The sequence below is a fragment of the Erwinia sorbitola genome (assembly GCF_009738185.1).
GTDB classification, from domain to species: Bacteria; Pseudomonadota; Gammaproteobacteria; order Enterobacterales; family Enterobacteriaceae; genus Erwinia; species Erwinia sorbitola.
The window spans coordinates 2,396,274-2,626,959 of sequence record NZ_CP046509.1; the positions used below are offsets into that span (position 1 = coordinate 2,396,274).

The 230,686-nt window shown below is 52.9% G+C and carries 204 protein-coding genes, 3 tRNA genes, 6 other RNA genes, 3 pseudogenes and 1 other annotated feature (2 of these 217 only partly in view); of the genes and pseudogenes, 97 read left to right on the top strand and 119 right to left on the bottom strand.

What is annotated here, in order from left to right; all coding sequences use genetic code 11:
- Window positions 1-310 carry the 3' portion of a cyclic di-GMP phosphodiesterase gene (gene pdeR / locus GN242_RS10665; RefSeq protein WP_154751107.1) on the top strand. It extends 1,682 nt beyond the left edge of the window, so the window shows 310 of its 1,992 coding nt (coding positions 1,683-1,992); its start codon lies off the left edge, out of view; its stop codon occupies window positions 308-310.
- 9 nt (window positions 311-319) lie between these two features.
- On the opposite strand, the gene GN242_RS10670 is transcribed toward pdeR, so the two are convergent.
- Entirely contained in the window at window positions 320-1,189 is an 870-nt protein-coding gene (locus tag GN242_RS10670; RefSeq protein WP_154751106.1) for a crotonase/enoyl-CoA hydratase family protein, read from the bottom strand.
- 285 nt (window positions 1,190-1,474) lie between these two features.
- Window positions 1,475-2,173, bottom strand: coding sequence for an L-ribulose-5-phosphate 4-epimerase (araD, locus tag GN242_RS10675; RefSeq protein ID WP_154751105.1), 699 nt, complete (start codon window positions 2,171-2,173; stop codon window positions 1,475-1,477).
- A gap of 403 nt (window positions 2,174-2,576) precedes the next feature.
- On the opposite strand from araD, the gene osmB reads away from it, so the two are divergent.
- Window positions 2,577-2,792: an osmotically-inducible lipoprotein OsmB gene (osmB, locus tag GN242_RS10680; RefSeq protein WP_154751104.1), complete on the top strand. Its 216-nt coding sequence runs from the start codon at window positions 2,577-2,579 to the stop codon at window positions 2,790-2,792.
- Window positions 2,793-2,841: 49 nt separating this feature from the next.
- Here the strand turns inward: osmB and yciH are convergent, their stop codons facing one another.
- From yciH to pgpB, 5 genes are all read right to left on the bottom strand, one after another.
- Entirely contained in the window at window positions 2,842-3,168 is a 327-nt protein-coding gene (gene yciH, locus GN242_RS10685; RefSeq protein ID WP_154751103.1) for a stress response translation initiation inhibitor YciH, read from the bottom strand.
- Window positions 3,168-3,884, bottom strand: coding sequence for an orotidine-5'-phosphate decarboxylase (pyrF, locus tag GN242_RS10690; protein WP_154751102.1), 717 nt, complete (start codon window positions 3,882-3,884; stop codon window positions 3,168-3,170). Before pyrF ends, yciH begins: the two co-directional genes overlap by 1 nt.
- A 548-nt stretch (window positions 3,885-4,432) precedes the next feature.
- The gene (gene lapB / locus GN242_RS10695) at window positions 4,433-5,602 is read right to left on the bottom strand and encodes a lipopolysaccharide assembly protein LapB (protein ID WP_154751101.1); all 1,170 of its coding nucleotides are present in this window, start codon (window positions 5,600-5,602) and stop codon (window positions 4,433-4,435) included.
- Between the two features lie 6 nt (window positions 5,603-5,608).
- Window positions 5,609-5,917 (bottom strand): LapA family protein, encoded by a 309-nt coding sequence (locus GN242_RS10700; protein WP_156287457.1) that lies wholly within the window; start codon window positions 5,915-5,917, stop codon window positions 5,609-5,611.
- Window positions 5,918-6,095: 178 nt separating this feature from the next.
- Window positions 6,096-6,863 carry a phosphatidylglycerophosphatase B gene (gene pgpB / locus GN242_RS10705; RefSeq protein ID WP_154751100.1) on the bottom strand — a complete coding sequence of 256 codons (768 nt, stop codon included), beginning with the start codon at window positions 6,861-6,863 and terminating at the stop codon, window positions 6,096-6,098.
- Between the two features lie 228 nt (window positions 6,864-7,091).
- Here pgpB and ribA point away from each other — a divergent pair, with 228 nt between their 5' ends.
- Window positions 7,092-7,682: a GTP cyclohydrolase II gene (ribA, locus tag GN242_RS10710; protein ID WP_154751099.1), complete on the top strand. Its 591-nt coding sequence runs from the start codon at window positions 7,092-7,094 to the stop codon at window positions 7,680-7,682.
- Between the two features lie 63 nt (window positions 7,683-7,745).
- On the opposite strand, the gene acnA is transcribed toward ribA, so the two are convergent.
- The 5 genes from acnA to topA form a co-directional block, all read right to left on the bottom strand.
- A complete protein-coding gene (gene acnA, locus GN242_RS10715; RefSeq protein WP_156287458.1) occupies window positions 7,746-10,427 on the bottom strand; it encodes an aconitate hydratase AcnA in 2,682 nt (893 codons plus the stop codon).
- 544 nt (window positions 10,428-10,971) lie between these two features.
- Entirely contained in the window at window positions 10,972-11,139 is a 168-nt protein-coding gene (locus tag GN242_RS10720) for a YciX family protein (RefSeq protein WP_154751097.1), read from the bottom strand.
- 2 nt (window positions 11,140-11,141) lie between these two features.
- A complete protein-coding gene (locus tag GN242_RS10725; RefSeq protein WP_154751096.1) occupies window positions 11,142-11,300 on the bottom strand; it encodes a YmiA family putative membrane protein in 159 nt (52 codons plus the stop codon).
- 504 nt (window positions 11,301-11,804) lie between these two features.
- Window positions 11,805-12,779, bottom strand: a complete 975-nt coding sequence (gene cysB, locus GN242_RS10730; protein ID WP_154751095.1) for an HTH-type transcriptional regulator CysB — start codon at window positions 12,777-12,779, stop codon at window positions 11,805-11,807.
- Window positions 12,780-13,034: 255 nt separating this feature from the next.
- Window positions 13,035-15,632 (bottom strand): type I DNA topoisomerase, encoded by a 2,598-nt coding sequence (topA, locus tag GN242_RS10735; protein WP_154751094.1) that lies wholly within the window; start codon window positions 15,630-15,632, stop codon window positions 13,035-13,037.
- A gap of 603 nt (window positions 15,633-16,235) precedes the next feature.
- Here topA and GN242_RS10740 point away from each other — a divergent pair.
- The 5 genes and pseudogenes from GN242_RS10740 to GN242_RS10760 all read left to right on the top strand — a co-directional run.
- Entirely contained in the window at window positions 16,236-20,027 is a 3,792-nt protein-coding gene (locus tag GN242_RS10740; RefSeq protein WP_156287459.1) for a DUF4132 domain-containing protein, read from the top strand.
- 30 nt (window positions 20,028-20,057) lie between these two features.
- Complete coding sequence (locus GN242_RS10745; RefSeq protein ID WP_156287460.1) at window positions 20,058-21,137, top strand: ATP-binding protein; 1,080 nt, start codon at window positions 20,058-20,060, stop codon at window positions 21,135-21,137.
- Entirely contained in the window at window positions 21,134-23,470 is a 2,337-nt protein-coding gene (locus tag GN242_RS10750; protein ID WP_156287461.1) for a DUF5682 family protein, read from the top strand. The genes GN242_RS10745 and GN242_RS10750 overlap by 4 nt, the downstream gene beginning before the upstream one ends.
- Before the next feature lie 9 nt (window positions 23,471-23,479).
- Entirely contained in the window at window positions 23,480-24,616 is a 1,137-nt protein-coding gene (locus GN242_RS10755; RefSeq protein ID WP_156287462.1) for a vWA domain-containing protein, read from the top strand.
- Window positions 24,613-26,598, top strand: a pseudogene (locus GN242_RS10760) (YehQ family protein); the annotation flags it as partial. The gene GN242_RS10755 and the pseudogene GN242_RS10760, both read left to right, overlap by 4 nt.
- Window positions 26,599-26,678: 80 nt before the next feature.
- Here the strand turns inward: GN242_RS10760 and sohB are convergent.
- On the bottom strand, window positions 26,679-27,728 hold the full coding sequence (gene sohB / locus GN242_RS10765) for a protease SohB (protein WP_156287464.1): 1,050 nt from the start codon (window positions 27,726-27,728) through the stop codon (window positions 26,679-26,681).
- Between the two features lie 225 nt (window positions 27,729-27,953).
- On the opposite strand from sohB, the gene GN242_RS10770 reads away from it, so the two are divergent.
- Window positions 27,954-28,715, top strand: a complete 762-nt coding sequence (locus tag GN242_RS10770) for a YciK family oxidoreductase (protein ID WP_156287465.1) — start codon at window positions 27,954-27,956, stop codon at window positions 28,713-28,715.
- Window positions 28,715-29,305: a cob(I)yrinic acid a,c-diamide adenosyltransferase gene (gene cobO, locus GN242_RS10775; RefSeq protein ID WP_156287466.1), complete on the top strand. Its 591-nt coding sequence runs from the start codon at window positions 28,715-28,717 to the stop codon at window positions 29,303-29,305. Before GN242_RS10770 ends, cobO begins: the two co-directional genes overlap by 1 nt.
- A gap of 53 nt (window positions 29,306-29,358) precedes the next feature.
- On the opposite strand, the gene rluB is transcribed toward cobO, so the two are convergent.
- Window positions 29,359-30,252, bottom strand: a complete 894-nt coding sequence (rluB, locus tag GN242_RS10780; RefSeq protein WP_154751087.1) for a 23S rRNA pseudouridine(2605) synthase RluB — start codon at window positions 30,250-30,252, stop codon at window positions 29,359-29,361.
- 898 nt (window positions 30,253-31,150) lie between these two features.
- On the opposite strand from rluB, the gene GN242_RS10785 reads away from it, so the two are divergent.
- Window positions 31,151-31,777 carry a S1 family serine peptidase gene (locus GN242_RS10785; RefSeq protein ID WP_154751086.1) on the top strand — a complete coding sequence of 209 codons (627 nt, stop codon included), beginning with the start codon at window positions 31,151-31,153 and terminating at the stop codon, window positions 31,775-31,777.
- 55 nt (window positions 31,778-31,832) lie between these two features.
- Here GN242_RS10785 and GN242_RS10790 read toward each other — a convergent pair whose 3' ends face one another.
- Together GN242_RS10790 and rnm are read right to left on the bottom strand one after the other, a co-directional pair.
- Complete coding sequence (locus tag GN242_RS10790; protein ID WP_154751085.1) at window positions 31,833-32,453, bottom strand: L-threonylcarbamoyladenylate synthase; 621 nt, start codon at window positions 32,451-32,453, stop codon at window positions 31,833-31,835.
- The gene (rnm, locus tag GN242_RS10795) at window positions 32,453-33,364 is read right to left on the bottom strand and encodes an RNase RNM (RefSeq protein ID WP_156287467.1); all 912 of its coding nucleotides are present in this window, start codon (window positions 33,362-33,364) and stop codon (window positions 32,453-32,455) included. Before rnm ends, GN242_RS10790 begins: the two co-directional genes overlap by 1 nt.
- 156 nt (window positions 33,365-33,520) lie before the next feature.
- Window positions 33,521-33,618: a sequence feature (Trp leader region), on the top strand.
- A gap of 23 nt (window positions 33,619-33,641) precedes the next feature.
- Here rnm and GN242_RS10800 point away from each other — a divergent pair.
- From GN242_RS10800 to GN242_RS10830, 6 genes and pseudogenes are all read left to right on the top strand, one after another.
- Window positions 33,642-35,204, top strand: a complete 1,563-nt coding sequence (locus tag GN242_RS10800; RefSeq protein ID WP_156287468.1) for an anthranilate synthase component 1 — start codon at window positions 33,642-33,644, stop codon at window positions 35,202-35,204.
- Window positions 35,204-36,795, top strand: a pseudogene (gene trpD, locus GN242_RS21780) (bifunctional anthranilate synthase glutamate amidotransferase component TrpG/anthranilate phosphoribosyltransferase TrpD). Before GN242_RS10800 ends, trpD begins: the two are co-directional and overlap by 1 nt.
- 2 nt (window positions 36,796-36,797) lie before the next feature.
- Entirely contained in the window at window positions 36,798-38,159 is a 1,362-nt protein-coding gene (gene trpCF / locus GN242_RS10815; RefSeq protein WP_156287471.1) for a bifunctional indole-3-glycerol-phosphate synthase TrpC/phosphoribosylanthranilate isomerase TrpF, read from the top strand.
- 14 nt (window positions 38,160-38,173) lie between these two features.
- Window positions 38,174-39,364: a tryptophan synthase subunit beta gene (trpB, locus tag GN242_RS10820; RefSeq protein ID WP_156287472.1), complete on the top strand. Its 1,191-nt coding sequence runs from the start codon at window positions 38,174-38,176 to the stop codon at window positions 39,362-39,364.
- Window positions 39,364-40,170, top strand: a complete 807-nt coding sequence (trpA, locus tag GN242_RS10825) for a tryptophan synthase subunit alpha (protein ID WP_154751078.1) — start codon at window positions 39,364-39,366, stop codon at window positions 40,168-40,170. The genes trpB and trpA overlap by 1 nt, the downstream gene beginning before the upstream one ends.
- 151 nt (window positions 40,171-40,321) lie before the next feature.
- Window positions 40,322-40,636: a BON domain-containing protein gene (locus GN242_RS10830; RefSeq protein WP_154751077.1), complete on the top strand. Its 315-nt coding sequence runs from the start codon at window positions 40,322-40,324 to the stop codon at window positions 40,634-40,636.
- 61 nt (window positions 40,637-40,697) lie between these two features.
- On the opposite strand, the gene ompW is transcribed toward GN242_RS10830, so the two are convergent.
- Window positions 40,698-41,330, bottom strand: coding sequence for an outer membrane protein OmpW (gene ompW / locus GN242_RS10835; RefSeq protein ID WP_154751076.1), 633 nt, complete (start codon window positions 41,328-41,330; stop codon window positions 40,698-40,700).
- A gap of 374 nt (window positions 41,331-41,704) precedes the next feature.
- Here ompW and GN242_RS10840 point away from each other — a divergent pair, with 374 nt between their 5' ends.
- The 3 genes from GN242_RS10840 (at window position 41,705) to yciA (ending at window position 43,551) form a co-directional block, all read left to right on the top strand.
- Window positions 41,705-42,442, top strand: a complete 738-nt coding sequence (locus GN242_RS10840; RefSeq protein ID WP_154751075.1) for a YciC family protein — start codon at window positions 41,705-41,707, stop codon at window positions 42,440-42,442.
- A gap of 74 nt (window positions 42,443-42,516) precedes the next feature.
- A complete protein-coding gene (locus tag GN242_RS10845; protein ID WP_154751074.1) occupies window positions 42,517-43,053 on the top strand; it encodes a septation protein A in 537 nt (178 codons plus the stop codon).
- A 69-nt stretch (window positions 43,054-43,122) separates the two neighbouring features.
- A complete protein-coding gene (gene yciA, locus GN242_RS10850; protein ID WP_156287473.1) occupies window positions 43,123-43,551 on the top strand; it encodes an acyl-CoA thioester hydrolase YciA in 429 nt (142 codons plus the stop codon).
- Between the two features lie 169 nt (window positions 43,552-43,720).
- Here the strand turns inward: yciA and tonB are convergent, their stop codons facing one another.
- On the bottom strand, window positions 43,721-44,440 hold the full coding sequence (gene tonB, locus GN242_RS10855; protein ID WP_154751072.1) for a TonB system transport protein TonB: 720 nt from the start codon (window positions 44,438-44,440) through the stop codon (window positions 43,721-43,723).
- Window positions 44,441-44,642: 202 nt separating this feature from the next.
- Here tonB and GN242_RS10860 point away from each other — a divergent pair, with 202 nt between their 5' ends.
- Entirely contained in the window at window positions 44,643-44,939 is a 297-nt protein-coding gene (locus GN242_RS10860; protein ID WP_156287474.1) for a YciI family protein, read from the top strand.
- 42 nt (window positions 44,940-44,981) lie between these two features.
- On the opposite strand, the gene GN242_RS10865 is transcribed toward GN242_RS10860, so the two are convergent.
- Window positions 44,982-45,155, bottom strand: coding sequence for a YciY family protein (locus GN242_RS10865; RefSeq protein WP_154751070.1), 174 nt, complete (start codon window positions 45,153-45,155; stop codon window positions 44,982-44,984).
- 169 nt (window positions 45,156-45,324) lie between these two features.
- On the opposite strand from GN242_RS10865, the gene cls reads away from it, so the two are divergent.
- Together cls and GN242_RS10875 are read left to right on the top strand one after the other, a co-directional pair.
- Window positions 45,325-46,785, top strand: a complete 1,461-nt coding sequence (cls, locus tag GN242_RS10870) for a cardiolipin synthase (protein WP_154751069.1) — start codon at window positions 45,325-45,327, stop codon at window positions 46,783-46,785.
- Window positions 46,786-46,831: 46 nt separating this feature from the next.
- Complete coding sequence (locus tag GN242_RS10875; protein ID WP_154751068.1) at window positions 46,832-47,155, top strand: HI1450 family dsDNA-mimic protein; 324 nt, start codon at window positions 46,832-46,834, stop codon at window positions 47,153-47,155.
- A 36-nt stretch (window positions 47,156-47,191) separates the two neighbouring features.
- Here GN242_RS10875 and GN242_RS10880 read toward each other — a convergent pair whose 3' ends face one another.
- The 7 genes from GN242_RS10880 to GN242_RS10910 all read right to left on the bottom strand — a co-directional run bounded on the left by GN242_RS10880 (window position 47,192) and on the right by GN242_RS10910 (window position 55,207).
- Entirely contained in the window at window positions 47,192-48,037 is an 846-nt protein-coding gene (locus tag GN242_RS10880) for an ion transporter (RefSeq protein ID WP_154751067.1), read from the bottom strand.
- Between the two features lie 136 nt (window positions 48,038-48,173).
- The gene (gene oppF, locus GN242_RS10885; RefSeq protein WP_154751066.1) at window positions 48,174-49,175 is read right to left on the bottom strand and encodes a murein tripeptide/oligopeptide ABC transporter ATP binding protein OppF; all 1,002 of its coding nucleotides are present in this window, start codon (window positions 49,173-49,175) and stop codon (window positions 48,174-48,176) included.
- Window positions 49,172-50,188, bottom strand: coding sequence for an ABC transporter ATP-binding protein (locus tag GN242_RS10890; RefSeq protein WP_154751065.1), 1,017 nt, complete (start codon window positions 50,186-50,188; stop codon window positions 49,172-49,174). Before GN242_RS10890 ends, oppF begins: the two co-directional genes overlap by 4 nt.
- Before the next feature lie 11 nt (window positions 50,189-50,199).
- The gene (gene oppC, locus GN242_RS10895) at window positions 50,200-51,108 is read right to left on the bottom strand and encodes an oligopeptide ABC transporter permease OppC (protein ID WP_154751064.1); all 909 of its coding nucleotides are present in this window, start codon (window positions 51,106-51,108) and stop codon (window positions 50,200-50,202) included.
- 14 nt (window positions 51,109-51,122) lie between these two features.
- The gene (gene oppB / locus GN242_RS10900) at window positions 51,123-52,043 is read right to left on the bottom strand and encodes an oligopeptide ABC transporter permease OppB (RefSeq protein WP_154751063.1); all 921 of its coding nucleotides are present in this window, start codon (window positions 52,041-52,043) and stop codon (window positions 51,123-51,125) included.
- A gap of 83 nt (window positions 52,044-52,126) precedes the next feature.
- The gene (oppA, locus tag GN242_RS10905; RefSeq protein ID WP_156287475.1) at window positions 52,127-53,758 is read right to left on the bottom strand and encodes an oligopeptide ABC transporter substrate-binding protein OppA; all 1,632 of its coding nucleotides are present in this window, start codon (window positions 53,756-53,758) and stop codon (window positions 52,127-52,129) included.
- An 801-nt stretch (window positions 53,759-54,559) separates the two neighbouring features.
- Window positions 54,560-55,207, bottom strand: coding sequence for a YchE family NAAT transporter (locus GN242_RS10910; protein WP_156287476.1), 648 nt, complete (start codon window positions 55,205-55,207; stop codon window positions 54,560-54,562).
- Between the two features lie 475 nt (window positions 55,208-55,682).
- Here GN242_RS10910 and adhE point away from each other — a divergent pair, with 475 nt between their 5' ends.
- Window positions 55,683-58,373, top strand: a complete 2,691-nt coding sequence (adhE, locus tag GN242_RS10915) for a bifunctional acetaldehyde-CoA/alcohol dehydrogenase (protein ID WP_154751061.1) — start codon at window positions 55,683-55,685, stop codon at window positions 58,371-58,373.
- 129 nt (window positions 58,374-58,502) lie between these two features.
- On the opposite strand, the gene tdk is transcribed toward adhE, so the two are convergent.
- Complete coding sequence (gene tdk, locus GN242_RS10920) at window positions 58,503-59,132, bottom strand: thymidine kinase (protein WP_154751060.1); 630 nt, start codon at window positions 59,130-59,132, stop codon at window positions 58,503-58,505.
- A gap of 362 nt (window positions 59,133-59,494) precedes the next feature.
- Between tdk and hns the strand changes: the two genes are divergently transcribed.
- Window positions 59,495-59,902 (top strand): histone-like nucleoid-structuring protein H-NS, encoded by a 408-nt coding sequence (gene hns / locus GN242_RS10925; protein WP_156287477.1) that lies wholly within the window; start codon window positions 59,495-59,497, stop codon window positions 59,900-59,902.
- 138 nt (window positions 59,903-60,040) lie between these two features.
- Here the strand turns inward: hns and GN242_RS10930 are convergent, their stop codons facing one another.
- The 5 genes from GN242_RS10930 to rssA form a co-directional block, all read right to left on the bottom strand.
- A complete protein-coding gene (locus GN242_RS10930) occupies window positions 60,041-61,048 on the bottom strand; it encodes an NAD-dependent epimerase (RefSeq protein ID WP_154751058.1) in 1,008 nt (335 codons plus the stop codon).
- Between the two features lie 15 nt (window positions 61,049-61,063).
- Window positions 61,064-62,404, bottom strand: coding sequence for a UDP-glucose dehydrogenase family protein (locus tag GN242_RS10935; protein WP_154751057.1), 1,341 nt, complete (start codon window positions 62,402-62,404; stop codon window positions 61,064-61,066).
- 26 nt (window positions 62,405-62,430) lie between these two features.
- Window positions 62,431-63,339 carry a UTP--glucose-1-phosphate uridylyltransferase GalU gene (galU, locus tag GN242_RS10940; RefSeq protein ID WP_154751056.1) on the bottom strand — a complete coding sequence of 303 codons (909 nt, stop codon included), beginning with the start codon at window positions 63,337-63,339 and terminating at the stop codon, window positions 62,431-62,433.
- A 194-nt stretch (window positions 63,340-63,533) separates the two neighbouring features.
- Window positions 63,534-64,547 (bottom strand): two-component system response regulator RssB, encoded by a 1,014-nt coding sequence (gene rssB, locus GN242_RS10945; RefSeq protein WP_154751055.1) that lies wholly within the window; start codon window positions 64,545-64,547, stop codon window positions 63,534-63,536.
- 95 nt (window positions 64,548-64,642) lie between these two features.
- The gene (gene rssA / locus GN242_RS10950; RefSeq protein WP_154751054.1) at window positions 64,643-65,551 is read right to left on the bottom strand and encodes a patatin-like phospholipase RssA; all 909 of its coding nucleotides are present in this window, start codon (window positions 65,549-65,551) and stop codon (window positions 64,643-64,645) included.
- Window positions 65,552-65,659: 108 nt separating this feature from the next.
- Between rssA and GN242_RS10955 the strand changes: the two genes are divergently transcribed.
- The 11 genes from GN242_RS10955 to xthA all read left to right on the top strand — a co-directional run bounded on the left by GN242_RS10955 (window position 65,660) and on the right by xthA (window position 69,480).
- Window positions 65,660-66,121: a YchJ family protein gene (locus GN242_RS10955; protein WP_156287478.1), complete on the top strand. Its 462-nt coding sequence runs from the start codon at window positions 65,660-65,662 to the stop codon at window positions 66,119-66,121.
- Between the two features lie 39 nt (window positions 66,122-66,160).
- Window positions 66,161-67,009: a formyltetrahydrofolate deformylase gene (purU, locus tag GN242_RS10960; RefSeq protein ID WP_154751053.1), complete on the top strand. Its 849-nt coding sequence runs from the start codon at window positions 66,161-66,163 to the stop codon at window positions 67,007-67,009.
- A 144-nt stretch (window positions 67,010-67,153) separates the two neighbouring features.
- A tRNA-Tyr gene (locus GN242_RS10965) sits at window positions 67,154-67,238 on the top strand.
- A 38-nt stretch (window positions 67,239-67,276) separates the two neighbouring features.
- Window positions 67,277-67,406, top strand: a non-coding RNA gene (locus tag GN242_RS10970) — RtT sRNA.
- 144 nt (window positions 67,407-67,550) lie between these two features.
- Window positions 67,551-67,635: transfer RNA gene (locus GN242_RS10975), tRNA-Tyr, on the top strand.
- 39 nt (window positions 67,636-67,674) lie between these two features.
- Window positions 67,675-67,804, top strand: a non-coding RNA gene (locus tag GN242_RS10980) — RtT sRNA.
- Window positions 67,805-67,843: 39 nt separating this feature from the next.
- Window positions 67,844-67,973, top strand: a non-coding RNA gene (locus tag GN242_RS10985) — RtT sRNA.
- A 39-nt stretch (window positions 67,974-68,012) separates the two neighbouring features.
- Window positions 68,013-68,143: non-coding RNA, RtT sRNA (locus tag GN242_RS10990), on the top strand.
- Window positions 68,144-68,182: 39 nt separating this feature from the next.
- A non-coding RNA gene (locus tag GN242_RS10995) (RtT sRNA) lies at window positions 68,183-68,313 on the top strand.
- Between the two features lie 39 nt (window positions 68,314-68,352).
- Window positions 68,353-68,483: non-coding RNA, RtT sRNA (locus GN242_RS11000), on the top strand.
- 190 nt (window positions 68,484-68,673) lie between these two features.
- Window positions 68,674-69,480, top strand: a complete 807-nt coding sequence (gene xthA, locus GN242_RS11005) for an exodeoxyribonuclease III (protein WP_154751052.1) — start codon at window positions 68,674-68,676, stop codon at window positions 69,478-69,480.
- Between the two features lie 75 nt (window positions 69,481-69,555).
- Here the strand turns inward: xthA and GN242_RS11010 are convergent, their stop codons facing one another.
- The 4 genes from GN242_RS11010 to GN242_RS11025 are packed head-to-tail and all read right to left on the bottom strand — an operon-like array spanning window position 69,556 to window position 73,423.
- Entirely contained in the window at window positions 69,556-69,873 is a 318-nt protein-coding gene (locus GN242_RS11010; RefSeq protein WP_156288257.1) for a YnjH family protein, read from the bottom strand.
- On the bottom strand, window positions 69,873-71,795 hold the full coding sequence (locus GN242_RS11015; RefSeq protein WP_154751050.1) for a DNA topoisomerase III: 1,923 nt from the start codon (window positions 71,793-71,795) through the stop codon (window positions 69,873-69,875). The genes GN242_RS11010 and GN242_RS11015 overlap by 1 nt, the downstream gene beginning before the upstream one ends.
- Window positions 71,796-71,813: 18 nt before the next feature.
- A complete protein-coding gene (gene selD, locus GN242_RS11020) occupies window positions 71,814-72,860 on the bottom strand; it encodes a selenide, water dikinase SelD (RefSeq protein ID WP_156287479.1) in 1,047 nt (348 codons plus the stop codon).
- 11 nt (window positions 72,861-72,871) lie between these two features.
- A complete protein-coding gene (locus GN242_RS11025; protein WP_154751048.1) occupies window positions 72,872-73,423 on the bottom strand; it encodes an NAD(P)H nitroreductase in 552 nt (183 codons plus the stop codon).
- Window positions 73,424-73,618: 195 nt separating this feature from the next.
- Between GN242_RS11025 and sppA the strand changes: the two genes are divergently transcribed.
- The 3 genes from sppA to pncA all read left to right on the top strand — a co-directional run bounded on the left by sppA (window position 73,619) and on the right by pncA (window position 77,223).
- Window positions 73,619-75,475 carry a signal peptide peptidase SppA gene (gene sppA / locus GN242_RS11030; RefSeq protein ID WP_156287480.1) on the top strand — a complete coding sequence of 619 codons (1,857 nt, stop codon included), beginning with the start codon at window positions 73,619-73,621 and terminating at the stop codon, window positions 75,473-75,475.
- A gap of 102 nt (window positions 75,476-75,577) precedes the next feature.
- Window positions 75,578-76,591 carry an asparaginase gene (ansA, locus tag GN242_RS11035; RefSeq protein WP_154751046.1) on the top strand — a complete coding sequence of 338 codons (1,014 nt, stop codon included), beginning with the start codon at window positions 75,578-75,580 and terminating at the stop codon, window positions 76,589-76,591.
- Between the two features lie 17 nt (window positions 76,592-76,608).
- Entirely contained in the window at window positions 76,609-77,223 is a 615-nt protein-coding gene (gene pncA / locus GN242_RS11040) for a bifunctional nicotinamidase/pyrazinamidase (protein WP_156287481.1), read from the top strand.
- A gap of 75 nt (window positions 77,224-77,298) precedes the next feature.
- On the opposite strand, the gene GN242_RS11045 is transcribed toward pncA, so the two are convergent.
- Both GN242_RS11045 and msrB read right to left on the bottom strand, forming a co-directional pair.
- The gene (locus GN242_RS11045) at window positions 77,299-77,577 is read right to left on the bottom strand and encodes a YeaC family protein (protein WP_156287482.1); all 279 of its coding nucleotides are present in this window, start codon (window positions 77,575-77,577) and stop codon (window positions 77,299-77,301) included.
- A gap of 8 nt (window positions 77,578-77,585) precedes the next feature.
- Window positions 77,586-77,996: a peptide-methionine (R)-S-oxide reductase MsrB gene (msrB, locus tag GN242_RS11050; RefSeq protein WP_154751043.1), complete on the bottom strand. Its 411-nt coding sequence runs from the start codon at window positions 77,994-77,996 to the stop codon at window positions 77,586-77,588.
- 341 nt (window positions 77,997-78,337) lie between these two features.
- Between msrB and gapA the strand changes: the two genes are divergently transcribed.
- Both gapA and GN242_RS11060 read left to right on the top strand, forming a co-directional pair.
- Window positions 78,338-79,333 carry a glyceraldehyde-3-phosphate dehydrogenase gene (gene gapA, locus GN242_RS11055; RefSeq protein WP_154751042.1) on the top strand — a complete coding sequence of 332 codons (996 nt, stop codon included), beginning with the start codon at window positions 78,338-78,340 and terminating at the stop codon, window positions 79,331-79,333.
- Between the two features lie 74 nt (window positions 79,334-79,407).
- Complete coding sequence (locus tag GN242_RS11060; RefSeq protein WP_154751041.1) at window positions 79,408-80,286, top strand: D-hexose-6-phosphate mutarotase; 879 nt, start codon at window positions 79,408-79,410, stop codon at window positions 80,284-80,286.
- Window positions 80,287-80,342: 56 nt separating this feature from the next.
- Here the strand turns inward: GN242_RS11060 and GN242_RS11065 are convergent, their stop codons facing one another.
- Together GN242_RS11065 and GN242_RS11070 are read right to left on the bottom strand one after the other, a co-directional pair.
- Window positions 80,343-81,194 (bottom strand): aldo/keto reductase, encoded by an 852-nt coding sequence (locus GN242_RS11065; protein ID WP_156287484.1) that lies wholly within the window; start codon window positions 81,192-81,194, stop codon window positions 80,343-80,345.
- 81 nt (window positions 81,195-81,275) lie between these two features.
- A complete protein-coding gene (locus GN242_RS11070; RefSeq protein ID WP_156287485.1) occupies window positions 81,276-82,025 on the bottom strand; it encodes a MipA/OmpV family protein in 750 nt (249 codons plus the stop codon).
- A gap of 432 nt (window positions 82,026-82,457) precedes the next feature.
- On the opposite strand from GN242_RS11070, the gene yeaG reads away from it, so the two are divergent.
- From yeaG to GN242_RS11095, 5 genes are all read left to right on the top strand, one after another.
- Window positions 82,458-84,392, top strand: a complete 1,935-nt coding sequence (gene yeaG / locus GN242_RS11075; RefSeq protein WP_154751039.1) for a protein kinase YeaG — start codon at window positions 82,458-82,460, stop codon at window positions 84,390-84,392.
- Between the two features lie 68 nt (window positions 84,393-84,460).
- Window positions 84,461-85,741 carry a YeaH/YhbH family protein gene (locus tag GN242_RS11080; protein WP_156287486.1) on the top strand — a complete coding sequence of 427 codons (1,281 nt, stop codon included), beginning with the start codon at window positions 84,461-84,463 and terminating at the stop codon, window positions 85,739-85,741.
- 329 nt (window positions 85,742-86,070) lie between these two features.
- On the top strand, window positions 86,071-87,798 hold the full coding sequence (locus GN242_RS11085) for a potassium/proton antiporter (RefSeq protein ID WP_154751037.1): 1,728 nt from the start codon (window positions 86,071-86,073) through the stop codon (window positions 87,796-87,798).
- Between the two features lie 441 nt (window positions 87,799-88,239).
- Window positions 88,240-89,709 (top strand): undecaprenyl-phosphate galactose phosphotransferase WbaP, encoded by a 1,470-nt coding sequence (gene wbaP, locus GN242_RS11090; protein ID WP_154751036.1) that lies wholly within the window; start codon window positions 88,240-88,242, stop codon window positions 89,707-89,709.
- A gap of 154 nt (window positions 89,710-89,863) precedes the next feature.
- Window positions 89,864-91,054, top strand: coding sequence for a multidrug effflux MFS transporter (locus GN242_RS11095; RefSeq protein ID WP_156287487.1), 1,191 nt, complete (start codon window positions 89,864-89,866; stop codon window positions 91,052-91,054).
- A 2-nt stretch (window positions 91,055-91,056) separates the two neighbouring features.
- On the opposite strand, the gene dadX is transcribed toward GN242_RS11095, so the two are convergent.
- Together dadX and GN242_RS11105 are read right to left on the bottom strand one after the other, a co-directional pair.
- Window positions 91,057-92,127 carry a catabolic alanine racemase DadX gene (gene dadX, locus GN242_RS11100; protein ID WP_154751034.1) on the bottom strand — a complete coding sequence of 357 codons (1,071 nt, stop codon included), beginning with the start codon at window positions 92,125-92,127 and terminating at the stop codon, window positions 91,057-91,059.
- A gap of 29 nt (window positions 92,128-92,156) precedes the next feature.
- Window positions 92,157-93,458, bottom strand: a complete 1,302-nt coding sequence (locus GN242_RS11105; RefSeq protein WP_154751033.1) for a D-amino acid dehydrogenase — start codon at window positions 93,456-93,458, stop codon at window positions 92,157-92,159.
- A 514-nt stretch (window positions 93,459-93,972) separates the two neighbouring features.
- Here GN242_RS11105 and GN242_RS11110 point away from each other — a divergent pair.
- Window positions 93,973-95,511, top strand: coding sequence for a SpoVR family protein (locus tag GN242_RS11110; protein ID WP_156287488.1), 1,539 nt, complete (start codon window positions 93,973-93,975; stop codon window positions 95,509-95,511).
- 115 nt (window positions 95,512-95,626) lie between these two features.
- On the opposite strand, the gene fadR is transcribed toward GN242_RS11110, so the two are convergent.
- Window positions 95,627-96,346, bottom strand: coding sequence for a fatty acid metabolism transcriptional regulator FadR (gene fadR, locus GN242_RS11115; protein WP_154751031.1), 720 nt, complete (start codon window positions 96,344-96,346; stop codon window positions 95,627-95,629).
- A 307-nt stretch (window positions 96,347-96,653) separates the two neighbouring features.
- Between fadR and dsbB the strand changes: the two genes are divergently transcribed.
- Window positions 96,654-97,184: a disulfide bond formation protein DsbB gene (gene dsbB / locus GN242_RS11120; protein WP_154751030.1), complete on the top strand. Its 531-nt coding sequence runs from the start codon at window positions 96,654-96,656 to the stop codon at window positions 97,182-97,184.
- Between the two features lie 133 nt (window positions 97,185-97,317).
- Here dsbB and ycgN read toward each other — a convergent pair whose 3' ends face one another.
- From ycgN to GN242_RS11140, 4 genes are all read right to left on the bottom strand, one after another.
- Window positions 97,318-97,767: a cysteine cluster protein YcgN gene (gene ycgN / locus GN242_RS11125; protein WP_154751029.1), complete on the bottom strand. Its 450-nt coding sequence runs from the start codon at window positions 97,765-97,767 to the stop codon at window positions 97,318-97,320.
- Window positions 97,768-97,830: 63 nt separating this feature from the next.
- Window positions 97,831-98,490, bottom strand: coding sequence for a fumarylacetoacetate hydrolase family protein (locus GN242_RS11130; protein WP_154751028.1), 660 nt, complete (start codon window positions 98,488-98,490; stop codon window positions 97,831-97,833).
- Window positions 98,491-98,547: 57 nt separating this feature from the next.
- Window positions 98,548-99,603 (bottom strand): lytic murein transglycosylase, encoded by a 1,056-nt coding sequence (locus GN242_RS11135; protein ID WP_156287489.1) that lies wholly within the window; start codon window positions 99,601-99,603, stop codon window positions 98,548-98,550.
- A gap of 88 nt (window positions 99,604-99,691) precedes the next feature.
- A complete protein-coding gene (locus GN242_RS11140; RefSeq protein ID WP_154751026.1) occupies window positions 99,692-99,970 on the bottom strand; it encodes a YcgL domain-containing protein in 279 nt (92 codons plus the stop codon).
- A 156-nt stretch (window positions 99,971-100,126) separates the two neighbouring features.
- On the opposite strand from GN242_RS11140, the gene minC reads away from it, so the two are divergent.
- Genes minC through minE form a run of 3 tightly spaced genes read left to right on the top strand, consistent with a single transcriptional unit; the run spans window position 100,127 to window position 101,953 of the window.
- Entirely contained in the window at window positions 100,127-100,819 is a 693-nt protein-coding gene (gene minC, locus GN242_RS11145) for a septum site-determining protein MinC (protein WP_154751025.1), read from the top strand.
- Window positions 100,820-100,861: 42 nt separating this feature from the next.
- Entirely contained in the window at window positions 100,862-101,674 is an 813-nt protein-coding gene (gene minD / locus GN242_RS11150; RefSeq protein WP_154751024.1) for a septum site-determining protein MinD, read from the top strand.
- Between the two features lie 3 nt (window positions 101,675-101,677).
- Window positions 101,678-101,953: a cell division topological specificity factor MinE gene (gene minE / locus GN242_RS11155; protein ID WP_154751023.1), complete on the top strand. Its 276-nt coding sequence runs from the start codon at window positions 101,678-101,680 to the stop codon at window positions 101,951-101,953.
- A gap of 54 nt (window positions 101,954-102,007) precedes the next feature.
- Here the strand turns inward: minE and rnd are convergent, their stop codons facing one another.
- From rnd to yoaA, 5 genes are all read right to left on the bottom strand, one after another.
- On the bottom strand, window positions 102,008-103,117 hold the full coding sequence (gene rnd, locus GN242_RS11160; RefSeq protein ID WP_156288259.1) for a ribonuclease D: 1,110 nt from the start codon (window positions 103,115-103,117) through the stop codon (window positions 102,008-102,010).
- A 119-nt stretch (window positions 103,118-103,236) separates the two neighbouring features.
- Window positions 103,237-104,922, bottom strand: coding sequence for a long-chain-fatty-acid--CoA ligase FadD (gene fadD / locus GN242_RS11165; protein WP_156287490.1), 1,686 nt, complete (start codon window positions 104,920-104,922; stop codon window positions 103,237-103,239).
- Window positions 104,923-105,138: 216 nt separating this feature from the next.
- Entirely contained in the window at window positions 105,139-105,735 is a 597-nt protein-coding gene (locus GN242_RS11170) for a Slp family lipoprotein (protein ID WP_154751021.1), read from the bottom strand.
- 60 nt (window positions 105,736-105,795) lie between these two features.
- Window positions 105,796-106,497, bottom strand: coding sequence for a tRNA (adenosine(37)-N6)-threonylcarbamoyltransferase complex dimerization subunit type 1 TsaB (gene tsaB, locus GN242_RS11175; RefSeq protein WP_156287491.1), 702 nt, complete (start codon window positions 106,495-106,497; stop codon window positions 105,796-105,798).
- Between the two features lie 58 nt (window positions 106,498-106,555).
- On the bottom strand, window positions 106,556-108,466 hold the full coding sequence (gene yoaA, locus GN242_RS11180) for a DNA repair helicase YoaA (protein ID WP_156287492.1): 1,911 nt from the start codon (window positions 108,464-108,466) through the stop codon (window positions 106,556-106,558).
- A gap of 1,201 nt (window positions 108,467-109,667) precedes the next feature.
- On the opposite strand from yoaA, the gene GN242_RS11185 reads away from it, so the two are divergent.
- Complete coding sequence (locus GN242_RS11185; protein ID WP_154751019.1) at window positions 109,668-110,021, top strand: RidA family protein; 354 nt, start codon at window positions 109,668-109,670, stop codon at window positions 110,019-110,021.
- A 38-nt stretch (window positions 110,022-110,059) separates the two neighbouring features.
- Here GN242_RS11185 and GN242_RS11190 read toward each other — a convergent pair whose 3' ends face one another.
- Complete coding sequence (locus GN242_RS11190; RefSeq protein ID WP_154751018.1) at window positions 110,060-110,290, bottom strand: YoaH family protein; 231 nt, start codon at window positions 110,288-110,290, stop codon at window positions 110,060-110,062.
- Between the two features lie 115 nt (window positions 110,291-110,405).
- Between GN242_RS11190 and pabB the strand changes: the two genes are divergently transcribed.
- The 4 genes from pabB (at window position 110,406) to pdeD (ending at window position 115,698) form a co-directional block, all read left to right on the top strand.
- Window positions 110,406-111,773, top strand: coding sequence for an aminodeoxychorismate synthase component 1 (gene pabB / locus GN242_RS11195; protein ID WP_154751017.1), 1,368 nt, complete (start codon window positions 110,406-110,408; stop codon window positions 111,771-111,773).
- A complete protein-coding gene (locus tag GN242_RS11200) occupies window positions 111,763-112,341 on the top strand; it encodes a CoA pyrophosphatase (RefSeq protein ID WP_154751016.1) in 579 nt (192 codons plus the stop codon). Before pabB ends, GN242_RS11200 begins: the two co-directional genes overlap by 11 nt.
- A 186-nt stretch (window positions 112,342-112,527) precedes the next feature.
- Complete coding sequence (locus GN242_RS11205; protein WP_156287493.1) at window positions 112,528-113,892, top strand: L-serine ammonia-lyase; 1,365 nt, start codon at window positions 112,528-112,530, stop codon at window positions 113,890-113,892.
- 243 nt (window positions 113,893-114,135) lie between these two features.
- Window positions 114,136-115,698, top strand: coding sequence for a cyclic di-3',5'-guanosine monophosphate phosphodiesterase PdeD (gene pdeD / locus GN242_RS11210; protein ID WP_154751015.1), 1,563 nt, complete (start codon window positions 114,136-114,138; stop codon window positions 115,696-115,698).
- Window positions 115,699-115,760: 62 nt separating this feature from the next.
- Here pdeD and GN242_RS11215 read toward each other — a convergent pair whose 3' ends face one another.
- Window positions 115,761-117,326, bottom strand: a complete 1,566-nt coding sequence (locus GN242_RS11215) for a TerC family protein (protein ID WP_156287494.1) — start codon at window positions 117,324-117,326, stop codon at window positions 115,761-115,763.
- A 515-nt stretch (window positions 117,327-117,841) separates the two neighbouring features.
- On the opposite strand from GN242_RS11215, the gene manX reads away from it, so the two are divergent.
- The 4 genes from manX to GN242_RS11235 all read left to right on the top strand — a co-directional run bounded on the left by manX (window position 117,842) and on the right by GN242_RS11235 (window position 121,043).
- Window positions 117,842-118,801 (top strand): PTS mannose transporter subunit IIAB, encoded by a 960-nt coding sequence (gene manX / locus GN242_RS11220; protein WP_156287495.1) that lies wholly within the window; start codon window positions 117,842-117,844, stop codon window positions 118,799-118,801.
- A gap of 57 nt (window positions 118,802-118,858) precedes the next feature.
- Entirely contained in the window at window positions 118,859-119,659 is an 801-nt protein-coding gene (locus tag GN242_RS11225; RefSeq protein ID WP_154751013.1) for a PTS mannose/fructose/sorbose transporter subunit IIC, read from the top strand.
- A 15-nt stretch (window positions 119,660-119,674) separates the two neighbouring features.
- Window positions 119,675-120,520 carry a PTS mannose transporter subunit IID gene (locus tag GN242_RS11230; RefSeq protein WP_154751012.1) on the top strand — a complete coding sequence of 282 codons (846 nt, stop codon included), beginning with the start codon at window positions 119,675-119,677 and terminating at the stop codon, window positions 120,518-120,520.
- Window positions 120,521-120,584: 64 nt separating this feature from the next.
- Window positions 120,585-121,043, top strand: coding sequence for a DUF986 family protein (locus GN242_RS11235; RefSeq protein WP_154751011.1), 459 nt, complete (start codon window positions 120,585-120,587; stop codon window positions 121,041-121,043).
- Here the strand turns inward: GN242_RS11235 and rlmA are convergent.
- The 5 genes and pseudogenes from rlmA to GN242_RS11260 all read right to left on the bottom strand — a co-directional run bounded on the left by rlmA (window position 121,024) and on the right by GN242_RS11260 (window position 124,259).
- Window positions 121,024-121,893, bottom strand: a complete 870-nt coding sequence (gene rlmA / locus GN242_RS11240) for a 23S rRNA (guanine(745)-N(1))-methyltransferase (protein ID WP_156287496.1) — start codon at window positions 121,891-121,893, stop codon at window positions 121,024-121,026. The genes GN242_RS11235 and rlmA overlap by 20 nt on opposite strands.
- Window positions 121,894-122,055: 162 nt before the next feature.
- Window positions 122,056-122,265, bottom strand: coding sequence for a transcription antiterminator/RNA stability regulator CspE (gene cspE, locus GN242_RS11245; protein ID WP_001062678.1), 210 nt, complete (start codon window positions 122,263-122,265; stop codon window positions 122,056-122,058).
- A pseudogene (locus GN242_RS11250) lies at window positions 122,252-122,421 on the bottom strand (DUF2627 domain-containing protein). Before GN242_RS11250 ends, cspE begins: the two are co-directional and overlap by 14 nt.
- A 538-nt stretch (window positions 122,422-122,959) precedes the next feature.
- Window positions 122,960-123,964: an MBL fold metallo-hydrolase gene (locus GN242_RS11255; protein ID WP_156287497.1), complete on the bottom strand. Its 1,005-nt coding sequence runs from the start codon at window positions 123,962-123,964 to the stop codon at window positions 122,960-122,962.
- Window positions 123,965-123,983: 19 nt separating this feature from the next.
- Window positions 123,984-124,259, bottom strand: a complete 276-nt coding sequence (locus GN242_RS11260) for a YebO family protein (protein ID WP_154751008.1) — start codon at window positions 124,257-124,259, stop codon at window positions 123,984-123,986.
- Between the two features lie 230 nt (window positions 124,260-124,489).
- Here GN242_RS11260 and GN242_RS11265 point away from each other — a divergent pair, with 230 nt between their 5' ends.
- Entirely contained in the window at window positions 124,490-124,726 is a 237-nt protein-coding gene (locus GN242_RS11265) for a YobH family protein (RefSeq protein WP_154751007.1), read from the top strand.
- 36 nt (window positions 124,727-124,762) lie between these two features.
- On the opposite strand, the gene kdgR is transcribed toward GN242_RS11265, so the two are convergent.
- Window positions 124,763-125,554, bottom strand: coding sequence for a DNA-binding transcriptional regulator KdgR (gene kdgR, locus GN242_RS11270; RefSeq protein WP_154751006.1), 792 nt, complete (start codon window positions 125,552-125,554; stop codon window positions 124,763-124,765).
- 187 nt (window positions 125,555-125,741) lie between these two features.
- On the opposite strand from kdgR, the gene GN242_RS11275 reads away from it, so the two are divergent.
- A complete protein-coding gene (locus GN242_RS11275; RefSeq protein ID WP_156287498.1) occupies window positions 125,742-127,121 on the top strand; it encodes an MFS transporter in 1,380 nt (459 codons plus the stop codon).
- A 44-nt stretch (window positions 127,122-127,165) separates the two neighbouring features.
- Here the strand turns inward: GN242_RS11275 and htpX are convergent, their stop codons facing one another.
- The 4 genes from htpX to msrC all read right to left on the bottom strand — a co-directional run bounded on the left by htpX (window position 127,166) and on the right by msrC (window position 131,584).
- The gene (gene htpX / locus GN242_RS11280; protein ID WP_154751004.1) at window positions 127,166-128,047 is read right to left on the bottom strand and encodes a protease HtpX; all 882 of its coding nucleotides are present in this window, start codon (window positions 128,045-128,047) and stop codon (window positions 127,166-127,168) included.
- 182 nt (window positions 128,048-128,229) lie between these two features.
- A complete protein-coding gene (prc, locus tag GN242_RS11285) occupies window positions 128,230-130,275 on the bottom strand; it encodes a carboxy terminal-processing peptidase (RefSeq protein ID WP_154751003.1) in 2,046 nt (681 codons plus the stop codon).
- 19 nt (window positions 130,276-130,294) lie between these two features.
- Window positions 130,295-130,987 (bottom strand): RNA chaperone ProQ, encoded by a 693-nt coding sequence (gene proQ / locus GN242_RS11290; RefSeq protein ID WP_154751002.1) that lies wholly within the window; start codon window positions 130,985-130,987, stop codon window positions 130,295-130,297.
- A 96-nt stretch (window positions 130,988-131,083) separates the two neighbouring features.
- The gene (gene msrC / locus GN242_RS11295) at window positions 131,084-131,584 is read right to left on the bottom strand and encodes a free L-methionine (R)-S-oxide reductase MsrC (protein ID WP_154751001.1); all 501 of its coding nucleotides are present in this window, start codon (window positions 131,582-131,584) and stop codon (window positions 131,084-131,086) included.
- 225 nt (window positions 131,585-131,809) lie between these two features.
- On the opposite strand from msrC, the gene yebS reads away from it, so the two are divergent.
- From yebS to rsmF, 3 genes are all read left to right on the top strand, one after another.
- Window positions 131,810-133,054 carry a membrane integrity lipid transport subunit YebS gene (gene yebS, locus GN242_RS11300; RefSeq protein ID WP_154751000.1) on the top strand — a complete coding sequence of 415 codons (1,245 nt, stop codon included), beginning with the start codon at window positions 131,810-131,812 and terminating at the stop codon, window positions 133,052-133,054.
- Entirely contained in the window at window positions 133,023-135,656 is a 2,634-nt protein-coding gene (locus tag GN242_RS11305) for a PqiB family protein (protein WP_154750999.1), read from the top strand. The genes yebS and GN242_RS11305 overlap by 32 nt, the downstream gene beginning before the upstream one ends.
- A 160-nt stretch (window positions 135,657-135,816) precedes the next feature.
- Window positions 135,817-137,253, top strand: a complete 1,437-nt coding sequence (gene rsmF / locus GN242_RS11310) for a 16S rRNA (cytosine(1407)-C(5))-methyltransferase RsmF (protein ID WP_156287499.1) — start codon at window positions 135,817-135,819, stop codon at window positions 137,251-137,253.
- Between the two features lie 289 nt (window positions 137,254-137,542).
- Here rsmF and yjbD read toward each other — a convergent pair whose 3' ends face one another.
- The gene (gene yjbD / locus GN242_RS11315; RefSeq protein ID WP_154750998.1) at window positions 137,543-137,836 is read right to left on the bottom strand and encodes a DUF3811 domain-containing protein; all 294 of its coding nucleotides are present in this window, start codon (window positions 137,834-137,836) and stop codon (window positions 137,543-137,545) included.
- Window positions 137,837-138,117: 281 nt separating this feature from the next.
- Between yjbD and GN242_RS11320 the strand changes: the two genes are divergently transcribed.
- Together GN242_RS11320 and GN242_RS11325 are read left to right on the top strand one after the other, a co-directional pair.
- The gene (locus GN242_RS11320; RefSeq protein WP_154750997.1) at window positions 138,118-138,912 is read left to right on the top strand and encodes a spermidine synthase; all 795 of its coding nucleotides are present in this window, start codon (window positions 138,118-138,120) and stop codon (window positions 138,910-138,912) included.
- A gap of 108 nt (window positions 138,913-139,020) precedes the next feature.
- Window positions 139,021-140,184, top strand: a complete 1,164-nt coding sequence (locus GN242_RS11325; RefSeq protein ID WP_154750996.1) for an AI-2E family transporter — start codon at window positions 139,021-139,023, stop codon at window positions 140,182-140,184.
- A gap of 66 nt (window positions 140,185-140,250) precedes the next feature.
- Here the strand turns inward: GN242_RS11325 and GN242_RS11330 are convergent, their stop codons facing one another.
- The 4 genes from GN242_RS11330 to copC form a co-directional block, all read right to left on the bottom strand.
- Window positions 140,251-140,496 carry a hypothetical protein gene (locus GN242_RS11330; RefSeq protein WP_154750995.1) on the bottom strand — a complete coding sequence of 82 codons (246 nt, stop codon included), beginning with the start codon at window positions 140,494-140,496 and terminating at the stop codon, window positions 140,251-140,253.
- A 421-nt stretch (window positions 140,497-140,917) separates the two neighbouring features.
- Window positions 140,918-141,253: a YebY family protein gene (locus tag GN242_RS11335; RefSeq protein ID WP_154750994.1), complete on the bottom strand. Its 336-nt coding sequence runs from the start codon at window positions 141,251-141,253 to the stop codon at window positions 140,918-140,920.
- A gap of 65 nt (window positions 141,254-141,318) precedes the next feature.
- The gene (copD, locus tag GN242_RS11340) at window positions 141,319-142,197 is read right to left on the bottom strand and encodes a copper homeostasis membrane protein CopD (protein ID WP_156287500.1); all 879 of its coding nucleotides are present in this window, start codon (window positions 142,195-142,197) and stop codon (window positions 141,319-141,321) included.
- Window position 142,198: 1 nt separating this feature from the next.
- Window positions 142,199-142,561 carry a copper homeostasis periplasmic binding protein CopC gene (gene copC, locus GN242_RS11345; RefSeq protein ID WP_154750992.1) on the bottom strand — a complete coding sequence of 121 codons (363 nt, stop codon included), beginning with the start codon at window positions 142,559-142,561 and terminating at the stop codon, window positions 142,199-142,201.
- 167 nt (window positions 142,562-142,728) lie between these two features.
- On the opposite strand from copC, the gene GN242_RS11350 reads away from it, so the two are divergent.
- The 3 genes from GN242_RS11350 to exoX all read left to right on the top strand — a co-directional run bounded on the left by GN242_RS11350 (window position 142,729) and on the right by exoX (window position 144,465).
- Window positions 142,729-142,959, top strand: coding sequence for a DNA polymerase III subunit theta (locus GN242_RS11350; RefSeq protein ID WP_154750991.1), 231 nt, complete (start codon window positions 142,729-142,731; stop codon window positions 142,957-142,959).
- A 69-nt stretch (window positions 142,960-143,028) separates the two neighbouring features.
- Window positions 143,029-143,787, top strand: a complete 759-nt coding sequence (locus tag GN242_RS11355; RefSeq protein WP_154750990.1) for a carbon-nitrogen hydrolase family protein — start codon at window positions 143,029-143,031, stop codon at window positions 143,785-143,787.
- Window positions 143,788-143,799: 12 nt separating this feature from the next.
- The gene (gene exoX, locus GN242_RS11360; protein ID WP_154750989.1) at window positions 143,800-144,465 is read left to right on the top strand and encodes an exodeoxyribonuclease X; all 666 of its coding nucleotides are present in this window, start codon (window positions 143,800-143,802) and stop codon (window positions 144,463-144,465) included.
- Here exoX and GN242_RS11365 read toward each other — a convergent pair.
- Window positions 144,462-146,522, bottom strand: coding sequence for a prolyl oligopeptidase family serine peptidase (locus GN242_RS11365; protein WP_156287501.1), 2,061 nt, complete (start codon window positions 146,520-146,522; stop codon window positions 144,462-144,464). The two genes, exoX and GN242_RS11365, sit on opposite strands and share 4 nt — an antisense overlap.
- A gap of 146 nt (window positions 146,523-146,668) precedes the next feature.
- A complete protein-coding gene (locus GN242_RS11370) occupies window positions 146,669-147,322 on the bottom strand; it encodes a tellurite resistance TerB family protein (RefSeq protein ID WP_154750987.1) in 654 nt (217 codons plus the stop codon).
- A 199-nt stretch (window positions 147,323-147,521) separates the two neighbouring features.
- On the opposite strand from GN242_RS11370, the gene GN242_RS11375 reads away from it, so the two are divergent.
- Window positions 147,522-148,334 carry a sugar phosphate isomerase/epimerase family protein gene (locus tag GN242_RS11375; RefSeq protein ID WP_156287502.1) on the top strand — a complete coding sequence of 271 codons (813 nt, stop codon included), beginning with the start codon at window positions 147,522-147,524 and terminating at the stop codon, window positions 148,332-148,334.
- 12 nt (window positions 148,335-148,346) lie between these two features.
- Here the strand turns inward: GN242_RS11375 and GN242_RS11380 are convergent, their stop codons facing one another.
- Complete coding sequence (locus GN242_RS11380; RefSeq protein WP_154750985.1) at window positions 148,347-148,643, bottom strand: YebG family protein; 297 nt, start codon at window positions 148,641-148,643, stop codon at window positions 148,347-148,349.
- 138 nt (window positions 148,644-148,781) lie between these two features.
- Here GN242_RS11380 and purT point away from each other — a divergent pair, with 138 nt between their 5' ends.
- Entirely contained in the window at window positions 148,782-149,960 is a 1,179-nt protein-coding gene (gene purT, locus GN242_RS11385; protein WP_154750984.1) for a formate-dependent phosphoribosylglycinamide formyltransferase, read from the top strand.
- A gap of 40 nt (window positions 149,961-150,000) precedes the next feature.
- Here purT and GN242_RS11390 read toward each other — a convergent pair whose 3' ends face one another.
- Both GN242_RS11390 and zwf read right to left on the bottom strand, forming a co-directional pair.
- Entirely contained in the window at window positions 150,001-150,639 is a 639-nt protein-coding gene (locus tag GN242_RS11390) for a bifunctional 4-hydroxy-2-oxoglutarate aldolase/2-dehydro-3-deoxy-phosphogluconate aldolase (RefSeq protein ID WP_154750983.1), read from the bottom strand.
- 498 nt (window positions 150,640-151,137) lie between these two features.
- Window positions 151,138-152,613 (bottom strand): glucose-6-phosphate dehydrogenase, encoded by a 1,476-nt coding sequence (gene zwf, locus GN242_RS11395; protein WP_154750982.1) that lies wholly within the window; start codon window positions 152,611-152,613, stop codon window positions 151,138-151,140.
- A gap of 386 nt (window positions 152,614-152,999) precedes the next feature.
- Here zwf and GN242_RS11400 point away from each other — a divergent pair, with 386 nt between their 5' ends.
- From GN242_RS11400 to GN242_RS11410, 3 genes are all read left to right on the top strand, one after another.
- A complete protein-coding gene (locus GN242_RS11400; protein ID WP_154750981.1) occupies window positions 153,000-153,875 on the top strand; it encodes a MurR/RpiR family transcriptional regulator in 876 nt (291 codons plus the stop codon).
- A gap of 122 nt (window positions 153,876-153,997) precedes the next feature.
- Window positions 153,998-155,440, top strand: a complete 1,443-nt coding sequence (gene pyk / locus GN242_RS11405) for a pyruvate kinase (protein WP_154750980.1) — start codon at window positions 153,998-154,000, stop codon at window positions 155,438-155,440.
- A gap of 279 nt (window positions 155,441-155,719) precedes the next feature.
- Window positions 155,720-156,946, top strand: coding sequence for an MFS transporter (locus GN242_RS11410; RefSeq protein ID WP_154750979.1), 1,227 nt, complete (start codon window positions 155,720-155,722; stop codon window positions 156,944-156,946).
- 44 nt (window positions 156,947-156,990) lie between these two features.
- Here the strand turns inward: GN242_RS11410 and lpxM are convergent, their stop codons facing one another.
- From lpxM to znuA, 3 genes are all read right to left on the bottom strand, one after another.
- Window positions 156,991-157,965 carry a lauroyl-Kdo(2)-lipid IV(A) myristoyltransferase gene (lpxM, locus tag GN242_RS11415; protein ID WP_154750978.1) on the bottom strand — a complete coding sequence of 325 codons (975 nt, stop codon included), beginning with the start codon at window positions 157,963-157,965 and terminating at the stop codon, window positions 156,991-156,993.
- Window positions 157,966-158,100: 135 nt separating this feature from the next.
- A complete protein-coding gene (mepM, locus tag GN242_RS11420) occupies window positions 158,101-159,423 on the bottom strand; it encodes a murein DD-endopeptidase MepM (protein ID WP_156287503.1) in 1,323 nt (440 codons plus the stop codon).
- Between the two features lie 12 nt (window positions 159,424-159,435).
- Complete coding sequence (znuA, locus tag GN242_RS11425; RefSeq protein ID WP_154750977.1) at window positions 159,436-160,395, bottom strand: zinc ABC transporter substrate-binding protein ZnuA; 960 nt, start codon at window positions 160,393-160,395, stop codon at window positions 159,436-159,438.
- 77 nt (window positions 160,396-160,472) lie between these two features.
- On the opposite strand from znuA, the gene znuC reads away from it, so the two are divergent.
- Entirely contained in the window at window positions 160,473-161,231 is a 759-nt protein-coding gene (gene znuC, locus GN242_RS11430; RefSeq protein WP_154750976.1) for a zinc ABC transporter ATP-binding protein ZnuC, read from the top strand.
- Window positions 161,224-162,009: a zinc ABC transporter permease subunit ZnuB gene (gene znuB, locus GN242_RS11435; RefSeq protein WP_154750975.1), complete on the top strand. Its 786-nt coding sequence runs from the start codon at window positions 161,224-161,226 to the stop codon at window positions 162,007-162,009. The genes znuC and znuB overlap by 8 nt, the downstream gene beginning before the upstream one ends.
- A gap of 36 nt (window positions 162,010-162,045) precedes the next feature.
- On the opposite strand, the gene ruvB is transcribed toward znuB, so the two are convergent.
- The 6 genes from ruvB to aspS form a co-directional block, all read right to left on the bottom strand.
- Complete coding sequence (gene ruvB / locus GN242_RS11440; RefSeq protein ID WP_154750974.1) at window positions 162,046-163,056, bottom strand: Holliday junction branch migration DNA helicase RuvB; 1,011 nt, start codon at window positions 163,054-163,056, stop codon at window positions 162,046-162,048.
- A 13-nt stretch (window positions 163,057-163,069) separates the two neighbouring features.
- Window positions 163,070-163,684, bottom strand: coding sequence for a Holliday junction branch migration protein RuvA (ruvA, locus tag GN242_RS11445; protein ID WP_156287504.1), 615 nt, complete (start codon window positions 163,682-163,684; stop codon window positions 163,070-163,072).
- Between the two features lie 95 nt (window positions 163,685-163,779).
- A complete protein-coding gene (gene ruvC, locus GN242_RS11450) occupies window positions 163,780-164,301 on the bottom strand; it encodes a crossover junction endodeoxyribonuclease RuvC (protein WP_154750973.1) in 522 nt (173 codons plus the stop codon).
- Between the two features lie 31 nt (window positions 164,302-164,332).
- Window positions 164,333-165,076, bottom strand: coding sequence for a YebC/PmpR family DNA-binding transcriptional regulator (locus GN242_RS11455; RefSeq protein WP_154750972.1), 744 nt, complete (start codon window positions 165,074-165,076; stop codon window positions 164,333-164,335).
- A gap of 180 nt (window positions 165,077-165,256) precedes the next feature.
- A complete protein-coding gene (nudB, locus tag GN242_RS11460; RefSeq protein ID WP_154750971.1) occupies window positions 165,257-165,691 on the bottom strand; it encodes a dihydroneopterin triphosphate diphosphatase in 435 nt (144 codons plus the stop codon).
- Window positions 165,691-167,478 carry an aspartate--tRNA ligase gene (aspS, locus tag GN242_RS11465; RefSeq protein WP_156287505.1) on the bottom strand — a complete coding sequence of 596 codons (1,788 nt, stop codon included), beginning with the start codon at window positions 167,476-167,478 and terminating at the stop codon, window positions 165,691-165,693. Before aspS ends, nudB begins: the two co-directional genes overlap by 1 nt.
- A 307-nt stretch (window positions 167,479-167,785) precedes the next feature.
- Between aspS and GN242_RS11470 the strand changes: the two genes are divergently transcribed.
- From GN242_RS11470 to GN242_RS11495, 6 genes are all read left to right on the top strand, one after another.
- Window positions 167,786-168,355 carry a hydrolase gene (locus tag GN242_RS11470; protein ID WP_156287506.1) on the top strand — a complete coding sequence of 190 codons (570 nt, stop codon included), beginning with the start codon at window positions 167,786-167,788 and terminating at the stop codon, window positions 168,353-168,355.
- Between the two features lie 107 nt (window positions 168,356-168,462).
- Entirely contained in the window at window positions 168,463-169,287 is an 825-nt protein-coding gene (locus GN242_RS11475) for a DUF72 domain-containing protein (protein ID WP_154750968.1), read from the top strand.
- A gap of 86 nt (window positions 169,288-169,373) precedes the next feature.
- Entirely contained in the window at window positions 169,374-169,769 is a 396-nt protein-coding gene (locus GN242_RS11480; RefSeq protein WP_154750967.1) for an MAPEG family protein, read from the top strand.
- Between the two features lie 92 nt (window positions 169,770-169,861).
- A complete protein-coding gene (gene cmoA / locus GN242_RS11485; protein ID WP_154750966.1) occupies window positions 169,862-170,602 on the top strand; it encodes a carboxy-S-adenosyl-L-methionine synthase CmoA in 741 nt (246 codons plus the stop codon).
- A complete protein-coding gene (cmoB, locus tag GN242_RS11490; protein WP_156287507.1) occupies window positions 170,599-171,567 on the top strand; it encodes a tRNA 5-methoxyuridine(34)/uridine 5-oxyacetic acid(34) synthase CmoB in 969 nt (322 codons plus the stop codon). Before cmoA ends, cmoB begins: the two co-directional genes overlap by 4 nt.
- 216 nt (window positions 171,568-171,783) lie before the next feature.
- The gene (locus tag GN242_RS11495) at window positions 171,784-172,884 is read left to right on the top strand and encodes a glycerol dehydrogenase (RefSeq protein ID WP_156287508.1); all 1,101 of its coding nucleotides are present in this window, start codon (window positions 171,784-171,786) and stop codon (window positions 172,882-172,884) included.
- A gap of 54 nt (window positions 172,885-172,938) precedes the next feature.
- Here GN242_RS11495 and GN242_RS11500 read toward each other — a convergent pair whose 3' ends face one another.
- Both GN242_RS11500 and cutC read right to left on the bottom strand, forming a co-directional pair.
- Window positions 172,939-173,775: a hypothetical protein gene (locus tag GN242_RS11500; RefSeq protein WP_154750964.1), complete on the bottom strand. Its 837-nt coding sequence runs from the start codon at window positions 173,773-173,775 to the stop codon at window positions 172,939-172,941.
- Window positions 173,776-174,002: 227 nt separating this feature from the next.
- A complete protein-coding gene (cutC, locus tag GN242_RS11505) occupies window positions 174,003-174,758 on the bottom strand; it encodes a copper homeostasis protein CutC (RefSeq protein ID WP_156287509.1) in 756 nt (251 codons plus the stop codon).
- A gap of 100 nt (window positions 174,759-174,858) precedes the next feature.
- Between cutC and GN242_RS11510 the strand changes: the two genes are divergently transcribed.
- The gene (locus tag GN242_RS11510) at window positions 174,859-176,004 is read left to right on the top strand and encodes a MalY/PatB family protein (RefSeq protein WP_156287510.1); all 1,146 of its coding nucleotides are present in this window, start codon (window positions 174,859-174,861) and stop codon (window positions 176,002-176,004) included.
- A 2-nt stretch (window positions 176,005-176,006) separates the two neighbouring features.
- On the opposite strand, the gene GN242_RS11515 is transcribed toward GN242_RS11510, so the two are convergent.
- Window positions 176,007-176,573 (bottom strand): VOC family protein, encoded by a 567-nt coding sequence (locus GN242_RS11515; protein WP_154750961.1) that lies wholly within the window; start codon window positions 176,571-176,573, stop codon window positions 176,007-176,009.
- A gap of 311 nt (window positions 176,574-176,884) precedes the next feature.
- Here GN242_RS11515 and GN242_RS21845 point away from each other — a divergent pair, with 311 nt between their 5' ends.
- Together GN242_RS21845 and argS are read left to right on the top strand one after the other, a co-directional pair.
- Window positions 176,885-177,010, top strand: a complete 126-nt coding sequence (locus GN242_RS21845; protein ID WP_255474412.1) for a hypothetical protein — start codon at window positions 176,885-176,887, stop codon at window positions 177,008-177,010.
- 221 nt (window positions 177,011-177,231) lie between these two features.
- On the top strand, window positions 177,232-178,962 hold the full coding sequence (gene argS, locus GN242_RS11520) for an arginine--tRNA ligase (protein WP_156287511.1): 1,731 nt from the start codon (window positions 177,232-177,234) through the stop codon (window positions 178,960-178,962).
- 82 nt (window positions 178,963-179,044) lie between these two features.
- Here the strand turns inward: argS and flhE are convergent, their stop codons facing one another.
- From flhE to GN242_RS11635, 23 genes are all read right to left on the bottom strand, one after another.
- Entirely contained in the window at window positions 179,045-179,437 is a 393-nt protein-coding gene (flhE, locus tag GN242_RS11525) for a flagellar protein FlhE (RefSeq protein ID WP_154750960.1), read from the bottom strand.
- Window positions 179,437-181,527 carry a flagellar biosynthesis protein FlhA gene (gene flhA / locus GN242_RS11530; protein ID WP_154750959.1) on the bottom strand — a complete coding sequence of 697 codons (2,091 nt, stop codon included), beginning with the start codon at window positions 181,525-181,527 and terminating at the stop codon, window positions 179,437-179,439. The genes flhE and flhA overlap by 1 nt, the downstream gene beginning before the upstream one ends.
- Window positions 181,520-182,671, bottom strand: coding sequence for a flagellar biosynthesis protein FlhB (gene flhB / locus GN242_RS11535; protein WP_156287512.1), 1,152 nt, complete (start codon window positions 182,669-182,671; stop codon window positions 181,520-181,522). Before flhB ends, flhA begins: the two co-directional genes overlap by 8 nt.
- 174 nt (window positions 182,672-182,845) lie before the next feature.
- A complete protein-coding gene (cheZ, locus tag GN242_RS11540; protein WP_154750958.1) occupies window positions 182,846-183,490 on the bottom strand; it encodes a protein phosphatase CheZ in 645 nt (214 codons plus the stop codon).
- A 9-nt stretch (window positions 183,491-183,499) separates the two neighbouring features.
- Window positions 183,500-183,889, bottom strand: coding sequence for a chemotaxis response regulator CheY (gene cheY / locus GN242_RS11545; protein ID WP_154750957.1), 390 nt, complete (start codon window positions 183,887-183,889; stop codon window positions 183,500-183,502).
- Window positions 183,890-183,925: 36 nt separating this feature from the next.
- Window positions 183,926-184,975, bottom strand: a complete 1,050-nt coding sequence (locus tag GN242_RS11550; protein ID WP_154750956.1) for a protein-glutamate methylesterase/protein-glutamine glutaminase — start codon at window positions 184,973-184,975, stop codon at window positions 183,926-183,928.
- Window positions 184,975-185,847 (bottom strand): protein-glutamate O-methyltransferase CheR, encoded by an 873-nt coding sequence (gene cheR, locus GN242_RS11555; RefSeq protein WP_154750955.1) that lies wholly within the window; start codon window positions 185,845-185,847, stop codon window positions 184,975-184,977. The genes GN242_RS11550 and cheR overlap by 1 nt, the downstream gene beginning before the upstream one ends.
- Window positions 185,848-185,927: 80 nt before the next feature.
- Window positions 185,928-187,484, bottom strand: coding sequence for a methyl-accepting chemotaxis protein (locus tag GN242_RS11560; RefSeq protein WP_156287513.1), 1,557 nt, complete (start codon window positions 187,482-187,484; stop codon window positions 185,928-185,930).
- Window positions 187,485-187,596: 112 nt separating this feature from the next.
- Window positions 187,597-189,276 carry a methyl-accepting chemotaxis protein gene (locus GN242_RS11565; protein ID WP_156287514.1) on the bottom strand — a complete coding sequence of 560 codons (1,680 nt, stop codon included), beginning with the start codon at window positions 189,274-189,276 and terminating at the stop codon, window positions 187,597-187,599.
- 169 nt (window positions 189,277-189,445) lie between these two features.
- Window positions 189,446-191,110 (bottom strand): methyl-accepting chemotaxis protein, encoded by a 1,665-nt coding sequence (locus GN242_RS11570; protein WP_154750952.1) that lies wholly within the window; start codon window positions 191,108-191,110, stop codon window positions 189,446-189,448.
- A gap of 348 nt (window positions 191,111-191,458) precedes the next feature.
- Window positions 191,459-193,129 (bottom strand): methyl-accepting chemotaxis protein, encoded by a 1,671-nt coding sequence (locus GN242_RS11575; RefSeq protein ID WP_156287515.1) that lies wholly within the window; start codon window positions 193,127-193,129, stop codon window positions 191,459-191,461.
- Window positions 193,130-193,303: 174 nt separating this feature from the next.
- Complete coding sequence (locus tag GN242_RS11580) at window positions 193,304-193,741, bottom strand: hypothetical protein (protein WP_154750950.1); 438 nt, start codon at window positions 193,739-193,741, stop codon at window positions 193,304-193,306.
- Window positions 193,738-194,103, bottom strand: a complete 366-nt coding sequence (locus GN242_RS11585) for a tlde1 domain-containing protein (protein ID WP_156287516.1) — start codon at window positions 194,101-194,103, stop codon at window positions 193,738-193,740. Before GN242_RS11585 ends, GN242_RS11580 begins: the two co-directional genes overlap by 4 nt.
- A 9-nt stretch (window positions 194,104-194,112) precedes the next feature.
- Window positions 194,113-194,598, bottom strand: coding sequence for a type VI secretion system tube protein TssD (gene tssD, locus GN242_RS11590; RefSeq protein WP_156287517.1), 486 nt, complete (start codon window positions 194,596-194,598; stop codon window positions 194,113-194,115).
- 235 nt (window positions 194,599-194,833) lie between these two features.
- Complete coding sequence (gene cheW / locus GN242_RS11595; protein WP_154750947.1) at window positions 194,834-195,331, bottom strand: chemotaxis protein CheW; 498 nt, start codon at window positions 195,329-195,331, stop codon at window positions 194,834-194,836.
- 24 nt (window positions 195,332-195,355) lie between these two features.
- Window positions 195,356-197,356, bottom strand: a complete 2,001-nt coding sequence (gene cheA, locus GN242_RS11600) for a chemotaxis protein CheA (protein WP_156288260.1) — start codon at window positions 197,354-197,356, stop codon at window positions 195,356-195,358.
- Between the two features lie 10 nt (window positions 197,357-197,366).
- The gene (motB, locus tag GN242_RS11605; RefSeq protein WP_154750946.1) at window positions 197,367-198,398 is read right to left on the bottom strand and encodes a flagellar motor protein MotB; all 1,032 of its coding nucleotides are present in this window, start codon (window positions 198,396-198,398) and stop codon (window positions 197,367-197,369) included.
- Window positions 198,395-199,279 carry a flagellar motor stator protein MotA gene (gene motA, locus GN242_RS11610; protein ID WP_156287518.1) on the bottom strand — a complete coding sequence of 295 codons (885 nt, stop codon included), beginning with the start codon at window positions 199,277-199,279 and terminating at the stop codon, window positions 198,395-198,397. Before motA ends, motB begins: the two co-directional genes overlap by 4 nt.
- A 131-nt stretch (window positions 199,280-199,410) precedes the next feature.
- Window positions 199,411-199,989, bottom strand: a complete 579-nt coding sequence (flhC, locus tag GN242_RS11615) for a flagellar transcriptional regulator FlhC (protein ID WP_154750945.1) — start codon at window positions 199,987-199,989, stop codon at window positions 199,411-199,413.
- Entirely contained in the window at window positions 199,989-200,342 is a 354-nt protein-coding gene (gene flhD / locus GN242_RS11620; protein ID WP_156287519.1) for a flagellar transcriptional regulator FlhD, read from the bottom strand. The genes flhC and flhD overlap by 1 nt, the downstream gene beginning before the upstream one ends.
- 966 nt (window positions 200,343-201,308) lie before the next feature.
- Entirely contained in the window at window positions 201,309-202,739 is a 1,431-nt protein-coding gene (gene otsA, locus GN242_RS11625) for an alpha,alpha-trehalose-phosphate synthase (RefSeq protein WP_156287520.1), read from the bottom strand.
- 5 nt (window positions 202,740-202,744) lie between these two features.
- On the bottom strand, window positions 202,745-203,524 hold the full coding sequence (otsB, locus tag GN242_RS11630) for a trehalose-phosphatase (RefSeq protein WP_156287521.1): 780 nt from the start codon (window positions 203,522-203,524) through the stop codon (window positions 202,745-202,747).
- A gap of 185 nt (window positions 203,525-203,709) precedes the next feature.
- On the bottom strand, window positions 203,710-204,936 hold the full coding sequence (locus tag GN242_RS11635; RefSeq protein ID WP_154750942.1) for a cyclic di-GMP phosphodiesterase: 1,227 nt from the start codon (window positions 204,934-204,936) through the stop codon (window positions 203,710-203,712).
- A 375-nt stretch (window positions 204,937-205,311) separates the two neighbouring features.
- Here GN242_RS11635 and GN242_RS11640 point away from each other — a divergent pair, with 375 nt between their 5' ends.
- The 3 genes from GN242_RS11640 (at window position 205,312) to malI (ending at window position 208,842) form a co-directional block, all read left to right on the top strand.
- Complete coding sequence (locus tag GN242_RS11640) at window positions 205,312-206,043, top strand: YoaK family protein (protein WP_154750941.1); 732 nt, start codon at window positions 205,312-205,314, stop codon at window positions 206,041-206,043.
- A gap of 223 nt (window positions 206,044-206,266) precedes the next feature.
- Window positions 206,267-207,766: a PTS transporter subunit EIIC gene (locus tag GN242_RS11645; RefSeq protein ID WP_154750940.1), complete on the top strand. Its 1,500-nt coding sequence runs from the start codon at window positions 206,267-206,269 to the stop codon at window positions 207,764-207,766.
- Between the two features lie 59 nt (window positions 207,767-207,825).
- Window positions 207,826-208,842 carry a Mal regulon transcriptional regulator MalI gene (gene malI / locus GN242_RS11650; protein WP_156287522.1) on the top strand — a complete coding sequence of 339 codons (1,017 nt, stop codon included), beginning with the start codon at window positions 207,826-207,828 and terminating at the stop codon, window positions 208,840-208,842.
- Window positions 208,843-208,849: 7 nt separating this feature from the next.
- Here the strand turns inward: malI and GN242_RS11655 are convergent, their stop codons facing one another.
- A complete protein-coding gene (locus GN242_RS11655; RefSeq protein WP_154750938.1) occupies window positions 208,850-209,743 on the bottom strand; it encodes an ABC transporter six-transmembrane domain-containing protein in 894 nt (297 codons plus the stop codon).
- A gap of 93 nt (window positions 209,744-209,836) precedes the next feature.
- Here GN242_RS11655 and GN242_RS11660 point away from each other — a divergent pair, with 93 nt between their 5' ends.
- Both GN242_RS11660 and GN242_RS11665 read left to right on the top strand, forming a co-directional pair.
- Entirely contained in the window at window positions 209,837-210,418 is a 582-nt protein-coding gene (locus GN242_RS11660) for a TetR/AcrR family transcriptional regulator (RefSeq protein WP_154750937.1), read from the top strand.
- Between the two features lie 473 nt (window positions 210,419-210,891).
- Window positions 210,892-212,367 (top strand): sugar porter family MFS transporter, encoded by a 1,476-nt coding sequence (locus GN242_RS11665; RefSeq protein ID WP_154750936.1) that lies wholly within the window; start codon window positions 210,892-210,894, stop codon window positions 212,365-212,367.
- Between the two features lie 59 nt (window positions 212,368-212,426).
- Here GN242_RS11665 and hemB read toward each other — a convergent pair whose 3' ends face one another.
- Window positions 212,427-213,407 carry a porphobilinogen synthase gene (gene hemB / locus GN242_RS11670; protein WP_154750935.1) on the bottom strand — a complete coding sequence of 327 codons (981 nt, stop codon included), beginning with the start codon at window positions 213,405-213,407 and terminating at the stop codon, window positions 212,427-212,429.
- Between the two features lie 251 nt (window positions 213,408-213,658).
- Between hemB and GN242_RS11675 the strand changes: the two genes are divergently transcribed.
- On the top strand, window positions 213,659-214,219 hold the full coding sequence (locus GN242_RS11675) for an NADPH-dependent FMN reductase (protein WP_154750934.1): 561 nt from the start codon (window positions 213,659-213,661) through the stop codon (window positions 214,217-214,219).
- Window positions 214,220-214,289: 70 nt separating this feature from the next.
- The gene (locus GN242_RS11680) at window positions 214,290-215,624 is read left to right on the top strand and encodes a cation:proton antiporter (RefSeq protein WP_156287523.1); all 1,335 of its coding nucleotides are present in this window, start codon (window positions 214,290-214,292) and stop codon (window positions 215,622-215,624) included.
- A gap of 10 nt (window positions 215,625-215,634) precedes the next feature.
- On the opposite strand, the gene GN242_RS11685 is transcribed toward GN242_RS11680, so the two are convergent.
- Together GN242_RS11685 and GN242_RS11690 are read right to left on the bottom strand one after the other, a co-directional pair.
- Complete coding sequence (locus GN242_RS11685; protein ID WP_156287524.1) at window positions 215,635-216,933, bottom strand: flippase; 1,299 nt, start codon at window positions 216,931-216,933, stop codon at window positions 215,635-215,637.
- A 28-nt stretch (window positions 216,934-216,961) separates the two neighbouring features.
- Window positions 216,962-217,933 (bottom strand): glycosyltransferase family 2 protein, encoded by a 972-nt coding sequence (locus GN242_RS11690; protein ID WP_156287525.1) that lies wholly within the window; start codon window positions 217,931-217,933, stop codon window positions 216,962-216,964.
- Between the two features lie 927 nt (window positions 217,934-218,860).
- On the opposite strand from GN242_RS11690, the gene GN242_RS11695 reads away from it, so the two are divergent.
- Window positions 218,861-221,041 carry a putative bifunctional diguanylate cyclase/phosphodiesterase gene (locus tag GN242_RS11695; protein WP_231617089.1) on the top strand — a complete coding sequence of 727 codons (2,181 nt, stop codon included), beginning with the start codon at window positions 218,861-218,863 and terminating at the stop codon, window positions 221,039-221,041.
- A 26-nt stretch (window positions 221,042-221,067) separates the two neighbouring features.
- Here the strand turns inward: GN242_RS11695 and GN242_RS11700 are convergent, their stop codons facing one another.
- Window positions 221,068-221,790, bottom strand: coding sequence for a glutamine amidotransferase (locus GN242_RS11700; protein ID WP_154750929.1), 723 nt, complete (start codon window positions 221,788-221,790; stop codon window positions 221,068-221,070).
- A 241-nt stretch (window positions 221,791-222,031) separates the two neighbouring features.
- On the opposite strand from GN242_RS11700, the gene GN242_RS11705 reads away from it, so the two are divergent.
- Together GN242_RS11705 and GN242_RS11710 are read left to right on the top strand one after the other, a co-directional pair.
- Window positions 222,032-222,943 carry a DMT family transporter gene (locus GN242_RS11705; RefSeq protein WP_156287527.1) on the top strand — a complete coding sequence of 304 codons (912 nt, stop codon included), beginning with the start codon at window positions 222,032-222,034 and terminating at the stop codon, window positions 222,941-222,943.
- A 20-nt stretch (window positions 222,944-222,963) separates the two neighbouring features.
- Window positions 222,964-224,334 (top strand): CoA transferase, encoded by a 1,371-nt coding sequence (locus GN242_RS11710; protein WP_154750927.1) that lies wholly within the window; start codon window positions 222,964-222,966, stop codon window positions 224,332-224,334.
- Between the two features lie 52 nt (window positions 224,335-224,386).
- Here GN242_RS11710 and GN242_RS11715 read toward each other — a convergent pair whose 3' ends face one another.
- The 4 genes from GN242_RS11715 to GN242_RS11730 all read right to left on the bottom strand — a co-directional run bounded on the left by GN242_RS11715 (window position 224,387) and on the right by GN242_RS11730 (window position 228,221).
- The gene (locus GN242_RS11715) at window positions 224,387-224,938 is read right to left on the bottom strand and encodes a TorD/DmsD family molecular chaperone (protein ID WP_154750926.1); all 552 of its coding nucleotides are present in this window, start codon (window positions 224,936-224,938) and stop codon (window positions 224,387-224,389) included.
- A gap of 37 nt (window positions 224,939-224,975) precedes the next feature.
- The gene (locus GN242_RS11720) at window positions 224,976-225,713 is read right to left on the bottom strand and encodes a phosphatase (RefSeq protein WP_156287528.1); all 738 of its coding nucleotides are present in this window, start codon (window positions 225,711-225,713) and stop codon (window positions 224,976-224,978) included.
- A 17-nt stretch (window positions 225,714-225,730) separates the two neighbouring features.
- Window positions 225,731-226,669 (bottom strand): glyoxylate/hydroxypyruvate reductase GhrA, encoded by a 939-nt coding sequence (gene ghrA / locus GN242_RS11725; RefSeq protein WP_156287529.1) that lies wholly within the window; start codon window positions 226,667-226,669, stop codon window positions 225,731-225,733.
- An 85-nt stretch (window positions 226,670-226,754) separates the two neighbouring features.
- Window positions 226,755-228,221 carry a peptide MFS transporter gene (locus GN242_RS11730; protein WP_305038637.1) on the bottom strand — a complete coding sequence of 489 codons (1,467 nt, stop codon included), beginning with the start codon at window positions 228,219-228,221 and terminating at the stop codon, window positions 226,755-226,757.
- 233 nt (window positions 228,222-228,454) lie between these two features.
- Here GN242_RS11730 and GN242_RS11735 point away from each other — a divergent pair.
- Window positions 228,455-228,542 (top strand) — tRNA-Ser (locus GN242_RS11735).
- A gap of 936 nt (window positions 228,543-229,478) precedes the next feature.
- Here the strand turns inward: GN242_RS11735 and phoA are convergent.
- On the bottom strand, window positions 229,479-230,686 hold the 3' portion of the coding sequence (phoA, locus tag GN242_RS11740; protein WP_154750923.1) for an alkaline phosphatase. The gene runs 196 nt beyond the window's last position; only the last 1,208 of its 1,404 coding nucleotides appear in the window; its start codon lies off the right edge, out of view — the gene reads right to left on this strand; its stop codon occupies window positions 229,479-229,481.

The following is a 230,686-nucleotide window of genomic DNA, read 5'->3' on the forward strand; positions in this document are numbered from 1 at the left end:
TTTTGGTACCGGATACTCTTCGTTATCGCAGTTAGCTCGCGTTCCGATTGATGCAATTAAACTCGACCAGAGCTTTATCCGCGGTGTTAATGAGCAGGAAGTCTCGCAATCACTGGTCAGAGCCATTGTTGCGGTAGCTAAGGCGCTCAATTTGCAGGTGATCGCAGAAGGGATTGAGACAGTTGAAGAAGCTGAGTTTGTTATGGCTAGCGGCGTAGATACACGCCAGGGATTTTTATATGCAAAGCCAATGCCCGCCGATGAGATCGAGCACTGGCTTACGCGGCATCATGCCATTACTAGTCCCTGATTACGATTATCAGCCCGCTTTGAGCAATGACTGTGCACTGTGGCGGTTTTGTAACAGTACCAGTCGCTCCATATAGGCAATATCTTTTGGTTCCATGGTAAAGGCAAAATCGACCCAGTCCTCGGTAATATCCATCAGCTCTGCGCGGGTTAGCTGTAGCACGCGCTGGCGAGCTTTTAACATCGCTCTGACACCGTTCAGTTTCGGTCTCAACGTATCGATAAAGGTACGTGTGCAGCGATAGCCCTCTCCGGGCTGGAACAACCTATCAACCAGCCCGCGCGTTTCAAACCACTCCGCCGTATGCGACTCCCCTTCACAAATCAGCTCCTCTGCCAGTTTCATACCCGAACGACGTGCAACTAATGAGTACCCTCCCATGCCCGGGAACAGGTTGAAAGCAATTTCCGGGAAGCCCATACGCGCGCTGTTTTGCGCCAGGATAAAGTGATGTGCAAGGGCCGCTTCAAAACCGCCCCCCAGCGCGCTGCCTTCCACCATAGCGATAGAAACGGCTCCGGTATCAAATCCGCGCGCCGCAGCATGAATGCAGTCAACGCAGGCCCGCGCATAGGCACGCAGGGCTTCGCGTCGACCATTTTTTATCGACTCGACAAAGAAACGCAGATCGCCTCCGGCATTAAACATCGTCGGAACCAGCGATCCGGTGACCCAAAAGTCAATCTTCAGCCCGGAGCGCTGGGCTGCATAGCTGAGGTTCATGATCTCTTCGATCAGCTGATGATTAAAACTGGGGCGGGGCTGGGCACGCAGCAACATCCACATGGTGTTGCGTCCTTCTTCGTAATAGGCAGAAAGTTGTGTTGTTTGTCCAGCTTCGTTAAACAGCCTGCAGGTAGTTTGATTGATAACTGTCATGGTATTTCCTCTGTTTAGTTATGCGTTCTACGCTGCTCCAGCCTAATCCAGAGTGCCATGATGCTAAATGGGTGTTTGATTTTTAAGATAAAATAACAGATTTAACCGCTATTAGTGCTGGGAGTCCGGGCTGAAAAAGAGAAGTTAATAAGAAGGAAAAGCAATAAGTTTACGAGGGAGGGACAGAAGAATATTGATGAAATACAGTAGAATAATCGGACAATGAATCAGTTTTATCTGGTGCTGATGCCGTAGTAAAAAGACATCAGCAGCAGTGATTAGCCTCTAATTTTGGCCATAATAGGCGTTTTTGCCATGTTTTCGCAGATAATGTTTATCCAGTAATACCTGTTGAACTGCGGGTAGCTGTGGCGTAAGTTGCTGGCTGAAAATGCCCATATAAGCCACCTCTTCCAACACTACTGCACTGTGTACTGCATCTTCTGCACTTCGCCCCCAGGCAAACGGCCCATGTGAGTTAACCAGCACTGCGGGGATCGCCAGCGGATCAATTCCACGCTGTTCCAGGGTTTCAATAATCACCTGCCCGGTTTGCCACTCGTAGCGTTCGGTTATTTCGTTGTCATGCATCTGGCGTGTACAGGGTATTGCACCGTAAAAGTCATCGGCGTGTGTTGTGCCCCAGGCCGGAAGATCCTTTCCTGCCTGCGCCCAGATAGTGGCATGGCGTGAGTGCGTATGCACAATTCCACCCACCTGCGGCCAGGCGAGATAGAGCGCACGATGCGTGTCAGTATCCGATGAAGGCCGTTTATCCCCTTCGATAACCTCGCCGGTTTCGAGTGCCACGACCACCATATCGTCACGCTGCATTGCTTCGTAACTGACGCCAGAAGGTTTTATCACCATCAGCCCTTGCTGACGATCAATGGCACTCACATTGCCCCAGGTGAAGGTCACCAGTCCGTAGCGAGGTAGCGCAAGGTTGGCTTCAAGTACCTGCTGCTTAAGCTGTTCCAGCATGTTGATATCTCCATAGCGGTTTTGATTTATTGTCAGCGCCACGAGGAAATGGGGGTATGGATACATTGGCTGTATCAGCGGCAGAATCCGGCTGACCACCTGTTTTTGAGCGGAGATACCTGTTGTCGGAAAGAAAAAATTAAGATTTTTTACCTGTTAAGACCTGTCGTAATATTTCAAAATAAACATAGCTCTTAACCTGAGTGATAGTTAGACTCCTAACCTTCAGAGCGCGCTGCCGCCGACCCGGCCATTAATTGAGGCCAGAAAATCTGGTTTTCAAATTAATTTTGCCCAATCAGTGATAGAAATCACCAGAAAAGGCGCAGGTCTGGCTCTGATATTCAGAGTGTCTTCTATACTTCAGAGGTATCTCGTTGCTGCACTTTAAGGAGAAGTTATTATGTCAATCACTGCAAAACGCATCACCGCCGCCGTGCTGGCCGCAACCTTAGTTCTCTCCCTGAGCGCATGCTCAAACTGGTCTAAACGCGATCGCAATACGGCAATTGGCGCAGGTGCCGGCGCAATTGGCGGCTCTATTCTGACAAACGGAAGTGGTTTAGGCACCGTTGGTGGCGCCGCCGTCGGCGGGATCATCGGACATCAGGTCGACTAACAATAACGCAGCATATCGTGGGCCGAACTCTGTTCGGCCCTGTAACTTATCAGCCTCCGGCCAGTTTGACCTTAAAGCCTTTCGCTTCCAGCAGGGTTTTTAACAGGTCGCGTTTATCCCCCTGAATTTCAATAATCCCCTCTTTCAATGCTCCGCCACAGCCACATTTTTTCTTCAGCTCTGCCGTCAGCTTATTGAGTTCGCTATCATCAAGATCGATTCCACTGATTAAACAAACACCCTTCCCTTTTCGGCCACTTGTCTGACGCTGAATACGCACGATACCATCGCCTTTTGGACGCTGAACAGCGACTTTAGGTTCTTCGATTCGTCCGGTTTCAGTGGAGTAGACCAGGCGACTATTGTCTGCGGCCATTATGCCTCCTTCAGAGAGCTGAGAATGTCACGCAGCGTCGCTGCTGGATCGGTTGATTGGGTAATAGGACGACCGATCACCATATAATCTACCCCAGCCTGCTGTGCCTGTTGTGGTGTCATGATACGACGCTGGTCGCCAGCATCGCTGCCAGCCGGACGAATGCCCGGTGTAACCAGACGGAAATCCTGGCCGATGACCTGTTTGAAATGACGGGCCTCCTGCGCCGAGCAAACCACGCCATCCAGACCACACTGATGCGTGAGACGAGCCAGCCGTTCAGCCTGCTCTGCCGGTGTAAGCTCAATGCCAAGACCGCGTAAATCTTCCGCATCCATGCTGGTCAGCACAGTAACCGCAATCAGCAGTGGTGCATCTTTGCCAAACGGTAACAGAGCCTCACGCGCGGCACTCATCATACGTGCGCCACCGCTGGCGTGGACGTTTACCATCCATACGCCGAGATCGGCAGCTGCCGCAACGGCATGAGCGGTAGTATTGGGAATATCATGGAACTTCAGATCGAGGAAGACTTCAAATCCGCGCTGTTGTAGTTCACGTACCCACTGGGGGCCAAACAGGGTAAACATCTCTTTACCGACTTTGAGACGGCAACTTCCTGGTTCGATTTGGTCTACAAATGCCAGAGCGCGATTACGATCCGCATAATCTAACGCCACCACAATCGGTGAGCCGGTAACCTGAGGTGAAAGCATGGAATTACCCTCTTTGAGTGGAGCACCGCATGGCGCAAACGATAAACGGCATGCATTCTACCTGTGACGCGGGAAAATGCACAGTTTAGTTAGCGGCGCTTGATGTGATGTCCAGGGCGAGGCGTGCCTCGCCCCTACGGTAATGGGAATGCCCGTTGACGCCGGGTGACCCTGACGAGGCGTGCCTCGCCCCTGCGGTAATGGGAATGCCCGGTGACGCCGGGTGACTCTGACGAGGCGTGCCTCGCCCCTGCGGTAATGGGAATGCCCGGTGACACCGGGTGACTCTGACGAGGCGTGCCTCGCCCCTACGGTAATGGGAATGTCCGGTGATGCCGGGTGACTCTGACGAGGCGTGCCTCGCCCCTGCGGTAATGGGAATGCCCGTTGACGCCGGGTGGTTCTGATGAAGTGTATCTGTCCCTGTGAACCACAAAAATACCTGCAAGGCAATAACGACGGCGATGTTTCTGGCATCGTTGTAAAAAGCAATATTAGTATGTTGTAACTAAAGTGGGATGTAAAACCAGATTTAACTACGGCCAGCATTACTGGCCGTCCAGCCCACGAATCGGTTTAACCGAAGACCAGGCACGGCACGATGGGCAATGCCAGTAAAGTGCATGTGCAGTGAAGCCACACTTATGACAACGATAGCGCGGTTTGGTGCGAATCTGTTCGCCCACCATATCACGCAGCACCATCAGGCTCTCTTTCGCCCGGCCATCTTCAGCTTCCTGAAGATTGAAGTCCATCAGCCGGTGGAAAACTCGCATGGTTGGATGGCGCTGAAGCTGGCGGGTAATATAGGTTTGCGCCACTTCGGCACCCTCTTCCCGGTCAAGAATGCCCGCGAGGTAAAGCTCGGCTGCTGCGCCGGTATTCTCCTCAACGCAGCGCTGAAGATATTCACTCCATGCCTGCGGCTGATCAAGATGCTGATAGCACCCTTCCAGCATCTCCAGTGTTTCACTGACCAGCTCTTTATCCTGCTCAATTACCCGCTGTAAATGCACCACAGCTTTGGCATACTCATTTTTTGCCATATGAATACGCCCCATCATAATCGAGACGCGGGCGCTGTTGCGATCGGCAGCCTCACCTTTCTTAAGCAGGCTCATAGCGCGGTCAAGATCGTCGCTGCTGATCGCCTGTAAGGCCAGCTCACAGTAAAAATGGGCAATTTCCATTTTCAGGCGCTCTTTGCCCTGCTTCACCAGCCGCTCTGCAACTTCGATCGCATTAGGCCAGTCGCTGGTCGCCTGATGAATAATCAGCAGCTGCTGTAACGCGCTGATGCGAAAATCAGTTTCATCCACCAGCTGGCCGAACATCTGTTCAGCACGGTCATAAAACCCCGCAGCCATATAGTCACGGCCAAGTTGCTGAATCGCCAGCAGGCGCTGATCGTAGGTCAGTGATGCGCTTTCCATCAGCGCCTGGTGAATGCGGATAGCACGGTCAACCTCACCCCGGGAGCGAAACAGGTTACCCAGAGTAAGGTGTGCCTCCACCGTGCCGCTGTCCTCTTTCAACATATCGAGAAACAGATCGACCGCTTTGTCCTGCTGGTTAGAGAGGAGGAAGTTCACCCCGGTCACATAGTCACGTGACAGGCGGCTCGCTTCCTGTTGCTTATCCTGTTGCGCACTTCTGCGCCCCATATACCAGCCATAGGCGGCGGCGACGGGGAGTAACAGAAACAGCAGTTCTAACATAAATGATTATTCCTTGACGGCAGGTGCCTGTGACACTGTAACGGATTGTTCAGTCTGCCCCAGTTGCTGCTGAAGGCGCTTAAGTTTGCGTTGCGCATGTGCCAGTGAAACACGTACGCGCAGCCAAAACAGCCCACAGATTGCCCAGCCCAGTAAAAAACCTGCGGCAAACAGTGAAGCCAGCAGCGTCGACACACGGTATTCGCCCTGTGCCAGCAGGTAGTTAAATTTCACTATCTGATCGTTGTGCGCGCCAAGCGTGACAGAAATGACGAAAATCGCCATGACAACTAAAAAAATCAATAAATATTTCACAGTTCATCCCATACCCTGGAGTTAACCAGATGAATTATGCCAAAAAAATCGCTCTTATGCTTGCATAGATGTAACGCGCCGCTGGCCGCCCCACTATTTTTCTTTGCACTTTCTGGCCATTTGCCAGCCAAAAATAGAGCTGAACAGAAGATATGGGGACGGAATAGCGCCTTTACAATCAAGGCGTTTCATTTTCCCGCTGCGCTATCTCCTGCTGCTCCTGTGGCGGCACCGTTAGTGGCCCACAGAATCGCTGTGCCAGCCAGACCGCGAGGCTGATAAACAGCCAGCTGATCAATGTGGCAAAAATCAGATCGCGCGGCCAGTGCATTCCCAGTGCCAGACGACTTCCCATCACGGTCACCGCCCAGCCCATCAGCAGCACAATGGTGACATAACGCCGACGCGGCCATAGCAGCCCTACCCCCAGTAACGCCCAGCTGGCAGCAAACATGCTGTGGCCAGAAGGAAAGGCAAACCCGGTTTCAAATGCCCAGTGTTTTTTTAACCAGTCAGGGAGCCGGGTATCCTGCGCTATAGCAGTGCTGACCATTTCACTACGCTGCGGGCGCTTTTGCAGATAGAACTGCTGCGGATTAATGGCGTAGGTTTTCTCCAGCCACAGTACGTAAGGACGTGGTTCCTGAACCTGCTGTTTGATCACATTTTTGGTGTATTGCCCGGCAAGCAGCGTGGCAATAATAATCCCCATCAGAAACACCGCTGGCTTCCAGCGAAAGCGCAGACACCAGAGAAACCAGCCACATAATATGGCGCTGGTTAATGTCCCCCACGGCCTGGTGACCGTTTCTGTAAACCAGAACAACAGCTTGTAACCCCATCCCATGGAAACCGGCTGCCAGTGCCAGCCAGACAGCATCACCCCCACTGGCAGTATCAACAATATCAGCATACCGAGGGTGGTACGTTTGAGGATCTCTGCCATTTTCGTTCCTTTATAGCCGTCGCTCTCGCGAGTTTGTTATAAGATTATCTTAAAAAAGAATAACATAAGAATTGTGATAGCGATAATTGTGCTGTATTACAACAATCGCTCTAACGTATTAACTGCCACGCGATGTGTTGTGGCAAAATAGGCACAATTGTTTGCGTCAGGTTACTGACACTGCGATATCTGATGATAACGCAACACCTGAAGTTTCTGGAGAGTCACATGCAGCTTAAACGTGTAGCAGAAGCCAATCTGCCCACACCCTGGGGGGATTTCCTCATGGTCGGTTTCGAAGAACTGGCAACCGGGCACGATCATGTCGCGCTGGTTTTCGGCGATGTTTCGGATAGCAAACCCGTGCTGTCCCGTGTTCATTCTGAGTGTCTGACGGGTGATGCTCTGTTTAGTCTGCGCTGTGATTGCGGGTTTCAGCTGGAAGCCGCTCTGAGCCAGATTGCCGAGCAGGGCCGCGGTATATTACTGTATCACCGCCAGGAAGGCCGCAACATCGGCCTGCTGAACAAGATCCGCGCCTATGCATTGCAGGATAAGGGCTATGACACGGTGGAAGCGAATAATCAGTTAGGATTTGCTGCTGATGAGCGCGACTTCACTCTCTGTGCGGATATGTTCAAGCTGCTGGGGATTCATGAAGTGCGCCTGCTGACGAATAATCCACGTAAAGTAGAGATCCTCACTGAAGCAGGTATCAATATTGTTGAGCGTGTACCGCTGATTGTGGGTAGAAACCCTAACAATGCTCACTACCTGGATACTAAAGCCGCCAAGATGGGCCATTTGCTGACCAAATAACCCTCGGCGCGTATCCTGCTCCCCGGCCGCCTGCCAACGACGGCAGCCGGGGAGTAACCGGTACTATTGCAGCATATTACGAATCACGTAGTGCAAAATGCCGTTATTCTGATAGTAGGTCAGCTCATTACCGGTATCGATACGACAACGCGCTTCCAGCTCCTCCTGACTTCCATCCATTCGCGTCAGCGTCACCTTCACCACGCCTCCCGGGGTTAACTGATTCAGATCCTGCACATCAATTTGCTCATCTCCGGTCAGCCCAAGAGTTTTACGCGTTACGCCTGACGGAAACTCCAGCGGCAGTATACCCATACCGATGAGATTCGAACGGTGAATACGCTCAAAAGATTCAGCGATCACCACGCGCACCCCTTGCAGACGCGGGCCTTTTGCCGCCCAGTCACGACTGGAGCCGGAGCCGTACTCTTTACCGGCAATGACCGCCAGCGGGATCCCGGCTTTCTGGTAGCGCATTGCCGCATCGTAGATCGCCATCTGTTCATTCCCGGGAATATAGCGGGTCATCCCGCCTTCCACGCCCGGCACCATCTCATTACGAATGCGGATATTGGCAAAGGTACCGCGCATCATGACTTCATGATTACCGCGACGCGATCCGTAGGAGTTGAAATCCGTGCGTTCCACGCCATGATCGAGCAGATAGCGCCCTGCCGGGCTGTCCGCTTTAATGCTGCCAGCGGGGGAAATATGATCCGTAGTAACAGAATCCCCAAGCATTGCCAGGATACGCGCACCATGAATGTCCCGGACTGGCTCTGGCTCTTTTTCCATATCATCAAAGAACGGCGACAGACGAATATAGGTTGAATCGCCATCCCAGTCATAGGTCGCCGCCTCACTGACCTTAATCTGCTGCCACTCCGGCGTGCCTTCAAACACTTCTGCATACTCTTTATGGAACATATCGGTTGAAACCATCTGCACGGCTTCTGCGATCTCTTCCGGCGACGGCCAGATATCTTTGAGGTAGACCGGATTCCCGGCGGTATCTTCACCAATTGGATCGGTTTGCAGGTTCAGAGTCATATTCCCGGCCAGCGCATAGGCCACCACCAGCGGCGGTGAAGCAAGCCAGTTAGTTTTAACCAACGGATGAATACGCCCTTCGAAATTGCGGTTACCAGACAGCACTGCCCCCACGGTAAGGTCACCCTGTTTGATCGCCGTTTCAATTTCTTCCGGCAGCGGGCCTGAGTTACCGATGCAGGTGGTACAGCCATATCCCACCAGATTAAAGCCCAGCTTATCGAGATAAGGCGTCAGGCGCGCGGCAGCGAGGTAGTCAGACACCACTTTTGAGCCAGGTGCCAGCGATGCTTTAACCCACGGCTGGCGTTTAAGTCCGAGGCTGACGGCTTTTTTTGCCAGCAGCCCGGCAGCCATTAACACGCTGGGATTAGAAGTATTAGTGCAGGAGGTGATCGCCGCAATCACCACTGCGCCATCTTCAAGCTGATAGCGCTGGCTCGTGCGTCGATCCTGATAGCTGACTGCCTGATGGGCCTTCAGCGACTGATTTACTTCCAGCTCGTTACTGGCGCGGAACGCGGCCGGGACATCGCCAAGCGCCACGCGATCCTGCGGGCGTTTTGGCCCGGCAAGGCTGGATTCAACTGCGCCCATATCCAGCGCCAGAGTACTGGTGAATACCGGTTCGTCACCCGTATTGCGCCACAGCCCCTGAGCCCTGGCGTAGGCTTCGACCAGCGCAACCTGCTGCGTACTGCGCCCGGTAAGCTTCATATACCCAAGGGTGACCGCGTCAATCGGGAAGAAGCCACAGGTTGCGCCATATTCCGGTGCCATATTGGCAATTGTCGCACGATCCGCCAGAGGCAAGTCGTCCAGACCATCACCATAGAACTCAACAAACTTGCCCACCACGCCGTGCTTACGCAGCATCTGGGTAACCGTCAAAACCAGGTCGGTAGCGGTGATGCCAGGATTAAGTTTGCCGGTCAGTTTAAAACCAACCACATCCGGGATCAGCATAGAGACCGGCTGCCCCAGCATAGCGGCTTCTGCTTCAATTCCGCCAACTCCCCAGCCGAGAACTCCGAGGGCATTGATCATGGTGGTATGCGAGTCGGTTCCCACCAGAGTATCCGGATAAGCGACCTCCTGGCCTGCCTGCTCTTCATGCCAGACGGCCTGCCCCAGATATTCCAGGTTTACCTGATGGCAAATACCGGTGCCGGGCGGAACGACGCTAAAGCGGTTGAAGGCCTTTTGCCCCCAGCGCAGGAAGACGTAACGTTCATGGTTACGTTCCATCTCCAGACGCACGTTCTCTTCAAACGCGTCTTCATCGCCAAAGTGGTCAACGGTAACAGAGTGGTCAATGACCAAATCTACAGGAGAGAGTGGATTAACTTTGGCGACATCGCCACCAAGACGCTTCACCGCTTCACGCATGGCAGCGAGGTCAACGACTGCCGGGACACCGGTAAAATCCTGCATCAACACACGGGCGGGACGATAGGCAATTTCACGGTCTGCATGAGCATTTTTAAGCCACCCGGCAAGGGCTGCAATGTCTTCTTCAGTGACTGAATCGCCATCCTGCCAGCGCAGCAGATTCTCCAGTAACACTTTCATGGATTTTGGCAAACGTGATATATCGCCCAGTTTATCAGCAGCGCGTGTAAGGCTGTAATAGTGGTATTTTTGCTCGTGGACAGACAGCATATCCTGACTGAGCTGGCGTAGGGTCGTCGACATTGCTCCTCCATTGCGTATTATTTTAACATTTACCTTAAGTCACCGGAGATGCTGCTTCTGGTATAGAAGGTAAAACCTTAGTAAAGGCAAGGTTTGTTTAAACATAGCACATGCAAACCGCAACGTTTTTGCTACAACACTAATTGACAATAGTTGAAACAAAATGAAATTCAAATACAAAAACGCCCCGCTGTACTAGTCAGCGAGGCGTTATTTGTATTCGGCAGGGAATATAAATAATGGGAATTAATGCACCATCATTCCTATCCATACTGCACTAGTCCAGAACAGCGCTGAAAATGTACAGGTGCTGAACCAGGTAATTTGGGTTAAGTTCATGATTATGCTCCTTCAGGCCATATCTGGCCAAAACGTACCACATTAAACCCTCTCAATTTGAATGAGAAAGTTTTACCGTTAAATGATGGGGTTAGCATCAGAAGCGGGCGTCAAGATGCCCTGACCATTGAAGCGGCCTGAATGATAATTAACGCTGTTTTAATTTTGATTCTCAGCAATACGCCGGGAAAATTTTATTATTTCGTTATTTTACTTTTTTATCTTCGAACATTGACTCAATAAAATTGCGCTGCAAGTCATTCAAATCCCACGAAGCCGGAATGGCATCCTGTGTTTTGTTTTTGCTCTTGCAGAAACAATCGCTGGTTTTGCGTACTTGCTGTGCTTTTTGCTCTGGCTGTCTCAGGTACATACTTACCCCCATATACGCCAAATGAATAAGCCAACCACTACCCAAAACAGTGTTGAAGCAGCGAATACCGTCAGCCAGGCTTTGCGTTTCAGATTGCTGTTACGCTCAACCTTGATGGTTTTGTCCCCGAAGTCGGGTTGTACAGATAATCTAGTAGCCATAGTTTTTGATAATCACTCTCATTAAAAACGATTGTTTGAACCAATCAGAAATTAGGATGAATCCTAAACATTCTCTGTTGCAAAATCCAGTAATTTTTATTGAACAAAACGATTAACAGGATTAATCAACCATGAATAAGATTAATTAAAAGCGCTAACTCAACTAAGCCGGAATAATTACCACTTAACACAAATTAACTTCCTGCCCCCCTCTGTTAGTACCATTCTAAATCAGACCTTTATTTACTCACCCTCTGAGTCCGGGTGCTCTCCAGACTCCATAACTAGAGTATGAGAATCATCTGAACTTAGCGCAAAGGGGGACGATGAAAAATGTGTACTGTTTCTCATTTAAGAAATAACAATAGAAGAACATGTGATACATGTTTCATTTACGAAAAAATAATCAAAAGGTATTAACGTTTAGAGTAATTGCTGGCACCAATGAACAAAAAAAAAGAGCCGCTATGCGGCCCTTGATTGCATTATTCATAACAATGGTGATTATTTCGCCGGGAGTTTGATGTCTTTAAACATCGCCTCGATATCTTCGTTTGAACGTAAACCTACGGCAGTATCAACAACATCACGCGTCAGATGCGGTGCGAAGCGCTGAATAAAATCATACATATAGCTACGGAGGAAGGTGCTGCGACGGAAGCCTATTTTAGTCGTACTGAAGCTGAAAACGTCTGTAGCTTCAATACGTACCAGATCGGGATCGGAGACCGGATCAACCGCCATACTGGCAATAACCCCTACTCCCAGTCCCAGCCTTACGTAGGTTTTTATCACGTCTGCATCGGTCGCAGTAAAGACAATATGCGGGGTCAGCCCGGCACGATTGAAAGCAGTATCCAGTTCTGAACGGCCCGTAAAACCGAAGGTGTAGGTGACCAACGGATATTCTGCAAGCTCCTCAATAGAGACTTTGCTTTTTGCCGCCAGCGGGTGATCTGGTGTCACCACGATGGCGCGGTTCCAGTGATAGCAAGGTAACATGATTAAATCGTCGTACAGATGCAGTGCTTCCGTAGCAATAGCGAAATCTGCATTACCTTTAGACACCGCCTCCGCTATCTGTGTTGGCGATCCCTGATGCATATGCAGGGACACACGCGGATAGCGCTCGATAAAGCCTTTAATCACGTTGGGCAGCGCATAGCGTGCCTGAGTATGAGTGGTGGCGACGTAGAGAGAACCTTTATCCGGCCAGGTATGCTCGCCTGCGACGGATTTAATCGCATCAACTTTCGATAACACTTCGCGCGCAATGCGGATAATCTCCTGCCCCGCTGGCGTTACCTGAGTCAGATGTTTTCCGCTGCGGGCAAAAATCTGGATGCCCAGCTCATCTTCCAGCATACGTACTTGCTTACTGATACCGGGCTGCGAGGTATACAGCCCTTCGGCCGTTGAAGAGACGTTGAGGTTGTGGTTTACCACCTCAACGATGTAACGAAGCTGCTGCAATTTCATTTTTCATTCCATCCAGGGTTTGAAACAATGCGCCGAAAACCCGGCAGCATACACACAGCAAACGTAGCTGTGGCTTCAAGTACGAAGGTTATAATGCGAATACATAATAAGAAAGGCGTTATCTATAACAACTATATCAAAAATGGGGGATATGTATAGCGCAGGCGGGGGAATTCGTAAGCGTAGCGGGAAGAAAAAAAAGGGACAGGGGCCACCATGGCTTGATGGCCCCCATAACGGAGGTAACTGACTGAATTACTTCTTAGTCACTTCCCATTTCCCATCAACATAGAAGGCAGTCCAGCCGGTGGCTTTCCCGTCTTTTTCTGTGCTGACGTACTGCTGTTTAGTTTTACGACTGAAACGTACGATAGCTTTGTTGCCTTCGTCATCAGTGGCTGGCGCATCCGCCAGGTAACGCAGTTTTTCCGGTAAACGATCGCGGAAGCGTTGCAACTCCTCCACCTGCGGCGCGCGCGTTTCACGCGATTTCGGGAAGGTATTGGCCGCAAGGAAAACACCCGCTGCACCATCACGCAGAACGAAATAGGCATCCGACTTTTCACACGGCAGCTCAGGCAACGGCACCGGATCTTCTTTCGGTGGAGCGACTTCACCGCTGCGCAGGATTTTACGCGTGTTCTTGCAGTCGTCATTTGTGCAGGACATGTACTTACCAAAACGCCCCATTTTCAGGTGCATTTCGGAACCACATTTCTCGCACTCAACGATCGGGCCATCGTAGCCTTTGATACGGAATTCACCCTGCTCTATCTCATAGCCATCACATTCCGGGTTATTACCGCAGACGTGCAGCTTGCGCTGAGGGTCGATCAGATAGCTGTCCATTGCGGTGCCACATTTCTGGCAACGGCGACGGGCGCGCAGTGCGTTTGTTTCCGCATCATCACCCTCAAGAATGTTCAGTACTTCATTCTCAGGGATCAGGTTAATGGTCTGCTTGCAACGTTCCTTCGGCGGCAGCGCATAGCCAGAGCAGCCGAGGAACACCCCGGTACTTGCGGTACGGATACCCATCTGACGGCTACAGGTCGGGCACTCGATAGAGGTAAGCACCATCTGATTAGGCTGCATTCCGCCCTCTTCCGGGTCTTTCTCTGCCTGCGCCAGTTGCTCGCTAAACTCACTGAAGAACTGATCCAGTACCGCTTTCCACTGCGCTTCGTTCTTGGCAACTTTGTCGAGATTGTCTTCCATATGAGCGGTGAAGTCATAGTTCATCAACTCACGGAAGCTCTCTTCCAGGCGGTCAGTAACGATTTCACCCATTTTTTCCGCGTAGAAACGACGGCTCTCCACCTTCACATAACCACGATCCTGAATGGTCGAGATGATCGAAGCATAGGTAGAAGGACGGCCAATTCCACGTTTTTCCAGCTCACGAACCAGCGAAGCTTCGCTGAAACGCGCAGGCGGTTTGGTGAAGTGCTGACTTGGCAGCAGCTGCTGAAGGCTCAGTTCACTTCCAACTTCAACATCTGGCAGTACGCGATCTTCATCACCTTTACGCAATGCAGCCATCACTCGCGTCCAGCCGTCAAAGCGTAGCGTACGCCCTTTAGCTTTCAGTTTGAAATCTGCCGCTTCAACGGTCAGCGTGGTGGAGTCATATTGCGCTGGCATCATCTGGCAGGCAACAAACTGGCGCCAGATCAGCTGATACAGCTTCTGCGCGTCAGCTTCCATATCTTTCAGCTGCTCGGACTGCACTTTCACATCGGATGGACGGATGGCTTCGTGCGCTTCCTGAGAATTATCTTTGCTGCTGTATACGTTGGCGGCCTTCGGCAGGTATTTATTGCCGAACTCATCTTCAATGTAGCCGCGCACCATGCTGACAGCATCCTGACTCAGGTTGGTTGAGTCAGTACGCATATAGGTAATATGACCAGCTTCATACAGACGCTGGGCCATCATCATGGTTTTCTTCACGCCAAAGCCAAGACGGGTACTGGCCGCCTGCTGAAGCGTGGAGGTAATAAATGGTGCACCGGGTTTGCTGCTGGTTGGTTTATCTTCACGATCAACCACCATGTAGCGGGCTTTCTCCAGCAGGCTGACAGCGGCATAGGTCTGCTCGCGGTTTACCGGACGGAAAGGTTTATCACCCTGGTGCGTAACCTGCATGGGCAGATCCACCCCTTTCGGCGTGGTCAGGTCTGCGTTGAGATCCCAGTACTCTTCAGGAACGAACGCTTTAATTTCACGCTCACGCTCAACCACCAGCCGTACAGCTACCGACTGTACGCGCCCGGCGGAGAGACCTCGGGCCACTTTCTTCCACAGCAGTGGTGAGACCATGTAGCCAACCACGCGATCCATAAAGCGACGCGCCTGCTGGGCATTTACGCGGTCGATATTAAGTTCGCCGGGCTTTTCAAATGCCTGACGAATGGCATTTTTGGTAATTTCGTTAAACACCACGCGACTGTAGCGTGATTCATCTCCACCGATCACTTCCCGCAGGTGCCATGCAATGGCTTCCCCTTCGCGGTCGAGATCCGTTGCGAGATAGATATGGTCAGCTTTCTCAGCCAGCGCCTTAAGTTCAGCGACAACTTTTTCCTTACCTGGCAGGATTTGATAATTCGCTTCCCAGCCGTGATAAGGGTCGACGCCCATACGGTTAACTAACGCCGTCTTTTCGTCTTTTTTGACCTTTTTTGTTGTTTTACTGGTTGTAGAGTCAGCGCTCTTTTTAACTGTTGATCCACTGGTCGGCAAATCACGGATATGACCTACGCTGGATTTCACCACGTAGTCATTTCCGAGATATTTATTGATCGTTTTGGCTTTTGCCGGGGACTCAACTATTACGAGAGCTTTTCCCATAGTTACCTTTACCTGATTAAAACATCCGAGAGTAAGTTGTGCCGTTTTCACTTGTTACATCGCACATTGACGATAGGGTTATCGGGATAACAGAATCAACCCGGTTAACTTTTTATCAATTGCAGCATAAAAATGCGCATTGCAACCAGTTGATTAACGGTACTTTTTACCACCTGTTAAGCGAATCTCTAACAAAGCGTAAAGTCTGTTTTACGCCCGGAACCCGAAACGCCCACACTGTACCTGATAAAATCTGTTACGCAACTTAATTAGCATCCAGCCCCCATTTACGCCAGGAAAGGCGGAAAAAAAGAGAAAAATTTGTTCAGCCTGTTCCTGCTCCATAGTACAACAATGCGTTACGCATACACTTAAGCGCGCTGCTCTATAAAGGAAGGAAAAGTCGCTGTACGCGGGGATGCTGCCCGGAAACAGACAACCATCTGATAACACCTGGATTTTTCCACTTGAAGGGTCTGCTGCCGTTTATTACATTTACTCACCCGGCAAGCCATTGCAGCTGCGGAAGTAAGGGTTGCCTTAGAGTGAAATTGCTTCTCTTTTATGGAGATCGCTCTCCTGTTCAACAATAATGGAATTCACATGACTACCTTGATTTATCAGGATGAAAAATCCCACAAATTCTGGACAATCGAACAAAAAAAACAGGAACTCCATCTTAGCTGGGGACGTGTGGGAACTCAGGGTCAAAGCCAGATAAAAAGCTTTGAAGACGATGAACAGGCAAAAAAAGCGTGCGAGAAGTTAATAAAAGAGAAGAGCCGCAAAGGCTACATGGCACCAGGCAATGAGGCTTCAGCGCCCAGCGCTACCAACACCGTTGTTGCTGCCACGTCCGCTAGCGTGGTGCCAAAAACTCAGGCAAAAACATCCCCTCCTGTAACTGCTGATGATCTGCCCTCTGCCCATACCGCGACAACGCCACTAAGTGTCAACACCCCCGTATGGCTGAGTGAAGCAGACACTATCGCGCTGCCGCAGAAACTGTCTGTACTGGCGTTAAGCCATCGTGACAGGCCGCTTCCTCCCGCAGGGAAAGTTGAAGAGCCAGCGGAACAGCTGCGTCGTCTGAAGATACTGAGCCAGGAAACGAAAAAGAACGGCGGCCTGACTCTGGATGGAAGCAGCTGTGACGGCAACTGGCAGCAGGCGATTGCCGCAGCTCAGAGATGCCTTGCCAACGCAGAGGCGCTGCCGCAGGACTCACCGATGGCTGGCGCAGTTATGCTGAAAATCAATCAGAGCTATGGCGGGCGTGAAGCCGCGCTGCTGATCGATGCCATCGTCGCCAGCTATGGTCTGGACTATGCCGTAGAGATGATCATCGCCAGCACGCAAATCGGCCTTAATCGTGATTACCACAGCCGTGGCGTTTCGATCCATCCGGCAGATACCCCCCCTGCCGGTTATCAGCAAAATATCGTCGATCATGAATTACGTCTGCGATGGCACCTCTCCGCCGCGCAGCCCGAGGTATGGCAACGCTGTGCCGATTGCCTGCTCGCCGCTCTGCCGCAGATCCCGCTATGGCGCCAGCCGCTGGTAGCGCTGCTGCTGCCTGAACGCCCCGAACTGGCCAACGGGATTATTCAGCGAGCTGCCGGTGACCGCGAACTCTGTGCGCTGGAGTGGCTGAAAGTCACTGCCACTGACCCGGAGGCGCTGCAAGCGCTGGAACAATACCAGGCACTGGATGTGTTTGATAGCTGGTATTACGGGGAAATAGTGACCAGTACGCTACTGCTGGAGCAGGGCGTGTGCGCTCTGCCCCGGTTAACCCCCTATGCCCACGGCGACCGCTGTGGCGAGGTGGTGATGCACGTTAATCACCCGCAGGCGCTGGCGATGTTAATCGGGGCAGCCGGTAAGGGTAAACGCTGTTACGAACGCGCTGCTAAAGCCAGCAAGCGCTTCCCGCACGCCGCATTTGCTGCACTGGTACAGCTGCTGAATGGCAAAGAGGATGCCCTGTGGCGAACTCAGCTGCATGCCCTGCTGCATAACCAGCCACAGCTGGCGGCAGAGGTTACCCCCTGGCTTACCGCTGAAGAACAGGCGCTGGTCTCCGGCAGCCAGCAACGGCTGTTTGTAAAAACCGACAGTGCCAGCGCCGATATGCTGCCTGCGATACTGGTTGCTCCGCCGTGGATCAGTAAGAAAAAAACGGGAGCTATTCCAGAGCTGGCACTAGCTGTACAGCCGGTAGCGCCTGTGTTTGAAGGTGTTGCTGCGGATCAGCTGGCGATGTGGTCACATCACCGCAAGCTGAAAATTGCCGGTCTCAAAACAGAAGAGATCCTCGCCCGCCTCGGCTTTAATACATGGAATAAATCGCTGCCGGAAACCACTGTGCAGGCGTGGGAAGAGGATAACTATACTCAGCTGATTGCCGACTGGGCAACCAATCACCCGCACTATGCTGGCGACTGGAATCTCTATATTTTACCTCAGCTACCCCGCGAAAAAGCCCTCGGTCTGTGGAGCGTTCTCAGCAGTGAGCACCACACGGGTATCGCGCCGGTGATGTCACATTTCGGCCTCGACGCGCTGCCCGGATTTATCAACAGCGTAGCCCGTCAGCCTCAGGAGGCGCTGCCGGTGGCAATTGCTGTGGGCAGTACCGATCTGGCACCGCTTATCGCCCGTGCTTATTCTAAACTGAAAACTCTGCGCGAGGATGCGCGCCGCTGGCTGCTGAAATATCCGCAACATGCTGTGGCCGGTCTGTTACCGGTGGCCTTCGGCAAAGCGGGAGAAGCCCGGGATAATGCCCGTCTGGCCCTGCGGCTGCTGCTGGACAACGGGCATCAGGCGCTGCTTGAAGAGGTTGCCGGGCGCTATCAGCAGCCGGAAGTGCTGGCAGCGGTAAACGCGTTAGTGCAGCTCGATCCGCTGGACGATTTCCCGGCAAAACGCCCTGCGCTGCCGGATTTCTGGCAGCCGGTGCTGTGGACTCGCCCGCAGCTGCATAACGGTAAAACACTGCCTGAAGAGGCCCTGACGCATCTCGGCACTATGCTACGTTTTCCGACGGAAAATGGCCTTTATCCGGGACTTGAACAGGTTAAAAAAATCTGTACTCCAGCTTCCCTGGCTGCCTTTGCCTGGGATCTCTACACTGCGTGGATGGCTGCCTCCGCCCCACCGAAAGAGAGCTGGGCCTTCAGTACCCTCGGGCTGTTTGGTAATGATGACATCGCCCGTCAGCTTACGCCGCTGATCCGCAGCTGGCCCGGTGAATCCCAGCATAAACGCGCTGTTGCCGGCCTCGATATTCTGGCGGATATTGGCTCAGATCTGGCGCTGATGCAGCTTAACGGCATTGCACAAAAGCTGAAGTTTAAAGCTCTTCAGGAACGGGCACGGGAGAAAATCAGCCAAATCGCCGAGAAACGCGCACTGAGTGTCGCGGAACTGGAGGATCGTCTGGCCCCGGATCTCGGGCTGGATGATAACGGCTCGCTCCTGCTCGATTTTGGCCCACGCCAGTTCAACGTTAGCTTTGATGAGACGCTGAAACCCTTTGTACGTGACGGCAGCGGCAGCCGTCTGAAAGATCTGCCGAAACCAAACAAGAGTGATGATGTTGAACTCGCCGCTGAAGCGGTCAATCGCTATAAGTTACTGAAAAAAGATGCGCGCACCATCGCCAGTCAGCAGGTTGCTCGCCTGGAAAGCGCCATGTGCCAGCGCCGCCGCTGGACGGAAGCGCAGTTTAATCAGTTCCTGGTGGGCCATCCGCTCATCGGTCACCTGACCCGGCGGCTGGTATGGGGGGCCTATGATGCCGATGACCAACTGCTGAACTGCTTCCGCGTGGCGGAAGACAACAGCTACAGCACCGCCGATGATGATCTCTTCACCCTGCCGCACAACGCCACGCAGATTGGCATCCCACATATTCTTGAGATGCCGGCTGAAGATGCCGCCGCCTTTGGTCAGCTGTTTGCTGACTATGAGCTGCTGCCGCCGTTCCGTCAGCTGGATCGTAACCGTTATCTGTTGAGCGCTGAAGAGCAAAAATCCACTGATTTGCAGCGCTGGCAGGGCAGGCTTTGCCCGAGTGGCCGTCTTGCCGGGTTGACCAGCAAAGGCTGGCTGCGCGGTGTGCCACAGGATGCGGGCTGGATCTGCTGGATGCTCAAACCGATGGGAAATATGACGCTGGTACTGGAAATGGGAGAAGGCCTGGGCGTGGGCATGGCACCGGATGAATTTAACAAGGAGCAGACGCTGGCCAGTATCTGGCTGTGGCACGGCGATGCACACCAGTACGGCTGGGGACAGCAGCATCCGCAGAAGCATCCTTTTTCGCGTTTGCATCCCGTCACTGCCAGTGAAATGCTGAGTGATATTGATGCGCTGTTTGACTAATGCCTGATACCCGATATCTAAGGAAAGACCATGTCTGACATGTTACAGCGTCCCCCGGCTGCCGTACTTTACGCCGCTGAACTGGCGCGGCTCAAGCAGGATGACAGCGGCCCACGGCCCCCCGGCTGGCAGCTGAGTTTACCGGCTGCGCGGGCGTTTATTCTGGGGGATACTGCGCAGGATATCAGTACAAAAGTGGTGACATCAGTTGCCAGCGTCGAACGCATGCTGGTTACCCTCGCCACCGGGCGCGGGCTGATGCTGGTCGGCGAACCGGGTACCGCAAAGTCGCTGCTGTCGGAGCTGCTGGCCACCGCTATCAGCGGCGATGCCGGGCTGACTATCCAGGGTGGCGCATCGGTGACAGAGGATCAGATCAAATATGGCTGGAACTATGCCCTGCTGATCAACCAGGGTCCGTCCACCGAAGCGCTGGTACCGGCACCACTTTATCAGGGGATGCGCGACGGTAAAATCGTTCGATTTGAGGAGATCACCCGCGCACCGCTGGAAGTACAGGACTGCCTGCTGGGGATGCTATCCGACCGTGTAATGGTGGTGCCGGAACTGCATGGCGATGACAGCCAGATGTATGCCCGCGAAGGCTTTAATATTATCGCCACCGCTAATACCCGCGATCGTGGCGTTAACGAGATGAGCGCTGCGCTTAAACGGCGCTTTGATTTCGAGACCGTGTTTCCGATCATGAACTTCCAGCAGGAACTGGAGCTGGTTGCCAGTGCCTCGTCCCGGCTGCTTACACACAGCGGTATCCCACATAAAGTGCCTGATGCCGTGCTGGAACTGCTGGTGCAAACCTTCCGCGATCTGCGCAGCAGCGGAGAGAGAAAAAGCGCAATGGACAGCCTGACTGCCATTATGTCTACCGCTGAGGCGGTGAACGTGGCGCATGCGGTAGGCGTTCGCGCCTGGTTTCTGCAACAGCGTGCCGGTGAACCAGCGGATCTCGTGGAGTGCATCGGCGGCACCATCGTCAAAGATAATGAAGAGGATCGTGCACGCCTGCGGCGCTATTTTGAACAGCGCGCAGGCAGCCGTAAAGAGCCGCACTGGCAGGCCTATTATCAGGCGCGCCACCGGCTGCCATGACAACTCCGCCCCTCTCCGCTGCGGAGTTATTCCCGTCTCCCGGTGAACCGCTGATCCTCGGTATCCGCCATCACAGTCCCGCCTGCGCCAGGCTGGTTCAGCGCAGTATTGAACAGTTACGTCCGGCCTGGGTACTGATTGAAGGGCCTGCTGATTTCAATCAGCGGCTTGATGAGCTGCTGCTGCCGCATCAGCTGCCCATCGCCATCTACAGCTACTGCCAGTTTCAGGAGCAGGATGCCCCCGGTGTTGGCGCCTGGACGCCGTTTGCCGAGTGGTCACCGGAATGGCAGGCGCTGCATGCGGCGCGACGGTGCAGTGCTGATATCCGCTTTATCGATTTGCCGGTATGGGCGCACGCCAGCGATGACGAGGCTGACGACGACAGCCAGCACTATCAGCAGCGCCAGCAGGCAATGATTGAAGCCTGCGGAATGGAGAGCAGCGATGCGCTATGGGATCATCTGTTTGAGGACGAGTCTCAGCAGCGTGAGTTACCTGCGGCACTGAACCTGTGGTTCCGGCAGCTGCGTGACGGGTGCAGCGGCAGCGTACAGGATCGGCAGCGCGAGGCCTATATGGCGCGCTGGATCGCCTGGGCCATGGCTCAGGACAGCGGCCCGGTGCTGGTTATTTGCGGCGGCTGGCATGCGCCGGTTCTCACCAGCCTCTGGCGGGGATATGCAGAATCGACTGAGCCTCCTGCCCCTGAGGCAGTGATTTCCGGCGCGGTTACCGGCAGCTATCTGACGCCCTACAGCGAAAAACGACTGGACGTGCTGGCGGGCTATCTCTCGGGTATGCCCGCTCCGGTATGGCAACAGTGGTGCTGGCAATACGGCCAGCGGCAGGCCGGGGAGCGTCTGCTGGAGAGAGTTTTCACCGTGCTGCGCCGCCAGCATCTGCCCGCCTCCACGGCGGATATGGCTAACGCCATGACTCAGGCATTAGCACTGGCGGCGCTGCGCGGGCACCGGCTGCCGCTGCGGAATGACTGGCTGGATGCGCTGGCAGGCAGCCTGATTAAAGAGGCGCTGAATACCCCGCTGCCATGGAGCTATCGCGGGCCATTGCAGGCTGGTACCGACCCGATCGCGATCGTGCTAATTGATGTGCTGGCAGGTCATCGTTTTGGCGTACTGGCCGCCGATACGCCGCAGCCGCCGTTACCGCGAGATGTCGCTAACGAGCTGAAACGGGCAGGGATCACACTGCCCGTCACGCTGACGTTAAATCGTTTTGATACCCCGGGGCTGCTTCAGAGCCAGGTGCTGCACCGGCTGAATGTGCTGGAGATCCCCGGCATTAGCTGCCTGTTGGGTACTACGCTGGCGCTTTCCGGCGACGGCGAAGAGCAGTGGGCGTTGACTCAACCATTGCAGCAGCACGCCGCGCTAATTGAAGCAGCACGCTACGGCGCAACTCTTGAAGAGGCCGCGCGCAACCGGCTGGAGTCGGCGCTGGCAGACGCCAGCGGTATCGCTGCGCTGGCACACTGGCTGCAACGTGCCGCGCTCGCCGGTCTGTCCTCATTCAGCCAGCAACTGCTGGCGCAGCTGGAACAGCAGATCGCGCTGGAAAGTCAGTTTGAAGAGATGGGGCCAGCGCTGGAGATCCTCTACGCGCTGTGGCGTCACGATACCCTTAACGGGATGCGCGATGCTGCGATCCTGCTGACCACCCTGCGCGCGGCCATTGAACGTACGCTGTGGCTATCGGAGTCCACCGGGTTGATTGACCCGACGCAAATCAATGCCCATCTGCACAGCTGGCAGGCGCTGTGCCACATTCTGCGCGATGAACAAAATAATCCTCAGCAGCACGACGGGCTGGTACTGCTGCCCCGTGCGCTGGCGGTACTGGAACGCCGCTTTTGTGCCGCTGATGCCAGCGCCCTGAGCCGTGGCGCAGCGCTGGGGGCGTTAATTCGTCTGGAACACGCCAGCGCTGATGCCCAGGCGGCAATCATGCTGCTGGAGGGGCTGCCAGCGGCACGTTTAGGGGAAGCGCTGCACGGGCTGATCGCGCTGGCCCGTCATCAGCTGGCCTCACATCCGGCTTTCATCGCCGGGTTTAACCGGCAGCTGGAACAGCTGGCAGACGATGAGTTTATCGCCGCCCTGCCCGATCTGCGCGCCGCAATGGCCTGGCTGCCCCCGCGTGAGCGGAAGGCTCTGGCGCGTCAGGTGCTGGAACACTTCCAGATCTCACACCTGCCGGAGCATCTGTTACAGCAACCGCTGCCAGAAGCCTGCTCTGCCGCCCTGTATCTTCGCCACCAGCAGCAGGAACAACGCACAGCCGACCAGCTGCGCGCCTGGGGCATACTCTGAGGGATCCTGATGCCTGAATTCTCCGATATATTAACCAGCCGGGAGCTGCAACGCTGGCGGCTGATGCTTGGCGACACTGCGGATGAGAGTCTCGGCGGCCTTGATGAACATGCCCGGGCTGTAGATAACGCGCTGGAGTGGCTGTATGGCCGCGATCCCCAGCGCATTCAGCGTGGTGAACGTCATGGCGGGAGCGGAGGATCCCAGCTCACCACCCCGGAATGGATCAATGCGATTCATCAGCTGTTTCCTGCGGAGGTGATCGAAAGGCTGGAGAGCGATGCGGTATTGCGTTTCGGCATTGATGATGTGGTGACCAATATTGAGGTTCTGGAGCGTATTGTTCCCTCTGAAGGGCTGCTGCGCGCTGTGCTGCATACCAAACATCTGATGAATCCCCAGGTTTTACAGGCCGCGCGCCGTCTGGTTCGTGAGGTTGTGGAGCAGATCATGGCGCGGCTGGTGACCGAAGTACGCCAGGCCTTTTCCGGCACCCGCGACCGCCGCCGTCGCTCTCCTGTCGCCATTGCGCGCAATTTTGACTTCAAAGGCACGCTGCGCGACAACCTTCATCGCTGGGATGCGCAGCGCGGAAGGCTCTATATCGAATCACCGGTATTTATCAGCCGCGTAAAACGTCACAGCGAAAAATGGCAGCTGATCCTGCTGGTCGATCAGAGTGGTTCAATGGTGGATTCGGTCATCCATTCGGCAGTGATGGCGGCCTGCCTTTGGCAGCTGCCGGGGATCCGCACCCATCTGGTGGCCTTTGATACCAGCGTAGTTGACCTGACTGCGGACGTGCAGGATCCGGTAGATCTGCTGATGAAAGTTCAGCTCGGAGGGGGAACCGATATCGGCAAAGCGGTGCAGTATGCCCGGCAGCTGATTGAGCAACCGGAGAAGAGCGCCATTGTGCTGGTCAGCGACTTCTTCGAGGGTGGATCGCCCTCGCTGCTGGTCAATGAGGTGAGAAAGTCCGTGCAGAGCGGCAGTAAAGTGCTGGGACTGGCAGCGCTGGACAGTAAAGCCGCTCCGAGCTACGACCGTGATATGGCCCGGCGGCTGGTCAATGCCGGCGCACAGATTGCCGCTATGACGCCGGGTGAGCTGGCAGCGTGGCTGGCGGAGAATTTGCAATCATGAATACCGCGCTGCGCAATGAGCTGCTCGAACTGACCCCGCAGGCGTTAATTGCCCTCAGCAATGCCGGTTTTGTTAAACGTAGTCAGAAAGAGATCGCTGCCGGAAATCTGCCATCGTTCAACGAAAACGATGGCGTGCTGACGGCGCAGTTTAACGATGGCACTCTCACCCGCCTGAGCCGAGGCCAGACGCTGAAGGAGGCGGACTGTAGCTGTAGCGCCAGCGGCATGTGTCGTCATCGGGTGATGCTGGTGCTCGGCTATCAGCAAATATGTGCCGGGATCCCCCCCTCCGCTCCCGCCCGCTGGCAGCCCGGGGAATGGCTGGCCGGGCTGGCATCGCTGCCTGCCGCTACTCTTAAGCGCGCACAGCAGCTGGCGGAAAAAGGCCTGGTCGTGGAACTTAACTGTACGCCCGGCGCGGTACCCGCCGCCAGACTGCCGATGAGCGATGTGCGTTTCTTCTCCCGCAGCAGCATCCAGTTTGCCCGCTGTGACTGCGTTGAAGGCACGCTATGCGAACATATTGTGCTGGCGGTGCAGGCCTTCGCCGCTGCCGAAGCGCGTCACCCTGACTTTGAGCAGCTTGTCTGGCAGCTACAGGAGGATCGTCCTGATAATCCCCTGCACCATACAGAAATCGACGCGCTTCTGGCGCAGCTGAATCAACTGAGCTACACGCTGTGGAGCGGCGGCATCAGCCAGCCCGCAGTGACCTTTTCACCGCTGCTGACTCAGACACAGCGCAGTGCGCAGCAGGCAGGCTGGCGTTGGGTTCAACTCTGTTTACAGCAGACGGCTGAGGGGATCGAGCACCTGCACCAACGCGCTTCACACTATCGCGCCGGATCGTTTCTCAGTCAGTTTGCCGGGCTGACAGCTCGTCTGCTGGCGGCGCGCGAGATGGCACGCGTTGCTGCGGAGGGCGAGACGCCCGTTCAGCCCTGGCGCAACATTGTCGGCCTGGGGATCCAGGAACAGGTCAGGCTCGATCATCTGCGGCTGGTGTCGCTGGGCATGGAGAGCTGGCAGAACGATCGGCATTACGGGGTAATCATCTGGTTTACCGATCCGGATACCGGCAGCGTTATGCATTTGTCACGCCAGTGGCCAGTGGCGGAACAGCAGAATACACCAGGCTGGCAGCGGCGCATTGCTGGCTTTCAGGCGGAAATGCTGGCAGGCGGACAGATTATTTCGCAGGCGGCGCAGCGTGATGCTCGCGGTGAGCTTCATCTGAACGCTCGTGACCGTTTGCATACGGTAGCCCCCCTGACGCCCGCCGCCTGGGAGATGCCCGATTTTCCCCTGTGTCAGCCGGGTGCGGCGGCACTGCGCCGCTTCCTGCTTCAGCGGCAGCCCGCCTTTACCCGCCCGCTTAATCAGAGCGATGACCTGTTTATTCTCCCGCTGGGGGAATGCCTGAATATCCGCTGGGACGCCGGACGTCAGACGCTGGAGGCTGAAATCATCAGTGGAAGTGCGGAAAACGGGGAAGACAACATTCTGCAACTGTCACTCAACGCCACCAGCTCTGCACCGCATGCTATTGACTGTATGTTCAGCCTGCTGCAACAGCAGGACGATCCTCCCTGTAAGGTTTCAGGGCGAGCCTCGGTGGTCGACGGCATACTTACGCTGGAGCCGCTGGTCATCATGACCCGACAGCGTGCCTGGGTGCTGCACGCCGGAGAGCATCCGCAGCAGAGGTTACCTTCCGGTACTGCTGCCAGCCCTTTACCCTGCACGGTGCAACTGCTGCAACGCTGCCAGCAGATGTTGATCCAGTGGTTACATAACGGGCTTCATCATCAGGAACAGCGGGTCTCTCGTGAGGCAGAGTCTCTGGCGGAGGCACTCAGCGGATATGGATTTGAACGACTGTCGCGCCTGCTGCGACAGCTGCCAGCGCTGTTAAAAAGTGCGGAACATCAGCAGCTGGTCACTACACTGAGCGCAATTGTGCTGCTGCGTGACGGGCTGGAACAGCAATATCTGCTGGCACCGCAAAACGAGGACGTCAGCTCAAAGCATCACGCCCGCAGAAGCGGGCGTGCTATGCATTACAGTAACGGTTTATCACCACGCTGCCAGATACGCAGCAGCAGACGCTCTACGCTTCCCGTGGCGCTGTCGGTAAAACGGCTCATCACGCTTTTGCGCCGGGCGTAACGCACGCCGATCACCTGATGTTTATCCATCCGATCGATAATCAGATCGTCGCTGGTGCTGATGGCATCCACCAGACCTTTGTCCAGCGCCTGCGAACCGTACCAGTGTTCGCCGGTGGCCACGCTATCGATATCCAGTGACGGACGCATCTGATGAACAAACTGCTTAAACAGCAGATGAGTTTCATTCAGGTCTTCACGGAACTTCTCACGCCCCTGTTCGGTGTTTTCACCAAACAGCGTCAGCGTACGTTTGTACTCACCAGCGGTATGCAACTCAACATCAATCTCATTGCGTTTCAGCAGGCGATTAAAGTTAGGGATCTGCGCGACAACGCCAATGGAGCCGATGATAGAAAACGGCGCAGCAACAATACGATCCGCCACGCAGGCCATCATATAACCGCCGCTGGCTGCCACTTTATCTACCGCTACCGTCAGTGGAATCTTTTTCTCACGCAGGCGCTGTAGCTGGGAAGCTGCCAGACCATAACCATGTACCACGCCGCCCGGGCTTTCCAGACGCAGCAGAACTTCGTCGCCAGGAACTGCCACGGCCATCACCGCAGACACCTCTTCACGCAGCGAGGAGACTTCACCAGCATCCATACTGCCTTTAAAATCGAGTACGTAGAGTGTGGGTTTTGCAGCGTCAGCGGGACGGCCAGCTTTAGCCTGCTGTTTCGCAGTTTTTGCTTCGAGCTTCTCTTTTTTCTTCTGTTCTTTATGCCACAGTTTTTGCTGGAACGGCTTCATTTTCGCCAGCCGCATAGTGTCCTGCATCTCAGAGTAGCGTTCATCCAGATGGGTAAGCTTCAACTGGCCGCTCTGAGCGCGTTTACGCATGGCAAGGTTAGCAATCACCACGGCGATGGCGGCAATCGCCACCACCACGGTGACCGTCTTAGCCAGGAAAAGTCCATAATAAGAGAGTAAGTCCACTCAATCCGCCTTGATTTACATTGTGTTAGAGATACGCTTAGTGTAGCGGAGTCCTGCTGCGGAGTCGCCTGTTGACAGAGACAGAACGGTAAAATCTGGCAGCATCATTGAACTCGCCGCCGTTTTCAGGCATAAAACATTTTTATTCAATCCGCGCAATGGCTTACATCAGGCGAAAATAGCAGCCATAGCCGGATAACGCCCCAATCGCCAGAGGATCTTCACGTGCATTATCAACCGAAAAGCGATCTGCTTAACCACCGGATTATTCTTGTGACCGGGGCCAGCGATGGCATCGGGCGTGAGGCCGCCCTCACCTATGCCCGCTACGGCGCACAGGTGGTATTACTGGGACGTAATGCCGAAAAATTGCAACGGGTGTGTGATGAAGTTAATCAACACAGCAAGGCACCGGCGCTGTGGTTTACCCTCGACCTGGAAACCGCGACCCCGGAAAGCTGCCGCGAGCTGGCAGATGCCGTTGCCGGGCAGGTTCCTCGCCTTGATGGCGTACTGCATAACGCCGGGCTGCTAGGGGATGTGGTACCAATGGCTCAACAGGATCCGGCAGTCTGGCAGCAGGTGATGCGGGTGAATATTGACGGCACATTTTTCCTGACGCAGGCGCTGCTGCCTCTGCTGCTCAAATCTGAAGCTGCCTCGCTGGTGTTTACCTCGTCGAGCGTTGGCCGCCAGGGCCGTGCGGGCTGGGGAGCTTATTCCGTGTCGAAGTTCGCTACTGAAGGCATGATGCAGGTGCTGGCAGAAGAGTACGATCCGCGTCAGCTGCGGGTAAACTGCATTAATCCCGGCGGTACCCGCACCAAAATGCGCGCCAGCGCCTTCCCGGAGGAAGATGCCAATAAGCTGAAAACTCCGGCCGATATTATGCCGCTCTATCTGTGGCTGATGGGCGACGACAGCAAACGCAAAACCGGCCTCAGCTTTGATGCCCAGCCCGGTCGCAAACCAGGAGCCGCAGAATAATGTCTTCCGATCGCCATCAACAGCGCCAGCAGCGGCTGAAAGAGCAGGTGGACGCACGTATTGCTGCCGCCACGGATATACGCGGTATCCTGATGGTATTTACCGGCAATGGTAAAGGGAAAACTACCGCCGCCTTTGGCACCGCAACCCGCGCCGTGGGGCATCAAAAAAGCGTTGGGGTGATCCAGTTTATTAAGGGGGAATGGCCAAACGGTGAGCGTAACCTGCTGGAGCCTCACGGCGTTGAGTTTCAGGTGATGTCCACCGGCTTTACCTGGGATACGCAAAACCGTGAAACGGATACTGCCGCATGCCTCAAGGTTTGGCAGCATGGCAAACGAATGTTGCAGGATCCGGCGCTGGATCTGGTGGTACTTGATGAACTGACCTACATGGTGAGTTTTGATTATTTACCGCTGGAGGAAGTGATTGAGGCGTTGCAGCAGCGCCCTGCCCATCAGAGCGTAATTATTACCGGACGAGGCTGCCATCGGGAGATTCTTGAACTGGCGGATACCGTCAGCGAAATGCGCCCGGTTAAACACGCCTTTGATGCCGGAATTCAGGCGCAACAGGGTATTGACTGGTAAACGTAACGCATAAAAAAAGGGATCCGCAGATCCCTTTTAACGCACGGCTTAAATCAGCCCTGCTGACGCTTAGACGAGCGGCGGTTGCTGCCCGGCTTGGTCGTTTTAGTCGCTGTGGTGGTATGGCGCTTCACCGCACGGCGAATCTGGTTCGCTTTCGTACGACGGCGATCTTTCTCCACCGGCACTTTGCTGACCGTTTCCGGTGCCAGACCCACCAGCTCACGCAGGTAGTTGGTCGGCTGTAAATCCAGCTCCGTCCAGCCGCCACGCGGCAGGCCTTTCGGCAGATCGATATCGCCGTAGCGAACACGAATCAGACGACTCACCTGCACACCCACCGCTTCCCACAGGCGGCGAACTTCACGGTTGCGCCCTTCAGTCAGCGTGACGTTATACCACTGGTTAATCCCTTCACCACCGGTGAATTTAAGGGTTTTAAATGCCGCCGGGCCATCTTCTAACTGTACGCCACGGCTTAACAGTTTAATCTTCTCGTCATCAACAGCACCAAACACGCGCACGGCGTACTCACGCTCAACTTCACGGCTTGGATGCATCAGACGGTTGGCCAGCTCGCCATCGGTAGTGAACAGCAGCAGGCCACAGGTATTAACATCCAGACGCCCGACGGCGATCCAGCGTGCACCACGCAGCTTCGGCAAGCGGTCAAACACCGTTGGACGGCCTTCAGGATCGTTGCGGGTACAAAGCTCGCCTTCCGGCTTGTAATACGCCAGCACGCGGCAAACTTCGCTAATGGATTCACTAACGGGCACCACATGGCCGTCAACACGAATTTTCATTGATGCGCTTGGCTCAACACGGTCGCCCAGTGTGGCCAGCTTGCCATCGACGCTGACGCGTCCGGCAGAGATAAGGGTTTCGATTTCACGACGGGAACCGTGCCCGGCGCGCGCTAAAACTTTTTGTAACTTTTCGCTCATGGAGCTGCCTCTTTGTCGCCTTCCCAGGCGTCATGGTGAAAACATAATTTCTTTTGTTTTCAATAACTTAAGTTGTGTATCACGTGCCATTATACAGCCTTTTTACCACTGTGTAACCTGATTTGTTATCAGCAATTAAGCACCAACATCTGCTGTGGATGTCTTTTTACTCTCAGCTATACGGATGCAGCATACCGCACCCCATAAACAGCGTACGCACAGATCCCCGCCCCCGGTGAGCTAATACATTACATTTAAAAGATTTATCAGTGAGCGTGCTGAATGAAATGAAAAAAACTTACTATTGGCGGCCTTTTCTAAAAATTCATCTCAAAAGTAATTAACTGCAATTACAGCGGGTTACTTAACGCTATTATCCTGCCGGTTCAACGCCCTCAGCCCGCCCCCGCTCTGGCTGTTACTCAATTCACTGGGTAAGCCGTCACCTGGCAGCCTGCCATTCCATTTTTTTGTGATTTTATGGTCTCAAACACTAATTCTACGCATAATAGTCGTTATTTTATGCTGTCATAACCGATACCTTCAGATAGAGCAGTGATTTTAATATCAAATAATCAGCTCATTAATATAGTGGATTGAGTTAATTCTGGATTAACCGGCCTTTTAGGATTAAAGCCATCTTATTAATTCCACCCGATAATTAGTTTGTGTAGAATTCATGCAGGAAACAGATCGTCATACCAATAAATAGTTAAATATAAATTATCAAACGCGTTAAGCGTAAAAAAATAAAATCTTCATTTTTACTTTTCGTTAATTGCAGTCCTCAGGAGCAAAACTCCTGAAAAAATACGCTGAGTTACGCTCAGTATCGGCATTACACGTCGTTACTCCTCACCAGGGATTTTACTGACGTGTCCGACAAAGTGTGATCATTATGAAAATTAAAAACACCCTGCCGGTGTTAGCATTGCTAATGCTGACCGGCTGCTCTGTAGGCAAATATGACTACAGCAGTGAAGCAATGAAACATGTGGATATGAACTTTACCGGCATTCCGACCATTCTTGGTATCGGTTCGCTGGGCAGCAGTATCCCCATTACTCCCGAGTACAGCCTCACAGCAGCACATGTGGCGAAGCTATCCGTGCAGCGGGTAAAGGCCTATCATCCCTACTGCGACCTGGCGATTATCTACCATAAAAACGACCTCAAAACGCTGCCGAAATTTCGCGACGGTGCCATTGGCGAACCGGTGAAAATGTACGGTTACAGCTTTATTTCCGCCATGCCGGTTGAGTCAGCAGGCGTGAATCTGGCGCTGACAGGTATCCGTAATGAGTGGAATAAACGACCGTGCGTAGCGATGGCATCGAATGCCGGGGTAGTAAAAGGCATGTCGGGCGGTGCGGTATATAACAATGATGACACCATTGGTGGCGTGATTGTCGGCTTTGCCAACGAAATAAAACGACCGCGTAAATCTCCAGTTCCACTTAAGGATGTATCGCTCTACATTCCGTATAAGGATTTTAAAGAGTGGCTGTCAAAATCAACATCGTAATAACAATAACTGAGAATTAATAACAGGCCATAACTGGCGGCCTGTTATTTATTTCTCACAGAAAAGGCTGGATATCCCCCACGCCTTCGCGGATCACTTCCGGGGTATTTTCCGTTAAATCAATTACGGTGGTCGGCTGCTGTCCGAGATAACCGCCATGAATAATCAAATCCACCTGCTTGCCAATTTCATCCTGGATCGCTTCAGGATCGGACTCGGTAAAGTCATTACCCGGCAGCATCAGTGAAGTTGACATCATCGGCTCATTCAGTGCTTCCAGCAATGCCAGCGCAATCGGATTCGACGGTACACGCAGACCGATAGTTTTGCGTTTTTCGCTCATCAGACGCCGTGGCACTTCTTTGGTCGCTTTCAGAATAAACGTGTAGTTACCCGGCGTGTTGTTCTTGATCAGACGAAAGGCCGTGTTATCCACATGCGCATAGGTCGAAAGCTCAGAGAGATCGCGGCACATCAGGGTAAAGTTATGATTTCCGTCCAGCTGACGAATACGGCAGATACGCTCCATGGCGTTCTTGTCTTCCAGCTTACAGCCCAGTGCATAGCCGGAATCGGTCGGATAAACAATCACACTGCCCTTGTTGAGCATTTCAACCGCCTGTTTGATCAGACGCGGCTGAGGATTATCCGGGTGAATATAGAAAAATTGACTCATCACACACCTCTTGTTTGCACGTCACTGCTACAAACCTGATTTACAATTTCAGGAAAACGATGCCATACCGCTTCTACGCCGCCGGGCAGCCACAATTTTTTCCCCAGCTCAATCCAGGGGCAGGCCTGATGAAAATCAGACCCTTGTGATGCCGCCAGCTGATAATCCTGCGCATAGCGTGCCAGCTGCTGACGCTCATTAGGCGCCTGCTGACACTGGGCGACTTCCATCGCCTCGCCACCCTGCTCACTGAAGTGAGCCAGCAGGCGTTTCAGCCATTTTGCTGAAAGCCCGTAGCGCCCCGGATGGGCAACTACCGCACGGCCGCCAGAATGGTGAATGGCATCAATGGCTTGTTTAATTGTACACCACTGCGGCGGGGCGTAACCGGTTTTCCCCCGCGCCAGATAATTTTTGAATACCTGCTGCATGGAGTCTGCTTTTCCGGCGCCGATCAGGAAACGGGCAAAATGCCCGCGTGTGATCGCCCCGCCTTCCGCCAGCGCCAGCGCACCGGCCAGAGCGCCCGGGATATGTGCTTTCTCCAGCCGCTCCGCTATCAACATTGCCCGCGCCAGACGCCGCTCTCCCTGTTCTGCCAGAAAAGCGATCATTTCCGGGTGGTCGATATCGATGCCGAGGCCAACGATATGAATTTCATGATTTTCCCACAGCGTAGAAATTTCAACGCCATTGATGAGTTGCAGCGGCAGTGAATGACGCGCTATCGCTTCACGGGCCGCTTTAATGCCATCGGTAGTATCGTGGTCGGTTATCGCCAGCACGCCAACGCGCTGCTCCACTGCCCGCAATACCAGCTGCTCCGGTGTCAGTAACCCGTCGGAAGCCCGTGTATGGCTGTGAAGATCGTAGATAGAAAAAGCGCTGGATGGGGTGGCAACTGCGGTCAAGACAACTCCGGAAAACAGGGAAAATTATCGCAGCATGATACCGACATTTCTCCCTAAGGGAAAAAGAGTATTGACTTTTTTGCCGCGAACCAGTTAACTAGTACGCAAGTTCACAAGCAAGGTATCTGTATCATGACATATTCACTCTCTCTGATGACTGGTTGGTGGCGTACTTCTCCCTGAAGGGCGAGGTTGTCATGCACGGTCAATACCTGGTGCAGATACTCAAGCCCGCCTGAAGCGGGCTTTTTTTTGAGCAAAAAACAGAGAACATCACATGCAAAATGCCAAACCTACAGTGAAGTTGATCACCGGCAACGCACCTTATCGCGAAGATCCTGCGGCTGTTTTTCATCAGCTTTGTGCTGCGCGTTCCGAGACGCTGCTGCTGGAATCAGCGGATGTTGACAGCAAATGCAACCTGAAGAGCCTGCTGATTGTCGACAGCGCCCTGCGCATCAGCGCGCTGGATAACCGTGTACAGGTACAGGCACTCTCTGAAAACGGTCGTGCGCTGCTGCCGCTGCTGGATGCAGCCCTGCCGGAATCAGTTGAAAATCAGGTGCGCCCTGATGGTCGCGAGCTGGTGTTCCCGGTTAACCATGCTTTCCTTGATGAAGATGCTAATCTGCGCGCGCTGTCAGTGTTTGATGCACTGCGGCTGATCCCTCAGCTGGTGAATTCTCCGGCGCAGGAGCGCGAAGCGGTTTTGCTGGGTGGCCTGTTTGCCTATGACCTGGTGGCGGGCTTCGAGTCACTGCCTGAGTTAAAAAATGAGCAGCGCTGCCCGGACTACTGCTTCTATCTGGCAGAAACACTTCTGGTAATTGATCATCAGACGCAAAGCGCCCGTCTTCAGGCCAGTCTGTTTACCCATGCCCCCTCCGAGTTTATCCGCCTGCAAAGCCGCATTGAGCAGTTGCACGGTCAGATGCTGCAACCGGCCAGCCCGCTGCCGGTGCAAACCGTTGAGCAGATGAGCCTGAGCGTCAGTCAGAGTGATGAAGATTACTGTCAGGTAGTGCGCCAGATGCAGGAAGCGATTCGCGTGGGTGAGATCTTCCAGGTGGTGCCATCGCGCCGCTTCTCTCTGCCCTGCCCGTCGCCGCTGGCGGCCTATGACACCCTGAAAAACAGCAACCCCAGCCCGTATATGTTTTTTATGCAGGATCGCGAGTTCAGCCTGTTTGGCGCTTCGCCGGAAAGCTCACTGAAGTATGACGCCACCAGCAATCAGATTGAGATTTACCCGATTGCCGGAACCCGCCCGCGCGGACGCCATGCGGATGGCTCCCTCGATCGCGATCTCGACAGCCGTATCGAGCTGGAGATGCGTACCGATCATAAAGAGATGGCAGAACACCTGATGCTGGTCGACCTGGCGCGTAACGATCTGGCGCGCATCTGCGAACCGGGCACGCGCTATGTGGCTGACCTTACCAAAGTCGATCGCTATACCTTTGTGATGCATCTGGTGTCACGCGTTGTCGGCCAGCTGCGAGCGGATATTGATGTGCTGCACGCCTACCGCGCCTGTATGAATATGGGCACCCTGAGCGGCGCGCCAAAAGTTCGTGCCATGCAGCTGATTGCCAAAGCCGAAGGTACCCGTCGCGGCAGCTACGGCGGTGCGGTCGGTTACTTCACCGCCAGCGGCGACCTGGATACCTGCATCGTGATTCGCTCCGCTTATGTTGAAGACGGCGTCGCGACAGTACAGGCAGGAGCTGGCGTGGTTCTGGATTCAAATCCGCAGGCAGAAGCGGATGAAAGCCGTAATAAAGCCCGTGCAGTTCTGCGTGCAATCGCCACTGCCCACAACAGCAAGGAGATGTTCTGATGGCCGATATTCTGCTGCTCGATAACTTCGACTCATTTACCTATAACCTCGTCGACCAGTTACGCGCCTTTGGCCATAACGTGGTGATTTACCGTAATAACGTTCCGGCCGCGCAGCTGATTGAACGCCTGCAACAGATGGAAAACCCGGTGCTGATGCTGTCACCCGGCCCGGGCGCGCCCTCAGAAGCAGGCTGTATGCCTGAGCTGCTGAAGGCGTTACGCGGTCAGCTGCCGATTATTGGCATCTGCCTCGGCCACCAGGCGATTGTCGAAGCCTACGGCGGCCATGTGGGTCAGGCGGGAGAAATTCTGCACGGGAAAGCTTCTGCCATCAGCCATGATGACCAGGGCATGTTTGCGGGTCTGAACAACCCGCTGCCGGTAGCGCGTTACCACTCGCTGGTAGGCAGCAACATCCCCGACGGGCTGACGGTTAACGCCACCTATAACGGCATGGTGATGGCCGTCCGCGACGACGCTAACCGCGTCTGCGGCTTCCAGTTCCACCCGGAATCCATTCTTACCAGTCAGGGCGCACGCCTGCTGGAACAAACCCTTGCCTGGGCGCTGGCGTGATCGAGGAGATAGCGATGAATACTATTCTGGAAAAACTTTACCAGTCCGAGATCCTGACGCAGGCAGAGAGCCACCAGCTGTTTTCCGCGATTATTACCGGACAGCTGGAACCAACACAGCTGGCAGCGGCGCTGATTGCCATGAAAGTGCGCGGCGAACAGCCGCAGGAAATTGCCGGTGCGGCCACCGCTTTGCTGGAAGATGCGAAACCCTTCCCGCGTCCGGATTATCCTTTTGCCGATATCGTCGGTACCGGTGGTGACGGCAGCAACAGCATTAATATCTCCACCGCCAGCGCTTTTGTCGCCGCGGCCTGTGGGCTTAAAGTAGCCAAGCACGGCAACCGCAGCGTTTCCAGCAAATCAGGCTCGTCAGATTTACTGGCCGCTTTCGGCATCAGTCTGGATTTACCTGCGGAGAAAGCACGTCAGGCGCTGGATGAACTGAACGTCTGTTTCCTGTTCGCCCCGCAGTATCACAGCGGTTTTCGCCACGCGATGCCGGTGCGTAAAGAGCTGAAAACCCGCACGCTGTTTAACGTGCTTGGCCCGTTAATTAATCCGGCACGCCCGCCGCTGGCAGTCATTGGTGTTTACAGCCCGGAGCTGGTGCTGCCGATTGCCCAGACGTTAAAAGTACTGGGCTACCAGCGTGCGGCGGTGGTTCATGGTGGCGGGATGGATGAAGTGGCCCTGCACAGCGCAACCCATGTGGCTGAACTGCGTGACGGCGAGATCACCAGCTACCAGTTAACTGCTGAAGATTTTGGTCTGAGCAACCACCCGCAGGAGGCGCTGGCCGGGGGTTCTCCGGAAGAAAACCGTGACATTCTGACGCGTTTACTCCAGGGTAAAGGCGAGCTGGCGCACGAAGAAGCCGTGGCGGCAAACGTCGCCCTGTTGCTGAAAATTTTTGGTCATGAAGACTTACGACAGAATGCACAACAGGCGCTGAAAACCATTCGCAGCGGCAAAGCCTATGAGCATGTAGTCGCACTGGCAGCAAGAGGATAATCATGCAGGAAACCGTACTCACTAAAATCGTCCAGGATAAAGCTCTCTGGCTGACAGAACGTCAGCAGCAGCAGCCGCTGGAGACTTTTCAGAATGATATAACGCCTTCTACCCGGAGTTTTTATGAGGCGCTGAAAGGTGCGCGCACCGTGTTTATTCTGGAGTGTAAAAAGGCGTCGCCATCAAAAGGCGTGATCCGTGCAGACTTTGATCCGGCAGTGATTGCCGAAGTGTACAAGCATTATGCCTCTGCCATTTCAGTGCTGACGGACGAGAAATACTTCCAGGGAAGCTTTGATTTTCTGCCCATCGTCAGCGCCATTGTGACTCAGCCGGTGCTGTGCAAAGATTTTATTATTGACCCGTATCAGATCTACCTGGCGCGTTATCACCAGGCTGATGCCATTCTGCTGATGCTGTCGGTATTGAACGACGATCAGTATCGTCAGCTTGCCGCCGTGGCACACAGTCTGAATATGGGCGTGTTAACGGAAGTTATCAGTGACGAAGAGCTGGAACGCGCCACGGCGCTGGGGGCGAAAGTGGTCGGGATTAATAACCGTGACCTGCGCGACCTCACAATCGATCTTGATCGCACCCGTCGCCTGGCCCCAAAGGTGGCCCATGGTGTAACCGTGATCAGCGAATCCGGCATTAACAGCTATGCACAGGTGCGCGAACTGAGCCACTTTGCTAACGGTTTCCTGATTGGTTCAGCGCTGATGTCTGAAGATGACCTCGCTGCTGCGGTACGCCGGGTTATTATTGGTGATAATAAAGTGTGTGGCCTGACCCGTGAGGAAGATGCCCGTGCTGCCCTGGAAGCGGGTGCCCTCTACGGCGGGCTGATTTTTGCCGAAGGTTCACCGCGTCAGATTAGCGTTGAGCATGCACAGCAGATCATTCCTGCGGCGGCACTGAAATATGTTGGGGTGTTTCGTAATAACAAAATAAGTGACGTTGTCACTTATTCTGAGCAGCTCAAGCTGGCAGCAGTACAGCTACACGGTGATGAAGACCGTGACTACGTAAACCAGCTGCGCGGCTTGTTACCCGAAAGCGTGCAAATCTGGAAAGCGTTCAGCATTCAAGAGAGCCTCCCCGCCCGCGACTGGGCTGGCGTTGACCGTTACGTGTTCGATCACGGCAATGGCGGCAGCGGTCAGGCGTTCGACTGGTCGCTGTTACAAGGTCAGCCGCTGGATAACGTGCTGCTGGCCGGCGGCCTCAGCGCAGAAAATTGTGTGCAGGCGGCACAGCTTGGCTGTGCGGGTCTCGACTTCAACTCCGGCGTGGAGAGTGCCCCCGGAGTGAAGGACGCAGGTAAAATTGCCTCAGTGTTTCAGACACTGAAAGCCTACTGATAAAGAGAAATAACATGACCAGATTAAATCCGTATTTTGGTGAGTTTGGCGGCATGTATGTGCCGCAGATCCTGATGCCTGCGCTGCTTCAGCTGGAAGATGCCTTTATCAGCGCCCAAAGCGATCCGGCGTTCCAGGCGGAATTTACCGACCTGCTGAAAAACTATGCGGGCCGCCCAACAGCACTGACGCTGTGTAAAAACCTGACTAAAGGCACCAAAACCCGCCTCTATCTGAAGCGCGAAGATCTGCTGCACGGCGGCGCGCACAAAACCAACCAGGTGCTGGGTCAGGCTTTACTGGCAAAACGCATGGGGAAAAACGAAATTATCGCCGAGACCGGTGCAGGCCAGCATGGCGTGGCATCTGCCCTTGCCAGCGCACTGCTTGGCCTGAAATGCCGTATCTATATGGGCGCTAAAGATATTGAGCGCCAGTCGCCGAACGTCTTTCGTATGAAGCTGATGGGCGCAGAGGTTATTCCCGTCCACAGCGGTTCCGCCACGCTGAAAGATGCCTGTAACGAAGCGCTGCGCGACTGGTCTGGCAGCTATGAAACCGCCCACTATATGCTGGGTACTGCCGCCGGCCCGCATCCGTTCCCGACTATCGTGCGTGAATTCCAGCGAATGATTGGTGAAGAAACCAAAGCACAGATTCTTGAAAAAGAGGGTCGCCTGCCGGATGCGCTGATCGCCTGTGTGGGTGGCGGTTCTAACGCCATCGGCATGTTTGCTGACTTTATTGATGATACCAGCGTCGGCCTGATCGGCGTTGAACCTGCCGGGCACGGTATCGAAAGCGGTGAGCACGGCGCGCCGCTGAAGCACGGTCGCGTTGGCATCTATTTCGGTATGAAGGCACCAATGATGCAGACGTCGGACGGACAGATAGAGGAGTCCTACTCTATTTCTGCCGGCCTCGACTTCCCATCCGTCGGGCCGCAGCATGCTCACCTCAACAGCATTGGCCGCGCTGATTATGTCTCGATTACCGATGATGAAGCGCTGGAGGCATTTAAAACTCTGTGCCGCAGCGAGGGGATTATTCCTGCTCTGGAGTCGTCACACGCGCTGGCTCATGCGCTGAAAATGATGCGGGAAAATCCAGAAAAAGAGCAACTGCTGGTGGTTAACCTTTCCGGCCGTGGTGACAAAGACATTTTTACCGTGCATGACATCTTTACTGCTAAGGGAGAAATCTGATGGAACGTTACGATCTCTGTTTTAAACGCCTGGCAGAGCGTAAAGAAGGCGCTTTCGTGCCTTTCGTCACCCTAGGTGACCCAACGCCGGAACTCTCTTTAAAGATTATTGATGCGCTGGTTGCCGGTGGCGCTGATGCCCTTGAGCTGGGCATCCCGTTCTCCGATCCGCTGGCGGATGGGCCAACTATCCAGAATGCCAACCTTCGTGCTTTTGCCGCAGGCGTGACACCGTCACACTGCTTTGAAATGCTGGCGGCTATTCGTCAGAAGTATCCGGAGCTGCCGGTTGGCCTGCTGATGTACGCAAACCTGGTGTTCTCTAACGGTATTGATAATTTCTATGCCCGTTGCCAGCAAGCGGGTGTCGATTCGGTACTGATTGCCGATGTCCCGGTTGAGGAGTCTGCGCCCTTCCGTCAGTCGGCTATGCGTCATAACATTGCGCCTATTTTTATCTGCCCGCCTAACGCCAGTGACGATCTGTTACGTGAGATTGCCTCACATGGCCGTGGCTATACCTATCTGCTGTCCCGTGCAGGCGTTACCGGTTCGGAAACCCGCGCCAATCTGCCACTAAAACATCTGGTGGATAAACTGCGTGAGTACCACGCCGCACCGGCTCTCCAGGGCTTTGGTATTTCTGAAGCAGCCCAGGTTAAAGAAGCGATCGGTTCCGGCGCTGCTGGCGCTATTTCAGGATCGGCGATTGTCAAAATCATCGAGCGAAATGTCTCTCATCCTGAGGTAATGCTGGAAGAACTGACTGCGTTCGCCCGCTCGCTGAAAGCTGCTACCCGCAGCTAAACTCTGTTAATGCCTTATCTGCGCGATAAGGCATTATTTTCTTTCTGTTTGTCACACTTGAAATTTGCTTTCCTCCCGACTGTGAACAACTATTATTGAGGATCGCAATTATGCGAGTTACTGCCTTTTGATGATGACAGGGAGAAGTGCAATGAAATTGTTTAAAGTCTTATCAGGTCTGGTTATTGCCGCTGTTGTAGCACTTTCCGTTAGCGCCTGCGCGCCATCGGCAACCAAAGAAGGAACCGGTGGTTATATTGACGATACGGTAGTGACAACAAAGGTGAAAGCGGAGCTGCTGGCCGACAAATCGCTGAAGTCGACAGAAATCAACGTTGAGACGTTTAAAGGTCGTGTGCAGTTGAGCGGTTTTGTCAGCTCACCGCAGGCAGCAAACCGTGCCGTGCAGCTGACGCGTGGTGTGGCGGGTGTGAAATCAGTCGTCAACAATATGCAGATCAAGTAGCTCAGGGTTTAGCTAAAAGGCGCGAATATCGCGCCTTTTTTTATTTCTGACGCACAACAAATCAGAAACGGTAACCCGCACCGAAGAAGAAGACGAACGGGTTAATGTGGGTATCAATGCTATGGCGTTCTGCACCCGCGTTGAAACGCACTTTGGTATTAATATCCATGTACCACAGTGAGGCGTTAATCATCCAGTCAGGCGTTAACTGATAGTCCAGCCCCAGCTGCCCGGCAACACCCCAGCTGTTTTTCACACTCAGATTACTCAGGCCCAGATCGCGACCGGTCTGGTTGAAGTCGGTATTGTAGAACATGGTGTAGTTCACACCGATACCCGCATAAGGCTGCCATTTACTGGTATCACCCATAAAGTACCACTGCGCCATTAACGTTGGCGGTAACTGATGAACGGTTGCCAGGGTGCCGGTTGCCCGCAGACCGACTTTATGGCGGAAAGGCGTCGCGCCCAGCAGTTCAACACCAATATGATCGGTAGCCATATAGGTAAAGGTCAGGCCAAGCTGGGTATTGTTTTTGACATCAAATTCACCCAGCCCAAGAACATTATCTGACCCGCCGGTTGGACGTACGGTAGCGGAACCAGCACGAATAAAGAAATCTCCGGCCTGGTGAGCAGAGGCCATAACTGGCAACAACGTGATAACAGATAGCGCTAATACCTTGAGTTTCATAACCACTCCTTTAGTTCAAGTTGTTGTACGCATATGGCCCGTTTCAGGCCCTTAAGCAAAATCACGACACATATTTACGCTGATTTACGCTAAAGGTCATGTGGATCAACCAACAAAAACTTGATAAAAAACATAGGCTTGATTTAGATCAAATTTCCCATACAAATAGCAAGGTTAATCTTATTGATCCAGAGTGGGTAAAGGGGTTTTTATATGATTTTGCTATTAACGGAGCAGCACACAAAAGCTGGCGCAGTTATTAAAAAAACGGTAATAGCTTCTTAAACCGAAAGTTATGTCAATCTGAGTGCCAGCACCCCACCGGAGCATGTACAATCGCCGGGTCTATAACACCGGCCTTTCAAGGAGAGTACATGTCTATCACGGCGGGTTCGCTATACCGTGACACGGGGAATTTTTTCCGTCATCAGCTGGTCACCATTTTACTGATGGCGCTATTAACCTCTTTTATTACCATGCTGATCGGCAAGGCATTTACGCCTGACGCCGAACAAATGCAGATCCTGGGTGATGGTGCCGCAGGTTCTGCCAGCAGCCTGATGGAAATGGTACAAAACATGTCGCCGGAGCAACAGCAGGTGTTGCTGCGTGCATCAGCAGCCGGGACTTTTGCCTCGATGGTCGGTAATGTGCTGCTGCTTGGCGGCATGCTGTGCCTGATCCCGATGGTCTCATCCGGGCAGCGTGTCAGCGCATTACGGGCGATTGGTGCCTCGGCACCTCTGTTACCGCGACTGCTGCTGATGACGTTTATTATGACTTTAGTGATTCAGCTAGGGTTTATGGTACTGGTGGTTCCGGGCGTACTGTTGGCGGTTACGCTGGCATTGTCACCGATGATTATGACCACTGAGAAAACCGGCGTTTTCGCAGCCATGCGTGCCAGCGTACGCCTGGGATGGAGCCAGATGAAGCTGGTCGCCCCTGCGGTTATTCTGTGGATTGTGGCCAAGCTGGTGGTGCTGCTGATGGCATCCTCCCTGCTGCGTTTACCACCTGATTTAGCATCGGTGCTGTTGAATGGCCTGAGCAATCTGGTGTCAGCCATACTGATTATCTATTTGTCACGCCTGTATATGCTGTTACGTTAATTAATTAGGAATGCCTCGACAGAGGCATTCCTGATTCATAATATTTCAGTTCAGACTGTTATTTGGAAGCCGCTATGAAGCAGTTACTCGACTTTCTTCCCCTTGTAGTATTTTTTATCTTCTACAAGCTGTATGACATCTTTGTTGCCTCCGGCGCGCTGATTGTGGCTTCGGCCCTTGCGCTGGTCGCAAGCTGGCTGCTGTATCGCAAGCTGGAAAAAATGTCACTGATTACCTTCGCTCTGGTCGCCATCTTTGGCACCCTGACGATTGCGCTACACAATCCTGACTTTATTAAATGGAAAGTCACCATTATTTACGGTTTGTTCGCTATCGCACTGCTGTTCAGCCAGTGGTTTATGCAGCAGCCTTTGATCCAGAAAATGCTCGGAAAAGAGATCCAGCTGCCGGAAATCGCCTGGCGACGTCTGAATATTGCCTGGGCCATTTTCTTCCTTGCCTGTGGCCTGGCAAATATCTACGTGGCGTTCTGGCTCTCGCAGGACACCTGGATGAACTTTAAAGTCTTCGGTCTGAGTGCATTAACTTTGCTGTTTACCCTGTTAAGCGGCGTCTATATTTACCGCCTGATGCCACAAGAAGAAAAATAAGCGTTTTAAGCCCGGCACTATACTGCCGGGCCTGTTTTTTTTACCGTCAGCAATGTCAGGATCACAGTAATGAGCGAAGAACAAAGAACACCTCAGGGTGAGATGGTGCTGCGCACCCTCGCCATGCCAGCTGACACCAACGCTAATGGCGATATTTTCGGTGGCTGGCTGATGTCGCAGATGGATATAGGCGGCGCTATTATGGCTAAGGAAATTGCTGAAGGGCGTGTGGTCACCGTGCGCGCCGACGGCATGACCTTTCTGAAGCCGGTAGCGGTTGGCGATGTCGTCTCATGTCATGCGCGCTGTATCCGCACCGGCACCAGCTCTATCACCATTAATATTGAAGTGTGGATAAAAAAGGTCGCTTCCGAACCTATCGGCCAGCGCTACTGCACCACCGAAGCGGTATTTATCTATGTTGCCGTTGATCCGGAAGGGAAACCGCGACCATTACCAGCAGATAAAAGTCATTTCACCCTGGACACTTCGCAGTAATTTCCAACCGTCAATTAGCCTGTAAATTTTTGTGTCACAGCCAGACAACTTCTGAGTGAATCCCCGGCTGCTTACATAAGTAAGTGACCGGGATTCACAGGTTTGCCGTCTTCCTGCCACTCAAATTTTTTGGGTATAAGCAGCCATGATGCAAAAGATACAGCAACTTTTATTCGATACTGCTGCCGCCGTTGATCTTAAAGACAATATTCATGGTGATATCTTTACCCGGTTTACCTGCTTCATAACGCCATTTGCGCATCGCCAGTTTCACTTCTCGTTCAAACATATTGCGCGGTTCTGCGGACAAAATACGGATGTTATCCACCTGCCCTGAGCTGTCAACGTCAAACTGGACGCGTACACGCCCTTCCACACGCAGCGCAAAGGCACGAGCAGGATAGGATGGCTTACCGACGTTCAGCGCCCTTGGGCCGGTTGAGACGGCCGTTGACGGTGCCTGCGAGGTCTTCGGTGCCGTGGAAGGTTTTGTCTGATCCGATGGCCGGGTTTCTGCCGGTGCTGCCGGACGCGGTTTGGTTTCCTGTTTCGGCTTCACCACCTCTTTCTTCACCGGCTTAGGCTTCGGTTTAGGTTTCGGCTTTGGCTCAGGTTTAGGGATCGGCACTGGCTCAGGCTTAGGAGGTTCCGGCGCGGGTTCAGGCTCCGGCTCAGGTTCTGGTTCAATAACAGGCGGTGCCGGCTGTGGCTCCGGTTGCACTTCAGGTGCCACCAACGACACGCTGATCGGCTGAGACGCTTTTGGCATTTCGACCACCTGATGAAATGAGGCGTACAGCAATGCCCCGATCACCGATCCATGCAGTACAAGCGAAATCAGCAATGGCAGAGGTGAGCGGCGAGGTAAATCAGTTATTAGCGTCGTCATAATCTTTCTGGTCAAAATGTGAAGGGGTGATTTTAAATGCAAATAGCAATCAATTTCAACAAGCACTCGCGTTGAATCATGCTTTTGCGCTTTAAAGCCGATCAACCTGACCTTTATCAAGGGCTAATTATCTTTCATTTGCACAAATGTTAACGATCACTTAACGTGATGCCGAATCTCATCCCAGACAGGAGTTCTGAAGGTGCTCTACGTAATTTACGCTGAAGATAATGCTGACTCACTGGAAAAACGCACCGCTGTGCGCCCCGCTCACCTTGCGCGCTTGCAGTTACTGCGTGATGAAGGTCGTCTGATTATCGCCGGGCCGATGCCTGTGGTGGACAGTAATGAACCGGGTGTCGCGGGCTTTAGCGGCTCTACGATTATTGCCGAGTTTCCTTCACTGGAATCAGCGCAATCATGGGCTCAGGATGATCCATACATCGCTGCGGGCGTGTACAAACAGGTTGATGTTAAACCCTTTAAACGTATTTTTTGATCGCTGCCGGCGGTTCTCTGAGCCGCCGGACAGGATATCTGGCTAGTGATGCTGAGTGATAAACAGAATCGAACGGCGCTGCTGCTGGCTGATCATATGACGGAAAGAGTGCATACGACCATATCGGCGTGACTGCCCTTCTAACCAACGTGCCCGGCGACGCTGAACCTGGCGACTCATGCGCCAGCGCGCAACTTCATTTCTGCTTCGTCTCATTACACCCTCTGTCTTCACATCTGTGTATGGTAAAACTCGCGACGCATTATAGACCTTTCTTTACGCCTAACAAGAGCCGATCTCTGTAAACTGAAGTGGTTAAAGGTTCCCAGCGTTGTCATCTGCACGTAAACTCCTAAGACTTCCGCGTGAACAGGACTTTCACTTAATGACCACTTTTTACAACCTGATGAGCTGGCTGCTGATTTTTGGTTACTGGCTACTGATTGCCAGTGTGACCCTGCGTATCCTGATGAAGCGCCGCGCGGTGCCCTCAGCTATGGCCTGGCTGTTGATTATCTATATTCTTCCGCTGGTCGGTATTATCGCTTATCTCTCCTTCGGTGAACTGCATCTGGGCAAGCGCCGGGCAGAGCGCGCGCGTACCATGTGGCCGTCAACGGCTCGCTGGCTCAACGAATTGAAATCCAGTCATCATATTTTTGCTGAGACCAATAGTGATGTTGCCCGTTCGCTGTTTCAGCTGTGTGAGAATCGTCAGGGCATCGCCGGGGTTAAGGGTAATCAGCTGCAACTGCTGACCAGCACGGACGACACCCTGCGCGCGCTGGTTCGGGATATTCAGCTGGCACGTCACAATATTGAGATGGTTTTTTATATCTGGCAGCCTGGCGGGCTGGCCGATGAAGTCGCGGAGGCGCTGATGGCCGCCGCCCGTCGTGGCGTCCACTGCCGCCTGATGCTTGATTCCGCGGGCAGCGTCAACTTTTTCCGTAGCCCGTGGCCAGCGATGATGCGTAACGCCGGGGTGGATGTGGTCGAAGCGCTTCGGGTCAGCCTGCTGCGTGTGTTTCTGCGGCGAATGGATTTGCGCCAGCACCGTAAGGTGGTACTCATCGATAATTATATTGCCTATACCGGCAGTATGAACCTGGTCGATCCGCGCTTCTTTAAGCAGGATGCCGGTGTTGGTCAGTGGGTGGATCTGATGGCACGAATGGAAGGCCCGGTAGCGACCACCATGGGTATTATTTACTCATGCGACTGGGAGATCGAGACGGGTAAACGTGTATTACCTCCTCCGCCCGATGATAACGTGATGCCTTTTGAAGCCGAGAGCGGTCATACCATTCAGGTGATCGCCTCAGGCCCTGGTTTCCCGGATGATATGATCCACCAGGCGCTGCTGACAGCGGTCTATTCAGCGCGTGAACAGCTGATCATGACTACCCCTTACTTTGTACCAAGCGATGATTTGCTGCATGCGATCTGTACGGCTGCTTATCGTGGTGTTGATGTCACTATTATTGTGCCGCGACGTAACGACTCGGTACTGGTTGGCTGGGCAAGCCGCGCCTTTTTTGGAGAATTGCTGGAAGCGGGAGTCAAAATCTATCAGTTCGAGGGAGGCCTGCTGCATACCAAAAGCATTCTGGTGGATGGGCAACTCAGTCTGGTAGGGACGGTTAATCTTGATATGCGCAGTCTGTGGCTGAATTTCGAAATTACGCTGGTGGTCGATGATGATGGTTTCGGCAGCGATCTGGCGCGGGTACAGGAAGATTATATCGCCCGTTCGCGGCTGGTTGACGCTAAACGCTGGGCACGTCGTGCTTACTGGCAGCGTATCGTTGAACGACTGTTTTACTTCTTCAGCCCGTTGCTGTAAAACGAGCGAAAATGCACAGCGCCCCACGGGCATGACAGGGAATATTATGGATTTGAACAATCGCCTTACCGAAGATGAGACGCTGGAACAGGCTTACGATATTTTTCTTGAGCTGGCGGTGGATAACCTGGATCCAGCCGATGTGATTCTCTTCAACCTTCAGTTTGAAGAGCGCGGCGGCGCAGAGCTGTACGATCCGGCTGAAGACTGGGCTGAACATGTAGACTTTGACCTTAATCCTGACTTCTTTGCCGAAGTCGTGATTGGTCTGGGTGAAGAGGACGGTGAACCGATTACCGATGTCTTTGCCCGCGTGCTGCTCTGCCGCGAGAAAGATCATAAAATCTGCCATATTTTGTGGAAAGAGTAAGCGGTTTATTACCCTGAGGCCCGGCGATGCCGGGCCTTATTTATGTTTATCCTCCAGCACACCGCCGCAATGCTTACAGTATTGGGCGTCATCATCATGCTGGGTCTGTTTACAGACTGAGCAACACCGTTTCTGGCGATTACGCTGCATCACATCGGTCATATAAGAACTCATCACTCCCGTAGGGATAGCTATCAGTGAATAGCCCAGCAATATTAATATTGATGAAATCATCCGCCCCAGCGGGGTATGCGGCGTGATATCCCCATAACCTACTGTCGTCATGGTCACCACCGCCCAGTAAACAGACACGGGCAGACTGGTAAAACCATGCTCTGGCCCTTCGATTACATACATCAGCCCGCCAAATACGCAGAGTATTATCATGACTCCGCCAAAGAACAAAAAAAGCTTTTTTCGGGCGCTGACCAGCGTATCCCACATAACATTGGCTGACCCCATGTAGCGCAATAGCTTGATTAATCTCAGCAGGCGCAGCACGCGTAACAGCCTTATCCCCATCATGTAACGCAGGGTAATATCTGGCCAGAGCCATAAGAAATAGAGCGGCAGCGTAGTGAGCAGATCTACCAGACCATAAAAACTAAAAATATAGTGGAAGGGTCGCGGCGTGGTCAGCACACGCAGCACATACTCCAGGCTGAAGAGCAGTGTAAAAATATATTCCAGCAGCAGGAATATGGAACCCTCTTTAATACTCAGACCAATGTTATGCGGCTCGGCAGACTCAATAAACAGCGTCAATACGCTGCATAGGGTGATAACCACCCAAAAAGCTTCAAAACGACGGCCGGCAGGGCTGTGGACGTCAAACAAAAACAGATAGAGACGCTGACGCCAACCCTGTTCCCCGTGACTCATGAATCCTCCAGAACTCCTCTATGATGCCTTATTACCAGGCATCACAGAGTCAATATCAAGCGCCATTCGGGGGGAATAAAAAAACCCGCATTGAAAGCTCAATGCGGGTTTGCGGGATAGCTGGAGTGAACTGGCGTCAGAGCGGATCGACTTTCAGGCACGAAACCGCATGGCGGAAACTGCCTTCAAGCAGAGGCCGGGTCTTCGCACATTCCGGCCCGGCTATCGGACAGCGCGTGCGGAACACGCAGCCAGATGGCGGATTAATTGGCGATGGCAGCTCCCCTTCCAGCAGTTGAATGACCTTCTGCTTCTCCAGATCCGGATCGGGAACCGGCACCGCTGACATCAGCGCCCGCGTGTATGGATGCTGCGGATTCTGATAGACCTCACTATAAGTGCCTAATTCCACCGCGTGCCCGAGGTACATCACCAGTACACGGTCGGAGATATGTTTTACTACCGCCAGATCGTGGGCAATAAAGATTAACGACAGGCCCATATCACGCTGCAACTGCTGTAACAGGTTTACCACCTGAGCCTGAATGGAGACATCCAGCGCCGATACCGGTTCATCACAGATAATCAGCTTTGGCTCAAGTATCAGCGCACGCGCAATACCGATACGCTGGCACTGGCCGCCAGAAAACTCATGGGGATAGCGGTTGATAAGATTAGGCAGCAGGCCAACTTTCAGCATCATCGCTTTAACCCGGTCTTTAACCTCCTGACGGGCCATCTTCGGATGGTAGGTGCGCAGCGGTTCTGCAATGATCTCACCGATGGTCATACGCGGGTTCAGAGAAGCCAGCGGATCCTGGAAAATCATCTGAATATCGCTACGCGCTGCGCGCCACTCATCAGCGCTCTGCCCCAGCAGATCGCGACCTAACCAGGCTACACGTCCATCGGTCGCTTTCACCAGCCCGATTATTGCCCTTGCCAGCGTCGATTTTCCGCAGCCGGATTCTCCCACCACCCCGAGTGTTTCACCTTCGTACAGGCGCAGGCTGACGCCATCGACTGCTTTCAGCGTTTTCGGCGGCTGCCAGAACCACTGACGCCCATCTTTAATATCGAAGTGCACCTTCAGATCGGCAATTTCCAGCAGCACTTTTTTTTCTGTAACGTCATTCATACCAGTGCCTCCACGGGTTTAAAGCAGGCACGCAGCCGCCCGTTGCCAAAGGCTTCCAGCGGCGGCGGATTGCTGCACTCCGCCATCGCATACGGGCAGCGTGGCTGGAAGGGACAGCCGGCGGGCAGGCGCAGCAGGTTGGGCGGATTACCCGGGATGGTCATCAGCGTTTCACCCTCATCCGCGTCCAGACGCGGTACGGCATTGAGCAGGCCTATCGAATAAGGATGGGAAGGCTGGTAGAAAACATCGCGTGCCTTACCATATTCCATGGTGCGCCCGGCGTACATCACCAGAACCTGATCGCAAATTCCCGCCACCACCCCAAGGTCATGGGTGATCATGATAATTGCAGTATTAAACTCGCGCTTCAGCTCGTTCAGCAGAGTCATGATCTGCGCCTGCACCGTGACATCAAGTGCTGTGGTTGGCTCATCGGCAATCAGCAGCTTTGGCCGGCACAGCAGCGCCATGGCGATCATCACTCGCTGGCGCATCCCGCCAGAAAATTCGTGCGGGAACATTTTCATGCGTTTGCGCGCTTCAGGCATTTTTACCGCATCGAGCATTCGCACCGACTCCTCAAACGCCTGCGCGTGGTTCAATCCCTTGTGCAGTTGCAGTACTTCCATCAGCTGCTCACCCACGCGCATATAGGGGTTCAGCGAGGTCATCGGATCCTGGAAAATCATCGCAATCTGTTCAGCACGCAGGCGGTTTAGCTGTTTCTCGGGCAGATTAAGAATTTCAGCACCGTTGAAACGCGCTGAACCACCAATGCGACCGTTGCTGGCCAGCAGGCCCATCAGGGCAAAGGCAGTTTGCGATTTACCTGAACCGGATTCGCCAACGATACCGAGGGTTTCACCGGCGCTCAGGCTGAAATTCAGGTCGTTAACCGCGGTGACATCCCCATCCGGGGTGCTGAATGTGACCCGCAGATCTTTGACATCCAGCAGCCGTTCGCTTCCCTGGGTTTTCGCCATTGCAGGCTTAAGTTCAATTACGCTCATCGGGAAACTCCTTAACGGTCTTTCGGATCGAGGGCATCACGCAGGCCATCGCCAATAAAGTTGAAACAGAACAGGGTGATCACCAAAAAACCGGCCGGATAAAGCAGCAGCCAGGGTGAAACCTCCATTGAGTTAGCACCGTCACTGAGTAACGCCCCCCAGCTGCTCAACGGCTCCTGAGTACCAAGGCCAAGGAAGCTGAGGAAGGATTCGAACAGGATCATGCTTGGCACCAGCAGCGAGGCGTATACCACCACCACACCGAGCACGTTAGGCACGATATGGCGCAGTACAATATTCAGCGTTGAGACCCCGCCCACTTCTGCCGCTTCGATAAACTCTTTGCGTTTCAGGCTCAGGGTCTGACCGCGCACAATACGCGCCATATCGAGCCACGACACCATACCGATGGCAACAAAAATCAGCAGGATGTTTTGACCAAAGAAGGTCACCAGCAGGATAACGAAGAACATAAACGGGAAGGAGTTGAGGATTTCCAGCACACGCATCATCACCGAGTCAGTTTTACCGCCCAGATAACCCGCCAGCGTGCCGTAGAGCGTACCCAGCACTACCGCCACCAGCGCAGCGGCAATTCCTACCATCAGAGAGATGCGTCCACCAATGGCGACACGCACCAGCAGGTCACGTCCTGAGGAGTCGGTTCCCATATAGTGGCCGGAGCTCATATCCGGTGCCGCCGACATCATCGCCCAGTCCGTATCGTCATAGGTAAAAGCTGACAACATCGGGGCAAAAATGACAAACAGCGCCACCAGCAGCAGCACAAACAGGCTGGCGACCGCAGCACGGTTATGGATAAACCGTCGGCGCGCATCCTGCCACAGGCTGCGCCCTTCTATCTCAAGCTTTTCACTGAAGTTATCCAGAGCTTCGCTGTTTTTCTTAGCAAAAATCATCTCAAGCCCCCGGATCAGTAGCGAATTTTTGGATCGATGACCGCATACAGCACGTCAACAATCGCATTGAACAGAATGGTCAGCGCTCCGACCAGAATGGTCAGGCTCAGTACCAGCGAGTAGTCACGGTTCAGCGCACCATTCACAAACAGCTGGCCGATACCCGGAAGACCATAAATAGTCTCAATAACCATTGAACCGGTAATGATGCCGACAAAGGCGGGTCCAAGGTAGGAGAGCACCGGCAGCAGCGCAGGTTTCAGCGCATGGCGTAAGACGATGCGGTGCATCGGCAGCCCTTTAGCACGTGCGGTACGAATAAAGTTAGAGTGCAGCACTTCGATCATCGAACCACGGGTAATGCGCGCAATACTGGCGATATAAGCCAGCGACAGCGCCACCATTGGCAGGATCATAAATTTCAGCGCCCCACCGTTCCAGCCGCCCCCGGGCAGCCATTTCAGGGTAATGGAGAACAGCAGCACCAGCAGCGGCGCAACGACAAAACTGGGTATGACTATCCCGGTCATCGCAACGCCCATAACCGCGTAGTCCCACCTGGTGTTTTGCTTCAGCGCGGCGATAACCCCGGCGCTCACCCCCAGTACCAGAGCAAACAGAAACGCCGCCGCCCCCAGTTTGGCTGAGACTGGGAAGGAACCGGCCACCAGATCGTTGACCGTATAATCTTTGTATTTAAACGAAGGGCCAAAATCCCCGTGCGCCAGCTGCTGGAGATAGTTGAGGTACTGCTTCCACATCGGGTCGTTTAAATGGTATTTGGCTTCAATATTCGCCATAACCTCAGGCGTCAGCTGCCTTTCCCCGGTAAACGGACTGCCGGGTGCCAAACGCATCATAAAGAATGAGATGGTAATCAGAATAAATAGCGTCGGAATCGCTTCCAGAAAACGACGCAGAATGAATTTTAACATTGCCCGTACCTGCTGGCTTTAAGCGCAGAGGAGCCCCCCTGCGCTGACATTGCTTTAACAGGGCAGCAAAGCCGCCCGAATTTTTAGTGCTTGATGATGTAGAGATCTTTATCGTGGCTGTTATCCAGCGGATCTTTACCGGTGTAGCCGCCGACGTAAGGTTTCACTAAGCGCAGATTTTTATAGTAGTAAACCGGAACGATGGCAGAGTCTTTGTCCAGTTGCTTTTCAGCCTCTGCATAGACTTCGGCACGCTTCGTTTCATCACCTGCGGCTAATGCCGTTGACATAATTTTGTCAAACGCCGGGCTTTTATAGTGGGATGTGTTGTTGCTGCTGTCTGACAGCATGATATTCAGGAAGCTGGTAGGTTCGTTGTAGTCTGCGCACCAGGCGGCACGTGCCACGTCAAAGGTGCCCTGATGACGGGTATCGAGGAAGGTTTTCCACTCCTGATTTTGCAGCTTAACGTTAACACCGAGGTTTTTCTTCCAGATGGAAGCGGCAGCAATCGCCAGCTTCTTATGCAGATCGGAGGTGTTATATAGCAGGTCAAAGGTCAGAGGTTTATCAGCGGTGTAGCCCGCTTCCGCCAGCAATTTTTTCGCCTCTTCGTTACGTTTTTCCTGGCTCCAGCCAATCCACTCTGGCTTATCCAGCTTGATGCCATCGGTAAATGGTGGCGTGAAGCTATAGGCAGGATCCTCATCCTGCGCCTTTACCTTATTAACGATGATGTCACGATCCAGACCCAGTTTCAGCGCGGTACGCACGCGCGCATCATTAAACGGAGGTTTCTGGTTATTGATCTCGTAATAGTAGGTACAGAGATACGGGTCGGCGTGAATCTCTTTCGGAATTTCTCTTTTCAGCTTCTGATAAAGCTCAATCGGCAGGTAGTTGTAGGTGATATCACTGCCGCCGCTGCGGTAACGGTTAGTATCCGTCACCTCTGAGGAGATTGGCAGGAAGGTGACCTGGTTCAGCACGGTGTGCTCGTTATCCCAGTATTGCGGGTTACGCTCCACCACAATACGCTCGTTGACCACCCACTCTTTCAGTTTAAATGCACCATTGCCGACGAAATTCGCGGGCTGAGTCCACTTCTCACCGAATTTTTCAATAGCAGGCTTGTAGACCGGGGACATTGAAGGATGGATCAGCAGCTTGTAGAAATAAGGTACGGCATCGCTTAGTGTGACTTCCAGCGTGTGCTCATCGATTGCCTTCACACCCAGCGTATCCGGTGATTTTTTACCGGCAATAATATCGTCAACATTCAGCAGATGACCATACTGTAAATAACTGGCATACGGTGAAGCGGTTTTAGGATCGGCCAGACGCTGCCAGCTGTAGACGAAATCCTGTGCGGTAACTGGTTCGCCATTCGACCATTTTGCATTGTTGCGCAGGTGGAATATCCACACTTTGCCGCCGTCTTTATTTTCCCAGCTCTCTGCAACGCCAGGGATGATCTTGCCGTCTGCATCGTTAATCACCAGGCCTTCTAATACGTCACGGTTCACGTTAGATTCCGGAACGCCTTCAATTTTGTGCGGGTCAAGGGATTGCAGTTCCGCGCCATTGCCTCTTACCAGCTCCTGCTTTTCAGCCAGCTGCACTCCCGCCGGGACGTTTGCGGCATACGCCAGGTTGGCGGTCAGCGCCGCCATCACGCCAGCGGCGATCAGACTCTTCTTCGTGATGTTGATCATGTTTTACCTACTCCAGTTTTTATTAATACCGACGTGTGCCGGGCACCGCGGTTACCCCATTTGCGGGAAAACTTCACCGGGCGGCGGAACGAGGCCGCCCGGCTTGTTTTTTTATACTCTGTTTTTACTGAGGACTGCTTGCTATCACCTTTCAACGCCCGGCCAGGCCGCACGCTGTCGTGTAGGTTCAGATAGTTAATCTGGGCTGCCGCTGGTCAGGGCCTTTTGCCTCTGCCCCTTGAATTGCATTTCCAGTGCCACTTTTTACCCATACCACTAAAAAATTATCAGAAGGACTCCATATCCGCTAAAGCTAAATAGCAAAAATGTTAACCATTTCTCTTTTATCATGATAAAAAGCAGGGGCAAAGCGTTATTTAATATAGAAAAATAACAGTTAAGCTGATGAAAACAAGGCATAAAGGAGAGATGTAATTCGAAAAAGGGTAAAAAGAGAACATTTTATGGGCGTTTTTTGAACAAATATCGTAAACAATCGGCTGATATTATTAGTAATGCTGGATTAGGAACAAAATACAGCAGTTAAATCCATAACCTTCAACGTTGACAACGCGTTGTAATGTTAAAAAAATCACATCCGCTATAAACACATACACGCCTGCGCCGTTTGCAGTAATTACATTAATAGTTCAGCGAACAATGTAAGATAAATGAATAAATGCACCAAAATAATCCACCAAAATGGCACATCGCACTTTTATGGTGCAATTTTAAAACGAGCGTTAAAAAAAAAGCGCATTAAATGCGCTTCAGATTCATGATTTCAGTATTTTAACCGGGTTAACTTACCAGCCCCGGGAACAGTGCCCTGATACCAGTGACAACAAATTCAATCCCTAACGCCATTAATAGTAAGCCCATTATACGGGTAACTACGTTGATGCCGGTTTGCCCCAGCACTCTTACCATCAGGGGCGCTGCGCGGAATAACAGCCAGCAGCAGAAGGCAAACAGAGCGATTGCCACAGTGAATCCCAGCAGGTTTAGCCAGCTGTGATAGCGCGTACTCCAGACAATTGTCGAACTGATGGCGCCCGGGCCAGCCATCAGCGGCAGCGCCAGAGGCACCACGCCGATACTCTCGCGGTTAGCGCTTTCTGACTTCTCCTGCTTGTTCTGTTTATCCTCACCCAGTTTTCCGCTGATCATTGACATGGCGATAGTCACTACCAGAATGCCGCCAGCAATGCGGAAGGAATCAATCGAGATACCGAAAATATGCAGAATGGCATCGCCAAGAAACAGTGCAGTCCACAGGATAATCGCTACTGACAGGTTGGCCGTCAGATTAGTTTTGTTTCTCGCTGCCGGAATCTGATAGCTGGTCATACTAATGAATACCGGGATGATCCCAATGGGATTGACCAGGGCAAACAGGCCAACAAAAAACTTGATGTAGCCAGAGAGATCTAAAAGTGCAGGATTCACACGCGCTCCTGTAGAGGACGGATTGTTGCCGGCTAATGTAATGGAAAACCCCGATAATGACTATCCCCAAAACACTGGAATATCACACCAAATAATCACCAGCCTGCCAGTTTTTTACACTGACAACCTCTTAGTTAACAGCATAATAAAAAGATGGCGACTGTCGATTTTTTATGCAGTGAGGAAATTTGCAGCAGACCGCTTTTTTGCACCAGCTGAAAGGTATCAGCTTACATAATTTATGATCTACATCATGTTTTACACCAGGCACAAACGTTATGCTCAAGACATCAAAAGAAGTTGGTAACGTAGCGAAAGAAGTTGATAACAAGACTCAACCATAGACTCTTTTAGTAAACCTATTAGAACCTTTTTAGTCTTCGGCAAGCTCATTGCGAGCAGTGTTGGCTGACATGACTATAATTGCTAGTTCTGAACTTGTTTACTAATAGAGTTTAACTTCCAGGAGAGCCTCATGGCCGTTACTAATATCGCTGAACTTAACGCACTTGTTGAACGTGTTAAACAAGCACAGCGCGAATATGCCAACTTTACTCAAGAACAAGTCGACAAGATTTTCAGGGCGGCTGCGTTTGCAGCAGCAGATGCCCGAATCCCACTGGCCAAGATGGCCGTAGCCGAGTCAGGCATGGGTATTGTTGAAGATAAAGTTATCAAAAACCACTTCGCTTCCGAATACATCTATAACGCCTACAAAGACGAAAAAACCTGCGGTATCCTCGATACTGATGATACTTTCGGCACAATTACTATCGCAGAACCAACCGGCATCATCTGCGGTATCGTCCCAACAACTAACCCAACGTCTACCGCCATCTTTAAAGCGCTGATCAGCCTTAAGACCCGCAACGGGATCATCTTCTCGCCACACCCACGCGCTAAAAATGCCACTAATAAAGCAGCAGACATTGTGTTGCAGGCAGCAATTGCGGCCGGTGCACCTAAAGATATTATCGGCTGGATCGATGTCCCGTCTGTTGAGCTGTCAAATCAGTTGATGCACCACCCTGATATCAACCTGATTCTGGCGACCGGTGGCCCAGGCATGGTAAAAGCTGCATACAGCTCTGGTAAACCAGCTATCGGCGTAGGTGCTGGTAATACTCCAGTTGTGGTAGACGAAACTGCGGATATCAAGCGTGCCGTTGCCTCTATTCTGATGTCGAAGACTTTCGATAACGGCGTAATTTGTGCTTCCGAGCAGTCAGTTATTGTCGTTGATAGTGTCTATGATGCAGTGCGCGCTCGTTTCGCCAGCCACGGCGGCTATATGTTGCAGGGCAGCGAACTGAAAGCCGTTCAGGACATCATTCTGAAAAATGGCGCACTGAATGCCGCTATCGTTGGTCAGCCAGCAACCAAAATTGCAGAAATGGCGGGTATCAGCGTTCCGCTAAATACCAAAATTCTGATTGGTGAAGTGCAGCTGGTTGATGAGACTGAGCCATTCGCTCATGAAAAACTCTCCCCTACCCTTGCCATGTACCGTGCTAAAGACTTCAATGATGCGGTCAGCAAAGCAGAAAAACTGGTAGCAATGGGTGGTATCGGCCATACCTCTTGCCTGTATACCGACCAGGATAACCAGCGTGAACGCGTGAACTACTTCGGCGACAAAATGAAGACCGCGCGTATCCTGATCAACACCCCTGCATCTCAGGGTGGTATCGGTGACCTGTACAACTTTAAACTCGCACCATCACTGACCCTGGGCTGCGGCTCATGGGGTGGTAACTCGATTTCTGAAAACGTCGGACCAAAACATCTGATTAACAAGAAAACCGTGGCCAAGCGAGCAGAGAATATGTTGTGGCACAAGCTTCCTAAGTCTATCTATTTCCGTCGTGGCTCACTGCCAATTGCACTGGATGAAGTTGCGACCGATGGTGCAAAACGCGCCTTTATCGTTACCGACCGTTTCCTGTTCAACAACGGTTATGCAGACCAGATTGTCGACGTGCTGAAAGCTCGTGGCGTTGAAACTGAAGTGTTCTTCGAAGTTGAAGCTGACCCAACGCTGAGTATCGTTCGTAAAGGTGCGGAACAGATGCACTCGTTCAAACCAGACGTGATTATCGCCCTCGGCGGTGGTTCTCCGATGGATGCGGCGAAAATCATGTGGGTGATGTACGAACATCCTGAAACTCATTTCGAAGATTTGGCGCTGCGCTTTATGGATATCCGTAAACGTATCTACAAGTTCCCGAAAATGGGCGTGAAAGCGAAGATGATTGCGGTCACTACCACTTCAGGTACAGGTTCCGAAGTGACACCATTCGCAGTGGTAACTGATGACGTAACTGGCCAGAAATACCCACTGGCTGACTACGCTCTGACTCCGGACATGGCAATTGTTGATGCTAACCTGGTAATGAATATGCCGAAATCCCTGTGCGCCTTCGGCGGACTGGATGCGGTAACTCACGCACTGGAAGCATACGTATCAGTACTGGCGAACGAATACTCAGACGGTCAGGCACTTCAGGCGCTGAAACTGTTGCAGGAAAATCTGCCAGCCAGCTATAACGAAGGGGCGAAAAACCCGGTTGCCCGTGAGCGCGTTCACAACGCTGCCACCATTGCCGGTATCGCCTTTGCCAACGCCTTCCTCGGTGTCTGTCACTCAATGGCGCATAAACTGGGTTCTGAGTTCCATATCCCACACGGCCTGGCGAACTCACTGTTGATCTGTAACGTTATCCGCTATAACGCCAACGACAACCCAACCAAACAGACTGCTTTCAGCCAGTACGACCGCCCTCAGGCACGTCGTCGTTACGCTGAAATCGCCGATCACCTGCGCCTCAGCGCTCCTGGTGACCGTACCGCGCAGAAAATTGAAAAACTGCTGGTCTGGCTGGATGGAATGAAAGCGGAGCTGGGTATTCCTAAATCCATCCGCGAAGCTGGCGTTCAGGAAGCAGACTTCCTGGCTAAAGTGGATAAACTGGCTGACGATGCGTTCGATGACCAGTGTACTGGCGCTAACCCGCGTTATCCGCTGATTGCTGAACTGAAACAGATTATGCTGGATAGTTTCTACGGTCGTGACTTTGTTGAACCTTTTGATAATGCAGCGGCAGCAGTAACTGCAACAGAAGTTCCGGTTGAAGCAAAGAAAGCAGATCGTAAAGTAAAACGCTAAGTCATCCGTGACACAAAAAAACCCGCCAAATGGCGGGTTTTTTTATACATATAAATAGACAGAATAGTAAGCAAGCCTTATATACTAAATAAACATTAACACTGGCTTATTCTTCGTTAAAAAGTAGTATCAGACATTATTATCATCAGAATGGCGATGGCCGTAAATAGCCACCAGAGAGCCGCTATCGAGTGCTTCGTAGTAGTGCTTGCGACACACTGAAACGTAGCGCTCATTGCCTCCTATCTCCACCTGAGCCCCTTCTTTAAAGGGTTTACCGGTTTTATCGAGACGTAATACCATGCTGGCTTTTCTTCCACAGTGACAGATGGTTTTTAATTCAACGAGTTTATCCGACCATGCCAGAAGATAGTGACTGCCGATAAACAATTCACCACGAAAATCTGTACGCAGCCCGTAGCAAAGTACAGGTATATCTAAATTATCTACAACCTCAGATAATGCTTTGACCTGGTCACGCGTCAGGAATTGGCTCTCATCCACTAACACACAGTGTATCGGTTCCAGCTGGTGTTCTGCATTTATCTCATTAAACAGGGATGTGTTGTTATTATACAATTTTGCCGGGGAAGAAAGCCCAATACGTGAACTTACTCTGGCTGCGCCAAACCGGTTATCAATCTCTGCGGTATACACCAGCGTGCGCATTCCGCGCTCTTGGTAGTTATAAGAAGACTGTAACAACGCCGTTGACTTCCCGGCGTTCATCGCCGAGTAATAGAAATAAAGTTGAGCCATTAGCCCTGCTCCTAAAGTCACCAAAGAGGCCGGAGTGTATCATAAAGTCTGTTGTGGAACGCTTTCAACAGCGTATTATCAGCCGGATAAATAGCAGGGAAACCGGTGCGGATAGCACAGTCTGCGCAAGTTTTAACAATTAAGCATTGATTTCCTGTTACAGCATCCCTTCTGAAACGATGAGCACTAAAGAGCATTATTTCGCTAGCCCGCCATATTTACCCCGTCTCTTTTCGACTAATGATTACGCTCAATTAGCTTATTCGACTTTATTACAAAATTATCTATTGCAGTTCCTAATGGCGGACACTATTATTATCAGGCAGAAACATCCCTATCAATATAATTTAGAGAATTGGACAATGAGCGAAGCACTTAAAATTCTGAACAATATCCGTACGCTGCGTGCGCAGGCTAGAGAATGCAGCCTGGAAACTCTGGAAGAAATGCTGGAAAAACTGGAAGTCGTTGTTAATGAGCGCCGTGACGAAGAGACCCAGGCTCAGGCAGAAGTTGAAGAGCGTACCCGTAAACTTCAGCAGTACCGCGATATGCTGATCGCTGATGGTATTGATCCAAACGAATTGCTGTCTACTCTGGCTGCTGCTAAAGCACCAGGCAAAGCTAAACGCGCTGCACGTCCTGCTAAATATTCTTATACCGACGAAAATGGCGAAACCAAAACATGGACTGGTCAGGGTCGTACTCCGGTAGTTATCAAAAAAGCCATTGATGAGCAGGGCAAAAAGCTGGAAGATTTCCTTCTGTAATTCTGCTCAAGGTCCTTCTCTACTACCCTGTAATTAAATGGGGTTTTATTGGTCCTATTTTCAGTTATCCTCACCAGGTACAGATAAAAAAAAGGAAGCCTTTTGGCTTCCTTTTTCATTTTCTGACTGCGGAGAAAATTAAACCTTATAGAATTTTTTGTACCACGCAACAAAGTTCGCCACACCTTCATCTACAGAGGTTTTGGGCTTAAAGCCAATGGCCTTAAATAATGCGGTGGTATCAGCGCTGGTTTCCATCACATCCCCAGGCTGCATAGGCAGCATATTTTTCTCCGCCACCTGCCCCAGGGCATTTTCCAGCGCTTCAATATACGCCATGAGCGTGACCGGCTGACTGTTGCCGATATTATAAACCCGGTAAGGTGCAGAGCTGGTTGCCGGGCTGCCTGTCTCTACTGTCCACTCTGTATCCGCCTGCGGGATGACATCCTGTAGTCGTAAAATGGCCTCAGCGATATCATCTATATAGGTAAAGTCGCGGCGCATCTGACCGTGGTTATAAACGTCGATTTTTTCACCCGCAATAATTGCACGGGTAAACTTAAATAACGCCATGTCCGGGCGTCCCCACGGGCCGTACACGGTAAAGAAGCGCAATCCTGTCGTCGGAATACCATACAGATGAGAATAAGTATGAGACATCAATTCATTGGCTTTCTTCGTCGCAGCGTACAGCGAAACCGGGTGATCCACTGAATCATCCGTAGAGAACGGCATTTTACGGTTAAGGCCATAAACTGAGCTGGATGAGGCATACAGCAGGTGTTCCACCTGGTTATGACGACACCCTTCCAGAATATTGAGATGCCCAACCAGGTTGGAATCAGCATAGGCCAGCGGGTTTTCCAGTGAATAACGTACACCCGCCTGAGCGGCAAGATGGATTACTCGCTGAAAACGGTGAGAACGGAACAGCTCGGCAATGCCTTCGCGATCGGCAAGATCGCCTTTCACAAAGGTGAATTCGGGATGATGGTTAATTAGTTCAAGGCGTGATGTTTTGAGATTGACATCATAATAATCATTCAGGTTGTCGAGGCCGACAACCTGGTGACCGGCAGCAAGCAGACGTTGTGTGACATGAAAGCCAATAAAACCTGCCGCGCCGGTAACCAGATATTTCATACTACCCTCGTTTAATTATGCAATTTGTAGAGATGCTCCGCGGCCGATTGCATAATAAACAAAACCGCGTTTGCTGATTCTTTCTGGATCATACAGGTTACGACCATCAAAAATCACGGGTTCTTTCAGAGCATTTTTAATCACATCAAAATCAGGTGCACGGAAGTTCTGCCATTCAGTACAAATAACCAGACCATCGGCTCCCTGAAGTGCTGCTTCTTTGGTTCCCATCAGCTTCAAATCGCTGCGGTGACCATAGATGCGCTGTGCTTCATCCATTGCTTCCGGGTCGAAGGCCTGAACCGTCGCCCCTGCTTCCCACAGCGCTTCCATCAGGACGCGGCTGGAGGCTTCACGCATATCATCGGTGTTAGGCTTAAATGACAGCCCCCACACGGCAAAGGTTTTGCCCTGCAAATTCTCACCAAAATGACGTTTGATAAAGGTTGGCAGTTTGTTCTTCTGCGAATCGTTAACGTCCTCTACGGCCTGCAACAGACGCGGCTTATAGCCAATCTGCTCTGCGGTACGAATCAGCGCCTGAACGTCTTTCGGGAAGCAGGAACCACCGTAACCACAGCCAGGATAAATAAACGAATAACCGATACGTGAGTCAGAACCAATGCCCTGACGAACTTTTTCGACATCTGCACCCAGGCGTTCAGCAAGGTTGGAGATTTCGTTCATAAAGCTGATTTTAGTTGCCAGCATACAGTTTGCTGCATACTTGGTCAGTTCAGCACTACGAATGTCCATCAGGATCATACGATCGTGGTTGCGGTTGAACGGCTCGTACAGTTCGCGCAGCAGTTCGACAACCTCTTCGTTATCCGTGCCGACAACGATACGTTCTGGACGCATACAGTCGTTAACTGCGGCGCCTTCTTTCAGGAACTCAGGGTTAGAAACCACATCAAAAGTCAGCGAAACGCCGCGCTCTTTCAGAGTTTCTTCCATTACCTTACGTACACGATCGGCGGTGCCTACTGGTACAGTTGACTTGTCCAGCACCACTTTATGGTCTTTCATATGTTGCGCGATGGTACGCGCAACTGCTGTGACATATTTCAGGTCGGCAGAACCATCTTCATCCGGTGGCGTACCAACAGCAATAAACTGCATAACACCATGGTTGACGCCATCTTCAGCGTTAGTGGAGAACTTAAGGCGGCCCGCCTCGTAGTTCTGCATCACCAGCGGCGTCAAACCTGGTTCAAAAATGGGAATGATCCCTTTCTTCAGATTCTCGACTTTATTTTCGTCGACATCGATGCAAAGAACGTCATGTCCGACCTCGGCCAAGACCGCAGCCTGAACCAGACCAACATAGCCGATACCAAATACAGTGACTTTCATTGAATTGTCCCGGTTAGAAATTAAACTTACTTTTTATTACCGACGGTGGTTTCCAGCCAGGCTTTAAAATCGCTGCCCAATGTGTTGTGACGCACACCGTACTCAACGAAAGCCTGCATGTAACCCAGTTTGTTACCGCAGTCATGGCTTATACCTTTCAGGTGATAGGCTTCTACGGTCTCTTTTTCCATCAGCATAGCGATTGAGTCAGTCAGCTGAATCTCATCACCGGCACCTGGAGGGGTTTTTGCCAGCAGTGGCCAGATATCCGCAGACAGGATATAACGACCCACAACTGCGAGGTTAGATGGCGCTTTGTCAGCTTTTGGTTTTTCAACCACACCAACCATCGGTGCGCTGTCACCAGGCTTCAGCTCTGCGCCCTGGCAGTCAACGACGCCGTATGCAGTCACATCGGCTACCGGCTCAACCATAATCTGGCTGTGGCCCGTTTCGTCGAAACGTTTCATCATTTCTGCCAGGTTATCTTTTGACAGATCAGATTCGTATTCATCGATAATCACGTCTGGCAGGATAACTGCAACCGGCTCATTGCCGATTACTGGCCATGCACACATTACTGCGTGACCCAGGCCTTTAGCCAGACCCTGACGTACCTGCATGATGGTAACGTGTGGCGGACAGATTGACTGGATCTCTTCCAGTAGCTGGCGCTTAACGCGTTTTTCCAGCATCGCTTCCAGTTCGAAACTGGTATCGAAGTGGTTTTCAATGGAGTTTTTAGAAGAGTGCGTAACCAGCACAATCTCATTAATTCCAGCAGCGATACATTCATTGACGACATACTGAATCAGCGGCTTATCAACCAGCGGCAGCATCTCTTTTGGAATCGCTTTTGTGGCAGGCAACATACGCGTTCCCAAACCAGCAACCGGGATAACCGCTTTTTTTACTTTGGACTTATAGGCAGACATCAAAGTACCTCTCTTTAGGCCGTTCAAGTTATTACTTGATATGTCGAGTTAAAAAACGAAGTGAGTATACCAGTTGAACCCACGCGGATTTATCCTGGTTAAACCATTTCAGCGCAAATTAAGACTATTACCCAATTGTAAAGCTAATCCCTGGCCCTGTCTTGCAGGGCCAGATGAAAATAGTCGCGCTGAGGTTATTCCGCAGACAACATCAGGCGCAGCCTGCCTCCGGCACCCCACACCTGACACTGCCAGGCATCACAACGCTGGCTGATTTGGTTAAGATGTGTGCTACCGAGGGTTCCAAGAGGAACACCATTACTCAACTGGATCTGGTGGGTATGGATATTAAGAGTGGCGTTTAAACCAGCGGAAACCAGGATCAGGTTCTTTAATCCCTGGTGATAGTAACCAACCAGCAGCGGAAATTGCCCTTTCAGATTGGCCTGACGTAATAAAAGATTGACCTGCTTCAGCAACGCGCCAAGCTCAGGCAGACGAGGCCCCTGCCCTGAGAGCTGCTCCTGCAACAGACCATTAAACAGCGCTCGTAACAACAGGGCAGCCAGCACGCCATTGTCACCCGCACGGGTAACATCAAGGCAGTAGAAGGCCAGGTCTTTCTCTGACAGCGCCGCGACGTCCAGCACCAGCCCGGGCTGTTCGGCCATGGTAAGCTGGCGGTAGTTAATCCGGCAGTTGGCTATCGTCTGCTGAACCGGCGGTTGCAGCTCTTTAAGCAGTTTTGCGGCGGCCTGTGGATCGCTGACCAGCGCGTCCCAGTCCTGGAACAGCTGCTCATCCTCTTCCACCTTTGAAGTGAACATTGAGGGATAGAGGCATTCGAATACTGCCTCACGCAGACGGCCAAGGTCTTTTACCGGTTTCAGTAACACGTCCTGTACTCCAAGACGCAGAACATGCGCGATATCCGCCATATTCTCAGTGGCGGATATCACCAGAATCGGTAAAGCGCCGCCTTTGCTACGTACATGCTCAACCAGCTGAATACCCCCCATTCGCGGCATCGCCAGGTCACAAATCATCAAATCAGGAACAGAATGTCTCATCGTTTCAATTGCATGGATGCCGTCATCAGCCAGGCTGACGACCGCCCCTAAGGCAGTGAGGAAATTATCCAGCAGGGAACGGAAAACGACTTCGTCCTCGACAACGAGAATGTGTTTTCCGCTTAATGGCTTTTCCATTGTGTCCCCCTGCATAACAGATACCTCAATAGTGGTCTATAAACGCCCTTTGCGCCTCTCAGAATTGCCTGAAGTAGCATGCTTAATCGACCACGCTATTGTCTGTCACGCACCAGCGGTAACAGCTCGTCCATTTTTTTTTCAACGGATAATCTCCCCGCTTCAATCGCTTCCTCTGCCCGATGAAAATCCAGGGTGGAAATCTGCGGGCAAATTGGCTGTATAATGACGTCAGGTGGATCCCCCGCCATGCGGTTACGCTTAAGACGGTTTTCCAGTACCTGAATGGATGTGGACATGATCTCCATCGCGCCAGGCGTGTAGTTCATTTTGCGCGACGCGATACGTCCGATGCGCTGACGCAGGCGTCCCCCCCAGCTGTTGACCTCTGGTATCTGAACGTCCGGGTGTAATTCAGGCGTAACGGAGAACAGATCCTGCTGCATAAGATGGGCATCGTGCTGAAGATCGACGGCGATAACGATATCCGCCCCTAAGGCTCGCGTCAGAGAAACAGGTACAGGATTCACCACCGCACCATCTACCAGCCAGTAGCCGTTCCAGCTCACCGGAGCCAGCAAGCCTGGCATACTACAGGAGGCACGCACCGCCTGGTGGAGATCGCCCTCCGTCAACCATAGCTCACGTCCGGTGCTAAGGTTGGTTGCTACTGCGCCGAACGGCAGGCTGCACTGCTGAATGGTATCGCAGTCTATCAGCCTGCGTACATGGCTGAAAACGCGTTCGCCACGAATCAATCCACCGCGCTGCCATGAAAAGTCCATCAGGCGGATAACCTGCCAGTAGCTAAACGAGCGCACCCAGCGCTCCATTAATGGCAGGCGCTGAGTAGCATATGCCGCACCCACCAGCGCACCGACAGAGCATCCCGCGACCACATCAATACGTATTCCGGCACGTTCAAGAGCGTTAATCACCCCAATGTGCGCCCATCCTTTGGCTGCCCCCGAACCCAGCGCAAGCCCGATTTTTACCTGTCTCATTACACCTCTGGCCTGTGCACAACGATCAAAATGGCATCACCGCGCTTGCCCGGTTATTATGACGCCTGAATTTCTTTGCACCTGTTGTTAAAAATTTACGGAGTCAACGTGTCTGATCATTGTCCGTGCGGTAGCGGATTGCAGTATAGCCTATGTTGCGAACCGTATCTAAGCGGTAGCGCTCTCCCTGCCACACCAGAAATGCTGATGCGCTCTCGCTACACTGCCTATGTAAAGCAGGATACCGCCTATCTGGTGGCGACCTGGCACCCCTCGTGCCATGCGGAACGCTTTACTGCCAGTATTGAGGAGAGTTACGCCCACACCAGCTGGCTGGGCCTGACAATTATTAATAGCGAAACAGTGCCGGAAACATCACAAGGTTTTGTGACTTTTTTTGCCCGATTTATCGAAAATCAGCGTGAAAGTTTTATTCATGAACGTTCGCGCTTTCTTCGTGAGGAGCATCGCTGGTACTATATCGACGGAACTTTCCCGCCAATTGGGCGTAATGACCAGTGCCCCTGTGGCTCCGGTAAAAAATACAAGAAATGCTGCGGTCAGTCGTGACCCGGGTTTCCCTTTTGTATCGACAGGATTACCATCGCAATGCAAGCGCAAACACTGCAACGTAAAGTTCTACGCACCATCTGCCCTGACGCTAAAGGGCTGATCGCGAAAATTACCAATATTTGCTACAAGCACGAACTGAACATTGTGCAAAACAATGAGTTTGTTGATCACCGTACCGGTCGCTTTTTTATGCGTACCGAGCTGGAAGGCATTTTTAATGACAGCACGCTGCTGGCCGATTTGGACAGTGCTCTGCCTGTCGGCTCAGTACGTGAGCTGCACCCTGCTGGTCGCCGTCGTATTGTTATTCTGGTGACCAAAGAGGCGCACTGCCTGGGTGACCTCCTGATGAAAAGCGCTTACGGTGGTCTGGATGTAGAAATTGCCGCCGTTATCGGCAACCACGATACGCTGCGTACGCTGGTTGAACGTTTTGATATTCCATTCGTTCTGGTGAGCCACGAAGGTCTGACCCGCGATGAGCACGACAATAATATGGCAGCGGAAATTGACCGTTATCAGCCAGATTATGTGGTGCTGGCAAAATACATGCGCGTTCTGACGCCGGGCTTTGTGCAGCGCTATCCGAATCAGATTATTAATATTCACCACTCTTTCCTGCCTGCATTTATCGGCGCGCGCCCTTATCATCAGGCGTACGAGCGTGGGGTGAAAATCATTGGTGCTACGGCGCACTATGTGAATGATAATCTTGATGAAGGCCCGATCATTATGCAGGACGTGATCCATGTTGATCACACCTACACTGCGGAAGATATGATGCGCGCCGGTCGTGACGTAGAGAAGAATGCCCTGAGCCGTGCTCTTTATCAGGTACTGGCCCAGCGAGTGTTTGTTTACGGCAACCGCACCATTATTTTGTAACCCGGATAATGCTGTTTTGTCTGACAAATCAGCATCCCGGGCAAAAAAACGGCAAACACGCTACTTTATGCAAAACGGGGCTTTACAGCATCACTTCATCTGATATGATGCGCCCCGCTTAACAAGCATAGTAATCAGGCCAGTGGTGGGGTTCCCGAGCGGCCAAAGGGAGCAGACTGTAAATCTGCCGTCATCGACTTCGAAGGTTCGAATCCTTCCCCCACCACCATTTTATATTTCGCGATATAAAATGACTGTCACACCGTCTCATATTCCTTACGGGGAAGGATGAGAAGCTTCGACCGAAGTTCGAGTCGAACGCCAGTGAGACAACGCCATTTATGGCGGCCCGAAGGGCAAGGAGCGCAGCGACGCAGTCATCCTTCCCCCACCACCATTTTATATTTCGCGATATAAAATGACTGTCACACCGTCTCATATTCCTTACGGGGAAGGATGAGAAGCTTCGACCCGAAGTTCGAGTCGAACGCCAGTGAGACAACGCTTTTTACGAATTTGTACTTGTTAACACGCTTCCCCTGGTGGGGTTCCCGAGCGGCCAAAGGGAGCAGACTGTAAATCTGCCGTCATCGACTTCGAAGGTTCGAATCCTTCCCCCACCACCATCTTAATATTCCACCTGTTCCCATAATTACTGCTCACTTTCATATTCCCGCTGGGGAAGGATGAGAAGCTTCGACCGAAGTTCGAGTCGAACGTCAGTGAGACAACGCCATTTATGGCGGCCCGCAGGGCAAGGAGCGCAGCGACGCAGTCATCCTTCCCCCACCACCATCTTAATATTCCACCTGTTCCCATAATTACTGCTCACTTTCATATTCCCGCTGGGGAAGGATGAGAAGCTTCGACCGAAGTTCGAGTCGAACGTCAGTGAGACAACGCCATTTATGGCGGCCCGCAGGGCAAGGAGCGCAGCGACGCAGTCATCCTTCCCCCACCACCATCTTAATATTCCACCTGTTCACATAATTACTGCTCACTTTCATATTCCCGCTGGGGAAGGATGAGAACCTTCGACCCGAAGTTCGAGTCGAACGTCAGTGAGACAACGCCATTTATGGCGGCCCGCAGGGCAAGGAGCGCAGCGACGCAGTCATCCTTCCCCCACCACCATCTCAATATTCCACCTGTTCCCATAATCACTGCTCACTTTCATATTCCCGTTGGGGAAGGATGAGAACCTTCGACCCGAAGTTCGAGTCGAACGTCAGTGAGACAACGCCATTTATGGCGGCCCGCAGGGCAAGGAGCGCAGCGACGCAGTCATCCTTCCCCCACCACCATCTTAATATTCCACCTGTTCCCATAATTACTGCTCACTTTCATATTCCCGCTGGGGAAGGATGAGAAGCTTCGACCCGAAGTTCGAGTCGAACGTCAGTGAGACAACGCCATTTATGGCGACCGGCAGGGCAAGGAGCGCAGCGACACAGTCATCCTTCCCCCACCACCATCTTAATATTCCACCTGTTCCCATAATCACTGCTCACTTTCATATTCCCGCTGGGGAAGGATGAGAACCTTCGATCCGAACGCCTGAAAAAAGTTAACTCCATTCGATTCCCTATCGCAGCAATATTTCTTTCTCATGGCAAAACCTGCTACCATCTGGGCCTCTTTTCCCACGCAAAATGGCCTGTGCTATGAAATTTGTTTCTTTTAATATCAACGGGCTGCGTGCGCGCCCTCATCAGCTTCAAGCTATCGTTGAACAGCATCAGCCTGACGTTATCGGCCTGCAAGAAACGAAAGTCCACGATGATATGTTCCCGCTCGAAGAAGTCGCTAAACTGGGCTACCACGTGTTTTATCACGGACAAAAAGGTCACTACGGCGTAGCGCTACTCACCAAAGAGGAACCTCTTGCCGTGCGTCGTGGCTTTGAAGGTGATGATGAAGAAGCCCAGCGCCGCATTATTATGGCTGATATCCCTACGCCATCCGGGATTGTAACGGTGCTCAACGGCTATTTCCCTCAGGGTGAAAGCCGCGACCATCCCACAAAATTCCCGGCAAAAGAGAAATTCTACCGCGACCTTCAGGACTATCTTGAGCAGCAGCAAAACGCCGGCAATCAGGTGCTGATCATGGGTGATATGAATATCAGCAGCACCGACCTGGATATTGGTATCGGTGAGGAGAGCCGCAAGCGCTGGCTGCGTACCGGGAAGTGTTCTTTCCTGCCGGAAGAGCGTGAATGGATGGATCGTTTGATGAGCTGGGGTCTGGTGGATACCTGGCGCGCGCACAACCCGGAAGTTAACGATCGCTTCTCATGGTTCGACTATCGCTCCAAAGGTTTTGATGATAATCGCGGGCTGCGCATCGATCTGGTACTGGCCAGCAAACCGCTGGCAGAGCGCTGTATCGCTACCGGGATTGATTATGATATTCGCGCCATGGAAAAACCCTCAGACCATGCACCGATTTGGGCAGAGTTTTCACTGTAGTTAGTCATTAAGTTTCCAGGCTGATTTGATACAGCAGGAAGGCCGTCTGCCTCCCTGCTGTAGAGAGAAATGAGTTTACTTCACGATACGCCAGATCAGGTTGTTAGTGCCCAGCGACTGCTCATCGCGCGCACACTGTAACAGTACCCCCTCAGTTTTCAGCACCGCACCCTCGGTATAGCTCCGGTTTTCATAAACACAGCAACGCTGGCAAGGCTGCTGATTATTACTGTTTCCCTGCGTCCAGACTTCCGGTGGCATATCTACCACGACATCTGTATTACCTCCGCCGTTATTGCCACCGTTATTACCGTGACCGCTACTGATATAGCGCTCGGCCATGGTCGGGGCGCTGATGGCAAGCAGCAGCAGTACAGCAAGATGCAGTTTCATCACTCACTTTCCTTTTCTTTCGCCGCTTTACGGCGCGGTTTTTTTGCTTTGTTTGTTGCTGGTGCCGGTAAGCCGCGGAATGCATGTGCCGCAGGCTGCTGGCGCGCCTGATGAATCAGAGTGTGCAGCGTCTCAACCAGCGGAAACATAAAGTCCTGATAACGACACTGCTTTTCACTGATTTTAGTCAACGTTGATTCCCACTGCGCAGTCATATCTGGCCGTGCTGCCATCTCCGGCAGCGAGTGGATCAGCGCACGCCCTGCCGGGCTTGAGTGAATATAACGCCCTTTTTTAAATAAAAACGTACGTTTAAACAGCAGTTCGATAATACCGGCGCGTGTGGCTTCCGTCCCTAAACCATCGGTCGCACGCAGCACTTTCTTTAGATCTTTATCCTGAACAAAGCGCGCAATGCCCGTCATCGCTGAAAGCAGCGTCGCATCTGTAAAGGGACGCGGCGGCTGGGTTTGCTTCTCCACCACCTCTCCGCGCTCGCACAGCAGCTCATCGCCCTTCGCTACCACAGGCAACGGCGTGCCGTCATTCTCTTCATCGCGCTCTTTACTGCCAAGCAGCGCACGCCAGCCCGCTTCGGCGAGAAAACGCGCTTTGGCAATAAATTTACCGCCCGCGATATCCAGCTCTATGACGCATTTGCGATAGACCGCGTCCGGGCAGAACTGCATCAGGTACTGAGTGGCTATCAGCCGGTAGATCTGCTGCTCATTATCCGTCAGATTAACCTTGCTGCTGCGCGCCGTCGGCACGATGGCGTGGTGAGCATCAACCTTTTTATCGTCCCAACAGCGGTTCTTTTGATCGCTGTTGAAATCAGCGGGAGGTGTGAGGTCGGGCTGATGCGCGTTAATCGCATTCAGCACCGCCTGGCGCCCGGCAAAGTGCTCATCAGGCAGATAGCGGCTGTCAGAACGCGGATAGGTAATCAGCTTATGGGTTTCATACAGACGCTGGCAGGTATCAAGTACCGTCTGCGCACTAAGGCCAAAACGCTTACCCGCCTCAATCTGTAGCGCCGAGAGTGAAAACGGCAGCGGCGCGGTATCGTTCTCGCGCTTGTCGTTATAGCTGGTGACCAGCGCAGGCTGCCCGTTGATACGCGCCACCACATGTTCCGCCAGCGGACGATGCAGCAGACGCCCTTCTTCATCCTGATAAGGCTCACAGGAGTCACTCGGCTGCCAAAGAGCAACAAAGCGTTCATCCTTTGGCGTGACAATATGCGCTTTCACTTCAAAAAAATCTTTCGCCACGAAGTTTTCAATTTCTTCATCACGACGTACCACCAACCCGAGCACCGGAGTCTGCACACGCCCCACAGAGAGAACGCCGTCATACCCGGCGTTGCGCCCCAGCAGCGTATAGGCACGCGTCATATTGATGCCGTACAGCCAGTCAGCGCGTGACCGCGCCAGTGCGGAGACGCAAAGCGGAATAAATTCACGGTTTTCACGCAGACGACTTATCGCTCTTTCTACCGCCTGCGGGTTGAGGTCGTTAATCAGGCAGCGCTGCACCTGTGCCCGTTTTTCAGCGGGCATGGTGAGATAATCCAGAACTTCATCCACCAGCAGCTGGCCTTCACGATCGGGGTCACCGGCGTGAACCACAACGCTTGCCTGAGCCAGCAACCCTTTAATCACATTCAGCTGTTTGGCGACCGACGGGCGCGGTTGCAGCTGCCATTTTTCCGGGACAATAGGCAGATCCGCCAGCGACCAGCGGGCAAAACGACTGTTGTAGCTATCAGGCTGCGCCTGCTCTAAAAGGTGCCCCACACACCAGGTTACGACCTGGTCAGAACCACAGGCAATGTAACCATCCCCACGACGATGTGGTTTCGGCAAAACATCCGCAATAGCGCGGGCAAGACTGGGCTTTTCGGCAATAAACAAACGCATCCGGGGGTGAATTCCTGCTCAGAGTTTGACTTCAATAACGGCCCTTCCGGCCTGAGCCGTCAGGAGTTCGCCAACGGGTGTTAGCGAAATAGCGTGCCGGGCCGCAATGGCTTTAACATTAGCCTCTGCTCCCGGTAAGACGGCCAGTAACAGGCCGCCGGAGGTTTGCGGATCGCACAGCAGCTGACGCTGCATATCGCTCATGGTGCCCACCAGCGCTCCGTAACTGGCAAAGTTACGTTCAGTCCCTCCTGGCACACAACCCATGGCGATATACTCTTCCACGCCAGGCAGACGAGGAATAGCACTGAACCAGAGGTCGGCATGCAGCCCTGCACCCTGGCACATCTCACTCAAATGCCCCAGCAGGCCGAAGCCCGTAACGTCAGTCATCGCACTTACACCCGCTTCTGCGGCGAACGCGGCACCGATCTGGTTAAGCTGACACATAGTTTCCGTAGCCAGCCCGGCATGTTCAGGCAACAGCAGCGATCTCTTTTCTGCGGTGGTTAACACGCCAATACCCAGAGGTTTGGTAAGATAGAGGCGGCACCCCGGCACGGCGGCGCTGTTGCGCTTCACCTGATCGGTATTCACAATGCCCGTCACTGCCAGCCCGAAAATCGGCTCTGGTGCATCAATCGAGTGGCCCCCAGCCAGGCTGATCCCGGCCAGTTCGCAAACGCTGCGCCCACCTTCAATCACTTTACGCGCTATCTCCGGTGCCAGTATGTTAACCGGCCAGCCTAAAATAGCTATCGCCATTAGCGGTTTCCCCCCCATCGCCCAGATATCACTGATGGCGTTGGTGGCCGCGATACGACCGAAATCATAGGGATCGTCGACGATGGGCATAAAAAAGTCGGTGGTGCTGATAATCGCAGTACCGTTACCAAGGTCGTATACGGCTGCGTCATCACGGGTTTCATTGCCCACCAGCAGATTGGTATCCGCCCGCAGCGGGTGATCGCTGTGCAGGATGCGATCCAGCACCGCAGGAGAAATTTTACAACCGCAGCCTGCCCCATGGCTGTACTGCGTCAAACGAACAGGATTCTCGTTCATCTCTCTATCACTCAGAAATAGCTGACAAATGGCGCACTGTCCGGCGGCAGGATAGTGGTTGATGATTTCAGCTGCGGGGTACCCAGATAGAGGAAACCGACGATGGCATCCTGAGGGCGACAATGGAAGGCCTGACGTACCGCTTCATCTTCTGTCCATGCTCCGCTGCGCCAGATACCGTTAAACCCCTGTGCCGCTGCGGCCATCTGCATTGCCATTACGGCGCAACCGGCAGATACCAGCTGCTCCCAGCGCGGTACTTTCGGATGCTCTTCACAATGCGCAACCACGGTTATAATCATCGGCGCACGGTAAGGTGCCTGTTTCGCCTTCTCAATAGCTTTCTCATCGAGCTGTGCATCGCGCGAGGCTTTTTCCAGCAGCGCACTAAAACGGTCGCGACCTTCATTTTCAATAATGGTAAAACGCCACGGCTGCAAAGTACCATGATCCGGAGCGCGCATACCTGCATGAAGAATGTTCTCCAGCACCTCACCTGCCGGGGCTGGTGCGGTAAGACGGGATGCCGAACGACGGTTAACCAGTAATTCCAGAGCGTCCATAACTTCCTCCTGATGATGATGTTTATCCCGGTGAAACTAGCACAGGATGATGTTTTGTTACAGCATTGCGCTTTTTCCTGCTGACAATTACGCCACTGCTATTTAGGATGTGGAATATTATTGCCCGGTTTAGCGCTGGGGTTGTCGCTGACAACTGCATCGCGCCGGGTATTTCATTGCGAATATGGAGAGTTTATGCGCGTCTTGTGGCGGATTATCGCTAATTTTTTTAAGTGGACATGGCGGGTGCTGAATTTTGTACGCGAATTTATTCTTAACCTTTTCCTTGTCCTGCTGATCCTCGTCGGCGCGGGTATCTGGTTCCAGTATAACAGCGCCAGCACCCCGGCAGACGTTCAGAAAGGAGCACTGACCGTAGACCTCAGCGGTGTGGTGGTGGATAAACCATCCGTCAGCAATACCATGAGCAAAGTGAGCCGCCAGCTTCTGGGTGCCAGCAGCGATCGTCTGAAAGAGAACTCGCTGTTTGACATCGTGGACGCCATCCGACAGGCCAAAGGCGATGCGAAAATCACCGGGATGGTGCTCGATTTACGCAATTTCGCCGGAGCTGACCAGCCATCGCTGCAATATATTGGCAAAGCGCTGCGTGAATTCCGCGACAGCGGTAAACCAATTTACGCCAGCGGCGACAGCTACAGCCAGGCGCAATATTATCTCGCCAGCTTCGCTAATAAGATCTACCTCTCTCCGCAGGGAACGGTCGATCTGCACGGCTTTGCCACTAACGGGCTGTATTATAAAACGCTGCTGGATAAGCTCAAAGTCAGCTCCCACGTATTCCGCGTAGGCACGTATAAGTCAGCGGTAGAACCGTTCCTGCGTGACGATATGTCACCAGCAGCACGTGATGCCGACAGCCGCTGGGTAGGCGAACTCTGGCAGAACTACGTCAATACGCTGGCCGCTAACCGTCAGATTACTGCCGACCAGATTTTCCCGGGCGCACAGGGAGTGCTGGATGGCCTGCAAAAAGTTGGCGGTGATACAGCACAGTACGCGAAAGAGAATAAACTGGTTGATGAACTGGCTTCACCGTCTATCGTCGATCAGCAGCTGGTGAAAACTTTCGGCTGGGATAAAGAGGCGAAAGATTATAACGGCATCAGTATTTACGACTATCCGCTGAAAAATGCCCAGACCACCGACGGTAATGTCGCGGTGATTATGGCTAACGGTGCAATCATGGATGGCGAAGAGACTCCAGGAAGCGTTGGCGCTGACACCACCGCCATGGAGATCCGCGATGCGCGACTCGATCCTAAAATCAAAGCCATTGTGTTCCGCGTTAACAGCCCCGGCGGCAGCGTGACCGCATCTGAAAAGATTCGTGAAGAGCTGGCGGCAGCGAAAACAGCCGGTAAACCGGTGGTAGTTTCAATGGGCGGTATGGCAGCATCCGGCGGTTACTGGGTTTCTACTCCGGCTAACTACATTATTGCCAGCCCGAATACCCTCACCGGCTCTATCGGTATCTTTGGCGTTATCAACACCGTTGAGAACTCTCTGGATGCTATCGGCGTGCATACTGATGGCGTGGCAACTTCACCGCTGGCTGATGTTGCCAGCACCAAAGCGCTGCCAACCGAAGTTCAGCAGCTGATGCAGTTAAGCATCGAGAATGGTTATAAAAACTTCCTCGGTCTGGTAGCCAAATCGCGCAATAAAACCCCGGAGCAGATCGATCAGATTGCTCAGGGTCACGTATGGACAGGCAGCGATGCAAAAGCGAACGGACTGGTGGATGCGCTGGGTGATTTTGACGATGCCGTGGCCAAAGCCGCAGAGCTGGCCAAACTGAAACAGCCGCAGCTTAACTGGTATCAGAATGATCCAAGCCTGATTGAAGTGCTATTCAGTCAGGTTGACGCTTCGGCTCATGCGGCACTGCCTGCCACGCTGAAAGCCTGGCTCCCGGCACCGATGCTGGATGTGATGAATGCGATGAAAGATCAGCCCGGCCTGATGGGCAGCATGAATGATCCGCAGAACCGTTACGCATTCTGCCTCACCTGCGGCAACGTTAAATAACAGTGACGCCGTTCACTATTCAGCCCGACGCCAGCTGGTCGGGCTGCTTTTCCCCCGCTTTCCCCTTATACTGCGCTTTTTTGGCAAGTCTTGAGTTTACAAATGCAAAAGAAATCCATTTACGTCGCCTACACGGGCGGTACCATCGGGATGCAGCGCTCTGAGCATGGCTTTATCCCGGTATCCGGCCATCTGCAACGTCAGCTGGCGAATATGCCGGAATTTCATCGTCCGGAGATGCCTGATTTCACAATTCACGAATACCAGCCGCTGATTGACTCATCTGATATGACGCCGCAGGACTGGCAATCGATTGCGGATGATATTCGCCTGAACTATGACCACTACGATGGTTTTGTCATTTTGCATGGTACCGACACCATGGCATTTACCGCTTCTGCCCTGTCGTTCATGCTGGAAAATCTTGCCAAGCCGGTGATTGTGACAGGGTCACAAATCCCGCTGGAACAGCTGCGCTCCGACGGCCAGCAAAATCTGCTGAACTCGCTGTTTGTTGCCGCCAACTATCCAATCAACGAAGTCACGCTGTTTTTCAACAACACTCTCTATCGCGGTAACCGCACCACCAAGGCGCACGCAGACGGCTTTAACGCCTTTGATTCGCCAAATCTCGCCCCACTGCTGGAGGCGGGTATCCATATCCGTCGACTGAATACTCCAGCGGCACCGGCAGGCCAGGGGGAGCTGATCGTACATCCAATTACGCCGCAGCCTATCGGCGTAGTGACAATTTATCCGGGGATTTCCGCTGAAGTGGTGCGTAACTTCCTGCAACAGCCGGTTAAAGCACTGATCCTGCGCTCATACGGCGTCGGAAATGCACCACAAAATAAAGAGTTCCTGAAAGAGCTGAAAGAAGCCTCAGAGCGCGGCATTGTGGTTGTTAACCTTACGCAGTGTATGTCTGGCAAGGTCAATATGGGCGGTTATGCCACCGGGAATGCACTGGCGCTTGCAGGTGTGGTGAGCGGCGCGGATCTGACCGTTGAAGCCACGCTGACCAAACTGCACTTCCTTTTGAGTCAGGATCTGACCAGCGATGAAATCCGCCAGCTGATGAAACAGAACCTGCGCGGCGAACTGACCCCGGATTGATTTTAAAGGAGAGAAACATGCGTGAGCGTCAGGCATTGTTGTTGGTTGATCTGCAAAATGATTTTTGTGCCGGCGGTGCTCTGGCCGTTAATCAGGGCGAAGAGACCATCGCGGTGGCAAACCAGCTTGCCGCTGAATTCTGCGCGCGTGGTGAGCCGGTCATTGCCACGCTGGACTGGCATCCGGCTGGTCATGGCAGCTTCGCCAGCAGCGCAGGAACGCAGCCAGGCACACTGGGTGAGCTGCACGGCCTGCCGCAGGTGTGGTGGCCCGATCACTGTATCCAGCACAGCCAGGGCGCGCTTCTGCATCCTGCGCTGAACCAGACCCTGCTCACCTTGAAAGTTTACAAGGGTGAAAATCCTGAAATCGATAGCTACAGCGCTTTTTTCGACAACGGACGTCGCCAGCAGACCCGGCTGTACGAATGGCTCCAGCAGCACGATATCACTGCGCTGACGGTTATGGGCCTGGCAACGGACTACTGTGTGAAATACAGCGTGCTGGATGCGCTGACGCTGGGTTATCAGGTCACCGTAGTAAGCGCCGGATGTCGCGGAGTGAACCTGCGGGCCGATGACAGTGAAACGGCCCTCGCCGAAATGGCTCAGGCCGGGGCAAAAATCCTGTAGAGTGCTGAATGTTTCCGGGCCGGTTTCTACCGGCCTGCGGATAATTCCATTACGAATTATTCGTTAAGGAATAATTTATTGCAGTTTGATACGGGTGACCGCGTCATCCTCAATACCGAACTCTTCTTTCAGCTGTTTTTTACTTTTCATCACGATTTCTCCACCCCTGGCTACACTCATATGTTGCGGATTATCGTTATGACGTGCCTGCCAGAGTAAAACCAGTTGCAGGCTGTTCTCTTTCTGCTCCGGCGTAAGAGCGACACCGTCTGCCCATTTGCCGGTTTCTACCGCGGTGACGAGGCGCTGGTAAATATCAGGCGTCATGCTGGCGATCATCTCATCCAGTTCCATTGTAGCTCCTAGCCCTGAGTACTGTTGCCGTCTTCATCAGTGAAACTCAATGAAGCGGAGTTGACACAGAAACGCTCACCGGTTGGCTGCGGGCCATCAGGGAAGACATGACCAAGATGTGAATCACAGCTACCACAGCGAATTTCAATACGTTGCATGCCGTGAGTATCATCTTCAAGATAGCGAATAGCGTCATCGCTGTAAGGCTGATAGAAGCTCGGCCAGCCACAACCTGAGTCATATTTCGTCTCAGACAGGAACAGCGGCGCCTGACAAATCAGGCAGTGATAGATGCCTTCATCTTTGTTATGCAGCAGTTTTCCGGAGTACGGCGGTTCGGTTCCACGCTGCTGGGTAACGTAGCGCTGCATCTCATTTAACGCATTTTCGGGTGAGAAAGGTGTATCATCATTAGCCATGTTAGACTCTCTGGCAGTGTTATTCTGAAAAGATCGGCTAGTATTCTAACAAATACATAACAAGATCAGGTGAATTTTTCTTGTAGAGGGCACAACAAGATCCAGCCATGGCTGAATTTGTGATGCAGCTCACTATTTTAATCGTTCACCCCTTTGTATTCGGGCATTCTGCCCCAAGATCCATGTTGTTCGTGCGTCAAGAATAAGGTTTTGTGTTGAATAATTCCTGTGCGTCAGTTTGATTTGTCGCAACAATTGACACGATTCCGCTTGACGCCTGGTAAGGTTTTTGTAATTTTACAGCCAACCTTTTATTCACTATCAACAAGCTGGTGGAATATATGACTATCAAAGTAGGTATCAACGGTTTTGGCCGTATCGGTCGCATCGTTTTCCGTGCTGCTCAGGAACGTTCTGATGTAGAAATCGTTGCAATCAACGATCTGCTCGACGCTGAGTACATGGCTTACATGCTGAAATACGACTCAACTCACGGCCGTTTCAACGGAACCGTAGAAGTGAAAGACGGCCATCTGGTTGTTAACGGTAAAACCATCCGTGTTACCGCTGAACGTGATCCGGCTAACCTGAAGTGGGATGCAGTAGGCGTTGATGTGGTTGCAGAAGCGACCGGTATCTTCCTGACCGACGAAACTGCACGTAAACACATCCAGGCTGGCGCTAAGAAAGTTGTTCTGACTGGCCCATCTAAAGATGACACCCCAATGTTCGTTATGGGTGTAAACCACAAGTCATACGCTGGCCAGGATATCGTTTCTAACGCTTCCTGCACCACCAACTGCCTGGCACCACTGGCTAAAGTTATCAACGACAACTTCGGTATCGTTGAAGCGCTGATGACCACTGTTCACGCAACTACCGCTACTCAGAAAACCGTTGATGGCCCGTCTCACAAAGACTGGCGCGGCGGTCGTGGCGCATCTCAGAACATCATCCCTTCATCTACCGGCGCTGCTAAAGCTGTAGGTAAAGTGATTCCTGAGCTGAACGGCAAACTGACTGGTATGGCGTTCCGCGTTCCTACCCCTAACGTTTCTGTTGTTGACCTGACTGCACGTCTGGCTAAACCAGCATCTTACAAAGAAATTTGTGCTGCGATTAAAGCTGCTGCCGAAGGCGAAATGAAAGGCGTTCTGGGTTACACCGAAGACGAAGTTGTTTCTACCGATTTCAACGGTGAAACTCTGACTTCAATCTTCGATGCTAAAGCAGGTATCGCTCTGAGCGACACTTTCGTTAAACTGGTTTCCTGGTACGATAACGAAACTGGCTACTCCAACAAGGTTCTTGACCTGGTTGCTCACATCGCTAAATAAGCTTTGTGTTGAGTACGATACAGAGGGCGACGTTGTCGCCCTTTTTTTATGGTTAAATTTCAGAAGGCTGACTGATGAACGAGAAACTCTTTTCACTGCCCGTGATTAACCAGATATCCCCTTACCTCTCACAGCGCCAGATTGGCGAACTCCCGGTCGTGGTGGTGGCGCATCCTAAAGTCCGCGCCGCCGTGACCTTACAGGGCGCGCAGCTGATTGCATGGCAACCTGCCGGTGAAAAACCAGTGATCTGGTTAAGTGATAAAACCGCCTGGACTGCGGGTAAGGCAATACGCGGCGGTGTACCAATCTGCTGGCCGTGGTTTGGCCCGGCGGGTGAGCCTGCCCATGGTTTTGCCCGCATTCTGCCGTGGACGCTGACCGCGCACGATGAAAACGAAAACAGCGTAATGCTGACCTTTGAATTAAAAAGCAGTGAGCAGAGCAAAAAGCTCTGGCCACACGATTTTACCCTGCTCGCCCGCTTCCGTTTTAGTGACCGCTGTGAAATTGAGCTGGAAGCCCACGGTGACTATGAAGCCACTGCTGCACTGCACAGCTATTTCGAAGTCGCGGATATTGACGGCGTAGAAGTAAGTGGTCTTGGCGAAAGCTATATTGATAAGGTCAATAACGGCGTTATTGGAACTTCTGCTGACGGCAAACAGACCTATCCGCAGCGAATTGACCGTATCTATACGCAACCCGCAGATTGCAGCGTGATTGAAGATCAGGCCGGTCAGCGCGCCATTGAGGTTTACCACCACCATCAAAGTGACGTTGTCACGTGGAATCCCGGTGCGGAACTCTCTTGCAGCATGGGTGATATGGCTAATGAGGGTTATAAAACCATGGTGTGTGTGGAAACTGCCCACGTCAGTAAGCCGATGGTAAGTGCGGGTGAACAACCTGCCCGTCTGGCGACCACCTTCCGCGTACGCAGCAAGCGTTAACGCGAACCGGAGCGACCTGCTAATGGTCGCTCCGTTATCTGGACAGAACTGGAAAGCTAAACCACATCCAGCGGCAGTTTGGTGGCAGGAGGCGGGAAAGCCTGGTTAATAAGTGCCAGCTCTTCGCCGGACAGAACCACATCCAGCGCCGACGCATTATCGTAAACATGAGCAATGCTGCTTGCTTTTGGAATGGCCATCACACCATCTTTACGAATTACCCACGCCAGCAGCACCTGCGCCACGCTAATGCCCTTTTGTTGTGCAATCTGAACAAGCACCGGGTGGTTCATCAACTCTGCACGTAGCCGCCCTGCCTGCGCCAGAGGACAATAGGCCATCACTGGCATTCCCAGCCGCTGACACTCAGGCAGTAAATCGTATTCAATACCGCGTGAGGCCAGATGATACAGCACCTGGTTAGTAGCGCACTCCTCGCCTCGCTGTTCGCCGAGCAGTTCATGGAGATCGTCAGTGTCAAAATTGGAGACACCCCAGCGGCGAATTTTCCCCTGCTGCAGTAGTTTTTCCATTGCGCGCAGAGTCTCTTCCAGAGGAATGTTACCTCGCCAGTGAAGCAGATAGAGGTCAAGATAATCAGTATCTAAGCGGGCCAGGCTACGTTCGCAGGCGCCTATGGCATCCGCTTCGCTGGCATTCCACGGATAGACTTTCGACACTAAAAATGCCTTGTCACGTCGCCCCTGCAACGCTTCCCCCACCACCCGCTCGGCACCGCCTTCTGCATACATTTCGGCGGTATCAATCAGGGTCAGACCTCTTTCCAGTCCGGCCTGAAGTGCAGCTACTTCCTGGCTGCGCTGCGCGCTTTCTTCCCCCATAAACCAGGTGCCCTGGCCTATGGCTGGCAGGATGGTGCCATCTGTAAATGTGACTGTTCTGTTCATCAGTTCTCCCTGCACTGTTTCAGAGCACTGCCGCGATCAAAAAGGGCGCAAAGCGCCCTTTTTTAGTGCATTGTCACGGCATCAGAAGGTGTAGCTAATTCCGGTCCATAGTAACATTTGCGAATCCCGGTCAACCATTGGGCTATCTTTGATTTCATCACCCAGGCGCATGTAACGTCCGGACAGCGTCGCATTCCAGTGGTCACTGAAGTTCCAGCCAGCACTCAGCTCAATGTACGGGCTCCAGCTGCTGTCAGGATCATAGCTGTTCAGGCCACTGCGGCGTGATTCTGCGGATGAAATACCATAATAATAGTCATTCTGGTTGGAACTGTTCCACAGTGCGCCGATACCCGGGGTAAGATTAAACTGACCAAATTCAAAGCGATAGAGATAGGTCAGATCCCAGATAATCCCGTTACTGTTATCCAGCATATCGCCCACCAGCGTGGTACGTACGATACCCCAGTCCGCTGAGTGGCGATAAGCCAGGCCCCCCATCAGTGTCATATGACGCTTGTTCAGCGACTTCATATCGCCGTCATCGGCATCGTCCGGGTCATAGTTCTGCGGTGAACCCACAATCGTCAGTGACAGCTGATCCTGCTGGTCTTTCCACAGAAAATATCCGGCCTGAAGAGAGCGGATATAAAAGCTGTCACCCTCATAGTTGATAATCGGTACAGGGTAGTAACGATCCTGTCCGCTTTTATATGGGCTCTGGCTGTAAAGCAGCGATGCCCCCAGCGTTAACGGGTTTGCTTGTGCGAGAGGAGCCGCAAAACAGAGAGGTAAAAGGGCAGTAAGCGCCGTAAGTTTGAATTGGTTCACAATTTATTCAGTCCATTAATATAACAATCAATTTATCATTTTAAACAATATGGTCGCATAAGGTCATAAATTTACATAACTGGTCGCACATATAATCAATCACCCTACGAAATCTGATCGTTAACCCGGTGGGAATTTTTACAAAAAGCCGTCAGGCCGCATCAGATAAGGGGATTGTAAAGATAGTTTTTAACTTTGTTATTGAAATTTCATCGAAAATGGTCAGCAATTCAGGAAATTTCCTAAATGCGATCTACGCTTAATTATAAGACGCTAAATTCCAACGAGTAGAGTGATGAGCAATTTTGTGTATCCCGATTAAAAAAAGTCAGGTTGGCATAAGGGTTGCTGTACTCACTGTAAGTTCCTTCAGGAGCTGACCAAACTTAGGCTCCTGGTACCTGTGCTAAAAATGAAAGGACGGGCATCGCCATGAATATATTCGATCACTACCGTCAGCGCTATGAAGCTGCCAAGGACGAAGAGTTCACACTGCAGGAATTTCTTACGGTCTGCCGACAAGATCGCAGTGCATACGCCAACGCGGCGGAACGACTGTTAATGGCTATAGGTGAGCCAGTGATGGTTGATACCGCTCTCCAGCCACGCCTTTCCCGACTGTTCTCCAACCGTGTGGTTGCGCGCTACCCGGCGTTTGAAGAGTTTTACGGCATGGAAGATGCGATTGAACAGATCGTTTCCTACCTGAAACATGCTGCGCAAGGGCTGGAAGAGAAGAAACAGATTCTTTACCTGCTCGGCCCGGTGGGCGGCGGGAAATCATCTCTGGCTGAACGGCTTAAATCGCTGATGCAGCGAGTACCAATCTATGTGCTCACTGCCGATGGCGAACGCAGCCCGGTTAATGACCATCCGCTCTGCCTGTTTAATCCGCAGGAAGATGCCAATATTCTTGAAAAAGAGTACGGGGTACCGCGTCGCTACCTCGGCACCATTATGTCGCCGTGGGCAGCTAAACGCCTGCACGAATTTGGTGGTGATATTACCCGTTTCAAAGTGGTGAAGGTCTGGCCGTCAATTCTGGAGCAGGTGGCGATTGCTAAAACTGAACCAGGTGATGAAAACAACCAGGATATTTCAGCACTGGTGGGTAAAGTGGATATCCGTAAACTGGAGAACCACGCGCAAAACGATCCTGATGCCTACGGCTATTCCGGTGCCCTGTGCCGTGCCAACCAGGGGATTATGGAGTTTGTGGAGATGTTCAAAGCCCCTATTAAGGTGCTGCATCCGCTGCTGACCGCGACTCAGGAAGGTAACTACAACGGTACCGAAGGGATCTCCGCCCTGCCGTTTAACGGGATTATTCTTGCGCACTCCAACGAATCTGAGTGGGTGACTTTCCGTAACAACAAGAATAACGAGGCGTTCCTTGACCGCGTTTATATCGTCAAAGTGCCTTACTGCCTGCGCGTCTCCGAAGAGATTAAGATTTATGACAAGCTGCTGGTTAACAGTGAGCTGACCCATGCGCCTTGTGCGCCGGGAACCCTGGAAACGCTGGCGCGCTTCTCCATTCTCTCGCGCCTGAAAGAGCCTGAGAACTCCAGTACTTACTCAAAAATGCGCGTGTACGATGGGGAAAGCCTGAAAGATACCGATCCTAAGTCGAAATCCTATCAGGAGTACCGTGACTACGCTGGCGTTGATGAAGGGATGAACGGGTTATCCACCCGCTTCGCCTTTAAAATCCTCTCCCGCGTATTTAACTTCGACCATGCCGAAGTCGCCGCTAACCCGGTGCATCTGTTCTACGTTCTCGAGCAGCAAATTGACCGTGAACAGTTCCCTCAGGAGCAGGCTGAGAAGTATCTTGAGCATCTGAAAGGCTACCTGATCCCGAAATATGCTGAGTTTATCGGCAAAGAGATTCAGACCGCCTATCTGGAGTCCTACTCAGAATATGGTCAGAATATCTTCGATCGCTATGTCACCTATGCTGATTTCTGGATTCAGGATCAGGAGTATCGCGATCCGGATACCGGCCAGCTGTTTGACCGTGAGTCCCTGAACGCCGAGCTGGAAAAAATTGAGAAGCCCGCCGGGATCAGCAATCCAAAAGACTTCCGTAATGAAATCGTTAACTTTGTCCTGCGTGCCCGCGCCCACAACAATGGCCGTAACCCGAACTGGACTAGCTACGAGAAACTGCGCACCGTAATTGAGAAGAAAATGTTCTCGAATACTGAGGAGCTGCTGCCGGTCATTTCATTCAACGCCAAAACGTCCACTGATGAACAGAAAAAGCACGACGACTTTGTCGACCGTATGATGGAAAAAGGCTATACCCGCAAACAGGTTCGCCTGCTGTGTGAATGGTATCTGCGTGTCAGAAAATCGTCCTGATGTGAGTCTTACCCGTTCGGGTCGGGGCATCTGCCCTGGCTCGTCTGGCAACACTGTTTGGGGGAGCTATGGCCTATTTTATCGATCGGCGTCTTAACGGGAAGAACAAGAGCGCGGTTAATCGCCAGCGCTTTTTGCGCCGCTATAAATCGCAAATCAAACAGTCGATCTCCGAGGCCATCAATAAGCGTTCGGTTACCGACGTGAGCAGCGGGGAATCCGTCTCTATTCCGATTGAAGATATTAACGAACCGAGTTTTCATCAGGGACGCGGTGGTCAGCGCCATCGTGTTCACCCGGGCAACGACCATTTTGTGCAGAATGACCGGGTAGAACGCCCTCAGGGCGGCGGCGGTGGCAGCGGAAGCGGTCAGGGCAACGCCGGTAAGGATGGCGAAGGCCAGGATGAGTTCGTGTTCAACATCTCTAAAGATGAATATCTCGATCTGCTGTTTGAAGATCTTGCGCTGCCTAATCTGAAAAAAAATCAGCACCGGCAGCTGAATGAGTACAAAAACCACCGCGCAGGCTACACCGCTAACGGGGTACCGGCCAATATCAGCGTAGTGCGATCGTTGCAAAACTCACTGGCGCGGCGAACCGCGATGACTGCGGGTAAACGGCGTATGCTGGCGGAACTGGAAGCGGCGCTTTTGCTGGTGGAAAAAAGCGAGCCGGTTCAGCTACTGGAAGAGGATCGGCTGCGTAAAGAGATTGAAGAGCTGCGTGCACGCATCAAGCGCGTACCCTTTATCGATACTTTTGACCTGCGTTACAAAAACTTTGAGAAACGCCCGGAACCTTCAAGTCAGGCAGTCATGTTCTGTCTGATGGATGTGTCTGGCTCAATGGATCAGGCCACCAAAGATATGGCCAAACGTTTTTATATTCTGCTGTATCTGTTCCTCAGCCGTACCTATAAAAACGTTGATGTGGTCTATATCCGTCACCATACACAGGCAAAAGAGGTTGATGAGCAGGAGTTCTTCTATTCGCAGGAGACCGGCGGAACCATCGTTTCCAGTGCGCTGAAGCTGATGGACGAAGTGGTTAAAGAGCGCTACGACCCTGCACAGTGGAATATTTATGCTGCACAGGCCTCCGATGGCGACAACTGGGCTGATGACTCACCGCTGTGTCACGAGATCCTGGCTAAAAATATTCTGCCGGTGGTGCGCTACTACAGCTACATCGAAATTACCCGGCGTGCTCATCAGACGCTGTGGCGTGAATATGAACATCTGCAATCCACATTTGATAACTTTGCTATCCAGCATATCCGTGAACCGGAAGATATTTATCCGGTGTTCCGCGCCCTGTTTCACAAACAGGCAGAAGAGAATTACTGACACTTTTTACTCAGCCGGTGACTGACACCGGCTGAGATATTCTTAACTCCAATGCCTGCACTGCCCCCTTCTCATGGTAAAATGCCCTCCAGACAGCGTTTTTTCTCTCGTCTTCGCACCAGTTTTTCGATTGTGCAGCGCTAATGCGTCAAATAAAGCCCATTTTGATGGTACTCAGCAGCATTTACATCTGGCTATTTTGCGATATTTTATTCTGACTGATACTTATCTTCTGTATGCAAATGAGTTGCGTCCAGATTTCGACCCTTCACCTGGTTGATAACCTGCGGTGAAAGCGGTTTTTTTACACTTCACAGGAGAAATGCCCTTTGGAAGCCAGCGCTATTTATAGTCTGTTCATTATTGGTTCTGTGCTGGTTGCGTCGAGCATTCTGTTAAGTTCTTTTTCATCCAGACTGGGGATCCCCATACTGGTGATCTTCCTTGCGCTGGGTATGCTGGCAGGTGTCGACGGTATTGGTGGCATCGCCTTTGACAATTATCCTGCCGCATATCTCATCAGTAACCTGGCACTGGCGGTGATTCTGCTTGACGGTGGTATGCGCACTCAGGCCAGCTCGTTTAAAGTTGCACTAGGCCCGGCACTGTCGCTGGCGACGGTTGGGGTACTCATCACCGCCGGGCTGACCGGGCTGGCGGCAGCCTGGCTGTTCGACCTCAACCTGATGAACGGCTTTCTTGTCGGAGCAATTATCGGTTCCACTGATGCCGCAGCGGTGTTTTCACTGCTGGGCGGCAAAGGGCTGAATGAGCGCGTGAGCGCCACGCTGGAGATCGAATCCGGCAGTAACGATCCGATGGCAGTGTTTCTGACTATTACGTTAATTGAGATGATTCAGCAGGGACAAACCGGTCTGAGCTGGATGTTCGTGGTACATATTGTTCAGCAGTTCGGGCTGGGGATTTTACTCGGTCTGGGCGGCGGCTGGGCTTTGCTACAGCTGGTTAATCGTGTTTCGCTGGCCAGCGGCCTCTATCCTTTGCTGGCTCTCAGCGGCGGGATTTTGGTGTTTTCCCTCACCACCGCGCTGGAAGGCAGTGGGATCCTCGCCGTCTATCTCTGTGGATTTGTGCTGGGTAACCGCCCTATTCGTAACCGCCACGGCATTCTGCAAACCTTTGACGGTATGGCGTGGCTGAGCCAGATTGGTATGTTTCTGGTGCTGGGCCTGCTGGTCAATCCTAAAGATCTGTGGAGTATCGCTATTCCGGCCACCCTGCTATCGCTCTGCCTGATTCTGATCGCCCGTCCACTGTCGATCATTATCGGGCTGCTGCCGTTCCGTGGGTTTAATATTCGTGAACGTATTTTCATCAGCTGGGTGGGGCTGAGAGGCGCAGTGCCGATCATTCTCGCCGTCTTCCCGATGATGGCCGGACTGCCCCACGCTTCACTGTTCTTCAATATTGCCTTCTTCGTGGTAATGGTGTCACTGATGGTTCAGGGGACTTCACTGGGCTGGGCGGCGCGTAAGGCCAGGGTCGTAGTACCGCCTATGGCTTATCCCATCTCTCGCGTGGGTCTGGATATACATCCGGAAAATCCGTGGGAACAGTTTGTTTATCAACTCAGCGCGGACAAATGGTGCGTCGGCGCGGCGCTGCGTGACCTGAGAATGCCGCGTGAAACGCGTATCGCAGCGTTATTCCGCGATAACCTGCTGCTACACCCATCCGGCAGCACCCGTCTGAGAGAGAACGATGTGCTGTGTGTAATCGGCCGGGAGCGTGATTTGCCCGCACTGGGCAAGCTGTTCAGTCAGTCTCCCCCTGTTTCACTGGATCAGCGCTTCTTCGGTGACTTTATTTTGCAGGCCGATGCCCGGTTGCAGGATGTCTCGGAAATTTACGGCATCGAGCTGGATGATGAAGCAGACACTCAGCAGACGCTTGGGCAGCTGGTTCTTGGTTTAATCGGCGGTGCACCAGTGGTGGGCGACCAGGTAGAATGGAAAAATATGGTCTGGACGGTGGCGGAAAAAGAAGCTAACGAAATCATCAAAGTTGGCGTCAGGGTACAAGAAGAGAAAGAGTAATTTTTCCTCCCTCTGTTGACAGGACAACCGACAGAGGAGAATAACACTCCACTGGATTAATCTGAAACCGTCATTTTAATCAATGACGGTTTTAAAATTCATCTATTAGTAGGTATTCAATTATCTTATTGTCATAATTTTTTATTTATTTCTTTTAGTTAGCCGTAACAACCGCGATTAACCCCCTGTGTGATTTTTCAGCTGCTTTTAGGAATTTCCCGTATTAACTAACTCAAATAACTCCTGCATACTCATCACTTCATTATGTGACGGAATAGTGTGGTCTCCCTCTTCTCCACCGTTCCGCTGCCCTTACATTGTAACAATAATGGCAACACCGACGTCAGTCTGATAAACCCTTTGGGTTTAATGTAGAGACTCCTGGACGCGTGCGTTATCCTCGTCAGGTCGTTGATTTCTCATTAAAAGAGAGCAGGCATTATGGCAAGTACTCTGGTACTAAACGATAGTCGCCGGACATATAGCGGCACAAGAAAAAATGTAATTGCGAAAGTAGCATTAAGTCTTTCAGATTTACTCTCCATCAATCTGGCACTATTTTTATCCGCAGCAACGCTGAAGGGTATTTGGGGCGATTTGGATATTTTTATCCCGCCACAGGAAGTAGAAGTTCGCTTTATCGCACAATTCGTTATGTCAGTATTGTGTACCGGATGGTTCTGGATGCGTTTGCGCCACTATACTTATCGCAAACCCTTCTGGTTTGAATTAAAAGAAATAATTAAAACGCTGGTCATTTTTTCACTGCTGGATCTGGCACTGATTGCGTTTTCCAAATGGGATTTCTCCCGCATGTTATGGAGTTTCACCTGGCTCTATGCGTTGATCCTGGTGCCTCTCCTGCGTTCATGTGTGAAGAATGCCATCCTGAAAGCGGGCCAGTGGCAGAAACATACCATTATCATCGGTTCCGGTAAAAATGCCCGTGAGGCCTATGCGGCACTGCAAAGTGAAGAGCTGCTGGGTTACGACGTTAAAGCCTTTGTCGCTCCGTCAGGGGCAAAGAGCGGGACAGCCAGTTTTAATGGCATTCCGGTCATCACACACAAAGACATTGTCTGGGATACCGTCGACCTCGATAACACCCAATTTATCGTGGCGATGGAGAACGATGAACGTGTCATCCGCGACAAATGGCTGAAGCTACTGTCGAAGAAAAAATGTCGTTCTGTCTCGGTGGTACCTACCCTGCGCGGTGTTCCACTGTACGGCACGGATATGTCATTTATCTTCAGTCACGAAGTCATGCTGCTGCGGGTAAGCAATAATCTGGCGAAACGGTCGTCGCGCTTCCTTAAGCGTACCTTTGATGTCGTGGTAGCTTCGCTACTGCTGCTGTTCCTCGCTCCGGTCTTTGGCCTGATCTGCTGGATGGTCAGCCGCGACGGTGGCAGCCCGATCTACGGTCATGAACGCGTTGGTCAGGACGGCAAAAAGTTTAAATGCCTTAAATTCCGCTCAATGGTGATGAACTCCAAAGAAGTGCTGGAAAAACTGCTGGCTACCAGTGAAGAAGCCCGCGCTGAATGGGACAAAGACTTTAAACTGAAGAACGATCCGCGCGTCACCAAAATTGGTTCGTTTATGCGTAAAACCAGCCTGGATGAACTTCCGCAGCTGTGGAACGTTATCCGCGGTGAGATGAGTCTGGTGGGGCCACGTCCTGTGATTGAGGCTGAACTGGAGCGTTATGCCGGTGACGTCGATTACTATCTGATGGCAAAACCCGGCATGACCGGTCTGTGGCAGGTAAGCGGTCGTAACGATATTGACTACGATACCCGCGTTTACTTCGACTCCTGGTATGTGAAAAACTGGGCGCTGTGGACTGATATTGCCATTTTATTCAAAACGGCAGGCGTGGTACTACGCCGCGATGGTGCCTATTAATTTGCGTTAACCTCCTGTATGCCATCGTTATTGGCTGTTTCTGGTAATAACGATGGCCACTTGCCTCCCTGCATTTTTATTAATTTCTGCTTTTCTTTTAAGCCTGATATCTCTACCCTGTCCGGCTTGCTTTACTCTGGACGCCACACCTGCCATGCAAAAATATACGCTTCTGTTACTCAGCCTGGTGCTGCTTGCACCATTAGGCATTGACCTCTATTTGCCCACGCTGCCCGATATCGCTGTCGGTCTGAATACACCTGTCTCCGCCATCCAGACCACTATCCCGCTGTTTTTGCTGGTAATGGGACTGGGCCAGATCATCGCCGGCCCGCTGGTTGATAATATTGGCCGCAAGCCTATCGCGCTGATTGGCCTGCTGCTGTACGTTACCGGCAGCGTTCTTGCCGCCACCGCCAGCGGCTGGCCACAATTTCTTAGTGCGCGTGTTATTCAGGGTTGTGCGGTTTGCTGTACCGCTGTGGTGGCCTTCAGCGGCGTACGTGACCGCCTGGACGGTGACGAAGCGGCGCGTGCCTATGGTTTCTTAAACGGGGCGCTGAATATTGTTCCTGCGCTGGCACCAATGCTGGGAGGGTTTCTGGCAGCGGCGTTTGGCTGGCGGGCAAACTTCTGGTTCCTGACAGGCTATGCGTTGGTTATCGCCGTGCTGGTGATGCTTTTCCTGCCGGAAACCCGCCCTGCTGATACTAAAAAAGTAAAAGGTCTGCCGGTACGCCAGTACTGGCAAATTCTGCGGGAGCCGCGTTTTCTTGCCTTTGCTTTTGCCAACGCGGGTGCGTTGGGTATGGTGCTGACCTATGTTTCACTGGCCCCCCATGTACTGATGACCGAAGGTAAACTCAGCGCGCTGCAATTCTCCATCGCATTCGGAGCCAACGGGTTCTGGATCATGCTGGTCAGCGTGCTGGTCAATAAAATGATCCGCAAAGTGGGCCGCCCGATCTGTCTGGCGATTGGCGCACTGGCGATGACGCTGGGTGCAGTGACGTTAATGGCGGGGGTCATGCTGTTCCCTGCTGAGTTACAAACGCACTGGGCGCTGTATATGCTACCGGTTGCCATCTCAGTGGCCGGGCTGGCCTTCACCGCTGGCCCCGCCACCAGCTATGCGCTGGAACCGTACCAGCAGCAGGCAGGCGTCGCATCGGCGCTGGTGGGCTTTATTCAGATGGCGGGCGGATCCACTACGGGGCTGATAGCGATGGCATTACCTGTCGCGGAGAAATCCGCGCTGGCGCTGATGATGATGGCCGGTGGAGTACTGGCGCTTACCGCCTGGCGTTTTAGTAAAAAAGTGCGCGGTACGCTGACCGCGCTCTGATTCTATTCAACAATAACCGGCACCCGGGGAGCGAGCGCGCACATCAGCTCATATCCGACGGTGCCGGATGCCGCTGCAACATCATCGATCTTGACGTTATTGCCCCACATCTCCACCCGGCTGCCAATACCGGCCTGCGGGCACGGGGTTAAATCAACGGTGATCATATCCATCGAGATTGCCCCGACGGTATGCGTCATTATGCCATCCACCATGATCGGCGTACCGGTAGGAGCATGACGCGGGTAACCGTCTGCATAACCACAGGCCACCACGCCGATACGCTGCTCACCTGATGCCCGATAGCGGCTACCGTAACCAACAGCGCTACCCGTAGTTAGCTGCTGGGTGCCAATCACCTCTGTGGTTAACGTCATCACCGGCTGTAAACCACTGCTGGCGATATCCTGCCACTTGCCGCTGGGAGAGGCTCCATAGAGAATAATACCCGGCCGTACCCAGTTATGATGAGTCTGCGGATGCCACAGTGTCGCCGCTGAATTTGCCAGCGAACGTGCACAGTTAAGCCCTTCGGCTGCCTGCTCGATACGGCGCATCGGCCCGGCAATACCTTCCGCGGTTTCGGCTTCGGCAAAGTGAGCCATCAGCGTCATTTCTCCGACGTTTTCCAGCGAACGCAGCTTTTGCCATGCGTTATGCACCTGATCGGGCTGGAAACCCAGCCGGTTCATACCGCTGTTCATTTTGAGGTAAATATCCAGCGGGGCGGAGAGCGTCGCTTTCGCCAGCGCCTGAATCTGCCAGTTACTGTGAATGCTGGTGGTCAGTCGATATTGATCAAGGAGAGTCAAATCCTCAGCGTGGAAGAATCCTTCAAGTAGCAGAATAGGCTTTTTCCAGCCCTGCTCCCGCAGCAGAATCGCCTCTTCCAGATTCAGTAACGCAAAGCCATCCGTTTCAGCAAGGCTCTGCCAGACACGCTCAATACCATGCCCGTAGGCATTGGCCTTTACCACTGACCACAGGCGGGAACCGCCAGCAGCCTGGCGCGCCACTGCCAGGTTTTGCCGCAACGCGGCGCGATTAATCGTTGCGACAATCGGACGAGACATACCCTCTCCTTGTAAAACCATACGATAAGTTAGCGAACATTGGCACTGTGCAGTGAGCGCACCGGGGCCGGATGATAGCCCGGCAGATAGCGCATTACGGACAGGTCATCAGCAGAAATAGCCGGTGTTTTACCAGAAATAATATCCGCCAGAAGCTGCCCTGAACCGCAGGCCATCGTCCAACCAAGAGTACCATGACCGGTATTAAGGAACAGGTTTTTCAACGGGGTACGACCAACAATTGGCGTACCGTCTGGCGTCATCGGGCGCAGCCCGCTCCAGAAGGTCGCCTGTTCGATATGTCCCCCGTGCGGGAAGAGATCGCCCACCACCATTTCCAGCGTGCGACGACGCGCCGGTAGCAGTTTCGTGTTAAATCCGACTATCTCTGCCATACCGCCCACGCGAATTCGGTCATCGAAGCGGGTGATCGCCACTTTATAGGTTTCATCGAGCACTGTAGAAACCGGAGCGGCAGCTGGATCCTTAACCGGGATAGTCAGTGAATAACCTTTCAGCGGATAAACCGGTATGTTAACGATCTCATTGAGCAACGCGGTCGAGAAGGAGCCAAACGCCACCACATAGGCATCCGCGGTAATCATTTCACTGCCGCACTTGACCCCGCTGATGCGATTTCCATCCTGCACCAGGGCATCCACCGCCGTATTAAAGCGGAAGGTTACCCCAGCAGCGGCAGCCATTTCGGCCAGGCGCTGGGTAAACAGCTGGCAGTCTCCGGTTTCATCATTGGGTAAGCGTAATCCCCCCGTCAGTTTGTGCTGTGTGGCCGCCAGCGCCGGCTCTGCCTGTAATAGCTGCGCAGCTTCCAGCAGCTCGTAAGGCACGCCCGCCTCTTTGAGTACCGCAATATCTTTCGCTGCACTTTCATACTGCTGGGCAGTACGGAACAGCTGCAATGTGCCGCCCTGGCGCCCTTCGTAGGCAATTCCGGTCTCCTGACGCAGCATCTTCAGGCAGTCGCGGCTGTATTCAGCAATCCGCACCATGCGGCTTTTATTCTGCTGATAATGGCGCATATCGCAGTTACGCAACATCTGCCACATCCATTGCAGCTGGAAACGGCTGCCATCAAGGCGGATCGCCAGCGGTGCATGACGCTGAAACATCCATTTTACTGCTTTAAACGGCACGCCGGGTGCAGCCCATGGGGCGGCATAGCCGGGTGAAATTTGTCCTGCATTGGCGGCACTGGTTTCCAGCGCTGCCGCTGGCTGGCGATCGATTACCGTCACCTCGTGCCCGGCCTGTGCCAGATACCAGGCGCTTGCCACGCCCACCACGCCACTGCCCAGAATGACAACTCGCATATCCACCTTACCTCACAGAGAAATATTAAAGAATTATGCACTGGATGATCGGCTTCAACATGGAGGAAAACACCAGTTACAACACTCACATTCCGCTGACATATTTCACATCTTTTTTACCCTGTAGGTAAATAAAAACAAGATGCGCACGGTAATTCAGTCGAACAATCTGCTTTATTTGATTTTTAAGCAGAAAATAACCCACAATCAGCATAAATACACAAAGACCAGAACATTCTCACTCCGTCATAACTTAATACTATAAACAGGATTTTATCCTGCAAATACCAATTAAATATGAATTTACCGTTACGTAAAAATCTTTTTTTTAACAGCGCTGGATTTTGTATCGAAGATTTCAATTGTTTTAACGGGAGGGATACGAGACAGTGAACTATCATTGAGATATTGGCTTTAATTCCAGGCTTATCTGCGCGTCACTTGTACGGGTAAGTCGAGATGAAAACGGACATTTTGCCGTGAGGTAATCCGGTTTTATAAAAAGGGGTGCGCTATGACCACGATGTTTGACATTCCGGTTAAGGACAGCAAACGACTCGATGATGGACCAGACTGGACTTTCGACCTGCTTGATGAGTATCTCAAGGAGATAGACCGCGTTGCTAAATCCTACCGTCTGGATACCTACCCCCATCAGATAGAGATAATTACCTCTGAGCAGATGATGGATGCTTACTCCAGCGTGGGTATGCCGATTAACTATGCTCACTGGTCATTCGGTAAGAAGTTTATCGAAACTGAGCAGCGCTACAAACATGGCCAGCAAGGCCTTGCCTACGAAATTGTCATTAACTCCAATCCCTGCATTGCCTATCTCATGGAAGAAAATACCATGACGATGCAGGCGCTGGTGATGGCACATGCCTGCTATGGCCACAACTCCTTCTTTAAAAATAACTACCTGTTCCGCAGCTGGACAGATGCCAGCTCCATCGTCGATTATCTGATTTTCGCCCGTAACTATATTACTCAGTGTGAAGAGCGTTATGGCGTTGAAAACGTTGAGCGCCTGCTGGATTCCTGCCATGCGCTGATGAATTATGGCGTTGATCGCTACAAGCGCCCGCAAAAGATCTCTTTACAGGAAGAGAAAGCCCGCCAGCAGAGTCGTGAAGAGTACCTGCAAAGTCAGGTAAATATGCTGTGGCGCACTCTGCCCCGCCGTGAGCGGGAAGAGGCTGCGTTTGCCAATACGCGCTACCCTTCAGAACCGCAGGAAAACCTGCTGTACTTTATGGAGAAAAATGCGCCGCTGCTGGAACCATGGCAGCGCGAATGTCTGCGCATCGTTCGTAAAGTCAGCCAGTACTTTTACCCGCAGAAGCAGACTCAGGTGATGAATGAGGGCTGGGCTACCTTCTGGCACTACACCATTCTTAATCATCTGTATGACGAAGGTAAGGTCTCAGAGCGCTTTATGCTTGAGTTCCTGCATAGCCACACCAATGTGGTGTTCCAGCCGCCTTACAACAGCCAGTGGTACAACGGGATTAATCCGTATGCGCTGGGCTTTGCGATGTTCCAGGACATCAAGCGCATCTGTGAAGAGCCGACGGAAGAAGACCGTCACTGGTTCCCGGATATCGCCGGTTCCAACTGGCTGGATACCCTGCACTTTGCGATGAAAGAGTTTAAGGATGAGAGCTTTATCAGCCAGTTCCTCTCACCTAAGATAATGCGCGATTTCCGCCTCTTCACTGTGATGGATGATGACCGCAATAATTTCCTGGAAATTGCGGCGATTCACGATGAAGCCGGTTACCGGGCGATTCGTCAGCAGCTTTCTGCACAGTATAATCTGAGTAACCTGGAGCCTAATATTCAGGTATACGACGTTGATCTGCGTGGGGATCGCTCGCTGACGCTACGCTATGTGCCGCATAACCGCGCTCCACTGGATAAGAGCCGCCGGGAAGTGCTGAAACATGTGCATCGTCTTTGGGGCTTTGATATCAATCTGGAACAGCAGAACGAAGATGGTAGCGTTGAGATCCTCGATCGCTGCCCGCCACGCCCGGGCACTACTATCTGATTTGACGGGGCGGCAGGATAATTCTGTCTCCCCCTTCTCCCCATGGTGAAAATGCTTACCAGCAAAAAAGGGCTGCCCCGGAAGGCCAGCCCTTATTTATTGCGAAAATCTGCGGTTAACGACGAGCCGGAGGCAGGTCGGTAGGCATACTGGTCTGCATGGCATGCCAGATTTCACCGCTGCGGCGGCCATAATCGCGCACGCTGTCGATGATCTGCTCATACTGTTGAGTCTGTAATATCGTGAGCAGCTGCTGGTAAAAAGCCTGTGCCAGATGACGCGCTTCCGGGTTAGAGAAATAGTGACGGCCCACGCGGGTGTACAGCCCTTTTAGTCCATTGATAATCAGACCGTAAATGGGATTTCCCGAGGCAAATGCCAGCCCGCGGAAGATGCTGTAATCCAGATTAGTATAGGCTTCCGCATGATCTTCAACGTGATTGGCGGTTTCCAATACCTCCCGCGCCTGATCCGGATAGGCACGAATGGCACGACGGATAAAGATCGAAGAGATATTGGTTCGCACTGACAGCAGATTATCAACCAGCTGCGGCACGCTATCATGATCAAGACGCGCCAGTGTTTCCAGGATACTCAGCCCCGAGGTTTCCCAGAAATTATTCACTTTTGTTGGCTTACCATGCTGGATAGTGAGCCAGCCGTCACGCGCCAGGCGCTGCAACACCTCACGAAGCGTGGTACGGGTTACACCAATCAGTTCGGAGAGTTCACGTTCAGCGGGTAAGATTGACCCCGGAGGGAAACGGCTGTTCCAGATACTTTCAATGATATACTCTTCAGCGAAACCCGCCGGGCTCTGCGCCTTAATAACCATAGCGTTCTTTTTCCGTTGCGTTTATTTCTTCAAAATTCAGCTCATCATACCAGACGCACCAGGCATCACCTAGCCTGGAGGCAAGGGAAAAGGAGATCGCCTGCAAAAAAAGCCGCGATTCTTTTCTATCTGTGCGCGGATATTTCCGGCTTCCTCAGAAGTCAGCGCGTGTATCGTAGAATATCGACATTTATCGTCATTAGAATTAATTTAAGTCATTTTCCTGCTTAAATTTTTCCCTCCTGGCTGGATTGCGGACGCTTTTCGTTTACACTGCCGTTTGAATCTATTCCGGACGGATAAACTAATGTTGAGATATCTGAATCGCTGCTCTGGCGGCCGGGGTGCCTGGTTACTTTTGGCACTGACCGCTTTCGCTCTTGAGATGACCGCGCTCTATTTTCAGCACGTGATGCTGCTGAAACCCTGCGTGATGTGTATCTATGAACGCTGCGCCCTGTTTGGGATTATGGGTGCCGGTATCGTAGGCGCTATTGCGCCGAAAACGCCACTGCGCTGGGTCGCTATTGTGATCTGGCTCTACAGCGCCTGGGAAGGTGTTCGACTGGCATGGGAACACACCATGATCCAGCTCCATCCATCGCCGTTTGTCACCTGCGATTTTGCCGCCCGTTTCCCGACGTGGCTGCCGCTGGATAAATGGTTCCCTTCTGTCTTTGTTGCCAGCGGTGATTGTGCTGACAAAGTCTGGTCATTCCTGACGCTGAGTATGCCGCAGTGGCTGGTGGGCATCTGCGCGGCCTACCTACTGGTAGCGGTACTGGTGCTGATTGCTCAGGCTTTCAAACCTAAAAGACGCGACCTCTTCTCTCGCTAATTGACCCGTCGAAACCTGGATTCGTCTCCTGGTTTTGTCCTACTGCCTCTTATTCCTCCGGGGATAAGAGGCAAAAAAAAAGCCCCGCATACGCGAAGCTTTCTTATCTGTTGTTATTAGCTGCCCTTGCCGCTTATTTTCCATACCAGCGCGGGCGATTAATAATATGCTCTTCCCAGTCAACCACTTCACTCTCATGCACGGCGATATGGCGTACAGAAATACGCGCAGCATGCATGGCCGCGCGCGAGCCGCTACGCAGCGGGTGCCATGGCGGCAGGGTTTTCCCTTCGGCCATCACGCGATAAGCACAGCTTGGCGGCAGCCACTGAAAAGTCGGCAGATTATCACGCGTCAGCTTAATGCAATCCTCTTCAAGTTCGAAGCGAGTCTCATAGTTACGGCATTGGCAGCTTTTTATATTTAGCTGGTTACAGGCAACATTGGTGAAATAAATTTCATCAGTATCAGCGTCCTGTAATTTATTCAGGCAACACTGGCCACAGCCATCACATAAGGACTCCCATTCCTCGTCGGTCATTTGTTCCAGCGTTTTGCGCTGCCAGAAAGGGGTATCAGTCATGTCAGGTGTCCGGTTAATGTTAAAGCCCACACCTTATAGAGGGTTCAGGCTCCAGTTGCAAGTTTACAGCACGCGCGTGGCGACTCCATGTCCTCCAACCAGCACTTCAAGACGGTCTCCGGAGACCATCGGGCCAACGCCTTCCGGTGTACCGGTAAGGATCACATCACCGGCGCGCAGAGTGAAGAACTGACTCATATAAGCAATCAGCGGCAGAATTTTGTGAATCATATCGGCGGTGCGGCCCTGCTGGCGAATTTCACCGTTGACGATCAGCTTCAGCTCCACATCCTGCGGATCGTCTTTAAATTCGCTGACCGGTATAAAGCCGGATAGCGGGCAGGAATTATCAAAGCCTTTCGCTTTTTCCCATGGCTGCCCGGCTTTTTTACAACCTGCCTGGATATCGCGCAGGGTTAAATCCAGCGCAACGCCATACCCGGCTATCGCCTGCGCCACATGCTGCTCGGTTGCATGCTTCAGGGTGGAGCCGATCAGCACTGCCAGTTCGATTTCATGATGAACCGCACCCAGGTTTTTCGGGATAGAGAGCGGCTGGCGGATATCACAGAGCGCGGTTTCCGGTTTGATAAACAGTACCGGTTCGGTCGGCGTGGCGCTGCCCATCTCTTTAATATGGTTAGCGTAGTTACTTCCTACGCAGACGACTTTGCTGACCGGAAAATCTAACAGTGCGCCCTGCCAGTTATGATGCTGATACATGCTTATCCCCTGTTTAGTTAGAGTGGCTGCGCCAGCATCGTGCCGCCGCATATCTGCTTACTGTACTGCTGGCTGGGCCGTAATGGCATCAGCCATCATGCCAATACTGATAGCGAAATAATAAGAACGATTCCAGCGCATCAGCGTACGAAAATTGTCATAAACCATAAATGAACGGCCGTCACCATCCTGAGGTGTGACGATCCACGCACGCTGGCCGCTACTGCTATTGTTCTCCGGGTGCATGACCTGCACACCCGCCTGCAACCACTGGGCCGGACTCTTCGCCTGGGAGGTTTTCAGCCCGGCCTGCTGCGCGTCAAAACCCGCAGGCAGCGTCACTTCCACGCCCCAGCCCTGCCCGGCGCGCCAGCCTTCACGCTGTAAATAGTTCGCGGTGGAGGCAAAGACATCATCCAGATTGTTCCAGATATCAATTTTACCGTCACCGTCGCCATCTTTACCGTAGTTAAGGAATGAACTCGGCATAAACTGACTTTGGCCCATCGCACCAGCCCATGAGCCTTTAAGTTCGGCGGCAGTCATCTGCTGATTCTGGATAATACGCAGCGCAGCCATCAGCTCTTTAGTAAAGAAGGCTTCACGACGCCCTTCAAAAGCCAGGGTTGCCAGCGCAGAGACCACCTCTTCTCTGCCCTGTATGTTACCAAAGTGACTCTCCAGCGCCCAAAGGGCGACGATATAGTGTGCCTGAACGCCTGAGGCATTGGCTATCGGCTGAAGCTGGTTCTGATACTGTTGCAGGTAATCCCGCCCCTGGGCAATTTTTTCCGGCGTCAGCACCCTGTTCAGATAGTCGCTCAGAGTAACTTTGTTCTCCAGCTGACCGCGATCTGCTTTGATCACCCGGTCAACAAAATGCACGCCGGTAAAAGCGGTTTCAATGGTGGCATCGTCGAAGCCCTGCTGCCGGGCCTGAGCTTTTAACTGCTCGATATAACCAGGAAACTGCGCCGGGTCACGCCCCTGCTGTGAGAGCGTGCTATCAGGAGCGGCTGTAGTTGCCGGAGGGTTAAGGAAAGAAGCATGGCTGGCGGAACTGCCCAGCACCAGAAGAGAAAAAAGCAGAGAATTTACGGCAGACAGCTTCATGCTGGGCATCCTTTTATCACTATCTCCACCGGAAATTTATAATAAAAAAGCGAATTCTGACCAGTGGAGATATATTTGCAGATGATTCCTAAATAGTTTTTTTAACGTCGTCAAGATGTATCTTAAGCAGACTTTCCAACGGAGGAGGCAATTGTAAATAAAACCCCTCTTCACGCAGCGCAGTTTTTACTTTCTCAATATCAGCACCCACCAGCTTCTTGCTGCCGTCCAAAGGCAGCAACATTGCCAGCTTTGGCTTGCCAAACCCCTTCAGCAGGGCTTCCGGGACGCGTGAGAAATCGTCTTTTTTTTCAACATAAAGATAAGTCTGGTCGCGCTGCGGACTTCTGTAGATCACACAAAACATATTTTTTACTCGAATTAACCTGGATGGTGACTTGCCTGAATATTACAGTAACTATAACATGCTTGCAGAACTTCGGAATATTGCCTGTCTTGATTAAACACCTGAAAGTGGTGTTGATTTAGCCAGGATGGGAAATAACAGGACTGAGCGGGACAGATGTCACAATCGCCAATCGAGTTAAAGGGCAGCAGTTTTACGCTGTCGGTCGTTCATTTGCATCACACCGATCCTGCAATCGTGCGTAAAGCCATTGAGGAAAAAATCAGTCAGGCACCCGCTTTTCTGAAAAATGCTCCGGTGGTGATAAACGTCTCCTCATTAACCAGCGAGGTTCACTGGCGACAGATGCAGCAGGCGATCGTTGCAACCGGGTTACATATTGTTGGTATCAGTGGCTGCAAAGACGGTCAGCTAAAGCGCATGATTTCCCGCTCTGGCCTGCCGATTTTAAACGAAGGAAAAGAGCAGAAGCCAGGTCCTGAGATTACAGCGCCTGCCATCCCCATCGAGCAGCCCGCTACGAAAACCCGGCTTATTAATACTCCTGTACGTTCAGGACAGCAGATTTATGCTAAAAATTGCGATTTGATCGTCACCAGCAGCGTCAGCGCCGGTGCCGAACTGATTGCTGACGGCAATATTCACATTTATGGCATGATGCGCGGCCGCGCCCTGGCTGGCGCTTCCGGTGAAAAGAGTTGCCAGATTTTTTGTACCAGTTTATCCGCAGAGCTGGTTTCCATCGCCGGTAATTACTGGATTATGGATCAGATACCTGCTGAATTTTTCGGAAAAGCGTCTCGTCTTTGTCTTAAAGACGGCGCATTGACTATACAGACATTGAACTGAGCCAGGCTATCGAGCCCTTTCTTTTCTTAAGGAAATTATTATATGGCACGCATTATTGTTGTTACATCAGGTAAGGGAGGCGTTGGCAAAACCACGTCCAGCGCGGCCATCGCTACCGGTTTGGCGCAGAAAGGTAAAAAAACCGTCGTTATCGATTTCGATATCGGTCTGCGTAACTTAGATTTAATTATGGGCTGCGAACGTCGCGTTGTTTATGACTTTGTGAACGTTATCCAGGGTGATGCTACGCTGAACCAGGCGCTGATAAAAGATAAACGTACCGAAAACCTGTTTATCCTGCCAGCATCCCAGACGCGCGATAAAGACGCCCTCACCCGTGACGGCGTGGAAAAAGTGCTGGATGACCTTGCCACCATGGAGTTCGAATTCATCGTTTGTGACTCCCCGGCAGGCATCGAGACCGGCGCGCTGATGGCGTTATATTTTGCTGATGAAGCGATTATCACCACCAACCCGGAAGTCTCTTCGGTGCGTGACTCTGACCGCATCCTCGGTATTTTGTCTTCTAAATCACGCCGTGCTGAAAGAGGACAGGATGCTATTAAAGAACACCTGTTGCTGACTCGTTACAATCCGGGCCGCGTTAATCGTGGTGATATGTTGAGCATGGAAGACGTGCTGGAAATTCTGCGTATTCCTCTGGCTGGTGTTATCCCGGAAGATCAGTCTGTACTGCGTGCCTCAAACCAGGGTGAGCCCGTGATCCTGGATGCCGAATCTGACGCTGGTAAAGCCTATGCTGATACCGTTGACCGTCTGCTCGGTGAAGATCGTCCCTTCCGCTTCATTGAAGAAGAGAAGAAGGGTTTCCTGAAACGCCTGTTTGGGGGATAAACCATGGCCTTACTCGATTTCTTTTTATCCCGTAAAAAGAGCACAGCCAATATTGCCAAGGAACGGCTACAGATTATTGTGGCAGAACGTAGACGGGGAGATCACGAGCCCCACTATTTGCCACAGTTGAAAAGGGACATTCTGGAAGTGATCTGTAAATATGTGAAAATTGATCCGGAGATGCTTAGTGTCAAGCTGGATCAAAAAGATGATGATATCTCTATTCTTGAACTGAACGTGACGTTGCCGGAAACGGAAACGGAAGAAACACCGAAATGATCTTCTCCTGCTCATAATTTTCCCCTGCTTTTGTGCAGGGGAAAATTGCAGGATTTACCCGGCTGCGAGAATCTCTTCGATCCCGGTAGCCAGCAGCGCCCCACGCCAGCCATCCAGCAGTTCCGGTTTACCCGCCTTCGGTTTCAACTTCCAGTGCCAGTTCAGCAGCTGATTAATTTGACGACGTGATGCCAGCAGCTCCTGACTCAGACCATGCTGCTCTGCGGTTTCTGCCACCAGCGCCTTCAGGCTTTTAAACACCTGCTTGTAGTTCGGGTAATCAATAAGATTCGGCACCGGCTCCGGCAGCTGATCTTCATCAAGTGCATTAGCCTCTGCCACCATTGCCACCAGAGCTTTTCCGTGGAAACGGATCTCCTGACCGGGTAACCCAAGGTGGTCAAGTTCGCCAAGGGTACCAGGCATAAAGCGCGCCACTTTCCACAGGTTCTCTTCACGCACGACAAAGTTAACCGCCATATCTTTCTCGCGGGCCAGTTTGAGGCGCCAGGCAGCCATCAGACGCAACGCAGCAAGCTGGCGCGGACGCAGCTGCCAGGCATTAGTGATATCGCGATAGGCTTCCTCTGGATCAACCACCATGGTACGACGCTGGCACAGCAGACGGCACTCATCCAGCGCAGCGGCCATCTGCCCGGCTTCTTCTGTTTCCGCAGTCAGTTTAATGGCGATCGGCAGCAGGTAGAACACATCGGCTGCGGCGTAGACACACTGTTTTTCCGTTAACGGACGCGCCAGCCAGTCAGTACGTGACTCGCTTTTGTCCAGTGCGATACCGGTGAAAGATTCAACAATGGTGGCAAATCCGCAGGAGAGCGGACGACCGCTAAAAGCGGCGAGGATCTGGGTATCAACCATCGGCTGTGGTAAGACACCAAACTCATGATGGAACACTTCAAGGTCTTCGCTACCGGCATGGAGATACTTGATAACCTGCTGATCCGTTAACAAATCGCGAAATGGCGTCCAGTCAGTAATAGGCAGCGGGTCGATTAGAGAGATGGTTTCACCGTCAAAAAGCTGGATCAAACCAAGTCGGGGATAATAGGTGCGGGTACGGACAAACTCAGTATCCAGCGCCAGCGCAGGAACCTGACGAGCGCGCTGGCATACTTCAGCCAGCGCATCATTAGTGGTAATCATGATGTAATTCAAAATAGCGTTCTCTCGCCACTGACGGGTCATGCCGGTGGTCAACTGTAAATGCGCAATAAAAAAGCCGGTTACCCGGCATGATACATTCTCAGCAAAACGACCGACCATCAGGCTGCTGGTGGTTGTGCTTTGATAGCTTCCTCGCGCAGTTCGCGGCGCAGGATTTTGCCGACATTGGTTTTGGGAAGTTCGTCCCTAAACTCAACAATTCTGGGTACTTTATAGCCTGTCAGGTTCTTTTTGCAGTGGGCGATCAGCTCTTCTTTGGTCAGTGACGGATCTTTCTTCACTACACAAATTTTCACCGTTTCCCCTGCGACATCGTTTGGCACACCGATTGCGGCCGCTTCACGCACTTTCGGGTGCAGCATCAGAACATCTTCAATCTCATTGGGATAAACATTGAAACCGGAAACCAGAATCATATCCTTTTTACGATCGATAATGCGCAGGAAACCTTCGTCGTCAACGGTAACAATATCACCGCTGCGAAGCCATCCATTTTTTAAAACTTCATCGGTAGCGTCCGGGCGCTGCCAGTAGCCAAGCATCACCTGCGGGCCTTTTATGCACAGCTCACCCGGCTCCCCTTCCGCTACCTCATTACCGGCATCGTCGACCAGCATAATATCGGTCGAGGGCACCGGCAGACCAATGCTGCCGTTGTGACACTGAATGTCATAAGGATTAACCGACACCAGCGGAGAACATTCGGTCAGGCCATAGCCTTCCAGCAAATAGTGGCCGGTCAGCTTTTCCCATCGTTCTGCCACGGCTTTCTGTACAGCCATCCCGCCGCCTGCGGAGAGCGTCAGCGTGGAGAAATCCAGCTTATTAAAGCCTTCGTCGTTCAGCAGCGCATTAAACAAAGTATTCACGCCGGTTATCGCGGTAAACGGATATTTACTCAGTTCTTTCACCAGGCCCGGGATGTCACGCGGATTGGTAATTAACAGGTTTGCACCGCCCAGTTCGATAAACAACAGGCAGTTCACCGTCAGGGCGAAAATATGATAAAGCGGCAGTGCGGTGACCACGGTTTCTTTACCGGCTTTTAACAGTGAACCATAGGTCGCTTTGGTCTGTTCAAGGTTAGCCTGCATATTACGGTGGGTCAGCATCGCCCCTTTCGCTACGCCGGTTGTACCGCCGGTATATTGCAAAAAGGCGAGATCGTCATTAATGATCTGTGGCTTGATATACTCCATCTGTGCGCCATCGTGTAGCGCCTGACGGAATGAGATAGCGCCTGGAAGATAATATTTTGGCACCATCTTTTTAATATATTTGACGACAAAGTTAACCAGCGTTCCCTTTGCGGCTGAGAGCTGATCGCCCAGCCGGGTGAGGATCACATGTTTTACCGCGGTCTGCGCGACAACCTTCTCCAGCGTATGGGCAAAGTTAGAGACAATCACAATGGCGCTTGCGCCGCTGTCATTTAACTGATGCTCCAGTTCACGCGGCGTATAAAGCGGATTAACGTTCACTACAATCATTCCGGCACGCAAAATACCAAATAGCGCGATGGGATATTGCAGAAGGTTTGGCATCATCAGCGCCACACGGTCGCCTTTCTTCAGCCCCAGCCCCTGCTGTAAATAGGCAGCAAACGCCCGGCTGCGCTCATCGAGCTGCTGAAAGGAGATACTTTTCCCCATATTGATAAATGCCGTTTGCCCGGCATAGCGCAGCGCGGCGTGTTCGAAAAGATCAATCAGGGAACCGTAACGATCAGCATTAATATCCGCCGGTACATCGGCCGGATAGCGATTTAACCAAACCTTATGCAAGGAAACACCTCGAAAATTATAATTTGTTGTCATCGCAGCCTCGACCAGTCAGCGCCCGTTAACATTATTTTAACTCAGCGTACCAGTTTGCTCAGGTCTCTGTTTAGAGGTTGCGAAGTTCATCACTAAATTTCTCTCATCCTGAGAGATTAAATAAAAAAAGGCCCATCCGCTGATGCCTGGCGGATCGGCCTGATTAACGATTAAACTAATAGATTACTGTGTGAGTATGGTCTGTACCTGAGCCGGAGCCGGGTTGTAATAACCCCATGGACCCGGTCCCCAGTAGCCGCCGCGATGATGGCCATAGCCAGGGCCATACCAGATCCAGGGATCAATCGGCTGCGGCGGTGAGATAATCTGCTGGGTCATATGCCAGCGCTGATAACCCGTCACTTTAATCACGACAAAGTTATACTGCGCCTCACCAATTTTGCCTTTTTCAGTACCGCTGATGGTTCCTACTACCGTGACCATCTGCTGATTAAAATCAACCGGATCGATAAAGCCGTTGATATCAGCAAAAATACGGCCAACGGAAGCTGAACCCAGGATCGGCCTTGCCCCCTCATCGAGAGGCATCGCCGCAATTTCAAGACGCGTCATACCGTTGCGGTTATCTACTTTAAGAACCTTACCGCCAAAGCGTGACTCCTGGCCGGTAAAAATATCAGGGGCCGTCAGCACCCGCGCCAGATCCTGTTGCGGACTCTCTGAATGCCCTTTAATCGAATCCGGCACTGTGACACAACCGCTTAAAGCCAGCGACGCTAATAACAGAACGCTGCACTGCCACACACTGGATATACGCATAGAGAACTCCCCTGTTGTTATGCTACTTCGACTACTACCACTGCGAATAGTTGCTACCTGCTATTCGCGGCCAGGTAATTTTTTCCATGTCACTTCGTTACGCAGATAAGTCGGTTCCGCATGCTCAGGCGCAACCGTCAAACCCGCCGCCAGGGCCTGCACTGCTAAAGGCAGCATATCTTCGGCACAGGGCAGCGTCACATCAGAAAGCATCAGCTCCAGCGCACTGTTTGCTGCCAGCTGCGGCCAGGCCTGCCAGCCCGTGCCCACACAGGCCCACTGCCCTTCAAGTGCTGCCATCCGCGCTGCTGCGGCCTCCGGTTTAAGCACGGCTTCAGTCTCTTCACCCAGCCAGTTACCCTGCTCATCGCGCTGATACTCGGCCCAGTACACTTCGCCCATACGCGCATCAATCGCCGCCAGAACCCGGCTGGCACCATGCAAACGCCACGCACTCTGCGCCATGGTTTTCAATGTTGAGATACCGATAAGCGGCAGCTCTGCGCCCAGCGCCAGCCCCTGCGCAATACCGATGCCAATACGCACACCGGTAAAACTACCCGGTCCACGACCAAAAGCCAGGGCATCTAACTCACGGAGTGCTACGTTACCTTCCTGCAAAATCTGTTGCACCAGCGGCAGTATGCGTTGCGTATGTTCGCGAGCACAGAGTTCAAAATGAGCCAGCAAACGATCGTCATTCAGTAGTGCGACCGAGCAGGCTTCTGTTGCCGTATCAATGGCTAAAATTCGCGTGGACATACTCACCTCTGGGGAGAAAATTTTCGGCGCGCATCATAGCACATTGCCGCCGGATTCATTACTGCTCCGTGGTGGACTGCAAAAAGTCCACCGCCTTTTGCAGATCGCGTGTGCGCGGTGTCGGCGGCAGGCTGTTAAGAAATACCGCTCCATAAGGACGCATCACCAGCCGGTTATCGCAGATAACCAGCACGCCACGGTCGTCCACATCACGAATCAAACGCCCGACCCCCTGCTTAAGGGCGATAACTGCATCCGGCAGCTGCACGTCATCGAATGGCTCGCCGCCGCGCACTTTACAATCTTCCATACGGGCCTTCAGCAGCGGATCCTCTGGTGAGGTAAACGGCAGCTTATCGATGATCACCAGCGACAGCGCATCTCCCCGCACATCAACCCCCTCCCAGAAGCTGTTGGTGGCCACCAGCAGCGCATTGCCTGCGGCCACAAACTGTTTCAGGATCTGCCCTTTGCTGGTTTCCCCCTGTAACAGTACCGGCAGCGTCATGGTGGCGCGAAATTCAGCAGCCAGTTCGCGCATAACCTGATGAGAGGTACAGAGGAAGAAGCAGCGGCCATTATTGGCTTCGATCAGCGGCTTCATCATACGTGCCAGCTGACGAGCTCCACCTGGCTGATTGGGCGATGGCAGATTACGCGGTACGCAGAGCAGTGCCTGGCTGGCGAAATCAAACGGGCTGTTGAGGATCAGGGTTTCCGCCTTCGCTACGCCAAGCCGCTCAACGAAGTGGGTCATCTGCTCATTTACCGCCAGCGTTGCGGAGGTGAAGATCCAGCTGGCGGGTCGTTCGTCCATCACTTCGCGGAACCGGTCGGAGACAGAGAGCGGCGTCAGCGCCAGCACAAAGTTACGTGAGTTGCACTCGTACCAGTAGCTGAAACCCGGCTGAGTAGTATCTTTGAGGCGTTTGAGGCGTCCGCGATAGAGTGCAGCGCGCTCAAATGCCGCATCGAGTAGCGCAGAGCGCCCCAGAGAGAGTTTCGCCACGTCATAGCAGAGTTCAAGTGCGTCATCGAGCAGCAGCAGCGCGCGCTGAATCTGGGGGTTACTGAGTAATTCGCGCAGGTTGCCGCGAAAACCAGGATCGCCCAGCGAGAGCCTGAAATCCTGGGTGCTTTGTGCCAGCCGGTCAGCTGATTTCTGTAGCTGCTGCATATCCCGCACTTCGGTGCGGTAGGCAATAGTGATATCTTTTGCCAGATCCAGCAGCTGGCGGCTGGAGAGTTGCTGACCAAAATACTGGCTGGCGATATCCGGCACCTGATGGGCCTCATCGAAGATCATTACGTCCGCATCGGGGATCAGCTCGGCAAAGCCGCTTTCCTTCACCACCATATCCGCCAGAAACAGATGATGATTCACCACCACCACGTCGGCATCCATCGCCTTACGTCGCGCTTTCACGACAAAACAGTCTTTATATTGCGGACAGTCGCTGCCCAGACAGTTATCGTTGGTGCTGGTAACCAGCGGCCAGATGGTGCTGTCTTCCGCCACGCCGCCGCAGGTGCTGATATCACCATCCACAGTTTCGTTCGACCAGCCGCGCAGGTGTACCAGGTCGCTCATCGCCTGTACCGCCAGCTCGCCCCCGGCCATCGACTGCTGTTCAAGCCGTTCAAGGCACAGGTAGTTTGAGCGCCCTTTAAGTAGCGCCACGATACCTTTAAATTTCAGCGCCTTTGCCACCGTGGGCAGGTCGCGGCTGTAAAGCTGATCCTGTAACGCCTTGGAGCCAGTCGAGACGATCACTTTTTTGCCCGACCTCAGCGCCGGGGCCAGATAAGCATAGGTTTTACCCGTTCCGGTACCTGCTTCGACTACCAGTTCACTCTTGCTGTCAATGGCACGGGCTACCGCAGCTGCCATTTCGCGCTGTGGTTCACGTGGCCTGAAGCCGGGAATAGCCTGCGCCAGAGCGCCATCTGCTGCAAAATCGTCTATCACATACCCTCACCAGCTGGTTAAAACAACAGTAATTATGTCAGCATCCGCCAGTGCACTCCACCCTTTAGGCGACAGACCACGTTATTCTGTGCCAGTCTGTCGCGGTTTTTAGCGCAAATTTTAATGAACCTGCATGACTATCGTACGTACCGCTCCTGAACACCGCATACCCAAAGAATAAAATCTTCATTTTATTCAGTAAATTACTGCATTCTGATGCGCACTATCCAACACTATCATTGTGCTCACAGGTAACCCGCGAAAAGTTGCTGGCTGGCAATGCATCAGAGCAGTCGGGTTTTCTAGTTATCTGAATGATGTGATGGTGCTGCTTATCGAAATAACAGGCTCTCTTTGGATAACTCCGCTACTAACATTCAGCCCCTGGCTCCGGGCAACATCCTTTACAACATCCTTCAGTCAATACACCCGGCCAAATCAGATTTGTCTTAAACAATGAGGGTAAACGCATAGCTAAAATAATCGCCGAAAGTACAACAATTGAAAATCTGACATTTCACAACAGGAAGTTAAATAAAATGAAGATTCACCTGGTGACGCTAATAGCTAGCGCAATATTGCTACAGGGATGTTCAGCTTTTGAAAAACATCATGGCGTCGACTGGGGCGATGGAGCATGTCCGGCTCCCACTGCAAGCGAAGTCCATAATGGTAATCTCAAGATTGTGGATGGTAAAACTCTCAAATGTCAGATACGACCTTACGTTAGCAATATGGCTTGCCAGGGTATAACTGACAGCGTAAATACCGACGGGGTGATATGCCAGAATGGCCTGGGTAAAACCATATTATTCATCTTCGATAGCAATGGTGTGCTTAAAAGTCATGACAGAGCCTGATCAGCTTATCAACTGAGTTCAAGGGATATGCTAAATGACAGACCTTCATCCTTATTGCGATGAAGGTTTTTTAATTTAAGCACTGGGTTTTGAGGTATTACTGAAGCGCCCTTAAGGCTGACTGGTCGTGACCTGCTCCCCGATGTTAGTAATGTCTTCATCAGCCACATGAAGACATCCCCATGACGATAAGAACTGACCAGATCCTGAGATATACTCCCTTTTCTTCAGACCATTTGTCTAAGCATGCCAGGTCGATTGATGTTATTTTTACGCAGAATGTTCCAAATCTGCCCCATGCAAATTTTAATAACGGGACAAGTGATGAGTAAGGTATTGATATGTCAAAAGCAATAACAAGAGTTGAACCTGTAGAACACCGCATGTCCGAAGCTGTAATCCACAACGATACGATCTACTACACCAGCGTGCCGGAAAACCTGGATGAAGATGCAGAGGCTCAGACGGCCAATGCTCTGGCTGTTATCGACAAGCTGCTGACGCGCGTCGGTTCAGATAAAAGTAAGATACTGGATGCGACCATTTTCCTGGTGCATAAGTCGGATTTTGCGGCAATGAATCGCGCATGGGATGCGTGGGTGTCTCCGGGTAACGCACCGGTACGCTGTACCGTACAGGCCGGCCTGATGAACCCGAAATATCTGGTAGAAATTAAAGTGATTGCCGCTAAGTGATACATCCCCTGCCGTACTGGCAGGGGTTAACCACTTATTTATTCGTCGTACTCTTCTTCTTCGTCGTCGTGGTTATTGTCACCCATGTAGTCTTCTTCATCTTCATCAAACATCACCGCGACATTGCCACCAGTGTGGTTCTCACGGATTTCGGCGGCGACCATGGTAATCGCCTGGCCGCTGCTCATTCCCTCTGACATCAGCTTTTGAATGCGTTCTACCGCTTCCTGCTGCTGTTCATGTGATAGCGCGGGTAATCCTGTAATCATAATGACTCCTGGGTGGTTTTCGCTGCGGATTATTCCACGGGCGACAAAGAGATGCCAGCAACATAAAAATATGCCAGGCTGGTGGCCTGATTGAAATCATTTCTGCTGAAGAACTATGTCGCCTGTTTATCATTTTCTTAAGTATACGCCTGATGCGCTCGAGCATCACTTTGCCTCCCTTGCACATCTGCCGTGGGCGATGCTGCTGCATTCAGGTTTCGCCGATCACAGCGACAACCGTTTCGATATTATGGTGGCCGATCCTCTTGTCACACTGACCACTCAAGGTATGCAGACCGAAATAGTCCGCGCAGGCAGCCGCCAGGTCAGTGAGGAGGACCCGCTGTTTTTGCTCCAGCAGCAGCTTACCGGTTGCGGTTTTCAGGCTGAATATCATGATGACCTGCCCTTCCAGGGAGGCGCACTCGGCCTGTTCGGCTACGATCTGGGCCGCCGTTTTGAGCGGATGCCTTCAACCGCTGAACAGCAGCTGAAAACTCCGGATATGGCCGTCGGGATATATGACTGGGCGTTAATTGCCGACCATCATCGTCAGACGCTGACGCTGGTCGTTCAGGGTGATCTCGCTGCGCGGCTGGCATGGCTGGAGGCGCAGCAGATAACGCATGCAGAACCCTTCCATCTGACCAGTTCCTGGCAGGCTAATATGTCACGGGAAGAGTATGGCGATAAATTCCGCCAGGTTCAGGAGTGGCTGCTCTCCGGGGACTGCTATCAGGTTAATCTGGCCCAGCGCTTCGCCGCCCGCTATCGTGGCGATGAATGGCAGGCTTTTTTACAGCTCTGCCGCGCTAACCGGGCGCCGTTTAGTGCTTTTATTCGCCTGCCTGAGAGCGTGCTGCTTAGTCTCTCAATGGAGCGGTTTATTAAGCTTGATCGTCAGCAGATTGAAACCCGGCCGATTAAAGGCACGCTGCCAAGGCTGGCGGATCCTGAGGCCGATCGTTTGCAAGGCGAGAAGCTGGCGCAGTCGCCGAAGGATCGCAGTGAGAATCTGATGATTGTTGATCTGCTGCGCAATGATATTGGCCGCGTGGCAGCACCGGGCAGCGTAAAAGTCCCTGAGCTGTTTGTCGTGGAACCTTTCCCGGCGGTGCATCATCTGGTCAGCACTATTACCGCCGAGCTGAAATCCGGGCTGACTGCCTGCGATTTGCTGCGCGCCTGCTTCCCCGGAGGTTCAATTACCGGCGCACCTAAGGTACGCGCCATGGAAATTATCGAAACACTGGAACCTCAGCGGCGTAATGCCTGGTGCGGCAGCATCGGTTACCTCAGCGTATGCGGACGTATGGATACCAGCATTACGATCCGTACGCTGATTGCCGAGAGCGGCACGCTATATTGTGCTGCGGGTGGGGGGATTGTTGCTGACAGCGATGAAGCATCCGAGTACCAGGAAACCCTTGATAAAGTAAACCGTATTCTGCCCTGCCTGGAGTCAGCATCTGATGAACCCTGAGCACCCGTCCCTGACGCGATTTCTGACGCGATTTCTGTTGCAGCCTCCGGCACCAGGCCAGCAAAATTTACCGTTTCGTCAGGCGGCGGTACTGGTTCCGATTATTGCCCATGCGGAACCGACGCTGTTGCTGACGCGCCGTGCCGCTTCGCTGCGCAAGCATGCGGGCCAGGTAGCATTTCCCGGAGGAATGAAGGACAGCAGCGACAGTTCTCTGGTGGAAACGGCTTTGCGGGAGGCGCAGGAGGAGGTCGCTATCCCGCCTGAGGCCGTCAGCGTTATTGGTGTGCTGCCACCGGTGACCAGCAGCACCGGTTTTCAGGTAACGCCGGTGGTAGGCGTAGTAAGGCCTGGCCTGAACTGGCATGCCAATGAAGACGAGGTTGAGTCAGTCTTTGAGATGCCCCTGTATGAAGCATTGCGCCTGGGGCGCTATTCTGCGCTGGATATTGAACGTGCGGGCCAGTCACACCGCGTCTGGCTTTCGTGGTTCGATGACTACTTTATCTGGGGTATGACCGCCGGAATTATTCGCCAGCTGGGGCTGCAAGTGGCGAAAGCGTCGTAAGTAGTATAAAATCCAGCCATAAGTTGTATTAAAAGCCGCCTTTACATTATTTTTCACCAGATTATTACCACTTCACGATCCAAATCACTGCAACAAGGCGTCTTTTCATTTATATTTCACGCAAATTGTGGGGCACCCGTTTTTTCTCCCACTACGTAATTCAAAATCCTCCAAGGAGCGTACAACGTGATTAGCGTTTTCGACATGTTTAAGATCGGCATTGGCCCGTCGAGTTCTCATACGGTTGGCCCAATGAAAGCCGGCAAACAGTTCGTCGATGATCTGGTGAACAATCGCCAGCTCTCTTCGGTGACGCGTATTGCTGTCGATGTCTATGGTTCTCTATCCCTGACCGGTAAAGGCCACCACACGGATATTGCCATTATTATGGGATTATCCGGAGCCTCACCGGAAAGCGTGGATATTGATTCCATTCCTGCTTTTATCCGTGATGTGGAAGAGCGTCAGCGTCTGCTGCTGGCCAGTGGTGCCCATGAAGTTGATTTCCCGCGTGAAGGCGGCATGGTGTTCCGCAGCGATAATCTGTCGCTACATGAGAACGGCATGAGTATTCACGCTTTTGCTGGCGATCTGCGCATCTATAGCAAAACCTACTATTCGGTAGGGGGTGGTTTTATTGTTGACGAAGAGAACTTCGGCAAAACTGCGGTCAACGAAGTCTCAGTGCCCTATCCGTTTAACTCAGCAAAAGAGATGCTGGCCCACTGTCAGATGACCGGCCTGTCACTCTCCGGCCTGATTATGAAGAACGAGCTGGCCGTTCACAGCCGTGCGGATATCGAAAGCTACTTCACCGATATCTGGCAGACAATGCGTGACTGTATCGATCGCGGCCTGAACACCGAGGGCGTGCTGCCTGGCCCACTGCGCGTTCCGCGTCGTGCCTCTCCTCTGCGCCGTATGCTGGTCTCCTCTGACAAGCTCTCCAGCGACCCGATGAACGTTATCGACTGGGTTAACATGTTTGCGCTGGCAGTGAATGAAGAGAATGCCGCCGGTGGCCGCGTGGTTACCGCACCGACCAACGGCGCATGCGGGATTGTTCCGGCAGTGCTGGCATACTATGACCACTTTATTGAGCCGGTGACTCCGGATATCTTCACCCGCTACTTTATGGCCTCCGGCGCGATTGGCATTCTGTACAAAATGAATGCCTCTATTTCTGGTGCTGAAGTGGGTTGTCAGGGCGAAGTGGGCGTCGCCTGTTCAATGGCCGCCGCCGGTCTGGCAGAGCTGCTGGGCGCCAGCCCGGAACAGGTTTGTGTTGCCGCTGAAATCGGGATGGAGCACAACCTCGGCCTGACCTGTGACCCGGTGGCCGGGCAGGTACAGGTTCCCTGCATTGAACGTAATGCGATTGCCTCGGTAAAAGCGATTAACTCAGCGCGCATGGCGATGCGCCGCACCAGTGAAGCCCGCGTGTCGCTGGATAAGGTTATCGAAACCATGTACGAAACCGGCAAAGATATGAACGCAAAATACCGCGAAACATCGCGCGGTGGGCTGGCAATAAAAGTACAATGTGACTGATTTATCAACGCCACCTCCCCGGTGGCGTTTTTTTTACTTCATTTCCTCAAAAAAAGTTCTGCTCCCCGCTATCCCCGGCACCAGGAAATAGCTAAAGTGTTTTGCCGTGTTTTTGAGAGTAAGTTCCTGTAATTGAGCCATTCAGCTTTTCTCTTCAGCACTACTAAACTTAATGCCTCAGTTGCCGATAATTGGTATTCGATCTCTCTATACGCGTCTTGATCTTAAGGGTGGTGGTTACTGATGCAAATGTCCCAGGAAGTTTTCGGACAGTTTCGCCGTAAGCGGTTTCTCATCGCTGCGGTTGTTGCCGCATTGGTGCTCATTCTCACATTAACCTTCCGTTTTCTGGAAGAGAAAGGCCGAATAGAGCAGCAGTCACGCACATTTGCCGACAATGCCATCCAACGTTTTGACCGCATGTTTTCCCCCCTGGACGTCGCCGCCAATAACACCATAGGTCTGGTTGGGCTGACCTGTAGTGAAATCCGTTTTCCACTGATTGAAAAACTGGCGTCGTTACAAACGGTCAGGTCAATTCTGCTGGTGGATGAAGACCGGATTTACTGTTCGAGCATTTATGGCAGTACAGATACTCCTTTTGCTGATAACTATCCGGAGCTGGCTGTAAATAATCAGCGCATGATGCTGGCCGTCGATGAGCACCTGATAAAAGGATCACCGATATTGCTGTTCTGGACGCCACGCTCGCTGGATAACCGTTCAGGCATTATTCAGATCATCAATATTGAACTGATGACTAACTATCTTCTGGAACCTACGTTGCCCTGGGTTGAGCGGGCGATTTTCAGCGTTGGTGGTAAAAGTCTTGAATACGGTAACCCGATGATTGAGCAGGCGGTACCGTCGGAAGATGAGGTGACCTATGAAGAGTCTTCATTACGCTACCCGTTCTCCATAACCCTGTTTGGTCCCTCGCCTGCACGCCTGGCTCTGATGACGGTTCCTTCGCAACTGCCTCTGGCGCTGCTGCTCAGTTTGCTGATGGGTTATATTGTCTGGCTGGCGACCGCTAACCGCATGAGTCTTTCATGGCAGATCAGCTATGGCATCAATGCACGCGAGTTTATGGTGTACTGTCAGCCGTTGATCAATGCACGCAACGGTACCTGTGACGGTATTGAGCTGCTGTTACGCTGGCACAATCCGCGTCAGGGATGGATCCCACCTGATGTGTTTATCCCGCTGGCCGAACGACAGAATTTAATCGCCCCACTCACCCGTTTTGTTATCAGTGAGGTGGTGCGGCATCTGGGGGATCTTCCGGCCTGTAAGTCGTTTCATATTGCCATAAATGTCGCGGCCAGCCATTTTCATGAGCGGGCAATTATCGATGATTTGCAGCGCCTGTGGTGGCCGGCGAATCCGAAACCTCAGCTTATTGTTGAGCTGACGGAGCGCGATTCACTGCCGGTGGTTGACCAGCGTGTGGTATCACATCTGCATAAGATTGGCGTAAAACTGGCTATTGATGACTTCGGTACCGGACACAGTTCTCTCTCATACCTGAAAACGCTGAGTCCGGACGTGCTGAAAATTGACAAGGTGTTTACAGCGGCGATTGGCACCGATGCCATTAACGCCACGGTAACCGATATGGTGATTTCGCTGGCGCAGCGGCTGAATATCAGCCTGGTGGCTGAAGGGGTTGAGACCGCAGAACAGGCCGCCTATTTGCGTGAGAAGGGAGTGGATGTGTTACAGGGTTACTTTTATGCGCGTCCGATGCCGTTAGGGGATTTCCCGGAGTGGCTGTTAAATCATGACGAGATGCTGGACGCCTGATGCGACCGGCCGGATAAAAAAGCCGGAGATGATCTCCGGCTTTTTTTTGCCATTAACGCTGATTAATTGTCTTCTTCATCATCGTACTCATCACGCTGTTTTGTGACGCGAACCAGGTCAATACGATAATCGGTGGCTTCAATAATCTGGAAGCGCAGCGGCAGCATCTCAATGACTTCTCCCGGCTTAGGCAGCTGGCCTTTCTGCTCAATCAGCAGCCCCGCCAGTGAAGCGTGATCGTCTTCCGGCCTGACCAGCTCCTGAGTATCCAGCAGCTGTTGCAGTGAGTGCAGATCTGTACCGCCTTTCACCAGCCAGCCATCACCATCGGCGATAATATCCGGCGTTTCATCTTCATCCGGGAACTCACCGGCAATGGCTTCCAGCACGTCCAGCGGAGTAATCAACCCCTGCACCACGCCAAACTCGTTGGTCACCACCACAAAACTGCCTTTAGCCCGACGCAGTACGCCCAGCAGGTTCAGCGGATCGAGAGTTTCAGGAACGATGATCGCCGGGGTTGCCGCTGCAAAGGTTGCCACATCAATGCCGTGATCCAGAGCCACCAGCAGCTCTTTGGCGCGCACCACGCCGATAATCTCATCCAGCTCACCGCGACACACCGGGAACAGGCTGTGCGGCGTATCCAGTAGCTGCATGCGGATTTCATCAAGCGGGCGCGTGGCATCAACCCAGGAGATTTCACCGCGTGGCGTCATGATGCTGCGTACCGAGCGTGAAGCCAGCGTCAGTACGCCGTTGATCATGTAGCGCTCTTCATCTTTAAACGCTTCCTGCGGCATGATGGTAGCCACTTCACTGCTCTCGCTGCTGTGATTCTCATTCTGGCGACGGCCGCCCATCAGGCGTTGAATCGCCTCGGCGGTACGTTCACGCATCGGACGCCGTGCCTGATGACGCATAAAGTTATGGCGCGCAATCTGGTTAAACAGCTCAATCAGAATTGAGAAACCAATCGCTGCGTACAGATAACCTTTCGGAATATGGAAACCAAAACCTTCTGCTACCAGGCTGAGACCAATCATCAGCAGGAAGCTCAGGCACAGCACCACCACGGTAGGATGCGCGTTAACGAAGTTCGTCAGCGGCTTCGACGCCAGCAGCATCACCCCCATCGCGATCACCACAGCGGTCATCATTATCGCCAGGTTATTTACCATGCCAACGGCGGTGATCACCGCATCAAGTGAGAACACGGCATCAAGTATCACGATCTGCACCACTACAGCCCAGAAACCAGCATAACCTTTGTTTCCGCCAGCGTTCATATCGCGGTTTTCCAGCCGTTCATGCAGTTCCATGGTGGCTTTAAACAGCAGGAACAGCCCCCCTACCAGCAGAATAAGGTCGCGGCCGGAGAAACTGAACTCACCAACGCTGAATAAAGGACGGGTTAATGTCACCATCCAGGAGATCAACGACAGCAGCCCCAGGCGCATTACCAGCGCCAGCGACAGGCCGATAAGGCGAGCTTTATCACGCTGCTTTGGTGGCAGTTTGTCTGCAAGGATGGCAATAAAGACCAGGTTATCAATACCCAGCACAATCTCAAGAACGATAAGCGTAAACAGACCGGCCCAGATTGAGGGGTCTAAGAGAAATTCCATGACAGACTCCGGAAAAAGGAACGGAAATTCGCAGCAAACGTTCGCAGGAACGTGCAGCGGGAATGATAACCAGTGGGATGTAAGGCGACGTCAGGCGACGTTAATAGCGATACCGGATAGCCCGGCGGCATAAATGAGCGACTTCGGTGACAGTCCATAGGGAGGGCTGAGGCCCGTTACTCCTGTATTAAAAAAGGATCACTACTTTATCAGGTGAAACATGCGCGTCAAAATATTTTCTTACACTCCAGAGACCTCACATCATTTTGTCCGAGGCATACATCAGCTTTATGTAAATCGTAATTAACTCTAAATAGCTGGGTACCGTCACAAAATTTATTTTTTCGCGTACTAAAATAATTCCCGTTACTACGCTGTGTGTTAAGACGCGTTGATACGTTCTCACCGCATTGCAGTAAAAGTTGGACCTTAATCACACTGAAGGCAATAGCATTCAGGTGAACCTCGCGCGGCTTGCAAACAGGGCCGTTGCCAACTGACACAGGAGGTAGCAAGTGACTATTGCTATTATGATTGGCACGCACGGCTGGGCAGCAGAGCAACTTCTGAAGACCGCCGAAATGCTGTTAGGGGAGCAGGAAAATGTCGGCTGGATCGACTTTGTCCCCGGAGAAAACGCCGAAACACTGATGGAAAAATATCAGGCCCGGCTGGATGGGATGGACAGTACGCAGGGAGTGCTGTTCCTGGTCGACACATGGGGAGGCAGCCCGTTTAACGCCGCCAGTCGTCTTGTTGTTGATAAACCAGGTTATGACGTTGTCGCCGGGGTCAATATTCCGATGCTGGTCGAAGTGCTGATGGCTCGCGACGATAATCCCGGCTTTGATGAACTGGTTGCACTGGCGGTGGAAACCGGGCGCGAAGGCGTCAAGGCGCTGAAAACCAAAACTCCTGAAGCTGTTCCTGCTGCTGTGGTAAAAGCTCCCGCTGCACCTCAGGCTCCTATGCAACCCGGCGATCATATGAAAATCGGCCTGGCGCGTATTGATGACCGTTTAATTCACGGACAGGTTGCCACCCGCTGGACGAAAGAGACCAACGTGTCACGCATCATTGTGGTCAGTGATGAAGTGGCTGCGGACAAGGTACGTAAAACGCTGCTGACTCAGGTTGCCCCTCCCGGCGTTACCGCGCATGTGGTTGATGTCGCCAAAATGATTCGCGTGTGGAATAACCCCAAATATGGCAAAGACAAAGTCATGCTGTTGTTTACCAATCCCACCGATGTTCTCCGCCTGGTTGAAGCAGGTGTGACAATCCCCTCGGTGAATATCGGTGGTATGGCATTCCGCCAGGGCAAAACCCAGGTAAACAATGCTGTTTCAGTCGATGCTAAAGATATCGAAGCGTTTAAAAAACTTAATGAACGCGGTATCGAGCTGGAAGTGCGCAAAGTTTCCAGCGATCAGAAACTGAAAATGATGGATCTGATCGGCAAGATAGCTCAGTAGCCCGTGGCCTGATGTTTCAGGTTGAACTCCGTTCTGGCATTAAAGAGGAAAAGTGTAATGGAGATTACCACGCTGCAAATTGTTCTGATTTTTATCGTCGCCTGTATTGCAGGTATGGGTTCCATCCTCGATGAATTTCAGTTCCACCGGCCATTAGTGGCCTGTACATTGATTGGCGCCGTTCTCGGCGATATGAAAACCGGCATCATCATCGGCGGTACGCTGGAAATGATCGCCCTGGGCTGGATGAACATCGGTGCTGCTGTTGCGCCAGATGCGGCACTGGCGTCTATCATCTCGACCATTCTGGTTATCGCTGGTGGACAGAGCGTGGGTGCCGGTATTGCCCTTGCTATTCCGCTGGCGGCAGCCGGCCAGGTGCTGACCATTATCGTTCGTACCATCACCGTTGCCTTCCAGCATGCGGCAGATAAAGCAGCGGAAAAAGGTAACCTCAGCGCCATCTCGTGGATACATGTTTCCGCCCTGGTATTGCAGGCAATGCGTATTGCCATCCCTGCCCTGATTGTTGCTGTCTCGGTCGGTACCAGCGTTGTTCAGGATCTCCTGAGTTCGATTCCGGAAGTAGTAACTAATGGTCTCAACATTGCCGGTGGCATGATCGTGGTTGTAGGTTACGCGATGGTCATCAACATGATGCGTGCAGGCTATCTGATGCCGTTCTTCTACCTCGGCTTCGTCACTGCGGCGTTTACCAGTTTCAACCTGGTAGCTCTGGGTGTGATTGGTGTGGTTATGGCCATTCTGTATATCCAGCTGGCACCTAAATATAACCGTGTTGCTGGAGCTCAGGCCTCAGGCCCTGCGCATAACGACCTTGATAACGAACTCGATTAAGGAAAGGTGAGAGAAATGGTTGATACAACTACAACGCAGAAGAAATTAACACCTGGCGATGTCCGTGGTGTGTTCTTACGCTCAAACCTGTTCCAGGGTTCGTGGAACTTCGAACGTATGCAGGCGCTGGGTTTCTGCTACTCAATGGTACCGGTGATCCGCCGTCTCTATCCGGAGAATAACGACGACCGTAAGCAGGCGATTAAACGCCACCTGGAGTTCTTTAACACTCATCCGTATGTTGCAGCCCCGGTGCTCGGCGTAACCATGGCAATGGAAGAGCAGCGTGCCAACGGTGCGGCCATTGATGATGCCGCAATAAACGGTATCAAAGTGGGGTTAATGGGGCCGCTGGCTGGCGTCGGTGACCCGATCTTCTGGGGAACGGTGCGTCCGGTGTTCGCCGCTCTGGGTGCCGGTATTGCCATGAGCGGTAGTCTGCTTGGGCCGCTGCTGTTCTTTGTGCTGTTTAACCTGGTGCGTTTGCTGGTACGTTATTACGGTGTCGCCTATGGCTACCGCAAAGGTGTGGATATCGTCAGCGATATGGGCGGCGGCTTCCTGCAAAAACTGACAGAGGGGGCCTCTATTCTCGGCCTGTTTGTCATGGGGGCGCTGGTCAATAAATGGACACATGTTGACGTGCCGCTGGTGGTTTCGAGGATTACCGATCAGACCGGCAAAACCACGGTTACTACCGTGCAGTCGATTCTTGACCAGCTGATGCCGGGCTTAATTCCACTGCTGTTGACCTTCGGCTGTATGTGGCTGCTGCGTCGTAAAGTGAACGCGCTGTGGATTATTATGGGCTTCTTCGTAATAGGTATCTTCGGCTACTGGATCGGCCTGCTGGGCGTTTAAAGTACTGTTCTAATCATTTTCATCCCGGGGCCAGCTCAGTCTGGCCCTTTTTTTGGACTCTGCTATGTTGCTGACTGACTACCTGATTGTACTGTTTATAGTTTTGATTTTACTCTATGCGATCTACGACGAATTAATTATGGATCGCCTGCATGGCCCGACCCGGCTTAAAGTTCTGTTGCAGCGCCGCAACAAGCTCGACAGCCTGATTTTCATCGGCCTGCTGCTGATATTGCTCTACAAGAATGTCAGTGAACAAGGCCCGCAGATTACCACCCTGTTGCTGATGGCTCTGAGTGCGCTTACTGCGTGGTTGTTCTGGATACGCGCGCCGAAACTGCTGCTTAAGCAGCATGGCTTTTTCTACGCTAACGTTTTCATTCCCTGGGAGAGGATTAACGCCATCAATTTGTCTGAGGATGGCGTACTGGTGATTGCCCTGGAGAAACGGCGATTACTGATCCACGTTCGTCAGCTCGACGATCTGGAGAAGATCTATCAGGTTATGCTTGAGAGTCGCTAATCTCGTTGGGCGCAGCACTTTCACTTTCACGCTGCCATTCACGCTGCCAGAGACGTAAAGTAAAGTCGGTTTCACAGTTGAACTGTTCAGTGGTAGCGAGAATTCCCCATACTTCCGGGCGGGCGCGCCAGGCGAAAGGAGTCATCTGTAACAGTGCGGCAGACTCCTCGCTGTTTAACGTCATCGGATAACTCAACTGCTGTTCTTCCATCAGCGTAAAGCCTGGCATCTGTTCCGGCGTGGTATCGTGCAGCTGCACATCCTGATAAATCAGCGCCTTGAACTGCATCAAATGACGTGGCCCCGGGGTTACTGTCAGTACATAGCCCTGTGGCTTCACCACTCGCGCCAGCTCCTCCGCCTTGCAGGGCGCATAAATGCGCAGCACGGCATCAAACTGATTATCGCTGAACGGCAAACGATGGCTTGAGGCAACGCAGAACTCCACGTTCCGATAACGCTTTGCTCCGGCACGAATGGCAATTTTAGCCACATCCAGCCCGTAAACGATCGCCTCGCCCTGCTCTTCCAGACGGCGGGCAACTTCATGGGTGTAATACCCTTCTCCACAGCCAATATCTAACACGCTGACGGGAGGCGCTGGCAGAACCCGCATCAGCAGATCGCACACCTGCTGCTGCAACGGCTGATAATGACCTGCATCGAGGAAGTTACGTCGCGCCTGCATCATATCCGCACTATCGCCGGGTTGTCTGGAGCGTTTATGCTGTACCGGCAGCAGATTAACGTAGCCCTCTTTCGCCTGATCAAACTGGTGCTGGTTTTCGCAGCTATAGACACGCTGGTTAAGCACCAGCGGTTGCTGGCAGAGGGGACACTGGTACGACATAACAACACTCCATAAACAGATGACGCGGCAGTTTACTGCAAAGCACGTTGAAAATCCCGCGGACATGATGCAAAAAAGCCCCGTCATTTCTGACGAGGCTTTAGTATTCAGATTTCAGCCTGGATTACACGCAGGGCGGCAATGACAGGCTCAGATCGAAAATTAGATAGCGGTGACGTTCACAGCAGCAGGGCCTTTCTGGCCGTCCTGAATTTCGAACTCAACGTTCTGGCCTTCAGCCAGAGTTTTGAAGCCATTACCCTGGATTGCAGAGAAATGTACGAATACATCTTTGCTGCCGTCAGCAGGAGTGATGAAACCAAAACCTTTAGACTCGTTGAACCACTTAACCTGACCTTTAATCTTTGCCATTTTGCAAATTCCTTAGAGTGTTTATTCGCCCGTGGGCTTTACGTACAGAAAAACCAGAGACATTACTGCATGAGGCACTAATTAAGGCTCGGCAAGGAAGCGGTATTCAACGTCAACGTCTTTACTCAGAACTTCTTTACTCAAGATGCCACACATAAACAGAACTGTACCTCGTTTTACCCGAATGTTTTATCACATATCCGTTAATTAATGGCAAGTCATTTTTAAACAGATATAGAGATGTCGCACACATTTGAAACGATAGCCGGTACAGATTGCACAATCATGCATGTTGCGCCATCAACGATGAACACATTTTCACCCTGCAGAACCATTTTCATCACCTGTAAGTCTGGGGATATTTTAAACCGCAGACGGCATGAAGTCTATGCTGTTACTGCGTAATCCTTATATTTTGCAGCGAATTTATTGCATAATTATTGCAAAGCTTTGAGGGAAATAATGCTTGATAATCAGCCATAAAAAGAGATAAGCACTGAACACTCTGTACAAAATGACGCCATTAGCGCCACTTTATAATTGTATTGCACCAAAAACAGGAAAATGCTTATCCCTTTGCCCCATTTAAAAGCATTGATCTGAACACATGTATTATCATGGCCAGATCAATCTATTTGATTATTAGATCCCGTTCTCTTAATTTGTATCGCGATATAAGAAAATATGGTTAGGATTAGTCCTGGTTGATATTATTCAGCATCATTTGGCCGCCGATCTTCCACGCCTTAAAGCGAGTGAAATCCAGCCCGGCAGCCTGCATAGCCTGCTCCAGCACCTGCGGTGGTTCATCCAGTGACTCATCAGCAAGCTCGAATACCCCCCAGTGGATGGGGATGGTCACTGGCTGCCCGATGGCCCGGTGTAAAGAGACCGCCTGGTCAGGATCCATGTGCTGGCCCTGCATGAACCATTTTGGTGCATAAGCGCCTACCGGCAGCGCCGCGAGTGTAAATGGCCCTAAGCGACGGGGAATTTCCAGTAAATCTTCCGCATATCCACTGTCACCGCTAAACCAGAAATTTAGCGTTGCGTTTTGTATTACCCAGCCACACCACAACGAGCGGTTGCGATCCCAGAGCGTGCGCATACTCCAGTGACGTGCAGGTACCGCATGAATGGTCAGCCCTCCTGCCTGCGTCTGCTGCCACCAGTCCAGCGCCACAACCTGATGCGCACCGATGCGCCGGAACCACGCCTGTAATCCCAGCGGCACCACAAAGGTAACGTCAGGAAAACGGCGCAGGATTTTTTTTATCGTCGGGCGGTCAAGATGATCATAATGATTATGAGAAATCAGCACCACATCCAGCGCAGGCAAGTCATCAATTGCCAGGACTGCGGGGGTTCTTCGCTGCGGGCCGAGAAAGCTCAGTGGAGAAGCACGGCGGGAGAGCGCCGGGTCAATCAGCGTATAGCGCCCGGCGTTACGCAGAAGTACGCAGGCATGACCCAGCCACCACACGCTATCCTGACTGCCGCTGAGGTCAGCCGGCTGGCACCATTGACGGATAAATTGTTCATAGCCCTGAGCGGGTGGATGCGGCAGCCCCTGCTGTTTACGTTCCCGCCGCCAGCGCTTGAGATCGCCGTTTTCACGCAGGTCTGGCGTAAGGTTTTTAAACCCCTCCGGGGTGTGGTGAGGTTGTGCAGGGTCATACCAGGGATTCTGCCAGGCCATAGGCGGCTCCATTAATCGTTTAGCGCTCCGGAATCAGACGGGTAAAATCTTTATCCTCACTCTCATCGCTGGCCTTTGCAGCCTGCTCTTTACCGGCGACAGCGTCAGTCAGACGGCGCAGCATGATATTTTGACGCTTCTGCTCATCAAGCAGTGCTTCCAGTAACTGAATTTGCTGATTAGCTTTTACGCTGGCCCGGTTGACAAAAAACCACGCCACCAGCCCAATAATAACCAGCGCCACCGCCACACTCATTGAGGCGATATCCATCGCCCCTGTTGTCATTTCGTTCATACATGCCTCAAAGCTAAAATGGGCTACCGAAGCACGGTAGCGCCGCGGAGATGATTTTACCTGCTCGAGCGCCAAATGATAGCTGCATCACAAAATAGTCAGACTGCCATCAACTGAGATGATCGGCGGTTTCAGCATCGTCTTATCGATTTTCGTACCCGCTGCCCACATGCTGTTATCATAAGCGCGGGCAGTGAGGACACCGCCTGAGAAATAATAAGGGGATACAAATGAAGTTTTTACTACGTATCATTGCATTGCTGGTCATCATCTGGCTGGCTATGCTCTTAACAGGCTATGGCGTCCTGACAGGAAGTAATAAAAATGTCGCAGGTATGGGATTACAGTGCCAGTATCTGACGGCGCGTGGCATGGTGATTGCGCAGTATCTGCACACAGATAGCGGCATTATTGGTGTAACGGACTGTCCTCTGCTGAGGAAAAGTACGGAAGTCGTTGATAACTAGCACTTATGCGGGCCGACGCAATGTCGGCCCGTACTGTCAGAAAGGATAACTGTGGTAGCCCATCTGTTCAGAGATGGTTTTCGCAGCCTGATGCAGCATGGCAACATAATCTTTTTTATGCTCTTCAGAGAAACGAATGGTCGGGAAAGAGATACTTAAACCGGCAATCACCACGCCAAAGCGATCGAACACCGGCACAGCGATACAGCGCAGCCCCTCTTCCTGCTCTTCATTATCCTCACCGTAACCCTGAGAACGAACCTGATCCAGTGCCGGTAACAGGGCAGCGGCGCTATCAAGCGTCCTGGGTGTACTGCGGGTGAATTCAACACCGGCAAGAATCTCTTCAACTTCAGCACGGTCACGCCATGCCAGCAGCACTTTACCAATGGCGGTACTGTGCAGCGGGTTACGACGACCAATGCGCGAATACATACGCAGGTTGTATAAAGAATCCACCTTATGGATATACACGATGCTGTCTTCTTCCAGCGCACCAAGGTGAATGGTCTCTTTGGTCTGACGCGAAATATCACGCATCTGAATATCCGCGCTGCGGATCAAGTCAACATTCTGTAACGCCTTCGCGCCCAGCTCGAACAGCTTCAGGGTCAGGGCATATTTCTCTGACTCACCTTCCTGCGATACATAGCCCAGAGTTTTCATGGTTTGCAGGAAACGGTATACGGTACTCTTCGACATCATGACACGCTGTGAAAGCTCGGTAATACCGATTTCTCGCTCCTCGCCCAGCGCCTGCAAAATGCCAAATACTTTCATGACCGAAGAGACGGAATCTGGTTGTTTATCGGAATCGGCACTGCTCATGTTTTACCTTTTCTGTTTTATAAAAAATGGAACGCTATTTCCAGTATACGTACCCCCCCGGCGCTGTGCAACGACCAGCGGCTTATGGCGGACACATCCGCTGATAGTTTTCAGCCGGTTACCGACTGGCAATAATTATTAAAACCATTAGCATGATGATATTCGCCCTTCTGACTATTTTATTATCATGCCTGCTGAAACATCGACTGACGGTTTACCGCTACCCCAGCGCTATGGGGCAATTGTGGCTATTGCGCTCGGCATTACCGTTGCCGTGCTCGATGGTGCGATCGCTAATGTCGCCCTCCCGACCATTGCCCGCGAACTGCACGCCAGCCCGGCACAATCAATCTGGATTGTGAATGCCTACCAGCTGGCGATAATTGTTTCGCTGCTGTCACTGGCTTTCCTCGGAGATATGCTCGGCTATCGCCGCGTTTACCAGTGCGGCCTGGTGGTGTTTACCTGTACCTCGTTATTCTGCGCACTCTCCGATTCACTGACCATGTTAACCTTTGCTCGTGTGCTGCAAGGTTTTGGTGGGGCGGCACTTATGAGCGTCAATACCGCCCTGATACGAATAATTTATCCTCAGCGCTTTCTGGGACGGGGGATGGGGATTAACTCACTGATCGTCGCCGTCTCCAGCGCCGCAGGCCCCACCGTCGCCGCCGCCATTTTATCTGTCGCTTCGTGGCAGTGGCTGTTCCTGATTAATATCCCGGTTGGCATTGCCGCTCTTTTTCTGGCTCTGCGTTTTCTGCCAGACAATCAGCAAAAGTCCAGGGGGCAACGCTTTGACATTATCAGCGGCGTAATGAACGCCCTCACCTTTGGCCTGCTTATCTCACTACTCAGCGGCTTTGCTCAGGGTGTAAACGGCAGAGTGTTGCTGGCGGAGTTACTGTTGCTGCTGGTGGTGGGTACGCTCTTTATTCGCCGTCAGCTGCGCATGACGTTTCCGCTGCTGCCGGTGGATCTGTTTCGTATTCCGCTCTTTGCACTTTCGATTGGCACTTCGGTCTGTTCTTTCTGCGCACAGATGCTGGCGATGGTTTCACTGCCGTTCTTTTTGCAGGGCACGTTAGGGCGTAGTGAAGTTGCCACGGGACTGCTGCTGACGCCGTGGCCGCTGGCCACTATGGTGATGGCACCGATTGCTGGCAGGTTGATAGAGCGCATTCATGCCGGGCTGCTTGGAGCCATCGGACTGGCGATGTTTGCCAGCGGGCTGTTCGCGCTGGCGCTACTTCCCGCCAGCCCGACAGACGTGGATATTGTCTGGCGCATGATGCTGTGTGGTGCCGGATTTGGTCTGTTTCAGTCACCGAACAACCATACAATTATTACCTCAGCCCCGCGTCACCGCAGCGGCGGCGCCAGCGGAATGCTGGGTACCGCACGGCTGCTTGGGCAGGCCAGCGGTGCCGCGCTGGTGGCACTGATGTTTAATCTTTTCAACACGCAGGGAACCCACCTTTCGCTGCTGCTGGCAGGCAGCTTCGCTACCGTAGCAATGCTGGTAAGCGCTTTACGTATCACTCAGCCGCGTAACCTGTCAGCATAAAAAAACCCGCCGAAAGGCGGGTTTTTACTTTTACAGAATGGTGATTATTTCAGGTATTCACCGGTACGCAGCGCTTCAATACGTTTATCCAGCGGCGGGTGAGACATAAACAGCTCACTCAGCGACTTGGATTTACCATTAATGCAAAGCGCCATCATACTGCTGGCTTCCTGCGGCTCGTAGCTGGTTTTCAGACGCTGCAACGCAGCAATCATCTTTTCACGACCGGCAAGACGTGCCGCACCAGCATCTGCATGAAACTCACGGTGACGTGAGAACCACATGGTGATGATGCTGGCAACGATACCAAACACCAGTTCAAGCACCATTGAAACCGCGAAATAAACCAGTGGGTTCCCGTTACCGCTTCCCTCTTCATCGCGGTTGCCTGACATAAAGCCTGCGGCCAGCTGCGCCAGAATACGCGAAATAAAGATAACGAAGGTGTTCACAACACCCTGAATCAGCGTCATCGTAACCATATCACCATTAGCAATATGGCTGATTTCGTGTGCCAGCACCGCTTCTGCTTCATCGCGGCTCATGTTCTGCAACAGGCCAGTGGATACTGCCACCAGCGAAGCATCACGACGGGCACCGGTGGCAAAGGCGTTGATATCAGGCGCATGGTAAATAGCTACCTGAGGCATAGCGATGCCCGCCTGCTGCGCCTGGCGCCCCACGGTTTGCATCAGCCAGCGTTCGGTTTCGTTACGTGGCTGCTCAATGACTTCACCGCCAACGGAACGTAACGCCATCCACTTCGACATCAGCAGTGAAACAAACGCACCGCCGAAGCCAAACAGACCCGCCATAATCATCAGGCCCATAACGCTGCTTGACTGGATCCCTGTCAGGCTGAGGATCAGCCCGAAAACCACCATCACCCCAAGGTTGGTTAGCAGGAAAAGAGCAATACGCATCATATAATTTATTCTTCCTCAGTTATTCCGCTATTCGCGTAACACCATCGTAAGGTCAATACTGCACTTTTCAAGCACTCTTAATCTTTAAGTGTCTAAAAAGACATAACTTTACAATTTGTCTTATTTTTTAAACCACATAGAACGAGGTAAAAAAAAGCACAGCGGATGCTGTGCTTTTTCGGTTAATTTGCCGCTGCCGGTGTTGCTGGCGGCTGCTGTTTTTCAAGCTGCGCGAGGTCTTCAGCAATCTTCACCGTTTCATCAAGATACGGATCCGGCTCCTTGTAATCCTTCGGCAGATCGTCAAGTTTAGCCAACGGTTTCTTCCCTTCGGCTTTCAGGCGCGCGTTAATACGCTCCAGACGCAGAGCATCATCCTCATGGTTCTCTTTCTCACGCTCGGCAAGATTGAGGGAGATGATATTGCGCTTATCTTTATTAGCATTAAAGCGGGCAATATCTTTGATGATGTACTGGAACTCAGCATCCTTAGCAATGCGATCCTGATGGTCTTTCAGCAGCTGCGGTAAGAACGGTTTAATATCGCCTGTTTTCACGTAGGTTGCAGCTTTAACGCTGTCCCACGGTAAGGCGTTATCCTCGAACTTCTCACCGGTTTCTACCGCTTCCACACCGGTTGGCATCAGCAGATCCGGGGTTACCCCTTTACGCTGAGTGCTGCCGCCGTTGATACGGTAGAACTTCTGAATAGTGTACTGAACAGAACCCAGCGCTGGCCACTCAGGACGCAGCATCTGATCGTAGATACGATTCAGGGAGCGATACTGCTGCACGGTGCCCTTACCAAAGGTAGGCTCACCCACAATCAGCGCACGGCCATAATCCTGCATAGCAGCGGCAAATATTTCAGAAGCCGAGGCACTGAAACGGTCAACCAGCACCACCAGCGGGCCTTTATAATAAGTCACACCGTCGGTGTCGCTGTCCTGACGGATCTTGCCATTATTATCGCGCACCTGCACAACCGGGCCGCTCGGGATAAACAGACCGGAAAGCGATACGGCTTCCGTCAGCGCTCCGCCGCCGTTGGTACGCAGGTCAATCACGATGCTGTCAACGTTTTGCTTTTGCAGTTTTTGCAGCTGCACTTTTACGTCATCAGTCAGCCCGACATAGAAGCCTGGAATATCCAGTACGCCAACTTTCTGTTTGCCGACGTTATGCACGGACATTTTTACCGCGCGATCTTCCAGACGGATTTTTTCACGCGTCAACGTAACGGTACGGGTTTTAGTCCCTTTACCGGCAGGCAGAATTTCCAGCCGTACTTTGCTGCCTTTCGGGCCTTTAATCTGCGCTACTACATCATCCAGACGCCAGCCGATTACATCAACCACAGGCTTGCCCGGCTGACCAACGCCGACAATACGATCGCCAACGGTAATGGTTTTGCTCTTAGCGGCCGGTCCGCCTGCCACCATAGAGTTGATGACGGTATAGTCATCATCCATTTGCAACACAGCACCAATACCTTCCAGGGAGAGGCTCATTTCGGTGTTGAACTGCTCGGTGTTGCGCGGTGAGAGATAGTTCGTGTGCGGATCAATTTCATGCGCAAACGCCGTCATTGCCAGCTGGAACACATCTTCACTGTTGCTCTGCGCCAGGCGGCGTATCGCGAACTGATAGCGTTTGGTGAGAACCTCGCGGATCTCTTTCTCATCTTTACCGGCCAGCTTGAGGCTCAATTCATCGTATTTGACTTTAGCATCCCACAGGGCGTTCAGCTCTGCGGTGCTTTTAGGCCACGGTGCTTTGCTACGATCGATATCGATGGTGTCGTTGCCGGTGAAATTCATCGGCTTATTCAGCACGGATAACGCGTACTGATAACGTTCAAATCGGCGTTTTTGCGTCAGATTGTACAGATCATAAAACGCCGAAAGCTGGCCGCTTTTAAACTCTTCGCCCAGCGTAGTTTTCTTGTCCGCATATTGCATAATATCCGACTCCAGCAGCACATTGTGGCTGTAGTCGAGCAGGTTCAGATAGCGGTCAAAGATTTTAGCGGAAAAATCTTTGTTGAGATCGAACTGGCGATAATGGGATCGGGTAAAACGGGAGGTAACACGCTCACTTACCGTGGCATGCTGTGCTTCCTGATGTAGCTGCGGAAGTTGATCGGCACGCGTAATAGCGTCGGCCGCAAAAACATTGCCTGCGATAAACAGGCCCGCAATCATGGTGCTTTTAAAAAGAGTGTTCATGCCCTGATTAGCCTCCGTATCAGAACTGCAAGTGTTCTGCGCGTACTATCATTGCCAGGCCGGAAGCTAACTGAACCCGGACGCCATCTTTGGAAATTTCCAAAATGGTGGCATCCATCGCACTTTTACCTGCGGTCACTTTAATGCTCTGGCCTACTTGCAACGCTGATGTGTCGGTAACCGGTTTGCGTGGCTCCGGCTGTGTTTCTACACGAGGTGTGGAAGAGCCTGTTTCGGCCTGAGGGCGTGCAGGTTTGCTACGCACTTTACGTGGCTGCTCACCCTCTGCCGCAGGTTTACGAACAGGTTTACGCGGACGACGCGGAGCAGTTTCTTCACCTGCTTCACGCTTTTTCGCCTGCTGCTGTTCGCGCTGTGCCTGCACACGTGCTTTCGCTTCTTCAAGCTGTTTGCGCGCATGTTCTACATGCTGTTCGTCAAGCTGACCACAGGCATTGCCATCAAGGTCAACACGCGTCGCACCAGCTTTGATGCCATAAAGATAGCGCCAACTTGAAGTATACAGACGCAGTGCGGAGCGAAGCTGAGTTTTACTCAGACCCATTTCGCCCTGCACGCGGTCGACTAAATCTTGAAAGATGCCGATTTTAAGCGGTCGTGCTTCCCCTTCTGAGCTAAAGCATTGGGGAAAACGCTCTGCCAGAAAGGCGATGACTTCTTTGGTGCTATTCAACTTAGGTTGATTTTCCATGAAATTTCCTGATTACAACGGGTTTGCCAATCAGCGCGGGCATGAACAGGCGTCATTATAATGACACCATCAGCAAATGCTACGTGATCCAGCGCTTTAGGTGCGTTTCATGTGAATAAATTTTTCCACATCCGATCCGGCAAGCACCTCACAAAGCCCGTCCGTCAACGCTTTTAGCCCCGCTTCATCCTCACTGTCAAAGCGGTTGTATTCCACACTATCAATATCCAGGACACCGATTACACTGCCGTTAACCACCAGCGGCAACACAATTTCTGCATTGCTGGCAGCATCGCAGGCAATATGTCCGGGGAAAGCATGCACGTCATCTACACGCTGTACGGTGTTCTCCGCCACGGCGGTTCCGCAGACACCACGTCCAACAGGAATACGCACGCAGGCGATTTTTCCCTGGAACGGGCCAAGCACCAGCGTCTTTTCTTCCGTTAACAAATAAAACCCTGCCCAGTTAACCCCATCAAGACGTTCGTATAAAAGCGCGCTACAATTGCCCATCGCCGCGAGAAAACTGGTTTCGCCGCTGAGTAATGCACGCATATCACGATTGAGGTCGGTATAAAATTCTGCTTTTGTCATTGTTTAACCATTGTAGAAACGATGACGACACAGCAAAGCCTGCATCGCCCGATAAAATTAGCATTAAAAAACCAGCGGGCAAGATGATTCAATCTATTAGTTACTATAACCTTAGATGTATCCGAATACTGAAGCATGGCTATACTGAGTCTTGCTCTCATGGCGTTAATCAGCCTTAACCCTGCCCTCCACCTGCGCTGTGTGGGCAAAAGCACGATCGGGAATATGAAAATACACGCCATAAGTCATGCTCTGCCACAGGCACGTTATCAGCGATGCCCCCAATGTGATACCCTTTTTTCCTTACCAGATGTGAAATCCCGCCAGTCTGCACACTGCCCTCGCTGCAATGCGCTTATCCTTAACGGGCGCGACTGGTCGATGACGCGACTTTCGGCAATGGCCATAACCATGATGGTGCTGATGCCGTTTGCATTTAATGAGTCGCTAATGTCTGTGCGTCTGCTGGGAACTAATATTTATGCCAGCCTGCTTGGGGGCATTATGCAAATGGCGCAGCAGGGGGATGTTATCACTGCATCGATGGTTGCCTTCTGCACTATTGGCGCACCGGTTACGCTGGTAGCTTCTATTGCCTATCTCTATTTTGGTGAAAAACTGGGTATGAACCTGCGCCCGGTGCTGTTAATGCTTGACCGCCTCAAAGAGTGGGTGATGCTGGATATTTATCTGGTCGGCGTGGCTATCGCGTCAATTAAAGTCCAGGACTATGCGAGCATTACGCCAGGCATCGGGTTAATAGCCTTTATTTCATTGACGATTCTGAGCCTGTTAACGCTGATTCATCTTAACGTTGAACAGCTGTGGCATCGTTTCTACCCGCAGCCGCACCCCAATGTTCCTGTTGCACAGCTTCAGGTCTGCCTGAGCTGCCACTTTACCGGAGTTGCTGACGATCGCGGCCGCTGCCCGCGCTGCCATACCCCTCTGCGTTTTCGCCGCCACTTCAGTCTACAAAAATCCTGGGCGTCATTGATTGCGTCGATCGTACTGCTGATCCCTGCCAACCTGCTGCCAATTTCAATTATCTATCTCAATGGCGCTCGTCAGGAAGACACGATTCTCTCAGGGATCCTTTCGCTTGCCTCCGGTAATATTCCGGTGGCCGCAGTGGTGTTCATTGCCAGTATTCTGGTTCCTTTTACTAAGGTTATCGTATTACTGACGCTGTTAATCAGTATTCATTTCAACTGCGAACAGGGTCTGAAAACCCGTATTCGCCTGTTGCGCGTGGTCAAGTGGGTTGGCCGCTGGTCAATGCTTGACCTCTTTGTTATTTCGTTAACCATGTCACTGGTCAATCGCGACCAGCTGCTGGCTTTTACTATGGGGCCCGCTGCCTTCTATTTCGGTTCAGCGGTCATACTTACTATCCTCGCCGTTGAGTGGCTGGATAGCCGTTTACTTTGGGATGCTCATGCAACAGGAAACGCCGACTACACCGACTAACGCACGCATAAAAAACCGGCGCAAAATATCCCCGTTTTGGTTGCTGCCGTTTATCGCCCTGCTGATTGCAGGCTGGCTGATCTGGACAAATTACCAGGAACGCGGCACAACGGTAACCATCGATTTCGCCACCGCTGATGGTATTGTGCCAGGCCGTACGCCGGTGCGCTATCAGGGGGTAGAAGTCGGCCTGGTACAGGGAATCAGTATGACTGACGACCTGCGCACCATTAAGATCAAAGCCAGTATCAAAAGTGATATGAAAGGTGCACTGAGGGAAGAGACTCAGTTCTGGCTGGTCACGCCAAAAGCCTCCCTGGCGGGTGTCTCAGGCCTGGACGCGCTGGTGGGGGGTAACTATATCGGCATGATGCCCGGCAAAGGGGAGCCACGGGAAAACTTTGTCGCACTGGATACCCAGCCCAAATATCGCCTTAACACCGGTGAGATAATGATCCACCTTCATGCTCCGGATCTGGGCGCACTGAACAGCGGCTCGCTGGTCTATTTCCGCAAAATCCCGGTCGGACGCGTCTATGACTACAGCCTGAACTCCGGCAATAAAGGCGTGACGATAGATGTGCTGATTGAACGTCGCTTTACCAACCTTGTAAAAAAAGATAGCCGTTTCTGGAATGTTTCCGGCGTAAAAGCTGATGTGGGTCTTAGCGGGGCGAAAGTCCAGCTGGAGAGCCTGGCTGCACTGGTTAACGGTGCTATCGCTTTCGACTCACCGGAAGCATCCGAGGTGGCGAAATCCGAGGACAGCTACTCCCTCTACCCTGACCTGGCGCAAAGCCAGCGCGGCGTGATGATCTCCCTCGACCTGCCGGATGGTAAAAACCTGAAGCAAGGCAGCACTCCGCTGATGTATCAGGGGCTGGAGGTCGGTATGTTGACAAAAATGACGCTGCTGGATAATGGAAAAGTCAGCGGTGAACTGACCCTGGATCCCTCCGTTACCGGCCTGATGCGCACGGGAACCCGCATTGAAATGCGCAGCCCGAAAATCAGCCTGAGCGATACCAGCCTCAGCAGCCTGCTCACGGGAAATACGCTGGAACTGATCCCGGGTGAAGGTGCGCCTGAAAGCCATTATGTGGTTCTGCCGAGTAATGAATCGCTGTTACAGCAGCCCAATGCGCTGGAACTCACTCTTACTGCGCCGGAAAGTTACGGCATTGATGCCGGGCAGCCGCTGATGCTGCATGGCATGCGTATCGGGCAGGTGATCAAACGTACCCTCAACGAGAAAGGCGTGACCTTTAAAGTTGCGGTCGCGGCTGATTATCGCCAGCTGGTGCATGGCGATAGTAAATTTATCATTAACAGTCGGCTTGATGTAAAGCTGGGCATTGACGGCATGGAAGTGCTGGGTGCAAGCGCACGTGAATGGGTCGATGGTGGGATCCGTCTCGACCCCGGCAGCAAAGGCGTGGTGAAAAACAGCTACCCGCTGTATGCCAATAGTGAAAAGGCCGAAGAGGGGATCATCGGTGATACTCTGCCAACCACCCTTACCCTGACTGCCAGCAGTTTGCCCGATATTCAGGCGGGCTCGGTGGTGCTTTACCGTAAATTCCAGGTGGGTGAGATTGTTAGCGTAACACCACGTACCGATGCTTTTGACGTTAACGTGCACATCAAACCTGAGTACCGCCGTCTGCTGACGCAAAGCAGCGTGTTCTGGGCCGAAGGCGGTGCCCGGGTGCAGTTGAACGGCAGCGGTCTTACCGTACAGGCATCGCCGCTTAACCGGGCCCTGAAAGGTGCAATCAGCTTTGATAACCTGAGCGGTGCTGGCGTGGGCTTAACCCGCCAGGATAAGCGCGTACTGTATGATTCAGAAACGACTGCACGCGCCGTCGGCAGCCAGATTACGCTGCGCACCTATGATGCCAGCAAACTGTCTGCCGGTATGCCGATTCGCTATCTGGGCATCACTATCGGGCAGCTGGAGTCGCTGGCGCTGGGGCCTGACAACAAACAGGTCATCGCCAAAGCGGTACTTTATCCGGAATACGTACAGGACTTCGCCCGCCTGGGTACACGCTTCTCAGTGGTTTCGCCGCAGATTTCCGCTGCGGGGGTTAATCATCTTGAAACGCTGCTTCAGCCTTATATTAACGTCGACCCCGGCAAAGGGCGCGGCCAGCGCAGCTTCGAGCTTCAGGAATCAACCATCACTGACGCGCGCTACCTGGACGGCCTTAACGTGGTGTTAGACGCACCGGAAGGCGGCTCTCTGTCTGTCGGTACACCGGTGCTGTTCCGCGGTGTAGAAGTGGGCACCGTAACCGGCACCTCGCTTGGGGCTATGGCAGATCGTGTGCAGATAACGCTGCGTATCAGTAAAAAATATCAGCATCTGGTACGCAATAACTCGGTGTTCTGGCTGGCATCTGGCTACAACCTGAAATTTGGTCTGATCGGTGGCGTCGTAAAAACTGGCACCTTCCAGCAATTTATTCAGGGTGGGATTGCCTTTGCCACGCCGCCAACGGTTCCTCTGGCTCCGCAAGCTTCTTCTGGAAAACACTTCCTGTTAGAGGATGAAGAGCCGAAAGACTGGCGTAAATGGGGCACTGCCCTGCCACAGTAAATATCGTAAAACACTAGCGGTGCCTTATGTTGCGACATAAGGCACCAGCTTTACGCCCTGACGCTAACAGGAAAAATTTAAAAACATTAAAGATCTTATTTTTTCCCCTCACCATCAGCATGCTAAACTTGAGGCTCATTTTCCCCCCTGGATTTAGCCTGTGTCTCACTCTTCCCGCGTGTATTTTCCGCAAGCCTTTCTCGATCAAATGCAGCTGTTACTACCAGATATCACCGAATACGAGCGTTTCCTCGCGATCAGTGAAAAACCCTTACGCCGCAGCCTGCGCGTGAATACCTTAAAAATCAGTGTCGCGGACTTCCTCACCTTGATAGCACCTTACCAGTGGGCGTTAACGCCGATCCCCTGGTGTGCCGAAGGATTTTGGATTAGCCGGGACGATGCCGATACGCTACCGCTGGGCAGCACAGCCGAACATCTCGCAGGGCTATTCTATATTCAGGAAGCGAGTTCGATGCTGCCGGTCAGCGCACTTTTCCACGGCGATGCAGCCCCCGAACGCGTAATGGATATGGCGGCAGCACCAGGTTCGAAAACAACGCAAATTGCTGCCCGTATGAATAACGGCGGTGCCATTCTCGCCAATGAATTTTCGGCCAGCCGCGTCAAAGTCCTTCATGCTAATCTCAGCCGCTGCGGGGTTAGTAATACCGCGATGACCCATTTTGATGGGCGCGTATTTGGCCCGGCACTTCCAGAGTGTTTTGATGCCATTCTGCTTGATGCTCCCTGCTCAGGGGAAGGCGTGATCCGTAAAGATGCCGATGCCTTACGCAACTGGTCAGAAGCCAGCAACGCCGATATCGCCGCTACGCAGCAGGATTTAATCAACAGCGCGTTCCATGCCCTGCGCCCGGGCGGTACGCTGGTTTACTCAACCTGCACAATGAACCACACTGAAAATCAGCAGGTTATCACCTGGCTGCTGGAACAGTATCCGGATGCCGTTGAAATCGAACCGCTTGACCAGCTGTTTCCAGGGGCACAGCAAGCCGCCACCCCGGAAGGTTTTCTTCATGTGTTTCCGCAGATTTTCGATAGTGAGGGCTTCTTTGTTGCCCGTCTGCGTAAAACAGCCAGTGTTCCCCCACTGCCTCAGCCCGGCTACAAAGTGGGGAAACCTCCGTTCAGCCCGCTGAATCGCAAGCAGCAAGAGGAAGTGATCGCGGCAGCGACGCGTTCAGGACTGCACTGGGGAGATGAACTGGCGCTGTGGCAGCGTGATAAAGAGCTGTGGTTATTTCCACGTGCTATTGAGGCACTGCTTGGGCGCGTACGCTTCTCACGTATAGGCCTGAAGCTGGCTGAGACCTTCCCTAAGGGCTATCGCTGGCAGCACGAAGCCGCTATTGCTTTGGCCGATCCGGCCTCATCCCATGCCGTTGAACTAAGCAGCAGCGAAGCGGAAGAGTGGTATCGCGGGCGGGATATCTATCCTGAGCGTGAACTGCCCGCCGATGAGCTGATTATCTGCTATCAGCAGCAGCCTGTCGGCATCGCTAAAAAAGTCGGCAGTCGCATAAAAAATAACTATCCGCGAGAGCTGGTACGCGACGGTAAGTTGTTCAGTATGTAAATCACGGGCGGCTTCGCGGAGCCGCCCATTACTGTGACTGGGCACTCATTTTATTCCACCCTATATTGAGGCGTGGTTTATAGAATTTGGGTTAAAGTGATGACTTCTGACCTTCACGGATATGAAAGCCATGAGTAACCGAGCGCAGTTTTATCTGACACTGGTACTGATTACCGCAGGCAGCCTGTTAATTATTGAAGTCCTGGCGCGGCTGGTTCATCTGTTTATCGTGGGATAGGAGAACTGTCGGGCAAAACGTACGAGGGCCATAACAGCCCCGGTAACTGAATTATTTTAATGCCCGCGGGTTTTTACGCAGTGAGGCACTCCAGCTAAAATCTTTCACTTCACTCTCTTTAGCCGCAGAGGGTTTACGCGGTTTCTTTGCCATTACTACTTTGCTGGTTTCACGCACTACGCGCTCTTTCATCACCAGCCGCTTGGCTTCTTTGAGAATCTCTTTCTCTTCTTTCTTACTGGCTACGTGACTCAGTTTATCGGTCAACGTTTTAACCCGCTGCTCCACCAATACTTTTTCATCGTCCGTAAACTGGTCGATGGAAATTTCTTTCTCGCTTTTCATGCAACAGGCTCCTGGCCAGTCTTCAACGCTACGGGTATCCGCGGCATCGGGCCATCTATCATCGTAAAGCTCTGAGCGGTTCAGCACAAGTCACTATGGTAGAAAGTAAGTTTTGTTATTAAATGGCAGATCGCGTTCAATGCGTCTCTGCCGGATAAAATCATGATTAAAATCAGTCACCCAGCTTATGTTTATTGCTCTTCCAGGTACGAACATGCAAACATGGTACCTGAATGATAATCAAGGACTCAGCGCGCGCTGAGAGTCAAGGAGCCATAATCATGTCCATCAGCGATCTTTACACCTTTGCCCCCCTGTTCCGTATTCGAGGGGATATCATCACCAGCGTCAATGATGCTTACGGTGAAGTGACAGTGATCGATAACAAACATTTCCGCATCATGAGCTTTGACCGTGTTTTCGAGCAAAGCAAAATGCAGATCAGCGCGCCCTGGCTGCCGGTACATAATTATATCAGCGCGATGCTGATGTCCGTTGCGCTGACACCAGCCAGTCAGGTCATGGTGCTTGGCCTGGGCGGCGGCTGTCTGGTACGGGCACTGCACGCCCGTAACACAGAGATCGCCATTAACGTCGTGGAACTGCGTGCGGCGGTTCTCTGTGTTGCTCAGGTCTATTTCCACCTGCCTATGAGTAACTCGATTCACTATCAGGTCGGTGACGCCGCGCAGGCCGTGGCCAATGATGACGGCAGCCGCTACCACCTGATTTTGTCCGACCTCTACTCCGCCAACGCCATCGCGCCGCTGCAATCATCAGCTGTATTCCTGCGCCACTGCGCCGCAAAACTGCGCGATGACGGCTGGCTGGTGCTTAACCATTCAGAACAGCCAGAGAACATCTCACAATTCTCCCAAACCCTGCTGGAACTCTTCGCTACTGTTCTCTACTGCATCGCGCCTAGCGGAAACGTTGTGGTTTACGCCAGCCCTTCCCGGATTGCTGCTACTCTTCCTGAGTTGCAACAGCGGATGAAAGAGTGCGGCAGCGATTTTGACACTGATTTTGCGCCGCTGGCACAAAAACTGGCTTACTGGCCAGGCAGCCAACGCTAAATAATCTTTACCTTTATCAGGTTTAAATGCCCTCCCGTATTGCTGGCAGACCGCGCGTGGTCTACTTTTAGCGCGTAAAGAGATTTAGTTAATAACAGAGAAGATAAAATGATCATTCAGGGCATCAGTAAGGGATTCTTTATATTTATACTGGCGATTACCACGCTGGCTTTTCTCCACATCCTGGGACCTTATTTTTCCGCTATTCTTTGGGCCGCCATTCTGGCGATTATTTTCCATCCGCTGAAAACTAAAATCAGAAACTATCTGGGTGACAGAAACGGTCTGGCGTCACTGCTGACACTGCTGGTCATCTGTCTGATTGTGTTTATCCCACTGGCTGTTGTCGCTTCATCACTGGCGGTAGAGTTTAATGAACTCTACCATCGGTTACAGGGTAACCAGACCGAGCTTACCTCTGTCGCAGCGAGCGTGGTGAATCATCTGCCGGAATGGCTGCGTCACTTCCTGGTTGAAAATAATATGAATGATGCCAGCGCGATTCAGGAGAAACTTTCCGGCGTGGCAATGAAAGGCGGCCAGTTCTTTGCCGGTAGCCTGATGATGATTGGTAAAAGTACCTTCAGTTTTACCATCGGGTTTGGCGTCATGCTCTATCTGCTGTTCTTCCTGTTGAAAGACGGCGCGTACCTGGTGGGGCTGACGCTGGATGCCATTCCTCTTTCGCAGTTTGTGAAACAGCACCTGTTTGTTAAGTTTGCCGCCGTTTCCCGCGCCACGGTAAAAGGCACCGTGGTGGTGGCGGCTGTTCAGGGTGCGTTGGGTGGCATTGCATTCTGGTTTGCTGATATTCAGGGCAGCATTTTGTGGGGGTCACTGATGGCCTTCCTGTCGCTGATCCCGGCGGTTGGTTCAGCAATTATCTGGCTACCGGTGGTGCTCTATTTCTTCTTTACTGGTGCGATGGTAAAAGGGCTGGCGCTGACCTTCTTCTTTGTGGTGGTTATCGGTCTGATCGATAATATCCTGCGTCCGCTGCTGGTCGGGAAAGATACCAAGATGCCGGACTATCTGATTTTGATTTCAACTTTGGGCGGAATGGAAATTTATGGTCTGAATGGCTTCGTCATTGGGCCGCTAATTGCCGCACTGTTTATTTCCTGCTGGAACCTGCTCTCCGGTAAAGACCATAAAGGTAATACCGAGCAGATTGATGCTGACTTTATAGAAGAAGGTCAGATTCATCAGGAGAATCAGGAAAAAGAGCAGCAGGAAGAAAAAGAGAAGCAGGAAAAAGAGCAGCAGGCATAAATCATAACGGGGCTGATACAGGCCCCGTTTTTTATTCTGTCATGCTTAAGATGCGCATCGCGGCGGCTACTGCTGTCGTGCTGCATACCTGTGGTTCCCGTACCACACCACCGCAGCACCCATCACCATCGCGACGATAACGTAAGGGATCTTATCCTCTTCCGTGCCCCCTATTCCGCCTGCTGAGAGAAAATAGAGCCCGGCGACCAGCGAAAGAATCACTTTCTTAGCACCACCCATCGGCTTAATACAGATACTGCGTACGGCCCATGCCCCTATAACCAGTCCCAGCAGACCTAACATCGTTCCCATCACAACGCCCTTTTATAATCTGATTATTGATCGACACTGGCGTAATACACCGCAGACGGCAAGCCGTTGATGATACTGCGTTATGTCAGGGGTAAATGCAATAAGGGACAGGGAAGCACCTACTGTACGGAGTTCACAATTTTTGCCAAAAAAAGACCAAAGACGATTCCTGTCTTTGGTCCAGGGAAATGGCTCTTATTCAGAGCCGTGCGCTAAAAGTTGGCATTATTGCAGGCGTTACGCCTTGCACTTTAAAAGATAGACCAGTTAAAGGGGTTTTCCAGCCAGCGGATGGCCAGATAGTAACTGATTGTTAGCATTGTGATCGCGGCGGCAGAAACGGACAGTACGGAGTTTTCAGGAAATAATGGGAGCGAGGCGGACTGGCGTACCGGCTTGCGGGCACGCCAGGGTTACAGCATTAATTACAGAGCTTTTCTGCGCGGGCAATAATCGGTGCAAGGCTCTTTTTCTGGCCCGGATGAGCAGGATCATCAGCCAGCATTTTCTCGACAGGAACGCCTTTCATCTGCCCGGCCTTCACTTTAGCTTCCGCTTCAGCATTGAGCGGATACTGCACCAGTGTTCCGTCGTTGATGGCAAACAGGACGTTACCCTTTTCACAGCTCAACATCATCTCTTCGCGTGTGAAAGGCCAGTTTTCCTTGCCCATATCAAAACGACTGACGGTTTCGATACCGGCCATTGCACTGCTGCTGACGCCGAGTGCGATACATAATAGTGCCATCTTTTTCATCTTGCTCTGTACCTCAAACGATAAAACACAAACTAAATTGGGATAAGCTAAAACCAGACGCCCGCTCACGAAGGTTCGAGTATGGCAAACACAGCAACCACCAGCAGAACCAGCGCCGCCAGCCCGATTTCAACCAGCGTACTGTTAATAAACTGCTGCTGCGCCAGTGCTCCGCTGCGCTGAAAGCGCGGTACCAGCCAGTAGCGGTTGAACAGCGCGATGCCCATCATGATGCCAACCAACAGGGTTTTTAGCACCAGCAGCTGGCTGTACAGACGAAAAGTGACGGGCGGCCAGCCCAGCAGCAGTAGTGCATTCACTGCGCCGCTCACCAGTACCAGAATCACTGCCAGATGGCCATAACGCGAAAATCGCATCATGGTGCTGATAGCATCATAACGGCATGCCGGGTTACGGCCAGCCAACATCAAAAAGATCATCGGCAGCAGGCCCCCTGCCCAGAAAGCCGCACTCAGCAGATGCACCATCTGGTTTGTGCGCTGAAACACTCCGCCCCAGCCATCCAGCATCGCCGCATGCCCGGTAAAAGCCAGGCCAGCAAGCTGCATCACACCGCACAGCAACAGGGTTTGCTGGCGCTGGTGGCCGCGCAACAACAGTGCCAGACAACCTGATACTGCCAGCGCCAGCTGCCACTGCCAGGCGTATCCGAACTGAGTCTGTAACACCGCCAGCCAGACCTCGCTTTGCAGCGTATCCCGCCAGCCGTCACCCATCTGCCCGGTCTGTGCTGCCAGCAGCATTACCGCACTGAACAGCGTCAGCCAGACGCTGACCTTCATTAATGGCATCAGGCGGCGGGTCAGGCTGTCACGATAGCCCTTCGGGGCTAGCAGCACCGGGTAGACACCCGCCCCGACCAGCGACATCAGGGCGCAGAAATGCAGCCAGCGGCACAAAATATAGAAACCAGTCAGCGACATATTACTTCACGCTAAAGGTGTAATTCCCTTTGGTTTTATGACCGTCTACTGAGAGTACATGCCATGTCACCTTATACTCTCCGCTGGTCAGCGGCTGCTTAAACTGCACACGCAGGGTGTTGTGCTGTTGAGGATCGCGTGCGGCTTTGATCTGCTCTACCGGTTGTTTATCTGTCCGGCTGACATCCACGCCGCTGAAAGCAGGCTCAATATCTTCACTGAAGGTGACAGTCAGGGACTCGGGCCATTCACTGCCGGCTGGATTTACCGCCGTGTACTGACTTTTCAGGTGAGCATGTGCGGAAACCTGTTGAGTAAACAGCGCTGCCAGTAAGAAGCCGGAAACCTTGAAGAAATGTCGCATAAATCGCTATTATCCTTAACGAGACGCAGCGCCTTGCTGCCTGAGGCCGAAAGAATACTCTGCTTAAAAACGGGTGTCGAGGTGATAACAACTATCAATTGGCCCCCAAACTTGCTAATCAGTGCCTTCTGCATTATTTTCTGCCACATACTACGGGGGGAAATACCATGAGCTACAACCTGGCTATATTGCCGCAGGAAGAAAAAGACAAAGTTAATGTAGATCTGGCTGCAGCCGGAGTGGCATTCAAAGAACGCTATAATATGCCGGTTATCGCCGAAATGGTGGCTCGTGAACAGCCGGAAGCCCTGCAAGAGTGGTTCCGGCAGCGTCTGACACACTATCGTCAGGCCTCAATGTCGCTCTCTCGCCTGCCGTATGAACCTAAGCAAAAATAGGGGCTTGTGTTTTTTTCCCGCTTCGGTTGAGATAAGGGCCTTCCCTTACTTCTAATGGTGGGATTTCTTATGTCCAGCTGGACTATCGCGGCAGCACAGTCAGGTTCTCGTCCGGGTGATATCGACTGGAATATCCAGCATCATATTGAATTTATTCATCAGGCTGCGGCGCGTGACGTCGACCTGCTGATGTTTCCTGAACTTTCCCTGACGGGCTATGAACTTCCGCTAATGGCTGAACTGGCGCTCTCGCTCGACGATCTGCGTCTGCAAACTTTTGCTATTGCGGCACAGCAGCACCAGATGGGCATCAGCGTCGGTCTGCCGTTGAAGGCGGAGGATAATGTCCGGCTCTCCGCATTAACGTTTCTGCCGGACGGTACCCGTATTGCCTACAGCAAACGTAATCTCTACGGTCCGGAGAAAGATATTTTCACGGCTGGCAGTACGCTGCCGATGTTCGGCTATCAGCATCATCAGGTAGCGTTAGCCATCTGTGCCGATATCAGCGTTGAAGCCTATGCGCGTGATGCCGCCCAGCGCGGTGCAGACCTGTATGCCACCAGCGTGCTGGTCTCAGAACAGGGTTACGAAGCAGACTGTAGCTATCTCGCCCGCTGGTCGCGCGACTATCAAATGGCAGTGATGATGGCAAACCACGCCTGGCCTACTGGCGGCTATCTATGTGCGGGAAAAAGTGCCTTCTGGGATCCAAATGGTCGCCAGGTGATTCGCGGGGGCGAAGGCGAACAGCTGATTATCGCACGACGAGACGGTAATCATTGGCAAGGGGAGATGCTTTCGTTACCCTGCCCCTCGGTTATTTAAACGGGAGAAGGTATGTTACGCGTTATAGACACGGAAACCTGTGGCCTGCAGGGTGGTATTGTCGAAGTGGCATCGGTGGATGTGATCGACGGAAAGATCGTCAATCCGATGAGCGATCTGATCTCCCCCGACCGCCCTATCAGCCATCAGGCCATGGCGATCCATAAAATTACTGAAGCGATGGTGCAGGGAAAACCGACCATCGAGCAGGCAATTACCCGCTATCACGGCAGTCCTTACTATGTGGCGCACAATGCCAGTTTTGACCGTCGTGTACTGCCGGAGATGCCCGGCGAATGGATCTGTACTATGGCCCTCTCCCGCCGTCTGTGGCCGGGGTTGAAATACAGTAATCAGGCGCTGCGCGAATCATTACAGCTGGAAGTCACTCCTCCTGCGGAACTCCATGCTCACCGCGCGCTGTATGACTGCTACGTTACGGCGGCGCTGCTGATACGGATTATGTCATTTAGCGGCTGGGATGCGCCGGAGATGATTCGCCGCATTGAGGTGAAGGGATCGTATAACACCTTCCCGTTCGGCAAATATCGCGGGCAGAAAGTGGATGATGTGGCGAAGAAAGATCCGGGATATTTAAAGTGGATGTTGAAAAATATCACGGATCTGAAGCCCGACTTACGCAGTGCAATGCAGCGGGCGCTGAGTGCGTCGGATTAAACTGACTTCTGCGGTAACAGGCCGCTGGCAAGGGCTATCAAAAACGCATACTCCAGCGCTACCCCTTCGTAAGCTTTGAAGCGCCCTGATTTGCCGCCGTGACCGGAATCCATATCTGTGTGCAGTAACAGCAGATGATCGTCGGTCTTCAGTTCGCGCAGTTTCGCCACCCATTTTGCCGGCTCCCAATACTGTACCTGGGAATCGTGCAGACCGGTGGTGATCAACAGATGCGGATAGTCCTGTGCCGTGACGTTGTCATACGGGCTGTACTGCCTGATATAGTGATAATACTGCTCATCAGCGGGGTTCCCCCACTCATCATACTCTCCGGTGGTGAGTGGAATAGTTTCATCCAGCATCGTTGTTACCACATCAACAAACGGCACCTGTGCTACCACACCATGAAAACGCTCCGGCACCATGTTGATCACCGCTCCCATCAACAGGCCGCCTGCGCTCCCCCCCATCGCGTAGACTTTTTCCGCATTACCGTACTTTCTTGCCACCAGCGCATTGGTGGTATCAATAAAATCGTTGAAGGTGTTCATTTTATTCAGCAGACGGCCATCGTCGTACCACTGCTGGCCCATCTCACCGCCACCGCGAATGTGGGTCAGGGCAAAAACAAAACCGCGATCCAACAGGCTGAGACGGCTGGCGCTGAAATCCGCATCCATGCTGCTGCCATAGGAGCCGTAGCCGTAAACCAGCAGCGGGTTGGTTCCCGGCTGATAGCTGTCTATGCGATAAACCAGTGACACCGGCACGTCCACACCGTCACGCATGGTGATCCAGTGGCGTTCACTGCGATAACAAGCTGCATCAAAGCCTTTCACTTCAGTCTGCTTCAGTACCTGCCGCTCACCGGTATCCAGATCCAGCTCAAACAGCGTATCCGGCGTGGTCATCGACGAGTAGCCGTAACGCACTTTACTACTTTCAGGCGTCGGGTTATGGCCGATCCAGGTTACATATGCCGGATCATCAAAGGCGATGCTGGTGCTCTCTCCGCTCTGCCAGTTGATCTGACGCAGACTGGTCAGCCCCTGCTGGCGCTCCTCAACCACCAGCCAGTCCCGGAACAGTGTGTAACCTTCCAGCACGATGTTATCGCGTGGAGCAATCAGCGGCTGCCACTGCGACTCGTCGGCGCTGTCGCTGCGATAGAGTCCGAAATTTTTACCTTCACGGTTTGAACGCACATAGAAGTGGCCCTGGTAGTGATCGACGCTATATTCATGATCTTTACGGCGTGCAGAGAAGAGCTGCGGCTGCGCCTCAGGCTGAACAGCATCCAGCAACAGGATCTCGCTGGTGGTGCTGCTGCCCAGTGCAATGGCGATAAACTCTTCCGAGGTGGTTTTGTAAACGCTGACATAAAAGGTGTCATCCAGCTCTTCATAGACCAGCCGATCCTGCTGCTGGGATGTGCCGAGCGTATGCCGCCAGACCTGATAAGGCAGCAACGTTTTTTTGTCCTTCAGCACATAGTAAAGAGTTTGCGAATCACCGGCCCACGTCATTGCCGAAGAGACACCCTCCAGCACTTCCGGATACCACTCCCCGCTGGTCAGATTACAGAAGCGAATGCCGTAAACGCGGCGCGAGAGGAAATCCTCAGCCACGGCCATAATCTGGTTATCAGGGCTGATCGCCACACCACCCAGGGTATAAAACTCATGGTCAGCCGCACGCAGGTTGCCGTCCAGCAGCGTATTCCACGCCTCCGGGGTTTCCGTATCGGCTGGCTGACGGGCATAAATGGTGTATTCATTACCCTCTTCATAGCGGCTCTGATAGCGATAACCTTTTTTGACATACGGTACTGAATGGTCACGTGCCGGAATGCGCTCGATAATCTCCTGCAACAGTTCTGCCTGTAACGCCTGCTGCGGCAGAAGCTGCTGCTGACAGTAATCATTTTCAGCCCGCAGATATTCCAGCACTTCTGGTGCCTGGCGTTCGTCGTCGCGCAGCCAGTAATAGTTATCAATGCGGGTCTCGCCGTGCAGCGTCATCTGGTGGGGAATTTTCTTGGCTTTTGGAGGTGTCATAGTCTCTTCGCAGTTGCTGTGCCTGCTGTAAGGTTGGCAGCAACCCGACTGATTAACAAGCCGTTATCGTTAACCGACAGTAATTTTTAACCGGAAGTTTTTACACAGGCGATATACCCGGCATGAGGTATATCGCCTGACCGGAATCAGGCAGTAATCTTCTGCTTCTCCGCACGAATATCAGTTTCAATGGATTGGCGCACGTCCAGAGGGATCTTCAATGCATCGCCCAACGCCTGCAAATAGCTGCGCTCCATAAAGTGATCGACATCAATGACAAGGTTGCTAAGGAAGTAGACTTCCAGCGCCTCCTCCTCATTTTTTACATCAATCGCCAGCTTCTGAGGGTCGAGCGGTGAATCGATGGCGCGCTGCACCAGCTGCTCCCCCTGCGCCCCTAAACCGGACTGGCGAATATGTTCATCAATGGCCTTACGTTCTTCGCTGTCGATATGGCCATCACTCTTGGCGGCAAAGACCAGCGCCTCAATCAGCCGTTCAGCACGGCGATCCACCGGGGAGCTCTGCTGACCGAACTCTGGCTGATCCTGATGAGTTTCGCTCACCCGCTGTTTATATTTATTCCACAGCAGCGCACCCGCTGCGGCACCGCCGCCGATGATCACGGCATTTTTACCGTACTTCATCAGCAGATTACGCGAAGATTTGCTGGCAATCAGCAACCCTGCCAAGCCGCCAAGTGCGCCGGGGGCAAGCATTTTGCTTAATCCTTCGCCACCCGCTGAAGATTTACCTGCTTTGCCTAAAACCGTCTGAATCTGTTGCAGCCAGTTGCTCATTGTGAATCCTTCATTAGCGGAAAACTCCACAATAAAGCAGCCCGCGTCAGGAAACGTCAAAGGGTGAAAAGGCTGTAAAATTTCGCACAATCCATCATAACCAGCAAACAGATATCATCCGTTCAGTACGTGTTTATTTGTGAGATACGCAACTTGTCTCTACCCTCAAAGGGCAAACCACAGAGGAGGTAACACACCGATGGCATTTATAGACAACCCGTTATTTATTAATACCATCCTGCTTGGCGGCAGCAGCGAGGAGAAATTACATGCGGCCGCAGCGGCAGGTTTTAATCAGGTTGAGCTGTGGCAGCAGGATGTGGCTGAAGCGACGGGTGATGACGCAGCGCTGGCAGATCTCTGTCAGCAGCTTTCTCTGGGGCTGACGGATTACCAGGTGCTGCTGGATTTTGACGGTGCACCAGCGGATCTGCGCGCAGATAAACGCCGGGAGGCATTGCAGATGATGACAACGGCGCAACGTCTGGGGGCATCGACGCTGCTGGTACCCGCCTCTACCCATCCACAGTGCTGCGTTAACCGCATTGATGAGGATTTGGGGTGGCTGGTGAATGAGGCGGCAGATCGTGGTCTGCGTGTGGCCTATGAAGCAATGGCCTGGAGCACACATATTAATAACACAGCACAGGCATGGCAGCGCATACAGAAAATTGATGCCCCTAATCTTGGGCTGGTGGTGGATGCTTTCCATATTTTTGTGCGCCAGAGAACGCTGGCTGACCTCGCCGGTATTCCGGCAGAGAAGATTTTTTTGGTGCAGCTGTCAGATTTAGATTATCAGCCCGATGCCAGGCATCTTATCGATACCGCCCGTCATCACCGGCTCTTGCCCGGCGAGGGTAAATATCCCCTGAAGGATTTATTGCAGCATTTACAGCAGATAGATTATCGTGGCCCGCTGGGGCTGGAAGTGTTTAACGACCAGCGCCATGCTGCTAATCCCCTTATTACGGCAAAAGCAGCGATGGCGTCACTACGCGGGCTACTGTAAGACTGGTACAGATTATACTGCGCGCAACCTGGCCTCGGCAGACTCTTCGCTGTCATCAGCGGCACTGTGATTTTCCGGCAGCTTGCCGCTGCGCAGGATCTGTTGCAGAGCGTCTTTATTTTCTGCCATAAACATACCCAGAGCTTCACCCTGCTGTTCTTCAATTTCAAGCGGGCTGGCAATCAGCCAGTCAGCAAAAACTTCTGCCAGGTCGAGCATTTTGTCGTAAGCATCCGCTTCTTTTTTACTGGCAAATGTCATCTTTTCCTCACCTTTTCTGACGACAACGTATTTGATTTCAACAGCCATGGTTTTTGTCCTGTTTACCTGTATTTTTATACAGTGTATCAGCGTCGGTTTTTTGACTCAAGTGTAAAGTGCGGGATGATCACGCAAACGTTTTCGTTTATACTGCGCGCGTTTTTTCAATCCATTCAGGTAGAGATTATGACAACTCTTGGAACTGCGCTGCGACCTAATGCTACACGTGTCATGTTATTAGGATCGGGTGAACTGGGCAAAGAAGTAGCACTGGAATGCCAGCGTCTGGGTGTGGAAGTGATCGCCGTGGATCGCTATGCCGATGCCCCGGCAATGCACGTTGCCCACCGCAGCCATGTGATCAATATGCTGGATGGTGCAGCCCTTGCCGCTCTGGTTGCTCAGGAAAAACCTGACTTTGTGGTACCAGAAATTGAAGCTATCGCCACCGATATGCTGATTGAACTGGAAAAGCAGGGCCAGCACGTGGTGCCGACCGCGCGCGCCGCCAAACTGACTATGAACCGTGAAGGCATCCGCCGTCTGGCCGCTGAAGATCTGGCGCTGCCGACTTCCAGCTACCGCTTTGCCGACAGCCGCGACGCTTTCCTTGCCGCCGCTGATGAAATTGGATTCCCGTGCATCATTAAGCCGGTAATGAGCTCATCCGGCAAAGGACAGAGTTTTATTCGCGAAGCTTCACAGCTGGATGCCGCCTGGGAATATGCACAACAGGGTGGCCGTGCCGGTGCCGGTCGGGTGATCGTCGAAGGGGTGGTAAAATTTGATTTCGAAATCACTCTGCTGACCATCAGCGCTGTAGATGGTATTCATTTCTGTGCGCCTATCGGGCACCGTCAGGAAGATGGCGACTACCGGGAGTCATGGCAGCCGCAGCAGATGAGCGAGCTTGCCTTACAGCGTGCACAGGAGATAGCTGAGAAGGTGGTGAGCGCCCTCGGCGGTCGCGGGCTGTTTGGCGTTGAGCTGTTTGTCTGCGGCGATGAGGTGGTATTTAGTGAAGTGTCGCCACGCCCTCACGACACCGGCATGGTAACGCTGATCTCACAGGATCTTTCTGAATTTGCGCTGCATGTGCGCGCTTTTCTCGGCATGCCTGTTGGCGGCATCCGCCAGTATGGCCCGGCGGCATCAGCGGTGATCCTGCCGGAGCTGGAGAGCAGCAACGTGCAGTTTGCTAACCTTTCAGCGGCCGTTGGTGCAGGACTGCAACTACGTCTGTTCGGTAAGCCTGAGATCCAGGGTAAGCGCCGCCTTGGCGTGGCACTGGCTACGGGCAACAGCGTTGACGAGGCGGTAGAGCGAGCTATCAGCGCCGCAGCCAGCGTTAAAGTCAGCGGCTGAACACGGTCGATCCGGGGCGGTGTCTGCCGCCCCTTGTCATTTAGCGCGCCCCGGCCACCGCTTCCTGCGCCAGGCGGGTAATACGGTCATAGTCCCCCGCTTCCAGCGCATCAGCGGGTACCAGCCACGAGCCGCCAATACACAGCACGCTTTTCAGCGCCAGGTAGTCACGATAGTTGGCAGGTGAAATACCGCCGGTCGGGCAGAAACGCACCTGTGGGAATGGCCCGCCAATCGCCTGTAAGGCTTTGACACCGCCATTAGCTTCAGCCGGGAAAAATTTAAACTCACGCAAGCCGTAATCAAGACCGGTCATCAATTCTGACACGGTGCTGATACCGGGGATCAGCGGTACAGAACCATCCACCGCCGCTCTCAGCAGAGGTTCAGTCAGGCCTGGGCTGATAATAAACTGCGCACCGGCATCGGTGACTTCTTTTAACTGCTGCGGATTCAGTACGGTGCCGGCACCGACAATCGCTTCAGGAACTTCTCTTACCATTGCTTTTAATGCATCCAGCGCACATGGCGTGCGTAGGGTCACTTCCAGCACGCGCACACCGCCTGCTACCAGCGCTTTGGCCATGGGTACGGCATGCTCCAGCTTATTCACCACGATAACCGGCACAACCGGGCCGGTTTTCAGAATCTGTTCAGCGCTTGTTTTCCAGTTACTCATCAACGACGTTCTCCTGTCTGGCCTGCCTTCCGTCCTGGTGGAGCGTAGCAGGCAATAGTGACGCCCACGGCGTCAGGAAGTGATTGCGCGTTCTACCATACAGGAGAATTGCTGCGAGCGTCTATGCGATCATGATGTTTTTTAAAATGCAGGTTCATTTTTTATGAAGCCATATTTTGGGGGTGAAAAAGCTCTGACTACTGAGGCCGGAAACGCTTGCCAGCGTCATCATGTAGTTAACGGATTATCACGCTATAAAAAGGATTACATCCGAAGGATCAGGCAAACAGCCTGCAATGGCGGCGGGTGATATTTTATCTGACGTTAGCGGCGAATGTCCTGCAACACTCGCCGCTACTGTTAAAACGAACGGTACGGGATGCCGTTTCAAGTACCTCGCCAAAACCTGCCAAAATATGGTGCGGGTTTATTAGCGCTGATTTAGCAGAGAGCTATCAGCGCTAATGCGGGCTTATTTTTTCCGGCAGTTTAGTTTACTTATTCAAACTCATTCCACGAGCGGCCATCGCGGGTGATCATCGCAACAGAGGCCACCGGCCCCCAGGTGCCTGCCTGATAAGGCTTAGGTGGTTCATTATCCGCTGACCATGCCTCCATGATGGAGTCAACCCACTTCCAGGCCTCTTCCACTTCATCACGACGCACAAACAGCGCCTGAATACCACGCATGGTTTCCAGCAGCAGGCGCTCATAAGCATCAGCCAGATGCGACTGGTTGAAGGTTTCTGAGAAGCTCAGATCCAGCTTAGTGGTTTGCAGATTATGTTTGTGATCCAGCCCCGGCACTTTGTTCAGGATCTGAATATCCATGCCTTCATCTGGTTGCAGACGAATGGTCAGTTTGTTCTGCGGCAGTTCCTGCCAGGTCTCTTTAAACAGGTTCAGCGCCGGATTTTTGAAATAGACCACGACTTCTGAACACTTGGTTGGCAGACGTTTACCGGTACGCAGGTAGAACGGAACACCCGCCCAGCGCCAGTCGTCGATATCAACCCGAATAGAGACGAAGCTTTCCGTAGTGCTCGACTTGTTTGCCCCCTCCTCTTCCAGATAGCCAGGAACTTTCTTACCCTGAACAAATCCGGCAGTGTACTGACCGCGCACGGTTTTTTCCCGCACGTTGGTATGGTCGATACGGCGCAGCGAACGCAGCACTTTCACTTTTTCGTCGCGGATGCGGTCAGCAGAGAGATCTGCCGGCGGTGACATGGCAACCATCGTCAGCACCTGCAACAGGTGGTTCTGGATCATATCCCGCATCTGGCCCGCTTTATCGAAGTAGCCCCAGCGCCCTTCGATACCCACTTCTTCTGCCACGGTGATCTGCACGTGGTCGATGGTGCGGTTATCCCAGTTAGAGGCAAACAGCGAGTTAGCAAAACGCAGTGCCAGCAGGTTAAGCACCGTCTCTTTACCAAGATAGTGGTCAATGCGGAATACCTGATTTTCTTCGAAGTATTCACCCACCTGGTCGTTGATCTCTTGTGAGGTTGCCAGAGACGTGCCCAGCGGTTTTTCCATCACCACGCGCGCAGGCTTGGCGTTGAGCTTCGCCTGGCCCAGTCCCTTACAGATGGCACCAAAGGTGCTTGGCGGCATGGCAAAATAGTTAATCGTTACGCGTTTTTTCTGGTCGAGCATTTTACCCAGACGAGGGAAATGGCTGCTGTCAGTCACGTCCAGGTTGCAGAAATCGAGGCGACTGCTGAGTTTATCCCACAGCGTTTCGTCGATTTTCTCCTTCATAAAGGTTTCCAGCGCCTCACGCACCACTTTGGTATAGGCAGCCTTATCCCATTCCGCACGGCCAACGCCGATAATGCGCGAATCTTCATGGATTTGACCGGCTTTTTCCAGCTGATACAGTGAGGGCAACAGTTTCCGGCGTGCAAGATCGCCTTTGGCACCGAAAATTACCAGATCGCATGCCTGGGCTGTTTGTGTAACCGCCATTTCATTCTCCTCGTTGCAGGATTAGCCTGTCCCTGAAATTCCGTAGTCGGACAGACTCTTATTGTAATTTTGTTTCAATACAATGTACTGCTTTTGCCTGCTCCTCGTAAACCAGGGGAAGCGACTGCGGCACAATGTATTCAATCAATGGCTAATTTAGTGGCAACCTTCATCGCATCGCCACCAGATAGTGCGTAATTTTTCATCATTTTTGCTGCTATTCTTACCATAATGAAAATCAGACACAGCTCAAACTCTGACAAAAAATGTAAAGTAATGTCGTCATGCTACTGCCACCAGGGCTGTAGCGCATTGTATATTCTCTACAAAATGACATCGATTTCTCCTTTGATTGAAATCGTCAGAATGTATTAACGGGTAACCTAATGAATATGCTGGAAAAAATTCAATCTCAGTTGGAAATTCTGAGCAAATCAGAGCGTAAAGTTGCCGACGTCATCCTCGATTCCCCTACCGTCGCCATGCACTCCAGTATTGCCCTGCTGGCCCGCGCCGCTGGCGTCAGCGAACCAACGGTTAATCGCTTTTGTCACCGGCTAAAAACAAAGGGTTTTCCTGATTTCAAACTGCAACTGGCACAGAGTCTTGCCAACGGTACGCCTTACGTCAGCCGCAACATTGAGCATGACGATACCGTCGAGTCGTATTCAGGGAAAATTTTCGAGTCGGCGATGGCCGGGCTTGACCGGGTTAAACAGAGCCTGGATATCAACGCCGTTAATCGTGCTGTCGACCTGCTGACTCAGTCCAAAAAAATCGCTTTCTTTGGTCTGGGTGCGTCAGCGGCGGTAGCACACGATGCAATGAATAAATTTTTTCGCTTCAATGTGCCGGTGATCTATTCCGATGATATTGTGATGCAGCGTATGAGCTGCATGAATAGCGGTGAAGGCGATGTGATGGTGCTTATATCACATACTGGCCGCACCAAAAATATGGTCGAACTGGCGATGATGGCCCGGGAAAATGATGCGACGGTGCTGGCAATCACCTCCCCCGGATCGCCTCTGGCGCGCGAGGCCACACTGGCCCTGACGCTGGACGTTCCTGAAGATACCGATATCTATATGCCAATGGTTTCCCGCCTGGCGCAGCTGACGCTGATTGATGTACTCGCCACCGGTTTTACCCTGCGTCGCGGGCCGAAATTTCGCGACAATCTTAAGCGTGTCAAAGAGGCTCTGAAAGAGTCCCGGTTTGATAAAAGCCTTCCGGTTTCTGCCCTGACTGGTCAGGAATAGTTATTTTTAACAGGTCATAGCGGTTTGGGTCGAATTCATCCGCCCCATATCATATAAATAGAGATACAGCCTAAGTAGTGCTTGCTCCTGCAACACCACTCTCAAAGACAACGGAGTTATACATGTCAAGACGTCTCAGAAGAACCAAGATTGTAACTACACTGGGGCCCGCCACCGATCGCGATAATAACCTTGAAAAAGTCATCGCAGCTGGCGCCAATGTCGTTCGTCTGAACTTCTCACATGGCACACCAGAAGATCACCAGATGCGCGCCGACAAAGTACGTGAAATTGCCGCCAGGCTGGGCCGGCATGTGGCGATTCTGGGTGACCTTCAGGGGCCAAAAATCCGCGTCTCGACCTTCAAAGAAGGCAAGGTATTCCTCAATATTGGCGAACGTTTCCTGCTGGACGCCAGCCTGGGTAAAGGCGAAGGCGACCGCGAAAAAGTGGGCATCGACTATAAGGGGCTGCCTGCGGATGTGGTGCCGGGCGATATCCTGCTGCTGGATGATGGCCGTGTGCAGCTGAAAGTGCTGGAAGTACAGGGGATGAAAGTCTTCACCGAAGTCACGGTCGGTGGCCCGCTGTCGAACAATAAAGGCATTAACAAGCTGGGTGGCGGCCTGTCCGCAGAAGCACTGACCGAAAAAGATAAAGCCGATATCCTGACCGCTGCCAAAATTGGTGTGGACTATCTGGCGGTCTCGTTCCCTCGCTGTGGTGAAGACCTGAACTATGCGCGCCGTCTGGCACGGGAAGCAGGCTGTGACGCTAAAATTGTCTCTAAGGTAGAGCGTGCTGAAGCCGTAGCCAGCCAGGAAGCAATGGATGATATCATCCTCGCCTCTGATGTGGTGATGGTGGCAAGGGGCGACCTGGGTGTTGAAATTGGCGATCCGGAACTGGTCGGCATTCAGAAAGCCCTGATTCGTCGCGCACGCCAGTTAAACCGTTCGGTAATCACCGCGACCCAGATGATGGAGTCGATGATCACTAATCCAATGCCAACCCGCGCAGAGGTGATGGACGTTGCGAATGCGGTACTCGACGGCACCGATGCTGTGATGCTCTCAGCAGAAACGGCGGCAGGTCAGTACCCGGCGGAAACGGTATCAGCGATGGCGAAGGTCTGCCTGGGTGCTGAAAAGATCCCGAGCATTAACGTCTCCAAACACCGCCTTGATGTGCAGTTCGATAATATCGAAGAAGCCATTGCCATGTCAGCCATGTACGCGGCAAACCATTTGCAGGGCGTGACAGCGATTATTACCATGACTGAGTCTGGCCGCACCGCGCTGATGACTTCACGTATCACCTCAGGCCTGCCGATTTTCGCCATGTCCCGTCATGAACGTACGCTGAATCTCACCGCGCTGTACCGTGGCGTCACCCCGGTGCTGTTCGACAGCAATAACGATGGTGTCGCCGCTGCGCACGATGCTATCAACCTGCTGCGTGAGAAAGGCTTCCTGATGTCAGGCGACCTGGTTATCGTCACCCAGGGCGATGTGATGAGCACCACCGGCACCACCAATACCAGCCGTGTACTGCGCGTTGAGTAATACCGTGTAAACGATATTGGGCCGTAAACGGCCCAATATTTCACCAGAATCTCTCATCCTGCTCCAATCCCTTCGACTTACCGACTGCCCGATTCCATCTGTACACTTCTGACATCTCTCATACTGAACTATTTTATTTAGCGGAATGTTAGCCTCAGGTTAAACAACACTCTGCAAAATCACATTAATGCAGTGTTTTCCGGTCAAAATGCGATATGTTAGCGCGGCGATCTAAGCAGAGATGCATCCTGAATTAAATCACCCCTGGAGGGAGCCAGAATGGCGTCATTTGTACCCGTGTCGAGCCTCACCCGCCGACACCTGATTTTTCCGTTATCGCTCGTCCTTTTCGAATTCGCCACTTATATTGCTCATGACATGATCCAGCCCGGGATGCTGCTGGTCACTCAGGAGTTTCACGTCGGCCCGGAGTGGGTATCCGCCTCACTGACCGCCTACCTGGTTGGCGGCATTGTATTGCAGTGGCTGCTTGGCCCGCTGTCAGACAAGCTCGGTCGCCGCCCGGTGATGCTCTCAGGAGTCGCCTTCTTTATGGTGACCTGCTTTGCCACTCACTGGGTGCAGAGCATTGAGCAATTTATTCTGCTGCGTTTTTTACAGGGTATCAGCCTCTGCTTTATTGGTGCGGTAGGCTATGCCGCCATTCAGGAAGCATTTGATGAAGCATTAAGCGTGCGTCTGATGGCGCTGATGGCAAACGTTGCACTGCTGGCACCGCTGGCAGGCCCGCTGGCCGGTGCGGCATTTCTGGAGATTGGCGAGTGGCGTACCATGTTCTGGCTATTTGGCGGCGTCACGGCCCTCGCTCTGCTGGGCCTGTGGCGCACCATGCCGGAAACATCCGGCGACAGGGAGATGTCGCTATCACTCCCTTCACTGGGCAGAGGCTATCTCTCGTTGCTGAAAGACCGTCAGGTAATGAGCGGCTCACTGGCTATTGGCCTGGTCAGCATCCCCTGTCTGGCCTGGGTGGCGCTCTCACCGGTAATCCTGATCCATGACGAAGGATTGACGCGTCTCGACTACGCGCTGTTGCAGCTTCCCGTCTTCGTCGCCATGATTGCCGGAAACCTGACACTGAGCAGGCTGGCATCTCGCGTCCCCATCGATCGCCCGCTACGGCTGGGTGCCTGGCCGATCCTGCTGGGCCTGGGGATCGCCGCACTGGCCTGTATTATCGATAAGCACAGCTATTTGTGGCTGACAGCGGGTCTGAGTCTGTATGGCTTTGGCACCGGGCTGGTCAACGCCGGGCTGTATCGTTTGACGTTATTTTCCAGCCAGTCAGGCAAGGGCAGCGTGGCCGCTATGCTCGGCATGGTGAGTATTCTGGTATTTGCCCTGGGAATTGAGCTGGCGAAGTTTGCCTATTTCAGTGACGGAGCGCGCGCTTTTAGTCTGGTTAACCTGGCCTGTGGCCTGGTGTGGTTCGTGCTGGTACGCGCTTTTCTGCGGGAGTGGAAACGCCGTTCATCGCTAAACTAAATTGAAAGCCAGGGGCAACCAATAATGTGTTGCCCCTGCACGTGTTACTTTTTCTTCGGATAGAGTTCCTGACGATCGTAAGGCTCTTTTTCACCCGGTTTACGCGTTTTCAGCAGCTTGAGTATCCAGGTATACTGCTCAGGATGAGGACGGACAAAATCTTCCACTTCTTTGTTCAGACGGCGCGCCTGCGATACGTCATCGGAATCCGGCAGGTCATCCATTGGCGGCCGCAGATAAATATCCAGACTGTGAGTTTTGCTGTCATACACCGGGAACAACGGCACGACTTTGGCCCGGCAGACTTTCATCATCCGGCCAACAGCAGGTAACGTGGCTTTGTAAGTGTCAAAGAATTCGACAAATTCACTCTGCTCCGCACCGTGATCCTGATCCGGCAGATAATAACCCCAGTAACCCTGACGAATAGACATGATAAACGGCTTAATGCCGTCGTTACGCGCATGCATTCGCCCCCCGAAACGGCGCCGAACCCGATTCCAGACATAGTCCATCACCGGATTGCTCTGGTTATGGAACATCGCGGCCATCGGCTGGCCTTCAGATGCCAGCACCATCGCAGGCAGGTCAACTGCCCAGGCATGGGGTACGAGGAAAATAACGTTTTGCCCGTTACTTTGTAACTCATCGATGATCTCGCGTCCGTGCCAGCGAATACGCTTCTTTGCGCTCTCAGGACGCAGCGCCAGTTCGGCCATCATCGCCATCGACTGAGGAGCAACGGCAAACATCTCGTCAATGATCGCTTCGCGCTCGGTTTCGGATTTATCGGTCAGGCAATACAACAGGTTAATCTGCGCACGACGGCGCGCACTGCGGGCAAGTTTCCCTGCCGCACGGCCTAAAGCGCCCAGTAACGGATCGCGCAGACGTGGGGATACCAGTGCCAGACTGGCAAACGCTCCCACACCCAGCCAGCTTCCCCAGTAGCGTGGCAATAAGAAACTCTTTTTGAAGGTAGGAATAAATTCAATATTACTTTTTTTTCTGTTTTCCATGCACTGGCCTCGAACAATAACGGGCTTATGATAGTGCTGAAGAGCAATTTTGCAAAGTTATTGGCTCGAATGCTTCTGTTTACTCTAAAAAAAAGCCGATGGATCACCCATCGGCCTTTTTATGTGCAGCAATAATCAGAATTTAAGCTGAGGTGTTACTTCACGAACCTTAGCCAGATAATCACGACGCTCTTTACCTGTCAGCCCTTCCATACGTGGAAGTTTAGCCGTCAGCGGGTTAACAGCCTGATTGTTAATCCAGATTTCAAAGTGCAGATGCGGCCCCGTAGAGCGCCCGGTGTTACCAGAGAGCGCAAGGCGATCGCCACGTTTAACTTTCTGCCCCGGCTTTACCAGCAGCTTTTTCAAGTGCATATAGCGGGTCATATACTGACGCCCATGACGTACGGCAACGTAGTTACCCGCCCCACCGCTGCGTTTTGCCACGATAACTTCACCATCGCCAACGGCAAGTACAGGCGTGCCTACCGGCAAGGCAAAATCCACGCCTTTATGCGGCGCAATGCGCCCGGTGACCGGATTCAGACGTCGTGGATTGAAATTAGATGACACGCGATACTGCTTAACGGTGGGAAAACGCATAAATCCACGCGCCAGACCAGAACCGTTAAGATCGTAAAACTTGCGATCTTCCGCGCGAATAGCGTAATAATCTTTATTACCGCTGTTCAGACGCACCCCAGCGAGTTCGCTCTGTTCACTTTTTCCGTTGAGTATTTCACGAGACATCAGCACCGAGAACCGGTCGCCGTTGCGCAATTTGCGGAAATCCATCTGCCATTGCAGCGCTTTAATCACCGCGCTGATTTCAGCGTTAGTCAGCCCTGCTTTTTTAGCGCTGCTGACAAAGCTACCGTTAACCACACCGTGCAGCACCTGGTTCTGCCACTCTCCCGCCTGTACGGCAGAAGATGATTTGTAGCCATCACCAGAACGATCATAGGTGCGCGTTTCGCGGCGGGACACTTCCCAGCTGACACGCTGTAAATCACCGTTGTCGTTCAGCGACCATGAAAGCTGCTGCCCCACCTGTAAGTTGCGCAGATCTTTATCGCTTTTCACCAGCTTATTAATTTCCGACATATCAATGCCGTACTGATTTAATACGCTGCTGAGGGTATCGCCGGTTGAAATAACGTAATCATGTGTTCCGCTCTCATCCGGTACATCCTGGTCGATCTCATCTTTTGGCGCATCATCAGCCGGAGAGGGAGTATCCTGATCGATAGGTTCACTGGCTTCCGGAAGTAAAGTTCGAAGCTGATTTTTCTCAAGCTCAACGGTTTTGACAATCGGGCTTTCGTTACCGGGATGATAGACGTAAGGCTGCCACAGAGAGACAGCCAGCGTGACTACGGTAAGCGACCCCAGCATAATGCGATGGGGCCGGGGTAAGTTGTTGAACGCCATGGCGACAGCGCGGGATATCTGCTGCACTTAAATGATCCTCTATTCTCCTTTCAGGCAGCTCGCATACTGGCTGGACAACTGTGAGAGGAATGTCACATAGCTGTCTCTACCTGGAGTGATATCCGTCCCGAGGGGATCCAGAGTGCCCGAACGCACGGTGGTTCCTCTGGCAACGGCTTCAATCACGGCCGGCCTGAATTGTGGTTCAGCAAAAACGCAGGCTGCTTTCTGCTCAACCAACTGTGTTCGTATTTGATGTAAACGCTGCGCGCCGGGCTGGATCTCAGGGTTGACGGTAAAATGACCTAATGGAGTCAGACCGAAGTGTTTTTCAAAGTATGTGTAAGCATCATGAAAAACGAAATACCCTTTGCCTTTAACCGGGGCCAGCTGATTACTGATTTTCGCATCGGCTGACGCCAATTCTGCCTCAAAGTGATGCAGGTTTGCGTCTAGTTTGTCCTTGCTTTGCGGCATAAGTTCCAATAATTTGCCATGGATTGCAATCGCAGTTTGTCTTGATATGTCAGGAGACATCCAAAGGTGCATATTATACTCACCGTGATGGTGGTGATCATGGCTGTCAGCGGCCGCGTGTGAGTGCCCTGCATGAGACTCATGCTCTTCTTCTTCTTCGTCTTCTCCGCCCTTAAGCAGCAAGGGTTTCACACCAGGAAGAGCACTCATTTCAACGGTTTTTTGTGCGGGAAAACCGGCAACGGATTTAGTCATAAATGCTTCCATTTCCGGGCCAACCCATACCACTAAATCCGCGCTCTGTAAGCGTTTGATGTCTGAAGGTCGTAATGCATAATCATGCTCGGATGCGCCATCAGGTAGCAGTACTTTTACCGGTGTAACGCCGTCGGCGATGGCCGCAGCGATAAAGCCAACAGGTTTAACGGAGGCCACGACATCGGCATGAGCAGGCAGAGTAAGCGAAGCGGCCAGACTGAGGCCCGCAAGCGTTGAAAAGGCACGTCTTTTTTTATGTAACATAATGATTCAATCCATCGTGAATAGCTGATGGAGTGTGATATTATAACATTCGAAAATTTCTGCAACCAGTAATCAATATGTCATCTTTGATCGCCCTTGAAAAAATTTCTGTGAGCTTTGGTGAGCGCCGCGTCCTGTCTGACGTGTCACTTTCACTGCAACCTGGCCGAATTCTGACCCTGCTCGGGCCGAACGGCGCGGGGAAATCTACGCTGGTGCGCGTGGTTCTGGGGCTGCTTGCTCCAACGTCCGGCACCCTGCTGCGCCCGGCACATCTGCGTATTGGCTATGTGCCGCAAAAAATTCATCTCGACGTCACCCTTCCCTTGAGCGTCGCACGCTTTATGCGTCTGCGCCCCGGAGTGAAATCGGCTGATATTTTGCCGGCGTTGAAGCGAGTACAGGCTGCTCATCTGCTGGAATATCCGCTGCAAAAACTCTCCGGCGGCGAAATGCAGCGCGTACTGCTGGCACGAGCGCTGCTCAATCAGCCGCAGCTGCTGGTACTCGACGAGCCAACTCAGGGCGTTGATGTCAACGGTCAGGTGGCGCTGTACGATTTGATTGACCAGCTACGCCGGGAACTGAACTGCGGAGTGATGATGGTTTCTCACGATCTGCACCTGGTGATGGCAAAAACCGACGAGGTTCTCTGTCTCAATCACCATATCTGCTGCTCAGGTACGCCGGAGGCCGTCTCCAAACACCCGGAGTTTATTTCGATGTTTGGCCAACGTGGCGCAGAACAGCTGGCCATTTACCGCCATAACCACAACCATCGTCACGATCTTCAGGGTCGAATTATTTTGCGCAAAGGGATCGGCCGTCATGATTGAGTTATTACTTCCGGGCTGGCTGGCAGGTGTATTACTGGCCCTGGCAGCGGGTCCGCTGGGTTCGTTTGTCGTCTGGCGTCGTATGTCCTATTTTGGCGACACGCTGGCTCATGCTTCCCTGCTGGGTGTCGCCTTCGGCCTGCTGCTTAATATCAGTCCATTTTATGCGGTCATCGCCGTCACGCTGCTGCTGTCTCTGGTGCTGGTATGGCTGGAGCGTCGTCCTCATCTGGCCATTGATACACTGCTGGGAATAATGGCCCACAGCGCATTATCACTGGGGATGGTGGTCGTCAGCCTGATGTCGGATGTGCGGGTGGATCTGATGGCCTATCTGTTTGGCGATCTGCTGGCGGTGACACCAACCGATCTGTGGACAATTGTGGCGGGAGTGGCCGTCGTATTGCTGCTGCTGATGTGGCAATGGCGCGCTCTGCTGTCAATCACCATCAGCCCTGAACTGGCACAGGTGGATGGCGTCAATATCCAGCGCACCAAAATGATTCTGATGCTGATTACTGCGCTGACAATCGGGGTAGCGATGAAGTTTGTCGGGGCGTTGATTATCACCTCGCTGCTGATTATCCCTGCCGCCACCGCACGCCGCTTTGCCCGTTCGCCGGAGCAGATGGCCACAATAGCCGTGGTGGTGGGGATTCTGGCGGTCACCGCCGGGCTGACCTTCTCCGCCTTCTACGATACCCCAGCGGGCCCTTCCGTGGTGCTGGGTGCAGCAGTAATGTTTATGCTAAGTATGGTGAAGAAACCGGCGGTATAAATCCGCCGTTTTCCCACGGCGAGGTATGCCTCGCCCCTATTGTGATTCAGGACGGTCAATGCCGAAATGCTTGTACGCATGATGAGTCGCCATACGGCCACGCGGGGTGCGCTGAATAAAGCCCTGCTGAATCAGATACGGCTCCAGCACGTCCTCAATGGTTTCACGCTCTTCACCAATCGCTGCCGCAAGGTTATCCAGCCCGACCGGGCCACCCATAAATTTATCGATAATTGCCAGCAGCAGTTTGCGATCCATATAGTCAAAGCCTTCCGTATCAACACTCAGCATATCCAGCGCTTTTGACGTAACATCGCCGCTCATGCTTCCGGCCGCGCGCACTTCAGAGAAGTCACGCACCCGGCGCAGCAACCGGTTAGCAATACGCGGCGTACCGCGGGCACGGCGGGCAATCTCTAGCGCACCTTCATCACTGAGCGGCAGGCCGAGACATGAGGCACTTCGTGCCACAATATGCTGTAAGTCTTCCACCCGATAAAACTCCAGGCGCTGCACAATGCCGAAACGGTCACGCAGCGGTGACGTCAGGGATCCGGCACGTGTGGTAGCACCAATCAGGGTGAACGGTGGCAGATCGAGCTTGATGGAGCGCGCACCCGGCCCCTCACCGATCATGATATCCAGCTGATAATCTTCCATCGCCGGATACAGCACTTCTTCCACCACTGGCGAAAGGCGATGGATCTCATCGATAAACAGCACATCATGAGGCTCAAGGTTGGTCAGCATCGCCGCCAGATCGCCCGCTTTTTCCAGCACCGGGCCGGACGTGGTGCGCAGGTTCACCCCCATCTCGTTAGCGACAATATTCGCCAGCGTGGTTTTCCCCAGCCCCGGAGGGCCGAAGATCAACAGATGGTCAAGGGCATCACCGCGATTTTTAGCCGCCTCGATGAAGATCTCCATCTGTTCGCGTACCACCGGCTGGCCGACATACTCCGCCAGCAATTTCGGGCGGATAGCGCGGTCGATAACTTCTTCTTCAGTGATAACCCCGGCGGAGACCAGGCGATCGGCTTCAATCATGATCTACCTCAAATCAAATAGCGGCGCGCAGGGCTTCGCGAATCAGTGTTTCGCAGTCGGCCGTTGGTTTGCCAACCTTGCTAATCATCCGGCTGGCTTCCTGAGGTTTGTACCCCAGCGCCACCAGCGCAGAGACGGCTTCGCTCTCAGCGTCGTTGCTGGCGTCAGCCGGAATTTCGCTGGTCAATGCAAACGGAGCATCGGTCGCAAACAGGTCACCGTGCATCCCTTTGAAGCGGTCTTTCATCTCAACAACTAAGCGTTCGGCGGTTTTCTTACCCACACCCGGTAATTTAATCAGCGCAGCAATTTCTTCACGCTCTACGGCGGTGACAAACTGCTGTGCAGACATACCGGAAAGGATCGCCAGCGCCAGCTTAGGCCCAACGCCGTTAACTTTAATCAGCTCACGGAACAGCGCACGCTCTGGCTTGCTGTTAAAACCAAACAGCAGCTGCGCATCTTCGCGCACCACAAACTGGGTAAAGATAATCGCTTCATGATTAATGTCGGGAAGCTCATAAAAACAGGTCATGGGCATCATAACCTCATAACCCACGCCGCCTACTTCCAGTAATACCAGGGGCGGTTGTTTTTCCAGGATAATGCCTCTCAGACGACCTATCACATTCGCTTCCTTCTGATAACAATTGAGTGGGGTGTTTATAGCATAAAAAAGGCTGGATGAATATCCAGCCTGATCTGTTCGCGCGTCTTCAGTGACTAACTCAGACGACCCCGGGCGAGGTTTAACCTGCCTTCACCAATCCGTATGACGTTTTGGCTCAGGTGGCAGTGAGTGATGGCGATAGCCAACGCATCTGCGGCATCCGCCTGCGGATTCGCTGGCAGCTTGAGCAGAGTACGCACCATATGTTGCACCTGGCTTTTCTCCGCACTGCCGATCCCCACTACCGTCTGCTTCACCTGACGAGCTGCATACTCAAACACCGGCAGATCCTGGTTAACGGCGGCAACAATCGCCGCCCCACGGGCCTGCCCCAGTTTCAATGCTGAGTCAGCATTCTTCGCCATAAAAACCTGTTCTATGGCGAAGAACTCGGGCTGAAACTGCGTGATAATCTCGCTGACACCTGCATAAATCAGCTTCAGGCGCGACGGCAGGTCAGCCACACTGGTGCGGATACAGCCGCTGCCCAGATAGGTTAACTGCCGCCCTACCTGCCGAATCACACCATAACCGGTGATACGCGAACCGGGGTCAATCCCCAAAATAATTGTCATAACGCGCTCACCGGATGTGATGGAGGGAATATCACAGGGTTTCCGCAATCTCGTCGGAAATTTCACCGTTGTGGTAAACTTCCTGCACGTCGTCGCAGTCTTCCAACATATCGATCAGACGCAGCAGTTTCGGTGCGGTTTCCGCATCCATATCTGCCTTGGTTGACGGGATCATGGTGACTTCAGCGCTTTCTGCCTTCAGACCAGCCGCTTCCAGCGCATCTTTAACTGCCCCAAGGGTTTCCCATGCGCAGAACACGTCGATAGTGCCGTCGTCATAGGTCACCACATCGTCAGCCCCCGCTTCCAGCGCGGCATCCATTACCGTATCTTCTTCCAGACCTGGTTCAAAGGTGATAACACCCTTTTTGGTGAACAGGTAAGCAACAGAGCCATCTGTACCCAGATTACCGCCGGTTTTGCTAAAGGCATGACGCACTTCAGACACGGTACGGTTACGGTTGTCACTCAGGCACTCAACCATAACAGCGGTGCCGCCAGGGCCGTAACCTTCATAGATGATGGTTTCCATGTTGCTGTCATCATCGCCGCCCACACCACGTGCAATAGCACGGTTCATGGTGTCGCGGGTCATGTTGTTTGACAGCGCTTTGTCCATCGCCGCACGCAGACGCGGGTTTGAGTTCGCGTCGCCACCACCCAGTTTGGCAGCAGTTACCAGCTCGCGGATAATTTTGGTAAAGATTTTACCGCGCTTAGAATCCTGAGCAGCCTTGCGGTGCTTGGTATTTGCCCACTTACTATGTCCCGCCATTTCCTGTTAGTCTCCAAATTGGCACCGTACAGGCTATCTTGCTGGCGATTTTGCCCCCCGGCAGTGCGCGGAATGCTCACGTACAGCAGTACGCTCCGCTTCCTGTGCGCTGGCGGTGAACAAACTCACTGCGCCGATAACGCCTGAACGTTTGGCTAAGTTCAAAAGATAAAAACAAAATTACACTACGAATTCTTCAATTGCCTGGCAGTTACTCCAGGACTTAGTGAGTGCGGCGGCGGCCGATGCATCCAGCCATTGAAAGGCCAGATGCTCACTCAGCGTGATGCTGCACTCCGCAGGCAGTGCCAGGCTGAACCAGTGCTCCCGGTTATGGGTGGTGCCCGGCGCGTAGCGATGTAGAAAGTGCGGAAAGATTTCGAATTCTATCTGACGCTGGCAGTCCACTAATGTGAGCTGCCCGGCGTTAATGTCAATTCCAACTTCTTCCCGTACTTCCCGCTGTGCGGTCTGTGCCAGGGTTTCACCCGGCTCCTGGCTGCCGGTCACCGACTGCCAGAAATCCACATCATCACGTCGCTGCAACATCAGCACCCGCCGGGTATCCTGGGCGTAAATCACCACCAGAACCGAAACCGGATGCTTGTAAGCCATCAGCTATTCTCTGAGGGCTGATCTTTCACTTTTTTGACCACTTCAATGCCCAGCTCGGCCAGAGAGAGCGGATTAGCAAAGTTTGGCGCTTCCGTCATCAGGCAGGCCGCAGCGGTGGTTTTCGGGAAGGCAATCACGTCGCGAATATTATCAGTACCGGTCAGCAGCATCACCAGACGGTCAAGACCAAAGGCCAGACCTGCGTGCGGTGGCGTACCAAATTTCAGGGCATCCAGCAGGAAGCCGAACTTCTCGCGCTGCTCATGTTCAGCAATACCCAGAATACCAAATACGGTCTGCTGCATCTGACCGTTATGGATACGCACTGAACCGCCGCCCACCTCATAACCGTTGATCACCATATCGTAAGCATTGGCAATTGCGGTTTCCGGTGCTTTTTTCAGCTCATCCGGCGTCATATCTTTAGGCGCGGTGAACGGATGGTGCATCGCGGTCAGGCCGCCTTCACCATCGTCTTCGAACATCGGGAAGTCAACCACCCACAGCGGAGCCCAGGAAGCCTCGTTGGTGATTTTCAGGTCGCGACCCAGTTTCAGACGCAGCGCACCCAGCGCATCGGCAACCACTTTTGCACTGCCTGCACCGAAGAAGATCATATCGCCATCGGCGGCACCGTTACGTGCCAGAATCTCTTCCACGATGTCGGCATTGAGGAATTTCGCTACCGGGCTGGTGATACCTTCCAGACCTTTGGCGCGTTCGTTGACCTTAATATAAGCCAGGCCTTTCGCACCGTAGATTTCAATAAACTTGCCGTAATCATCAATCTGTTTACGGCTCAACTGTGCCCCGCCCGGAACACGCAGCGTTGCCACACGGCCTTTGGCATCGTTAGCCGGGCCAGCGAAGACGTTAAACTCAACGTTTTTCACCAGGTCAGCCACATCCACCAGCTCCATTGGGTTACGCAGGTCTGGTTTATCAGAACCGTAGCGACGCATGGCTTCTGCAAAGGTCATGGTCGGGAAATCGCCCAGCTCAACAGATTTCACGTCAACCCAAAGATTACGCACCAGACGCTCCATAATTTCGCGCACCTGAGGAGCGGTCATAAAGGAGGTTTCAACGTCGATCTGGGTAAATTCAGGCTGACGGTCAGCGCGCAAATCTTCGTCACGGAAGCATTTAACGATCTGATAGTAGCGGTCGAAGCCGGACATCATCAGCAGCTGTTTGAACAGCTGTGGTGATTGCGGCAGCGCATAAAATTTGCCTTTGTGCACACGGCTTGGCACCAGATAGTCACGGGCACCTTCCGGCGTGGCTTTGGTCAGCATTGGGGTTTCGATATCAAGGAAACCGTGCTCATCCATAAAGCGGCGCACAAAGCTGGTGATTTTCGCACGGGCTTTCAGGCGGTTAGCCATATCCGGACGACGCAGGTCAAGATAGCGATATTTCAGACGCGCTTCTTCGCTGTTCGCCATATTGGAGTCTAACGGCAGCGGTTCGGAGCGGTTGATAATATTCAGGTCGGTGGCGAATACTTCGATCTCACCGGTCGCCATATCACTGTTTTTGTTCTTCTCATCACGCGCACGTACGGTGCCGGTGATCTGGATACAGAACTCGTTACGCAGCTCAGACGCCAGCTGGAAAGCTTCCTGACGATCTGGATCGAAGAACACCTGCACGATGCCTTCACGGTCACGCATATCAATAAAGATCAGGCTGCCCAAATCGCGGCGGCGATTAACCCATCCACACAGTGTCACTTGCTGGCCTACATGAGACAGATTGATCTGCCCACAATACTCAGTACGCATAACGGTATCCTTTTAACTTCAGCGCTGCTGGCGCAGCTTTTTGATCACTATCCTGCTCTGAGGAGCGCTGCTGCCGCGAAAAATGGCTGCCATTATAATGGAAAACGGCTCACAGGATAAGTGCTGTCATCAGGGGAAAGTGGCAGAAAAACACCAGGATGTGCTGACAGCGAGCACTATGGTTAACAAAACATCATCACTGAGACATACCCGCTAACAAATCTGTGCACTTTGCCCACATTATATTCATCGCATTTTTTGCCTGTTCCTTTGTATTCTCACGGGTTTCCCCCAGACCGGAGAAGTTATGCTTAACCTTAATCCCCAAACCACCGCACTGGTACTGATCGACCTGCAGGAAGGTATTTTGCCGTTTGGCCAGGCACCGTATGCGGCTGACGACGTGGTGACACGCGCCGCTAAACTGGCTGCCGCCTTTCGGGCACATAACGCACCTGTCGTGCTGGTGCGCGTAGGCTGGTCGGCGGATTTTGCCGACGCGCCGAAGCAGCCGGTTGATGCCGCTCACGCCGGTGGCGCACTGCCTGAAAACTGGTGGGTATATCCGCAGGCACTGGGTGTGCAGGAGAGCGACCTGCATGTCACCAAACGCCAGTGGGGCGCATTCCACGGTACTGACCTGGAGTTACAGCTGCGCCGTCGCGGCATCGACACCATCGTACTGGGCGGCATCGCCACTAATATTGGTGTTGAATCTACCGCACGTAACGCCTGGGAGCTGGGGTTCAATCTGGTGATCGCGGAAGATATTTGCAGCACCGCCAGCTCAGAACAGCACCAGGCCAGCGTGGAGTGGATCTTCCCGCGCATCGCCCGCGTTCGCCAGACGGATGAAGTGATTGCAGCCTTGTCATAAGGTGCAATATGACCGGAAGGAGCCGGTCTTCCTCCCCACTGCCTGCCTTGCACCCTCCCATCTCCACACGGTAAAGTCGCCCGCAACTAACTGAATGTGGATAAAAGATGAAGCCGTTGTATCTCGGCCTGCCGCAGTGGCAGCACCCGCAATGGAAAAAGCTGGGGATGACAACCCTTGAAGATTATGCCCGGCACTTTAACTGTGTCGAAGGCAACACCACGCTTTACGCTCTGCCGCGCCCGGAGGTGGTTCAGCGCTGGCGGGCCATGACCCATGATGATTTCCGCTTCTGTTTTAAATTCCCGGCCACCATCAGCCATCAGGCGGCGTTACGCCAGTGCGGCGATCTCAGCGCTGAATTCTTCCAGCTGCTCTCTCCGCTGGCAGAGCGTATGGGGCAGTTCTGGCTTCAGCTCCCTTCGGCTTTCTCACCCGCTGACCTTCCTGCTCTCTGGCAGTTTTTGGATAGCCTGCCTGGCGAGTTCCGCTATGGCGTTGAAGTGCGTCACCCTGAGTTTTTTGCCAAGGGGGATGCTGAACAGGCGTTGAATCGCGGACTGCACCAGCGCGGTGTTAATCGGGTAATCCTCGATACCCGTGGAGTACACAGCGCAACTCCATCAACCACGGCGATTATCGATGCACAGCGTAAAAAACCGAAGCTTCCGGTACATGCGGTAATGACGGCAGATGCTCCGATGATCCGTTTTATCGGCGGCGATCGGGTGGATGCCAACCTGCGCTGGTTTAACGCCTGGCTGCAACGGCTGCCACAGTGGTGTGAAGCTGGCCAGCCCTGGCTGTTTATTCACACCCCGGATGTTGGGTTTGCTCCGGAGCTGGTGCGCGCGCTGTGGCCCGGTTTAAAACAGGTGCTACCCAATATCGGTGATGCCCCTGACTGGCCGCAGCAAGAATTATTATTTTGAGCCGCATTTATGCTGTCACAGGCGACAGCTTCCGCTTTGTTCGCTACCTTATTGGGCAAGATAATTCTTACATCATGGAGTGAGTTATGGTCAGTGCGCTTTATGTAATAATTGGTATGCTATTTATCATTAAATTTTCTCTGGACGTAGTTCGACTGCGCCGCCAGTATCGGATATCGATCGGCGATGGCGGAGTGTCAGATTTGCAGTTGGCTATCCGCATACACGGCAATGCTGTAGAAAATATACCCATCGCCGTATTGCTGCTGGTGATGATGGAGATGAACGGCGCAGATATCTGGATGTTGCATCTGCTGGGCCTGTTTTTCTTCTTTGGCCGCCTGATGCACTCTTATGGTTTGAGTAGCCGTACCCTGCTGTGGCGGCGTAACGGCATGATCCTCACCCTGCTGTCGCAGTTTGGTATGGTGGTGGTTAATCTGCTGTTCCTTCCCTGGGATCTGGTGTTTGGCACCGCCTGACCCCGCATTACTGGCAGAAGCAGAAAAGATGCAGCCCGCCTCGCTTTCTGCCAGAATATGTCCTTTCCGTTAGCTTCCCCGGACTTACCACTATGTCTAACCGCGATACGCTGTTCTCTGCGCCAATTGCCAAACTGGGTGACTGGACGTTTGATGAGCGCGTGGCTGAAGTCTTCCCCGACATGATTCAGCGTTCTGTGCCCGGCTATTCCAATATCATCTCCATGATCGGAATGTTAGCCGAGCGCTTTGTCCAGCCCGACTCCCGGGTTTACGATCTCGGCTGTTCGCTGGGTGCCGCCACCCTCTCGGTGCGCCGCAATATTACTGCGTCTGGTTGTAAAATTATTGCCGTTGATAACTCCCCGGCAATGGTTGAGCGCTGCCGCCGCCATATCGATGCCTTCCGTGCCGATACCCCGGTTGAAGTTGTTGAAGCGGATATCCGTCAGATTCCGGTTGAAAACGCCTCTCTGGTGGTACTGAACTTTACGCTACAGTTTCTTGCCCCTGAAGAGCGTCAGCAGCTGCTGAATACCATCTATCAGGGTCTGAGACCGGGCGGCGCGCTGGTACTGTCAGAAAAATTCAGCTTTGCCGATTCCGATGTCGGCGAATTGCTGTTCAATATGCATCACGACTTTAAGCGTGCCAACGGCTACAGCGAGCTGGAAATCAGCCAGAAGCGCAGCATGCTAGAGAACGTAATGCTCACCGACAGCGTGGAAACGCACAAACAGCGCCTGCACAGTGCCGGCTTCCAGCACGCAGAACTGTGGTTCCAGTGTTTTAACTTTGGCTCTCTGGTGGCCTTAAAAGCAGGTCATCCCTGATGGATTTTGGAAATTTTTACCAACTTATTGCTAAAAGCCCGCTCTCTCACTGGCTGGAAACGTTGCCTGCACAGATCGCCGCCTGGCAGCGTGAATCACTGCACGGCCATTTTAAAAACTGGGATCGTTCTGTCGAATATTTGCCAGCGCTGACGCCGGAAACGCTCGACTTGCTGCATGGCGTCTCAGCCGACAGCAGCCAGCTCACTGCCCGTCAGCGCGACGGCATTGAGAAGCTGCTGCGCAATTTGATGCCATGGCGCAAAGGCCCCTTCTCGCTGTACGGGGTAAATATTGATACTGAATGGCGCTCTGACTGGAAATGGGAGCGTGTACTGCCGCATATCTCCTCACTGGCCGGACGCATGGTGCTGGATGTCGGCTGCGGCAGCGGCTACCACATGTGGCGTATGCTGGGCGCAGGCGCACATCTGGTCGTGGGCATCGATCCAATGCAGCTATTCCTTTGTCAGTTTGAAGCGGTGCGTAAACTGCTGGGCAATGACCAGCGCGCGCACCTGCTGCCGCTGGGTATCGAGCAATTGCCAGAGCTGAAGGCGTTCGACACGGTGTTTTCGATGGGGGTGCTGTATCATCGCCGCTCCCCTCTCGACCATCTTTTCCAGCTAAAAAACCAGCTGGTCAGCGGTGGCGAGCTGGTGCTGGAGACACTGGTGGTGGAGGGTGACGATCAGCAGGTTCTGGTACCGGGTGAGCGTTACGCACAGATGCGAAATGTGTACTTTATTCCGTCCACAGGGGCGCTGAAAAACTGGCTGGAAAAGTGCGGTTTTGTTGACGTGCGGATTGCCGATTACTCGTTGACCAGCACCGATGAGCAGCGCCGCACCAGCTGGATGACCAGTGAATCACTGGCCGAGTTCCTCGATCCGAATGACCCGTCAAAAACCGTAGAAGGCTATCCTGCCCCCCTGCGCGCCGTGCTGGTTGCTACTAAACCATAACGCTTAAGTGCCAGTCGGTCAGCGGCTGGCACTGCCGAAAATAGTGCCCTTGCTCGCCCCTGATCCCCGCGCTGACTCCAGCCCGAAATTTGAACGATTTCTGTTATTGCAGCTGATTATTCATACTTAATCACTCTTTTTGGGTAAAAAACTTAATACTTACGAGTTAGTGTTAAACTAGTTACGCGTCAAATTCACCTGAAAGGAGTATCTGGTATGAGTAAATTTGTTTTTTCATCACCACGGAAATACATTCAGGGTGCTGGCCAGCTGGCCAACCTGGGCGAATATCTTGCAGAACTCGGCAGCAACAAGGCGTTTCTCGTTGCAGACCAGATTGTCTGGGGGCTGATCAGTAAAGAAGTTAAAGCCTCACTGGCTGCCAGCAAAATCGAATTCCACTACGAAGAATTTAACGGCGAAGCTTCAAGCAATGAGATCACCCGCCTGGCCAAACTGGCCAAAGCCAGCGGCACCGGGATGGTGGTCGGTCTGGGCGGCGGTAAAACTCTGGATACGGTGAAAGCCATTGCAGATGAACTGAAACAGCCCGTTGCCATTGTGCCCACCATTGCCTCTACCGATGCGCCATGCAGCGCACTTTCAGTTATTTACTCCGATACCGGCGTATTTGAAAGCTATCGTTTCTATACTAAAAATCCGGATCTGGTGCTGGTTGACACCCAGGTTTGCGTACGTGCACCGGTGCGTCTGTTTGCTTCCGGTATCGCAGATGGCCTGGCAACCTATGTCGAAGCACAGGCAGTGAAGCGTTCGCACAGCAAATCGATGGTTAACGGCGATCCAACCATTGCCGGAATGGCAATAGCTGAAGCCTGTGAGAAAACACTGCTGACCTGGGGTCTCAGTGCCTATCAGGCGGTGGAAAAACAGCTGGTTACCCCGGCAGTAGAGGCGGTGGTGGAAGCTAACACCCTGCTTTCAGGTCTCGGTTTCGAAAATGCCGGTCTGGCTGGTGCCCACGCCATTCACAATGGTTTCACCGCCATCCATGGCGATATTCACCATCTGACGCACGGTGAAAAAGTCGCCTACGGCACCCTGACCCAAATGGTGCTGGAACAGCGTCCTGATGAGGAGATCGCCCGCTACGTGCGCTTCTACCGCGCCATTAAAATGCCAACCACGCTTAAAGAGTTGCATCTGGAAAATGAGAGCTGGGAAAATCTGGTGAAAGTCGGCGCGCTAGCTAACAGCGAGGGGGATACGTTGAAAAACCTGAACCCGGGCCTGACCCCTGAAGATGTGGCGCACGCTATTCTGGCCGTTGATACTTTTAGCAAGTCAGTTAAATAACTGCGTATTACTCAGGCCGGCCATAATGGCCGGCCCTGTCAAGCCAGCTCTCCTTTATTCCCAATATTCGAATCGGTAGGCGGCCGTAATATTGCGCCGGACAATCCCGCTGGGAAAAACCTCCATTTCATGGGAATAGCTCAACGTACAGTTGCCACGTTCATCCCACAGCTGACACTCGTCCACGGTTGTCATACTGCTTATCGGCGTGTCTGAACGAATATTTAAACGCAGTTCGCGGCCATCCTTATCGTAATCCCACGTCGTTTTCTCACTTTCAGACTCTGAAGCAACCAGCTGATTTTTCTTATTCCAACGGTAAAGTAAATCACCATTACTGTTATTATCCGATCCCCGGGCAACACTACGAATCAATCGCTGCTGACGATCAAAATGATGGGTCGTTTCGGTAAAGCCTTTTTCATCGTTAAGAATAAAGGTATCGCTTGAGCTGACAATATCGCCCCGGCGATTAATACGGTAGTGTGTGGTTCCATGTTTATCATTAACCACCCGCGCCTGGCCGCTGCTCAGATCATTAACCGTCATTGCGTAACTTGAAAGCCAGCCATCCCTGACATGCTCAATGCTCTGGATCAGCGAGAGCTGGATAGCGCCTTCCTGTTTATCAAAACGAATATCGGCGCGTTTCAGCACCCCACAGCGGTCAAATTCGCCAATCATGCGTTTTTGCTGGTTTACATCCTTGCCAAACTCCCCAAGCACAAACTGTTTAAGCGGCCCGCGCGCCGTTCCCCCGAGCATTACAATACTGTTATTACTATTCACCTGCTGATGGTCAGGCGCACACCCGGGCGCTGCCTGTGCCACCGGAACCAGCGCGAACGCCATCAGAGCCATCAGAGTACAACCAGGAAACAGAATCTTCATCACAACTCTCATGACAAATTAAGGGGACTTATGCAGTGTAGAGTTTTTCCGCTCCAGCATGCATCACAAACCCACATCATGGGCAAAAAAAACCCCAACAAAAGTAGCTGGGGTCTGGTACTTGCAAGCATCACGTCATAGGGCGGCGTGCTGCGCGGCAAAATCGGTAAGTTACCCTGTAACGGCAACCCTATTAATCCTTGAGATAACGGTCATCTCTTAGCCTCTCAGGCGACTTTTACCGGCGCACCGAGCGACATGACGCTCTTCATCGCAGCCACCACGTCACCGTCAACACAGGTGCGGGTAAACTCATCATTATCCACATCAGAACACATCGAAACGCCCGCTTTACGGTAACGCATAGGTGATGCAATTCGCTGGCTGGCAGAGCTGTGCAGCTCGACCAGGCCCGCATCGATAAATTTTTGCACATTGCTGAGGCGCACGCCTGCGCCGGCCATAATTGATAGACCTTGCGCCATGCGATTAAGTTCCCTTAATAGTGGTAAACCACTTTCAGCACTCTGCTGCTGTCCGGATGTGAGGATGCGCGCCACTCCTAAATCCGTTAGCTGCTGTAACGCCATCAAAGGACTGTGGCACAAATCAAAAGCGCGATGAAAGGTCACCTCCATGCCCCGGCACTGGCGCATCACCTGCTGCATACGCGGCAGATCGATATAGCCGTCAACGTCCAGCAAACCAATTACCAGCCCGGGAAAACCCTGCTCGCGGATAAAGGCAATATCGGATTTCATTATTTCAAATTCTGTTTCGCTGTAGCAAAAATCGCCCCCTCTTGGACGCACAATAGGGTGAACAGGGATCGTCACACGACGGCGTGCGGACATCAATGTCCCCGCCGACGGTGTCAGCCCCCCTTCTGTAGGTGCCGCACATAACTCCACGCGGTCAGCTCCCGATCGTTCTGCCGTTACTGCACATTCCACTCCGTAGCAGCATATTTCCAGTTTTCGCATCCCATCCTCCGGTTTATCACTGCTGACTGGTTGTTTATTTCAATGCCGATGATTAGTCTGAACGACATTGCAGGTATTTATCTTAACGGGATTCAGAATCATGGCATTCAATTTTGACCAACGGATAGACCGCCGTCACAGCGATAGCCTCAAATGGAGAAAATATGGTGATCGCGATATCCTTCCGTTATGGATTGCGGACACAGATTTTCACGTAGCAGATTGTATTACCGAAGCATTACAGACGCGCGTCTCACACGGAATATTTGGTTATGGCGTTCCGCCTCAGGCATTTACGGAGGCCGTAATTGAGCGCATGAGTTCGCATTTCAACTGGCAGATTCAACCTGAATGGCTGGTGTTTCTCCCCGGCGTCGTCACCGGACTGAACCTGTGCGTACGTGCTTTTACCGGCTCTGATGAGGGCACCATTGCGCCAACGCCCATTTATCCCCCTTTCCGCCAGGCGGCAAAACTGGCTGGTCGTACGCAGATTAGTGCACCATTGCAACTTCAGCACCAGCGCTGGGTAGTCGATCTTGATGCAGTGGAGCACGAACTTACGGGTAAAGAAAAGCTGCTGCTGCTGTGCAATCCGCAGAATCCTGGCGGCACCGTCTATCGCCGTGAGGAGCTGGAGGCCCAGCTGCGCTTTGCCCAACGCCACGAACTGGTGGTGTGCTCCGACGAGATTCACTGCGATCTGATACTCGAACCCGGTGTAAAACATATCCCGTTTGCCAGCCTGAGCGAAGATGCTGCACAGCGCTCGATTACCCTGCTATCGCCATCGAAAAGTTTCAACATAGCCGGACTGGGTGCTTCTGTAGCGATTATTCCAAACCGCGAACTGCGGGAACGCTTTAACCGTGAAAGAAAAGGCATAGTGCCGGATGTCGATATACTGGCTTTTGTTGCCGCCACCGCCGCATGGCAGCATGGACAGCCCTGGCTCGATGCGCAGCTGGAATATCTGCGCAGCAACCGTGACGTGCTAACGCAGCACGTAAATAAGCTGCCGGGCCTGAGTATGGTGGCACCTGAGGGCAGCTATCTGGGATGGATTGATGCCGGCAAGCTGAAGGTCGCCAGCCCGGCGCTGTTCTTTGAAAAACACGGGCTGGGCTTCTCACCGGGGCGTGACTTTGGTGATGATAAGTTTATCCGCGTCAACTTTGGCTGCCAGCGCGCCCTGCTCAACGAAGCCCTGCGACGGATGACGCTGGCCCTGGCTATCGGGCGTTAGTTTTAGCGTTCAGCCTCACTTGCCACGATCTCCTTCAGGCTCCACGGATGGAACTTGATGGTTACCTGCCCGTCAGTCACCGCCAGCGTAGGGTTAGGCAGGCGTTCACCCTCACCTTTTGGGGCGCTGGTTTTAATCGAAATACCCTGCTGTGTCAGACCTTCATCGGCCATCAGCGCCAGTGCACGGGATCCTAACGTCTCCTCATCGCCGCGCAGCACCACTTCCACATGCTCCCAGCCCTCATGGCGATAGAGCCGCTGCCCCGGCCATGGCAGTTCAATCACACTTATTTTCCACGGCCCGACATCCAGCGGCGTCGCTAATTCGAACAGTGCAACCGGACGCCCGGCAATTTCTTTCTCAGAGAACAGCGTGGCGCAGCGCAGAAAACCCTGCTTCCAGCGTTCTGCGGTGGTGTTCTGATGGCATCTTACCGCAATGTGATCAACCTCAAGAGACTCCAGTTCCAGACCTAAGCGCTGGGCCAGATGGTAAAGGCTGTGTAAAAAACGCGGCAAATCATTAGCCAAATCGCTCAGTTCTTCTGCATTTTTAATGGATAGCATCTCAAAAACCTTCATTTAGAGTAATTTCTCTTATACATACTACTTAACGCATATCATTTTACAGACCAGATAATTGAATAGAAAGTTATCATTCCATCGGAATTATTCATATAAATTGACTGCTTAGATAGCATTACATCCAGCTTCTGCTGGTTCAGTGCCAGTTTATTTTTTAGGAAACGGTCTTTAACTTTCTGTTTTAGTTTAGTTAAATTTATACAATGCGACAATTCCTAAATCATCATGGGTCGATTGTAGGCTATTCTGCTTTCTTATAGATTTGTCCCGACCATCAACACAAGGAAAGCTATATGCTTATGTTATTGCTTGTCGCCGTGCTGATCGCGATGATGGGGTTTGCTTTTGTACGCCACTGGAGGGTGCGAAACGAAAAAACAACGGTGACCAGCCCCCACCGGCATCCGCGTCGCCGCTAAACCCCCTTCAGCGGAAAACAGCCTTACCCCACTGTTTTCCCGCACATGATATACAAGTTATCCGGGAGCGCAGGTTCCTGGATAACTTGCCCCCAAATGCAGTATACTTTTCCCCTTCTTTTTTAAGCGCTGCCGCTGCGGATTATCTCCTGAGATGCAAGGCGACGTGACAACGGCCTGCGCCGCAGCGCGCGGGTTTTCAAAAAAATTAAGGTAACTCGGTGAATATTCAGGCCCTTCTCTCAGAAAAAGTCAGTCAGGCGATGATCGCAGTGGGTGCTCCGGCAGATTGTGAGCCTCAGGTGCGTCAGTCGGCAAAAGCACAGTTTGGTGATTACCAGGCCAACGGAATGATGGCCGTGGCAAAAAGCCTGGGTATGCCGCCGCGACAACTGGCCGAAAAAGTGCTGGAGCAGCTGGATCTGACCGGCATTGCCAAAAAAATCGAAATTGCCGGACCAGGCTTTATCAATATTTTCCTGGCACCAGAGTGGCTTTCCACGCAGATCGACAGCGTGCTGGCAGCGCCTAAGCTTGGCGTCGCACCGGTTATCCCGCAGACCGTGGTCATCGATTACTCTGCCCCGAACGTGGCAAAAGAGATGCACGTTGGTCATGTGCGTTCAACCATTATTGGTGATGCCGCGGTACGCACGCTGGAGTTTCTCGGCCATAACGTGATCCGCGCTAACCATGTTGGCGACTGGGGCACACAGTTCGGGATGCTGATTGCCTTCCTGGAGAAGCAGCAGAACGAAAAGCATGAAGAGATTGCACTGGCCGACCTCGAAGTCTTCTATCGCGAAGCCAAGCGTACCTATGACGAAGATCCGGCGTTTGCCGAGCGCGCTCGCGGATACGTAGTGAAATTACAGGGTGGCGACGAATATTGCCGCAAAATGTGGAAGCGTCTGGTCGACATTACCATGTCTCAAAACCAGCTGATCTATGACCGCATGAATGTCACCCTGACGCGCAACGATGTAATGGGTGAAAGTCTGTATAACGATATGCTGCCCGGCATCGTAGCAGACCTGAAGGCCAAAGGGCTGGCGGTTGAGAGCGAAGGTGCCACGGTGGTATTCCTTGATGAGTATAAAAACAAGGAAGGCGAACCGATGGGCGTGATCATCCAGAAAAAGGATGGCGGCTATCTCTACACCACGACCGATATCGCCTGCGCCAAATACCGTTATGAAACCCTGAAAGCAGATCGCGTACTTTACTACATCGACTCACGTCAGCATCAGCACCTGATGCAGGCCTGGACGATTGTGCGGAAAGCGGGTTACGTGCCGGAGTCTGTTCCGTTGGAACACCATATGTTCGGCATGATGCTGGGTAAAGACGGTAAGCCGTTTAAAACCCGTGCGGGCGGCACTATCAAGCTCTCCGACCTGCTGGATGAAGCGATTGAACGCGCCACCGCGCTGGTTTCCGGTAAAAACCCGGATATGCCTGCCGAAGAGTTAAAGCAGCTTGCTAATATCGTCGGTATTGGCGCGGTGAAATACGCTGACCTGTCTAAAAGCCGCACCACCGACTACATCTTTGACTGGGACAATATGCTGGCGTTTGAGGGTAACACTGCACCGTATATGCAGTATGCCTACACCCGTGTCCTGTCTGTATTCCGTAAAGCCGGTATTGATGAGCATGGCATCACCGGTGCGACTGCCATCAGTGAAGATCGCGAAGCTGCACTGGCAGTTCGTCTGTTACAGTTTGAAGAGACAATTACTCAGGTTGCGCGCGACGGTATGCCACACGTAATGTGTGCATATCTGTACGATCTGGCGGGTCTGTTCTCTGGTTTCTATGAGCATTGTCCAATTCTAACTGCGGACGATGACGCAACCAAACAGAGCCGTCTGCGTCTGGCATTGTTAACGGCTAAAACGCTGAAGCAGGGTCTGGATACGCTGGGAATTGAAACCGTAGAGCGGATGTAATTTGTTGCAGGGCGAGGTATGCCTCGCCCTCTGGAACATATCGGCTAAACCGCAGGGGGCAGGCATGGCCAGCCCCACATATTTACTGATAATTAACCATCACCTCGTTGCTCACCACCTGCATCACCGGAAACACCCGCCCTTTACCCTCAACCTGATAGATAAAACGCAATGTCTCGCCAGCGGCCACGTTGGTCAGGCCACGCGTAGAGCCACTGGCACCTTCGATCGGCACACAACGACTTTCTGAACAGAGGCGCACCTGAAGCCCGGCGGGCGCTGGCGTACTCAGCGTATAGCGCCAGACCACCTCGGTGATGGTTCCGGCTACCGTTTCCGGCGCGCTTAATGGCCGCGATGAGGCCTGTACACCCCGGTTAGAGAGCGCAGGCCCGGTGGCGCTGGAGTGCCAGCCGCCGTCGGCAGCCAGGCTCAGACCAGGCAGTGCCAGCAGCAGCCATATCAGCTTTTTCATCAGTGGCCCCCGATGGTTGACGTCATACGAATGTTACGGTTGTCGGTCAGTTCCATATTAGAAATCACCATCAGCTGCGGCAGTGAACGGCGCAGGAAGCGCGCCAGCAGCGCACGCAGCGGATGATTGACCAGCAGCACTGGCGGTGCTCCCAGCCCTTCCTGATGCTGCAATGCGGTTTGCGCCTGCGCCAGCAGACGATCCGCCAGGCCAGGCTCCAGACCACCACCGCCCTGCAATGCCTGCAACAGCAGGCGCTCAAGGGTAGAATCCAGCCCGATAACCTGCACTTCACCGTTGCCCGGGAACCACTGCTGAGTGATGGCACGGCCTAACGCCACGCGCACCACAGAGGTCAGCTCCTGCGGATCGGTCTGAACCGCAGCGTGCTCCGCCAGGGTTTCAATAATAGTGCGCATATCGCGGATAGAGACGCGCTCCGCCAGCAGATTCTGCAACACTTTATGTAGCGTGGTGAGCGTAATCACCCCCGGAATCAGATCTTCGGTCAGCTTCGGCATCTCCTGGGTAACGCGATCCAACAGCTGCTGCGCTTCCTGACGACCAAACAGCTCGCTGGCGTACTGCCCAATCAGGTGATTAAGATGTGTGGCAACCACGGTACTGGCTTCCACCACGGTGAAGCCCTGAATCTGCGCCTGCTCTTTCAGGGCGCTATCGATCCAGATGGCCTCCAGACCAAAGGCCGGATCCACGGTCACTTCACCCGGCAGCGAGCCTGCTGCGGTACCCGGATTAATTGCCATCCAGCGACCTGGGTAAGCATCACCGCTGCCAATTTCAACGCCTTTCATCAGGATACGGTAGCGCGCCGGGGTCAGATCCATATTGTCACGAATATGTACCACCGGCGGCAGGAACCCCATCTCCTGGGCAAATTTCTTACGAATACTGCGGATCCGGCCAAGCAGCTCCCCGTCTTGGGCACTGTCCACCATCGGGATCAGGCGGTAACCCACTTCCATCCCCAGTGAATCTTCCAGCTGCACATCACCCCAGGTCGCTTCAACGCTGGCAGCACTTTCCGGCTGCTTTGTCAGGGTTGTCTGCGGCACAGCGGTATTTTGTGGCTTCATCTCTTTACCGCGCACCCACCAGGCCAGGCCCAGCAATGCGGCGGTAAACAGCAGGAATACAAGGTTTGGCATCCCCGGTACCAGGCCCAGCAGCCCGAGAACACCGGCACTCAGCATCATCACCCGTGGATTGTTAAACAGCTGGCTAACCATCTGCTCGCCAACATCCTGATCGGTACCCACGCGGGTCACGATAACACCGGCAGCAGTGGAGATAACCAGCGCCGGGATCTGAGCAACCAGACCGTCACCGATGGTCAGCAGGGTGTAGGTTTCCGCCGCATGGCCCGCGTCCATGCCATGCTGCACCACGCCCACCATCAGACCGCCGATGACGTTGATAATCATGATCATGATACCGGCGACGGCATCACCGCGAACGAATTTACTGGCACCATCCATCGAACCGTAGAAATCCGCTTCCTGCGTCACGTCAGAACGGCGTTTTTTCGCTTCCTCTTCACCAATCAGACCGGCGTTCAGGTCGGCGTCAATCGCCATCTGTTTACCCGGCATCCCGTCGAGGACAAAACGCGCGCCCACTTCAGCAATACGCCCGGCACCCTTAGTGATAACCATAAAGTTGATAATCACCAGGATAACAAACACCACAATACCGATGGCGAAGTTACCGCCAACGAGGAAGTGACCAAAGGCTTCAACCACCTGCCCTGCGGCGGCGGCGCCGGTATGGCCATCCATCAAAATAACACGCGTTGAGGCGACGTTCAGCGCCAGACGTAACAACGTGGAAAACAGCAGGATGGTCGGGAAAGCGGCGAAATCCAGCGTGCGCTGGGTAAACATCGCCACCAGCAGCACCATAATCGACAGGGCAATATTAAAGGTAAACAGCAGATCGAGGATAAACGGCGGCAGCGGCAGCACCATCATCGACAGAATCAGCAAGATCAGTATCGGTCCGGCAAGGACTTTCCACTGTGTGTCTTTCATGTTGCCAGGCAGGCGAAGTAAAGCAGCCAGATTAGCCATCAGATTTTTGTTCTCCAGCAAAGTCCAGCGCTTCCGGCACCGGCAATTTAACAGGTCTCTTCGGGATCAGCCCCCCTTCCACTTTCCAGCGGCGGAGTTGCCAGACCCAGGCCAGTACTTCAGCAACCGCTGCGTACAATGTCCCGGGAATATGCTGACCAATTTCACTGTGGCGATAGAGCGCACGCGCCAGCGGCGGTGCTTCAAGAATCGGGATGCGGTGCTCTTTACCCAGTTCACGAATACGCAGGGCAATTTCCCCCGCGCCTTTTGCCAGCACTTTTGGTGCACTCATTTTCTTTTCGTCGTACTGCAACGCGACCGAATAGTGAGTCGGGTTGGTCACAATCACGTCAGCTTTCGGAACATCAGACATCATGCGGCGACGTGCGGCGGCGCGCATCTGCTGGCGAATGCGCCCCTTAACATGCGGGTCACCCTCCTGCTGCTTGTGTTCGTCCATAATGTCCTGACGGGACATACGTAAATTTTTAAAATAGCTGTAGAGCTGAAAGAAGACGTCGAAGCCCACCATCGGAGAAAGCCCCAGCACGACAAGGACGCTGCACATGGCGATCATATTCAGTGACCCGGCCAGAGCAGTAATCGGTGACTCACTGACCAGATGCAGCATTTCGGACCAGTGATGCCAGATATACAGCCCGGCCACAACGCCAACCAGCGTCGCTTTCAACACCGCCTTCAACAGTTCGGCTGCGGACTGGGCGGAGATCAACTTCGCCAGACCTTTAATCGGGTTCATTTTCCCCAGGTCAAACTTGATAGACTTTCCGCTAAGGACAAGTCCTCCCAGCAGCATCGGAGCGGCAATGGCCATAACCACCAGACCGAACATCATCGGTAGTACCGCCAGCACCGCCTGGAGCAGAAGGTTACCAATCTGATGCAACATCTGGCTGGTGTCGCTGACTACGGAATGATTAAACATCAGGCCGTCCGCAACCAATGCGCCCAGCTTGCGCCCCATCCACTCACCGCCCATCCATAAAATACTCAGGCCGGTGACCAGCATCAAAATAGATGTCAGCTCACGCGAACGCGGTATTTGCCCCTCTTCTCGCGCTTTTTCAAGTCGATGGGCCGTGGGGGACTCTGTTTTTTCCTCATCGCTATCCTGAGACACGGTAGCAAACCTTCAGTGCGGAATGATTGAGAGTAGAATGCCAAATTCGCGCAAGGGTAATGCCACGAGTAAACGTGTAAATAGGGGGTTATTTACGGAATGGGAAAAACAGGTGTCCGCCCATCCGAGCGGGACACCCTGTAAAGCAGGGGCAGAAAGGCTCTGCCCCGGATATCAGAAACCGAGACTGTCCAGCAAATCGTCAACCTGATCCTGGCTTGCCACCACATTTGGCGCAGCGGCGTTAATCTGCGGGCCATTCAGCAGGCTGTCGGTATCTTTCTTGGCGCGGGAGCTTTGGTCAGGAATGTTCTCCATCAGAACGGTCAATAATTGACGTTCAATTTCCTGGATCACATCCATCATCCGCTTGATCACCTGTCCGGTCAGATCCTGGAAGTCCTGCGCCATCATGATTTCCATCAGCTGGGCATTGGTAAATCCAGTATGCTCCGGTACCGCGTCGAGATAACCACGAGTATCCGAAACCAGAGAGCGGGCATCCGACAGTTCGATAGGATTTTCGAACCATTCATCCCAGCGAACTTTCAACGCTTTCGCCCCATTCTCCATCACTGCCTGACGGGGCTGCGCAGCCTCGACACAGTTTAATGCACGCTCTGCTGCCTGGCCGGTCATTTGAATCACATAATCAAGACGATCGCGGGCATCCGGAATCGCCTCCGCCGCTTCTGCGATGGCCTGGTCAAGACCCAACTCACGCAGACTGTCGCGCAGCATCCGCGTCAGTGAACCAATTTTAGAGATAATGTCCTGTGCCGAAGCAGCATCAACATTTGGTTTCGGAATAGTGTTCATCTCAGCTCCTTACATACCCAGTTTTTCGAAGATCTTACCTAACTTCTCTTCCAGGGTAGCCGCTGTGAATGGTTTAACCACATAGCCGCTGGCACCTGCCTGCGCAGCCGCAATAATGTTCTCTTTCTTCGCTTCTGCTGTCACCATCAGCACCGGCAGCTTATTCAGCGCACCGTCAGCACGAATGGTTTGCAGCAGTTGCAGACCATCCATATTCGGCATGTTCCAGTCAGAAACCACGAAGTCGAAACCGCCGGCACGCAGCTTGTTCAGCGCGTCCACACCATCTTCTGCTTCTTCAACGTTGTTAAAGCCTAATTCTTTCAGCAGGTTACGGACGATACGACGCATCGTGTTGAAGTCGTCTACCACCAGAAACCGCATATTTTTGTCAACCATACCTACTCCCGTTTTTTCTCACTCGCGAGGACCGCGTCAGATACGCAACGCCTGTCCGGCGCTAATTTTTGCCAGCATGTGCTGGCTGATTTGGTGAAGATCCACCACCTCACTGGCTCCCCCGAGGGCAATAGCCTCTCGTGGCATGCCAAATACTACGCAGCTCGCTTCGTTCTGGGCGATAGTCCAGGCACCGGCTTTATTCATTGCCAGCAGCCCGGCAGCACCATCGTTGCCCATGCCGGTCAGAATCACGCCAACGGCGTTACGACCGGCAAACTGCGCCACTGAATTAAACAACACATCGACCGACGGCTTATGACGATTTACCGGCGGTGCATCATTCAGTTTGACCTGATAGTTCGCGCCACTGCGCGTCAGCTCCATATGCATCGCTCCCGGTGCGATATAGGCGTGTCCGGGAAGGATACGCTCACCGTCTTCAGCCTCTTTCACCGTAATCTGGCACAGCTTGTTCAGACGTTCGGCAAAAGACTTGGTGAAGCCCGGGGGCATATGCTGGGTGATTAACAGTGCCGGACTGGTGGCCGGTAACGGTTGCAGCACATGACGAATCGCTTCTGTGCCCCCGGTGGAAGCACCAATAGCAATCAGCTTTTCACTACTCAACAGTGGACCGGCTTTCAGCATCACCGGTGCAGGCTGCGGCCCGCGAGCATGCAGACGGGCCCGGGAAGCGGCGCGCACTTTATCAGCAATCATCTGGCTGTAGGCCAGCATCCCTTCGCGAATACCCAGCGACGGTTTGGTAACAAAGTCGACGGCCCCCAGCTCCAGCGCCCGCAGGGTAATTTCAGAGCCCTTACCCGTCAGTGAGGAGACCATCACCACCGGCATCGGACGCAGACGCATCAGCTTTTCCAGAAAATCGAGGCCGTCCATGCGCGGCATCTCCACATCCAGCGTCAACACATCCGGATTGAACTGCTTAATCAAATCGCGTGCTACCAACGGATCCGGTGCCGAAGCGACCATTTCCATATCGGAATGACTGTTGATAATTTCGGTCATCAACTGGCGCATTAACGCCGAATCATCAACGCATAAAACTCTGATTTTACTCATTATCTTTCCTTAGTCAGTCCATAGACCGTCTGGCCACGCAGATAAAATTCTTTGCTGATCTGGCTGAAATTCTCTGAGTGACCGGCAAACAGCAAGCCGCCTGGTTTCAGTAACGGAACAAAACGCCGTAAAATCTTTTCCTGGGTCTCTTTATCGAAATAAATCATCACGTTACGGCAGAAAATCACATCAAACTGCCCTGGCAGCGCCCAGTCGTTTGCCAGCAGGTTCAACTGAGCAAAGGTGACCATATTGGCCAGCTCCGGACGCGCACGTACCATGCCATCGTGGGGGCCGGTGCCGCGCAGGAAGAAGCGTTGCAGCTGCTGCGGTGAAATCGTACGCAGCTCTTCCTGGCGATACACACCCGCCAGCGCCTTTTCCAGCACCTGGGTATCAATATCCGTGGCGTGGATCTGGAACTTCCCCGGGCCGGTTCCCAGCGTTTCCGCCAGCGTCATGGCAATAGAGTAAGGCTCTTCACCGGTGGAGGCGGCGGCACACCACACGCTGTAGTTACCGGTACGGCGTTTCGCATGTTCTGCCAGAATCGGGAAGTGGTGCGCTTCGCGGAAAAAGGCCGTCAGGTTAGTGGTCAGAGCATTAACAAACGCCTGCCATTCAGCGCTATTAGGATCATTTTCCAGCAGCGCCATATAGCGACCAAAATCGTCGATATTCAGCATACGCAGGCGGCGAACCAGGCGGTTATAAACCATTTCCCGCTTGTGATCGGCGAGCACAATGCCAGCGCGCTGGTAAATCAGCTGGCTGATACGCTTAAAATGCGTATCGGATAACGGCAGGCGCTGTACCATCTGCGACAGCAGCGTTGCGTTTTCCTGTGGAGCTAACAACGTTGATTTCTTCATGTAGCCATCCTGCGAAGCGCGGATAATGGTATTATTTATGTGTCTCGTTCCCGCCCGCCTTACGGCCTGTGGAACGCTATTTACTCTTCACGCTCATCCAGCGCGAAACGGCTCACTGCTGCCGTCAGATATTCTGCCTGGGCTTCAAGTGCTCCCGTGGCTGCCGCGCCCTCTTCAACCAGCGCGGCGTTCTGCTGGGTCACCTGATCCATCTGGCCAACGGCCAGTGCAACCTGTTCAATACCCCGTCGCTGCTCATCGCTGGCGGCGGCAATTTCACCCATGATGCCGTTCACCCGATTAACCGACTGGACAATCTCATCCATGGTCTCCCCGGCGGATGCCACCTGCTGTGCACCCTGGTTGACGCGACTCACCGACTCTTCAATCAGTGATTTAATCTCTTTGGCTGCCTGCGCACTGCGCTGGGCAAGGTTACGTACTTCACCTGCTACTACGGCAAATCCGCGCCCCTGTTCCCCGGCTCGGGCGGCTTCAACCGCCGCATTGAGCGCCAGGATATTGGTCTGGAAAGCAATACCGTCGATCACGCTGGTGATATCAGAAATTTTCTTCGAACTGCCCGCAATGGCATTCATGGTGGTGACCACATTTCCGGTCAGCGCGCCGCCTTTATGAGCCGTACCCGAAGCTTCCCGTGCCAGATCTGATGCCTGACGGGCGTTATCGGCATTCGCAGACACCGTCGCCGTCAGCTGCTCCATACTGGCCGCAGTCTGCGCCAGCGAGGCCGCCTGCTCTTCAGTACGCGCTGAGAGATCGTTATTTCCGGCGGCGATCTCCTGAATACCGGTCTGCATCGCCCGGCTCCCGTCACGCACATCGCGTACCGTTGAGGAGAGCGCATGCTGCATATGCTGGAGGCTGATAAACAGCTGTCCCAGCTCATTGCTGCCGCCCTCTTCCACTTTTCCATTCAGGTCGCCGGAAGCAATGCGTTCAAAATGGCCGCGCATCCGGGCCAGCGGCGCAATCAGCGCCTGCTTCGCCCACCACAGCCCCGCCAGGGTAACCAGCAGAGAGAGCGCCACCGCCACGGTGAAAATCACCTTAGACTGGAAGTAGAAGCCTGAACTTGCCGCTCCGGCATGGGCACGCAGCCCATCAATATGTTTCATCCAGCGGGCGTACTGCACCTGGAAATTGTCCTGCTTACCCTGAGTGGGTGAGTCAAGGAACGCCTGCAACTGATTGTTTTGCAGGTAAGCGATCAGCTGCGCCAGCTCGCTGTGATACACGTCGTAGGCGGCAGTGATATCTTTTTCTAAAGCCAGCCCTTCCGGTGTTACGTTCGGGATGGCCTGGAATGTTTTAAACGCTTTATCGGCCTGATCGAGGTCGTTCTGCGCTTTAGCCATCAGGCTGGTCACTTTTTCGCGCGGCACATTGAGTGCGGCACGGGTTCCCGCCCGGCTCAACGTCACGCGGGCACTGAGCAACGCGGCCCAGCTTTCACCCAGCGCATTACGCTGGTCACCGCTAATTTCAACCTGATGAATGTTGCTGGCATCCAGGCGAAACGAGTTGAATGACAATCCACTGGCGATGATCTGCATCAGGCAGAACAGACCGAGTAGCGCGATAATCGTGCCAGATATACGTAAACGACTTAACATGGCGCTTTCCCCGATAAAGTCACCTGAAGCAGGCAACAAAAATATTTTCTTTTTTATCGGGCCGCCCGTTCAACGGGCTGACCCTTTTTCACTTTACGACCACTAAACCTGCTTAAAACTTTTCCCAGTTATCATCTGAACTGGCTGACGGCAGGGCTTTACGCGATGCTGTTGGTGGCGTCAGCAGAGCAGAAACCTGGCCCCTGTTGTTATTAACGGCCGCGATGACATTTTCTTTACGAATTCGAAACACTGCGACGGCCTGAGTGAGACGGCTGGCCTGATCTTCCAGCGATGCAGCGGCAGAAGCAGACTCTTCTACCAGCGCGGCGTTCTGCTGGGTAACGCGATCCATCTCGGTGACAGCGGTGCCCACCTGGTCGATACCGCGGCTCTGCTCATCGCTGGCAGAGGCGATTTCGCCCATAATATCGGTGACGCGGGTAACCGCGCTGACGATGTCATTCATCGTCTCTCCGGCGCTTTCTACCAGTGCCGAGCCGGTATCCACACGCGATACCGAGTCTTCAATCAGCCCTTTAATCTCTTTGGCTGCCTGAGCACTGCGCTGGGCGAGGTTACGTACTTCACCGGCTACCACGGCAAAACCACGCCCCTGTTCACCGGCGCGCGCTGCCTCAACTGCGGCATTCAGCGCCAGGATATTGGTCTGGAAGGCAATACCGTCGATCACGCTGATAATATCGGCAATCTTCTTCGAACTTCCGGCGATATCGTTCATGGTTTTCACCACGCCATCCACCACTTTTCCGCCCTTCTGTGCAGTTTCCGAGGCGCTGAGTGCCAGCTGAGAAGCCTGACGGGCGTTCTCGGCGTTCTGTTTCACCGTTGCGGTCAGCTGCTCCATACTGGCAGCGGTTTCCTGCAACGCAGAGGCCTGCTCTTCGGTTCGCGAGGAGAGATCGTTATTCCCGGCAGCGATTTCGCTGGCCCCGGTATAGATGGCATCTGAGCCGTCGCGAACGTCGCTGACGGTTTTAATCAGCTCCTGTTGCATATGCTGCAAACTGGACGCCAGCTGCGCCATCTCATTGCGCCCTTCCACATCAATCTTCTGCGTCAGATCGCCGCTGGCAATGTGACGGATATGATCGATGCTGGATTTAAGCGGACGCAGCAGGATCTGATGGATACCCGTCCAGACCGTCGCAATAATCGCCACTGACACCAGCAGGATAATCATCAACACCCAGATAGCACGCTGATAGGCGCTCTCGTTCTGCGCTGAACCGGCCGCCAGCAGCGAATCGGTATTTTGCAGCCAGGTGTCATAAGCTTTTTCAAAACCGTTCTGGAAACCGGTAGTCGGCTGGTCAACGAAACCTTTAAAGTCGCCGCTGGTCAGCATCTGAATCAGCTCGGTTAAGGCACCGTGCAAGATCTTGTAGTTTTCATTCACGCCCTGCACATGCGGCAGGCTGAGAACATCCGGCGGCAGCTCTTTGTTATATTCGTCGAACTGCTGTTCTGCGGTAGCCAGCTGGGTTTTTGCCAGCGCGACCAGATCCGCCACCGTTGAACCGGTGCCCTGACCTTTTTCATCCAGCAAATAACGCGTTGCTGTGCGGTTAAGAGTGTTACGGGTTTGTACCAATGCTATCCATGCAGAGGTGAGATTTGCCTGCTCCCGGCGAATCTGTTGTGTCAGGCTGAAATTTTCTTTATCCCCTTTCAGAGACTGGAAAAACAGGCCACCAGAAATTAACTGCAACGAGCCAAAAATTACCAAAACCAGCACCAGGCTGGTCACCACTTTCATACGCTTAAACATACCTTTCCCCAGTTGGATAGCTACTGATGTGATTTATCGGCAATCACGCGGGGATCTTTACCGGGTTATGCATAAACAGAGTGTAAGAGGATGGTAACGGGTCAGATTGAAACTGCGCCTGCCGACGGGGCGGTTGAAGGGAAAACCGCCCCGCTGGCGTCACTACAATTTAGAACGTTTCCCAGTTGCCATCGCTGTTAGCTGGTGCAGCCAGCTGCGGCTGTTTGGCGGCGGAAAGGGCCGGACGTTTCAGCATCGCAGAAGATGCGCTGTTCTGCTGGCTAAGACGGAACACCGCCACGGCCTGAGTCAGACGGCTGGCCTGGTCTTCCAGCGATGCAGCGGCAGAAGCAGACTCTTCTACCAGCGCGGCGTTCTGCTGAGTCACGCGATCCATTTCGGTGACAGCGGTGCCCACCTGGTCGATGCCGCGGCTCTGCTCATCGCTGGCAGAGGCGATTTCGCCCATAATATCGGTGACGCGGGTGACTGCGCTGACGATGTCATCCATCGTCTCTCCGGCGCTTTCCACCAGCACAGAGCCGGTATCCACACGCGATACCGAGTCTTCAATCAGCCCTTTAATCTCTTTGGCTGCCTGAGCGCTGCGCTGGGCGAGGTTGCGCACTTCACCGGCTACCACGGCAAAACCACGACCCTGCTCACCGGCACGTGCTGCCTCTACTGCGGCATTCAGCGCCAGAATATTGGTCTGGAAGGCAATACCGTCAATTACGCTGATAATATCGGCAATCTTCTTCGAACTCCCGGCAATATCATTCATGGTTTTCACCACGCCATCCACCACTTTGCCGCCTTTACGCGCGGTTTCTGAGGCGCTCAGAGCCAGCTGAGAAGCCTGACGGGCGTTTTCGGCGTTCTGTTTCACCGTAGCGGTGAGCTGTTCCATACTGGCAGCGGTTTCCTGTAGTGCGGAAGCCTGCTGTTCGGTACGCGAGGAGAGATCGTTATTCCCGGCGGCAATCTCGCTGGCCCCGGTGTAGATGGCATCAGAACCGTCGCGGACATCGCTGACGGTTTTGATCAGCTCCTGCTGCATATGTTGCAGGCTGGATGCCAGCTGCGCCATTTCGTTACGTCCTTCAACATCAATCGGACATGTCAGATCGCCGCTGGCGATACGACGGATATGGTCGATGCTGGTCTGCAATGGACGCAGAAGAATATGACGGATACCTGTCCAGACGCCCGAAATCACCAGCAGCGACAGCACCAGAACACAGGCGAGGATCCAAATTGCCTGAGTGAATGCACGCTGGTTTTCTTCAGCACCGGCAGCTGCCTGGGCATCGTTTTTCGCCAGCCATGCATCATAGGCATGCGCGAAACCATCCTGATAGCCCTGGGTTGGCTGGTCGAAGAACTCATTAATTTTCCCGGCCTTCATCAGCTGAATCAATTCACTCAGCGCACCATGCAGGATCTCATAGTTTTTTTGAATAGCCTGTACGTTGTCGGCGCTTTTTCCCTCTTCTGACAGACGAGAGTTCCACAGCGCATAGTTCTGCTCCGCAATGGTCAACTGTTCCTGGGCTGCGCCCAACAGCTGTTTCACCGCGTCGCTGATTCCTGTAGGGCTGGCATCCAGCGTGTAGCGGATCCCGGATCGGTTAAGAGTATTACGCGCCTGAATCAGTGCTATCCAGGATTGGTTAAGTGCTGACTGCTGTAGACGAAGCTGTTGGGAGACGGCGAAGTTGTCTTTATCGCCTTTAAGGGCCTGGAAAAACAGGCCACCGGTGATTAACTGTAATGAACCAAAAAACACCAGAACCAGAATCAGGCTGGTGACGACCTTCATACGCTTAAACATAATGTTCCTTATTAGCCAGTTGACGCTGCTGTTATCGGCAGTCAGAGGCGGATCTTTATGCGGTTGCGCAGCGAGTTAGCCAGAGGGTTATGCGGTTGGTTGGTTATTAATCACTATGAAACGACTTATTAGCATTAGGGACGCAAACGATTAACAAAGTGCAATCATCAAAACACTGATAAGGGAAGTCATGCTGGCCCGCGTAAACGGTGAATACCGGTTTACCGCCTGGGAACTACGGGGGATTCGCCTCCCTCCCCCCCCCAGCCCCGGATTGCCTGGCCACGCAGGGGAGAGCGAAACGACTTTGACGTGGCCTTTATCCGGTTATTCACCTAAACGTGCAGGTTAAAATGTCTCCCAGTGAGAATCAGCAGCTGGTGATGTCACTCCTTTCGACTGACTCAGTGCGCCAGCTTTCAACACCGGACGCTTTAACGGTGCCGCGACCACACTCCCCTGACGGGCAATACGGAACACCGCCACGGCCTGGGTCAGACGGCTGGCCTGATCTTCCAGCGAGGCCGCCGCCGAAGCAGACTCCTCCACCAGAGAAGCGTTCTGCTGGGTCACGCGATCCATCTCAGTAACAGCGGTACCCACCTGATCGATGCCGCGGCTCTGCTCATCGCTGGCTGAAGCAATCTCACCCATGATATCGGTCACGCGGCTGACCGCATTGACGATATCCGTCATGGTTTCACCTGCGGTTCCCACCAGCGCTGAACCACTGTCAACGCGGGCAACAGAATCCTCGATCAGCCCTTTAATCTCTTTGGCTGCCTGAGCGCTGCGCTGGGCGAGGTTGCGTACTTCACCGGCTACCACGGCAAAGCCACGCCCCTGCTCACCGGCACGCGCTGCTTCAACTGCGGCATTCAGCGCCAGAATATTGGTCTGGAAGGCAATACCATCAATTACGCTGGTAATATCTGCGATCTTCTTCGAGCTTCCGGCAATATCATTCATGGTTTTCACCACGCCATCCACTACCTGGCCGCCTTTACGGGCAGTCACGGACGCATTAAGCGCCAGCTGCGACGCCTGACGGGCGTTTTCAGCATTCTGTTTCACGGTGGCAGTAAGCTGCTCCATACTGGCAGCGGTCTGCTCAAGTGAAGCAGCCTGCTCTTCAGTACGTGCAGAAAGATCGTTATTGCCTGCGGCAATTTCACTGGCACCGGTATAAATAGCATCAGAACCATCGCGCACCACGCTAACGGTCTTCACCAGCGCCTGCTGCATATCGTGCAGACTGGAGGCCAGCTGGGCCATCTCATTGCGCCCTTCTGTCTCAATTTTCTGCGTCAGATCGCCCCCGGCGATACTGCGGATATGCGCAATTGTCGCCTGTAACGGACGGATCAGAATATTGCGCAGTCCAAACCAGCACAGCACAATCAGCGCGATGACCAGCGCCATTACCGCAGCAATCGTCCACAGCATATGCACGTATGCTTCCTGATTCTGCTCTGCACCTTTCGCACTCAGCTGGTTTTGCAGCTTACGCCACTCGGCATATGCACCCTGCATGGCAATCTGCTTCTGCTCGATATTCTGTTTGAACATCGCATCCAGCTGCTTATTTTCCATCTGCTGCGTCATCACTTCCAGCGCACGTACATACAGCTGATAGTTCTGCTCAAGACGATCCGTCACCCGCGCGTCGAGACCCGGCGTGTCCGGCGTGGCCAGATAGGCATCATAAGATTTTTTGGCTTGAACAAGCTGCTGCTTTGCCTGAGCACTTAGCCCTTCCAGAGAGGCGCTGCTGCCGCTGTTAGCCGCTTCGCTCTGAATACGCAGCATTCCGCGGTTCAGCGTAATACGCGTTTGGTTGAGCGTGACCCAGGCATCCGTAAACAGTGAGACGTTATCATTCGCCGTCTGAGAAACCGCAAAACTGTTTTTGTCATGGGTAAGCGCATTGATAAACAAACCGCCTGCCGCCAGCTGTAAAATGCCGAAAATAAACAGCACCAAAATCAGGCTGGTGACGACTTTAATTCGCGTTAACATAAGTAACCCTTGGTGTAAGAAATGAAACAACAGTGGGGGGTATCGGTTACAACACCGGGAACTTTATGTTGCGGGGAGTTAAGTAACTAAAAGAGGCAGACCTGCGGTAAATCAATTTACGCGGCAAACTATAAAAGCCCCTGAGGAATGCAGGGGCTTTAGCGAGAGTAAAAGTCAAAAACCGCGATTGAGCATGATTAAACCGCCATCACCTACCGAACACTCATCATCGTTGATATAACTTGAGACGATAAAAGAATTTTTTTTACCAGAAAAACTCTCAAAATCTACTTTAATAGTTAATACATACACTCTCATTTTGATATAAATATCAGTCAGGATCTCCCTGGCCATTTGATCTGATACTACATGTGGTCCCTTCATCATGGTCTCAACAATCATTTTGCCTTTGAGAGGTGTGATTGTCTGACGATCGATAAATCTTACTTTGGTTTTACTTTCATCAATTTCTTTAACCGGAATACCCAGTTTGTCCGTCATATAATTATAGGCAGTAACAGCCGGGACATTTTGCGTACCGGTGCAAGATGTATTGTATTTATCCGCGTATGACACAAGGGGAAAGAGAATTAGTAAGATAAGAAATTTCATTTCACCACCAGTTTTTTTACACCACTCTTCGAGATCTCTTTACGCACATGGATGCTGGCAACAATACAGCCTTGCGATGCTTTACCCGGATTGCTGGCACTGTCACCATGAATCAGAAAACGACTACGCCCACACATTGAATTGCCTGCATCCGGTGTCAATCTCAATGAAAAATATCCGGTAGTCTTGTTATTTTCAGGTTCACCAATAGTATAAGTCCCCCTTGGTAAAGGACCGCTATTAATAACACACTCAAAGGCAGGATCGTCCTTATACCCATCAGCACCTGCATACATCGCCGAAAATCTGTTTTCCCCTTTCAGCGAAAACTGCTTAGTCCGTACATCATATTCCCAACTCATTGCCTCTCCTTAGCTACGTTCATTCCAGCTATCACTGTGAATAATATTTCCATCTATAAAATGCCAGCTGATCTTCTCATAGGCGAGTTCCACGTATTCCAGATGGCCATATTGAGCATAGTTCGAATCTTTAAAGTCCTGAAAAAATCGTTCAACGGAACGTACCCTGACGCCTTCAAGTACTGTTTTAAAATAGTTCTCTTCCTGGCCGTTATAGTTGATGGCATAAAAATCAAGCGTTGCCCGGGCAAGACGGCGTCCTGATGTTACATAACGGTTGAGAATAGAGGAACTACAGTCTATCTCTTTCATAACCGCATAAGGGGTATGAATACGGGTTCCGGTAATCTTCCCGCTCATGTCATCCGTTGGTAATTCAACGTTGTGCATCAGCTCCAGTATTTCTATAGAACCTTCACGGCCACTGACATCAACCCCACCTTTAATCAGCTTCCCACCCTCATCCTCAAGGGTTAAATATACAGGTATAGCCATTTTCTTACTCCATTCCCTTTAGCAAAAAGGGAACCATACTCAATCAGAAAATAAAATAACGGAGGCAGATCAAATAATACTGAAGGGGGATTAAAAATGGATTAATTATTTAGTGGGCATCGTAATGCATAATAAATAAATGACAAAAAAAAGGGCGGATGATTATCCGCCCTCTTTATTCACCTTAATACTTCCCGCTGTGGCAAGGAAGCGCCGGTGCAGCTGTGACTTGAGATTATGCGCTACGCAGTGAATCCATCAGCGCCATCTCTTCACTGCTCAACAGTTTCTCGATGTCGACCAGAATCAGCATACGCTCACCCAGTGCACCCAGACCTGTCAGATATTCAGTAGACATGGTTACTGCGAACTCCGGGGAAGGACGGATTTGATCCTGCGTCAGAGACAGCACGTCAGACACGCCATCCACAACGATACCCACCACGCGCTGCTCCAGATTGAGAACAATCACCACCGTGTTGTCGTTGTACTCAACATCGGGCTGGGCAAACTTAATGCGCAGATCGATAATCGGAACAATAACACCACGCAGGTTGGTCACACCTTTGATAAACGCCGGGGTATTGGCAATACGAGTTACCTGATCATACCCGCGGATTTCCTGAACTTTCAGGATATCAATCCCGTACTCTTCATTACCCAGCGTAAACACCAGGAACTCCTGACCCACGGTTTCGCCGGCGAGTTTAGTGACAGTGGCCATTCCAGTCATAATTCTACCCTTAATCAGTTATTGTCAGGCTGCGGCTCCCGCCACACGCTTTTCACGGTTCAGAGATTGCAGTGCTGAGACATCAACAATCAGCGCTACGCTGCCATCGCCAAGAATGGTGGCGGCTGAGATGCCCGGCACTTTGCGATAGTTGCTTTCCAGGTTTTTCACCACGACCTGGTGCTGACCAATCAGCTGATCCACCAGCAGTGCATAGCGTTTGCCGGCGCTTTGCAGGATAACGACAATCCCCTGCGTAGCTTCGGTTTTAGCGCCCTGGACTTCAAAGACGTTCCACAGCTCAACCAGCGGCAGATACTCACCGCGCACTTCCAGCACGCGCTCACCGCCTGCCAGTGCTTTCAGGTCATCCGACAGCGGTTGCAGTGATTCCATCACCGCATTGAGCGGCAGAATAAATACTTCATTCGCCACGCGGACTGACATACCGTCAAGGATAGCCAGCGTCAGCGGCAGCAGGATACGGATCGTGGTGCCCTTGCCCTGCTTCGAAGAGATCTCAACGTGGCCGCCCATCTCCTGGATGTTACGTTTTACCACGTCCATTCCTACGCCACGGCCGGAAACATCCGTCACCTGCTCGGCAGTAGAGAAGCCCGGCGCAAAGATCAGCATGCCGACATCTTCATCGCTCATGGACTCGCTGACAGGCAGGCCGGAAGAGAGCGCTTTTGCCAGAATACGTTCACGGTTCAGACCGGCACCGTCATCGGTCACTTCGATGCAGATATTGCCGCCCTGGTGTTCCGCAGACAGGGTCAGATTGCCCACTGCATGTTTGCCCGCCGCCTGGCGTTTATCCGGGGTTTCAATACCGTGGTCAAGACTGTTACGCACCAGGTGCGTTAACGGGTCGATGATGCGCTCAATCAGGCTTTTATCCAGTTCGGTCGAGCTGCCCATCAGGGTCAGTTCAACTTCTTTACCCAGCTTGCTTGCCAGGTCACGCACCAGGCGCGGGAAGCGGCTGAAAACGTATTCCATCGGCATCATACGAATCGACATCACCGATTCCTGCAAGTCACGGGCGTTACGTTCCAGCTGCCCCATGCTGTTAAGCAGTTCACCGTGATTAACCGGATCAAGCTCACCGGAACGCTGGGCCAGCATCGACTGTGTAATCACCAGTTCGCCGACCAGGTTGATCAGCTGATCGACCTTCTCTACCGCTACGCGAATACTGGTAGATTCGTTAGCTTTAGGATTAGCGGCTTTCTTCGCGGGTTCGCGTTTCAGCTGCACAATATCGCTGACCGTTGCCAGTTCAGGTTCTGCGGCTTCATCTTCCGCAGCCTCCGCCTGCACCACCGGTGCTTCCGGCATAACCGTGGCGATATCCACTACATCTGCCTGCGGGAAATGAATCTGCGACTCATCGATAACGAAGCAGAGCACGGCAACGATATCGTCTTTACCGACGGATGAGTCCAGCGTGGCTTCCAGTGAATCCTCACCTTTGACCGCTTCTGAAACTGTCCCCAGGTTACCGAGCTCTTCCAGCATCAGTTCGGCTTCGTTGGTCTTCAGACCTGTTAACTTGATGCGCAGTCCGTTAGCGGCTACAGCAGCCACGCCGGCAGCAGGGGCAGCAGCAACTTCCGCTACCGGTGCTTCACCTTTAGCTTCCAGCGCGAGCTGGCGCAGGGCCTGACAAATGTATGCAAAGGTCGCGGCATCGGGTACCGAAGCGGTTTTATACGCATCTAGCTGTTCCTGCATAATATCTTTAGTTTCCAAAAACAGGTTGATGATATCGGTACTGAGCTGCATTTCGCCGCGGCGCGCACCGTCGAGAATATTTTCCAGAATATGCGTGGTTTCCTGTAACACAGTGAAACCGAAAGTACCCGCCCCGCCTTTAATCGAATGGGCAGCCCGGAAGATAGCATTAAGCTGTTCCGAATCTGGTTCCTGCGGGTCAAGACCCAACAGGTGTTGTTCCATGTCCGCCAACAATTCGTCGGCTTCATCAAAGAACGTCTGGTAAAAGTCGCTGATATCCATGCTCACGGTATCACCTCGGCTGTGAGTCGCGATCGGTCTGGGCCGCCGGTGCCGGTGCAGCTGGTAACGAGGTTACCGGCGCGCTGGAACTGACAGACTCAGCCTGTGAGTGTTGAGGGTCTTGGTTTTTTGTGGCTGTGGAAGGAACTTCCGGCGCCGCTATCTCTTTAAGGCTACTTCCATCTTTTATCTGCACCGCATCACTTTCAGAGTTTTCACGCTCAATCTGCGCCTGGGTGTCATGGTTCAACACCAGCAGACTGATACGCCGGTTCACCGCATCGTCTCCGCCGCGATTCTTTAATTTCATGGTGTCAGACATGCCCACCACGCGCAGCATCTTGCCACCATCCAGTCCTCCCAGTACCAGCTCACGTCGTGAAGCGTTGGCACGATCTGCTGAGAGTTCCCAGTTACTGTAGCCGCGGTCGCCCCCGGCATACTGGATATCATCGGTATGGCCCGCCAGGCTAATCCGGTTCGGAATATCATTCAGAATCGGCGCAATGGCGCGCAAAATATCGCGCATATAGGGTTCAACTTCAGCGCTACCGGTCTTGAACATCGGGCGGTTCTGGCTGTCGATAATCTGAATACGCAGCCCCTCTTCCACCATATTAATAATCAGGTGCGGACGCAGCGCTCGCAGGCGCGGGTCTGCTTCAATCAGCTGATCCAGCTTCTCACGCAGGCGGTTAAGACGAATCTCTTCCAGCTTGCGCTTCTGTGCATCCATATCGACAACTTTATGCACTTCGCCAATCTTCTCTACCGGATCCTTGCCACCGCCAGGAATCGGGCTTGAGCTGTCACTGCTACGCTGCCCGCCGGTTAAAGCCACTTTCAGCGGCGTCTTAAAGTAATCGGCAATCTGAATCAATTGTTGAGGACTTGAGATCGAAATAAGCCACATCACCATAAAAAAGGCCATCATTGCTGTCATAAAGTCGGCGTAGGCGATTTTCCATGAACCGTGCGAGCCGGCATGCTTGTTCGACTTTTTCCGCTTTACCAGCACAATGGGGTGATTGTTATGCTTCATGCGTCTTGATCCGAAGTCTGCTTATTAGATTTCGCATTACGGACATGCTCTTCCAGCTCGGTAAACGACGGTCGGTCGGTTGAGTACAACGTCTTGCGACCAAACTCCACCGCAATCTGCGGGGCATAACCGTTAAGGCTGGAAAGCAGCGTGACCTTAATGCACTGCATCATTTTGGTGTTCTCGGCACACTTCTGGCGTAATACACCCGCCAGAGGAGAGATAAAACCGTACGCCAGTAAAATACCGAGGAAGGTTCCCACCATCGCGTTGGCGATCAGCGCACCCAGTTCCGCAGCCGGTCGGTCGGCAGAGGCCAGGGTGTGAATCACCCCCATTACCGCTGCAACGATACCGAATGCCGGAAGTGAATCACCCATGGTTGCCAGTGCCGTTGCAGGAACATCACACTCGTGCTCGTAGGTTTCAATCTCTTCGTCCATCAACGCTTCAATCTCAAAGGCATTCATGTTGCCGCTGACCATCAGGCGTAAATAGTCGGTAATAAAGTCCACTAATCTTTTATCGGCAAGAATGCGCGGGTAATTAGCAAAAATCTCACTTTCCTGCGGATTTTCGATATCACGCTCCAGAGAGAGCATCCCCTGTTGACGTGATTTGGCCATCAGGCGATACAGCAGCGCCATTAAATCCATATACACGCTTTTATTATATTTTGAGCCGCGCATCAGCAATGGCAGCGACTTCAGCGTCGCTTTAATCGCCTTACCGTTATTACCCACGATAAATGCGCCGATACCGGCACCGGCAATAATCAGAACCTCAGAGGGTTGGTATAACGCGCCAAGATGGCCACCGACCATTGCGAAGCCGCCTAACACCGACCCGAGGACAAGGATGTAACCCAATATAATCAGCACGAATAATCCTTACGCTGCAAACGTGTGGGTGGAAGGGAGCCAGAATAAGCAGGCGGAACACCAGGCGCGGGGCAAAAAAAAAGCAGCGGTCAAAAGACCGCTGCTGGATTCACTCCACGTGGCGAACACTATTAAACGGCTTGTTTAACCTGTTCATCCAGCAGTTGTGAATTGTTATCGGCAGTTTCTGCGATAAGTTTACGTCTTTTTACCGCACGCGATGGAGGCTGGCAAAGGCTGCAAGTGAAGCTGCCAACAGGCTGGTGCGCATGGTTAATAAAGCTTCCACCACAGCATTTACAGCCGGTCAGTTCCAGCATTCCACTTTCAACAAACCGGACCAGGGTCCATGCGCGCGTTAGCGCCAACAGCGGGCCCTCGTCCTGTTGCGGGCACTGTTCCAGGTAGAGACGGTAAGCTTTGATCACCGCTTCAACACCAGTACATAACCCGGTTTTTACCATAAACTGCCAGGCGTTACAGAACATAGAAGCATGAATATTCTGCTCCCACGTCATAAACCAATCGGTAGAGAACGGCAGCATCCCTTTTGGGGGCGGACTACCGCGCAACTCTTTATACAACTTAATTAAGCGACCGCGACTGAGCTGCGTTTCGCTTTCTAACATTTGTAAACGTGCGCCCAGGGTGATGAGTTCCATCGCCAGCTGAATATCGCGCGCTTCCTGAACTATGCTTTTTTCACTCATCAGCTCGCCGCCCTTTTCTTCGGGGTCTCATCATCTTTCGAGACGTCACGTAATAAACGACTCGATAACAAGATACCGGTATGGATCTGCTGTAAGTCGTCCACACGTGATTCCTGAGTCAGACGGTTAATAGACTTATGGTCATTGAAACGAAACTGACATACCAATTGATTGGTTTCTGCCAGTTTTACCATTTCAGGCAATGTCAGACCGGCAAGAGCATCGGCCATTGGCTCATCGATACCCAAGCGGAACATCGCTGAAGCTTTTTCCTGGTTAATTAAACGTTGTGCGAGTAATAAATATGACAAATTGATGTCGTAAATATGTTTGAGTAATTCTGATGTACCCATTTTTTTTCCATCCTGACTGACACTACTTTTAACGTGTGCGGCTTAACGCCGCTACCATGGTTGCTGGTTGGTAAATCTAAAGATGGCAAAAAATTTAGTGGCAGAAGCCAAACGTATAAATAAGCTGTCTTGTTTTCTGGAAACCAAGCCAGGAAATAATCATGAACTCATTTTGCCAGTTGCCATTCCTGAGCCATCTCTTCCCTGAACCTGTCCATGACTTCTTGTTACATTCTTTTAGGACTATTCCGAAAACAAGGCAACTCTATCCCCTCTATTCGCGACATACAACGAGAGCCAGGCTAAATTTTAGATAAAGTGTGACGCAGATCACACTTTTAAGGCAAATATTTCCCAAAAACCCATCAGTAACGCTGTTGATTAGCTTACTAACTAACCATTTAGGTCATTTTTTGTAAATTTCACCCTGTAAGTAACCATTACAGTGAGGGCGAGAGGGTATCTGGTGCATTAAAGCGAAGCGGCCACAGCGAATCGGCAAAAACCAGAATAAAACAATGCTAAATTAAGCTTTTGTAGTCTTTTATCTTACTTAAGGAGGATTTACAGGCGAGTATAGTTAGTTACTTACGGTGAATATATGACCACTAAATAATATTAAAAATGTGACGTAACGCAGGTTTTTTAAAGGAAGTGACAGCGTTTTGTAAGCAGGCAGCGTCTTATGTTCAACGCATGATAGTAGATGTAAATAAGCGTTACATAAGTGACGTGAATGTTTTTGGCGAGGTTTATAGGAATTACCTTATGAGTATCGACACACAGCAAAATTTCTTTAGCAAAAAGTGGATTTTTTTTACTTTCTGTGGGCTATGTGGTTATTTTTTCCACAATTAACCGCATAAATTGTGACGAACCTGGCAGGAATGGTGAAACGAGGAGGGTAAAAATCAGGGGGAACGTGCCCCCTGTTATCAGCACTTCTTATTAAGAATGGACTTTTTATCAGGCAAGTTTCGGAAAGGAGGCGACATTACTCTTCTTTTCGTCGGCCCTTCCCTGCTGGGGTAAGGCCTGTAAATCTTGCAGATAACTCTCACGCCAGTGAGCGATATCATTTTTACGCAGCACCGCCATCATATCGTTATAGCGAGAGATACGTTCAGTACGTGACATGGTCAGCGCCTGATTCAGTGCGGCTGCGACTTCATCACGGTCATAAGGATTCACAATCAGCGCTGAGGTCAGTTCGTTTGCCGCTCCGGCAAAGCGCGACAGCACCAGCACCCCCGGATCATCCGGATCCTGTGCGGCTACATACTCTTTTGCCACCAGATTCATGCCATCACGCAGCGGGGTTACCAGACCGATATCCGTCAGACGGAAGATTTTCATCAGCAGGCGACGATCAAAATGCTGGTTGAGATAGTAAAGAGGCGTCCAGCCCAGCGTACCGTATTTACCATTGATGCGCCCTGCTTCGGTCTCCAGCTGGTGGCGAATATCCTGGTAAGCCTGGACGTCACCGCGTGAAGTTGGCGCAATCTGCGAGTAACGGATCTTGCCGTGATGCTGCGGGTAGTTCTCCAGCAGCGCCTCATAGGCGAGGAAACGTTCCGGCAATCCTTTCGAATAGTCCAGGCGCTCGCAGGCAATAATATTTTGTGCGTCACCAAGATCTTTCTTCATCGCCACCATTTTTGGCGGCAGCGGGCCTTCAGCCATTTCTTTAATGCTGTCCGGCTCAATACCAATCGGATAGACCTCAGTGGTAAAGCGATTGCCGAAAGCCCGGTGCTGTTTGCCTTCACCCGATAAGGTGGTTTGCAGCGATACGCACTCCAGGAAGGCAACGCGATCGCTTTCCGTCTGGAAGCCCAGCAGATCGTACTCGCACATCATCTCCAGCAGGTCTGCATGCGGCGGTAGTGCGTTAAAGATCTCCGGCGTCGGGAACGGAATATGCAGGAAGAAGCCAATACGGTTATTTACGCCCAGTTTGCGCAGTTCGGCAGCAAAAGGCAGCAGATGATAATCGTGGATCCATAACACATCATCTTCTTTCAGCAGCGGCAGCAAGCGCTCTGCCAGCAGCTTGTTAACGTGACGATAGCCATCCCAGGCCTCACGCTGGAAATTCACCAGATCGAGGCGATAATGGAAGGCGGGCCAGAGCACTCCATTGGAGAATTGCAGATAGTAGAGGTCATAATCGTTCTGGTTCAGTCCGAAAGAGGCGTAGGTGATACCATCCTGCTCGAGCATATTAAGCTCTTCATCATCCTCACCAATTTCATTAATTTCACCATTCCAGCCGTACCAGACTCCACCTGTGGTTTTCAACGCATCGACAATGCCGACGGTAAGCCCCCCTGCACTGGCCTTACTGCCATCCGGGATAGCAATACGGTTAGATACAACAACTAAGCGACTCATAAGCCTTAACTCCTTACTGACGTTGATACGTCTTCATCTGTTTTTATTCGTGTCTGCGCCAGCCAGCGATAAACGGCGGTAACATCACTGAGACGTCCCTGCGCGTTGCTGGTGCCGGCACCGACTTTAATGGATATGCCATCCAGGGCATTGACCGCGATAAACCCTGCTTCATCGGTCAGATCGTCTCCGAGAAATACCGGGACACGCCCGGCAAAAGGAGGGTATTGCATAAAATCTTTAATCGCAGCGCCTTTGTTAACGCCCTGTGGCTTCAGCTCGACCACACATTTTCCCGGCTGCTGTACCAGCTCAGGGAAGCGTGCCACCAGCGACGCCGCCAGCTGCTCAATCGCCTGCTGATACTGCGGGGCCTGGCGATAGTGCAGAGCAAACGCCATACCTTTATTTTCCAGCGAAGTCCCCGGCAGCGCTGCTATTGCCGCATCCAGTTCACGGCTGATGGCGGTGACGGTAGCGGGCGCAAGCGCAATGCGGGTAATTTGTCCTTCGCTATTACGCCGTTCGGCACCGTGTACGCCGGCCATCGGCAATACCAGCGGCGACGCCAGCGCATCAAGTTGATCAATCGGGCGACCAGAAACCAGTGCCACGGCTCCTTCGCACTGCTGTGCCAGCCGCTTAAGATCATCCAGCACCTGCACAGGAATGGAGACCTCATCGGGGCGCGGCTTAATCGCTGCCAGGGTACCGTCCACATCGAAGAAAAAGGCGTATCGCGTTTCTGCATGCAGCGGGGGAACGAAATCTGTCTGAGTTGTCACACATTCCTCCTGAGTAATGGATTAGGAAGATGCTGCTGACAATGAGGGGGGACAGCGTGGTCTGACGAACGGCGCTAAATCAAACCTGTCGTCAGACGAAGTCGAGGGCGTAATGCCAGGGGGTAGCCCTCAGTGCAGACAACATCAGGCTAAAGTATAGCGGGGTTTCCAGATCCTGCCAGAAATCAGGCGCTAACTGGCTGCTGCCACAGTGAATTCACATCAATACCCGGCCAGCGGTTTGCTTCTTCCGGCCCGACAATATTGTCTTCACAGTGCAGACTGGCAAGATCGATAGTATGCGGCGTCAGCCGTTTCCCGCTGTTAAGCGAGAAGAAAACACAGATTTTTGGTTGCAGCAGCGAGGTTTCCCCCGGTTCGGTTACCACCCCTAAACGCCCGGAGGAGAGACGCACCAGCGAGCCAACGGGATAGATGCCAACCGCTTTGACAAACGCGTACAGCAGCTTGCGGTCAAAGTGCCCGTCCCAGTTCGCCATCTGGTTCATTGCACTGGCAGGATTCCAGCCTGCTTTGTAGGGACGATCGGAGGTGACCGCATCGTAAACGTCACAGATAGCCGCCATCCTTGCCAGCAGAGAGATTCCACTGGCACGCAGCCCGTCCGGATAGCCGGAGCCGTTAACCTTTTCGTGGTGATGTAATGCAACATCCTGGAGATCTTCATTGGCCCCGCTCAGTCGCAGGATCTCAGCACCCGCTACCGGGTGATGCTTCATAATTTCAAATTCTTCATCCGTCAGCTTGCCCGGTTTGTTCAGGATCGTCAGCGGTATCGCCGCCTTCCCTACGTCATGCAGCAGCCCTGCCATGCCCGCTCGCTTAGTCTGCTCTTCATCCAGCCCCAGCTGTGCCGCCAGCGACAGCATTAAAGCGCAGACTGCCACGGAATGAAGATAGGTGTAATCATCATGAGATTTCAGGCGTACCACGCTGAGTATTGCGGCCGGATGGCGATTAAGCGAACCGGCAATATCATTTACCAGCGGCACCGTACTCTCTGAATTAAAGGTTTTGCCCATCCGCGCATTGTTGAACATATGCATCACCGGGCCTTTGGCTGCCAGACAGATTTTCTGCGCCTGAGCCATCTCACTCTGCATCGTTACCACACCATCTTGCGCTACAGCCTGCGGCGAAATATAGACGTCAGCAGCTTCAGTAACGGCCTGTAGAAGCGGCAGTTCCGGGCATATTTTTACATCAGGAGCACGACCACGGGAGAGATCGATCCACACTTCACGGACGCCACTTTCCTGGATAGCTTTAATATGGACGACATTACACAGCAGCATTTCATTGTGAACCAGCGGATGCTTTAGCCAGAACACATCCAGCTTGTGCAGATACATCCCCGTTTGCAGTTCAGTCACCGCAATACTTATGATCATCCGGCCTCCCCCACAACAATGTGCTTTCCATTCCCTCATTACTATCGGCACCTGAACAAAAAACCTGCGGGTCTTTTCACGAAACCGCCAGCGCATGACGCGTTATTTTCGTCAAATGTGTTCCTGCTCACGCTGCACCCAGGCCGGGCCGGGCCGGGCCGGGCAAGATTAAAAAGAGAAATTACCGCCACACGGGGCTTTTATTGACAGGACTTTAACTAACTGGAGGAAAATACACAGGGAGATTCAGATCCGTCTGGAATATCAAGCCTGTCCGCGATCCCGCCCGCACATTCTGTCGCAATGCGCTACATTGCGTTAAACAACCGGCCATCAGTACCACTGAAGCGCCAGCATCCAGACTAAGGGGCGATAATGTTCAATATGATGATCAAAAGAAAGGGCGAGCGCAGGCATACGGAAGATCGCTATCTGGCACTGGTACTGGCCACCAGCGCCGGGCTGCTGAATGCGATGGCGCTCGGGGCGTTTGGTGTTTTCCCGTCACATATGTCCGGTAATGCTTCTCAGCTCTCCACCGAAGTTTCACGGGTGGATATTAAAGACCTGGTGTTTTTACTGTCAATCCTGGCGGCGTTTGTTATCGGCTGCGTGACCGCCCGTCTGATGGTAATTGCCGGTATCAGAAATAATATTCGTACTATCTTCAGCCTGATCCTTCTCACTGAAGGTGTGCTGCTGATAATGATGTCGGCGTTTGAACTGCTGTTCTACTCGACCGCTAATAACCGTGAGGTGATTGTGTTCCTTGGCTTTTTAATGGGGATCCATAACGCCACCTCGACGCAGCTCTCGAATGGTCGCGTACGCTCAACCCATATTACCGGCACGCTGACCGATGCAGGTATTGCGCTTGGCTCTCTGATGGCCACCCTCAGCCGTCACGATCCGTCTAAGCAGGTAAACGTGCAGCGTAAACAGTTTATTACCCATCTGATTACCATCCTCTCGTTTCTCAGCGGCGGTATTGCCGGGCTGTTGCTGTTTGAGGCGTTTGGCTTCAGTTCGATGATTGCCGTAGGCGGTTTTCTGGTGGTGGTTGCTCTCAGCTCAATAGCTGTCACCGTGCAGATGACCAAACGCTAACGCCCTGCCCGCCAATCTCGCGTAATAACCGCGTTTATCCTCCCCTGACGCCGCCCTTTTCAGAGCTGCGTCATAAAATAACAATTTGATCTGACCCGATGTAACATTTTCGTTGCGGAAAAAAACAGAGTGCTCAACTATAGGTAGAACGTTCTACTAAAACGTTCTACTCAACTCAGACACACCCATAATTATTTAAAACTATGTCCCAGCAGGAGACACTATGCGTTTTTTTTCCGGGTTCTTAAAATCGCTTTCAAAGCTGTCGATGATCGGCCGTGCGCTGATGTTACCCATTTCCCTGCTACCCGCGGCGGGTCTGCTGCTGGCCTTCGGGGATAAATTCCACCTGCCGCTGATGATGAATGCCGGTGGAGTGATCTTCGATAACCTGCCGTTGCTGTTTGCGGTAGGCTCCGCCGTAGGTCTCGCCTCAGAATCGGGGATTGCTGCGCTGGCCGCGACGGTTTCCGTACTGATTACCAATATGACCATTGGTACCGTAATGCATATCACGCCTGAAATGGCAGCCAGCGGCGGCAAGTATGCGATGGTGATTGGTATTCCGACATTGCAGATGGGGGTGTTTGGCGGCCTGATCTGCGGGGTGCTGGCGGCCTGGTGTTTCAATCGTTTTCATACTTTGCAGCTGCCTGAGTTTCTTGGTTTCTTCTCCGGCAAGCGTTTTGTTGCCATCGCCACCGCCTTTCTCTCTTTCCTGCTCGGGCTGGCGCTGCCATACGTCTGGCAGCATATTCAGGCGGGCATTGATGCGCTGTCTGTGGTGGTGAACGGCGATAATCAGGCGCTATCGACCTTTATTTTTGGTCTGGTAGAGCGTGCGCTGATCCCGCTGGGTCTGCATCATATCTGGTACCCATCCTTCTGGTACTCCTTCGGTGACTACACCACCCAGGCAGGCCAGGTAATTCACGGTGACCAGACCATCTGGTTCAAAATGCTGGAAGAAGGCACTAAATCCTTTAGCAGCGACAGCTACCAGAATGCCGGTAAGTTTATGCAGGGCGAATTCCCGCTGATGCTGTTTGCACTGCCTGCTGCCTGTCTGGCGATGTACCATGAAGCCAATACCAAAAACAAAAAAATCGCCTTCGGTATTCTGTTCTCAGCGGCGCTCACCTGCTTCCTGACCGGGATCACCGAGCCGGTGGAGTTCACCTTTATCTTTGTTGCCCCGCTGCTCTATGTGTTTAACGCTATTATGGCGGGCCTCTCCTATATGTGTATGTACCTGCTGCACGCGCATATTGCCAAATCATTCTCCGCCGGGATGATTGACTATATCTCCTTTGGTATTCTGCCTTCCTTTAACGGCTTCCAGACCAACTACATCAGCGCGGTGATTGTTGGGGTGCCGATGGCGGCCATCTACTATGTGGTGTTCCGCTTTGTTATCCGCCGCTTTGATGTGAAAACCCCAGGCCGTGCCGACATTACCGCCAACGCCGGGGATAAAAGCGATGTCGAGCTGGCGACGGAAATTGTCGGGCTGCTGGGCGGCAGTAAAAACATCGGCAGCGTCGGTGCCTGTATTACCCGACTGCGCCTCGAAGTGGAAAACAGCGAGCTGATCGATAAAGACGGGCTGTATCACCTTGGTGCCCGCGGGGTGGTATTTGTCGGAGATAACGGTATTCAGGTGATCTTCGGCGCTCGTGCGCAGTTTATTGCCAGGGAAATGAGCCTGCTTACCGGGCGGTAACTGGCACAAATCGTCGTCTCCTGTATGCTACGGGAGACGCGTTTTTTACAAGGAATACAATGAAGAAGGTCAGCATCATTGATGTGGCGAAACTGGCGGGCGTTTCAGTCTCTACGGTGTCGCTGGTTCTGCGTCAAAAAGGGAAGATCTCGGCGCAAACCATAGAAAAGGTCAAAGAGGCCATTACGGAACTGGGCTACGTGCATAACGTTGCCGCTGCCAATCTGCGCGCGAATACCTCTAACCTGATTGGCCTGATTGTGCGCGACTTCAGCGATACTTTTAATCTGAAGGTGATCACCAGCATCGTGCAGACGCTGGAGCAGCAGGGTTATATGGTGTTTCTTGCTCATCCACAGGATGATGAGGAGCGTCTGGTGCAGTGCCTGCTTTCATTCAGCCGCCAGGGCGTGGCGGGAGTGATCTACCTCACGGCTAATGCCACCAGGCTGACGCTGCCTGAACCTGTCCGCCTCAGTTCGCTGCCGCTGGTTACCGTTTCTCAGGCGATGATCGAGGGCCAGTACGATCTGGTGATGCGCGATAATCGCCAGGCTGCCGCTCAGGCAACCCGCTATCTGATCGAGCGCGGGCATCGCAATATTGCCTATGTCGGTGGCGAGGCCAGCTGTCAGATCCGCGCACAGCGGCTGGCTGGTTACCGTATGGCGCTTCAGCATTACGGCTTACCTTATAAAGAGGAGTTTACGCCCCCCTGCCAGGAAGAGACCAATGCCGCACGGCTGGCCACCCGCCGCCTGCTGGAGAGTAACAATAAGATCACCGCCCTGCTCTGCCACTCCTCCCATGCCATTATTGGCTGCCTGAACGGTATCCATCAGGTGGGGCGCACCGTCGGTAAAGACGTGTTTCTTACCCAGCAGGTATCGCTGCTTGGCTTTGAAGATATGTTGCAGATTAACCTCAGCTCCCCCTCTTTCACCTATGTTTCTTCCGCCAGCGATGAGACCGGCAGACAGGCAGCGGCGCTAATTCTGCGCAAAATTCAGCAAAGTGATTTGCCTCCTCAGCGCATTGTGGTCTCGGGTGAGCTGGTTCTCAGAGAGTCCGCCTGATCCCCTGTTACAGCTGCCCGGTGTTGACCCGTTTGCCGATATCTTTCAGCTGCGAATATTTCTCCAGCAGCTGCGGACCATCATCAAGGCTCATGGCAAACATCCACATATAGGTCATTACCGAGTAGATATGACCGGCATCGCTGCCGCCGCTGTTGGCCATACTGACAATGGTAAAAGCAAACAGCAGCGCCACCATTGCGCCAATCGAGAGATAGCCCAGCGCTTCACGATCTGACAGACGAATACGCAGCCCCGCCAGCACCCGATAGTGCCGAACCAGCGACGAAGTATTGGCATGACTGACAAAGCGCACTTCGCGCTCCAGCCGGTTATTTAACCTGCCAAACAGCAGCTCATTTTTATGCGTGTAGCGACGCAGGAACAGAGAGAAAAACAGCAGTATTCCCAGACAGGCGATCCCGGTCCAGAACTCAATCAGCAACAGCATCACCGCTGCCCCGCTGATAGATGCCAGGGTGGTGATCAGCACCGGCAGATGCTTTTCAAAGAAATCAACAAACTCGCGTGACAGCGCCACGCGTGCCGCAATGGTAGAGTGTGAGTGTTTATCTTCACGCTGCTGGAGTATCACCGGCACCGCCAGCTCCGCATAAATACGCGCAAAGGTTCGCGTATCCACGCTGCGCCGCGCCGCGCCGATCGCCCACATCACCAGCACCATTAGCGCATACAGCAGCGCATGCGCAGGCTTTGCATTCAGCGTGGCGTTAATTGCAAACCCCGCCAGCAGTGGATAAAGCAGATAGGTGATATTTTCCGCCACCACCAGCAAAAGAGTAATGATCAGTTTTTTGCTATGGCGACGGCCCAGCCGTTTCAGGGTGATGGCGGCACTGCCGGAAGCCGCGACGGGTTCCGGTATTTTACAGGTTTGCATGATACTCTTTCTGGTAAGATTATGTTTGAGCGGTTGCTCAAAACCGCCGAAAGTCTATTTGAGCACCTGCTCAAAGTCAATACAGGAACAGGAATGAAAGAGACCCGGGAAGTACTGAGAGCTAAAATCCTTGAGGGCGCTATTGCGCTGTTTATGGAGAAAGGCATTGAGAAAGTGACTACACGTGAACTGACCGAGCACCTTGGTATTTCGCGCAGCCATATCTATCACTACTTTCGTGACTGGGAAACATTGACTAAAGAGGCCATGGGGCACTATTTACTCCAGGATCGCACCGCATTTTCAGCCACCATTACCGGACTGAACTCGGCACAACGTCTTACTGCCTTTGTGGCTAACTACCTGCCCGCCACGCCCGATGCCTCCTGGCAGATTTACAGCTCACTCTGGCAGCTTGCCATCCATGACACCGAGTGGGCAAATATGGCCGAAGGAATGATGGATCAATGGCAGACCATGCTGGCAGATATCATCAGAGAGGGCGTCGATGCCGGAGAATTCACCAGCCCGGATCCCGATTTGGTAGCAAGACAGCTCGGAGCCATGCTTAACGGCTATGCAGACCAGCTGATCCTCTCCCCGACTGCTGCCACCCATCAGGCTGCGACCCGTGATATCGGTGCGTTTATCTGTATGGCACTAAGAGTATCCTGACCTGCGTTGCGGGCTATTCCACCTGGCGGGATAAATTACCACCCGCCACGAATGGAATATAAATTCCGTCCGGTGCAATAAAAATCGAAATTTTGAAAATTTCAGTCCACCACAAGGCGGCTGATCTTCCTTTTCTCCCTGTATTAAACAGGGTTTTACCTCTGTACGCCGATCGCCCCATGTGCATGAACCACCACCCCGCCACTCTCAGAAAGTTGATTCAATTAGCTATTTCGAACTGCATCATTTAACCATAACTTCTGGTGAAGAATACCGCCTGTTTCACAGCCTGCCCGCGACCGGTTGCAAAATTAAGTGAAATTTTTTTAACCCGCTCACAAATTACGAAATATTCAATTCAATATGAACCGAATAGAACATACATTCCATCCAGCTAAATGATAAAACGAGATGGGAATCGCAGTTCCATCGTGACAGGCTGCTCTGCGGCCGGCTATTAGAAGGGTTTAAACATGGACACCAGGCATACGCGTTATAATATGAAGTACGTAATGCTTTGTTGCACGGTAGCGGCCTTTGGCGGGCTGCTGTTGGGGTACGACTCCTCAGTGATCTCAGGAGCTATCGAACCTCTGAGTAAGTATTTCCAGCTCTCCCCCAGTGAAACGGGCTGGGCAGTCTCAAACATCCTGCTGGGCAGCCTGATAGGTTGTTTTATCGCGCCAAAAATGAGCGATAAACTCGGGCGAAAAAATTCGCTGGCGATTACCGCTTTTATCTTTACCCTGTCGGTATTGGGTACCGTAATCGCACATAATTTCACCACCTTTGTGATTATGCGCATGCTGGGCGGGCTGGCTATTGGCCTGGCGTCGGTGATCTCGCCAATCTACCTGGCAGAGCTGTCTCCTTCGAAATTTCGCGGCCGTACTTCAGCGCTCTACTCCGTCTGCTGCGTTGGCGGCCAGTCAGTGGTGTTGTTAACCAACTTCTTTATCAATAAATCTATGACGCCGGAAGCCATGACCGATACCGGCTGGCGCTATATTCTGGCTACAGCTCTGGTTCCCTGCGCGCTGTTCCTGTTCTGCATCCTGTTTATTCCTGAATCACCGCGCTGGAACGTGCTGAAAGGGCGTGATAAAGCGGCGCTGGATACCCTGACTAAAATTTCCAATAAACAGCATGCCGAATCAGTATTTAACGAGATCAAACATTCATTCAGCCAGCAGGCAGCCACGCAGCACAAAACTAAATTCCGCCTGAATAAAACCACGGTGCCTTTACTGGTGATCGGTATTGGTCTGGCTATCGGTAATCAGATTAGCGGCATCAACGTGATTCAGTATTTTGGCCCTTCCCTGCTGAAGAATGTCTCCTCCAGTACTGACACTGCATTGCTGGTCACCTTCTGGCTCTCTATCTGCCAGCTGGTGGGTGTGCTTATCGGCATGTCATTAATTGACCGGGTAGGACGCCGTAAACTGCTGCTGATGGGCGCCATATCATCCTGCGTATTCCTGACCTATTCATTTGTCGCCTTCTATTATCAGCTGCCCGGCCTGCTGGCCGTAGTCGGGCTGTTCGCCTATATGGTGTTCTTCGGCATCTCATGGGGTCAGATTGTCTGGACGGTGCTGGGGGAAATCTTCCCGACTGAAATTCGTTCAGTCTGCGTCGGGATTTCAATCTGTATGATGTCGATGGCGAACTTTGTTATCAGTACCACCTTCCCGATCCTGAACAGCAATGCCTTCCTGCTGGAGATTTTCCACGGTGGTTTCCCGCTGCTGCTGTTCGCTATCTTCTCGCTGGGAATGTACTTCTTTACCTTCCGCTATCTGCCAGAAACCGCAGGGGTCTCGCTGGAGAAAATCCATGCGCTGGTGCTGAAAAAATTCCATGTTGAAGTGGATGAGTCAGAACTGCTGGGGGCAAAGGCAGGCGCAAAAAATGCGGAGTCGTTCAATGTGCCGATGGGCCACTGATTAACAGAATCTTGAGCGAGGAATAAATCCGGGGTCAGGTTTGCCTGACCCCGTTAGCATCAGGAAAGAATTTTCTTCTCTGCCAGATCCAGCGCAAAGTAGCTGAAGATGATATCGGCACCGGCGCGCTTAATCGCTCCAAGACTTTCCAGCGTGACGTCCAGCTCGTTAATCGCCCCCGCCTGCGCACCAAATTTAATCATCGCGTACTCACCGCTCACCTGATATGCCGCTAATGGCAATTGCGTGCGTTCGCGCACCTCGCGCAGGATATCCAGATAGGCACCCGCCGGTTTTACCATCAGCGCATCGGCACCTTCGCTTTCATCAAGCAGCGACTCGCGAATCGCTTCACGGCGGTTCATCGGGTTCATCTGATAGGTTTTACGGTCGCCTTTAAGCGATGTCCCCGCCGCTTCACGGAACGGGCCGTAGAAAGATGAGGCAAACTTCGTGGAGTACGACATGATGGCCGTGTCGGTAAAGCCCGCGGCATCAAGCGCATGGCGAATTGCCGCCACCTGACCGTCCATTGCCGCCGAGGGAGCAATAAAGTCCGCCCCTGCTGCTGCTGCCACAACCGCCTGCCTGCCAAGGTTGATCAGCGTGGCATCGTTATCCACGCCGCGATCGTGCAGCACGCCGCAGTGACCGTGACTGGTGTATTCACAGAAGCAGGTATCGGACATAACGATCATTTCCGGCACGGTCTGCTTGCAGATACGCGACATACGCGCCACCAGGCCGTTTTCATTCCAGGTATCGCTGCCGTCGGCATCCGTATTATGGGAAATACCAAAGGTCATAATCGACCGCACGCCAGCTTTAGCGATACGCTCAATTTCATACGCAAGGCGTTTCTCAGGAATACGCATCACGCCCGGCATGGCGGCGATAGGTTTATAGTCATCAAGGCCTTCCTCAACGAAGATCGGCAGAGCCAGATCGTTCAGGCTGAGGGTATTTTCCTGAAACAGGGTGCGAAGAGAAGCAGACTGACGTAAGCGTCTTGGGCGCTGGGCTGGAGAATAGCTGGACAAAACAACCTCGGTTTAGCGGGTCATGCACCGGCAATATGCACCGATGATGATAAACATGAATAGTGGGCTAACAGTATACCTCCGGGCGCACGAAGACAATGTTTGCACGCCTTTCGCCCCCCTCTCGGGCACAGAATGCTTTATTTTTCTCAGCATCTGGTGCCGCTTTTCCCTTGTAAGTTAACGCAGTTTAGCGCTCTATAATGAATAGTTTTTATTCTGCTTTCTCCAAATTGATCAAAGGAAAAACGATGTCTGAACACGCCAACCTCACATTTGTCACCCTGCTCGGCAGCCTGCGCAAAGCCTCGCTGAATGCCGTTGTGGCAAACAGCCTTCCTGCGCTGGCTCCGGCCGGAATTGAAATCCGCGCGCTCGGCTCAATTGCTGATTTCCCGCACTATGATGCAGACATTCAGGCTGAAGGCTTCCCGCCTGAAGTGGTCGCAATGGGTCAAGCTATTGCTGCCGCCGACGGCGTGGTGATTGTTACGCCGGAATATAACTACTCGGTGCCCGGTGCACTGAAAAACGCTATCGACTGGCTGTCGCGCCTGCCAGAAAATCCGTTTGCCAATAAACCGGTGGCAATTCAGACAGCATCACCCGGAGCCATTGGCGGAGCACGCGCCCAGTATCATCTGCGCCAGAGCATGGTATTTCTCAATGCTCAGGTGCTGAATAAACCGGAAATTATGATCGGCCAGGCCACCAGCCGTATCGACGCCGAAAACGGTACCATCACCGATGAAAGCACCCGGCAGCATCTGACTGCACAGCTGGAAGCGCTGGCTCAGGCCGCACGCCGCTAACATCTCGCGAGAAATTATCTATCCTGTATAGAGCACGTTGAAACAATGAGTTAACACAACAGGATTGATAATGGGATTTCTTGGATGGACGGCCGCCACTGGTGGCCTGTTATTACTGATGTCGCTGGCCTCGGGCTGGATAAGCCGTGGGCCGGTAACCTCTTTTTCGCTCTACCTGATCGCCGGTATTCTCTGCGGCCCCTGGGTGCTCGATCTGCTACGCATTGATATTGCCGCTCACGCTCACCTTGCCAAAAATCTGACTGAAATTGCCATGGCGGCTTCGCTGTTTATCACCGGGCTGAAACTGCGCCTGCCCCTTAAAAGCCCCGGCTGGCGGATGGGGCTGCGGCTGGCCTTTCCCGGCATGCTGCTGACCGTCGCAGGTGTGACGCTGGCAGCACACTGGCTGGGCGGATTCTCCTGGCCGCTGGCTCTGGCTTTTGGTGCCATTGTCGCCCCTACCGATCCGGTGCTGGCCAGCCTGATTTCGGTTAACGATGCACGCGATGATGACAACCTGCGCGTTTCCCTCTCCAGTGAAGCAGGGTTAAATGACGGTACCGCACTGCCCCTGCTGATGCTGGCGGTGGCACTCATCACCGGGAGCGGCGAGATGTCCTGGGAATTTTTCAGCCACTGGGCGCTGAAAGACGTCATCTGGGCGGTGGCAGGAGGCAGCGCTATTGGTTTTGTTTTGGGACGGCTTATAGGTCAGTACGCTTCTTATCTGCGTCATACCCATCAGGATGTGGCACCAAATGATTTTCTCGCGCTGGCGTTAATCGCCCTCAGCTATGCTATCGCTCAGTCGCTGGATGCTTCCGGTTTTCTGTCGGCATTTGCGGCCGGGGTGGGTCTGCGCCGCGCCGAGATGCGCGTGGTGCGCCACTTCCCTAGTAAAGAGTTCCTGGAGAGTGACTACCATCCGCCTGCGGAGCAGCTGGTAAACCCTAATGCCCGTCACCGGGCTGAACAGACTAACCCGGCGGGATCGGCCGGGCTGGTGGTCAGCGATGCCCTCTCCTTTGGCGACACCATTGAGCGTATGTTTGCGGCGGCGATTATTATCGTGCTGGGCGTGACGCTGGCACAGCACTGGAATCCAACCGGCCTGCTGCTCGCCGCCCTGCTGTTTTTCGCCATCCGTCCGCTGTCGGTCTGGATCGCTACCCTGGGTGTTGATACGCCAGGATTACAGCGAGCCACTATCGGCTGGCTGGGGATTCGCGGCATCGGCAGTATTAACTATATTGCCTGGGCCTATACTCACGGCCTGGATGGCCCTGAGGCCGCGCGCATGGCCGATATGGCGTTTACGCTTATCGTTGCCAGCGTGGTGGTACACGGCATCTCCGTCACCCCGCTGCTGAACTGGCGTCAGGCACGCATCCGCCGGGAGTAGTGCCGCTCCGCTACGCCTGTTCATTGCCCGGCTGCTTAAAAACCGCTGGCCGGGCAAGATAGGTTTTTAAAATATCGTGCTTAACCATAATGCGCAGTATCCCGGCAAACACCAGAAACTCAGACAGCACCAGCGAACCGGCAGCGCCGATGGCACCAAATTTCCACGCCATCAGGCAGCAGATGGGAATATTTATCAGCCCGACAATAAACATTACGTGCATCCGCTGCTTTGCCAGCCCGTGCGGGATAAGAATTTGCAGCCCGGCCGGGTAGCTGATATTGCCAAAGATAAAACCGCACACCGCCACGCGCAGCACATTGGCGGATTCATGAAACGCCGCGCCCAGCAGGATACGCACCACAAAATCCGCAAAGAAAAAGGTAAATATCACGATAAACAGGCTGATCAGAAATGACAGGCTGATGCTTTTTTGCGTCGCCGCGATGGCGGCAGCACGGTCTTTATGGAACAGGTGGCTGACGCGTGGGAAGAAAGCATTGCCAATCTGTTCCGGCACCGAGTTTGCCGCTTTTTTCAACCGATCGGCACCGTTATACAGGCCAACCATATAGGTACTGGTCATACTGGCAAGGATCAGCACATTGATGTTGTTAAACATGTTGGCACCAAAGATAGCCAGAAACACATGCAGGCTGTCTTTGATGCGCTGCATAATCTCGCGCGGTTCAAAACGATAGAAGCCAATCACCCGCATTTGCACCACCAGACTCATGGTGATAATGGCGGTAATAAAGGCCACTACGCCGGGGATCAGTGCCGCCAGCCAGGTATCTTGCGGCGTTTTTACCAGCAGAAACGTGAGTGGAATGGAACAGAACTGCCCGATGGTGGAGATAATCGAGGTTTTGCCCAGCTTCTCAAACCCCTGCATCAGCCAGCCGAATGAGAGCAGCTGGCCAAAAAGCACCGTAGAGTTGGCCAGCACAATATAAAAAAGCGCGTGCCATGCCGGGTTAAACCATGTCACCAGCAGCAGAACAGCCAGCGTGGAGCAGCCGAGAATCAGTTTGGCATTAAACGTAGACCAAAATAACTGCGTCACCCGCAGCTTATCGTCCCGGTGCTGGGCAATGTCTTTGGTGGTGTAAACATTGAATCCCCAGTCGGAAATAGTGCTGCAATACATCACGCAGGCCAGCCCCAGAGCCAGTAACCCCATATGCTCAACGCCGAGAATACGTGCCAGATACGGCAGGGTTACCAGCGGAAAGATAAACGACGTCCCACGGTACGCCAGCAGTGAAAGCACATTAATTAACAGCGTTTTATCGATTACTTTAGCCATCAGCCCCTGACCTTATATGAAAATCCATTCATGCTTTGCGCAGACTTCGTTTAACCTTAACCAGATTAGAATATAACTCCGGCTGCCTTAACAGCAGCCAGTTGACCGCCCCTTCAGGTTTAAGACTTTTCCCGAAATAATAGATAGCATGCATGACATAATCCGGTACGCGCTGGCCACTCGCCAGTGAAAGGTGAATCATTAACTTGAAAGAATGAATAAGATAAAGACGGCGTAATTCAGCCTTTTCATTCATTCCCTCGCTGAGGGCGATTAATTTACCGTAAGAACAGACAAAGGCGTCATAGCGCTGCCGGAAAAAACTTTCACTTTTATTACCATTGGTAAGAGAACCACTGCGAATACGTTGCCGGTAGTAAAGATTTTTACTCACCCAGGCAATGCGACAGCGCATAAATGCTTCCACAGTAAAACTGTGATCTTCATGCAGCCGGGTAATATATTTCAATTTAAATCTGTCGATAATTTCTTTTTTCAGAACGTAATTCCATGTTGCCGAAGTATAGGCCCCGCTGTGCAGCAGCCCACGGAAAATATCCTGGGCACGCAGTAAGCCAAACTGATGATGCTGTACCTTCGGATAGGTACGGGACGGATCGCCATCTTCAAACATCAGCGAATTAAAACAGAACAGCTCCACCTCAGGATAAGTGGCAATGGTCTGGCTTAACTCCTGATAAAATCCTTCACATACAACATCATCCGGATCGCAGCAGAAAATATACTGCCCCTGCGCCAGGGCAATGCCGTAGTCCCGCGCCTGGCCCAGCCCACCGTTGGGAATGGTCACGATATGTACCTGTTCCTGTGCGGCATAACGCTTCTCAATACGTGCAAGAGTATCATCAGTGGAACCATCATTAATGATAATTAACTCATTCGGTGCCGGTATTTGCGCCAGCAATGAATCAACGCATTCAACGATATAATTCGCCACGTTATACGCAGGGATAATTACTGACAGAATTTTTTGCGTCATTTCGGTTGTCTCACCATTTTGGGCACCTGTTTAATTAACACCAGAAAAATTCAAAGATCAACGCCGCTTCATGCAGCAGCAATGGTTTAGGAAAATACCTGGCGTATTATTAGAACCACAGAAACAAAAGCCCAACGAAAGTTAAACGAACCGTTGCCAATGATTAATAATTCTCTTTATAAACCTATGGTAAACAACTCATAGTCAGACTCTGTCGCGCGGTAAAATATATCAATGAACTATTAATGTATAAATAGCTCAATAAAGTCCAGGCATGAATAAATTATGACAACATTAACGCAGCATCAACGCCTTTACACTCCAGGATAAATCTCAGGAGCATTATGTTTCAGCAGGAAATCTTATAATAAGGATTATCTGACAAATTAAAAAATAAAGGTTATTTCCACCTGTTAATTGCTATCAAAATCGACAGGTTAGTAGTGGTGACGCCACCCTAACCCGGCAAGACCTGCTCGTTGTGATGTAATAACTACTTACGCTTAAAGTACGCCCCTTTATGCAGAATGCCGGATTAAACGGCTTAAAAATCGTTGATCACGCACGAGGAAACAGAAAAGTCTGATTGAACCATCACTTTCAACTCATAAGCCCGATACACAATACCGAGCGATTCCGACCTGGCTGACTTTATCAGCGGTGACAGATGCACAACAAGTAACACTTTATCCCAGCCAGAAAGCGCCAGAAATCGCTGCCAGTCACCCGTAAACGAGGCTCCGGTGCAGCAATTCACCTGCCAATGATAAATTTACTTTATTACTTAACTCAAACTGTACAAAAAATGAATTTAAATTCGATCACAGCTCAAATCTCTGAGCAGCTGAAAACGTGTAGTGCCGCATTTATGCTAGCCTGAATAACAGCCTCAGGTCACATCCAGGAACAAACCGGATGATAAAAATCATGAAAATTTCTGACAATTTTCGTCATCATTTCTTTAAAGAAGTGCTGATCCCATTGATTATTGTTCTCCTTATCACCTTTAGTGCCGGTTTTTTTACCCTGCACTGGGCTGGCGTTCGCACCAACAATGACGAGACGGCCCTTCAGCAGCAAATCGTAGAGACCACGCTGTCGCAGGCCCTGGGCGATATGCTGAAGCAGCAGCGCAGCCTGACGCAATGGCAGCCGCTGGCAGATCGTCTGGCGCAGGATAAGCCTGACCTTCAGTGGCTGAATGAAAATGTCGGTGCCTGGCTCTCAACGATGTTTGATCATCAGTTAATCTATCTGCTGGATGCTTCGGGCCACCCTGTGTACCTGTGGGAGAACGGACGCAATGTTCCGGCAGAACAGTTTGGCCATGTTGCCTTCCCGGTGCGTGCTTTTATGCAGAGCCTGCAACAGCAACACAGCCTGAAAAATGGCCGTCACGATATCGTCGGTTTTGCCCTGATTGATGATGGCCCGGCAATTGTTGCACTTGGGCAAATTAGCGGAAATGCCGCTGATAGCGGCCAGTATTCAATGCTGAGTATTCGCCGGATGGACAGCGGCTGGCTGGCATCACTTGCTCAACGGAGCCTGCTGCGCGACCTGCATTTTACCAATACTCTGTCCCGCGAAGCTGACTCTGGCTTTTACCCGCTGACTTCATTCGACGGGCTTGCCATCGGCAGCCTGCAATGGCAGGCAGAACGCCCGGGTTCACGTATGCTGCATGCTATTACGCCCGTTATGCTGCTGGTATCCCTGGTCATTATCCTGATTTGTATTGTGATGATGCGTCGCCTGTGGGTTTCCGCAATGCACCTGTCAGACTCCCTGCTTCAGCTGGGAGCATCGGAAGCGCAGGCCCAGCATCTGGCTTTTCACGATGTGCTGACGGGTTTGCCTAACCGGGCACTGGTGGAAGAGCGTATGAGCCAGGCACTGGTGCGCATCGCCCGTCAGAAAGACAAAGTGGCGCTGTTGCTGCTCGACCTCGATCGCTTTAAAACCATCAATGACACCTATGGTCATCAGGCCGGAGATGAGCTGATTGTGCAGGTGGCCCATCGCCTCAACGGGCTGGTACGCCATATCGATACTGTAGGCCGCCTGGGTGGAGATGAGTTCGTTATTATTCAGAAGGAGATCACCTCATCCAGGGATGCCTCCGAGCTGTGTCAGCGCATTATTAACGCGATGAGCCAGCCGTTTCTGCTGCTGGGTAATGAAACCTGGGTGGGCGTCAGTATTGGGGTGGTACTGGCACCAGACGATGCCACGGAGCGGATGGAAATGATGCGCAAAGCGGACATTGCTCTGTATGAGGCTAAAAATCAGGGCCGGGGTAAGTACCGGATGTTTGAACGTTCGATGGATGAGTCACTAAAAACCCGCCAGCAGATTGGTGCCGACCTGCGCCATGCCTTACAGACTAAGCGGGATCTTCACGTCTTTTATCAGCCGCTGATGGATATCAGCGGACAGAAGGTGGTGGCACTGGAAGCGCTGATCCGCTGGCAGCATCCGGTACACGGCAGGATTTCGCCCACAGAACTTATCCCGGTTGCGGAAGATATCGGGCTGATTACCCAGCTTGGCGAGTGGGTGCTGCGTGAAGCCTGTCGCGTTGCCCGTCTGTGGCCCGACCTCTCGATTGCCGTTAATGTTTCACCTTTACAGTTTCGCTCTCCTGGCTTTGTCGAACGCATTAAGGCAATCGTCAATAAAGAGCAGATTTCACCCACCCATATTGAGCTGGAAATTACCGAAGGAGTACTGATTGAAGACGAAAAAACCGCGAAGGGAATTATCGACGAGCTGCGTGAAGCCGGTTTCCGCATCGCGCTCGATGACTTCGGCACCGGCTATTCCAGCCTCAACTATCTGAGCAACTTCGCCGTCGATAAAATCAAAATTGACCGTTCATTTACCCAGTCGCTGGGCGTCACCAGCAATTCCAGCGCCATTATTGAATCCGTAGTGAAGCTGGGTCATGCCATGGGACTGACCGTTACAGCTGAAGGGGTAGAAACCCACGGTCAGATGACCGCACTGGCACGGGCCGGATGCAATCAGCTTCAGGGTTACCTGTTTTCTGAGGCGGTGCCAAAAGAGCAGCTTGATCAGCTGATTAATCAGCGCCACGCCAGTTAAGCAGCAACCGACCGACAAACAAGGCGTCAGGCGCGTTTTGCCAGCGGCACACCCTGTTGCCAGAAATCGCGCAGCAGCTGACGCGGCCATTCGGGTTCCGGGCTTACCGGCATCAAACGGGCAACCTCAGCATCATTCAGACTGTTTTTCAGGCAGGCGGTCATAATCGCTGCTGTGAATTCCGGATGAAACTGCACCGACAGCGCCTGCGCCGAGTAGCGAATAATCTGGCATCCATCCTGAGCTGAAGCAGCCAGCACCTGTGCACCCGGCGGCGGCGTCAGCACTGACTGACGATGTGACAACCAGGCAGAGAACCGCGACGGAAGCGAAGCCAGCAGCGGATCGTGATGGCTCTCGGAGCGCGCTTCCAGAGAGTATAAGCCCCGTTCCCAGCCGTTAGGGTTATCACCTACCTGCCCTCCAAGCGCATAGGACATCAGCTGATGCCCGTAGCAGACACCCAGCAGCGGCAGTCTTTCAGCGACCGCATGACGAACCCATGCCGCAGTGCGCTCACTCCAGTCAGCGTGATCGGTGACCATCGCCCAGGATCCGCTAAGGATCGCCGCAGAGATGGTGGTCAGCTCTGGCAGGTCTTCTCCGAGATCCGGACGCACGACAATATAGTCATCCTCTGAGAGATTCAGGGCCTCAACAAACCACTGATTCTGCTCCCCGACAACACCACTGACCGCCTGTGGCGGTTTTTCAAGCTGGATAATGGCTAACGGAAGTCTCACTGTCATCTTGCTCTATCCTCGATATCACGGCAGGGTCGCTTACCCTGCTGGCTATCATGGCACCGGGTTTCAACCCTGTCTCATAACATTTTCTGTCATTCTATAAACAAAGCATCGGCTTAACCCGGCAGGTTTGCCCTGCTTTGCACCACAGGCTGCTAAAAATACCGCTGAGTTCAGCGCCTCATTTGGTGCATTTCATGCCATGCTTATCAGGAATACTTCGTTATTTTCTAAGGACTGTGCAGTGGCTCTGCGTCATTTTTTGCTGATTTTGCTGGTGGTGTCGATTTGGGCATTTAATAACATCGCTATAAAATGGGGGCTGCTTGACCTGCCGCCCCTGCTGATGATCGCCATGCGCTTTGTGGTGGTGGCGATCATTCTGGTGCCCTTTACCCGTGTGACTCGCCAGCAGCTTTATTATCTGGTGCCCCTCGGTTTTACCTTCGGATTTATGCACTTCGCTCTGCTTTTTGTCAGCCTCAACTACACCGATGCAGGAACGGCGGCGGTGATTGTGCAGCTCGGTACACCGATCGCCATGCTGCTGGCGATGGTCATCCTGAAAGAAAAACTGCGGCTGGTGCAGCTGCTTGGCATCATGATTTCACTGAGCGGCGTGGTCGTGCTGGCGGGTAGCCCGACCATCCCTAACTGGTGGGTGCTGGTGCTGCTGCTACTTAGCGCCTTTGGCTGGGCAATCAGCAATATGATTGTAAAAAAATCACCCGCCATCAGCCCGCTCACCCTCACCGGCTGGCTCTCATTTTTCGCCATTCCGCTGGTGGGATGCGCATCCTGGGTGGTTGAATCTGACCAGCTCAATCTGCTGCTACACTCTTCATGGCGGGGCTGGTTTGGCATTCTGTTCAGCGCCATTGGCTCGTCGATCGTGGCGTATTCCCTGTGGTACAGCCTGCTGAAGCACTACAACGTCAATCTTATTATGCCTTATTCCCTGTTGACGCCCGTGCTGGCGGTGATTATGGGGGTTGTGGTGCTGGGCGACAGTATGAACAGCTATAAAGCCGCAGGGGCGCTGCTGGTGATTGCCGGCACCGCGATTGCCGTGATTAACCTGCGTAACCTGAAAATGCATGCTCGCCTGCCGCGCTTCCGTTATGACCGCTACAGGAAAAAACGTACCCGCCCCTGAAACCTCACAAGGAGAGTCTGATGGATAACCGCCTGAGCGATGCACTGTGGCAACAGCTGTGGCATGGTCTGCGTAACGACACCGCGCCGCTGCCTGAACTTATCATTAACGGCGACCAGGCGCTGATATCGGCTTACCCGGTCAGCGAACTCGCCGCAGCCAGTATCGGGCTGGCCGCTACCGCCGCCGCCCGTTTGACACAGAATACCCACACGGCTGAAATCAACGGGCCGCTGGCCTCGCGCTGGTTCCAGTCCGCACTGCGCCCGGTTAACCGCGCGACACCGCCGCAGTGGGATCAGTTCGCCGGGGATTACGCCACGGAAGACGGCTGGCTGCGCCTGCACACCAATGCACCCCATCACCGGGCGGCAATGGAGCGAGTGCTGGGGCAGCACGGCGATCGGCAACAGCTGGCGGCCACCGTCGCCCGCTGGAAAGGGGAGGAACTTGAGCAGGCGGTGGTGGATGCCGGAGGCTGTGCCGCTGCCCTGCGTAGCCACAGCGAATGGCAGCAGCACGCCCAGGGCCAAAGCGTCAGCAGGGAAGCATTAATCGGGCAAACCCTTCATGCCTGCGGCCCGGCTCCTGCCTGGCGTCTCTGCACTTCCCGCCCCCTGATCGGTGTGCGGGTACTTGACCTGACGCGCATTATTGCCGGGCCGGTGGCAACGCGTTTTCTCGCCGGACTGGGAGCAGAAGTATTACGCATCGATCCGCCCGGCTGGCAGGAACCGTCACTGGAGGAGGAGATCACGCCAGGCAAACGCTGTGCGCGACTTGATCTTAAATCTGCCGGGGGACGGCGTCAGTTTGAACAACTCCTCAGCCAGTGTGATGTGCTGGTTCATGGTTACCGCGCCGATGCGCTTGGCGACCTGGGATATGACAGCGACACCCTGCAAAGTTTGCATCCGGGGTTGGTAGATGTGAGTCTGAACGCCTGGGGCTGGACAGGGCCATGGCGCAATCGCCGCGGGTTTGACAGCCTGGTGCAGATGGCCTGCGGAATTGCCGAGCGTGGCCGACTGTGGCAGCACAGCGATGCACCGGTGCCGCTGCCCGTTCAGGCGCTGGATCATGCCACTGGCTATATGATGGCCGCCGCCGTGCTGGAAGGATTACGCCAGCGAGTGCTGAATCATACCGGCTTTTCTGCGCGGCTTTCACTGGCGCGCACTGCCTGCCTGTTAATGGATGCCCCCTACCCGCAGGACGCACAGCCCGCAGGCCTCGCCCCCCGCCAGCCGCAGGATGAGGACTCCGAAGCACTGATTTCTCACTGGGGAATTAGCTACCGCTTACGCTCACCATTCTGGCTGCCGGGAATGCCGCTGATCTGGTCACGAGCGCCATCGCCCTTTGGTTCTGCCGCCGCAGAGTGGCTGTAGAGGCGCGGCAGGCCGCGCCTGCGTTGAAGAAGGGATCGCGCGTAACCGACAGTTAGGCGTTCTCGTCTTCCAGCTCATCGCGCATTGCCTGTAACGCTTCCCGGCTGAGAGCCGCCAGGGTACGGTAAAACGCCGTACCCGCATGCGCCTCGACCTTGCCAAGGAAAGCGCCAACCCACGGCAGCAGGAACTCATCAAACAGCTGAATCTGTGCCTGAGACTCATCGGCTTCTGACTGATCTTCCAGCCAGGACGAGGCCAGCAGTAACGCGCCGATATGGTCGACAGGCGCGTCGGTCAGCGGCATGCCGCGCTGGCTGAGAAACGCCCGAATATCCGCTTCCTGCGGGCCATTTTCCCACTGAGAACCGTACGGCGACACCTTGCATTCCGCGCCAACAAATAACGCGTTGTAATCCGCTGCCAGCAGCGCAGGATCGCTGTTCTGCTGTAAGCGGGTGAGCAGCTCATCCTGCTCCAGCGGCCAGTGCTGCTGGAGTTTACCTTCGCGCAGCATGGTAAATAGCGGAACCAGCAGCGGATCCTGAGGCTGACGGTTATACAGAGAGCCAAGGATGCGGCAGATGATGGAAAACTCATTCATGTAATTTCAATTCCGTTAAGAGTAATGTGTGACACTGTCACATGTCAGCGAATTCAGCAATTTCCCTGCCGGTACGCTGTTGCAGGAAGTCCAGCAGGCGACGTGGCGTGACATTTAACACGCGATCCTCCGGAAAATCCACTTCGCGCATAATACGCAGGCAGTGCTCAAAGTTGCCAAGGGTAAAGGCGGTATGCGAATCCGATCCCAGTGCCAGGCGGCCTCCGGCATCCCGCACCGCAGCAGCAACGGCACGACAATTAGGCTCGCTGCCCAGGCGGGAAGTAGTAAATGAGGAGTTATTCAGCTCCAGCGCCACGTCATACTTCGCGGCGGCTTCGGCAACGGCCTGAATATCAATGGGATACTTCGGGTTTCCGGGATGGCTGATGATATGCACCAATCCGTTTGCCATGGTGGCAATCATCGCCTCGGTATTACTCGCCTTATCCTGCGGCGCCAGCACCGGCTCGTGGAAGCCCGCCACGATGATATCTATGGAGTCGAGCATTGGCCCGCTGCAATCAATCTCCCCCTGAATATTTTTAATATTCGCTTCAATACCGCGCAGCACGCCAACGCCGTCAATCACCCGAGGCCACACCTTCATATTGACGAAATGCCAGTAGTGCGGTGCATCGGCCATATCCGGGCCGTGGTCAGTAATCGCCAGTAGTTTAACGCCGCAGGTCTGCGCCTGTAACACATAGTCACGCAGCGTGCTGTAAGCGTGAGTGCTGGCAACGGTGTGCATATGAAGGTCAACTGGGTACATCGGTTCTCTCCTTTAGATTAATAGCCGCGACTGATATCCACGCGCCCCTCCGGCATCTCGCCGTTTTCACATCGCAGCATAGCCTGCGCAATGTAGTCCATAGCTTCGTCTGGCAAGGTTACAGCCGCATTATGAGGTGTGATAGCGATATCAGGATGTGACCAGAAAGCATGTTCTGCGGGCAGCGGCTCGTGATTAAACACATCCAGTGCGGCAGCGCTGACCTCACCCGCTTCTATTGCCGCCAGCAGATCCGCCTCAACCAGATGAGCACCGCGCGCCAGGTTCAGCAAAAATGCACCTGGTTTGAGCTGACTCAGCAGGTGGCGATTAAGAATCCCCTGGGTCTGCGGCGTGTTTGGCAGCAGGTTGATAAGCACCTGAGTTGAGGAAAGAAACGCACCCAGCTGCTGCTCGCCGTGAAAGCTGGTAACGCCGTCGATCTGCTTCGCTGTGCGGCTCCAGCAGCTAACAGGGAAGTCCCACGCCAGCAGGCTTTGTGCCACGCTGCGGCCGAGGACACCGGCCCCCAGGATACCAACAGAGAAATCACTGCGCTTGCGATTGCGCAGATGGTGCCAGAGCGTTTCGGTTTTCTGCTTCTGATATTCAGGAAAGCGCCGGAACCAGCCGAGTACGTGGTACACCGCGTACTCCTGCATCTGCCGCCCCATTCCGGTATCTTCCAGACGGAACAGAGGCACGCCTGGTGCCAGCATTTCAGGATGTTCACGCAGCTGTCCGAGGATATCGTCTACGCCTGCCCCGAGGGCAAATACTGCTTTGAGCTTGCGCCCCTGGAGCATCTCAACCGGCGGCTGGCGCACCAGTGCATAGTCACTGTGGCCGTTGTCGCCGGGCTGCCACTGCCGGATGCGGGCATCAGGAAGACGCTGCTGTAAGCCGTTGATCCAGGTCTCTGCCTTAAAGAACGGATGATAAAAAATGATATCCACGTTTTTCTCCTGTTTTTCTGTTTATGGAAGAAAACAGAGCGACTGGCAAGTGAAATATGGGGCAGCTGCCTGCCCCGCCTGACGATTAGCGGCGCTCAACCTGATGAATCAGCTGGCGCAACATCGGAATAAGGAAGATCATCAGCAGCCCGATTGCCGCACTGCCCCAGCCCAGCAGGCTGAAAATATGGCTGTAGCCGGGGTTAGTGATCAGCGGTGTACTGCCGCTGTTTTCCGGCATCAGCGCAGAAATATGGCCTGAGAGCACCGATGCCACACCGGTAACCATCATCCAGCAGCCCATCATTACCCCCTGATAGCGTACCGGGGCCAGTTTACCAATCATGGCGTAACCGATAGGAGAGATCAGCAGCTCACCCAGGCTTTGCAGCACGTAGCTGATGACGATCCATTTAAACGCCACCATGCCGTCCTCGCCAGCCAGCGCGATACCAAGCGGCAACACCAGCATACCCAGACCAATACAGAATAAAGAGGCTGAGAATTGCAGCGGGATATCGATACGCCATGCTCGTTCACGCAGATTGCGGAACCCCATCGCCAGCAGCGGGCCGCCGACCACAATCACCAGCGTGTTAATATTCTGCACCCACTGCGGCGCAACCCGGATGCCATAAACGTTAAGGTTGATATTGTGTTCGGTGAACAGCATTAATCCCATTGGTGCCAGTTGATACAGCGTCCAGAACACCAGTGAACCGAGGGCAAGGATCAGGTATGCGCCCATCCGCCGCTGCTCATCGCGAGGGCGATGGCGCAGGGTGGTGAGGCAGAGCAGCAGAAAGATTGCTGCGCCCAGCACCAGTACAAAGCTGCCGGTAAAGCCTGCATGGTTAAGCATAAGACGTATGGTTGGAACCAGCAATATCAGTACTGCCAGCCCGGCGAGCATACGCCAGCGGAATTGCCGCTTGCTGGCATGCAGCAGTGGCGTATTGATATCTCCCAGGATTTTCCAGCAAAGCAGCGAGATAACGATGGCGATAGCATTACCGACGGTAGCAAACAGGAATAGCGCTTCGTAATGTTCGCTGAGTTGGAAATACCCGGCCCCGGTAAAGCCGAGGAAGAAGCCAAGATTCATCCCGGCGTAATTCCACAGGAAGGCGCTTTCACGGCGGTTATCCTCCGGAGCAAAGCGCTGGGTCAGCATCATATTGATGCAGGTAACGTTCAGCCCGCTACCGGTCAGAAACATTGCCAGCCCCCAATACAGTCCTTCGGCGCTCTGCCCTGACAGCGTCCAGCAGCCAGCGACCTGAAGCACCATACCCAGCACAAACAGATTACGGTTGCTGAGGAAACGTCCGCCGAGATAGCCGCCAAACAGGTGCAGCCCGTAGTTAAAGGCGCCAAATACGCCCATCATAGTATTCGCCTGCCCTTCACTGAATCCGAGCCGTTTGGTGGCATACAGCACAAGGCTGGAATAGAGCACCGCAAAGCCCATAGTGGCGAAGATCTGGATAAAGAACAGCGCGCCGGTTCCGCCCGGCACCTGCTGTTGGGGTATAGGCCTGGTCTGTTCCACAACTAACCTCAGTTTTTCCTGCCAAATTAAGCCGGTTATTATGCACTTTTTCCGCGAGATGATCGGTGGCGATCTGATGTAACGCCTTGATTGGCGGTCTCCATTGCCGTTTTAAACAGCAAAGTGCGTTAAAACTGACTAAACGCGCTCAATTTTCAGGAATGGCTGTTGACCGCAGCAGGCGTTTTCCCCTACATTAGCGCCCGTCAGCAACCTGTTTGCGGCAACAATATGGTGAGGTGTCCGAGTGGCTGAAGGAGCACGCCTGGAAAGTGTGTATACGGCAACGTATCGAGGGTTCGAACCCCTCTCTCACCACCATATTTAAAGAGAAATGCCTGAGCGAAAGTTCAGGCATTTTTTTTATGCATATTTCGCAGCTGTAGGGGTCGGGCATGCCCGACCCGGGACGAGGCGTGCCTCGCCCCTACAACACACATTACAGAATATCCTACGGCTGTAGGGGTCGGGCATGCCCGACCCGGGACGAGGCGTGCCTCGCCCCTACGATACACATTACAGAATATCCCACGGCTGCAGGGGTCGGGCATGCCCGACCCGGGACGAGGCGTGCCTCGCCCCTGCGATACACGTTACAGAATATCCCACGGCTGCAGGGGTCGGGCATGCCCGACCCGGGACGAGGCGTGCCTCGCCCCTACAACACACATTACAGAATATGCCGACGGCTGCAGGAGGCGGCATTCCCGACCCGGGACGAGGCGTGCCTCGCCCCTACAACACACATTACAGAATATGCCGACGGCTGCAGGGGACGGCATGCCCGACCCGGGACGAGGCGTGCCTCGCCCCTACAACACACATTACAGAATATCCCACGGCTGCAGGGGGCGGCATGCCCGACCCGGGACGAGGCGTTCCTCGCCCCTACAACACACATTACAGAATATGCCGACGGCTGCAGGGGGCGGGCATGCCCGACCCGGGACGAGGCGTGCCTCGCCCCTACAATACACGTTACAGAATATCCCACGGCTGCAGGGGGCGGCATGCCCGACCCGGGACGAGGCATGCCTCGCCCCTGCAATACACATTACAGAATATCCCACGGCTGCAGGGGGCGGCATGCCCGACCCGGGACGAGGCGTGCCTCGCCCCTACGATACACATTACAGAATATGCCGACGGCTGCAGGGGGCGGCATGCCCGACCCGGGACGAGGCGTGCCTCGCCCCTGCGATACCCGATACAGACTGCCTGCCTCGCCCCCGCGGTATACCGTCAGATAAACATCCGTTACTTGATATCCAGCGCGTCCTTGATGGTATAAAACAGATCGGTCTGATCGGTCAGGCCAACCACGTTGGCCGCATGAGGGCCGTATGCCGCGATGCGCAGTTGGGTACCGGTGTGGCCCTGCGAATCCTCTTCGGAATTGCCGTAGCTGATGGTCATCGGGCTGCCGTCTTTGGTGATCAGCGTCTGAGTCAGTCCGGGCGCCTTGCTGTCATTGGCGATGATCTGGCTGGAGTGCGCATGGTCTGCGGTTACAATCACCAGCGTGTTGCCATCTTTACGCGCAAATTCCAGCGCCTTTTGCACCGCTTCATCCAGATCCACAGTTTCACCAATCTGACCGCAAGGGTTAGCCGCGTGATCCTGCTTATCGATTGACGCGCCCTCAACCTGGAGGAAGAAACCCTGCTGTTTACTGCTTAACAGGGAGATGGCTTTGTCTGTCATCTGGGCCAGAGTCGGCGTTGACTCCGGGCGTTCAGCGTTCACTTCGCAGGTGACCGGTTTGCCATCAAGGTTACCGTGATAAACCGCTTTTGGCCCTTTCCAGCGCACCGGCATATTGCCATCGGCGAACAGTCCCAGTACCGGCTTGTTATCACTGGCTTCGTTCAGGGCGTTCATCGCATTCAGATCGTTAACCAGCTGAAAGCCACGCTGCTCCGCCTGCTCTGCCAGCGTTTTGCCCTGCCATTCGCCAGCAGTGGCCGTCTCTTTAAACGTTTTACCGCCGCCTCCGAAGGTGACGTCTGCGCGGGCATTCAGCAGCTGTTCAGCTATCGAACCTTTCCCGCCTTTTTCCAGCGCATTGGTGGCACAAAGCTCACTGGTTTTTACCGGGCCGTAGCATTTACGTGAGGTTACATGAGCAATCTGTGCAGCCGGGGTAGCATCTTCCAGTTCAGCGGTCGAGACGTTACCCGTCGCCTTTCCGGCTGCTTTGGCCAGCTCCAGCAGTGACGGATGATCCCTGCCGTTTACATCCACACCAATGGCACCATTGTAAGACTTAACGCCCGTGGCCCAGGCGGTCGCAGATGCTGCTGAATCGGTAACGTAATCAGGTTTATGGCTTTTTTTATCCAGCGAGTAATGGGTGTACTGCCCGGTGAGCGGCAGTGCATCGATGCCTTTAAAGAAACCGCCTGCTCCTTCCGCATAGTTTCGCGCGGCTGTAATTTCCGAATCCCCCATGCCATCACCAATCA

Bases quoted from the DNA above. Each gene is read 5' to 3' on its own strand.
- GN242_RS10670 (WP_154751106.1), bottom strand. From the start codon at position 1,189: ATGACAGTTATCAATCAAACTACCTGCAGGCTGTTTAACGAAGCTGGA.
- araD (WP_154751105.1), bottom strand. From the start codon at position 2,173: ATGCTGGAACAGCTTAAGCAGCAGGTACTTGAAGCCAACCTTGCGCTA.
- osmB (WP_154751104.1), top strand. From the start codon at position 2,577: ATGTCAATCACTGCAAAACGCATCACCGCCGCCGTGCTGGCCGCAACC.
- yciH (WP_154751103.1), bottom strand. From the start codon at position 3,168: ATGGCCGCAGACAATAGTCGCCTGGTCTACTCCACTGAAACCGGACGA.
- pyrF (WP_154751102.1), bottom strand. From the start codon at position 3,884: ATGCTTTCACCTCAGGTTACCGGCTCACCGATTGTGGTGGCGTTAGAT.
- lapB (WP_154751101.1), bottom strand. From the start codon at position 5,602: ATGTTAGAACTGCTGTTTCTGTTACTCCCCGTCGCCGCCGCCTATGGC.
- pgpB (WP_154751100.1), bottom strand. From the start codon at position 6,863: ATGGCAGAGATCCTCAAACGTACCACCCTCGGTATGCTGATATTGTTG.
- ribA (WP_154751099.1), top strand. From the start codon at position 7,092: ATGCAGCTTAAACGTGTAGCAGAAGCCAATCTGCCCACACCCTGGGGG.
- acnA (WP_156287458.1), bottom strand. From the start codon at position 10,427: ATGTCGACGACCCTACGCCAGCTCAGTCAGGATATGCTGTCTGTCCAC.
- GN242_RS10720 (WP_154751097.1), bottom strand. From the start codon at position 11,139: ATGTACCTGAGACAGCCAGAGCAAAAAGCACAGCAAGTACGCAAAACC.
- GN242_RS10725 (WP_154751096.1), bottom strand. From the start codon at position 11,300: ATGGCTACTAGATTATCTGTACAACCCGACTTCGGGGACAAAACCATC.
- cysB (WP_154751095.1), bottom strand. From the start codon at position 12,779: ATGAAATTGCAGCAGCTTCGTTACATCGTTGAGGTGGTAAACCACAAC.
- topA (WP_154751094.1), bottom strand. From the start codon at position 15,632: ATGGGAAAAGCTCTCGTAATAGTTGAGTCCCCGGCAAAAGCCAAAACG.
- GN242_RS10740 (WP_156287459.1), top strand. From the start codon at position 16,236: ATGACTACCTTGATTTATCAGGATGAAAAATCCCACAAATTCTGGACA.
- GN242_RS10745 (WP_156287460.1), top strand. From the start codon at position 20,058: ATGTCTGACATGTTACAGCGTCCCCCGGCTGCCGTACTTTACGCCGCT.
- GN242_RS10750 (WP_156287461.1), top strand. From the start codon at position 21,134: ATGACAACTCCGCCCCTCTCCGCTGCGGAGTTATTCCCGTCTCCCGGT.
- GN242_RS10755 (WP_156287462.1), top strand. From the start codon at position 23,480: ATGCCTGAATTCTCCGATATATTAACCAGCCGGGAGCTGCAACGCTGG.
- cobO (WP_156287466.1), top strand. From the start codon at position 28,715: ATGTCTTCCGATCGCCATCAACAGCGCCAGCAGCGGCTGAAAGAGCAG.
- rluB (WP_154751087.1), bottom strand. From the start codon at position 30,252: ATGAGCGAAAAGTTACAAAAAGTTTTAGCGCGCGCCGGGCACGGTTCC.
- GN242_RS10785 (WP_154751086.1), top strand. From the start codon at position 31,151: ATGAAAATTAAAAACACCCTGCCGGTGTTAGCATTGCTAATGCTGACC.
- GN242_RS10790 (WP_154751085.1), bottom strand. From the start codon at position 32,453: ATGAGTCAATTTTTCTATATTCACCCGGATAATCCTCAGCCGCGTCTG.
- GN242_RS10800 (WP_156287468.1), top strand. From the start codon at position 33,642: ATGCAAAATGCCAAACCTACAGTGAAGTTGATCACCGGCAACGCACCT.
- trpCF (WP_156287471.1), top strand. From the start codon at position 36,798: ATGCAGGAAACCGTACTCACTAAAATCGTCCAGGATAAAGCTCTCTGG.
- trpB (WP_156287472.1), top strand. From the start codon at position 38,174: ATGACCAGATTAAATCCGTATTTTGGTGAGTTTGGCGGCATGTATGTG.
- trpA (WP_154751078.1), top strand. From the start codon at position 39,364: ATGGAACGTTACGATCTCTGTTTTAAACGCCTGGCAGAGCGTAAAGAA.
- GN242_RS10830 (WP_154751077.1), top strand. From the start codon at position 40,322: ATGAAATTGTTTAAAGTCTTATCAGGTCTGGTTATTGCCGCTGTTGTA.
- ompW (WP_154751076.1), bottom strand. From the start codon at position 41,330: ATGAAACTCAAGGTATTAGCGCTATCTGTTATCACGTTGTTGCCAGTT.
- GN242_RS10840 (WP_154751075.1), top strand. From the start codon at position 41,705: ATGTCTATCACGGCGGGTTCGCTATACCGTGACACGGGGAATTTTTTC.
- GN242_RS10845 (WP_154751074.1), top strand. From the start codon at position 42,517: ATGAAGCAGTTACTCGACTTTCTTCCCCTTGTAGTATTTTTTATCTTC.
- yciA (WP_156287473.1), top strand. From the start codon at position 43,123: ATGAGCGAAGAACAAAGAACACCTCAGGGTGAGATGGTGCTGCGCACC.
- tonB (WP_154751072.1), bottom strand. From the start codon at position 44,440: ATGACGACGCTAATAACTGATTTACCTCGCCGCTCACCTCTGCCATTG.
- GN242_RS10865 (WP_154751070.1), bottom strand. From the start codon at position 45,155: ATGAGACGAAGCAGAAATGAAGTTGCGCGCTGGCGCATGAGTCGCCAG.
- cls (WP_154751069.1), top strand. From the start codon at position 45,325: ATGACCACTTTTTACAACCTGATGAGCTGGCTGCTGATTTTTGGTTAC.
- GN242_RS10875 (WP_154751068.1), top strand. From the start codon at position 46,832: ATGGATTTGAACAATCGCCTTACCGAAGATGAGACGCTGGAACAGGCT.
- GN242_RS10880 (WP_154751067.1), bottom strand. From the start codon at position 48,037: ATGAGTCACGGGGAACAGGGTTGGCGTCAGCGTCTCTATCTGTTTTTG.
- oppF (WP_154751066.1), bottom strand. From the start codon at position 49,175: ATGAATGACGTTACAGAAAAAAAAGTGCTGCTGGAAATTGCCGATCTG.
- GN242_RS10890 (WP_154751065.1), bottom strand. From the start codon at position 50,188: ATGAGCGTAATTGAACTTAAGCCTGCAATGGCGAAAACCCAGGGAAGC.
- oppC (WP_154751064.1), bottom strand. From the start codon at position 51,108: ATGATTTTTGCTAAGAAAAACAGCGAAGCTCTGGATAACTTCAGTGAA.
- oppB (WP_154751063.1), bottom strand. From the start codon at position 52,043: ATGTTAAAATTCATTCTGCGTCGTTTTCTGGAAGCGATTCCGACGCTA.
- oppA (WP_156287475.1), bottom strand. From the start codon at position 53,758: ATGATCAACATCACGAAGAAGAGTCTGATCGCCGCTGGCGTGATGGCG.
- adhE (WP_154751061.1), top strand. From the start codon at position 55,683: ATGGCCGTTACTAATATCGCTGAACTTAACGCACTTGTTGAACGTGTT.
- tdk (WP_154751060.1), bottom strand. From the start codon at position 59,132: ATGGCTCAACTTTATTTCTATTACTCGGCGATGAACGCCGGGAAGTCA.
- hns (WP_156287477.1), top strand. From the start codon at position 59,495: ATGAGCGAAGCACTTAAAATTCTGAACAATATCCGTACGCTGCGTGCG.
- GN242_RS10930 (WP_154751058.1), bottom strand. From the start codon at position 61,048: ATGAAATATCTGGTTACCGGCGCGGCAGGTTTTATTGGCTTTCATGTC.
- GN242_RS10935 (WP_154751057.1), bottom strand. From the start codon at position 62,404: ATGAAAGTCACTGTATTTGGTATCGGCTATGTTGGTCTGGTTCAGGCT.
- galU (WP_154751056.1), bottom strand. From the start codon at position 63,339: ATGTCTGCCTATAAGTCCAAAGTAAAAAAAGCGGTTATCCCGGTTGCT.
- rssB (WP_154751055.1), bottom strand. From the start codon at position 64,547: ATGGAAAAGCCATTAAGCGGAAAACACATTCTCGTTGTCGAGGACGAA.
- rssA (WP_154751054.1), bottom strand. From the start codon at position 65,551: ATGAGACAGGTAAAAATCGGGCTTGCGCTGGGTTCGGGGGCAGCCAAA.
- purU (WP_154751053.1), top strand. From the start codon at position 66,161: ATGCAAGCGCAAACACTGCAACGTAAAGTTCTACGCACCATCTGCCCT.
- xthA (WP_154751052.1), top strand. From the start codon at position 68,674: ATGAAATTTGTTTCTTTTAATATCAACGGGCTGCGTGCGCGCCCTCAT.
- GN242_RS11010 (WP_156288257.1), bottom strand. From the start codon at position 69,873: ATGAAACTGCATCTTGCTGTACTGCTGCTGCTTGCCATCAGCGCCCCG.
- GN242_RS11015 (WP_154751050.1), bottom strand. From the start codon at position 71,795: ATGCGTTTGTTTATTGCCGAAAAGCCCAGTCTTGCCCGCGCTATTGCG.
- selD (WP_156287479.1), bottom strand. From the start codon at position 72,860: ATGAACGAGAATCCTGTTCGTTTGACGCAGTACAGCCATGGGGCAGGC.
- GN242_RS11025 (WP_154751048.1), bottom strand. From the start codon at position 73,423: ATGGACGCTCTGGAATTACTGGTTAACCGTCGTTCGGCATCCCGTCTT.
- sppA (WP_156287480.1), top strand. From the start codon at position 73,619: ATGCGCGTCTTGTGGCGGATTATCGCTAATTTTTTTAAGTGGACATGG.
- ansA (WP_154751046.1), top strand. From the start codon at position 75,578: ATGCAAAAGAAATCCATTTACGTCGCCTACACGGGCGGTACCATCGGG.
- pncA (WP_156287481.1), top strand. From the start codon at position 76,609: ATGCGTGAGCGTCAGGCATTGTTGTTGGTTGATCTGCAAAATGATTTT.
- GN242_RS11045 (WP_156287482.1), bottom strand. From the start codon at position 77,577: ATGGAACTGGATGAGATGATCGCCAGCATGACGCCTGATATTTACCAG.
- msrB (WP_154751043.1), bottom strand. From the start codon at position 77,996: ATGGCTAATGATGATACACCTTTCTCACCCGAAAATGCGTTAAATGAG.
- gapA (WP_154751042.1), top strand. From the start codon at position 78,338: ATGACTATCAAAGTAGGTATCAACGGTTTTGGCCGTATCGGTCGCATC.
- GN242_RS11060 (WP_154751041.1), top strand. From the start codon at position 79,408: ATGAACGAGAAACTCTTTTCACTGCCCGTGATTAACCAGATATCCCCT.
- GN242_RS11065 (WP_156287484.1), bottom strand. From the start codon at position 81,194: ATGAACAGAACAGTCACATTTACAGATGGCACCATCCTGCCAGCCATA.
- yeaG (WP_154751039.1), top strand. From the start codon at position 82,458: ATGAATATATTCGATCACTACCGTCAGCGCTATGAAGCTGCCAAGGAC.
- GN242_RS11080 (WP_156287486.1), top strand. From the start codon at position 84,461: ATGGCCTATTTTATCGATCGGCGTCTTAACGGGAAGAACAAGAGCGCG.
- wbaP (WP_154751036.1), top strand. From the start codon at position 88,240: ATGGCAAGTACTCTGGTACTAAACGATAGTCGCCGGACATATAGCGGC.
- GN242_RS11095 (WP_156287487.1), top strand. From the start codon at position 89,864: ATGCAAAAATATACGCTTCTGTTACTCAGCCTGGTGCTGCTTGCACCA.
- dadX (WP_154751034.1), bottom strand. From the start codon at position 92,127: ATGTCTCGTCCGATTGTCGCAACGATTAATCGCGCCGCGTTGCGGCAA.
- GN242_RS11105 (WP_154751033.1), bottom strand. From the start codon at position 93,458: ATGCGAGTTGTCATTCTGGGCAGTGGCGTGGTGGGCGTGGCAAGCGCC.
- GN242_RS11110 (WP_156287488.1), top strand. From the start codon at position 93,973: ATGACCACGATGTTTGACATTCCGGTTAAGGACAGCAAACGACTCGAT.
- fadR (WP_154751031.1), bottom strand. From the start codon at position 96,346: ATGGTTATTAAGGCGCAGAGCCCGGCGGGTTTCGCTGAAGAGTATATC.
- dsbB (WP_154751030.1), top strand. From the start codon at position 96,654: ATGTTGAGATATCTGAATCGCTGCTCTGGCGGCCGGGGTGCCTGGTTA.
- ycgN (WP_154751029.1), bottom strand. From the start codon at position 97,767: ATGACTGATACCCCTTTCTGGCAGCGCAAAACGCTGGAACAAATGACC.
- GN242_RS11130 (WP_154751028.1), bottom strand. From the start codon at position 98,490: ATGTATCAGCATCATAACTGGCAGGGCGCACTGTTAGATTTTCCGGTC.
- GN242_RS11135 (WP_156287489.1), bottom strand. From the start codon at position 99,603: ATGAAGCTGTCTGCCGTAAATTCTCTGCTTTTTTCTCTTCTGGTGCTG.
- GN242_RS11140 (WP_154751026.1), bottom strand. From the start codon at position 99,970: ATGTTTTGTGTGATCTACAGAAGTCCGCAGCGCGACCAGACTTATCTT.
- minC (WP_154751025.1), top strand. From the start codon at position 100,127: ATGTCACAATCGCCAATCGAGTTAAAGGGCAGCAGTTTTACGCTGTCG.
- minD (WP_154751024.1), top strand. From the start codon at position 100,862: ATGGCACGCATTATTGTTGTTACATCAGGTAAGGGAGGCGTTGGCAAA.
- minE (WP_154751023.1), top strand. From the start codon at position 101,678: ATGGCCTTACTCGATTTCTTTTTATCCCGTAAAAAGAGCACAGCCAAT.
- rnd (WP_156288259.1), bottom strand. From the start codon at position 103,117: ATGATTACCACTAATGATGCGCTGGCTGAAGTATGCCAGCGCGCTCGT.
- GN242_RS11170 (WP_154751021.1), bottom strand. From the start codon at position 105,735: ATGCGTATATCCAGTGTGTGGCAGTGCAGCGTTCTGTTATTAGCGTCG.
- tsaB (WP_156287491.1), bottom strand. From the start codon at position 106,497: ATGTCCACGCGAATTTTAGCCATTGATACGGCAACAGAAGCCTGCTCG.
- GN242_RS11185 (WP_154751019.1), top strand. From the start codon at position 109,668: ATGTCAAAAGCAATAACAAGAGTTGAACCTGTAGAACACCGCATGTCC.
- GN242_RS11190 (WP_154751018.1), bottom strand. From the start codon at position 110,290: ATGATTACAGGATTACCCGCGCTATCACATGAACAGCAGCAGGAAGCG.
- pabB (WP_154751017.1), top strand. From the start codon at position 110,406: ATGTCGCCTGTTTATCATTTTCTTAAGTATACGCCTGATGCGCTCGAG.
- GN242_RS11200 (WP_154751016.1), top strand. From the start codon at position 111,763: ATGAACCCTGAGCACCCGTCCCTGACGCGATTTCTGACGCGATTTCTG.
- pdeD (WP_154751015.1), top strand. From the start codon at position 114,136: ATGCAAATGTCCCAGGAAGTTTTCGGACAGTTTCGCCGTAAGCGGTTT.
- GN242_RS11215 (WP_156287494.1), bottom strand. From the start codon at position 117,326: ATGGAATTTCTCTTAGACCCCTCAATCTGGGCCGGTCTGTTTACGCTT.
- GN242_RS11225 (WP_154751013.1), top strand. From the start codon at position 118,859: ATGGAGATTACCACGCTGCAAATTGTTCTGATTTTTATCGTCGCCTGT.
- GN242_RS11230 (WP_154751012.1), top strand. From the start codon at position 119,675: ATGGTTGATACAACTACAACGCAGAAGAAATTAACACCTGGCGATGTC.
- GN242_RS11235 (WP_154751011.1), top strand. From the start codon at position 120,585: ATGTTGCTGACTGACTACCTGATTGTACTGTTTATAGTTTTGATTTTA.
- rlmA (WP_156287496.1), bottom strand. From the start codon at position 121,893: ATGTCGTACCAGTGTCCCCTCTGCCAGCAACCGCTGGTGCTTAACCAG.
- cspE (WP_001062678.1), bottom strand. From the start codon at position 122,265: ATGGCAAAGATTAAAGGTCAGGTTAAGTGGTTCAACGAGTCTAAAGGT.
- GN242_RS11255 (WP_156287497.1), bottom strand. From the start codon at position 123,964: ATGGCCTGGCAGAATCCCTGGTATGACCCTGCACAACCTCACCACACC.
- GN242_RS11260 (WP_154751008.1), bottom strand. From the start codon at position 124,259: ATGAACGAAATGACAACAGGGGCGATGGATATCGCCTCAATGAGTGTG.
- GN242_RS11265 (WP_154751007.1), top strand. From the start codon at position 124,490: ATGAAGTTTTTACTACGTATCATTGCATTGCTGGTCATCATCTGGCTG.
- kdgR (WP_154751006.1), bottom strand. From the start codon at position 125,554: ATGAGCAGTGCCGATTCCGATAAACAACCAGATTCCGTCTCTTCGGTC.
- GN242_RS11275 (WP_156287498.1), top strand. From the start codon at position 125,742: ATGCCTGCTGAAACATCGACTGACGGTTTACCGCTACCCCAGCGCTAT.
- htpX (WP_154751004.1), bottom strand. From the start codon at position 128,047: ATGATGCGTATTGCTCTTTTCCTGCTAACCAACCTTGGGGTGATGGTG.
- prc (WP_154751003.1), bottom strand. From the start codon at position 130,275: ATGAACACTCTTTTTAAAAGCACCATGATTGCGGGCCTGTTTATCGCA.
- proQ (WP_154751002.1), bottom strand. From the start codon at position 130,987: ATGGAAAATCAACCTAAGTTGAATAGCACCAAAGAAGTCATCGCCTTT.
- msrC (WP_154751001.1), bottom strand. From the start codon at position 131,584: ATGACAAAAGCAGAATTTTATACCGACCTCAATCGTGATATGCGTGCA.
- yebS (WP_154751000.1), top strand. From the start codon at position 131,810: ATGAAAATACACGCCATAAGTCATGCTCTGCCACAGGCACGTTATCAG.
- GN242_RS11305 (WP_154750999.1), top strand. From the start codon at position 133,023: ATGCAACAGGAAACGCCGACTACACCGACTAACGCACGCATAAAAAAC.
- yjbD (WP_154750998.1), bottom strand. From the start codon at position 137,836: ATGAAAAGCGAGAAAGAAATTTCCATCGACCAGTTTACGGACGATGAA.
- GN242_RS11320 (WP_154750997.1), top strand. From the start codon at position 138,118: ATGTCCATCAGCGATCTTTACACCTTTGCCCCCCTGTTCCGTATTCGA.
- GN242_RS11325 (WP_154750996.1), top strand. From the start codon at position 139,021: ATGATCATTCAGGGCATCAGTAAGGGATTCTTTATATTTATACTGGCG.
- GN242_RS11330 (WP_154750995.1), bottom strand. From the start codon at position 140,496: ATGGGAACGATGTTAGGTCTGCTGGGACTGGTTATAGGGGCATGGGCC.
- GN242_RS11335 (WP_154750994.1), bottom strand. From the start codon at position 141,253: ATGAAAAAGATGGCACTATTATGTATCGCACTCGGCGTCAGCAGCAGT.
- copD (WP_156287500.1), bottom strand. From the start codon at position 142,197: ATGTCGCTGACTGGTTTCTATATTTTGTGCCGCTGGCTGCATTTCTGC.
- copC (WP_154750992.1), bottom strand. From the start codon at position 142,561: ATGCGACATTTCTTCAAGGTTTCCGGCTTCTTACTGGCAGCGCTGTTT.
- GN242_RS11350 (WP_154750991.1), top strand. From the start codon at position 142,729: ATGAGCTACAACCTGGCTATATTGCCGCAGGAAGAAAAAGACAAAGTT.
- GN242_RS11355 (WP_154750990.1), top strand. From the start codon at position 143,029: ATGTCCAGCTGGACTATCGCGGCAGCACAGTCAGGTTCTCGTCCGGGT.
- exoX (WP_154750989.1), top strand. From the start codon at position 143,800: ATGTTACGCGTTATAGACACGGAAACCTGTGGCCTGCAGGGTGGTATT.
- GN242_RS11365 (WP_156287501.1), bottom strand. From the start codon at position 146,522: ATGACACCTCCAAAAGCCAAGAAAATTCCCCACCAGATGACGCTGCAC.
- GN242_RS11370 (WP_154750987.1), bottom strand. From the start codon at position 147,322: ATGAGCAACTGGCTGCAACAGATTCAGACGGTTTTAGGCAAAGCAGGT.
- GN242_RS11375 (WP_156287502.1), top strand. From the start codon at position 147,522: ATGGCATTTATAGACAACCCGTTATTTATTAATACCATCCTGCTTGGC.
- GN242_RS11380 (WP_154750985.1), bottom strand. From the start codon at position 148,643: ATGGCTGTTGAAATCAAATACGTTGTCGTCAGAAAAGGTGAGGAAAAG.
- purT (WP_154750984.1), top strand. From the start codon at position 148,782: ATGACAACTCTTGGAACTGCGCTGCGACCTAATGCTACACGTGTCATG.
- GN242_RS11390 (WP_154750983.1), bottom strand. From the start codon at position 150,639: ATGAGTAACTGGAAAACAAGCGCTGAACAGATTCTGAAAACCGGCCCG.
- zwf (WP_154750982.1), bottom strand. From the start codon at position 152,613: ATGGCGGTTACACAAACAGCCCAGGCATGCGATCTGGTAATTTTCGGT.
- GN242_RS11400 (WP_154750981.1), top strand. From the start codon at position 153,000: ATGAATATGCTGGAAAAAATTCAATCTCAGTTGGAAATTCTGAGCAAA.
- pyk (WP_154750980.1), top strand. From the start codon at position 153,998: ATGTCAAGACGTCTCAGAAGAACCAAGATTGTAACTACACTGGGGCCC.
- GN242_RS11410 (WP_154750979.1), top strand. From the start codon at position 155,720: ATGGCGTCATTTGTACCCGTGTCGAGCCTCACCCGCCGACACCTGATT.
- lpxM (WP_154750978.1), bottom strand. From the start codon at position 157,965: ATGGAAAACAGAAAAAAAAGTAATATTGAATTTATTCCTACCTTCAAA.
- znuA (WP_154750977.1), bottom strand. From the start codon at position 160,395: ATGTTACATAAAAAAAGACGTGCCTTTTCAACGCTTGCGGGCCTCAGT.
- znuC (WP_154750976.1), top strand. From the start codon at position 160,473: ATGTCATCTTTGATCGCCCTTGAAAAAATTTCTGTGAGCTTTGGTGAG.
- znuB (WP_154750975.1), top strand. From the start codon at position 161,224: ATGATTGAGTTATTACTTCCGGGCTGGCTGGCAGGTGTATTACTGGCC.
- ruvB (WP_154750974.1), bottom strand. From the start codon at position 163,056: ATGATTGAAGCCGATCGCCTGGTCTCCGCCGGGGTTATCACTGAAGAA.
- ruvC (WP_154750973.1), bottom strand. From the start codon at position 164,301: ATGACAATTATTTTGGGGATTGACCCCGGTTCGCGTATCACCGGTTAT.
- GN242_RS11455 (WP_154750972.1), bottom strand. From the start codon at position 165,076: ATGGCGGGACATAGTAAGTGGGCAAATACCAAGCACCGCAAGGCTGCT.
- nudB (WP_154750971.1), bottom strand. From the start codon at position 165,691: ATGGCTTACAAGCATCCGGTTTCGGTTCTGGTGGTGATTTACGCCCAG.
- aspS (WP_156287505.1), bottom strand. From the start codon at position 167,478: ATGCGTACTGAGTATTGTGGGCAGATCAATCTGTCTCATGTAGGCCAG.
- GN242_RS11470 (WP_156287506.1), top strand. From the start codon at position 167,786: ATGCTTAACCTTAATCCCCAAACCACCGCACTGGTACTGATCGACCTG.
- GN242_RS11475 (WP_154750968.1), top strand. From the start codon at position 168,463: ATGAAGCCGTTGTATCTCGGCCTGCCGCAGTGGCAGCACCCGCAATGG.
- GN242_RS11480 (WP_154750967.1), top strand. From the start codon at position 169,374: ATGGTCAGTGCGCTTTATGTAATAATTGGTATGCTATTTATCATTAAA.
- cmoA (WP_154750966.1), top strand. From the start codon at position 169,862: ATGTCTAACCGCGATACGCTGTTCTCTGCGCCAATTGCCAAACTGGGT.
- GN242_RS11495 (WP_156287508.1), top strand. From the start codon at position 171,784: ATGAGTAAATTTGTTTTTTCATCACCACGGAAATACATTCAGGGTGCT.
- GN242_RS11500 (WP_154750964.1), bottom strand. From the start codon at position 173,775: ATGAAGATTCTGTTTCCTGGTTGTACTCTGATGGCTCTGATGGCGTTC.
- cutC (WP_156287509.1), bottom strand. From the start codon at position 174,758: ATGCGAAAACTGGAAATATGCTGCTACGGAGTGGAATGTGCAGTAACG.
- GN242_RS11510 (WP_156287510.1), top strand. From the start codon at position 174,859: ATGGCATTCAATTTTGACCAACGGATAGACCGCCGTCACAGCGATAGC.
- GN242_RS11515 (WP_154750961.1), bottom strand. From the start codon at position 176,573: ATGCTATCCATTAAAAATGCAGAAGAACTGAGCGATTTGGCTAATGAT.
- GN242_RS21845 (WP_255474412.1), top strand. From the start codon at position 176,885: ATGCTTATGTTATTGCTTGTCGCCGTGCTGATCGCGATGATGGGGTTT.
- flhE (WP_154750960.1), bottom strand. From the start codon at position 179,437: ATGAAAAAGCTGATATGGCTGCTGCTGGCACTGCCTGGTCTGAGCCTG.
- flhA (WP_154750959.1), bottom strand. From the start codon at position 181,527: ATGGCTAATCTGGCTGCTTTACTTCGCCTGCCTGGCAACATGAAAGAC.
- cheZ (WP_154750958.1), bottom strand. From the start codon at position 183,490: ATGAACACTATTCCGAAACCAAATGTTGATGCTGCTTCGGCACAGGAC.
- cheY (WP_154750957.1), bottom strand. From the start codon at position 183,889: ATGGTTGACAAAAATATGCGGTTTCTGGTGGTAGACGACTTCAACACG.
- GN242_RS11550 (WP_154750956.1), bottom strand. From the start codon at position 184,975: ATGAGTAAAATCAGAGTTTTATGCGTTGATGATTCGGCGTTAATGCGC.
- cheR (WP_154750955.1), bottom strand. From the start codon at position 185,847: ATGAAGAAATCAACGTTGTTAGCTCCACAGGAAAACGCAACGCTGCTG.
- GN242_RS11560 (WP_156287513.1), bottom strand. From the start codon at position 187,484: ATGTTAAGTCGTTTACGTATATCTGGCACGATTATCGCGCTACTCGGT.
- GN242_RS11565 (WP_156287514.1), bottom strand. From the start codon at position 189,276: ATGTTTAAGCGTATGAAAGTGGTGACCAGCCTGGTGCTGGTTTTGGTA.
- GN242_RS11570 (WP_154750952.1), bottom strand. From the start codon at position 191,110: ATGTTTAAGCGTATGAAGGTCGTCACCAGCCTGATTCTGGTTCTGGTG.
- GN242_RS11575 (WP_156287515.1), bottom strand. From the start codon at position 193,129: ATGTTAACGCGAATTAAAGTCGTCACCAGCCTGATTTTGGTGCTGTTT.
- GN242_RS11580 (WP_154750950.1), bottom strand. From the start codon at position 193,741: ATGAAATTTCTTATCTTACTAATTCTCTTTCCCCTTGTGTCATACGCG.
- GN242_RS11585 (WP_156287516.1), bottom strand. From the start codon at position 194,103: ATGAGTTGGGAATATGATGTACGGACTAAGCAGTTTTCGCTGAAAGGG.
- tssD (WP_156287517.1), bottom strand. From the start codon at position 194,598: ATGGCTATACCTGTATATTTAACCCTTGAGGATGAGGGTGGGAAGCTG.
- cheW (WP_154750947.1), bottom strand. From the start codon at position 195,331: ATGACTGGAATGGCCACTGTCACTAAACTCGCCGGCGAAACCGTGGGT.
- cheA (WP_156288260.1), bottom strand. From the start codon at position 197,356: ATGGATATCAGCGACTTTTACCAGACGTTCTTTGATGAAGCCGACGAA.
- motB (WP_154750946.1), bottom strand. From the start codon at position 198,398: ATGAAGCATAACAATCACCCCATTGTGCTGGTAAAGCGGAAAAAGTCG.
- flhC (WP_154750945.1), bottom strand. From the start codon at position 199,989: ATGAGTGAAAAAAGCATAGTTCAGGAAGCGCGCGATATTCAGCTGGCG.
- flhD (WP_156287519.1), bottom strand. From the start codon at position 200,342: ATGGGTACATCAGAATTACTCAAACATATTTACGACATCAATTTGTCA.
- otsA (WP_156287520.1), bottom strand. From the start codon at position 202,739: ATGAGTCGCTTAGTTGTTGTATCTAACCGTATTGCTATCCCGGATGGC.
- GN242_RS11635 (WP_154750942.1), bottom strand. From the start codon at position 204,936: ATGATCATAAGTATTGCGGTGACTGAACTGCAAACGGGGATGTATCTG.
- GN242_RS11640 (WP_154750941.1), top strand. From the start codon at position 205,312: ATGTTCAATATGATGATCAAAAGAAAGGGCGAGCGCAGGCATACGGAA.
- GN242_RS11645 (WP_154750940.1), top strand. From the start codon at position 206,267: ATGCGTTTTTTTTCCGGGTTCTTAAAATCGCTTTCAAAGCTGTCGATG.
- malI (WP_156287522.1), top strand. From the start codon at position 207,826: ATGAAGAAGGTCAGCATCATTGATGTGGCGAAACTGGCGGGCGTTTCA.
- GN242_RS11655 (WP_154750938.1), bottom strand. From the start codon at position 209,743: ATGCAAACCTGTAAAATACCGGAACCCGTCGCGGCTTCCGGCAGTGCC.
- GN242_RS11660 (WP_154750937.1), top strand. From the start codon at position 209,837: ATGAAAGAGACCCGGGAAGTACTGAGAGCTAAAATCCTTGAGGGCGCT.
- GN242_RS11665 (WP_154750936.1), top strand. From the start codon at position 210,892: ATGGACACCAGGCATACGCGTTATAATATGAAGTACGTAATGCTTTGT.
- GN242_RS11675 (WP_154750934.1), top strand. From the start codon at position 213,659: ATGTCTGAACACGCCAACCTCACATTTGTCACCCTGCTCGGCAGCCTG.
- GN242_RS11680 (WP_156287523.1), top strand. From the start codon at position 214,290: ATGGGATTTCTTGGATGGACGGCCGCCACTGGTGGCCTGTTATTACTG.
- GN242_RS11685 (WP_156287524.1), bottom strand. From the start codon at position 216,933: ATGGCTAAAGTAATCGATAAAACGCTGTTAATTAATGTGCTTTCACTG.
- GN242_RS11690 (WP_156287525.1), bottom strand. From the start codon at position 217,933: ATGACGCAAAAAATTCTGTCAGTAATTATCCCTGCGTATAACGTGGCG.
- GN242_RS11695 (WP_231617089.1), top strand. From the start codon at position 218,861: ATGAAAATTTCTGACAATTTTCGTCATCATTTCTTTAAAGAAGTGCTG.
- GN242_RS11700 (WP_154750929.1), bottom strand. From the start codon at position 221,790: ATGACAGTGAGACTTCCGTTAGCCATTATCCAGCTTGAAAAACCGCCA.
- GN242_RS11710 (WP_154750927.1), top strand. From the start codon at position 222,964: ATGGATAACCGCCTGAGCGATGCACTGTGGCAACAGCTGTGGCATGGT.
- GN242_RS11715 (WP_154750926.1), bottom strand. From the start codon at position 224,938: ATGAATGAGTTTTCCATCATCTGCCGCATCCTTGGCTCTCTGTATAAC.
- GN242_RS11720 (WP_156287528.1), bottom strand. From the start codon at position 225,713: ATGTACCCAGTTGACCTTCATATGCACACCGTTGCCAGCACTCACGCT.